General features: G+C 44.7%; 174 protein-coding genes, 3 tRNA genes and 1 pseudogene (1 of these 178 running past the window's edge). 99 read left to right on the forward strand and 79 right to left on the reverse strand.

All coding sequences use genetic code 11. From position 1 onward, the window contains the following. Positions 1-34 precede the first annotated feature (34 nt). Together BACPLE_RS01725 and BACPLE_RS01730 are read left to right on the forward strand one after the other, a co-directional pair. A complete protein-coding gene (locus BACPLE_RS01725) occupies positions 35-1,111 on the forward strand; it encodes a LacI family DNA-binding transcriptional regulator (protein ID WP_007558343.1) in 1,077 nt (358 codons plus the stop codon). Between the two features lie 21 nt (positions 1,112-1,132). Further along, the gene (locus BACPLE_RS01730; RefSeq protein ID WP_007558345.1) at positions 1,133-2,626 is read left to right on the forward strand and encodes a UxaA family hydrolase; all 1,494 of its coding nucleotides are present in this window, start codon (positions 1,133-1,135) and stop codon (positions 2,624-2,626) included. Between the two features lie 83 nt (positions 2,627-2,709). Here BACPLE_RS01730 and BACPLE_RS01735 read toward each other — a convergent pair whose 3' ends face one another. The 4 genes from BACPLE_RS01735 to BACPLE_RS01750 all read right to left on the reverse strand — a co-directional run bounded on the left by BACPLE_RS01735 (position 2,710) and on the right by BACPLE_RS01750 (position 7,126). After that, positions 2,710-4,605, reverse strand: coding sequence for a M56 family metallopeptidase (locus BACPLE_RS01735; protein ID WP_007558347.1), 1,896 nt, complete (start codon positions 4,603-4,605; stop codon positions 2,710-2,712). Positions 4,606-4,666: 61 nt separating this feature from the next. Continuing rightward, positions 4,667-5,422, reverse strand: a complete 756-nt coding sequence (locus tag BACPLE_RS01740) for a TlpA family protein disulfide reductase (protein ID WP_007558349.1) — start codon at positions 5,420-5,422, stop codon at positions 4,667-4,669. Further along, positions 5,419-5,781 (reverse strand): BlaI/MecI/CopY family transcriptional regulator, encoded by a 363-nt coding sequence (locus BACPLE_RS01745; protein ID WP_007558350.1) that lies wholly within the window; start codon positions 5,779-5,781, stop codon positions 5,419-5,421. The genes BACPLE_RS01740 and BACPLE_RS01745 overlap by 4 nt, the downstream gene beginning before the upstream one ends. A 973-nt stretch (positions 5,782-6,754) precedes the next feature. Further along, a complete protein-coding gene (locus tag BACPLE_RS01750; RefSeq protein WP_007558357.1) occupies positions 6,755-7,126 on the reverse strand; it encodes a DUF3127 domain-containing protein in 372 nt (123 codons plus the stop codon). A 176-nt stretch (positions 7,127-7,302) separates the two neighbouring features. On the opposite strand from BACPLE_RS01750, the gene dnaN reads away from it, so the two are divergent. From dnaN to BACPLE_RS01785, 7 genes are read left to right on the forward strand one after another with little or no spacing between them, the layout of a single operon-like run. Then, a complete protein-coding gene (dnaN, locus tag BACPLE_RS01755) occupies positions 7,303-8,427 on the forward strand; it encodes a DNA polymerase III subunit beta (protein ID WP_040312365.1) in 1,125 nt (374 codons plus the stop codon). 23 nt (positions 8,428-8,450) lie between these two features. Further along, positions 8,451-9,227 carry a 3'-5' exonuclease gene (locus BACPLE_RS01760; protein WP_007558361.1) on the forward strand — a complete coding sequence of 259 codons (777 nt, stop codon included), beginning with the start codon at positions 8,451-8,453 and terminating at the stop codon, positions 9,225-9,227. A gap of 12 nt (positions 9,228-9,239) precedes the next feature. Further along, a complete protein-coding gene (coaBC, locus tag BACPLE_RS01765; protein ID WP_007558362.1) occupies positions 9,240-10,445 on the forward strand; it encodes a bifunctional phosphopantothenoylcysteine decarboxylase/phosphopantothenate--cysteine ligase CoaBC in 1,206 nt (401 codons plus the stop codon). 6 nt (positions 10,446-10,451) lie between these two features. Continuing rightward, the gene (recN, locus tag BACPLE_RS01770) at positions 10,452-12,119 is read left to right on the forward strand and encodes a DNA repair protein RecN (protein WP_007558364.1); all 1,668 of its coding nucleotides are present in this window, start codon (positions 10,452-10,454) and stop codon (positions 12,117-12,119) included. Between the two features lie 18 nt (positions 12,120-12,137). Beyond that, positions 12,138-12,887 (forward strand): 23S rRNA (guanosine(2251)-2'-O)-methyltransferase RlmB, encoded by a 750-nt coding sequence (gene rlmB, locus BACPLE_RS01775; RefSeq protein ID WP_007558366.1) that lies wholly within the window; start codon positions 12,138-12,140, stop codon positions 12,885-12,887. A gap of 22 nt (positions 12,888-12,909) precedes the next feature. Continuing rightward, positions 12,910-14,619 carry a trypsin-like peptidase domain-containing protein gene (locus BACPLE_RS01780; RefSeq protein ID WP_007558368.1) on the forward strand — a complete coding sequence of 570 codons (1,710 nt, stop codon included), beginning with the start codon at positions 12,910-12,912 and terminating at the stop codon, positions 14,617-14,619. 9 nt (positions 14,620-14,628) lie between these two features. After that, positions 14,629-15,579 carry an NAD(P)H-dependent flavin oxidoreductase gene (locus BACPLE_RS01785; protein WP_007558370.1) on the forward strand — a complete coding sequence of 317 codons (951 nt, stop codon included), beginning with the start codon at positions 14,629-14,631 and terminating at the stop codon, positions 15,577-15,579. A 256-nt stretch (positions 15,580-15,835) separates the two neighbouring features. Here the strand turns inward: BACPLE_RS01785 and BACPLE_RS01790 are convergent, their stop codons facing one another. Genes BACPLE_RS01790 through BACPLE_RS01810 form a run of 5 tightly spaced genes read right to left on the reverse strand, consistent with a single transcriptional unit; the run spans position 15,836 to position 21,581 of the window. Next, on the reverse strand, positions 15,836-17,287 hold the full coding sequence (locus BACPLE_RS01790; protein ID WP_007558373.1) for an ATP-binding cassette domain-containing protein: 1,452 nt from the start codon (positions 17,285-17,287) through the stop codon (positions 15,836-15,838). 49 nt (positions 17,288-17,336) lie between these two features. After that, positions 17,337-19,337 carry a type I pullulanase gene (pulA, locus tag BACPLE_RS01795; RefSeq protein WP_007558375.1) on the reverse strand — a complete coding sequence of 667 codons (2,001 nt, stop codon included), beginning with the start codon at positions 19,335-19,337 and terminating at the stop codon, positions 17,337-17,339. A gap of 12 nt (positions 19,338-19,349) precedes the next feature. Continuing rightward, positions 19,350-19,919: a crossover junction endodeoxyribonuclease RuvC gene (gene ruvC / locus BACPLE_RS01800; protein ID WP_007558377.1), complete on the reverse strand. Its 570-nt coding sequence runs from the start codon at positions 19,917-19,919 to the stop codon at positions 19,350-19,352. After that, positions 19,916-20,221, reverse strand: a complete 306-nt coding sequence (locus BACPLE_RS01805; protein ID WP_007558379.1) for a DUF4286 family protein — start codon at positions 20,219-20,221, stop codon at positions 19,916-19,918. Before BACPLE_RS01805 ends, ruvC begins: the two co-directional genes overlap by 4 nt. 55 nt (positions 20,222-20,276) lie before the next feature. After that, positions 20,277-21,581 carry a Na+/H+ antiporter NhaC family protein gene (locus BACPLE_RS01810; protein WP_007558382.1) on the reverse strand — a complete coding sequence of 435 codons (1,305 nt, stop codon included), beginning with the start codon at positions 21,579-21,581 and terminating at the stop codon, positions 20,277-20,279. 237 nt (positions 21,582-21,818) lie between these two features. Here BACPLE_RS01810 and BACPLE_RS01815 point away from each other — a divergent pair, with 237 nt between their 5' ends. After that, entirely contained in the window at positions 21,819-23,471 is a 1,653-nt protein-coding gene (locus tag BACPLE_RS01815) for an AMP-binding protein (protein WP_040312327.1), read from the forward strand. 144 nt (positions 23,472-23,615) lie between these two features. On the opposite strand, the gene BACPLE_RS01820 is transcribed toward BACPLE_RS01815, so the two are convergent. The 6 genes from BACPLE_RS01820 to BACPLE_RS01845 all read right to left on the reverse strand — a co-directional run bounded on the left by BACPLE_RS01820 (position 23,616) and on the right by BACPLE_RS01845 (position 29,187). Further along, positions 23,616-25,481: an ABC-F family ATP-binding cassette domain-containing protein gene (locus tag BACPLE_RS01820; protein ID WP_007558385.1), complete on the reverse strand. Its 1,866-nt coding sequence runs from the start codon at positions 25,479-25,481 to the stop codon at positions 23,616-23,618. 40 nt (positions 25,482-25,521) lie between these two features. Next, complete coding sequence (locus BACPLE_RS01825) at positions 25,522-26,346, reverse strand: DUF3805 domain-containing protein (RefSeq protein WP_007558387.1); 825 nt, start codon at positions 26,344-26,346, stop codon at positions 25,522-25,524. 34 nt (positions 26,347-26,380) lie between these two features. Beyond that, complete coding sequence (locus BACPLE_RS01830) at positions 26,381-26,758, reverse strand: VOC family protein (protein ID WP_007558389.1); 378 nt, start codon at positions 26,756-26,758, stop codon at positions 26,381-26,383. A gap of 7 nt (positions 26,759-26,765) precedes the next feature. After that, the gene (locus BACPLE_RS01835; protein ID WP_007558391.1) at positions 26,766-27,512 is read right to left on the reverse strand and encodes an MBL fold metallo-hydrolase; all 747 of its coding nucleotides are present in this window, start codon (positions 27,510-27,512) and stop codon (positions 26,766-26,768) included. 12 nt (positions 27,513-27,524) lie between these two features. Next, positions 27,525-28,721 carry a hypothetical protein gene (locus tag BACPLE_RS01840; protein WP_040312367.1) on the reverse strand — a complete coding sequence of 399 codons (1,197 nt, stop codon included), beginning with the start codon at positions 28,719-28,721 and terminating at the stop codon, positions 27,525-27,527. 88 nt (positions 28,722-28,809) lie between these two features. After that, positions 28,810-29,187 carry a RidA family protein gene (locus BACPLE_RS01845; protein ID WP_007558396.1) on the reverse strand — a complete coding sequence of 126 codons (378 nt, stop codon included), beginning with the start codon at positions 29,185-29,187 and terminating at the stop codon, positions 28,810-28,812. A 298-nt stretch (positions 29,188-29,485) separates the two neighbouring features. On the opposite strand from BACPLE_RS01845, the gene rho reads away from it, so the two are divergent. Further along, positions 29,486-31,519 carry a transcription termination factor Rho gene (gene rho, locus BACPLE_RS01850; protein WP_007558398.1) on the forward strand — a complete coding sequence of 678 codons (2,034 nt, stop codon included), beginning with the start codon at positions 29,486-29,488 and terminating at the stop codon, positions 31,517-31,519. Positions 31,520-31,717: 198 nt separating this feature from the next. Here rho and BACPLE_RS01855 read toward each other — a convergent pair. The 3 genes from BACPLE_RS01855 to BACPLE_RS01865 form a co-directional block, all read right to left on the reverse strand. Further along, positions 31,718-31,790, reverse strand: a tRNA-Gly gene (locus tag BACPLE_RS01855). A gap of 94 nt (positions 31,791-31,884) precedes the next feature. Continuing rightward, positions 31,885-33,207: a cobyrinate a,c-diamide synthase gene (locus tag BACPLE_RS01860; protein ID WP_007558400.1), complete on the reverse strand. Its 1,323-nt coding sequence runs from the start codon at positions 33,205-33,207 to the stop codon at positions 31,885-31,887. A gap of 4 nt (positions 33,208-33,211) precedes the next feature. Further along, the gene (locus tag BACPLE_RS01865) at positions 33,212-34,879 is read right to left on the reverse strand and encodes a formate--tetrahydrofolate ligase (RefSeq protein WP_007558401.1); all 1,668 of its coding nucleotides are present in this window, start codon (positions 34,877-34,879) and stop codon (positions 33,212-33,214) included. 89 nt (positions 34,880-34,968) lie between these two features. On the opposite strand from BACPLE_RS01865, the gene BACPLE_RS01870 reads away from it, so the two are divergent. The 15 genes from BACPLE_RS01870 (at position 34,969) to BACPLE_RS01945 (ending at position 52,244) form a co-directional block, all read left to right on the forward strand. Further along, positions 34,969-36,144 carry an iron-containing alcohol dehydrogenase gene (locus BACPLE_RS01870; RefSeq protein WP_007558404.1) on the forward strand — a complete coding sequence of 392 codons (1,176 nt, stop codon included), beginning with the start codon at positions 34,969-34,971 and terminating at the stop codon, positions 36,142-36,144. 11 nt (positions 36,145-36,155) lie between these two features. Continuing rightward, the gene (locus BACPLE_RS01875; protein ID WP_007558406.1) at positions 36,156-36,647 is read left to right on the forward strand and encodes a pyridoxamine 5'-phosphate oxidase family protein; all 492 of its coding nucleotides are present in this window, start codon (positions 36,156-36,158) and stop codon (positions 36,645-36,647) included. 391 nt (positions 36,648-37,038) lie between these two features. Beyond that, entirely contained in the window at positions 37,039-37,635 is a 597-nt protein-coding gene (locus tag BACPLE_RS01880) for a porin family protein (protein ID WP_007558409.1), read from the forward strand. 196 nt (positions 37,636-37,831) lie between these two features. Beyond that, positions 37,832-37,904: transfer RNA gene (locus tag BACPLE_RS01890), tRNA-Lys, on the forward strand. 34 nt (positions 37,905-37,938) lie between these two features. Beyond that, positions 37,939-38,011: transfer RNA gene (locus BACPLE_RS01895), tRNA-Lys, on the forward strand. Between the two features lie 195 nt (positions 38,012-38,206). After that, positions 38,207-39,451: a TonB-dependent receptor gene (locus BACPLE_RS01900; RefSeq protein WP_007558412.1), complete on the forward strand. Its 1,245-nt coding sequence runs from the start codon at positions 38,207-38,209 to the stop codon at positions 39,449-39,451. Between the two features lie 195 nt (positions 39,452-39,646). Then, a complete protein-coding gene (locus BACPLE_RS01905; protein ID WP_007558414.1) occupies positions 39,647-41,017 on the forward strand; it encodes a site-specific integrase in 1,371 nt (456 codons plus the stop codon). Between the two features lie 10 nt (positions 41,018-41,027). Beyond that, on the forward strand, positions 41,028-42,218 hold the full coding sequence (locus tag BACPLE_RS01910; protein WP_007558415.1) for a hypothetical protein: 1,191 nt from the start codon (positions 41,028-41,030) through the stop codon (positions 42,216-42,218). Positions 42,219-42,391: 173 nt separating this feature from the next. Continuing rightward, positions 42,392-42,703 carry a helix-turn-helix domain-containing protein gene (locus BACPLE_RS01915; protein ID WP_004320467.1) on the forward strand — a complete coding sequence of 104 codons (312 nt, stop codon included), beginning with the start codon at positions 42,392-42,394 and terminating at the stop codon, positions 42,701-42,703. Positions 42,704-42,737: 34 nt separating this feature from the next. Continuing rightward, positions 42,738-43,460 carry a hypothetical protein gene (locus tag BACPLE_RS01920; protein WP_007558416.1) on the forward strand — a complete coding sequence of 241 codons (723 nt, stop codon included), beginning with the start codon at positions 42,738-42,740 and terminating at the stop codon, positions 43,458-43,460. A gap of 176 nt (positions 43,461-43,636) precedes the next feature. After that, positions 43,637-43,987: a plasmid mobilization protein gene (locus BACPLE_RS01925; protein WP_007558417.1), complete on the forward strand. Its 351-nt coding sequence runs from the start codon at positions 43,637-43,639 to the stop codon at positions 43,985-43,987. Next, positions 43,984-45,036, forward strand: a complete 1,053-nt coding sequence (locus BACPLE_RS01930; protein ID WP_007558418.1) for a relaxase/mobilization nuclease domain-containing protein — start codon at positions 43,984-43,986, stop codon at positions 45,034-45,036. Before BACPLE_RS01925 ends, BACPLE_RS01930 begins: the two co-directional genes overlap by 4 nt. Further along, positions 45,033-45,821, forward strand: a complete 789-nt coding sequence (locus tag BACPLE_RS01935; protein ID WP_007558419.1) for a hypothetical protein — start codon at positions 45,033-45,035, stop codon at positions 45,819-45,821. Before BACPLE_RS01930 ends, BACPLE_RS01935 begins: the two co-directional genes overlap by 4 nt. Positions 45,822-45,826: 5 nt before the next feature. After that, positions 45,827-47,038 carry a tyrosine-type recombinase/integrase gene (locus BACPLE_RS01940; protein ID WP_007558420.1) on the forward strand — a complete coding sequence of 404 codons (1,212 nt, stop codon included), beginning with the start codon at positions 45,827-45,829 and terminating at the stop codon, positions 47,036-47,038. A gap of 229 nt (positions 47,039-47,267) precedes the next feature. Next, entirely contained in the window at positions 47,268-52,244 is a 4,977-nt protein-coding gene (locus BACPLE_RS01945; protein WP_007558421.1) for a DEAD/DEAH box helicase, read from the forward strand. A 35-nt stretch (positions 52,245-52,279) separates the two neighbouring features. On the opposite strand, the gene BACPLE_RS01950 is transcribed toward BACPLE_RS01945, so the two are convergent. Further along, complete coding sequence (locus BACPLE_RS01950) at positions 52,280-54,025, reverse strand: hypothetical protein (protein WP_007558422.1); 1,746 nt, start codon at positions 54,023-54,025, stop codon at positions 52,280-52,282. A gap of 11 nt (positions 54,026-54,036) precedes the next feature. Then, the gene (locus BACPLE_RS01955) at positions 54,037-54,945 is read right to left on the reverse strand and encodes an Abi family protein (RefSeq protein WP_007558423.1); all 909 of its coding nucleotides are present in this window, start codon (positions 54,943-54,945) and stop codon (positions 54,037-54,039) included. A gap of 315 nt (positions 54,946-55,260) precedes the next feature. Between BACPLE_RS01955 and BACPLE_RS01965 the strand changes: the two genes are divergently transcribed. The 21 genes from BACPLE_RS01965 to BACPLE_RS02065 all read left to right on the forward strand — a co-directional run bounded on the left by BACPLE_RS01965 (position 55,261) and on the right by BACPLE_RS02065 (position 77,957). After that, positions 55,261-56,958 carry a TonB-dependent receptor domain-containing protein gene (locus BACPLE_RS01965; protein ID WP_157131875.1) on the forward strand — a complete coding sequence of 566 codons (1,698 nt, stop codon included), beginning with the start codon at positions 55,261-55,263 and terminating at the stop codon, positions 56,956-56,958. A 12-nt stretch (positions 56,959-56,970) separates the two neighbouring features. Beyond that, positions 56,971-58,290 carry a DUF4876 domain-containing protein gene (locus BACPLE_RS01970; protein ID WP_235777886.1) on the forward strand — a complete coding sequence of 440 codons (1,320 nt, stop codon included), beginning with the start codon at positions 56,971-56,973 and terminating at the stop codon, positions 58,288-58,290. Between the two features lie 2 nt (positions 58,291-58,292). Further along, entirely contained in the window at positions 58,293-59,897 is a 1,605-nt protein-coding gene (locus BACPLE_RS18525) for a DUF6850 family outer membrane beta-barrel protein (protein ID WP_050792050.1), read from the forward strand. Positions 59,898-59,922: 25 nt separating this feature from the next. After that, entirely contained in the window at positions 59,923-60,804 is an 882-nt protein-coding gene (locus BACPLE_RS01980) for an ABC transporter ATP-binding protein (RefSeq protein ID WP_007558428.1), read from the forward strand. Positions 60,805-60,808: 4 nt separating this feature from the next. Beyond that, positions 60,809-61,483 (forward strand): hypothetical protein, encoded by a 675-nt coding sequence (locus tag BACPLE_RS01985; protein ID WP_007558430.1) that lies wholly within the window; start codon positions 60,809-60,811, stop codon positions 61,481-61,483. A gap of 12 nt (positions 61,484-61,495) precedes the next feature. Beyond that, entirely contained in the window at positions 61,496-62,737 is a 1,242-nt protein-coding gene (locus BACPLE_RS01990; protein ID WP_007558432.1) for a DUF4857 domain-containing protein, read from the forward strand. Positions 62,738-62,755: 18 nt separating this feature from the next. Beyond that, complete coding sequence (locus BACPLE_RS01995) at positions 62,756-63,301, forward strand: hypothetical protein (RefSeq protein ID WP_007558433.1); 546 nt, start codon at positions 62,756-62,758, stop codon at positions 63,299-63,301. Next, on the forward strand, positions 63,285-63,836 hold the full coding sequence (locus tag BACPLE_RS02000) for a PepSY-associated TM helix domain-containing protein (protein ID WP_007558435.1): 552 nt from the start codon (positions 63,285-63,287) through the stop codon (positions 63,834-63,836). The genes BACPLE_RS01995 and BACPLE_RS02000 overlap by 17 nt, the downstream gene beginning before the upstream one ends. Before the next feature lie 306 nt (positions 63,837-64,142). Further along, the gene (locus BACPLE_RS02005) at positions 64,143-65,279 is read left to right on the forward strand and encodes a hypothetical protein (RefSeq protein ID WP_007558437.1); all 1,137 of its coding nucleotides are present in this window, start codon (positions 64,143-64,145) and stop codon (positions 65,277-65,279) included. 16 nt (positions 65,280-65,295) lie between these two features. After that, positions 65,296-66,516, forward strand: coding sequence for a beta-ketoacyl-[acyl-carrier-protein] synthase family protein (locus BACPLE_RS02010; RefSeq protein WP_007558439.1), 1,221 nt, complete (start codon positions 65,296-65,298; stop codon positions 66,514-66,516). Positions 66,517-66,542: 26 nt separating this feature from the next. Beyond that, complete coding sequence (locus BACPLE_RS02015; RefSeq protein WP_007558440.1) at positions 66,543-66,791, forward strand: acyl carrier protein; 249 nt, start codon at positions 66,543-66,545, stop codon at positions 66,789-66,791. Further along, positions 66,784-67,209, forward strand: a complete 426-nt coding sequence (locus BACPLE_RS02020) for a hypothetical protein (RefSeq protein ID WP_007558442.1) — start codon at positions 66,784-66,786, stop codon at positions 67,207-67,209. The genes BACPLE_RS02015 and BACPLE_RS02020 overlap by 8 nt, the downstream gene beginning before the upstream one ends. Next, positions 67,202-67,588 carry an ApeI family dehydratase gene (locus BACPLE_RS02025; RefSeq protein WP_007558444.1) on the forward strand — a complete coding sequence of 129 codons (387 nt, stop codon included), beginning with the start codon at positions 67,202-67,204 and terminating at the stop codon, positions 67,586-67,588. Before BACPLE_RS02020 ends, BACPLE_RS02025 begins: the two co-directional genes overlap by 8 nt. Further along, positions 67,585-70,074, forward strand: coding sequence for an MMPL family transporter (locus BACPLE_RS02030; protein WP_040312329.1), 2,490 nt, complete (start codon positions 67,585-67,587; stop codon positions 70,072-70,074). The genes BACPLE_RS02025 and BACPLE_RS02030 overlap by 4 nt, the downstream gene beginning before the upstream one ends. Beyond that, positions 70,071-71,537 (forward strand): phytoene desaturase family protein, encoded by a 1,467-nt coding sequence (locus BACPLE_RS02035; protein WP_007558449.1) that lies wholly within the window; start codon positions 70,071-70,073, stop codon positions 71,535-71,537. The genes BACPLE_RS02030 and BACPLE_RS02035 overlap by 4 nt, the downstream gene beginning before the upstream one ends. 8 nt (positions 71,538-71,545) lie before the next feature. After that, on the forward strand, positions 71,546-72,274 hold the full coding sequence (fabG, locus tag BACPLE_RS02040; protein ID WP_007558451.1) for a 3-oxoacyl-ACP reductase FabG: 729 nt from the start codon (positions 71,546-71,548) through the stop codon (positions 72,272-72,274). Then, positions 72,271-72,864, forward strand: a complete 594-nt coding sequence (locus BACPLE_RS02045; RefSeq protein WP_007558453.1) for an outer membrane lipoprotein carrier protein LolA — start codon at positions 72,271-72,273, stop codon at positions 72,862-72,864. Before fabG ends, BACPLE_RS02045 begins: the two co-directional genes overlap by 4 nt. A 1-nt stretch (position 72,865) precedes the next feature. Next, a complete protein-coding gene (locus BACPLE_RS02050) occupies positions 72,866-73,300 on the forward strand; it encodes an acyl-CoA thioesterase (protein WP_007558454.1) in 435 nt (144 codons plus the stop codon). Between the two features lie 23 nt (positions 73,301-73,323). Next, positions 73,324-74,352 carry a lysylphosphatidylglycerol synthase transmembrane domain-containing protein gene (locus tag BACPLE_RS02055; protein ID WP_007558456.1) on the forward strand — a complete coding sequence of 343 codons (1,029 nt, stop codon included), beginning with the start codon at positions 73,324-73,326 and terminating at the stop codon, positions 74,350-74,352. A gap of 5 nt (positions 74,353-74,357) precedes the next feature. Further along, the gene (locus BACPLE_RS02060; protein ID WP_007558458.1) at positions 74,358-75,341 is read left to right on the forward strand and encodes a CDP-alcohol phosphatidyltransferase family protein; all 984 of its coding nucleotides are present in this window, start codon (positions 74,358-74,360) and stop codon (positions 75,339-75,341) included. Positions 75,342-75,395: 54 nt separating this feature from the next. Continuing rightward, positions 75,396-77,957, forward strand: a complete 2,562-nt coding sequence (locus tag BACPLE_RS02065) for a DUF5686 and carboxypeptidase-like regulatory domain-containing protein (RefSeq protein ID WP_007558460.1) — start codon at positions 75,396-75,398, stop codon at positions 77,955-77,957. A 225-nt stretch (positions 77,958-78,182) separates the two neighbouring features. On the opposite strand, the gene BACPLE_RS02075 is transcribed toward BACPLE_RS02065, so the two are convergent. Continuing rightward, positions 78,183-78,746 carry a sugar O-acetyltransferase gene (locus BACPLE_RS02075; RefSeq protein ID WP_007558465.1) on the reverse strand — a complete coding sequence of 188 codons (564 nt, stop codon included), beginning with the start codon at positions 78,744-78,746 and terminating at the stop codon, positions 78,183-78,185. 197 nt (positions 78,747-78,943) lie between these two features. Here BACPLE_RS02075 and BACPLE_RS02080 point away from each other — a divergent pair, with 197 nt between their 5' ends. After that, complete coding sequence (locus BACPLE_RS02080; RefSeq protein WP_007558468.1) at positions 78,944-79,630, forward strand: SGNH/GDSL hydrolase family protein; 687 nt, start codon at positions 78,944-78,946, stop codon at positions 79,628-79,630. 28 nt (positions 79,631-79,658) lie between these two features. Here the strand turns inward: BACPLE_RS02080 and lipB are convergent, their stop codons facing one another. Then, entirely contained in the window at positions 79,659-80,324 is a 666-nt protein-coding gene (gene lipB, locus BACPLE_RS02085) for a lipoyl(octanoyl) transferase LipB (RefSeq protein ID WP_007558469.1), read from the reverse strand. Positions 80,325-80,481: 157 nt separating this feature from the next. On the opposite strand from lipB, the gene BACPLE_RS02090 reads away from it, so the two are divergent. The 6 genes from BACPLE_RS02090 to BACPLE_RS02115 all read left to right on the forward strand — a co-directional run bounded on the left by BACPLE_RS02090 (position 80,482) and on the right by BACPLE_RS02115 (position 87,538). Beyond that, the gene (locus BACPLE_RS02090; RefSeq protein ID WP_007558472.1) at positions 80,482-81,348 is read left to right on the forward strand and encodes a DUF3298 and DUF4163 domain-containing protein; all 867 of its coding nucleotides are present in this window, start codon (positions 80,482-80,484) and stop codon (positions 81,346-81,348) included. A 6-nt stretch (positions 81,349-81,354) separates the two neighbouring features. Further along, positions 81,355-81,981, forward strand: coding sequence for a 16S rRNA (guanine(527)-N(7))-methyltransferase RsmG (gene rsmG / locus BACPLE_RS02095; RefSeq protein ID WP_007558474.1), 627 nt, complete (start codon positions 81,355-81,357; stop codon positions 81,979-81,981). Positions 81,982-81,986: 5 nt separating this feature from the next. Continuing rightward, on the forward strand, positions 81,987-82,628 hold the full coding sequence (locus BACPLE_RS02100) for an MBL fold metallo-hydrolase (RefSeq protein ID WP_007558477.1): 642 nt from the start codon (positions 81,987-81,989) through the stop codon (positions 82,626-82,628). 46 nt (positions 82,629-82,674) lie between these two features. Next, on the forward strand, positions 82,675-85,524 hold the full coding sequence (gene gcvP, locus BACPLE_RS02105) for an aminomethyl-transferring glycine dehydrogenase (protein WP_007558479.1): 2,850 nt from the start codon (positions 82,675-82,677) through the stop codon (positions 85,522-85,524). A 274-nt stretch (positions 85,525-85,798) separates the two neighbouring features. After that, positions 85,799-87,097, forward strand: coding sequence for a phenylacetate--CoA ligase family protein (locus BACPLE_RS02110; protein WP_081458097.1), 1,299 nt, complete (start codon positions 85,799-85,801; stop codon positions 87,095-87,097). A 12-nt stretch (positions 87,098-87,109) separates the two neighbouring features. Beyond that, on the forward strand, positions 87,110-87,538 hold the full coding sequence (locus BACPLE_RS02115) for an amino acid-binding protein (protein ID WP_007558483.1): 429 nt from the start codon (positions 87,110-87,112) through the stop codon (positions 87,536-87,538). Here BACPLE_RS02115 and BACPLE_RS02120 read toward each other — a convergent pair. After that, positions 87,535-87,924, reverse strand: a complete 390-nt coding sequence (locus BACPLE_RS02120) for a GtrA family protein (RefSeq protein WP_007558484.1) — start codon at positions 87,922-87,924, stop codon at positions 87,535-87,537. The genes BACPLE_RS02115 and BACPLE_RS02120 overlap by 4 nt on opposite strands. Positions 87,925-87,959: 35 nt before the next feature. Then, positions 87,960-89,723 carry an aspartate--tRNA ligase gene (gene aspS / locus BACPLE_RS02125; protein WP_007558485.1) on the reverse strand — a complete coding sequence of 588 codons (1,764 nt, stop codon included), beginning with the start codon at positions 89,721-89,723 and terminating at the stop codon, positions 87,960-87,962. Between the two features lie 213 nt (positions 89,724-89,936). On the opposite strand from aspS, the gene trxB reads away from it, so the two are divergent. From trxB to BACPLE_RS02155, 6 genes are all read left to right on the forward strand, one after another. Beyond that, positions 89,937-90,884, forward strand: a complete 948-nt coding sequence (gene trxB / locus BACPLE_RS02130; protein ID WP_007558486.1) for a thioredoxin-disulfide reductase — start codon at positions 89,937-89,939, stop codon at positions 90,882-90,884. Positions 90,885-90,917: 33 nt separating this feature from the next. Then, the gene (locus BACPLE_RS02135) at positions 90,918-93,737 is read left to right on the forward strand and encodes a M16 family metallopeptidase (protein WP_007558487.1); all 2,820 of its coding nucleotides are present in this window, start codon (positions 90,918-90,920) and stop codon (positions 93,735-93,737) included. Positions 93,738-93,761: 24 nt separating this feature from the next. Continuing rightward, positions 93,762-95,249: a DUF5687 family protein gene (locus tag BACPLE_RS02140; RefSeq protein WP_007558488.1), complete on the forward strand. Its 1,488-nt coding sequence runs from the start codon at positions 93,762-93,764 to the stop codon at positions 95,247-95,249. Positions 95,250-95,280: 31 nt separating this feature from the next. Continuing rightward, positions 95,281-95,988 carry an ABC transporter ATP-binding protein gene (locus tag BACPLE_RS02145; protein ID WP_007558490.1) on the forward strand — a complete coding sequence of 236 codons (708 nt, stop codon included), beginning with the start codon at positions 95,281-95,283 and terminating at the stop codon, positions 95,986-95,988. 90 nt (positions 95,989-96,078) lie between these two features. Then, positions 96,079-96,612 carry a C40 family peptidase gene (locus tag BACPLE_RS02150; RefSeq protein WP_040312330.1) on the forward strand — a complete coding sequence of 178 codons (534 nt, stop codon included), beginning with the start codon at positions 96,079-96,081 and terminating at the stop codon, positions 96,610-96,612. Between the two features lie 13 nt (positions 96,613-96,625). Next, a complete protein-coding gene (locus tag BACPLE_RS02155; RefSeq protein ID WP_148374628.1) occupies positions 96,626-97,591 on the forward strand; it encodes a DUF4858 domain-containing protein in 966 nt (321 codons plus the stop codon). A gap of 13 nt (positions 97,592-97,604) precedes the next feature. Here the strand turns inward: BACPLE_RS02155 and BACPLE_RS02160 are convergent, their stop codons facing one another. The 4 genes from BACPLE_RS02160 to pnuC form a co-directional block, all read right to left on the reverse strand. Further along, the gene (locus BACPLE_RS02160; protein ID WP_007558495.1) at positions 97,605-97,979 is read right to left on the reverse strand and encodes a DMT family protein; all 375 of its coding nucleotides are present in this window, start codon (positions 97,977-97,979) and stop codon (positions 97,605-97,607) included. A 78-nt stretch (positions 97,980-98,057) separates the two neighbouring features. Next, positions 98,058-98,735 (reverse strand): MIP family channel protein, encoded by a 678-nt coding sequence (locus BACPLE_RS02165; protein ID WP_040312373.1) that lies wholly within the window; start codon positions 98,733-98,735, stop codon positions 98,058-98,060. A 216-nt stretch (positions 98,736-98,951) separates the two neighbouring features. Further along, on the reverse strand, positions 98,952-99,614 hold the full coding sequence (locus tag BACPLE_RS02170; protein WP_007558498.1) for a thiamine diphosphokinase: 663 nt from the start codon (positions 99,612-99,614) through the stop codon (positions 98,952-98,954). A 5-nt stretch (positions 99,615-99,619) separates the two neighbouring features. Continuing rightward, on the reverse strand, positions 99,620-100,222 hold the full coding sequence (gene pnuC / locus BACPLE_RS02175; protein WP_040312331.1) for a nicotinamide riboside transporter PnuC: 603 nt from the start codon (positions 100,220-100,222) through the stop codon (positions 99,620-99,622). A gap of 304 nt (positions 100,223-100,526) precedes the next feature. On the opposite strand from pnuC, the gene BACPLE_RS02180 reads away from it, so the two are divergent. From BACPLE_RS02180 to BACPLE_RS02200, 5 genes are all read left to right on the forward strand, one after another. After that, entirely contained in the window at positions 100,527-101,531 is a 1,005-nt protein-coding gene (locus tag BACPLE_RS02180) for a virulence RhuM family protein (RefSeq protein ID WP_007558503.1), read from the forward strand. A 163-nt stretch (positions 101,532-101,694) separates the two neighbouring features. Beyond that, positions 101,695-102,516 (forward strand): carboxymuconolactone decarboxylase family protein, encoded by an 822-nt coding sequence (locus tag BACPLE_RS02185; protein ID WP_007558505.1) that lies wholly within the window; start codon positions 101,695-101,697, stop codon positions 102,514-102,516. An 84-nt stretch (positions 102,517-102,600) separates the two neighbouring features. Beyond that, entirely contained in the window at positions 102,601-103,149 is a 549-nt protein-coding gene (locus BACPLE_RS02190) for a cyclophilin-like fold protein (RefSeq protein ID WP_007558507.1), read from the forward strand. A gap of 130 nt (positions 103,150-103,279) precedes the next feature. After that, entirely contained in the window at positions 103,280-105,187 is a 1,908-nt protein-coding gene (locus BACPLE_RS02195; protein ID WP_007558509.1) for a TonB-dependent receptor, read from the forward strand. Between the two features lie 46 nt (positions 105,188-105,233). Continuing rightward, entirely contained in the window at positions 105,234-106,250 is a 1,017-nt protein-coding gene (locus BACPLE_RS02200) for a M28 family metallopeptidase (RefSeq protein WP_007558511.1), read from the forward strand. A 4-nt stretch (positions 106,251-106,254) separates the two neighbouring features. Here BACPLE_RS02200 and hcp read toward each other — a convergent pair whose 3' ends face one another. Next, complete coding sequence (hcp, locus tag BACPLE_RS02205; protein WP_007558512.1) at positions 106,255-107,907, reverse strand: hydroxylamine reductase; 1,653 nt, start codon at positions 107,905-107,907, stop codon at positions 106,255-106,257. 114 nt (positions 107,908-108,021) lie between these two features. Here hcp and BACPLE_RS02210 point away from each other — a divergent pair, with 114 nt between their 5' ends. Next, complete coding sequence (locus tag BACPLE_RS02210) at positions 108,022-108,645, forward strand: Crp/Fnr family transcriptional regulator (RefSeq protein WP_007558514.1); 624 nt, start codon at positions 108,022-108,024, stop codon at positions 108,643-108,645. Positions 108,646-108,648: 3 nt separating this feature from the next. On the opposite strand, the gene BACPLE_RS02215 is transcribed toward BACPLE_RS02210, so the two are convergent. Continuing rightward, positions 108,649-109,413 carry an ATP-binding protein gene (locus BACPLE_RS02215; protein ID WP_007558515.1) on the reverse strand — a complete coding sequence of 255 codons (765 nt, stop codon included), beginning with the start codon at positions 109,411-109,413 and terminating at the stop codon, positions 108,649-108,651. 233 nt (positions 109,414-109,646) lie between these two features. Between BACPLE_RS02215 and BACPLE_RS02220 the strand changes: the two genes are divergently transcribed. The 7 genes from BACPLE_RS02220 (at position 109,647) to BACPLE_RS19795 (ending at position 116,841) form a co-directional block, all read left to right on the forward strand. Beyond that, positions 109,647-111,065, forward strand: a complete 1,419-nt coding sequence (locus BACPLE_RS02220; RefSeq protein WP_007558518.1) for a CDC27 family protein — start codon at positions 109,647-109,649, stop codon at positions 111,063-111,065. A 13-nt stretch (positions 111,066-111,078) separates the two neighbouring features. Next, on the forward strand, positions 111,079-111,543 hold the full coding sequence (locus BACPLE_RS02225) for an NfeD family protein (protein WP_007558520.1): 465 nt from the start codon (positions 111,079-111,081) through the stop codon (positions 111,541-111,543). Positions 111,544-111,584: 41 nt separating this feature from the next. Next, entirely contained in the window at positions 111,585-112,586 is a 1,002-nt protein-coding gene (gene floA / locus BACPLE_RS02230) for a flotillin-like protein FloA (protein ID WP_007558521.1), read from the forward strand. 47 nt (positions 112,587-112,633) lie between these two features. After that, positions 112,634-113,512, forward strand: a complete 879-nt coding sequence (locus tag BACPLE_RS02235; protein ID WP_007558523.1) for a nucleoside phosphorylase — start codon at positions 112,634-112,636, stop codon at positions 113,510-113,512. A 72-nt stretch (positions 113,513-113,584) separates the two neighbouring features. Continuing rightward, positions 113,585-114,076, forward strand: a complete 492-nt coding sequence (locus BACPLE_RS02240) for a GAF domain-containing protein (protein WP_007558525.1) — start codon at positions 113,585-113,587, stop codon at positions 114,074-114,076. A 72-nt stretch (positions 114,077-114,148) separates the two neighbouring features. Then, positions 114,149-115,579, forward strand: coding sequence for a tRNA uridine-5-carboxymethylaminomethyl(34) synthesis GTPase MnmE (gene mnmE, locus BACPLE_RS02245; RefSeq protein ID WP_081458089.1), 1,431 nt, complete (start codon positions 114,149-114,151; stop codon positions 115,577-115,579). A gap of 434 nt (positions 115,580-116,013) precedes the next feature. Then, positions 116,014-116,841, forward strand: coding sequence for a helix-turn-helix domain-containing protein (locus BACPLE_RS19795; RefSeq protein ID WP_262501079.1), 828 nt, complete (start codon positions 116,014-116,016; stop codon positions 116,839-116,841). Here BACPLE_RS19795 and BACPLE_RS18700 read toward each other — a convergent pair. After that, positions 116,818-118,332 (reverse strand): annotated as a pseudogene (locus BACPLE_RS18700) (leucine-rich repeat domain-containing protein); the annotation flags it as partial. The gene BACPLE_RS19795 and the pseudogene BACPLE_RS18700 sit on opposite strands and share 24 nt — an antisense overlap. Positions 118,333-118,601: 269 nt before the next feature. Next, positions 118,602-118,886, reverse strand: a complete 285-nt coding sequence (locus BACPLE_RS02255; RefSeq protein WP_007558537.1) for a hypothetical protein — start codon at positions 118,884-118,886, stop codon at positions 118,602-118,604. 210 nt (positions 118,887-119,096) lie between these two features. Between BACPLE_RS02255 and BACPLE_RS02260 the strand changes: the two genes are divergently transcribed. The 8 genes from BACPLE_RS02260 (at position 119,097) to BACPLE_RS02290 (ending at position 126,399) form a co-directional block, all read left to right on the forward strand. Beyond that, positions 119,097-119,612 (forward strand): RNA polymerase sigma-70 factor, encoded by a 516-nt coding sequence (locus BACPLE_RS02260; protein WP_007558540.1) that lies wholly within the window; start codon positions 119,097-119,099, stop codon positions 119,610-119,612. A 71-nt stretch (positions 119,613-119,683) separates the two neighbouring features. Next, positions 119,684-120,487 (forward strand): FecR family protein, encoded by an 804-nt coding sequence (locus BACPLE_RS02265; RefSeq protein ID WP_007558542.1) that lies wholly within the window; start codon positions 119,684-119,686, stop codon positions 120,485-120,487. Next, positions 120,484-123,045, forward strand: coding sequence for a TonB-dependent receptor domain-containing protein (locus BACPLE_RS02270; protein WP_007558544.1), 2,562 nt, complete (start codon positions 120,484-120,486; stop codon positions 123,043-123,045). The genes BACPLE_RS02265 and BACPLE_RS02270 overlap by 4 nt, the downstream gene beginning before the upstream one ends. Before the next feature lie 4 nt (positions 123,046-123,049). Then, complete coding sequence (locus tag BACPLE_RS19800) at positions 123,050-123,481, forward strand: DUF4249 family protein (RefSeq protein ID WP_007558546.1); 432 nt, start codon at positions 123,050-123,052, stop codon at positions 123,479-123,481. Continuing rightward, the gene (locus BACPLE_RS19805) at positions 123,402-124,031 is read left to right on the forward strand and encodes a DUF4249 domain-containing protein (RefSeq protein ID WP_262501069.1); all 630 of its coding nucleotides are present in this window, start codon (positions 123,402-123,404) and stop codon (positions 124,029-124,031) included. The genes BACPLE_RS19800 and BACPLE_RS19805 overlap by 80 nt, the downstream gene beginning before the upstream one ends. A gap of 15 nt (positions 124,032-124,046) precedes the next feature. Beyond that, positions 124,047-124,673, forward strand: coding sequence for a hypothetical protein (locus tag BACPLE_RS02280; RefSeq protein WP_007558550.1), 627 nt, complete (start codon positions 124,047-124,049; stop codon positions 124,671-124,673). A 26-nt stretch (positions 124,674-124,699) separates the two neighbouring features. Further along, entirely contained in the window at positions 124,700-125,542 is an 843-nt protein-coding gene (locus tag BACPLE_RS02285) for a DUF4848 domain-containing protein (protein WP_007558552.1), read from the forward strand. 89 nt (positions 125,543-125,631) lie between these two features. Next, a complete protein-coding gene (locus BACPLE_RS02290) occupies positions 125,632-126,399 on the forward strand; it encodes a hypothetical protein (RefSeq protein WP_007558554.1) in 768 nt (255 codons plus the stop codon). A gap of 53 nt (positions 126,400-126,452) precedes the next feature. On the opposite strand, the gene BACPLE_RS02295 is transcribed toward BACPLE_RS02290, so the two are convergent. The 13 genes from BACPLE_RS02295 to BACPLE_RS02360 all read right to left on the reverse strand — a co-directional run bounded on the left by BACPLE_RS02295 (position 126,453) and on the right by BACPLE_RS02360 (position 141,966). Then, entirely contained in the window at positions 126,453-127,919 is a 1,467-nt protein-coding gene (locus BACPLE_RS02295) for a coiled-coil domain-containing protein (RefSeq protein ID WP_171028056.1), read from the reverse strand. Between the two features lie 277 nt (positions 127,920-128,196). After that, a complete protein-coding gene (locus tag BACPLE_RS02300) occupies positions 128,197-129,309 on the reverse strand; it encodes a DUF6371 domain-containing protein (RefSeq protein WP_040312054.1) in 1,113 nt (370 codons plus the stop codon). 181 nt (positions 129,310-129,490) lie between these two features. Further along, a complete protein-coding gene (locus BACPLE_RS02310) occupies positions 129,491-130,639 on the reverse strand; it encodes an AAA family ATPase (protein WP_007558561.1) in 1,149 nt (382 codons plus the stop codon). A gap of 5 nt (positions 130,640-130,644) precedes the next feature. After that, on the reverse strand, positions 130,645-131,019 hold the full coding sequence (locus BACPLE_RS02315; RefSeq protein WP_040312055.1) for a helix-turn-helix domain-containing protein: 375 nt from the start codon (positions 131,017-131,019) through the stop codon (positions 130,645-130,647). Positions 131,020-131,228: 209 nt separating this feature from the next. Then, positions 131,229-132,059: a hypothetical protein gene (locus BACPLE_RS02320; RefSeq protein WP_007557693.1), complete on the reverse strand. Its 831-nt coding sequence runs from the start codon at positions 132,057-132,059 to the stop codon at positions 131,229-131,231. Between the two features lie 228 nt (positions 132,060-132,287). Then, entirely contained in the window at positions 132,288-133,406 is a 1,119-nt protein-coding gene (locus tag BACPLE_RS02325) for a tyrosine-type recombinase/integrase (protein ID WP_007557695.1), read from the reverse strand. Between the two features lie 131 nt (positions 133,407-133,537). Beyond that, positions 133,538-134,479 carry a helix-turn-helix domain-containing protein gene (locus tag BACPLE_RS02330; protein WP_007557696.1) on the reverse strand — a complete coding sequence of 314 codons (942 nt, stop codon included), beginning with the start codon at positions 134,477-134,479 and terminating at the stop codon, positions 133,538-133,540. 349 nt (positions 134,480-134,828) lie between these two features. Then, on the reverse strand, positions 134,829-135,068 hold the full coding sequence (locus tag BACPLE_RS02335; RefSeq protein WP_007558565.1) for a leucine-rich repeat domain-containing protein: 240 nt from the start codon (positions 135,066-135,068) through the stop codon (positions 134,829-134,831). A gap of 14 nt (positions 135,069-135,082) precedes the next feature. Further along, positions 135,083-137,260, reverse strand: a complete 2,178-nt coding sequence (locus BACPLE_RS02340; protein WP_007558567.1) for a hypothetical protein — start codon at positions 137,258-137,260, stop codon at positions 135,083-135,085. 483 nt (positions 137,261-137,743) lie between these two features. Beyond that, on the reverse strand, positions 137,744-139,015 hold the full coding sequence (locus BACPLE_RS02345; RefSeq protein WP_007558569.1) for a type II toxin-antitoxin system HipA family toxin: 1,272 nt from the start codon (positions 139,013-139,015) through the stop codon (positions 137,744-137,746). A gap of 3 nt (positions 139,016-139,018) precedes the next feature. Further along, a complete protein-coding gene (locus BACPLE_RS02350; protein ID WP_007558572.1) occupies positions 139,019-139,339 on the reverse strand; it encodes a helix-turn-helix domain-containing protein in 321 nt (106 codons plus the stop codon). 240 nt (positions 139,340-139,579) lie between these two features. Next, a complete protein-coding gene (locus BACPLE_RS02355; protein ID WP_007558574.1) occupies positions 139,580-140,206 on the reverse strand; it encodes a type IV toxin-antitoxin system AbiEi family antitoxin domain-containing protein in 627 nt (208 codons plus the stop codon). Between the two features lie 551 nt (positions 140,207-140,757). Continuing rightward, a complete protein-coding gene (locus BACPLE_RS02360) occupies positions 140,758-141,966 on the reverse strand; it encodes an AAA family ATPase (RefSeq protein WP_007558577.1) in 1,209 nt (402 codons plus the stop codon). Positions 141,967-143,408: 1,442 nt separating this feature from the next. Between BACPLE_RS02360 and BACPLE_RS02375 the strand changes: the two genes are divergently transcribed. The 7 genes from BACPLE_RS02375 (at position 143,409) to BACPLE_RS02405 (ending at position 152,628) form a co-directional block, all read left to right on the forward strand. Beyond that, positions 143,409-143,936: a type IV toxin-antitoxin system AbiEi family antitoxin domain-containing protein gene (locus tag BACPLE_RS02375; RefSeq protein WP_007558581.1), complete on the forward strand. Its 528-nt coding sequence runs from the start codon at positions 143,409-143,411 to the stop codon at positions 143,934-143,936. Beyond that, positions 143,933-144,808 carry a nucleotidyl transferase AbiEii/AbiGii toxin family protein gene (locus tag BACPLE_RS02380; RefSeq protein WP_007558582.1) on the forward strand — a complete coding sequence of 292 codons (876 nt, stop codon included), beginning with the start codon at positions 143,933-143,935 and terminating at the stop codon, positions 144,806-144,808. Before BACPLE_RS02375 ends, BACPLE_RS02380 begins: the two co-directional genes overlap by 4 nt. Beyond that, positions 144,801-145,610 carry a metallophosphoesterase gene (locus BACPLE_RS02385; RefSeq protein ID WP_007558583.1) on the forward strand — a complete coding sequence of 270 codons (810 nt, stop codon included), beginning with the start codon at positions 144,801-144,803 and terminating at the stop codon, positions 145,608-145,610. The genes BACPLE_RS02380 and BACPLE_RS02385 overlap by 8 nt, the downstream gene beginning before the upstream one ends. 569 nt (positions 145,611-146,179) lie before the next feature. After that, positions 146,180-149,050, forward strand: a complete 2,871-nt coding sequence (locus BACPLE_RS02390) for a caspase family protein (protein ID WP_157131876.1) — start codon at positions 146,180-146,182, stop codon at positions 149,048-149,050. 7 nt (positions 149,051-149,057) lie between these two features. After that, positions 149,058-150,797, forward strand: coding sequence for a tetratricopeptide repeat protein (locus BACPLE_RS18530; RefSeq protein ID WP_007558586.1), 1,740 nt, complete (start codon positions 149,058-149,060; stop codon positions 150,795-150,797). Then, positions 150,794-151,999 (forward strand): CHASE2 domain-containing protein, encoded by a 1,206-nt coding sequence (locus BACPLE_RS02400; RefSeq protein ID WP_007558587.1) that lies wholly within the window; start codon positions 150,794-150,796, stop codon positions 151,997-151,999. The genes BACPLE_RS18530 and BACPLE_RS02400 overlap by 4 nt, the downstream gene beginning before the upstream one ends. Beyond that, on the forward strand, positions 151,999-152,628 hold the full coding sequence (locus BACPLE_RS02405; protein WP_040312333.1) for a hypothetical protein: 630 nt from the start codon (positions 151,999-152,001) through the stop codon (positions 152,626-152,628). The genes BACPLE_RS02400 and BACPLE_RS02405 overlap by 1 nt, the downstream gene beginning before the upstream one ends. A 1,181-nt stretch (positions 152,629-153,809) precedes the next feature. Here BACPLE_RS02405 and BACPLE_RS02415 read toward each other — a convergent pair. Beyond that, entirely contained in the window at positions 153,810-158,036 is a 4,227-nt protein-coding gene (locus tag BACPLE_RS02415; protein ID WP_050792054.1) for a hybrid sensor histidine kinase/response regulator transcription factor, read from the reverse strand. Between the two features lie 319 nt (positions 158,037-158,355). Continuing rightward, complete coding sequence (locus tag BACPLE_RS02420) at positions 158,356-159,840, reverse strand: glycoside hydrolase family protein (protein WP_081458090.1); 1,485 nt, start codon at positions 159,838-159,840, stop codon at positions 158,356-158,358. A 183-nt stretch (positions 159,841-160,023) separates the two neighbouring features. On the opposite strand from BACPLE_RS02420, the gene BACPLE_RS02425 reads away from it, so the two are divergent. From BACPLE_RS02425 to BACPLE_RS02445, 5 genes are all read left to right on the forward strand, one after another. Then, the gene (locus BACPLE_RS02425) at positions 160,024-161,856 is read left to right on the forward strand and encodes a glycoside hydrolase family 2 protein (RefSeq protein WP_148374629.1); all 1,833 of its coding nucleotides are present in this window, start codon (positions 160,024-160,026) and stop codon (positions 161,854-161,856) included. A 17-nt stretch (positions 161,857-161,873) separates the two neighbouring features. After that, positions 161,874-163,304: a sulfatase family protein gene (locus tag BACPLE_RS02430; RefSeq protein WP_007558596.1), complete on the forward strand. Its 1,431-nt coding sequence runs from the start codon at positions 161,874-161,876 to the stop codon at positions 163,302-163,304. A gap of 93 nt (positions 163,305-163,397) precedes the next feature. Then, positions 163,398-164,834 carry a glycoside hydrolase family 27 protein gene (locus BACPLE_RS02435; protein ID WP_007558600.1) on the forward strand — a complete coding sequence of 479 codons (1,437 nt, stop codon included), beginning with the start codon at positions 163,398-163,400 and terminating at the stop codon, positions 164,832-164,834. 17 nt (positions 164,835-164,851) lie between these two features. Continuing rightward, positions 164,852-166,831, forward strand: a complete 1,980-nt coding sequence (locus BACPLE_RS02440; protein ID WP_007558602.1) for a glycoside hydrolase family 43 protein — start codon at positions 164,852-164,854, stop codon at positions 166,829-166,831. Positions 166,832-166,941: 110 nt separating this feature from the next. Then, positions 166,942-168,321 (forward strand): sulfatase-like hydrolase/transferase, encoded by a 1,380-nt coding sequence (locus BACPLE_RS02445; protein WP_007558604.1) that lies wholly within the window; start codon positions 166,942-166,944, stop codon positions 168,319-168,321. Between the two features lie 99 nt (positions 168,322-168,420). On the opposite strand, the gene BACPLE_RS02450 is transcribed toward BACPLE_RS02445, so the two are convergent. From BACPLE_RS02450 to BACPLE_RS02575, 27 genes are all read right to left on the reverse strand, one after another. Beyond that, complete coding sequence (locus tag BACPLE_RS02450) at positions 168,421-170,478, reverse strand: Sip1-related alpha-galactosidase (RefSeq protein WP_007558606.1); 2,058 nt, start codon at positions 170,476-170,478, stop codon at positions 168,421-168,423. Between the two features lie 17 nt (positions 170,479-170,495). Next, positions 170,496-171,869, reverse strand: a complete 1,374-nt coding sequence (locus tag BACPLE_RS02455) for a glycosyl hydrolase family 28 protein (RefSeq protein ID WP_007558608.1) — start codon at positions 171,867-171,869, stop codon at positions 170,496-170,498. Between the two features lie 24 nt (positions 171,870-171,893). Next, a complete protein-coding gene (locus BACPLE_RS02460) occupies positions 171,894-172,898 on the reverse strand; it encodes a glycoside hydrolase family 43 protein (RefSeq protein ID WP_007558610.1) in 1,005 nt (334 codons plus the stop codon). A 48-nt stretch (positions 172,899-172,946) separates the two neighbouring features. Further along, positions 172,947-173,741, reverse strand: a complete 795-nt coding sequence (locus tag BACPLE_RS02465) for a hypothetical protein (protein WP_007558613.1) — start codon at positions 173,739-173,741, stop codon at positions 172,947-172,949. Positions 173,742-173,746: 5 nt separating this feature from the next. Continuing rightward, positions 173,747-174,046 (reverse strand): hypothetical protein, encoded by a 300-nt coding sequence (locus BACPLE_RS19600; RefSeq protein WP_007558614.1) that lies wholly within the window; start codon positions 174,044-174,046, stop codon positions 173,747-173,749. A 36-nt stretch (positions 174,047-174,082) separates the two neighbouring features. After that, positions 174,083-174,889 carry an aldose 1-epimerase gene (locus BACPLE_RS02470; RefSeq protein ID WP_148374630.1) on the reverse strand — a complete coding sequence of 269 codons (807 nt, stop codon included), beginning with the start codon at positions 174,887-174,889 and terminating at the stop codon, positions 174,083-174,085. 142 nt (positions 174,890-175,031) lie between these two features. Beyond that, on the reverse strand, positions 175,032-177,956 hold the full coding sequence (locus BACPLE_RS02475) for a glycoside hydrolase family 2 protein (protein ID WP_007558618.1): 2,925 nt from the start codon (positions 177,954-177,956) through the stop codon (positions 175,032-175,034). A gap of 116 nt (positions 177,957-178,072) precedes the next feature. Then, positions 178,073-179,725, reverse strand: a complete 1,653-nt coding sequence (locus BACPLE_RS02480) for a RagB/SusD family nutrient uptake outer membrane protein (RefSeq protein ID WP_167535712.1) — start codon at positions 179,723-179,725, stop codon at positions 178,073-178,075. 18 nt (positions 179,726-179,743) lie between these two features. Continuing rightward, entirely contained in the window at positions 179,744-182,764 is a 3,021-nt protein-coding gene (locus BACPLE_RS02485; protein WP_007558622.1) for a SusC/RagA family TonB-linked outer membrane protein, read from the reverse strand. A gap of 348 nt (positions 182,765-183,112) precedes the next feature. Further along, positions 183,113-184,696: an arylsulfatase gene (locus BACPLE_RS02490; protein WP_157131877.1), complete on the reverse strand. Its 1,584-nt coding sequence runs from the start codon at positions 184,694-184,696 to the stop codon at positions 183,113-183,115. 13 nt (positions 184,697-184,709) lie between these two features. Next, positions 184,710-186,323 (reverse strand): glycoside hydrolase family 43 protein, encoded by a 1,614-nt coding sequence (locus BACPLE_RS02495; RefSeq protein WP_007558627.1) that lies wholly within the window; start codon positions 186,321-186,323, stop codon positions 184,710-184,712. Positions 186,324-186,483: 160 nt separating this feature from the next. After that, a complete protein-coding gene (locus BACPLE_RS02500) occupies positions 186,484-187,581 on the reverse strand; it encodes a DUF1735 domain-containing protein (protein ID WP_007558629.1) in 1,098 nt (365 codons plus the stop codon). 29 nt (positions 187,582-187,610) lie between these two features. Then, a complete protein-coding gene (locus tag BACPLE_RS02505; protein WP_007558631.1) occupies positions 187,611-189,311 on the reverse strand; it encodes a RagB/SusD family nutrient uptake outer membrane protein in 1,701 nt (566 codons plus the stop codon). A gap of 13 nt (positions 189,312-189,324) precedes the next feature. Next, the gene (locus tag BACPLE_RS02510) at positions 189,325-192,165 is read right to left on the reverse strand and encodes a SusC/RagA family TonB-linked outer membrane protein (RefSeq protein ID WP_007558633.1); all 2,841 of its coding nucleotides are present in this window, start codon (positions 192,163-192,165) and stop codon (positions 189,325-189,327) included. Between the two features lie 19 nt (positions 192,166-192,184). Then, on the reverse strand, positions 192,185-193,996 hold the full coding sequence (locus BACPLE_RS02515; RefSeq protein WP_007558635.1) for a RagB/SusD family nutrient uptake outer membrane protein: 1,812 nt from the start codon (positions 193,994-193,996) through the stop codon (positions 192,185-192,187). Between the two features lie 12 nt (positions 193,997-194,008). Continuing rightward, the gene (locus BACPLE_RS02520) at positions 194,009-197,200 is read right to left on the reverse strand and encodes a SusC/RagA family TonB-linked outer membrane protein (protein ID WP_040312387.1); all 3,192 of its coding nucleotides are present in this window, start codon (positions 197,198-197,200) and stop codon (positions 194,009-194,011) included. Positions 197,201-197,324: 124 nt separating this feature from the next. Further along, complete coding sequence (locus BACPLE_RS02525; protein ID WP_007558639.1) at positions 197,325-199,010, reverse strand: glycoside hydrolase family protein; 1,686 nt, start codon at positions 199,008-199,010, stop codon at positions 197,325-197,327. 87 nt (positions 199,011-199,097) lie between these two features. Next, positions 199,098-201,248 (reverse strand): BACON domain-containing protein, encoded by a 2,151-nt coding sequence (locus tag BACPLE_RS02530; protein WP_007558641.1) that lies wholly within the window; start codon positions 201,246-201,248, stop codon positions 199,098-199,100. Between the two features lie 155 nt (positions 201,249-201,403). Next, on the reverse strand, positions 201,404-202,840 hold the full coding sequence (locus BACPLE_RS02535; protein WP_081458092.1) for a family 43 glycosylhydrolase: 1,437 nt from the start codon (positions 202,838-202,840) through the stop codon (positions 201,404-201,406). A 38-nt stretch (positions 202,841-202,878) separates the two neighbouring features. Then, positions 202,879-203,925 (reverse strand): nucleoside hydrolase-like domain-containing protein, encoded by a 1,047-nt coding sequence (locus BACPLE_RS02540; RefSeq protein ID WP_007558644.1) that lies wholly within the window; start codon positions 203,923-203,925, stop codon positions 202,879-202,881. Continuing rightward, positions 203,912-205,459 (reverse strand): sulfatase, encoded by a 1,548-nt coding sequence (locus tag BACPLE_RS02545; protein WP_007558646.1) that lies wholly within the window; start codon positions 205,457-205,459, stop codon positions 203,912-203,914. Before BACPLE_RS02545 ends, BACPLE_RS02540 begins: the two co-directional genes overlap by 14 nt. An 18-nt stretch (positions 205,460-205,477) precedes the next feature. After that, positions 205,478-207,070 carry a sulfatase family protein gene (locus BACPLE_RS02550; protein ID WP_007558648.1) on the reverse strand — a complete coding sequence of 531 codons (1,593 nt, stop codon included), beginning with the start codon at positions 207,068-207,070 and terminating at the stop codon, positions 205,478-205,480. Positions 207,071-207,164: 94 nt separating this feature from the next. Next, complete coding sequence (locus BACPLE_RS19835; RefSeq protein ID WP_316928350.1) at positions 207,165-209,738, reverse strand: family 43 glycosylhydrolase; 2,574 nt, start codon at positions 209,736-209,738, stop codon at positions 207,165-207,167. A gap of 10 nt (positions 209,739-209,748) precedes the next feature. Continuing rightward, the gene (locus BACPLE_RS02560) at positions 209,749-212,694 is read right to left on the reverse strand and encodes a glycoside hydrolase family 2 protein (protein ID WP_007558652.1); all 2,946 of its coding nucleotides are present in this window, start codon (positions 212,692-212,694) and stop codon (positions 209,749-209,751) included. Positions 212,695-212,771: 77 nt separating this feature from the next. Beyond that, positions 212,772-214,568: an SLC5 family protein gene (locus BACPLE_RS02565; protein WP_007558655.1), complete on the reverse strand. Its 1,797-nt coding sequence runs from the start codon at positions 214,566-214,568 to the stop codon at positions 212,772-212,774. A 6-nt stretch (positions 214,569-214,574) separates the two neighbouring features. Beyond that, a complete protein-coding gene (locus BACPLE_RS02570) occupies positions 214,575-215,819 on the reverse strand; it encodes a hypothetical protein (protein WP_007558656.1) in 1,245 nt (414 codons plus the stop codon). A gap of 15 nt (positions 215,820-215,834) precedes the next feature. Beyond that, positions 215,835-217,316: an arylsulfatase gene (locus BACPLE_RS02575; protein WP_007558657.1), complete on the reverse strand. Its 1,482-nt coding sequence runs from the start codon at positions 217,314-217,316 to the stop codon at positions 215,835-215,837. A 232-nt stretch (positions 217,317-217,548) separates the two neighbouring features. Here BACPLE_RS02575 and BACPLE_RS02580 point away from each other — a divergent pair, with 232 nt between their 5' ends. Both BACPLE_RS02580 and BACPLE_RS02585 read left to right on the forward strand, forming a co-directional pair. Next, complete coding sequence (locus BACPLE_RS02580) at positions 217,549-218,844, forward strand: alpha-galactosidase (protein ID WP_007558659.1); 1,296 nt, start codon at positions 217,549-217,551, stop codon at positions 218,842-218,844. Between the two features lie 15 nt (positions 218,845-218,859). Further along, the gene (locus BACPLE_RS02585) at positions 218,860-220,080 is read left to right on the forward strand and encodes an anaerobic sulfatase-maturation protein (RefSeq protein WP_007558660.1); all 1,221 of its coding nucleotides are present in this window, start codon (positions 218,860-218,862) and stop codon (positions 220,078-220,080) included. 10 nt (positions 220,081-220,090) lie between these two features. On the opposite strand, the gene BACPLE_RS02590 is transcribed toward BACPLE_RS02585, so the two are convergent. From BACPLE_RS02590 to BACPLE_RS02605, 4 genes are all read right to left on the reverse strand, one after another. Then, positions 220,091-220,300: a winged helix-turn-helix domain-containing protein gene (locus BACPLE_RS02590; protein ID WP_007558661.1), complete on the reverse strand. Its 210-nt coding sequence runs from the start codon at positions 220,298-220,300 to the stop codon at positions 220,091-220,093. 122 nt (positions 220,301-220,422) lie between these two features. Continuing rightward, positions 220,423-221,796, reverse strand: coding sequence for an efflux transporter outer membrane subunit (locus BACPLE_RS02595; protein ID WP_007558662.1), 1,374 nt, complete (start codon positions 221,794-221,796; stop codon positions 220,423-220,425). A 7-nt stretch (positions 221,797-221,803) separates the two neighbouring features. Next, positions 221,804-224,941, reverse strand: coding sequence for an efflux RND transporter permease subunit (locus tag BACPLE_RS02600; protein ID WP_007558663.1), 3,138 nt, complete (start codon positions 224,939-224,941; stop codon positions 221,804-221,806). A gap of 3 nt (positions 224,942-224,944) precedes the next feature. Then, positions 224,945-226,048 (reverse strand): efflux RND transporter periplasmic adaptor subunit, encoded by a 1,104-nt coding sequence (locus BACPLE_RS02605; RefSeq protein ID WP_040312390.1) that lies wholly within the window; start codon positions 226,046-226,048, stop codon positions 224,945-224,947. A gap of 209 nt (positions 226,049-226,257) precedes the next feature. On the opposite strand from BACPLE_RS02605, the gene BACPLE_RS02610 reads away from it, so the two are divergent. From BACPLE_RS02610 to BACPLE_RS02620, 3 genes are read left to right on the forward strand one after another with little or no spacing between them, the layout of a single operon-like run. Beyond that, on the forward strand, positions 226,258-227,556 hold the full coding sequence (locus BACPLE_RS02610; RefSeq protein ID WP_007558667.1) for an alpha/beta hydrolase-fold protein: 1,299 nt from the start codon (positions 226,258-226,260) through the stop codon (positions 227,554-227,556). Between the two features lie 49 nt (positions 227,557-227,605). Next, a complete protein-coding gene (locus BACPLE_RS02615) occupies positions 227,606-228,640 on the forward strand; it encodes a sensor histidine kinase (protein WP_040312342.1) in 1,035 nt (344 codons plus the stop codon). Next, positions 228,637-229,338, forward strand: coding sequence for a LytR/AlgR family response regulator transcription factor (locus tag BACPLE_RS02620; protein WP_007558670.1), 702 nt, complete (start codon positions 228,637-228,639; stop codon positions 229,336-229,338). Before BACPLE_RS02615 ends, BACPLE_RS02620 begins: the two co-directional genes overlap by 4 nt. Here BACPLE_RS02620 and BACPLE_RS02625 read toward each other — a convergent pair. Next, positions 229,335-230,510, reverse strand: coding sequence for a sugar transporter (locus BACPLE_RS02625; protein WP_007558672.1), 1,176 nt, complete (start codon positions 230,508-230,510; stop codon positions 229,335-229,337). The two genes, BACPLE_RS02620 and BACPLE_RS02625, sit on opposite strands and share 4 nt — an antisense overlap. A 136-nt stretch (positions 230,511-230,646) precedes the next feature. Here BACPLE_RS02625 and BACPLE_RS02630 point away from each other — a divergent pair, with 136 nt between their 5' ends. Next, positions 230,647-230,686 carry the start of a hypothetical protein gene (locus BACPLE_RS02630; RefSeq protein ID WP_007558674.1) on the forward strand. Its footprint extends 239 nt past the window's final position, so the window shows 40 of its 279 coding nt (coding positions 1-40); its start codon is at positions 230,647-230,649; the stop codon falls past the right edge of the window.

Genomic DNA, 230,686 nt, shown 5'->3' on the forward strand with positions numbered 1-230,686 from the left:
GCACAGATTGTACAATATAATAAGGTAAGAACGCATGGAGAAACAGCAAGATAGAATCCGAATCAAGGACATCGCCCAGATGGCCGGAGTATCGGTGGGAACAGTAGACCGTGTACTTCACTCCCGGAGCGGTGTGTCCGAATCCAGCCGCATTAAAGTGGAAGAAATATTGAAGAAGCTGAACTATCAGCCCAACATGTATGCCAGTGCGCTGGCTTCGAACAAGAAATACAGATTTGCCTATCTGCTTCCTTCGCACAATGAGGGAGACTATTGGAAAGATGTGGAGCGCGGCATGCAACAGGCTATCACCCGCTTTTCCGATTTCAATGTTTCTCTGTCGGATTATTATTATGACCAGTACGAGTCGGGCGCCTTTATAGAAAGTGGTATGCGCATTCTGGACGCACAGCCCGACGGGGTCATCCTTTCGCCTACCGTGGAAAAAGAAACGGAGCAGTTTGTCAACCTGCTGCGTGAAGCCGGCATTCCGTATGTGTTTATTGATTCGAATATTGCCCGACTGGAACCGCTGGCTTTCTACGGACAGCATGCCCAGCGGAGCGGATACTTTGCCGCCCGCATGTTGCGTCTGCTGGCAAAAGGCGAACCGGAGATTGTCATCTTCCGTCAGATAAACGAAGGACGTCTGGGTTCGAACCAGCAGCTCCATCGTGAAGAGGGTTTCTATGAATATATGAAGGAGCACTGTCCGGAACTGAAAATGTGGGAACTGAACCTCTATGCCAAACAGCCGGGTGAAGATGCTTCGTTGCTGGACGATTTCTTTGCGGCGCATCCGAACGTGAAGTGCGGTATCACCTTCAACTCGAAGGCGTACATTATCGGCGAGTATATGCAGCGTCACGGACGTACGGATTTCCATCTTATGGGATACGACCTGCTGCGTCGCAACGTGGCGTGTCTGAAGGCCGGAAGCATTGACTTTGTCATAGCCCAGCAGCCTACCGTGCAGGGATACAACAGCATTGAATGTCTGTGCAACCACCTGATTCTGCGCAAGAAGGTGAAGGACTGCAACTACATGCCCATCAACCTGATTACGACGGAAAACATCGATTTCTATTTCGATGCACATGTCAACGAATAACCTGATTACATCGCTATTAATATGAAAACAACTTATTTGAGAATCAACCTGGCCGATAACGTGGCGGTGGCTATTTCTCCCCTTCATGCAGGAGAAACCATCGAGGCAGACGGACGGGTGATTACCCTGCGCACGGATGTGCCTGCCGGCCACAAGGTGACGCTGAAGAATTTCCAGGCTGGAGAGAATATCATTAAATACGGCTACCCCATCGGTCATGTTACCGTCGATGTGCCCGAAGGTACATGGGTGAGCGAGAAAGAAATCAAGACTAATCTGGCAGGACTGCTGGATTATACCTACCAGCCTGTGGAGGTGCACACGGATATTCCGGTGGAACACCGTACGTTCAAGGGCTATCGCCGTCGGAACGGAGACGTAGGCGTGCGTAACGAGATCTGGATTATCCCGACCGTGGGCTGTGTGAACGGTATCGTAAACCAGCTGGCCGAGGGACTTCGCCGCGAGACGGACGGAGGCAAGGGAGTGGATGCCATTGTGGCTTTCCCGCATAACTACGGCTGCTCGCAGTTGGGTGAAGACCATGAGAATACGAAGAAGATTCTGCGCGACATGGTGCTGCATCCCAATGCCGGAGCCGTGTTGGTAGTAGGATTAGGATGTGAGAACAACCAGCCCGATGTGTTCCGTGAATTTGTCGGTACGTATGACGAAGACCGTATCCGCTTCATGGTGGCACAGAAGGTAGACGATGAATACGAAGAAGGCATGCGTATCTTGCGTGAACTGTATGCCAAGTGCTGTCAGGACGAGCGTACCGATGTGCCCCTCTCCGAGTTGCGCGTGGGACTGAAATGCGGTGGTTCCGACGGCTTCTCGGGCATTACGGCCAATCCGTTGCTGGGCATGTTCTCCGACTACCTGATTGCACAGGGAGGAACTTCGGTACTGACTGAGGTACCCGAAATGTTCGGGGCAGAAACCATCCTGATGAACCGTTGCCGTACTACGGAACTGTTCAACCAGACGGTGAGTCTGATCAATGATTTCAAGGAATACTTCCTTTCACATGGAGAGCCTGTGGGCGAGAATCCTTCGCCAGGTAATAAGGCCGGAGGTATTTCTACACTGGAAGAAAAAGCATTGGGTTGCACACAGAAATGCGGAAAGAGTTACGTATCGGGTGTGATGGCTTACGGAGAACGCTTGCAGATAAAAGGCTTGAACCTGCTCTCGGCTCCGGGCAATGACCTTGTAGCTGCTACGGCCCTCGCCTCTTCCGGCTGCCACATTGTGTTGTTCACTACAGGACGCGGTACGCCATTCGGTACCTTCGTACCTACCATGAAGATTTCTACCAATTCCAACCTGGCGGCGCACAAGCCCGGATGGATTGATTTCAATGCCGGTGTCATCGTAGAAAATGAACCGATGGAGACCACTTGCCGTCGTTTCATCGATTATGTGATTCAGGTGGCCAGCGGAGAACCTGTGAACAATGAGAAAAAGAATTACCGTGAGATTGCCATTTTCAAGAATGGTGTCACACTTTAAAGAAACCTCTGAAAACTAAAAGAGAACGCGCAAGGATATTTTCACATACCCTTGCGCGTTTTCTTTTTAGATAGAGAGTGTTTTTATTTCTTTTTGGTAGTGATGAGAATCACGCCATTCTTTCCTTTTTCGCCATATATTGCGGTTGCATCTGCGTCTTTCAATACAGTGATTGATTCAATACACTGAGGATCGAGCTTGTTCATTGTTTCGGTGGAGGCCTCCGTTTTGTCTATCAGCACCATCGGCAATGCTTCTTCTTTTCCCTGACCGTCCTTTCCGTTCTGAAACATTTGGACGATTGCTGCCGGAACTTCGCTTTTCTGAGGAGCCGGAGTGACTCCATATCCCACTACTACGACGTCATTGTCGCTTGCCTTCGGCTTGTTGTTGGTTCCCTCCAGCATGAAAGTTACCGGGAGAGTAAATTTCACGCTGACCGGCTTTCCGTCCTGCATGCCCGGCTTCCATTTCGGCATGGTGCTGATTACGCGGATAGCTTCGGCATCCAGCCACGGGTCGACCGGACGGAGCACCTTGAAATCGCTCAGCGAACCGTCTTTCCTTACCACAAACTGCACGATGACACGCCCCTGCTTACCGGCTTCCTGTGCCTTTGCAGGATACCTGAGATTGCGTGCCATAAATTCCAGACCAGCACGCATACCGCCCGGATATTCCGGCATCTGCTCCACTACGCTAAACGTCTGGTCGTCCGACACCACAGCTTGCGGAGCAGGCGCTACCACCTTCACATCTTTCTTTGTGTCGCTTTCAGTCAAGACAATTGTCTGGTCGGCTTTCTTCAGACAGTCTTTGACCGACATGGTAACCGTACTCATACCGATGTAGGCCACCTGGATGCTTTGGTCGGTGCCGACTTCCAGCGTGAAATTACCGTTTTCGTCGGTAATGGTCCCGTTGGTCGTATTCGCCACAAGTACGGTTGCTGCAATGATGGGGGTTCCTTTTTTATCCACCACCTTCATCTTCAGTTTGGTCTTTTCGGCGGGATTCGACACATTTTTATCGGCATACGTTTCCAAAACTGCCGATAAATCATTAACTTTGACACTTGAAATCTCATCGAGTGGTTGAGAGATTTCAGGACGGGCAAAAGCAGCTACGGTAACGGCTGCCAACGGAAGTACATAGAGGTACTTGGCACGTGCCCACGGATTGGATTTTTTTCGAATCATCATAGTGATACGTTTTTTAAGTGAACTGTGATTAAAGCTGTTGGCAATAGAGTAGAGCCTTGCGCCAACGGCTTTTTTTATTAATAGCATTTGATATTCTTTCGCATTGATGCCCTGACGGAGTACTTCTTCGTCGGCTTCGTATTCGTGGATGTTCTGCAACTCCTGCTTGAGCAGCCAGATGGCCGGATTGAACCATTGCAGCCAGGCACAGGCTTCGGTCAGCAACAAGTCCCATGAGTGACGGTGATGGATGTGGGCCATTTCGTGCACCAAAATGTGATGTCCGCTTTCCTTCAAGTCTGTTTCCGAAATCACGATGTAGCGCATCCAGCTGAAAGGAGCCAGTTTGCGGCGGTGAACTACCAAGCATACCCCGTTGTCTAACCTTTCACACCGGCTGTGACGAATGAGATAAAGCATGCGTCCCAGCGACCAGAGGTGACGGGCGATGACAAAAAACAGTCCAGCAAAATAGACTAACACCAGCCCTTCCTGCCAGTGGAACGGGCGACTTCCCTCTTCCACCACTACCGCTTCGCTATTCCATTGGTACATCAGCAGCAAGTCCTCCATCGACATCACTTGTGCATTTACCGGCGAAGCCTGTTCCACCGTCACCTTTACCAAAGGCAGCAGGCATGAGAGTAGCATCACTCCCAGCAAAGCCATCCGGTTGAAACGATGGAAAGTTTCCTTGCTGAGCAGCAGGCGATAGAACAGATAGAACATCGCCAGGCAGACAGCCGACTTGAGTATATAGACTAAAAAGGTTCCCATGACTTTTATGTGTGTTTACAGTTATTATTCCGTACTGACCAAGGTCTTCGCTAATTTCCGCTTATTTCTCGGCCGATAATTGCCGGATGGTTTTCAGTAGTTCGTCACGTTTCTGCTGGTTGGTGCCTATGGTGAGCTTTCGCACCACCCCCTGTTTATCAATCACTACCGTGGTGGGTGTCTGCTGTACGCCGAACATCTTCCACAACGCAGAATCGTTTGCTACCTGATGAAAGCGGAATCCCTGACGCTCCACAATCGTCTGTATCTGTTCGGGAGTGTTCCAGGTGACGGCCAGGTAATTCACATCAGGGCAGGTATCCAGCCATTTGCTCAGCTCGGGCATCTCGCGGATGCAAGGGCCGCACCCCGTGTACCAGAAGTTGAGCACCAGCGGCCGTCCCAGGGTATTGCGGTCAGTCCAGCGGGTACCGTCGGTAGCCTGTACGCTGAAAGGTTTGATGCGCTCCCCTTCCTTCATGGCCAGTTTAGAAGTGTGAGTAATCATTGACATAAACTTTACGTTTCCCTTCGCTTTTTCCAGCCAATAATCTGCATCCTTCACTTCAGACAGAGGAACGGCGTATTTCTTTGAATTCTCGCTTAGTTTGACGCCTGTCACCAGCATCATCATCCGTCCGTCTTCGCTCTTCAGAACAGCCATCTTGAGTTTTGCCCCATTCAGTTCGGAGGGTGTCTCCATGAAGAAACAGCCGTCTATCAGCAGTTTCGGGTTCTTTTTACTTTCCGTCTGTCCCCAGGAAGGCAGCATCAGACCACATAAAAGCCACGCCGCCAATAATATGCGTTTTCTCATAGCCGTCCCTCTTCTACTTTCTGTATCAGTTCCTTGAGTTCCTCCACCGAAATGTCTTCTTCTTTCACCAGCGAGGAAACAGCCCCTAAGAAAGAGTTGTTGAAATATTTGGAGATGACCCTACGCAGGGTTTTCCGTCGGAATTCCTCTTCCGACACTACGGCATGATACTGGTAGGTATTACCAAACGCTGTATGCGACAGGTAGCCTTTTTCTTCCAGTCCCCTTACGATGGTCGACAGGGTGTTGAAGTGCGGTCGTGGCTCTTCGTAGAGTTCCAGCAACTGCTTGACGAACATCGGACCTTTCTCCCAGAAAAATCCCATGATTTCTTCTTCTTTGGCAGTAAGTGTTTTCATTTCCGTTTCAATTGGTTATTGCAAAGAACTAAAATTTTTAGTTCATAAACTAATATTTATAGTTAATATAACTAAAGAGAATAGTTTTTATAGCGACTTTTCTATATGAATTAAAGGTGAGCCGCTAATCAAGAAAAATTTACTGGTTATTCTCCCTTGGATTCTGAAATATTACTGGTTCAGAATTGAGGAGGAAGATGCTTACGATGCCCGGGAGCATCGAACTTTGCAGATTTTCTACCACGTATTTTTTTCGCATGACCAGGAGGAATCTCCTTCTTATGTGGTGGCTTGGGTGCATGGCGATGCACCACGCAAGAGCTTCCGCCCAAACACAAGAGTAGACTGAATAAGGCAATCAACAATTTTGTTCTCATAACTTTCAATGGTTTCTACAAAGTTAGAAAAAACACAGATATAATCTTCTGCAAACCTTTCCAATTGTAGAGAATAAAAGCACCCTCAGCTCTTTTCTAAAATGCAAGTGCCTTTGTTGTGAAACACAAAGGCGTTTGAATCAAAACGCAAGTACGTTCAAGCTCAAACACAAGTACATTCGAACTAAAACGTAAGTGTGTTTTTCACACAGACATGCAAGTGTGTGAAAAAGATGCAAAAACAACAAGAAAAAGCGTGTTGAAAGATTTTGAACAAATCCTCCAAACAATAATAGGAGGAATGCCGAGGAAATGATATCTCTTTGATTTACAGAAACTAATCAGCTATAGAAGCATAAATGAACAGTGGAGAACTTGACAGGTTGACGGGTTGGCACCGGTTTTTCTAACTTTTTATATATAGGTGTGGAAAAATATAAATCTTGTATTTTTCCACACCTTGTGTATATATAGTTTAAAAAATACCTGCCAACCCCGACAACCCGTCAAGCACACGGCCGAAAACAGCCAATAAAAAACCTCCTTCACTTCATCTTTTCAGAAGCGAAGGAGGCATTCTAATTTCTTTTATTCATTTAGAACGGCAGGTCGTCTTTCTCGTCTGTCATGGAGAAATCGGCCGGAGCTGCATTTACCGGAGGGAATGGAGCTTCTACCGGAGGCATCTGAGGAGTGGCTCCTACACGTTCCACCTTCCATGCACGGATACTGTTGAACCAGCGTCCTTGCCATTCGCGGGCGTCAATGTCGAACGATACGTTCAGTTCCTCGCCCACCTGAATATTAAACTGTTTGATTTTGTCGTCACCAAAGACATCAAAGCACATACGACGCGGATACTGGTCGTGCGTTTCGATGACATATTCTTGTACCTTCCATTCGTTGCCGTTCCGCGATGTACCGCCTTTCGGTTCCAGAACCGCAATCACTCTTCCTGCTAATTCCATAAATAGTATTTTTAAATTCGGTGACGAAATTACGACTTTCCATAGAAGAAAACTAATTTTTAAGACCTTTTTTTGTGGGGCGTATGCAATCTTTTCGTAACTTTGGCAATTGGTTTAGGGCATCCGAGGATGCATTTAATAATAAAAACAGAACAAAAACAAATATAAAAACAGCTATGAAGTTTATCGTTTCAAGTACTGCTTTATTCAGTCATTTGCAGGCTATCAGCCGAGTAATCAACTCAAGAAATTCATTACCCATTCTGGACTGTTTCCTCTTCGAACTGAGAGACGGTACGCTCTTTATGACTGCTTCGGACAATGACACTACGCTGTCTACTTCTATCGAAGTGAATGAATCGGACAGTGACGGCCGTTTCGCCGTTTCTTCCAAGACATTGCTCGAAGCATTGAAAGAGATTCCGGAGCAGCCGCTGAGTTTCCACATCGAACCCAGCAATATGGAAATTACCGTGGAATACCTGAATGGAAAATATAGTCTGATGGGACAGAATGCCGACGAATATCCGCAGGCACAGGCGTTGGGCAGCAATGCCGTACAGGTGACCATGGGAGCAGAAATCTTGATGAACGGCGTAAACCGCAGCCTTTTTGCGACTGCCGACGACGAACTTCGTCCGGTGATGAACGGTATTTATTTTGACATCAGTACGGAAGACATTACATTGGTGGCTTCCGACGGTCATAAGCTGGTACGTTGCAAGACTTATGCTGCACGAGGAGCAGAGAAAGCTGCCTTCATCCTTCCGAAGAAGCCGGCCAACCTGCTGAAGAACCTGTTGCCGAAGGAACAGGGCGACGTACAGATTGGCTTTGATGACCGCAATGCCATGTTCACCCTCGAAAACTATCAGATGATTTGTCGTCTGATTGAAGGACGTTATCCGAACTATAACTCTGTCATTCCGCAGAACAACCCGCACCGTGCCATCATTGACCGTGCGCTCTTCATCAGTGCCCTGCGCCGTGTGTCTGTGTTCTCTTCACAGTCAAGCAGTCTGATCAAGCTGAGCTTGTCGGAAAACCAGATGAAGATTTCTGCACAGGACATCGACTTCTCTACTTCGGCCGAAGAAACCATCGCTTGCCAGTATGGCGGCAACCCGATGAGCATCGGTTTCAAGTCGTCGTTCCTGATTGACATTCTGAACAACATTTCTGCACAGAACATCATCATCGAACTGGCCGACCCGTCACGCGCAGGTGTCATCGTTCCTGAAGAACAGGAGGAAGACGAAGACCTGCTGATGCTGCTGATGCCGATGATGCTGAACGACTAATCTTTTTTGTTACACACAGACTCATGAAACTGAACTTGAAAAATCCGCTCGTGTTCTTCGATTTGGAGACCACGGGCACTAATATTAATACAGACCGTATTGTAGAAATCTGCTACTTGAAGGTTTATCCTAACGGCAACGAAGAGGCCAAGACCTTGCGCATCAATCCGGAAATGCACATTCCGGAGACATCGACTGCCATTCATGGCATTCACGACGAGGATGTGGCCGACTGCCCTACTTTCAAGGAAGTGGCAAAGGACATTGCCCGCGACATTGAAGGGGCCGACATTGCCGGTTTTAACTCCAACCGCTTTGACGTGCCGGTACTGGTAGAGGAATTCCTCCGTGCTGGTATCGACATCGACCTGACCAAGCGGAAGTTTGTCGACGTGCAGGTGATTTACCACAAGCTGGAACAGCGCACGCTTTCGGCTGCCTACAAGTTCTACTGCGGAAAGAACCTGGAAGACGCGCATACGGCAGAAGCCGATACACGGGCTACCTACGAGGTGCTGAAAGCACAGCTCGACCACTACCCTGACGTGCTTCAGAACGACATCAACTACCTGTCGGAATATTCCAGCTACAGCAAGAACGTGGACTTTGCCGGAAGAATTGTGTATGACGACAACGGCGTGGAAGTGTTCAACTTCGGAAAATACAAAGGTATTCCGGTGTCGGAAGTGCTCAAGAAAGATTTGGGCTACTACGGCTGGATTATGAACGGAGACTTCACACTGAACACGAAGAATGTATTGACAAAAATCCGCCTGCGCGAAACGGGGCTGGTCAAGTAAACGGAAGGTAGCATGAATACACTACAAGGCAAAAAAATTGTACTGGGTATCACGGGTAGTATTGCGGCTTACAAGGCGGCCGTGCTGACACGCGGACTGATTAAGAAAGGTGCGGAGGTGCAGATTGTCATCACGCCGGCAGGAAAGGAGTTCATCACTCCCATCACGCTTTCGGCGCTGACCAGCAAGCCTGTCATCAGCGAGTTTTTCTCACAGCGTGACGGCACATGGCACAGCCACGTGGACTTGGGATTGTGGGCCGACGCCATGGTCATAGCCCCGGCTACGGCTTCCACCATCGGAAAGATGGCGCACGGGGTAGCCGACAACATGCTGGTGACGACCTACCTGTCGATGAAGGCTCCGGTGTTTGTGGCTCCGGCCATGGACCTGGATATGTTTGCTCATCCTTCTACCCAGCATAACCTCGACATTCTGCGCAGCTATGGTAACCATATCATTGAACCGGCTTCGGGCGAGCTGGCCAGCCATCTGGTAGGAAAAGGACGCATGGAAGAGCCTGAGAAAATCATCGAGGTATTAGAAGCGTTCTTTGCCCGTCAGCAAGACCTGGCCGGACGGAAAATCGTCATTACCGCAGGTCCTACTTATGAGAAAATTGACCCGGTGCGCTTTATCGGCAATTACTCTTCCGGAAAGATGGGCTATGCCCTGGCTGAGGCTTGTGCTTCACGTGGAGCGGAAGTGGTATTGGTGAGTGGTCCGGTTACCCTGCAGACGGTTCATCCGAATATTCGTCGCATAGACGTGGAGAGTGCGGCCGAAATGCACCGTGCAGCTGCCGATGCCTTCAAGGATGCAGACGCAGGAATCTTGTGTGCAGCCGTAGCGGACTTCACGCCGGAGCAGGTGGCCGACCAGAAAATCAAACGGGAAAAGGACGACCTGGTGTTGCGGTTGAAACCGACTTGCGACATTGCTGCTTCCTTAGGAAAGGAAAAACGTCCGGACCAGTTACTGGTGGGTTTTGCGCTGGAGACTTGCGACGAGGTAAGCCATGCACAGGATAAGCTGGCACGCAAGAACTTTGACTTCATCGTGCTGAACTCGCTGAATGACAAAGGAGCCGGTTTCCGTTGCGACACCAACAAGATTACGATTATAGACCGCACTGAAGCTGTTTCCTACCCGTTAAAGCGCAAGCAGGAAGTGGCCGAAGACATTGTGGATAAACTTTCCAGTCTGTTTCATTCCTAAACCGTTATGCTACAGTCTATCTTTATACAGAACTATGCCCTGATTGATAAGCTGGACATTGACTTTACGTCTGGCTTTTCGGTAATTACCGGCGAGACCGGTGCCGGAAAGTCCATTATCTTAGGGGCTATCGGACTCCTGTTGGGACAGCGTGCCGACGTGAAATCCATCAAGAAGGGGGCTTCCAAGTGTATCGTGGAGGCGACTTTCCGGATTGCCAACTACGGCATGGAACCGTTCTTTCAGGAGAATGACATCGAATTTGAACCGGACGAATGTATCCTTCGCCGTGAAGTGTCGGCCAACGGAAAAAGCCGTGCTTTCATCAACGATACGCCGGCTTCGCTGGCACAGATGAAAATGCTGGGCGAGAAACTGATTGACGTGCACAGCCAGCACCAGAACCTGTTGCTGAACAAGGAAGGTTTTCAGTTGAACATTCTGGACATTCTGGCACAAGACGAGCAGGCATTGTCGGCCTATCAGTCGGTATACCTTTCTTATAAGAAGGTGGCAAAGGAACTGGATGATTTCATCGCACAGGCTGAAAAGAGCCGTCAGGATGAAGATTATATCCGCTTTCAGCTGGAACAGTTGGAAGAAGCCGGACTGAAGGACGGAGAACAGACAGAACTGGAACAGGAAGCGGAGACCCTGAGCCATGCCGAGGACATCAAGGCCGGGCTCTATAAAGCCAGTCAGCTGATTAACGGCGAGGAAGGCGGTACGGTTTCACTGACCAAAGAGTGCATGCAGACTCTTCAGAGCCTGACACAGGTATATGCGCCGGCTAAGGAATGGATGGAACGGCTGAACAGCTGCTACATTGAACTGAAAGATATTTCCCGCGAAATCGGCAATGCGGAGGAAGAAGTGGAATTCAATCCGGCACGTCTGGATTTTGTCAACGAACGGTTGAACCTGATTTATTCCTTGCAGCAGAAACACCGCGTGCAGTCGGTAGAAGAACTGATTGAACTGACGGAAAGCTATCGCAGCCAGTTGAATGCCATCACTTCTTTCGACGACCGGATTGCAGAACTGGAGGGTGAAAAGAAGAAATTGTATGCCGAGGTGCTTCGTCAGGCCGAAAAGCTGACCGCGCTTCGTACACAGTCGGCACGGCACATTGAATCGCAGATGAAGTCCTTGCTCATCCCACTGGGTATGCCTAACGTGCGTTTTGCCGTGGAACTGACTCCCAGAAAGGAACCCGACAGCAAAGGGATGGACAGCGTGACTTTTCTGTTCTCAGCCAATAAGAACGGAACGTTGCAGAACGTGGCTTCCATCGCTTCGGGAGGTGAAATTGCCCGCGTCATGCTTTCACTCAAGGCCATGATTGCCGGAGCCGTCAAACTGCCGACCATCATCTTCGATGAAATTGATACCGGTGTGTCAGGCTCCATTGCAGAGAAAATGGCACTGATTATGCAGGACATGGGACGCCAGAACCGTCAGGTAATCAGCATCACTCACCTGCCCCAGATTGCCGCACGCGGAATTGCGCACTACAAAGTGTACAAGGAAGATACCGACACCGGAACCAACAGTCATATCCGCCGCCTGACGGATGAAGAGCGGGTGCAGGAAATTGCCCACATGCTCAGCGGTGCCACCCTGACAGAGGCTGCCGTGCAGAATGCCCGTGCCCTGTTAGGCTTTAAACAATAACAAGAAACAAACAAGACCATGATAGAAAAGAACGAAATGATTTTCGGCGTACGCGCCGTTATCGAGGCTATCCAGGCCGGAAAAGAAATTGACAAAGTATTAATCAAGAAAGACATCCAGAGCGACTTGTCGAAGGAGCTTTTCGCCGTGTTGAAAGATACGTTCATCCCTGTGCAGCGCGTACCGGTGGAACGCATCAACCGCATCACCAAGAAGAACCATCAGGGAGTGGTGGCCTTTATCTCGCCCATCACTTACCAGCGTACGGAAGACATCGTGCCTTTCTTGTTCGAGCAGGGCAAGAACCCGCTGCTCATCTTGCTGGACGGCCTGACCGACGTACGTAACTTCGGAGCCATTGCCCGTACGTGTGAATGTGCCGGTGTGGATGCCATCATCATTCCGTCAAAAAACAGTGTCAGTGTCAATGCGGATGCCATCAAGACCTCTGCCGGAGCCTTGCATACCATTCCGGTGTGCCGTGAAAACAACCTGACGAATACCATCAAATTCTTAAAAGACAGCGGATTCAAGATTGTAGCAGCCACAGAAAAAGGTGACTATGACTATACCAAGGCCGATTACCAGGGCCCTACGTGTATCATTATGGGTGCGGAAGATACCGGTGTACCCTACGATCATCTGGCACTTTGCGACGAATGGATCAAGATTCCGTTGTTCGGCAACATTGAGTCACTGAACGTGTCCGTGGCAGCAGGTATCCTCATCTATGAAGCCGTGAAACAAAGAGGATTCGGAGAAGAATAAAACAATAAAACATACAACTACCATGAAAATAGGAAAAATTACCCTCGTGCTGACATGCTGTGGGATGGCTTTTCAGACCGGAATGGCTCAGGAACTTCCCAAATGGGCCAACAAAGCCAGAAAAGCTGTGTTCTCTGTCATCACGTACAATAAGGAGAATCAGATTCTCAATACCGGAAACGGATTCTACATTGATGAAAACGGTACGGCCGTATCCGACTATACCCTGTTTAAAGGAGCCGAACGTGCCGTAGTCGTGACTGCTGACGGAAAGGAACTTCCAGTGGAATACATTCTGGGAGCCAACGATATGTACGACGTAGTAAAGTTCAAGACAGCAGCCGATAAGAAGATTGTGGCCTTGCAACCGACATCTCGTCCGGGTGCAGTCAGTGAAACGGTGTACGTACTTCCTTACTCTACACAGAAAGCCGCTTCGGGTACACACGGCACCATCTCCAAAATCGATACCATCAGCAACAACTCTTTCTATTATACCCTGAACATGAAAACGGGCGAAAAGACCGTAAGCTGTCCGGTGATGAATGCAGAAGGAGAAGTAGTGGGATTGGTACAGAAGAACAGTGACAAGGAAAGTACATCAAGCTATGCCATCGGAATAGGTTATGCAAAGAGTCTGTCTATCACCGCACTCTCTGCCAATGACTTTACGCTGAATACCATCGGCATCAAGAAAGGATTGCCGGAAGACGAGTCTCAGGCACTGGTGTACCTGTACATGTCTTCTTCTAACCTGACAAAAGAAGAATACCTGAACCTGCTGAACGAATTTATCCAGCAGTATCCGAAAAACAGTGAAGGTTACTCCCGCCGTGCCATTTGTTACATAGGATACGGTGACGACGCACACTATGCACTGGCAGAAAAAGACCTGCAAACCATGGTGGAAGTGAACGAAAACAAGGGAGACGCATACTATAATCTTTCCAAGTTGTTGTATAATTATGTGCTTGGTCTCCAGGGAGCCAAACCGTATGGCGACTGGACCATGGAACGGGCACTGAAGGAAATCAATACGGCCTTGGAAAACGACAAGCAGGGACTGTACTACCAGTTGCAGGGAGATATTTATTTTGCCATGCAGAAATATCCGGAAGCATTTGCCAGCTACGAAGCAGTAAACCGCTCGCCGTTAGCTTCTGCCGCATCTTTCTATGCCGCCGCCAAGACCAAGGAACTGATTGAAGGTGCTTCAAAGAAGGAAGCCATTGCCTTGATGGACAGTGCTGTGGCTAAATACAATCCTCCCTATGGAAAAGAAGCTGCTCCTTATCTGTACGAACGTGCCCGCATGAAAGCGGAAGACAAACAGTTCCGCGAAGCAGTGGTAGACTACAATTTGTTCCACGACGCCATGATGGGGCAGGTATCGTCTGATTTCTATTTTATCCGTGAGCAGGTTGAAATGCAATGCCGTATGTACCAGCAGGCCATCAATGACATCAACAAGGCTATTGAGATGGAACCGAAGAACGTGGAATACTGGGTAGAAAAAGGAAGCGTACATTTGCGAGTAAACCAGCCGGAAGAAACGGTGAAAGCCTTGAACAAGGCCATTGAACTGGATGCCAAGAATGCGGCAGCCTATCGTATGCTGGGTTACTGCCAGGTACAGCAGGGAAAGAAGAAGGAAGGTATGGCTAACCTGGAAAAAGCAGTAGAACTAGGTGACACCGTAGCCAAGAACCTGATTGAGAAATATAAAAAATAACTGATTGATATGCAAAACAGAGTCTGTCACCTTTTCGGCATCCGCTACCCCATCATCCAAGGTGGAATGGTATGGTGTAGCGGATGGAGACTGGCTTCAGCCGTGAGCAATGCCGGTGGGTTGGGATTGTTGGGCGCCGGTTCCATGCACCCGGAGACCCTGCGTGAACACATCCGCAAGTGCAAGGCTGCCACCGACCAGCCTTTCGGAGTCAATGTGCCGCTGATGTATCCGGAGATTGAAACCCTCATGGAAATCATTCAGGAGGCAGACGTAAAAATCGTATTTACGTCTGCCGGAAATCCCAAGACATGGACTTCCAAGCTCCAACAGGCAGGCATCAAGGTGGCTCACGTGGTATCTTCCAGCCGTTTCGCCATGAAATGTGAAGAAGCCGGAGTAGATGCCATTGTGGCAGAAGGCTTCGAAGCAGGCGGCCACAACGGACGAGAGGAAACAACGACTTTCTGTCTGATTCCGGCCGTCAAAAAGGTGTGCAGTGTGCCTCTTATTGCAGCAGGAGGAATTGTTTCGGGCGAAGGTATCTTAGCCGCCGAAGCGTTAGGCGCAGAAGGAGTACAGATGGGTACCCGCTTTGCTCTGACGGAAGAGAGTTCGGCACATTTCAATTTCAAGGACCGCTGCCTGCGATTGAATGAAGGAGATACTCTTCTGACACTCAAGCAGCTTTCCCCTACCCGTCTGATTAAAAATGATTTCTACAAGCAGATAGAGGAGGCGGAACAGAAAGGAGTCTCAGTAGATGAGCTGAAGGCTTTGTTGGGAAAAGGCCGGGCCAAGAAGGGAATCTTCGAAGGCGACCTCTACGAAGGAGAACTGGAAATAGGACAAGCCGCATCCCAGCTTCGTAAGTTACAGACGGTGGATGAGGTGATGAAAGAGCTGGTAGAAGACTACCGGACAGCACTTCGCCAGATGCAGGACAGACAGAGTTGGTAAAACTTTCGCATACTAAGCATGTAAGTTCTTGCTTACAGACTTTTCAAATTCAATAAATATCCTTTTAAAATAAAATGGCAAATGAAGGTGACAGTGTAAAATCATCTTCATTTGCCATTTTTATATGGGTTTCTGTATCTGATTTCATTTTTCATATTCCCGGAGAAACGCTTGAACATGGTTTCTACCCGGAAATGGAACACAGATGTGCTTTCTCGCAGAAAAGAAATCTGCATCTACTAAAAATCAGCTTCTTTTATTTATTACGTTTCAGGAACAAAGAGTTCGTAATGGTAGCGGGCAGTTCCTCCTGATAGTGGGTTACCATAATCAGGGTTTTATCTTTCCGGGCGCAGAATGCTTCGATGACATCCTTCACCAACCGGCGGTTACGCATATCCAGTCCGTGCAACGGCTCGTCCAGAATCAGCAGTTCCGGGTCTTTGACAAACGCACGGGCCAGCAATACCATACGCTGCTCTCCGCTGGAGAGTTGCAGGAAGCTACGGTCTTTCAGGTCAGCAATGCCAAAGATATCCATCCACCACACGCACGCATCCACATCTTTTTCCTGTGTCTTACGATACAGGCCGATGGAATCATGCAATCCGCTGGCCACAATGTCAATGGCCGGCAGATTCTTCAGATAAGCGCGGTGCATTTCGGGACTCACATAACCGATGTGCTTCTTGATTTCCCAGATACTCTCGCCACTTCCTCGTTTGCGACCGAACAAAGAAATGTCGCAGGCATAGCTTTGTGGATTATCAGCACAAATCAAACTAAGTAAGGTAGATTTCCCTGCCCCGTTCTCGCCGCTGAGTGCCCACTTCTCACCGCATTTCACTGTCCAGTCGAGTTCTTTCAGAATCACCCGTTCTCCGTAACGGATGCTTACCTTGTTCAAGTCTACGATATGCTCCGTATGGAACAGGTTATCGGCATACGGCAAGTCCAGTATCCGCTGCCGTTTCTCCTCAGACAGCACATGAGCAGGGTCTGGTTCACGGTGTGACAGATATTCCTGCAAGGTGATTTTCGGCCCGCAATGACGGTCTTCCACCGGTATCACGTGCGTAATGAACGTCGGGATATCGTCTGTCTTCGACAAGACCAAAATCACCTGCAGGTTGGTCATTTCAGTCAGTTTTCCCAGCAATGTGTGCAGCAGTCCCCGAGTCCGCGCATCCAGTCCGATGAAAGGATTGTCCATAATCAGTACTCTCGGATCACTCAACAGGGTCTTGGTCAGCTGAAACTTGCGGAGCTCCCCGCTCGACAGCAGAATAATATGTTTGCTGAGCATCTCCTCAATGCCAAACAAATCGTACAGTGCTTTTCGTAATTGTTCGTCCTTGCAGGGAGGAAGCAAATCGGCCACGATAGGCGTATCATCCAGGTCCTGCGAATTCCAGCGCTGCTGGTAATAATAGTTCCCGTCGGCATCCCCGTACGAGTCACGGAACGTGATGTATTTGATGTTATCGCAAGCCATCTTCGATTCCGAAGGTGAGAAGTCGTATTTCACCTCATTCATCAGCAACGGATAGCGTCCGGTAATGGTGTCTACCAGCAGACTCTTTCCGCCGCCGTTCGGTCCTACGATGGCCACATGTTCTCCTGCCGCAATCTGTAAGTTCACAGGCTCTTTCATCCGGTACAACGGATGACGAGTCACTCCGTTCTCAATTGTAATTACATTCTGCATTGTCTTTCTCTGTTTTTATTTTGTTTCTTTAAGTAGTTGTTCTCTTGGTTTATTGATGCACAATCATGGCCGTACGAGGCGCTACCACCAGTTTGTTGCCGGTCAGCGTACCCAGTCCTAACACATTGTCTATGCGTCCGTCACGACAGGCTATCCAGTAACGTCCCTCAGGAACGTCAATCTGCACAGGTTCCGTACGGGCATTGAGCACCACAATCGTGTTCAGCCACGAATCGCCAGCCGGACTTCCCTTGATACGGAAAGCCACCACATTGCTGGCTGGTACCGGCAAGAACTCCAGGTGTTTGGCAATCAAATCTGCATCTCCCATACGGAAAGAAGGATGTGCCTTTCGCATGGCAATCAGACCCCTCACATAATCAAAGAAATCACGCTGCGAAGTCTTCCGTCCCCAGTTAATGGCATTGATTGCGTCCGGGCTCTTGTACGAATTGGCTACCCCCTGCTTGTCGCGTAGCACTTCGTCACCTGCATACCAGAACGGAATGCCTTGTGATGTGAATACTGCCGTAGCGGCCAGTTTGGCCAAGGCATTCATCTCTAATGCAGAAAGTCCCGGCAACGTCGCCTTCAGGCGGTCGGCCAGACAAAGGTCATCGTGACAGCTCACATAACTGATCATCTGCTCCGGTTGTGCAGCCCAGAAAGCCGGAACGGTGGACTCCTTGTCGCTGACCAGTTGCGGATGTGCGATTCCTCCCGCCAGTCCGAACTTCACGCCTGCAGCGTATCCCATGCGTCCGATGACAAAAGCTCCCTTGGCATCGTTTCCCCACGGGCCACGCAGGCTGTCGCGCATTTCATCGCAGAACATGCCGATGTGTGGCAACCGGGCCGCATGTTTCTTCATAGCCAGCAGACTATCCGGCAGTTGCGGTTTTCCGGCCGCCCAGCCTTCTCCATACATGCATATTGTAGGGTCAATCTTGTCGAGTGCCTTGCGGATGGCATTCATGGTCTCGATGTCATGAATCCCCATCAGGTCAAAACGGAATCCATCTATGTGATACTCTCTGGCCCAATAGCAGACCGATTCTATCATGAAACGCCGCATCATCGGCCGTTCGCTGGCCGTTTCATTGCCACAACCCGATGCGTTGGCCCATTTCCCTTCCTCGTCCGTGCGATAGAAATAACCTGGTACGGTCCGTTCAAAATTGCCTCCTTTCGTGATAGCCGTGTGATTATACACCACGTCCATCACTACCCGGATGCCTGCCCGGTGAAGCGCCATGACCATCTGTTTGAACTCGCGGATACGCACTTCGGGCTGATAAGGGTCGGTGGCATACGAACCTTCCGGCACGTTGTAGTTTTTCGGGTCATATCCCCAGTTGTACTGCGGTTTGTCGAGCTTGGTTTCGTCCACCGAAGAAAAGTCGAACGAAGGCAACAACTGTACGTGTGTCACCCCTAACTCCTTCAAATGGTCAATGCCCGTTTTCTCGCCCAGATAGGTATGCGTTCCTTCCTCCGTCAAAGCCAGGAATTTTCCTCTGTGCCGGATGCCGGAGATGGTATCGATAGAGAAATCGCGGTGGTGCAGTTCATAAATCACCATATCGGAGAAACGTTTCAGCGGCGGGCGCTTGTCTTCGTTCCACCCCTCCGGATTTGTCTCCTTCCAGTCGATAACGGCTGCACGGTCGCCGTTCACTCCCACAGCCTTGGCCATGAGTCCGGGTGTATCTCCCTGCCACACATCGTCTATCTTGACATTGAACGTATAGAACTTTCCTTTCAGGTCTTCGTCCACGCGAGCCTGCCACATACCGTCAGATTCCGGTTCCATCTTCACCATACGATAGGCAGAACCTCCCTGTCCTTTTTCATACAGCAGCACCCGCACTTCCTGAGCCGAAGGAGCCCAAAGCGAGAACCGGGTTGAAGCTGGCGTATAAGCCATTTCCACCCATTCCCCCTCGTACACCGGATATTCATCAAACGGCGTACTGGTATGTTGTTGTGAAGAAGTACACCCGGTAGCCACAGCCACGGCCGACATTACTACAAGCTGTTTTAAATTCATGGTTATAATCTCCTATTTCTTTATGCGTCCCGGATTTTTGGCAATGAAATCCTTCCAACTGGAATAAGCTTTCGGCATTTCCGGACGTCCCATCTGCAAATAATGGCAATAAGCCGCTCCTAAAGCATCCGTCGCATCCATAAAAGGGCCCATTTCCGAGTCGGGTATGTGCAGCATGCGCTTCAGCATATCGGCTACCTGCTCCTTGCTGGCCTGCCCGTTGCCGGTAATGGCCATCTTGATTTTCAGCGGGGCATATTCCGTCACGGGAATGTCACGTGTCAGCGCGGCCACGATGGCGACCCCCTGTGCACGTCCAAGCTTCAGCATGGACTGTACGTTCTTCCCGAAGAATGGAGCTTCGATGGCCAGCTCATCCGGAAGATACGATGAAATGATGCCCTGCACCCGTTCGTAGATGTGCTTCAGCTTCAGATACGAATCGGTACATTTACGCAGATCGATGACGCCCAAGGTCATTACCTCCGGCTTGACACCCGTCACCTTCAGCACTCCGTACCCCATGATGTTCGTACCCGGGTCGATGCCGAGAATGATTTTTTCTTTGACCGGCTGTATCACCTTATCACCTCCATTAATGTGGGGAAACCGATAACCTTATCCTTGAACACCTTCATCATCTCCGCATTCAGTGTCGCCCCCTGCTTTACGTGCCAGCGGTGCAACGCAGCACTGTCTTCCACTTCCCACTGCAGTGAGAAACATTCACTGTCCTGCTCCTTATGGCTCAGGATACGCAGAATACGGGGATTCTTCAGTTCACCCAGATTTTCCACTTCGGGGATGTAATATTCATTCAGCCAAATCACAAAATTACGGGCATCGCCCATCTCTACATGAAAAGTAGTATTATAAATCAGCATATATTTTTCTGTTTTAGTTTGATGACAAAATTAAAAAATCCGATGCATAGCCTGATCAGGAATACCGGCGCGGATAACGGAACAAGATACTCAGTATGGCCACTACGCCCAATGTCATAGGGTAATACAGGTAGCCGATGATGTTGATGGGCGACAGACCGGAAAGCTCGGCCGCAATCAACAGCTGTGCTCCGTAAGGAATAATGCCCTGAATGACGCATGAGAACGTATCCAGAATGCTGGCACTCTTCCGCTTGTCTACCCGGAACTGCTCGGCAATGTCGTTGGCCAGCGGACCTACGGTAATAATGGCAATCGTGTTGTTGGCCGTACAGATATTGGCCAGACTTACCAGGGCCGCAATACTCAGTTCAGCCCCGCGTTTACCCTTTACGCGCTGTGTCAGGCGGTGCAGCACATAGTCTACTCCCCCGTTGAAACGTATCAGCTCCAGCATGCCTCCGGCCATCAGGGTCACGATAATCAGCTCTCCCATGCCCGTCATACCTTTTCCCATGGCACCGAACCATCCGAACACATCGAACGTGCCGTATGCCATGCCTACGATACCCGTAGAAATCAGTCCCAGCAACAGCACCAGCAGTACGTTGACACCCGCTACTGCGGTTCCCAGCACTATGATGTATGGAATCACTTTCATCCAGTCTACGTGAGGAATATCCTGTGCCACTTCGATATGGCTTCCGTAGATAATGTAATAGATGAATACGATCAAGGCAGCCGGAAAGGCAATCAGAGAATTCACCCGGAATTTATCGCGCATCACGCACCCTTGCGTACGGGTAGCTGCAATGGTCGTATCGGAAATAAAGGACAGATTGTCGCCGAAAAAGGCACCACCCACTACTACCGCCGTCATGAAAACCACGCTGACATCCGTCTTGGCCGCAATACCGGCAGCTACAGGAACCAGTGCGACAATGGTACCGACCGACGTACCGATGGAAAGAGAAATGAAGCACGATGCCAGAAAGATTCCCGCCAGCAGCAGATTGCCCGGAAGCAACCGCAAGGTCAGGTTTACTGTCGCATCAATAGCCCCCATGGCCTGAGCCGACTGTGCAAAGGCCCCCGCCAGGATGAAAATCCATATCATCAGCATGATGTTCTTGTTGGCTGCCCCTGCGGAGTATTGCAACAAGCGGTCGTTCAAGCTCAGTCCTTTCGTCGTAGCCACGGCATAAATGGAAGACACCATGAAAGCTACGGTAATCGGAATTTTATAAAAATCATTGATGAGCAGGGAAGTCACCAGATACAGGCATAAAAATACCACCAGCGGACTCAGGGCCCACGCATTGGGTTTGTTCACAATAGGAGTCAGTTTCTGAAAATTCATTCTTTCGCTATTATTTTTTATTCAATCGGCAAAGATACGAATAAAATTAGATACATCGAGAATTGCAGCCGCAGAACCGTATTCTAAGGCTGGAAATTCATTTATCAGCTTCTGTCCCAAACGGAAGAAATTCTTGTCAAATAGTCTATTCTCTCAAAAAAATGACAAAGAATGAGAAGAAATCGGACAAGTTTTATTACTTTTGCGCACATTGTGTCAAACATTGTGCAATTTAAAATGGAAATACAAGACAGTTTTATACAACTTGTTGAAGAAAGCATCCGCGCCAACTGGGACCGTGATGCACTGACAGACTACAAAGGAGCTACGCTGCAATATAAAGACGTAGCCAGAAAAATAGAGAAAATGCATATCCTGTTCGAACATGCAGGAATCAAAAAAGGGGATAAAATCGCGCTGTGCGGGCGCAATAGTGCAAACTGGACGGCTACCTTCCTGGGCGTCGTTACTTACGGGGCAGTAGCTGTGCCCATCCTTCACGAATTCAAGGCCGACAACGTACACCACATTGTTAACCATTCGGAAGCACGCATGCTTTTCGTAGGCGATCAGGTGTGGGAGATGTTCAACGAAGCGGCCATGCCTAATCTGGAAGGTATCATCGAACTGAAGAATTTCGACCTGGTGGTGTCACGCTCGGAGAAGCTGACGTATGCACGCGAACACCTGAACGAAGAATTCGGAAAGAAATATCCCTGCCGCTTCCGTGCCGAACAGGTTTCCTACCGTCGGGAAGAACCGGAAGAACTAGCTGTCATCAATTACACCTCGGGTACTACCGGTTACTCTAAAGGGGTGATGCTTCCCTACCGCAGTATTATTTCGAATATCGTACACATTGACCAGAAAGTGGGACTGAAAGCGGGCGACAGCATCGTGTCCATGCTTCCGCTGGGACATATCTTCGGACTGGTGTTCGACTTCCTTTACGGTATCACCAAAGGAGCACATCTGTGGTTCCTCACCCGTATGCCGAGCCCGAAAATCATTGCAGAATCGTTTGCCGTAATCCGTCCGCGCGTTATTGCCTGCGTGCCGCTGATTGTGGAAAAGATTTTCAAGAAGAACATTCTCCCGAAGGTGGACAACAAGCTCGGAAAGCTGTTGCTGAACCTGCCTATCATCAGCGATAAAATCAAGGAACAGATTCGTCAGCAGGCCATGGAGGTGTTCGGCGGAAACTTTATTGAAATCGTAATCGGAGGGGCACCGTTCAATCCCGAAGTGGAAGCCTTTCTGCGTAAAATCAACTTCCCCTACACCATCGCATACGGTATGACCGAATGTGCGCCGCTTATCTGTCACAGCCGCTGGGATGAGATTCTGTACACTTCGTGCGGAAAGACCGTGGCCAACATGGAAACCAAGGTGATTTCGGAAGACCCTGAACGGATTCCGGGTGAACTGGTGTGCCGGGGTATGAATGTGATGCTGGGATACTACAAGAACGAAAGTGCTACTGCACAGACTATCGACAAGGACGGCTGGCTGCACACCGGCGACATGGCCATCAAGGATGCGGATGGAAACATCTTCATCAAGGGCCGTTGCAAGAACATGCTGCTTACCGCTTCCGGACAGAATATCTATCCGGAAGAAATTGAGGCTCGCCTGAACAACATGCCTTACGTGAACGAGTCACTGGTGATTCTGAAAGAGAACAAGCTTGTGGCGCTGGTTTATCCGGACAATGAAGACGCATTCTCGCATGGAATGAACAAGAAACAGCTGGAGGAAGCATTGGAACTGAACCGCATCGAACTGAACAAGGTGCTTCCGGCTTACTCACAGATTACACAGATAAAACTCTATCCGGAGGAATTTGAAAAGACGGCTAAGAAGAGCATCAAGCGCTTCTTGTATCAGTAAAAAAACGGACATAAAAAATGCCTTTGCGTTTGCTTGAAAACGCAAGGGCATTTCAGATAAAACGCAAGGACGTTTGAAGTAAAACGTCTTTGCGTTTTGTTTTAAACGTAAAAGCGTTTTATTTCAAACGTCCTTTCAACTTTTTTATCCCTCAATTTCACTCAGTTCCAGCCAGCGCATGGTCTTCTCGTCCAGCTCATCGTTGAGCAGAGGCAGACGCTTGGACTTCTCGGTCAGTTCGTCTACGCTGAGTGTACCGCTGCACAAGGCTTCTTCTATCTGTTTCTTTTCTTCCTCTAGTGCGGCAATCTCTTTTTCCAGCTGTTCGAATTCCTTCCGTTCCTTGAAGGTCATGCGGCGCTTGTCGTTCAGGCGGACACGCTGCGTCTTTTCTTCCTTGGGTTTGGCTGCTTCCTTTTCGTGTTCTGCCTTGGCCAGCTTCCAGTCGCGGTAGTCAGAATAGTTGCCGGGGAAATCGCGGATGTCGCCCTGCCCTTTGAATACCAGCAGATGGTCTACTACCTTGTCCATGAAGTAGCGGTCGTGGCTCACCACGATGACGCATCCCTTGAAGTTCTGCAGGTATTCTTCCAGCACCTGCAGTGTAACGATGTCCAGGTCGTTGGTCGGCTCGTCCAGCACCAGGAAGTTCGGGTTCCGCATCAGTACCGTACAGAGGTACAACCGGCGTCGTTCGCCCCCGCTCAACTTGTACACATAGCTGTGCTGCGTTTCGGGCGTAAAGAGGAAATGCTGCAGGAATTGTGAAGCCGTCAGCCGTTTGCCGTTGCCCAGCTCAATGACCTCGGCGATGTCCGTAATCACGTCAATCACCTTCATCTGCTCGTTAAACTGAAGTCCCTCTTGCGAGTAGTAGCCAAAGCGCACTGTCTCACCGATGTCCAGCGTACCGCTGTCGGGTTTCTCCAGTCCCATCAGAATCTTGATGAAGGTAGATTTGCCCGTACCGTTGTTGCCCACGATACCCATCTTCTCGTAGCGGGCAAAGATGTAGGAGAAATCATCCAGAATCTTCAGGTCGCCGAAACGCTTGCACAAGTGGTCGGCCTCGAAAATCTTGGAACCGATGTACGAAGCCTTGACATCCAGTTTCACGTTCGCGTCGTACGTGCGCTGCTTGGCCACCTTTTCCAGTTCATAGAAGGCTTCTTCGCGGTAACGGGCCTTGTGTCCGCGTGCCTGTGGCATACGGCGCATCCATTCCAGTTCCGTGCGATACAGGTTGTTGGCACGGGCAATCTCCGCATTGGTGGCTTCGATGCGTTCCTGCCGTTTCTCCAAGTAGTAGCTGTAATTTCCTTTGTAGAAATACAACTGGCAGTTGTCTATTTCAATGATTTCCGAGCACACACGGTCCAGGAAATAGCGGTCGTGTGTCACCATGAGCAAGCTCAGGCTGCCACGGTTCAGGTACTCTTCCAGCCATTCCGTCATGTCCAGGTCGAGGTGGTTGGTCGGCTCGTCCAGAATCAGCAAATCCGGTTCGGTAATCAGGATGTTGGCCAGTGCCACGCGCTTCAACTGCCCGCCGGACAGATGTCCGATTTTCTGAGAGAAATCGCGGATTTTCAGTTGCGAAAGAATCTGCTTGGCACGTCGTTCATAATCCCAGGCCTTTTCGTGCTCCATCCGCACCAGCAGTTCGTCCATGCCGGGATTGCCGGGTGTTTCCATGCACCGTTCATACTCCTTAATCAGCTCTACGGTGGAGTTGCCGTGATAAAAGCAGGCCTCGAGCACCGTCAGCTCTTCAGGATATTTCGGACTCTGTTCCAGATAGCCCACGCGCAAATCGCGGCGGAAGGTGATTTTTCCTTCGTCGTAGCCTTCCTTACCGGCCAGGATATTCAGCAAGGTGGTTTTTCCCGAGCCGTTCTTGGCTATCAGTCCGATGCGCTGTCCTTCTGCAATGCCGAAAGATATGCCGTTAAAAAGGACCAAGTCGCCGAACGACTTGGTCAGGTTTTCTACTTGTAAATATGGAGTCATAATCTAATTCGTAGCTGCTAAAAATAGGATGCGGACAGGATTAGTCCATCACCGCTTCCACTTCGTTCTTTATCCGTTCGAATTCCGCTTTCAGGTCGCACGGCTGTCCGCTTTTCGCCTTGTCCCATATCAGGGAAATCGGGTTGACCATTACTTTTGAATCGCGGAAACGCAGTGCCGGAAACTCTTTCTGTCCGTCGATGACCGTCACCCATTCCATGCCGTCCATCTCATTGACCAGTATCACGCCGAATGCCGTACCGAAGCTTTCCCACGCCTGACGCTGTTTGGGGTTAAAACGTCCGCTGTCGATTACTTTCTGCAAGTTTTCCAAGTCGGCTTCTGTACCGGTAAAGTCCTTGGTCAGTTGTTTTTTCACTGTAGAAACGGCCCAGTCATAGTTCTCGTTTATCTGGTTGATTTCCAGGATACGGACCGGAATCACTTCTTTCACCGGCTTGTCGGATGCATTGCGTACCTTCAGGGAAGCTACGATAGCCTCGCCAGCCTTGGGACTCTCGCCCTTGGCCACGGTGAACGAGCATTCCACGGAAATCTCTCCTCGACCGGTTACCCAGATGTGGGTGGTGTACCACACACCATTCTCCTGAAAGCTTTCGGAAGAATAGGCGCAGTCCCATGAACCGACTTTCACCTTCTTGGCCCCGCGTACCTGATGCAGTTCGTCTTCCAGACATTCGTTGGCATAGGCTGACGAATTGCCCCGATAGGCAGAAATACGGAAGTTTCCGGTCCATTTGTCTGGGTTGTAAAACAGAAAGCAGTCTTCCGAATCTTCAAACTCACACCAGTTGTCGGGATATTCCAGTGAAAACCAGGAACCCGGAGAAATGTACTTTTTCATAACGTTTTTTGTTTTTAGTATTAGAGATAAAGGTTTATTTCAGCGGAAGAATCTCAATCCAATAATCGTCCGGGTCATTGATGAAATACAGTCCCATCTGTTCGTTCTCGAAGCATACACAGCCCATTTCCTTGTGGAACTTGCGTACTTCATCGTAGTCGCCTGCCACGCGGAGACAAAGATGGCTTTCGTTTTCTCCCAGTTCGTAGGCTTCCGTATGGTCGCGCAGCCAGGTCAGTTCCAGTGAGAAACCCGTGCATCCGTCGGTAAGGTACACCAGGATGAAAGAGCCGTCGGCCGCTTCCTTGCGGTGAGACTCATGCAGTCCGAGAGCCTTTTCGTAGAATTGGATACTTTTTTCAAGATTAGTTACGTTGATATTGAAGTGGTCAAATCTTCCTTTTATTTCCATTGTCTTTTTATTTTAAGTTGATATAGTGGTCTAAGTTCAATGTTTCGCCGCGACGGACAGGAGTAAGAACCTGAGTTCCTTCCGATGCAGCCAAAGGTGCAAAAGCCGAAGCCTTCTCAAAAGCTTCGTCGAAGTGCATCGGTACAAATATAGTCGTTTTTATCCGTTTCACAAATTGTAAAGGCCCTCGCATGTATTCCTTTCCTAAACGAGGGTCGACCGGAAACAGCACGACATCCATTTTCTCCTTGCAGACGGCAATGTCTTCCAGCTCACGAAGGAAAAAAGCTTCGTCACGTTTCCATTCCTCCTCCGGACTTTCATCCATCCAGTGCCAGTTGTTCAGGTCGCCGGCATGGAATACGGTAGCTCCTTCCGGGGTCTGGACTAAAAAAGAGATGCCTATGTCCGTCGAGCCGAAAGCCCGCACGGTGAGATATTCGTCACGATAGGTGTCTCCTTTCGCCAGTGTGTGGAGATTTCCGTTTTCTTTGTCTTGGTCAGAAAGAGGAATGTCGGTCGAAAGCAGATAGACGATGTCAGGCCGAAGCGTTTTCCAGGAGAGTATCTGCCGGTTAAAGTGGTCGGCATGCGCATGACTGGAAAACACATACAACTGTCCTTCACGTGAAAGAAGCTGTTCGTGCACGATGCCTTTGTCGGCCGACACGGAGTCTTCGAAATAGTCGAAAATAAGCGTGTAACCTTCCCCCAGCAGGGCGAAGCCGCTATGATAAAGATAAATCAGTTTCATGAGATTGAGGTCTTATTTGGCCGCAATGGGCTGCACATACGCGCGGGTGGCCTTGTCTATCTCCAGGAACATGTAGTTCACTTTGCCCGAATGAATCAGGTCTTTGTGTTCGTTATAAATGCGGGTAGCATATTCCTTGGATTTCTCGAACATGAATTTTGACACGCTTTCCTGCGATTTTCCCGCCATTGTGGAGTCGAGTTTCTCTTCCGGGAAGAAGTCATCCAGGTTCACGTCGCCAATCATGGACGTTTCCAGAAAATGAATCTCCTGGTGCAAACGGTCGGTGTAATAACCCACAAACATGTGGCCCGGCACGCGTACCAGAATCGGATTGATGTTGATGGCTTTCAGCAGAGAAGCAAACAGTACGCTTCCGTCCACACAGTTAATCTGTGCCGACTGCAGGGCATCGTCGAAGGTACGTACGCGCTGAGTAAAGACTACGTTGGACGACAGGCTGCTGTTGCTGATGGAGCTGTATTTGAACCCTCTTTTCTGCAAGACATACCACAAGGCATACACCTGCTTGTCTACGACTTTCGGGTCCTTGCTTTGGTATCCCCAGAAACGGTTGACAATGCGTGAATCCAGTGCCTCGCGCAGCACCTGGCTGATGTTAGGGTTGTCTTCGTTGACATAGGCTGCAAAGAAATCGCCCGTGTCGTGAAATTTCATTTTACTGTCAATGTAGCCTAACAGACATTCGTTGATGCTGCGTACGGAATACGTATGTACCGCCGAATATGTCCGGTTGTTATTTACCTTTGCCTGTATGGACACGGTAACAGGCATGGCCTGGGTATTTTCCAGCAGAGCTTGATAATTCCATATCACATCCGGGAAAACCAGGTATTCCTTTCCTGATTCCGGCAGAATGAATTCAGAAACCGAATGAGCAAAGAAAGGAGTTTCTGCCAATTCTATGTGAAGTTTGCTGTTTGCATGCGGATTGCGTATCTTAATGCCGATACACGATTTGGGGTTTCCCAGATAAGTACTGTCGGCCGGCACAATCAGCTGTGCATCGGTCGTAGCCGTAGACAGGATGGTGACCGGAAAGATATTTCCTCCTAGTTCGTCGGTAATTTCCAGTCCGGACGAGAAAGGCTCGTATCTGTAAATATATAAAACCGATGCCGTTACTGTCAGAATGGCCAGTATGAAAGTGGCCAGCTTCCATTTATTCTCTCCCCAAATTGTACGCATGTTCAGTTGCATTGTCACAAAATTTCCTGTTAAACAAATTGGGAGCAGACCACAAAGGCATTCCCCTTACGGCCTGCTTCCTTTACGGTTATCTTACCGCAATACTTTCAATTTCTACCAGCACTCCTTTCGGTAAAGCTTTGACAGCTACCGCAGAACGGGCAGGATAATCGCCTTCGAAATACTTGGCATATACGGCATTCATTTCACCGAACAGTGCCATATCTGCCAGGAATACAGTGGTTTTTACCACATTGGCAGTTGTCAGTCCGGCTTCTGCAAGTACATTCTTGATATTTTCGAATACCTGAGTAGTCTGTTCAGTGATTCCACCTTCTACCACTTCGCCTGTAGCCGGATTTACCGGAATCTGGCCCGACAAGAATACCATGCCGTTTACTTCTATTGCCTGGCTATAAGGACCGATGGCAGCAGGAGCCTTTTCTGTAAAAATTACTTTTTTCATAAGCGTTAATGTGTCAATTAAATTGTATTTTCAACGCTAATTTAGCACAATTCTTTTAATCCGGGGACAGAAACTGTAAAAAAAGTCCGCATTTATTCGTGTTTATAACAAAAAACACTTACTTTTGTACTCGCAATAATGCAAAAAGGTAGTTGGAAACGTGTTTCGTATCCAATCCGAATTCAATAAAAAACAATCAAAAATCATTGATAATTCAAATGTGTGAAAGAGGAAAGAGACCTCTGAACGGTTTGTCATGCTTCACACACCCAATATTAATAATTCATTTAACCTATTTATGTACAATATCATTCAATTAAACGACAAAAATTTGTCTGAATTGCAGCAGATTGCCAAAGAGTTGGGTCTGAAAAAAGTCGATTCACTGAAAAAAGAAGAACTGGTGTATCGCATTCTGGATGAACAGGCAATTGTCGGTGCTACAAAAAAAGTGGCCGCACAGCAAAACAACGAAGAACGCAAGGAAGGACAGCCACGTAAGCGCTCGCGCATCAGTATAAAGAAAGAAGGGGATAAGGTTTACACGGCAACCAAAGACAAGGCACAGAAGCTGGAGGCTAATACTCCTGCCCTTCCTGCACCAACTCCTTTGTTCAAGGAAATTCCTGCGTCACCGGAAAAAACGGAAATCGTTGCACCGGTTGCAGAGAAAACAGCTCAGCCGGAAGTTATTGCTGCTCCTGCCACTGAAGAAAAACCCAAAGCCAAGCGTGGACGTAAGCCGGGTTCCAAAAATAAATCTACTCTGGCAAAAGAAGCGCAGGAAGCCGCTGAAAGTACACCAGCTGAAGTTACTGCCAAACCGGCCCCGCTTCCTATCGATGATGACGACATGGAACTTCCACCGCTCGACTTGAATAATAATGATTTTATTCCTATCGAAGACCTCCCGTCTGAAAAATTCGAGATACCTTCTGAATTGCTGGGTAAATTTGAGGCTACCAAAATGGAGGTGCCTGTAATGCCGGCTAAAGAACCTAAACAGAAAAATCAGCAGCGTCAGGCTCGTCAGAATAATCGCAACAACCGTCCTAATAACAACAATAATAACAACAATCAGGGAAAGGACAACAACCCGCAGCCCGCTGCCAACCAGAATGTACCAGAGCAGCAGCCATCTTCTCCTTCTACTGAAACTCCTGCCAATAATACTCCGGCACCGGCTCCCAAACCGGTAGAAAAAGTCTACGATTTTGATGATATTCTTCAAGGTACCGGCGTACTGGAAATCATGCCCGACGGATATGGCTTCCTCCGCTCTTCAGATTACAACTATCTTTCTTCACCCGATGACATTTATGTGTCACAGTCGCAAATCAAGCTGCTTGGTTTGAAAACCGGTGACGTGGTAGAAGGTACTATCCGTCCGCCTAAAGAAGGTGAAAAATATTTCCCACTGGTAAAGGTTTCTAAAATTAACGGACTCGACCCAGCTTTGGTGCGCGACCGCATTCCGTTCGATCACCTTACTCCACTCTTCCCCGATGAAAAATTCAAATTGTGCAAAGGATATAATGACAACTTGTCGGCTCGTGTAGTTGATTTGTTTGCTCCTATCGGAAAAGGACAGCGTGCACTGATTGTAGCACAGCCTAAAACTGGTAAGACTATCTTGATGAAAGATATCGCCAATGCCATTGCGGCCAATCATCCGGAAGTGTATATGATTATGCTGCTCATCGATGAACGTCCGGAAGAAGTGACCGACATGGCTCGCAGTGTGAAAGCTGAAGTAATTGCTTCTACTTTCGACGAACCGGCAGAACGTCATGTGAAGATAGCCGGCATTGTGCTGGAAAAAGCAAAACGCATGGTAGAATGCGGACATGATGTCGTAATCTTCCTGGACTCTATCACTCGTCTGGCTCGCGCCTACAATACGGTTTCTCCGGCATCTGGTAAGGTACTTTCCGGTGGTGTGGATGCCAATGCGTTGCACAAACCCAAACGCTTCTTCGGTGCGGCGCGTAACATCGAAGGTGGAGGCTCACTGACAATCGTGGCTACTGCATTGATTGATACGGGTTCTAAGATGGACGAAGTTATCTTCGAAGAATTCAAGGGAACAGGTAACATGGAGTTGCAGCTGGATCGCAACCTGAGCAACAAGCGTATCTTCCCGGCTGTGAACATCGTGGCTTCAAGTACTCGTCGCGACGACTTGCTGCTTGACAAGACTACACTTGACCGCATGTGGATTCTCCGCAAATACCTGTCGGACATGAATCCTATCGAAGCAATGGATTTCGTGAAAGACCGTCTGGAGAAGACAAAAGACAACGAAGAGTTCCTGATGAGTATGAATTCTTAAAAGAATATAGCATTTACATAAAGAAAAGCAGGGAGAAAATCCATGAGTGGGGTTTCTTCCTGCTTTTCTTTATGATTCATTTTGGGAAAATAAAAAATGCCGGACAAGCAACTTTCTTGTATCTCTACAGATGAACGAATATAAAAAATAAAGGCTAATACTCTTCATTGTCAGAATATTAGCCTTTAAACACTGAGGAGCGGCAAGCGGGACTCGAACCCGTGACCCTCAGCTTGGGAAGCTGATGCTCTACCAACTGAGCTACTGCCGCGACTTTGGTGATGCAAATATAGAATTTATTTTTTAGAATCGTCCGTTTTCTCTGATTTTTTTCGTGCGGAAAATAGAAAAATTCCCTTCTCCAGCTATTCCCAGAGCTTATATAATCCGGTTTCTCCCCAATAGTGATGTACGGAGGTGGCAATACAGTTTTTATAGCGGAAGAAAAATGAACTCGAAACTTCTCCACCTTTCACATGACAGACTGGTGTTTGCAGTGAAGCTGCTTCTTCCGAAGGAACAATGTCAAAGTAACGGTACTCATATCCTTTCAGGCATAAATCGCGATAATGTGTCTGACGGTATCCGCTGCACGGACGGTTGTCTTTCACGATGACTGAATAAGGCAGAATTCCCGCCATTTCGTAGGCTGTACCTCCGGGACGTGCGGTTAGTGTCTGTCCCAACAAGGCCATTCCTCCTCCTTCTGCCAGCAGTTTTCCTCCTTTCTCTACGTATTCGCGTAACTGCTCCATCAGACGTTTTCGGCGATGCAGCTGACGGGCAAACAATTCCGGATAGCCTCCAGGCAGATATACGATGTCCGCTTCGGGAAGTTCACTGCCATATACCGGACTGAAACGTGTGATGTCTCCTTTTGTCTTGTCTGTGCTCTGGCGATACAAGAAAGGAAAAGCTGGATCGGAAGCCAAGGCAATTCGCTGTTTGCGCTTGCCGGTCCACATATCCGTTTCTGTTTCGGAAATGTAAGGAAGCGAATAGGTACAAGGGAAAATACGGGTGGAAAGGTTCAGCAGTTTGTCAATGTCTACATGCTGTGCCAGTTGTTCCGCCACTTGATTGAGAAGCAGGTCAAGGCTCTTCCTTGCAGGAAGTGTCAGTGCCTGATGACGAGGCGGAAGGCCTGTTTCCTCCAGATAAGGGAGATAGCCTAAGCATTCCACCCCGGCCTCGGCACAGGTTTCGCGCAGGAAACCGTATTGTGCAGCCGAAGTGACCTGATTGAAAATCACTCCGGCTATTTTCAGTTCTGTATTGAAGTGTTTGAAGCCATACAGCATGGCAGCAGTGGAGTAACCCGCATTGCGTGCACTCACCACCATCACCACAGGAATCTTCATCAGTCGGGCCATTTCGGCGCTGCTTCCCTGCGTTTTCCGGAATCCGTCGAACAAACCTGCCCGTCCTTCTACCACGCACACGTCAGCCTTCTCTCCATAACGATTGTAGACGGTTTGCAGATGACTGCGTGAGCTCAGCCAGGTGTCCAGGCTTACCGGTTCACGGTCGGCAGCCAGCGCATGATAGCGAAGGTCTGCTAGTTCGGGTCCGCATTTGAAAGACTGCACACGCAGGTTGCGTTGACGCAACGCACGCATCAGTCCCAAGGCAACGAGGGTCTGCCCGCTTCCGGGCATCATGGCTCCGACAAGAAACTGTGGCTTCATCTGCTTATGACAATCCTTCTATTTCTCCGTTCACAATGTCAATGTGCAATGCCTGCGGTTCTTTCGGCAATCCCGGCATACGCATCATTTCACCAGCCACTACTACCAGCATTTCTGCACCCGCATTGATAACGATGTCGCGCACGGCAAAGTTGAAGCCGGAAGCCACTCCGTAGAGTTTCGGGTCGGTAGAGAATGAATACTGTGTCTTGGCAATGCAGACAGGGAAGTTGGTGTATCCCAGATCTTTTATCATCTGAATCTTCTTGCGGGCAGCCGGGCCGAACAGCACTTGTTTGGCACCATACAGTTCGCAGGCAATCTTGGTAACTTTCTCTTCCACTGAGTCAGTTTCGTCGTAAGTGAAGGTCAACGGCTGTGACGGGTTGTTTTCGATGGTGTTTACTACCAGATTAGCCAGTTCGATGGCACCGTCTCCACCTTCCATAAACGCGTTGTTGATGGCAAAGCCTACGCCCATTTCTTCACAGTGCTGACGTACGAAGTCAAGTTCCTCATCGGTATCGTTAGCATAACGGTTGAAAGCTACGACTACAGTCTGTCCGAATGACTGGAGGTTCTCGATGTGCTTGTCGAGGTTCTTCACACCTTCCTTCAAACCGTCCATGTTCGGTTCCTTGATTTTGTCTACATCTACCCCGCCGTGCATTTTCAATCCCTGAGCTGTAGCCACGATGATGGTCAGTTTCGGCTGAAGTCCGGCTTTGCGGCATTTGATGTTGTAAAACTTCTCTGCACCCAGGTCGGCACCGAATCCGGCTTCTGTCACTACATAGTCACCGAAGGTCATTGCCAGTTTGGTAGCCAGTACTGAGTTACATCCGTGTGCGATGTTGGCAAACGGACCACCGTGAACGAAAGCCGGTGTATGTTCCGTAGTCTGTACCAGGTTAGGCGACAAGGCATCTTTCAGCAATACCGTAATCGCTCCGGCTACTCCTAAGTCTTTCACTGTGAAAGGTTTGTTGTCGATGGTGAATCCTAACAGAATGTTTTCGATGCGGCGACGCAAATCGTTTTCATCTCTTGCCAGACAGAGGATAGCCATGATTTCCGATGCCGGTGTGATGTCGAATCCCGATTCACGAGTGATACCGTTGGTCTTTCCACCCAGTCCGGTCACGATGTAGCGCAAGCCACGATCGTTCACGTCGAGCACACGGTTCCAGAGCACTTCTTTCATGGCAAAACCATTGTCTTTGTTCTGGTACATATAGTTGTCGAGCAAGGCCGTAATCATGTTGTGAGCCGAAGTGATGGCATGGAAGTCACCTGTAAAGTGCAGGTTGATTTTGTCCATCGGGAGCACCTGTGCATAACCACCTCCGGCAGCTCCACCCTTCATACCGAAGCAAGGACCAAGTGACGGTTCGCGCAAGGCACAGAAGGCTTTCTTTCCGATTTTGTTCAGTCCCAGTGCCAGACCGATGGATACGGTAGTCTTTCCGATACCGGCTTTGGTCGGCGTGATGGCCGTTACCAGAATCAGGTTACTCTTTTTCACCTTTTCTTCATCGATCAATGTTTCGGGAACTTTGGCAATGTAGCGTCCGTAGTTAGAGATTTCTTCTACGGGAATACCATACTCGCGGGCAATCTGCTTGATTTTTGTCAGCTCGATACTGCGAGCTATTTCAATATCTGATTTCATAGGTTCAATTTTTTTATTGTGGCGCAAAGATACAAAGAAATTCTTTAACTTTGTCGTACTACATGTAAACCCTATAATTTATAATAGATATGAATAACTTCGCTTTTTACAGTCCTACCGAATTCGTATTCGGAAAAGGAACGGAGAGCCAGACCGCCGAGCTGGTGAGGAAATATAAAGGTACGAAAGTGATGATTGTATACGGAGGAGGTTCCGTGGTACGCAGCGGACTACTCGATAAAGTAAAAAAATACCTCGACGAAGCAGGCATTGCTCATGTGGAACTGGGAGGTATCCAACCCAACCCCACCGATCCAAAGGTGTACGAAGGTATCGAGCTGGGACGTCGAGAAAAAATCGATTTCCTGCTTCCGGTGGGAGGCGGTTCGGTTATCGATACAGCCAAAGCCATTGCAATGGGTATCCCTTACGAAGGTGATTTCTGGGATTTCTATATAAATAAGGTAGTACCTGAAAAAGCCATTCCACTGGGTGTAGTCCTGACCATTCCTGCGGCTGGAAGTGAAGGCTCCGGTAATACGGTCATCACAAAACTGGACGGACTGAAGAAACTGAGTGTCCGCACGCACGGGTTGTTGCGTCCTACGTTTGCTGTGATGAATCCGGAACTGACCTATACCCTTCCCGCCTGGCAGACAGCTTGTGGGGTGACCGACATGATGGCACACATCATGGAACGTTATTTCACTAATACAGAAGATCAGGAAGTGCCCGACCGTATGTGTGAGGGAACGCTCAAAGCTATTATTACGGAAGCCCTTCGGGTAATGAAGGAGCCGGAAAATTACGGAGCCCGTGCCAACCTGATGTGGGCCGGTACCATCGCACACAACGGTACGTGCGGCGTGGGAGCCGTGGAGGACTGGGCTTCCCACTTTATGGAACATGAGGTAAGTGCTGTGTACGACGTGACGCACGGAGCCGGACTGGCTGTTATTTTCCCTGCCTGGTTAACCTACATGGCCAGCCATAACATGGGTAAGGTAGCACAATATGCTCATCGTGTGTGGGACGTGCCGGAATCGGACGACAAGAAGGCTATGGCACTGGAAGGTGTAGTCCGTCTGAAATCCTTCTTCCACGCCATCGGTATGCCTGTCACCTTCAAGGAACTGGGTATTGAGCATCCAGACATCGACCTGCTGGTAAAAAAACTGCATGAAAACAAGGGTGAGTACGTGGGTAATTATGTCCGTCTGGATGCACAGGCTACCCGTGAAATCTATGAACTGGCCAACCAATAAGCACTATCATTATGGAATATACGAACCAAGACGTGCGCCGGCAGGATCGTCTGCTTGATGAAGCACGTGCATTTGAAATATTAAAGGAAGGTGAATTCGGTATCCTGTCCATGCGGACTGAAGAGGGAGATGGTGCGTACGGTATTCCAGTCAACTATGTGTGGGACCGTGGCAACTCCATTTATATCCATTGTGCGCCGGTGGGGCGTAAATTGCGTTGCATTGACGCCTGCCCTAACGTGTCTTTCTGTGTCACCGGTCGCAGTAAGGTCATTCCCGATAAGTTTACGACGGGGTATGAAAGCATCGTACTGCAATGCACGGCACATCATAGCTTGCACGAAGCCGAGCGGATGTCTGCCCTCTCCCTGCTGATTTCGAAATACTGTCCGGAGCATAAGATGCAGGGCATCGAGTATGCCAACAAGTCTTTCCATCGCACGGAGATTATCCGTCTGGATATTCAGAAAGTCAGTGGAAAATGCAAAAATATGGGATTCTAATCCTATTTTATAGTATTTTTCAGGGATTTTAAACGCTTAACAAAACGCCTTTACGTTTGATTCGAAACGCAAAGGCGTTTTGTTTTAAATGTACTTGCGTTTTACTTAAAATACACTTGTGTTTTGGGCCAAACACAAAGGCGTTTTTTTTGGTCTCCAAAAATGGACGGATAATCCCGTTTTTTAGTATGATAAACTAGGAATATACTTTTGGGGGGGAATGGAATTTTATAATGTTTTGATAATCTGAAATAGTTTTATACATTTGTGGGTAATCGCAAACGAAAGCAGGCTTTCCCCTTATATATTATAAGAGAAAGTGGTTCCTCTGCTTCTAGAATAAAACGGAATGGTTCAAGGGAACAGAACCCTAATCTAAAAAAAGAGAATTATGAAAAAGTTTTTAATGACCGCTGTATTGGGAATGTTTGCATTGGCTGGTTTTTCTCAGGTAAAATGGGATGCACGCGTAGGCATGAACTTTAGTAACATAACTAAAGATAGCGAAGCAAAAGCTCTTCCAGGCTTTAATTTGGGGGTAGGAATGGATTATGGATTCAGTGAAAACTGGTCTTTACAGTCTGGTCTGATAATTTCTTCTAAAGGCTATAAGTATGATGCAGAAGATGCACATGATTATAGTTACAAAGCTAGACCTATTTATTTGGATATTCCTATTTTGGCTGCTTACAAATTCAATATCAGCGATAATACAAAATTTGTTATCAATGCAGGTCCATATTTGGCATTTGGATTAGGTGGAAAATATAAATATGATGAAGGTGAAGATGTTAAAATATTTAAAGATTATGATAAAAAGAAAGGCTGGAAACGTTTTGATTTAGGTATTCAATACGGTATTGGTCTTGAATTGAACGACCGTTATTTGATTAACTTAACAGGACAAAATGGCTTTATCAGTCCTGCAGATGGTGGAGAAAATCCTAAGAACATGACCTTCTCTATCGGCGTAGGTTACCGTTTCTAATTTGAGAAATAAATCTCATATTCATCCATAAAAACGAAAGGTTGGCATGAAAAATCTTCAGTGCCGACCTTTTTTATGTGACTAATAACCAGCCATTCAGAAAAGAATTGAAAAAATATTGTAAAATAAATTTCGAAAACGTTTGGCTGTTTCGTGTAAAAAATATACCTTTGCACTCGCAAATGAAAATAGTGATGCACTCTTAGCTCAGTTGGTAGAGCAACTGACTCTTAATCAGTGGGTCCAGGGTTCGAATCCCTGAGGGTGTACAAAATTTCGGAAAGTTTGACAATTATAGTGGATGCACTCTTAGCTCAGTTGGTAGAGCAACTGACTCTTAATCAGTGGGTCCAGGGTTCGAATCCCTGAGGGTGTACCGAAGCCGTGAGGCAAAATGAGGAAAGGCTCTGAAAATCGATAGATTTTCAGAGCCTTTTTTAGTATCCTCCTACTTTATGCATCAGAATCCGGAATACCTATATATGATGAGAAAGAAACCTCACATTACCTAATTTTGGCGATTGACACAGCTTGCCAATAAGGATACCTTTGCGCCTGAAATCATCAGGATATGAAAACAATCGTTTTAGCCTTTTTCGCAAGTGCCAGTCTGACTGCCTGGGGGCAGTCGCATAAGATAGCAGGAACCGTGCTCGATGCCAAGTCGAAAGTACCGGTGGAGTTTGCGACTTTGTGGATTGAAGGAAGTGGTATCGGTACCATGACCGATTCGCAAGGAAAGTTCGTCATTCAGCATTTGGCAGAAGGAAAGCATGAGGTGCTGGTGCGTTGTCTGGGCTATTCTGAATATAAATTACAGCTGGACGTCAGAAAAGATAAGGAAAACATCGTGGTATATCTTTCCGAACAGACTTTGGCCCTGAACGAAGTGACTGTCACGGCAGAAAGAAAAACCGCAGATGCTACTACGGCATACACGCTGGGCCGTACGGCACTGGACCATTTGCAGAGTGTCAGCGTGTCTGATGCGTTAAGTCTTTTGCCCGGAGAACAGACCAGCAAGTTCAAGGGACTGACTTCTTCGGCTCAGGTAATCACGTTGAGAGGAGAAAGCACTGAAATGGGGAATCCTGATTTTGGAACCGTAGTTGAGATGGACGGGGTGCGCCTGTCGGGTAATGCTACGGCCGCTTCTACTTCCGGAACGGATACCCGTAACATTGGCAACAGCAATGTAGAACGGATTGAAGTTATCACCGGTGTACCTTCTGTGGAATATGGTGACCTGACCAACGGAGTGGTAAAAATTGTGACACGCAAAGGAAAAAGTCCGCTGATTGTCGATGTGGCTGTGCGTCCTACCACCCAGTCGTATGCCGTAAGTAAAGGAGTGGAACTGGGGGCAAAAGCTGGCGTACTGAACCTGTCCTATGAACGGGTTCGTTCTGTGTCAGACATTGCATCGCCCTACACCTCGTATGTACGCAATGCCTTTGGCGTGAGATACTCTAACAGCCTGCATACAAAGACCGGAAAAACCTTGTCTGTCGATTTCAGTCTGAACGGTAATGTGGGAGGTAATAATACCGAGGCCGATCCGGATGCCTTCAAGGAAACTTATACCAAGAGTCGGGACAATGCGTTATGGAGCAGTCTCTCGTTTAACTATATGCTGAATTCGCCCTGGTTATCTAATTTGCGTGGAGGGGTGACCTTCTCGTACGCCGACAACCGGGTGGAAGAAAAGAAAAACCAGTCGGCTTCGTCCGTCCAGCCTGCACTGCATACTATCGAAGAAGGATATTTTGTGGCTGCCAAATATGAAGAGGATCCCTCCTCACCTATTATTTTGTAGCCCACTATTCACTAAATATATTCAGTGAAATTCAGTTTTATAAGTTATCTTTGTATATCAGTTATTTGCAGATATTTTCATTTGGTTTGCATACTCACAAAATTTCACGGGTTTAGAAAATATTGGTACTATTTGATACCATATTTCAGGATATATTTTGTACCTTTGCACCATAGTAACCAAGATATATCGCGTATGGATTTCATCTTCATCAAATCATCCAAGGCAGGAAAAGAGGACTACGGTTCCATCTATGCCCGTGTGCGCACCGGAAAGGCGAACATGAAGGTCGTGACGGGCTTCACCATCAAGCAGCTTGAATGGGAGAAGTACCGCAGCCTGCAATACACCTCGTCAGCCCTGATGTCAAGCATTGGGATAAAGTACGGGAAGTTCGCCCAAGTCCTCGCGAGGATAAAGGCGGCATTCGAGGCGGACGGCTTCAACCCCAAGGAGGCAAAGAACACCATCGAGAGCGTGAAACACGACGTGCTCAACGGAATGATGCAGATTGTGGAGGTCAAGCCCAAAGGCAGGATGCTGTTCGAGGATTTCCTCACCTCTTATATAGAAGATATGGAAACCGGACGGCGCACCAAGAAAGGCCGTACCGTGAAAGTATCACCTGCCTATATAAAAGGTCTGCGCATTATCCAAAAACAGATTCTTAACTACCAAAAGGAAACCCACCGCAAACTCGGACTGGATGACATGACGATGGAGACACGCAACGGCCTTGTCGGTTACTGGAAGGAACGGGGCTTGATGCCCAACGCCATCAACTCGTACATGACCGATGTCCGCACGGTGGCAAAGGCGGCTTACGAGGACAAGCTGACCAAATGCGATGATTTCCGTCATTCCGACTTCGTGCCGAAAAAGGAGGAAGTGGACAACATCTATCTCACGCCGGAACAGATACAGGAAATGCTCGACCTTGACCTTTCCACCAAGGAGGCTGTGAAAAAGAGACTGGAATCACTTGACATCAGCGAGGACGAGAAATTGGCACAACTTTCCAAATGCCGCATCACCCATATCAGGACACTGGAGCACGTGAGGGACATTTTCATCGTGGGCTGCCTGACCGGGCAGCGTGTTTCCGACTATTCAAGGATATGCGAGGACATGATAACGGAAATCGGCGGCACGGAGTTCATACTCATCACCCAACAGAAGACGGAAAAGAAAGTCTATATCCCCGTTGACAGGCGCGTGAGAGCCATACTTGCCAAGTATGACGGCAAGCTGCCCCCGGTTCATCCCAATGAAATGAACAAACTGGTGAAGACCATCGGCCTGTTGCTCGGCTGGACACATGACTGCGGTTTTGACGAGAAGCGTCTCAACCCCAAACGGGGAAGGAGGTTCTGCGACATGCTCCTTTCCCATACAGCCCGGAGGAGTTTCGCCACCAACGCGTATAAGGCTGGCGTCCCTCTGTCTTCCATCCAAGCCATCACCGGACACAGCAGCGAGGCGCAACTGCGCCGCTACCTGAAACTGGACGCGGAGGAAAAGGCCGTCATAGCATTAAAGGACTTCAAGGGTATCATCAAAATATAAGAAGGTGCTTATGGAAAAATCAAGGTTTGACATCATCAGCGACCTGTTCAAGCTGTCCAACGTAATCAGTGGGAGCCTGAAACTTGCGGAATCGCTTGCCGACAAGTCTTCCGGCAGTGACGAAACGGATTGCAAGGATATTTGCTGGAACATCAGATACAGCCTGAAGCCCCTGCCTTTTCTTTTGGCCGGCATCAGGGAATATGTCACCGAACACGAGGATAAGGATCTGGCACGGAAATTCGTCGGGCTGCACGATGACACGAAAAGGCTTCATGGCATCTGCTCCAAATATACGGACTTGAACAAGGCGGCTTTCCGTACAGGGGTGGCTTACCTGAGCATGGAAGTCATAAGTCAATACTTCTTTCCCGAAAAAGAACAGGAGCAAGTATCGCCGGAAGGTTCTGATATTTCTCCCAAACCAATGACACGTACCGAAGCCACCGACTGCATCGACACCATCCGTGCCGCCATACGGAAGTGTGCAAAGGATTCAGACGGGAACAGAGGGAAAGAAATGTATGCCATACTTGCCAAAGTGGACAAGGCGAAAATCCAAGCCGTCAAGGAGTATATTGTCAATGCCAACGACAAGGATTTGGCACAACTCTTCACGGAATATTTTGCAGAAGCCGTCCACCTTTCCATGCTGCCCCAAAATGATGATGTGAAAGCGCAGTCCGCAGGAATAAAGATGTTCCATATCGCAATGACGATGGGATATGTCAAGAGGAACGTGCTGCACGAGAACGAGTCCAAGTCGGCAACATCCCAAACAATACCCTCTTGTACGGAAGAAGCGTCATCCGGTTTTACCGCCACAGATACAATGCAAGGCGGTACGTTCAGCACGACCGCGCAAGTTCCCGTTTTAAGGCTGTACCGTTTCCTTACCACTTTCACCGTACAGAGCGGCTCCGACAAGGGCAAGCCTCTATTGGACGGCAATGCCGTTTCCGACCGGGATTTCCTCCGTGCCGTCATGCGTGCCGACTATTCCACGATATACGGCAGTTGCGTGAAGGGCAAGATGCGCTGTGTCGCCATCCTGCTGTCCAAAGCATACTTCAAGGACTGGAAAGGTTACAGGGCATCCGCAGCCCGTTCCATGGGTCTGACACCCGAAAGCCTCGCCAAGTATAACGTGGAGAAAACCTTTATAGCGAAACTCAAAGAGCTGCTTCCCATGATAAAATAGTGACATAACCCACAGGTGGCTACAATTCACCACAACCCACAGACTTCCACAAGCCGTTAAGCACCAGTTGTTTGACGGCTTTTTTCATGCGGTGTCATTTCACAGAATACCACAAATTCACAGGTTTTATTATTGCTCTACCTTTGCCGCCATGAACTTAAAATCAGAGAATTATGACAGATAAGACAGAAATGGTACTGGTATCGCGCGACGAGCTTCAACAGCTTATCGGCGCAAGCGTGAGGTGCGCGTTTGAGGAATACCGGCAGGAACAGGCACCACAGGACACATCGGAGTATTACACCATCCGGCAACTGGCGGAGAAATGGGGTGTGAGCATAGCGACCATCTGGCGGCATGAGAAGTTAGGACACATCAAAGGACAGCGGATTGGACGGCGTGTCCTGTTTCCCAAGGAACAGATAGACCGCATCAAGAGCCTGAAAGCCACCAACAGGAAGGCTGACAAGAACTCCAAGGGATAATTTACAAGACGCACAACAAAAAACGTCAAGGCTAATGAAGAATTTGAAGCAGCTTGTTTTGCCGTGCTACAAATTGGAGATGGCAATGCCTGTGGAGGCATGGTACTTCCTGCACGGGAGCACGGACGGGATATGCAACCTTACCTATCTTCTTTCCCTTTTGTCGAAGATGGCGGTTTCGGAAGTACAAAACACCAAACGGGGATTGGGCTATGCCGTCCATCCCGGACAGGTGGACAGCTCCATGCTGGTACTGGCCAAGGAATGGGGCATCGGGCGCAAGGCGGTGTCCCGCCTGTTGGAGGATTTCTCGGAACGCGGGCTAATCCGTGTTGATTCCAATCCCGTGACTTCCATCATAGACATGGTGTGCGTGAAGTCGTGGATGATAACCGGACGGCTCATCGAGAATCCGACATACCGCCAGACAATCAAGGCATACGAAGGGGTACGGATTTACCTTTTCAACGGGCAACAATTAGAGACCTTGCGCCGCAGTTCGGCAAGGAAGAAGAAAGAAAAACCGACAGAAGAAACGGCAGAGGGAACTGATGGCTTGCCGTCCATGAATCTGACCGATTCCAATCCTATTATAGAAGAAACAGGTACAGCGGAAACCGAAACGGCAGCAACAACCGAAAGCGAAGTGAAAGGCACTGCGGAAAATGCCGTCGTAGATGCCGCCGACAACACACCTGTTTTAGAGGATGGCAATACTCTGTCCGGCTCACAGAAATGGAAACAGCCACAGGAATGAAGCGGCAGGAATGGCAAGCGACAGCGTTTTAGAAGGAATATTTTTTAGGGCTGGCAAGTTAATGTTTTCGTCCACGAAAACCACGCCACCAATGGCGACCCGGCCACACGGGAAACGGCAAGCCCGGATTACAGCCCTAAAAAACAGAACGGTTTAACGGATAAAAGAAAACGGATATGACATATCAGGAGAACAGGAACAAGGGTGGCCGCCCCAAGGCGATGAAAGGTAAGGCGCGGACAAAGACCATATCCACACGGCTCACGCTTGCTGAATGGAAAGCGGTCATGAAACGGATAACAGGTACAGGCAAGAAGCCGTCACACTTCCTGCGTGATTTATTACTATACGGCAAGGTCGTGTCTGCACGGACACAGGAGGACAGGCAACAGATAAGGATGCTGGAGGGAGGATGCAACAACCTGAACCAACTGGCGAAGATGGCGCACCAACAGGGCTTTTCTCTTTTGAAAGGCAAAATCATGGACTTGCTGGACGAGTTCAACAAAATCATAGAGAGGATATGATGGGCGATTTGAAAAAACGGGCGAGTTTCGCCAGAGTGGTGAACTATGTGAACAACCCGAAGAAGGCACGGCTCATCGACGGCAAGGACGTGAGGCTTGATGACAACGCCACCATAGCAAGAAGTATGCAGGGACAGGCGGATGACAAGCCGGGACGCAAACTGAAAAATCCGGTGTACCATATCTCGCTGGACTTCGCCCACGAGGACGCACCCAAGCTGACGGATGCCCTGATGGTCGAAATCGCCCGTGAGTATATGCGGCGCATGGGCATAACGAACACCCAGTACATCGTGTGCCGCCATACCGACAGGGAACATCAGCATCTGCATATCGTGGCCAACAGGGTGGACAATGACGGGAACACCATTAGCGACAGCAATGATAATGTACATAATGTAAAAGTATGTAAAGCTCTCACGAGGGAATACGGACTGCACTTCTCCAAGGGTAAGATGAACGTGAAGCGTGACCGATTGCGTGGAAAGGACAAGGTAAAATACCAAATCTATGATGCTATCAAAGCGGCATTACCCCATTGTAGCTGCTGGTCGGATTTGTGCGACAGGCTGGCAAAGCAAGGAATCGGGGTGAACTTCAAATATGACAAGAGCAAAGGTAAAATCATCGGAGTATCGTTCACGAAGAATGAAATCTCGTTCAGCGGCTCACGGATAGACCGGAGCATGAGCTTTTATAAGTTGGACAGGCTGTTCGGGAGCCAAATCGCCGAGGGCATGGAATGGAGGCCTCGTATGCAAGAACAGCCACAACCAATCTGGCAGGATGTGGAATTTCACAACAATACGACAGATACTTTTATAAGAGAGCCATCACCGACTAAAACGGAAGCGGACGGCAATGTTAGCGGTTCTGCTGAATCCGGCTCAAACATCGTCCAAGTGACCATCGGCACACTCATGGAGTTGTGCGTGCAGCCACACCAAGCCAAGGTGTCATCCGGCGGCGGAGGTGGAGGAAACGAAAGCGGCTGGGGTGAGAATGACAACGAGAAGGACAAACATAAACCAAGAAGGAGAAAAAGATGAAGGACAACAAGCAGAACTTAACCGACCTTATCGGGGCATTGGCAGTGGACATTGAGGAAGTCAAGAAAAAACTGGACGCAAAGGATAGCCCGGACAAGAACGAGGCATTGAAAAGGCTGGAAGCGAAGCTGGAGCCTGTTATACGGTTCTTCAATGGCAATGCACCGGAAAATGTCAATGCCATTTTCGGAAGCAAGGAAGCCATCAAAGAGTACAAGCAATCAATAGGTGATGAAGCGGTAGCAAGTTTACGGTTATACACTGAAGCCAACGAGAAGGATATGCACAAGCATGGAGTTCCCACTATTAAGGAACAACTTAACAAGATACTGGGGCTGCTGACAAGTCATATGGAGAATGATAAGCTGGCTTCGGGAAAAGCACAGCACAGACAAGGCTTCATATCTGGACTGTGGCAGGCAATCCGCCCGGACAAGGCAATAAGCGCAATAAGGCTGTTATGGAGCAAAGTTCCCAATGGCTGGCACAAGAACCCTTACGCATGGGCTGGTATTGGTTGTATGCTCGTATTCTTTGCCCTGTTTGCCGTCAGTTGGGTACAATGGCATGAGTACCGGGAAGAAAACAGGCGGTTGAGAACGGTTGCAGACAAACACCATGTGACTACAATCATGCTTAACGAGTTGCACCCAGGACTAGCTGTGACCGTCGGAGCTTACGAGAAACTGGTGGATGTTGTCGGTGCGGATTCCACTTTAGTCATATTCAACAGGCAGGTCAAGACAGTGAGAGAAGAAGAAAAACAATCCAAACAACAAAAATAAAGTGAATGGCATCCATAAAAGTGAAATTTCGTTCTTCCACCGCAAGCGGCAGGGAGGGCAGCATCTATTATCAGGTAATCCACGGGCGCATAGTCCGCCAAGTCAGGACGGACTACCGCATATTTGACACGGAATGGGACAGGAGAACTTCCTCTGTGAAAATCTTGCCCGAAATCGGTGAAAACAGGAAACGGTATCTCCGTGAAGTGGTGGAACATATTGACTGGGACACCAGACGGTTGAAAGCCATAGTCGTCCAATGCGACAGGCAGGGAGGAATTTATTCCGCTGATAGTATCATTGAAAAATTCAATAGGCAAACGGGCGAACAATCGCTGTTCCGTTTCATGCAGGGCATCATAGGACAGTTGAAGCAGCTTGGCAAAGTCCGCACATCAGAAACCTATACGGCGGCATTGGCCAGTTTTATGAAGTTTCGTGAGGGGCAGGACATACTCTTGTGCGAGATAGACGGCAACACCATGATGCTTTACGAGGCCTGGCTCAAAGGCAAGGGCATCTGCCCCAACACGGTTTCCTTTTATATGCGCATACTCCGTGCCGTTTACAACCGTGCCGTGGAAAAGGAGCTGACGGAACAGAAGCACCCTTTCAAACACGTTTACACTGGCATCGGGAAGACGGTAAAACGCGCCATTCCGTTGAAAGCCATCAAACACATTAAGGAACTTGATTTGACTCTGAAACCGCATCTGGATTATGCAAGGGATATGTTCCTCTTCTCCTTTTATACCCGTGGCATGTCATTCATTGATATGGCCTATCTGAAAAAATCGGACTTGAAGAACGGAACCATCACGTACCGGAGAAGAAAGACCGGGCAGCAGCTCACCGTCAAGTGGGAGAAGTGCATGGAAGACATCATCGCCAAGTATAGAGAGAATACGGCCACCCGTTACCTCCTGCCGATAATTACAAACCCCTGTTCCGATGAACGGACACAATACCGTAATGCCATCTGCCGCATCAATGTGGCGTTGAAGGAAGTTGCCGGTCAGGCAGGATTGAACATACCGCTGACCATGCACGTTGCCCGCCATTGTTGGGCGAGCGTTGCCAAGAGCAAGAACATCCCTCTTTCTGTCATCAGCGAGGGCATGGGACATGATTCGGAAGAGACTACGCGCATCTATCTCGCATCGCTTGACACAAGCGTGGTGGACAAGGCAAACAGCCTTATCCTGAAAGATTTTTGACCGGATATTTATGGTGAAATGTGTTGAGCGAAAAGACGAATCTCTTGATAAGAGTTATAGTTGATATTGCAAAGGTACGCATAATATTTCAAATACCGTGTTCATTCCTCATTTATAATGATATATGAGAGGCATTTTGTGAGAATCTGTTTTGCAAATGCGTCAGATTTTGCCAGTATAGCACTGATTATTAGAGCCCGTTCCTTTGAAATATATCTCTTATCAAGAGATGAATTTCAAGGAAATACTACATAAATTTCGTACCGAATCATTCACAGAAAAGGAAAAAGGTACAAAGTTCGAGCGACTGATGCGCTCATGGTTATTAACAGACCCACGCTACAATGAGCTTGAATCGGTCTGGCTATGGGAAGATTTTCCGGGGCGAAACGATTTTGGCGGTAATGACACAGGTATCGACCTTGTGGCCAAAACTGAATTGGGTGACTATTGGGCTATCCAGTGTAAATGCTATGCTGAGAATACAATCATAGATAAACCTGCTGTAGATTCATTTCTCGCCACTTCCAGCCGCACGTTCACAAACGAGGTAACATTCCAAACAGTCCGTTTTTCAAATCGTATTTGGATTTCAACCACAAACCATTGGGGAACTAATGCAGAAGAGGCTATCCGAAACCAGGAACCGCCTGTTACGCGCATCGGTATGGCAGACCTTGATTCATCTCCTGTGGACTGGCAAAAGCTGATGGACGGTCTAACCGGAAATTCTGCACTGGTGGAGGGCAAGAAGCCTCGTGAACACCAATTGAATGCCATATCAAAAGCATACGTTCATTATATGGCAGATGGTAACGAGAGGGGCAAGCTCATTATGGCTTGCGGTACAGGTAAAACCTACACTTCGCTGCTCATTGCGGAACAGTTGTTTGACAACAAAGGCTTGGTGCTGTTCATGGTTCCGTCCATCGCCTTGTTGGGGCAGTCGCTCAACGCATGGTCGGCAGATGCGAAGAAGCCCATTAAGGCTGTCTGCATCTGTTCCGATTCCAAAGCCTCACGCAAAACCACCAAGGGATCTGACGATACGGACGACAGCGTGGTTGACCTTGCCGTACCAGCATCCACCAATCCACAATCCATTGCATCCCAATTAAAGAAATATCGGGATCATGACGGCTTGGTAGTCGTGTTCTCCACCTACCAATCCATAGATGCCGTTTCTGCAGCTCAACAGGAGATTTTATCCGAGACAAACGGAGAATACGGCGTGTTTGATTTCATTATTTGTGACGAGGCACACCGCACTACCGGCGTAAAAATAGCCGATAAGGATGAGAGCAACTTTATCAAGATACATTCCAATGAGAATGTACAAGGTCGGAAACGCCTTTATATGACTGCCACACCGCGTTTGTATGGGGAATCTGCCAAGATAAAGGCATCGGAAAAGGATTGCATTCTCTGCTCGATGGATGACAAAGCCATTTATGGAGAGGAATTTTATCGCGTGAATTTCTCATACGCCGTTCAAAATGGTTTATTGACGGATTACAAGGTGCTTGTCCTTACCGTTAGTGAAGATGATGTGCCTGACAACATAAAACAAGACATCACCAATTCTACCACCGAACTGAATTTTGACGACACATCCAAGCTCATTGGAGTAATAAACGGATTGTCAAAAATGATACAGGGCGATGACCATCGTACATGGGATGCCGACCCACGCATGATGCGCCGTGCCGTGGCGTTCTGTTCAGCCATAGGCAACGAAACAAAAGCCGGAACTTCAAAATATGTAGCTTCGGTGCTTCCAAGAATATCCGGGAAATACGAAGAAAATCTTGATTCAGAAAGCCTTTCGCATACCGTTTCAGTAACGACACGGCATATAGATGGTTCTATGAACTCGCAGAAGCGTAATGGAATCCTGCAATGGCTGGCGGAAGAGTCTGACAATGAACGTGAATGCCGTATTGTAACCAACGTGCGTTGTCTGTCCGAGGGTGTGGATGTGCCGTCTCTCGATGCCGTATTGTTTCTTTCTGCCCGTAATTCGCAGGTGGATGTGGTGCAGTCGGTTGGCCGTGTGATGCGTACATTTCACAAAGGGCAATCCGATGAAAAAAAGTATGGATATATCATCATCCCTATTGTCGTGCCATCCGATATTTCAGCGGAGGAAGCTCTTGACAACAACAAGACATTCGATGTGGTGTGGGCTATCTTGAACGCGCTCCGCTCACACGATGACCGTTTCAATGCAATGGTAAACAAGATAGCTCTCAACAAGCAGAAGCCGAACAAACAGACCGGCACACCGTCTGTTACCATAGGCCGACCGGGATTGGGTGCAAATGATGGAGAAGCGGAAGCACAACAAATTGAAAATGCAGAAATTGCCAGACAGTTGGAACTTCGTTTCGGGGAGATACAAGACGGCATGTATGCCAAACTCGTGGAAAAATGCGGTGACCGTCTTTATTGGGAGAATTGGGCAAAAGAGGTCGGTCTTATTGCGCACAAATTTATTGAGCGTATTTCCAAACTTATTCAGTCCGGCGTACACAAAAAGGCTTTCAATGAATATTTAAAGGGATTACAGCGAGACCTTAATCCATCGGTAGATGCTGCCCAAGCCATTGAAATGCTGGCACAGCACATCATCACCCGACCTGTATTTGACGCTCTGTTTTCAGATTACCAGTTTGTCAATAATAACACCGTGAGCCGTTCCATGCAGCGCATGATAGACCTCTTGCAAGAGCAGGCTTTTGAAAAAGATACCGAGGTGCTGGAGAAGTTCTACCAATCGGTAAGGACAAATGTAGGCGGTATTGATAATTTGGAGGGTAAGCAGACAATCATAAAGAACCTCTATGAAAAATTTTTCAAAGGTGCGTTTCCGCTTACAGTGGAGAAACTGGGTATTGTTTATACACCGGTGGAATGCGTGGATTTCATCATCCGTTCAGTGGATGATATTCTCAAAGCAGAGTTCAATACTTCGCTGACTGAGCAAAACGTTCATATCCTTGATCCGTTTACAGGTACGGGTACTTTTATTACCCGTTTGCTACAGTCCGGTCTTATTCGACCAGAGGATATGGAACGTAAATATCGGAATGAAATCCATTGTAATGAGATTGTATTGTTGGCCTATTATATTGCTGATGTGAATATTGAATCTGTATTCCATGACATTACCCACAGGGAGACTTATTTACCGTATAGCGGTATCTGCCTGACCGATACGTTCCAGTTGGCAGAGAAAAAGCATAACGAACTTTTCACCGAGTTTTTCCAAGATAATTCCAAGCGGGTGAAGAAACAGATGGCTACACACGTAAGGGTAATTATTGGAAATCCGCCGTATTCCATAGGACAAAAATCGGCTAATGACAATGCACAGAATTTGTCTTACCCGTATCTTGATAAACGTGTATCAGAGACGTATGCAGCGAAGAGTTCAGCCACTCTGAACAAGTCTCTTTACGACAGTTATGTAAAAGCTTTTCGCTGGGCTTCAGACCGCATCCCGCAGAATGAAGGTGGTATTGTTGCATTCATAAGTAATGGTGCATGGATTGATGGGGCTGGGCAGGATGGTATGCGTCGTTGTATTGAAGATGAATTTACTTCTGTTTATGTGCTAAATTTGCGTGGAAATCAGCGTACATCAGGTGAATTATCACGTAAAGAGGGTGGTAAAATCTTTGGTAGCGGTTCACGTACCCCTATCTCCATAACTTTCCTTGTCAAAAATCCGGTAAAGAAAGGTCAAAAGGCTGTTACCCATTATCACGATATAGGTGATTATCTTAGTCGTGAGCAGAAACTCATGATGGTAAAAGATTTCCGTTCCATTTCTTCAGAGAAATTGAAATGGCAGATTATCACACCTAATGATAAAGCTGATTGGATAAATCAACGTGATGGGGTGTTTGATAATTTGATTCCATTGAACCCTGATAAGAAATTAAACTCTAATTCACACTCTATTTTTATTGTAAATGGGCCAAATATTGCCACAGGTAGAGATAGTTGGACTTACAATTATTCTTCGAGCGTATTAAAAGGTAATATAAAAAGGCTCATACAGAATTACAATTCGGAGATAAATTATCCTGTAAATGATATTACTAATGACCCAACAAAAATTAGTTGGACTGCGGGATTACGTTTAAAGGCGACAAAGCATCAAGAGATTGAATATACCTCTAATGTAATAAATCAAAGCATGTACCGCCCCTTTTGTAAACAAAATTTGTACTATGAAAAGGATTTGATAGAGCGACCAGGTATTCAATTCACTGCTTTTAATTCAGATAATCTCATCATTTGTGTTAAAGGCGTTGGAGAGAAAGATTTTTCATGCTATATTTCAAAAACATTGTCCGATTATCAACTATTATTTAATAGCCAATGTTTCCCCTTATATTGGTATGAGGAAAACAAGAATTCCCAAGCAACACTCTTTGATGATGCGGAAACTACCAAATATATTCGCCGGGACGGAATAACCGACTGGATTCTGAAAGAAGTCCGTAGCCGTTTCGGAGGTTCAAAAAACATTACCAAAGAACACATATTCTACTATGTGTATGGGCTTCTTCATTCTAAGCAATACCGTGAGCGATTTGCCGATGATTTGAAAAAATCATTGCCACGCATCCCCATTGTGGATAGCGTACAGGACTTCATGTCCTTTTATAAAGCAGGCAAAGAACTTGCCGATCTGCATCTAAATTACGAACAAAACATAAACGAGCCGGCTATCGGGCAAGATGGAAATTATCTGTTTTTCGCTGCAATGCCTATGTCAGCTCATAGGACTTGTAGCGTAGAAGTGAATGGCGATATGGATATTTGGCAAAATGACTGGACGGATGAAACCTACCAATACTTTGCCGTTGATAAAATGAGGTTTGCCAAAGTTCGTGACGAGAGTGGAAAACTGGTTGCCGATAAGACCCGTATCATTTATAACGAGAACATTATCATTGAGAACATACCACTGAAAGCATACGAATACATCGTTAATGGTAAATCTGCAGTCGAGTGGGTAATGGAACGCTATGCCGTCACAATCGACAAAGCGTCCCAAATCAAAAATGATCCAAACGACTGGTCGCGAGAACACAAACAACCCCGTTATATCCTCGACTTACTTCTATCTGTCATTATGCTATCTTGCCAAACAGTAGATATAGTAAACACTTTACCTAATTTAAAAATTTGATTTATAATCAATAATGCAAAATAGCCTATAAGTTGTTATCTATAGGCTATTTTGCATATAGTTAAATGTTTTTTTTCTTTTGACTGTAGTTCATTGCAAATTTGATTAAAAAGAGAATCATCAAAAGGTTTATTGATTATTTCTTGTGATACGAAAGTGTAAAAAGGGAAAAATTTATGATAAACCTCGTACAGTATTTCTTCTGGAGCTACTTTTTTCCTACATCTCTGCAGATAACTATAATAATCCTCAATCAATTTCTTTAGATGGATTTTGCCCGTCTTAAAATAGGTTGCATATGAAATGAGAGTGTCTAATTCTATTACAACAAGTGGATAAATTTTTGCTTTTACATTGCATTCTTTTAATTTGCTTTGTAGAGCATCGTTTAGAATATAGTTCAAACCAGGAACACATAGCAAACTGTCATCTAAAACTAATATTGGATATATTCGCGGATGTTTTGGTAATTTCATATCCCATATAAAGTTTCTTGCATCAATTGCTCTTATGTGCTCAACAAGTTGGTCAACACCAACTTGTTTGATAAGTTTCTTGTTTAATTCATCTCCTATCTTGTTGTAATCCTTACTATTTATGACATTTTTATTTATCTTGATATCTTTATTTTCAAATAAAAAAATATTATTACCATCACGATGGTAGAAATCTGGCTCTTTATCTTTTTTAGGAAACAATTTCTTGCAATCATCACCAGTTAATTTTATACCTCGTTGTTTATAAAGTGTATTCTTTACAAATTTGTAAAATAAATATTTTTCAGAAAATTCCGTCGTGATATAAGTTGGAAAACCTTTTATTTTCACCGGATTATCAAACGAGGCGTTTATTTTGTTAAATTCAAAATAAACGCTTCTATAAAGGTGATTTATACAGAATATGGCGTTAATCGGCAAGAATGTTTGTTTGTCAATTTCAATCAATGGATAAGTCTTGAAAAATGTGTAATCGCAGTTTTCGTTTGTTGGAATAACATAGTCAGCACTAAAAGAATGAGTGTGCAAATAATTATATCCTTCAAGTCTTTCGTTTAGTTTAATTACAGGGAATTTATCATTTTCATTTTGCAGCGGATATAATATTAACTGTATTACATTATATAGATATTGCGTCCAACTTTGAAAGCCATTGTTTTTCAGAAATTGAGTAAGATGTGGTTGTAACTTTGATTTTTCACAAAATTTAAAGAAATAGTACCCTTTAATAACCTGAAGAACAGAGATAAATTCTGATTTCAGATTTAGCCTCTCATGATTGTTTATGAAATTACATACTAATGATTTTGCATAATATAGATTGGTGAAATTTTTATTATCGTCAAATTCTTCTAATACATTTGTTTTACTTATATTGCTATTTATTAGCAATATAGCCTTGAATAGATATTGTTCTTGTGTCGTTTGTGGTAAAACATTTGTAAAGTTTGATATTGAGAATATCTGTTTTAGCAATTCAAGTCCTGTAGATTCGGAGAGGATGAAGTATGTGCGTGGTATTATATTTGTTGGGTCATTGAGGGTCTTGGCGTAATGATTGCTCATTATGTCTAATACACTTTTTACAAAATCATGGTTCTGTTTGCAAAAAAATGTTGTCACATAATTATTAAGAGTCTTGAACTTACCTCCAGAATATATTATAAATAAGGCAAAGCGTATCAGCCAATTCTTGTCTAATTCTTTTAAGTAGTCAGATATAGGTAGAGGCTCATCGCTAAATACCATTTCGTATGTTATATAAATATTCGGTTCAATTTTCATTATAAAAACATCTATTTAAGAGTTGACCATAAAGAAGTATTTTTCCAATCGCAATCAAATCCCATCGCAGCTATATCTATTGACGGAAAATCCGTCAACAGTTCCGAAAGCTTTTCGTTGAAGTTGTTATTGGGAGAAACCGAAGAGAGAAAGTATCGGATTATACACAGGCGATAGTAGATTCGTTTCTTATCAGCTTTTGAGGTATTAATCCATGCGTTTTTAGTCTTTTTGGGTTCAGCAGGATTCAGCATAAAATCTCTGTTCCATACTCTCGCATGGTGGCAACACATATTGCGGAGGTTGGCAAGTACCGTCAGCCACGAGACAAAAACCTGTGGTTTCAGACCGAAATAACCTGCAATGCGCTTCATTAGTTGGTTGCTGGCTATATTGGAATAGATGTAGTTCAAATTACCGAAGGACAACACTTCCGTTATCATCCATGCAGGAGGGTAGTCCTCAACATAATTTTGACGGAAGTCTTCAATGTAGTCTTCCTTACTTGATGCCAGTTCCTTGTCTATGATTGCCAATGTTTGATTAAATTTATCCGTATTGGCAAAGTATTCGGGTTTTGTTATCCAAAACTTATCTCCCAATTCTTGGCATCCGACATTTGCCAATACGCTTCGAATGGCAACCTCTATTTTCTCTATTTCATTGAAAAGGAGTATCCGTAGTTTCTTGTCAAAGCGATAGAGAGTTAGGACTTGCTCAAAAGTTGTTCCCTCTTTTAGTACCAGCTCACTCTTAGGGCTTTTATAGAATGGGTAAATGTATGCAGACAAACGATGATAACCAATGTTCATCAAATAATTTTCCACCCTATGCTCATCTTTTATAAGCATCCCCCTTGATTTTAGTATTTGAACTATCTGTTCCGGAGAAGAGTACGGTTTGGCGAAACTTGTTTTCATGTATGTATAATAAAAAACGACCCGCCGATTTGAGCATTGTGAAGAGGCTTGGCAGGTTCTAATGGTGCAAAGGTAGTAAAAATGTTTGGAATAGCCAAATAATCTGGGGGTATAATCACTAGAAAAACTTGAAACACAGATCGAATAGCTACATCTTCGCAAAACAAATCAGTATTCAATAGGGCATAAGTTGGAATTTCAATGTAATTACTACAAAGACTAAATAGTGATGCTAAAATGGTACTAAATTGTAAAACAACTCCTTGCTGGTAGCTATAAAATATAGTAAATCAGTTTATTACAAAATTATATATCTTGTTGCCCACCGGCTACTGGTACGTGACCTCATTCAACGACAGCCGTCCCATAAATTACACTGCCTACCTGAAAGCGCGCTGGAGCCATAAAATCGGGAGCATAACCAGCAACCTGCTGGCAGGAGCAGATATGAAAGGAGAAGGCAACTTGGGTAAGGGAACATATTATGAAGACATGTCGGTAGCTCCCACCTGGAGGGAATACCGTTACGATGAGTTGCCTTTCATGCACAATCTGGCTGCGTATGCAGAAGAAGAGATAACCTTGCCTTTCCGTCATTCGCAGCTGCTCCTTAAAGGAGGACTCCGAAGTGACATGACTTTCATCCCGGGCACAGTGTATGGCACCGTATCCAGTCTGTCTCCCCGTTTCAGTGCCAAGTATTCATTTGGCGAAAAAGAGCATGGTTTCTTTCGAGGGGCGACCCTTCGTGCCGGATGGGGAAAGGCAGTGAAACTTCCTTCGTTCGAGATGCTGTATCCCCGGGAAACGTATGTAGACCGTCTGGCATTTGCCCCTGGAGCAATGGCCGACGGAACAACCTATTATGCTTATCACACCCATCCTGTGCTTCCTGTCTATAATCCGGAGTTGCAATGGCAGTACAGCCTTATGCGGGAAGCCGGAATGGACATTCGTCTGAAGGGAGTACGGATCTCGCTGTCGTTTTTCTACAACACCCTGTCACAGCCTTATACCAGTACGCGTATCTATACTCCGTTTGATTATAAGTTGACCGACCAGAGCGCGCTCAATGATTGCCTGATACCTTCAGCCGACAGGGTGTATAGCATTGACCGTACGACAGGAGTTGTGACCGTATCCGACAAGAACGGGATACTTCCCTCTCAGACGCTTGCCTATAAGGAGATTCATGATTTCCAGTCGGCCGTCATGAATGTGAATGGTTCTTCCTCTTCACGGATGGGACTGGAATGGGTGCTTGATTTTGACCGGATAAAGGCAATCAATACCTCCATCCGCATAGACGGGAAGTATTATCGCTACAAAGGAATTGATGAAGTGATGGTACCGTCTACTAGCAGCCTGACCGATACGGACGGACAGCCTTATAAATACATCGGTTATTATGTAGGAGGCAATGGCAACTATAACGGATTCATGACGCAGCGACTGAACACCAACCTGACCCTGGTGACGCACGTGCCGAAAATCAGAATGATTTTCTCTCTGCGTTTTGAGGGTACTCTTCTGAATACGCGGCAGAACCTAAGTGAATACAGCGGTGGAACCCGGAGCTATGTGCTCGACTCGCAAAGTGATTATCTGCCATCGTCCACCCAGACGGATATTTATAACGGAGCCAGTTACGTGGCTACGTATCCGCTGTATTATGTATCGAGAGAAGATATGGAAACCCGTATACCGTTTATGGAAAAGTTCCTGTGGGCTGCCGAACATGACAAGGAGTTGTATAACGAACTCAGTAAACTGGTGGTAAAAAGCACCACTGGCTATATGTTCAGGAAGCAGGGATATTCCCCCTATTTCTCAGCCAACCTGAACGTATCGAAAGAAATCGGGAAGTACCTGACGGTGTCATTTTTTGCCAATAATTTCTTCTACAGCATGCAGAAGATAAAGAACTGGCAGACGGGTAATGAGGGAAGTCTGTTTGCTTCTTCGCTGGTCACTCCCTTTAACTATGGCATATCATTTAAATTAAAACTATAAACACGTATGAGTATGATGAAAAAGATGTTATTTGCGTGCTGTGTCTTAATCCAGATACTGGTTTTCAGTGCCTGTAAGGAGAAAGAAAACAGCGGTTATCAGGTGAGCAGTGTAAGCATTCGGCTGGTATATCCCGAGGGAAGCGGATTTGAACCTGTGGAGGGAGTCAGCGTGACTTTGAAGAATACGTCGGGCAGTACCACCTTCAGTCAGTCGACCAATGCGGAAGGAGTGGCTGTTTTTGAAGTGCCGCAAGGTATCTATGAAGCCTCGGCTTCCGACAAACGGGTGGCCGATGCCAAAGTGTATCTTTTCAATGGATTGAATACATCGGTCAATGTGACTCAGGAAACGGTAGAAGCTACCATCACACTGGAAATGTCTTCAGGAGGTTCCGTGCTGATTAAGGAACTGTATGTAGGAGGCTGTCCGAAAGACGATGGCTCAGGTACGTTTGCCATGGACCAGTATGTCGTGCTGTATAACAATTCTTCGGAAACACTCGACATCAGCGACTTTGCATTGGGTATGGTCAATCCTTACAACCCTCATGCGTCGAATAAGGACTATGTGAACGGTGAACTCTTTTATGCGGCAGAAGGATGGATACCGGCCGGAACGGCTGTCTGGTATTTCGACAAGCAGGTACAGCTGGAAGCCGGAAAAGAACTGGTGATTGCACTGAATGGAGCCATCGACCACACACAGACCTATTCTCAGTCCGTAAATCTGGCCAACAGTGCCTATTACTGTCTGTATGACATTGAGGACTTCAACAATGCCAAATACTATCCGTCGCCTTCCGAACTTATTTCTACCGACCATTACTTGAAGGCCTACAAATATGGTTTGGGTAATGCATGGCCTGTCAGCCAGTTCGGACCGGCATTCTTTGTGTTCCGTCCGGAAGGTACTACCCTACAGGCTTTTGTAGACGATGCATCCACCACCAACCTTTATGGAGGAAGTGCCAGTCAGCCGCGTAAGAAAGTGCCGGCAGAGTGGGTGGTAGACGGTATCGAAGTATTCGTGCAGGGAGCCGACGGCAACCAGAAACGCCTTCTTCCCTCGGTAGATGCAGGCTATGTGGAACTTACACGCGGCATGGGATATACCTTGTATCGCAACGTGGATAGAGAGGCTACGGAAGCACTTGCGGAGAATGAAGGAAAGCTGGTCTATAACTATTCGCTCGGTGTAGGAAATTCAACCGATGCCAGCGGAATAGATGCCGAGGCCTCCTTGAAAAACGGAGCCAGAATTATTTTTCAGGATACAAACAATTCGACAGCTGACTTCCATCAGCGGAGCAAATCTTCTTTGAGACACTAAACATGAAGCATTATTGTATCGCTTGCTTTTTTCTTGTACTTGTGGCGGGAGGCAGGTCCTGGGGAAGTGTTCCCTCAGGGACCTCCTCTCCTCTTCGTACAGACTTTCAGGAAACCTTGTGGAGGTATGCGGCTTCTGCCGGAAGCAATCCTTCTTTTCTGTCGGGGATGGAGTGCGGACGCATCTCCTATCTTCAGGCGGAAGGCAGTTACGGAAGCGGGAAACTGGTGAATTATTATCAGTCGGATAGCCGGCTGGGCGGATTGGTCTCAACCGAATCCTACTGGCGGCTGAACTCGCGGCTGGTATTAGGAGGTGCCATGGCATACGGCACGGAAAAAGGCAAGCACATGTCGGGTTCGGCTTTTCTGCATCCGGAAGAAACGCCTTTTGACATTGTGGAGATGGACGACTCGGGAGCCGGTACGAAACGGCATGAATGGTACATGCTCAGAGGGGAAGCAGGCTATCTCCTCACTCCTCGCCTTTCATGGGGAGGGCAGCTGGAATACCGTACGGAAAACTACGCCAAGTTCAAGGACTTGCGGCATCAGAATTCCCTGATGAACCTGCATTTGTCGACGGGCTTCTCGTATGAACTTTTTTCCGGATGGCAGGTCGGACTTTCTTACGGGTATTTGCGCAACGTGGAAACGGTAGGCTTCGGTATCTATGGAACGACCGACCGTCAATACACTTCTCTCATCAGTTTTGGAGGTTTCTACGGGCGCAGTGAGGTGTTTGGTGAAAGTGGATATACTTCGAACACGACACCCTTGTTTACTCAAACGCATGAAGTGGCCTTTCAGGGACAGTTTCATCGCGGAGACCTGCACTGGTTTCAGGAGGTATTCATCCGAAAGACTTCCGGACGCTTTGGAAGCGGTTCTTCGACTTCCATCACCTACTCTACTCATACAGGGAGTGAGGTGGGTTACCGTACAAAGCTTACCTGGCAGCAGTCCCAACTTTTTCAGGCGATGGAACTGGGCATTGCGCTGAAATCACTGGAAAACAGGGAAAACTCATATAAGGAGAGTACGGACGAACTGGGCGTATCGCAGATTGTCTATTACGGTAGCAATGAAGTGATGAGCAGGGACCAGCTGCGTGCCTGGCTGGCGTATCAACTTCTTTCAGGAGGTAAAGAGAGCCGTTCAGACTGGTCGGCCGAAGTGCGGCTGGACTATCGTTCCCGTTCTGTGACGGCATCGCAATATCCGTTCTTCCGGAAGCAGAATCTGCACGTCATGGGGCTATGGCTTCAGGGTGCCAGAAACTGGTATAAAGGCCGGCAGGTATGGACTGCTTCCGCCGGATTGGGCTTGCAGGGCGGATGGGGCTGTATGAAGGAAGACGGACAATATGCCCGTGTATCGGAGGACCAGCAACGTCCGGCAGAAAGAGCAGACTTACTGGTGCAAGAATACGATTATCAGACAGCTGTCCGGCTGGTGCCGTATGCGGCCGTGGGGTATGAAAGAGAAATTACTCCTGCCTTGTCCGGTTATGTCCGGGGCGAGGTGACGTATGCCAGGGCTTTTACGACTACAATGGCAGGAAAGGATTTCGTGCAACCCGTCATCAAGGTAGGGGTAAAATTTTAAGAACTAATCATTTAATCGTTTTACAATGAGTAAAATAATAGAGTGTGAAAATATTACGCATTATTACGGAAACCGCTTGATTTACGAAAATCTCAGTTTCGACGTGGAGCAGGGAAAGGTATTGGGCCTGTTGGGAAAGAACGGCACTGGGAAAACCACCATCATTAATATTCTCAACGGTTACCTGAAGCCTCGTTCGGGCCTGTGCAGGCTGTTTGGTGAAGACATGGAACACCTCTCGCCGCTTACCAAATCGAAGGTGGGACTGTTGCTGGAAGGGCATGTGCAACATGCCTATTTTACGGTTTCGCAGATAGAGAAATTTTATTCGGCCTTTTTCCCGAAATGGAAGAAAGAGGCCTATTATGAATTGCTGAAAAAGTTGCAGGTACTTCCTTCACAGAAACTCTCTACCATGTCGTGCGGACAGCGTTCGCAGGTGGCGTTGGGACTGCTTTTTGCCCAGGACCCGGACCTGCTGATTCTGGATGATTTTTCCATGGGACTGGACCCGGGCTATCGCCGTCTGTTTGTGGAATACCTTCGGGAATATGCGTCGGCAGAGAACAAGACAGTCTTTCTCACTTCGCACATCATTCAGGACATGGAACTGCTGATAGATGATTGCATGATCATGGACTATGGCCGCTTGCTGTTGCATAAGCCGGTAAAGGAAATCATGCACCATTTCAAGCGATACCGTTTCACCCGTCCGGGAGATACATTTAAGCTGGAGGCCGATGAAGATTTCTGGCATCCCTCCGCATTGGGCGATAAATGGGAAGTATATTCTTTTCTGCCAAAGGCCGAAGTCGAACAACGGTTGAAGGCAATGGGTGTCACGGAAATTACAGAAGAGAATCTTTCGCTGGAAGATGCATTTATTGGTTTAACAGGTAAATATTAATGTCATGAATTTATTCAGAGCCTTGTCTTATAAAGAATGGATGAAAACCCGCCGCCTGATTGGGGTGATGCTGTTGCTGATGGCAGCAGCTGTGGGTTATACCTACATCGACCTTACCCATGAAATCCGTTTGAATGAAGCGGTCAATGTGTGGTATGGCTGTCTTTTTCAGGGCACATCGGTTGCCCCGTGGATGATGTATCTGCTGCCACTGGCCGGAATTGCATTGGGAGTCGTGCAGTATGTGCCCGAAATGACGCAGAAACGGCTGAAGCTGACACTCCATCTTCCGGCAGGAGAAACACAGATTATGGCCTCCATGCTGTGGTATGGTTTCAGTATTGTCTTGTTGCTTTGTTTGTTGCTTTCGCTGGTCCTTTCAGCTGTGGTTCGCCTGTTTCTGCCTTCCGAAATTGTAGGAATGATGCTCCAGCAGTTGCTTCCCTGGATGGTGGCAGCAGTGGCAGGCTATGGCTTCACTGCGTGGATTTGTATCGAGCCCCAGTGGAAACAGCGGATGCTATGCATTGTGGTATCGGTGGGACTACTGTCCATGCTGTTTGTTTCCTCCTATCCCGGAGCCTATTCACAGTTCGGGGCAGGAATCTGCTGGATACTGGCAGCTTCTTTTATCTTTCCTTTCTCATCCTGCATTCGGTTCAAGTATGGTGTACAATAAAAACAATGAACAATGAAATACAAATCTCTCATTTTTTCAGTCATTCTGGTGTCTGTCACCCTGCTGGCTTCCTGGACGGTGCCGACACTGGTACAGAAAATGACCGACGATTCGCACAGCTATTCACTGATGTATTATAGTGCCCGGTTGAAGGAACTTTGCGTGATTGACTTCCGCGAGCATAAGAATTCATTTTATGATATTCATGGCAACGAGTATCCTCGTGCGCAATACGATTCACTGCTTCCGCTGCTGAACTATCGCCAGCTGGCCATGGAGGGCCAGTTGCCCGATTCGCTGGAAGGACAGGCCATCGACGTGAAAATCTTGCGGAGCAAACAAGTGATGTTCCGTTTTCGTCCGGTCGATGTATTCTCTCCGCAACCCGCTATGGGGGTGTTGCTGGAAGCCATGCCCAAACGGGGAAATCTTACGCTTCCCGGCGACTACTTCCGGATGGACCGTGAACTGACTTTTGTCGATGCGCAGTCCAATTCGGTAAATCGGCAGAAGAGTGAAATCTTCACCAAAGAGCTTATCAAGAAAGGGTTTAGCTTTCCGGTAAAAGCTTATTGGGGAAACCCTACAGTGAGAAAGCCCTATGAGGAGGGCTATTTCTGTCTGGACAGCAAAGGAGCTCTCTTCCACCTGAAGATGGTGAACGGACGGCCTTTCGTGAAAGATACAGGTATCGGTTCGCAGCTGGGCATCAAATGGTTTGTCATGAGTGAGACGAGCGACAAGCGTTTCTATGGCTATCTGTTTGGCGAGAAAGGTGAAATGGGCTTACTGGAGAGCACGGACGAAGGCGGTTATCGCTTCCTGCCGTTCGACATCCGTCCGATAGACATCACGAAAGACGAAATCAGCATTCTGGGAAACCTGCTTTACTGGACCGTACGCGTATCGGATGCGGAAGGAATGGACTGCTACGGACTGGATGCAGTGACGCTTCAGTCGCTTTCTTCCTATCATCAGGACCGGAAGCGAGTTTTGTGGGATGAGTTGTCGGAATGGCTGTTCCCGTTCCGTTTGTCACCTTCGTCCGAAACGAGTTCCTTTGTGAATCTCTATGCGGGCAATCTTTCTTCAAAGGGATTGGCGGTGAGCTTCTTTTTAGCCCTCCTGACTTTCTTTTTGTGCAGAAACAAGGTATCTTTGTACAGACGGATACTGATGGCGCTATGCGTGTGCGCTGCCGGCTTATCCGGGATAGTGGCACTGTGGTTTCTTCCTTGGAATAAATATGAATAACTATAAACTCAATTGAAAATGAAAAAACTGTTTTTTATCGTAGCTGCGGCCTGTCTGCTGACAGCTACCTCGTGTGTGAACAATAGCAAAAAATCAGAGACCTCTCAGGAACAGCCTACTGCCGCTCTGTCGGCCAATGAGGCAAAATATGTGGAAGACATTCTGAAGGATGCAGAAAAGAATGTAGATAAGGAGGTGGTGCTGAAAGGATTCATCACGCATACCTGCAAGCATTCTGGACGCCGTTGCTTTGTGATGGGAAAAGACCAGAAGACTTCCGTGCGTGTGGAGGCAAAAGGCAATATCGGCGGATTCAACCGTGAGCTGATTGGTTCAGAGGTCATCATCAAAGGGATTCTTCGCGAGAACCGTCTGACCAAGGAATACATTGACCAGGCGGAAGAAGAATTGAAGGAAAAGCAGGGAAAAGCAGAAGGAAACGGTGAAACCTGCGATGCGGAGATGAACAACATTCAGAGCATGCGTGAATGGATGAAGGCCAATAACAAAGACTATTATTCCATTTACTACATAGACGGCACGGAATATGAAGTGGCGGAATAAGAGTCTCTCCTACTGGCTTCGTGTGCTGCACCGTGACCTGGGCTACCTGATGGTAGGAGTCTGCCTGATTTATGCCGTGTCGGGCATCCTGCTGAACCACATGAATGGCAAGGATCCGGCTTTCCGTACCACGGAAGCGGCCGTTCAACTGGAAAAAGGCATGCAGGCCGAAGAACTCCTTGCGGCATGGAACCGACAGGAAGATTTGCCCCCTGTAAAGCGGGTGCTGTCTATTGATGAAAGTCATCATCGCCTGATGCTGGAAGGCGGCGTGGGTGTGTATGACGCTGCTAGCGGTTGTGTAGATTATGAAGTACACGAAAAACGTCCGGTGGTGTACTGGTTCAACCGGTTGCATTATAACCGTATTCAGGGATGGAATCTCATGGGCGACTTTTTCGCTGTTTCGCTAGTATTCTTTGCCGTTTCCGGATTGTTCATGGTCAAGGGAAAAAATGGACTGGCAGGACGCGGAAAATGGTTGCTTTTAGCAGGTATTCTGATTCCGCTGGGATACATCTGGCTGGCTGCCTGAACTTATTGATAAAATAGATAAAGCAGTCGTCTGTCTCATTATGAAGAGGCAGGCGACTGCTTGTTTTTTACAAAGGATAGAAAACTGCATCAAAGGAAGGCAGGAGAATAGGTATAAATCTGATTGAGAATATAAAAACGGAGAAATACATATACTTAGACAGGAATAATGACAACGTACAGGTACGAAAAAACGATATAGACAAAACCGAAAATAGCCTTGAATTCTTCAATACTGTTCCATAAGGAGTATAAGCAATTACGGGGTTGTTCAAGTCTGAAAAACTTTTGTAATTTCACCTCCGTTATGGCTAAAATCAGTGTAAAAAAAGTAACTTCTAAGTGCGAAATGGATGATTTCGTACGACTTCCCCGCAAGTTATATGCGGGGAATCCTTATTATGTACCTGACCTGGAATCCGACATTTATGACACGTTTGACCCACATAAGAATGCCGGACTGGAGTTTACTGACATTCAACCTTTTCTAGCTTATGATGAGCAAGAAGATGTGGTAGGACGCATTGTGGGTATTATCAATCATCGTGCAAACGAGAAATGGCATACCCTGAATGTCCGTTTCGGATTCATTGAGTTTATAGACAATCCGGAGGTTTCTGCGGCTTTGCTTTCTGCCGTTGAAATGTGGGGAAAGGAGCATGGAATGGAGCAGATACAAGGACCGATGGGAATCTTTGACTTCGACAAAGAAGGCATGCTGATGGAAGATTTTGACCAGCTTGGTTCCATGATTACGATTTATAATCCTCCTTACTATCCTCGTCATCTGGAAGCGTTAGGCTATGAGAAAGAGGTGGACTGGATTCAGGTATGTATCGAGATTCCAAAGGAAATTCCGCCAAAATATGCGCGGGTGGCGAACCTTGCAAAAGAAATGTTTGACTTGAACGTGCGTAAGCTGACTCATGCAGACATTTATAAGAAAGGATATGGAAGAAAGGTCTTCGAATTATTGAATCAGGCTTACGCTCCACTCTTTGGCTATACGGAGTTGTCCGGCAGGCAAATTGATGAATACGTGGACCGTTATTTGCCTTTGATTGACAAACAGCTCATTCCGGTGGTGGAAAACGAGAAAGGTGAACTTATCGGGGTGGCCATTACCATGGGAAGCCTCTCTCATGCTTTGCAGAAAGCCAAAGGAAGATTGTTTCCCTTTGGATGGTATCACCTCGTAAAAGCCTTGAAATGGAAACGGGAAGAAAAGGTAGAGATGCTGCTCATTGCCGTACGCCCGGATTATCAGGGACTGGGAGTGAATGCTTTGTTTTTCAATGATTTGATTCCTATTTACAATCGCTACCGTTTCCGCTATGCAGAAACCGGTCCTCAGCTTGAAACTAATGTAAGGGAACTGTCGCAATGGAAACCGCTGAATCCCACGTACACCAAGCGAAGAAGATGTTATAAGAAGAAACTATAAAATCACCAAAAACAATATGGAAAGAAGAGTTGTGATTACAGGCATGGGAATATGGTCATGCCTGGGAACGACGCTCGACGATGTATGTAATGCTCTGTACACCGGAAAGAGCGGTATCGTGTTCAGCCAGGAACGCAAGGATGCCGGATTCCGTTCTGCCTTGTGTGCATCAGTAGAGCGTCCTGATTTGAAACCGTTTGTTTCACGGAACTTACGTCAATTTATGCCGGAAGAGGCGCAATATGCTTATATGGCTACCCGGGCGGCATTGGAACATGCCCGACTGGATCAGGATTACATAGACCGTCATGAGGTGGGAATCATTTATGGCAATGATTCTGTGGCAGAGTCTACAATGCGTTCACTGGATAACTTCCGTGAATACAAAGACACTTCAGCTTGTGGCAGTGGGGCTATCTTCCAGTCCATGAACTCCACGGTTACAATGAACCTGGCCTGCCTGTTCCGTTTGAAAGGAATTAACCTGACTTCTTCGGCTGCATGTGCATCCGGTTCACAGTCTGTAGGGCTGGCTTATCTCCTGATTCGCGATGGGTTGCAGGACTGTATCGTATGTGGTGGAGCACAGGAAGCCAATCTTTACGGAGTGGCTGCATTCGATGGAATTCAGTCTTTCTCTACTCGTGAGGATGCACCGGAAAAGGCCAGTCGTCCGTTTGATGCCGACCGGGACGGACTGGTACCAGGGGGCGGAGCCGCAACCCTTGTCGTAGAAAGTTACGAGCATGCCTTGAAACGAGGGGCACCCATATTGGCAGAAATTGTAAGCTGGGGATTCTCCGGTAACGGCGACCATATTTCTACCCCTAATGTGGAAGGTCCTGCCCGTTCGCTGGAACTTTGCCTGCAGCATGGTGGAGTGACTCCACAACAGATTGGCTATGTCAATGCGCACGCTACTTCTACACGAATCGGCGATGCACGTGAAGCGCAGGCCATTGCCCGTGTGTTTGGAGATTATCGGGTACCTGTCACTTCTACCAAGAGCCAGACCGGACATGAAATGTGGATGGCAGGAGCCAGTGAGTTGATTTATTCCATTCTGATGATGAAGAACGGCTTTATTGCAGGCAATATCAATTTTGAACGTCCTGACGAAAATACAGCTTGTCTTCACATTCTGCCTGAAACACGTGAGATTGGATTCGACATGTTTCTGTCTAACTCCTTCGGATTCGGAGGAACCAATTCTACTCTTATTGTAAGAAATCTATAATTGAAATAATAAAATTGAATTGCCTTATGACACGTAACGACATTATTGAAAAAGTAAACACACTGCTCTCTGAAGAATTTGAAGTTGATTCTGCTCTTTTTACTCCCGATGCCAATGTACGCGACACGCTTTCATTGGATAGTCTGAGTCTGGTAGACCTGGTCGCTCTCATTCAACATACGTATAAGATTAAGATTCCGGTAACCGACTTGCGTAATATTCATACTTTCACTGATTTGTACGATTATATTGAATCACATCTTCCAAATGAATAAGTATGAGATTGAACAGCTGATTCCTCAGCGTGCCCCATTCAGGATGGTTGATGAACTTCTGAATGTGGATGGAGAAACAGCTGTAACTCTTTTTGTCGTTCAACCGGATAATTATCTTTTGGACTCAGACGGGGTGCTGGCGGAAGCCGGAGTGATTGAGCACATTGCTCAGTCAGCTTCGGCACTCGCCGGTTATCTGTCACGAGAACAAGGAAATTCAAGTGTGCCGGTGGGCTATATTGGCGAGATTCGCAATTTCCGTAGTTATGGCACTGCCAGTGTGGGCGACGTGATGAGAACGACAGTGACGCGTGAAGATGTGTTTGGTGATATTGTCTGCGTAAATGGTGAAACGTGGGTATCAGACCGGCGGATAGCAGAACTTCAAATGAAAATATATATCAGTCCTAATGATTAAATATCTGGATAAGATGCTTCTCGAAAACAAATATTATCAAATAAAGGAAATGAAGATGAACCAGCAAGAAGGGATATTTCGTCTTCGTTTGTTACCGGATTGCGATATTTACCGCGGCCATTTTCCGGATAATCCGGTGTGTCCGGGTGTTTGTCATATTGAGACGATAAAGGAATGTGCCATGCGTCTGACGGGAAAAAAACTGTCTATAGTTTCTATCAAGCAATGCCGTTTCCTTGCAATGGCCGCTCCGTCTATTTGTCCGGAAGTTAATGTAACGGTTGGAGTATGTCCCGTGGAAGAAGGGTTCAGGGTAACAGCTCGGATAAGTGAGGAAGCAAAAGTGTATGTAGAATTTAAAGGATTGATGAGGGTATGACAGAATTGTGTTTAAAGGTATACCATTATTTCCGCAGTCACCGCACTGTCTGCTGGATTTCAATGATTGCCTGGTTTGTCTGTTGCGGTTTCTTTGCAGCTCAGATTCATCTGGAAGAAGACATCAACAAATTGTTCCCGGCTTCTACCAACGAAGACGGAAGCACCAAACTGGCTTTTGCCAACCTAAAGATTAAAGATAAGACTTTTCTGCTTTTTGAGGGAAAAGACGGAGCATCTGTGGCCCATATCATTGAAACATGCGATGCCTTTGTCGATTCGCTGCTACAGAAAGAAGCCGCACTGGATTCTTCAAGTCGAATGCTGGAGGATATTTTCTATTGCTTGCCGGATGAATTGTTGCCCGATGCCATCGACTATCTCGGAGCTCATCTGCCAGCATACATTGACACCAGTTTTTATGCCGCAATTGATACCATGCTGACTGATTCTCATCTGGCATGTCAGATGAAAGTAAACCGTCAGGATCTGGAGTCTTCATGGGGAAACATGTATCCGGAACTGATACAGATAGACCCTCTCGGACTGCGTAAGGAACTTATGCGTCAGTTCAAGCCACTGACTGAAGGCAGCGGGAGTGGCTATAAAATTATTGACGGACATTTCTTTGTTCCTGATTCCACAGTCTGTGTAGCTTTTCTTACCCCTCGCTATTCTGCCACGAATACGGGCCAGGGAGCAAGTTTGTTTCAGATGCTGAATACACAGATTGAAGCTTTCTCCGCATCGAATCCAGACGTAAAAATCTGTTATCATGGAACTCCGGCCAGCGGATTTTACAATGCTGCACAAATCAAGTCCGACTTGAAGAATACCATTGCCGGAGCATTGGTACTGGTCTTGCTGTTCATCTTATTCTGTTTCCGCAATTATGATACCCTGCCCCTCTTGTTGCTGCCGGTTCTTTTCGGAGTACTATTCGGACTGGCGGGCATGTACTTCATAAAAGGAGAATTTTCACTGCTTGCACTTGGTATCGGCGCGGTGGTACTGGGTGTGGCCTTCAGCTATGTGCTTCATATACTTACGCACTATAAGTTTGTCGGCAATCCGGAACAGGTACTTCGCGACCAGGTACGACCAGTCTGTTTGGGCTGTATCACGACCATTGGTTCTTTTATGGGACTCGTTTTCGTGCAGACAGAACTGTTGCGCGATTTCGGCTTATTTGCTTCACTAAGCATTCTCGGAACTACCGCTTTCAGTTTGTTCTACCTGCCACAGTTACTTAATCCTGCGAAGAACAGAATAAACAAACGGGCATTCTCATTGATTGAGAAAGTGAATGCCTATCCGTTTGACCGGAATAAACCGCTTATCGCCGTGCTGGTTGTTCTGACAGTGGTATGTACGTTCTTTTACTTTATGGGAGGGACCCGATTCGATGCAGACATGCACGACCTCGGATATAAAGCCGGGATAACGTCCTATTCAGAAAATCTGTTGCGTACCAAAACGTATACGGGTGACAAACAAAAATATTTTGCCAGTTCCGGACGGACTATGGAAGAAGCCATTCATCATTTTGAGAGCCTGAATAACCGCCTGGACTCCTTGCAGAAGGAAGGGCTGGTGAAAAGTTATACACGCACGGGAATGTTTTTCGTTCCGTTGGACGTACAGCAGGCACGCATTCATGCCTGGAAAAATTTCTGGACAGACCAGCGTCTGCAATGTGTCCGTCAGCTGATTGAAAAAACAGCTCCCGAGGCAGGGCTTCGACCGGAGGCATTTCAACCGTTTTTTGAGTTGGCTACAGCCGATTATAAGCCGGATGCGCTTTACGATGCAGGGATTATTCCGCAAGGTTATTTGTCCACTTTGATGGAACAGTCATACAATGGAGAATATCTTTGCTTTACCTCGGTGAGATGTGCAAACGATTCCGTGCGTAGCAGTCAAAGCGATTATCACCGGATTTGTGATGCTGTTGCTTCCCTGCCCAATTTACTGGTGCTCGACACGTATTACTATACGACGGATACACTCACACAGATGAGCAAGGACTTCAATCTGTTACAATGGATTTCCATGCTTTTCGTGTTTGTCATATTATGGCTGAGTTTCCGCGGGAATATCCGTTATACCCTGCTGGGCTTCATGCCTATCTTGCTGAGCTGGTTCATTGTGTTAGGTGCCATGGTCATCTTTGGCAAACAGTTCAATCTTGTCAGCGTGGTGATTTCTACCTTCATTTTCGGTATCGGGGTAGACTATAGCATATTTGTCATGAGCGGACTCTTGGACAAGGGAAATAATCCGGATTTACTGAAATATCATAAGACTGCCATCTTTTTCAGTGCGGTTATCCTGATTATTACCGTAGGGTCCATGATGTTTGCCCGGCATCCCGCCATTTCTTCTGTAGGATTCTGTACACTGGTGGGACTGGTTTCGTCCGTAGTGCTGTCGTACGTGCTGCAACCTGCCATATTCAGAATGATGCAAGAAAGGAGACCTAGATGAAATACGATGTAGTTATTATAGGAAGCGGGCTGGGCGGACTGGAGTGCGCTCATATCCTGTCAAAAGCAGGAAAGCGTGTGCTGGTGCTTGAAAAAGAAGCACAGCCCGGAGGATGCGTTCAAAGCTACAGACGGAACGGTCTGACATTTGATACGGGATTTCATTATGTGGGAGGCCTTGAAGAAGGACAGTTCTTGCATGCTGCATTTAGCATGCTGGGGTTAATGGCTCTCCCTTGGAAGAAACTGGATGATGCGTTTGACCGGATACTGATTGGCGAAGAAGAGTTCTCGTTCATGCAAGGCTATGAGAATTTCAGGGAAAACCTGCAACAGCATTTTCCTCACGAACGGGAAGCACTGCAACAATACGTTCAATTGCTTAAACAGACGGAGCAGACACAACTTGAACTGCTAAATCCAGAATCAGCATCTGCGCCTTTGGCGCTTTTTGAGACTGGTGCATGGCAATACCTGACCCACACGTTTCATAATTCCATGCTGGTTAATGTGCTGAGTGCCACTTCCCTGAAAATGGAACTGCGAAAAGAGACCTTACCTTTGTTTACATTCTTGCATGGAAATGCCAGTTTCATAGAAAGCAGCTGGCGACTGAAAGGACCGGGTTCACTCATTGCCGGTTCATTGATTCAGGATATCCGGGAGCAAGGGGGTGAAATCATCTGCCGCGCAAAGGTGGAAGAACTGATTGAAAAGAACGGAGAGCTTACCTGTGCCCGGTGCTCCAATGGGCAGGTGTATGAGGGAAAATGCTTTATCAGCGATGTGCATCCGGCAGTTACCTGCAGTTGGATCAAGCCGGCTGAATCTTTGCGAAGCATTTATCGCAGACGTATAGGAGCATTGGAAAATACGTTTGGCATGCTTACGGTTTCACTGGTTATCAAGCCTCATGTGATGAAGTATTTCAACTGGAACCAGTATGTATACAGACGTGCAGACGTATGGACATTCTATCAGGATACCATTTCTATAAACGGACTTCTGATTACAGCACGTCCGCCGGAGGATGAGAGTGAATACCTGCGGCAGATAGATTTGCTTACTCCGCTGACATGGGATAAATGCATGCGGTGGGCACAGTCTTCCATCGGACACCGGGGACAGGACTATCAGGAAATGAAGCAACGGCTGGCCGATGAATGTATGGAGCTGGCGGCACGTTTTATTCCCAATCTTAAAAAGATGGTGGAACAGGTTTATGTCAGCACTCCGCTGACCTATCGCGATTACACGGGAACTCCGGAAGGAGCGGCTTATGGGATACGAAAAGACTATCGCAATCCGATGATGACTGTACTTTCTCCACGGACTCCCCTACCCAATCTGCTGCTGACCGGACAAAATCTGGTGTTGCATGGAATACACGGGGTTACGATGACTGCCATGTATACCTGTGCAGAGATACTGGGAAAAGAATATATGTGGAACCAATTAAAATAATTTGCTTTATGAAGTATGCATTGGTAACTGGCGGCAGCCGGGGAATCGGGCGTGCCGTATGCGTAAAACTGGCTTGTATGGGCTATTATGTCATCGTTAATTGCGTGAATAATCTGCCTGAGGCTTTGAAAACACTTGAGCTGGTAAGACTGGCAGGACAAGATGGTGAAATCATGATGTTTGATGTAAGTAACGGAGAACAGGTGCGAAAAACAATAGAAGAATGGCAGGATGCTCATCCTGGCTGTTACATAGAAGTATTGGTAAACAATGCCGGTATCAGACGCGATAACATTCTGGCACTTATGCCGCAAGAAGACTGGAATCAGGTGCTTGATATTACGCTGAAAGGATTTTACAATGTGACTCAGTTGCTCCTGCCGTCTATGATGCGCCGTAAGTATGGACGTATTGTCAACATGGCAAGTGTCAGTGGCTTGAGTGGAATACAGGGACAGACCAACTACTCCGCTGCCAAAGGGGGATTGATAGCTGCTACAAAGGCACTGGCTAAGGAAGTGGCCTGCAAGAATATCACGGTCAATGCGGTAGCTCCCGGCTTTATCAAGACGGACATGGTAGAAGGACTGGACGAGGAAGCCTTACGGAAAACAATTCCGGCCAACCGTTTCGGCACTCCGGAAGAAGTGGCCGAAGTGGTCGGTTTTCTGGTTTCCAATGTAGCTGGCTATATTACGGGAGATGTGATTTCAATCTGTGGAGGACTTTACACATGAGGAAAGGAATCTGTAAATATATCGTATGGCAGTTCGTGCTTATATTCTCCGTTACGAGGGTGTTTGCCCAGTCGGATGTGACAACATTCAAAGCCGATGTGACCCGTACCAGCCATAATGTCCTTCTGGTAAAAGATGCCACGGCTGAGGGGCATTTTTATTTCCAGCGTCCGGATAAAATCTGTATGATTTTCAATGACCGGAAAGACATGTTGCTCATGAACGGCACTACCTATGTCATGGTGGAAAAAGGGAAAAAGCAAGTGGCCAAAGGAAAGATGCAAGAACTGTTTGGTGTATTGCAAAAGGTTTTACAAGCCGTGATTTGTCAGACTGCGTTACCCGATATGGCCGGACATTCAGACATTCAGGTAAGCCGTCAAGGTCAGGTCATCCAGATTGTGCCGACCTTGGATGCAAAGGCCCGGAAAAGAATGCCGTTCACATCTTTTGAACTGACCCTCGATGCACGGACACATAAGCTCAAGACTTTACGCATCAATGAGAAGGGAGAAAATTATGTCGTCTATGATTTATCCGGATATGTGCAGAACGGCAGTCTGGATAGTGCAGTCTTTAATATAAACTGACATGAAAGAATTGGAAGATATTTGCCATGTACAGGTGAGGTTCAGTGAGATTGATTCCATGCGCAGAGTGTGGCACGGAACGTATCTCACCTATTTCGAGGATGGAAGAGAATCTTTTGGAAGACATTATCCGGGTATCGGTTACGCCGACATGCAGCGTGCCGGAATCTATGCACCGGTTTATGACGTAAAAGTAAGATATTACGCCCCTCTTTTCCTGAATGAGCGAGTGGAGATTCACACACATTATTTGTATAAACTTGGAGCGAGACTGGATTATACTTACCAGGTTTATCGTGAGAGCGATCATACCTTGTGTGCGGAAGGAAGCACGACTCAGTTGTTTATCGATGCACAGGGAGAGTTAATGACCGAACTTCCTTCCTACTATCAGGACTGGCAGCGGCAATACTTGTCGCTGGATGAACCACAGTAAATCACATCACAAAATTCTGGGAAATGAAGAAACGTGTGAACGACCTGTTTTTTATAATAGGTCTTGTGGCCGTAGTCATTATGTGCTGCTCTTTTGAGGTCAGTTTTTCCCAGCTCTGGCTGGATATCCGGAAAGCCAGCTACTGGCTGGCAGCAATCGTAGGCTTATGGTTCATGCTTTACACCTTGAACGCACTGGCCTGGAGAGTGATTCTCCGGAGCAACGGCCGTTGCCCGGTCAGATTTGGAAGGCTGGTAAAATATACGGTAACCGGTTTTGCCTTAAATTCTGTCACTCCAATCGGTCTGCTGGGAGGCGAGGCTTACAAGATTATGTCTGTGTCGCAGTTCATGGACGTGAAAAAAGCGACCTCTTCCGTCATCCTTTTTTCCATGATGCACATATTCAGCCATTTCTGGTTTTGGCTGACGGCTGTGGGAGTGTATTTTCTGCTGGGCATGAATCACCTGGTACCTTTGAACGGAGCAATCGCGTGGGGTATGGCTTTTGCGATTCTCTTTTGTAGCGGGGGTATTTACCTTTTTGTGAGAGGTTACAAGTACGGACTGGCGGTGCGCTTTTTCCGCTTTGTGGCACGTATTCCCGTACTCCGTCGATGGGGAAAACGCTTTGGTGAGAAGCATCATGAAGACCTGCTGAAGATAGATACCCAGATAGCGGAACTGCACCACCAGAACAAACGGTCGTTCTACGCCAGTTTTTTTCTGGAATATGTAGGAAGACTTCTGCAAAGCCTGGAAATATTTTTTATGCTGATATTGTTCGGCATAGACGGAGGTAATGGAGGCTATGGACTTGTATTCTTATACTCTTTTCTGATTCTGGCATTTACCTCTTTGTTTGCCAATTTGCTGGGCTTCATGCCTATGCAGGTGGGTGGACGTGAAGGAGGGTTCGCCATGTCGGTAATACTGCTGGGCATGAGTGGTGAGATTGGTATTTTTATCGGAATAATCTGCAGGGTACGCGAGCTTCTCTGGACCCTGACCGGATTGCTGTTAATGAAACTGGAACGAAAATCAAATGAATAATCGATATGAAAAAAGAAGCTGTCAAATCAACGTATAAGTCGAATGATACAGAAGAGTGGCTCGACAAAGTGTGGACACGTCCGATTGGATATTTATGGGCCCTTTTCTTCAAACGGCTGCATGTGCATCCCAATGTGGTCACCGTGCTGTCCATGATTATTGGGGCAAGTTCTGCCATTTTCTTTGCTCATGGCTCTTACCGCACAGAAGGAACTGAGGGGCTTTTATACAATATCATTGCAGTCATCTTGCTGGCATGGGCCAATTTTTACGACAGTGCCGACGGACAGCTGGCTCGTATGACGGGACAGAAGACACGTCTTGGAAGAATCCTTGACGGGGCTGCCAGCGAGGTATGGTTCATTCCGATTTACCTGAGTCTGGTTTACCGGTTTTATGTACACCATGACCTGGAGTTCAGCTGGCTGGGCATCGCTCATACGCCGTCCAATGCCTGTATTGCTGCATGGGTCATGCTGGCTGTAGTACTGTATTCCGGATTTGTATGTCACAGCCGTCAGTGCGGTCTGGCCGATTATTACCGCCAGATTCATCTGTTCTTCCTGAAAGGAGAATCGGGCAGCGAGCTCGATAATGCCGCACAGCAGCAAAAGATATATGATGAAACGCCCTGGAAAGGAAATGTGCTCTGGAAACTTTTTCTGAAAACTTATGTCAATTACACCCGGACACAAGAAGCACAGACCCCTCACTTCCAGCATCTGATAAACAAAATACGTACCAAATACAAAGGCATGGAGCATGTGCCCTCTTCTTTCCGGGATGAGTTTCGCGCACAGTCACTTCCCCTGATGAAATGGACCAATATCCTTACCTTCAATACACGTGCCATCGTGCTTTACGTCAGTTGTCTGGCAGACCTGCCTTGGCTGTATTTTTGTTTTGAAATCATTGTCATGGGGGGACTTTGCAAATACATGCGCCATTGCCATGAGAAATTTTGCCGGCAGCTTTCCTCTAAATTGTAATTTGAAGCAAAGCTTATGCTATAAGCTTTGCAGTGTAACATTTATCAGTGTGCAATGAATAAAAAGATTTGTTTTCTGCTTATTTACTCTTTTTTCTTTTTGAAATTTTACGGACAGGATATTACCGTGGAAGGACTGGTTACAGATTCGGTGACGGGTGAAGGGCTTCCTTATGCTGCCCTGCAGATTAAAGGTACGACTTTGGGAACCGCAACCGATGCAGACGGACATTTCTCGTTTTCTGTACCGAAAGGAAAGAAAATACTGGTTGTTTCCTATCTGGGGTACGATTCGCGTGAAATGATATTGATTCCCGAAAAGAAATCCCATCTGGAAATTTCATTACCTCCCAGTGGCATCCATCTTGGAGAGGTCGTAATCAAGCCCACGAAGGAAAAGTATCGTAAGAAAGATAATCCGGCAGTACGCTTGGTACGTGAAATCATTGAACGGAAGAAGCTGAACACTCCCTATGCACATGATTACTTCAGTTACGAACGTTATGAAAAGGTGCTTTTTGCCATGAACGAATATACTCCCAAGCCTCCAAAGAAAGGAAAAAAGGGAAAGTTCAGTTTTGTGGAGGAATTCGTGGATACGCTGAATGACGGAACAACCATTCTTCCCGTGTCGGAAAAAGAACGGATCGAGACCGTTTATTATCGCCGGCATCCAAAGTCGGAAAAACACGTAGTGAGAGGCAGTCAGTCATCGGGAGTAGATGAAGTGTTTTCACGCGACGGGGTACAGCAGTTCCTGGGTGAGGCTTTTCGCGAAGTGGACATATTTAAGAATGACATTCCCTTGTTCTTGCAACGCTTTGTGAGTCCGCTTTCCGGCATCGGCCCTAATTATTACAAATATTACTTGCTGGACACGCTGGCCGTAGAAGGACAAACTTGTGTAGACCTTGGGTTCGTGCCTTTCAACTCAGAGACTTTTGGATTTACCGGACACTTGTATGTCACGCTCGATTCAACCTATTTCGTCAAAAAGGCTGTGCTGAACGTGCCGAAAGACATTAACTTGAATTTCGTATCGCACATGACGATTGAACAGACTTTTGAGCGGACGGCAGACAGTACCCGTCTGATTACGAAAGATGATATCAAGGTCAACTTTAAGCTGAGTGAGAAATCCAAGGGCATGTATGCACGAAGACTGAATATTTACCGCAAGCATTCGTTCGATGTACCCGATGCGGAAACTGCACAGGTATTTGAGGAAAGTGCCCCTACCCTTTTTGCGGCCAATGCCTATCGTCAGCCGGATAGTTACTGGAACACGATTCGTCCGCCCGAGGCAGTACGGAAGAATCCGAATTCCGTGAATAACCTGATGACCAAGTTACGGTCAGTTCCTGTGTTTTATTTCACGGAAAAGGTTGTCAGCATTCTTGTGTCAGGTTACATACCTACCAATAAGGACCCTCTGAAAAACAAGTTCGATCTGGGCCCGATGAACTCTACCTTTAATGGTAATGCCATTGAAGGGGCACGTTTTCGGGTTGGTGGAGGAACCACTCCCGTGCTCCATAAAAGATGGCTGGCAGACGGGTATATGGCTTACGGTACGAGAGACCAGAAACTCAAATACGACGCACTGGTAGAATATTCATTCAATGACCGAAAAGATTACAGACTGGAATTCCCTATCCATTCTCTCCGGCTGGAATATATGTACGACCTGAACAAACTGGGGCAACAGTATATGTACACCAGTAAGGACAACATGATGCTGGCCATCCGCCGGAAAAAGGACACACGTGCCACCTACCTGCGGAAAGCAGAACTGACTTATACGAGAGAACATTATAATGGAGTGTCGTATGGGGCTGTCCTCCGTAACCTGCGTGAGTATGCCACACCGTATGCTGAATTTAACCGCTTTGAATCCGACGGCTCTGTAAAACCGGTTACCCGTTATGACCTGACTGCCCTGGAACTCCGTTTCCGTTATGGAAAGAACGAAAAGTTTTATCAAACCCGTACACAGCGTGTTCCCATTACATACGATGCCCTGATATTCAATTTGAGTCACGTGATGGCTAAAAAAGGTTTTCTGGGTTCTTCCTATGATTACCAGCGGACAGATGTAGGCGTACAAAAACGGTTCTGGTTTTCCGCCTTTGGTTATGTTGATTTTATTGCCAAGGCTGGGAAGGTATGGAGCAAGGTGCCCTATCCTTTACTCATTCTTCCGAACGCCAATCTGACGTACACGATACAGCCTGAAGCATATACCAATATGAATGCGCTGGAATTCATGAACGATGAATATGCTTCATGGGATGTGACGTATTATATGAATGGAAATCTGCTCAACCGGATTCCTCTGATAAAAAAGCTGAAATGGAGGGAAGTATTTACGTTTAGGGGACTTTGGGGACATCTAACGGACAAGAACAATCCTATGGTCGCTTCCAATAAAGAAGGACTGTACATGTTTCCTGAAGGAACCTTCATGATGGGAAAGGCACCTTACATGGAAGCGGGAGTAGGTATTGAAAATATTTTCAAATTCTTGCGTATAGATTACGTATGGCGCTTGAATTACAGGAACAATCCGGACATTCAGAAATCAGGTATTCGCATGACGATGAAGTTGTCTTTTTAAGGGAAGTCGTGACTTCATGCATGTTTTATAAGCCTCCTTGGCATAATGGAAAAAGAAGCCGCTTCTTTCCAGGTTTTCCCCGTGCGAGCCGTACGTTTTCCGGTGCAGAAACATACGGTTTACGCAAGGAAAACATACGGTTCTGCATCGGGAAACATAAAAGGTGAAAAAAGGCTTGCAAATAATCTTCTTTGCTTTTTTACATCATTCTATCAAGAAACCTGATTATTCTATGTTCCGTATGAATTTGGCCGGTACACCTCCTACTACGGTATTGGCAGGCACGTCTTTCGTTACGACGGCTCCGGCTGCGATGATGGCATTGTCGCCAATGGTGACTCCCTGCAGAATGGTGCTGTTAGAGCCTACCCATACGCGTTTTCCCAGTACGATGGGAGCCGGTGTCATGGCCGCACGATTTTCCGGATTCATGTCGTGATTAAGTGTGGCGAAAACCACGTTGTGCCCAATCAGGCAACCGTCGCCCAGTGTCACTCCACCCTGGTCCTGGAAATGACAGCAGGCATTGATAAACACATCTTTTCCTATATGGATATTTTTTCCGAAATCCGTATAAAAAGGAGGAAATACCCGGAAAGTGTCGTCTACCGGCCGACCGAAAAGCTGAGACATCAGTGCCCGGATTTCGTCCATGGTGTGATACGATCCGTTCAGTTCGAATGTGATACGGCGGGCTTCGTCACTCATGCGGTTCAGCAATTCCATGATTTCGGGTGTGTCAAGCGGTTTACGCATGGCTACGTGAGCCAAAAAATCATTTAGTTCCATGTGCTATGTTTTGAAAGGGTTATACAATTTTTATTTTACAAAAATATCCTGATTTTTCGGAAAACACGATATACATATTACGGATAATCATACCCCAATTACTTGTATACCGACAAAATGCCCCACTTTTGTATCACTTTTTTCTGTTTGTTTTGTTTTTTATCGCGTACATTTGTAAAAACTTTAAATGACACATCATGAAAAAAACGTATGCAATGCTATTTTCCTTCCTTTTGGTCTGCACCATGGGATTTTCGCAGACCCGGAAGGCTGTTTCTATCTTAGGAGATTCGTACTCTACTTTCGAGAATTACCTTCAGCCTGATACCAATGCCGTGTGGTACTTTCAGCAGCCGCGGAAAAACAACGATGTCCGTTCTGTAGACCAGACCTGGTGGTATAAGTTTATTAAGGAAAGCGGATACCGTCTGTGCGTAAACAATTCTTTCTCGGGTGCAACCATCTGCCACACCGGTTACCGAAAAGAGGATTATTCCGACCGCTCGTTTGTGACACGAATGAACAACCTGGGGTGTCCGGACCTCATTTTCATTTTTGGAGCAACGAACGACAGCTGGGCCGGGGCTCCCATCGGTGAATACCAGTATGAAAACTGGACGAAAAAAGATTTGTACAGCTTCCGTCCGGCCATGGCTTATATGCTGGAACACATGCAGTACCGTTATCCCAACGTGGAGATTTATTTTCTGTTGAACTGCGACCTGAAACCAGAAATCAATGAGTCTGTAAAGACCATCTGCGCACACTATCACGTGCCTTGCATCGAACTGAAAGGAATCGACAAGCAGGGAGGGCATCCTTCCATAAAAGGTATGCAACAAATAAACGAACAGATAAAAGCTTATTTTGCCAGTCGGCAATAAGGAAAAAGAAAACGGCTTGACGAATACGTCAGGCCGTTTCTTTTAATAATTCCAGAATCAGTTGCTCCAGTCTGTCTCTCACTTCATCCATCGGGACTTCTTGCCGTAACTCAGCCTGTAGTGAAGTGACTCCCTTGTCTATAAACCCACAGGGATGAATGTAACTGAAATACCTTAAATCTGTATTAACGTTCAGGGCAAGACCGTGCATCGTAACGAAATGGCTGCTTCTTACCCCCATGGCACAGATTTTACGTTCTTCGGGCGTGCCCGTAGCCAGCCAGACACCAGTAGCTCCGTGCACTCTGTCGGTTTCTATGCCGTAGGTCCGGCACACACGGATCACCGCTTCCTCTAACAGGTGCAGGTATTCCTTCAAACCCAAGTGAAAATCTTCCAGGTTCAGAATCGGATAACACACCCATTGTCCCGGTCCGTGATAAGTAATGTCTCCTCCCCTGTCTACCTGAAACAGTTCGGCATGAATGGTCTGTAACTGTGTGGGGTTCAACAGCATATTGGCTGCCTTTCCGTGCTTGCCCAGGGTGTAGACATGCGGATGCTGGCAGAAAATAATCCGGTTGGTATAAGGCTTTCCGTTCAGCTTGGCATCAATGAGTTCATCGAAGAGAGCAGTTTGTCGTTCCCAAGCCTCAGAATAAGAGATGAGTCCCCAGTTTTCTATTGTAATCATGGCATTCAATTCTTAAAAGGTTACATTTTGCAAAGAAAAAATTTTTTGGTGTGAATGGCAAAGATTTACAAAAAGAATTCCTTTTTACATCGCAATTCGGGAAGTTATGCTATATTTGTAGACAGAGAAATCATTTTTTTGAGAAAAACGTCTGAACATGATGAAAAAAATACAAAGAGGATTATTCCCCTCTGTCGTGTGTGGCTTGTTTTCCACCATGATGCTACCGGGGTGTATCGGAAACGGGACAGCCGGAGGAAACGAAGTTTCAGTGGATTCCATTCCTATGGATACAACTGTGTATCTGGATGAAGCCAATACGGAATCACCTAAATGCCAGATAAAAATCAATTTTAAATATTTAAAGTCGGCCGATAAGAACGATTCACTGACACAGGTAATCAATCAGGTGCTGGAAGATGCTTTTTCAAGTGCACATGCCGGAGCAGCTTCTCCACGGGCCTTTGTCTCGTCTATCAAAGAAAGCCTGGCAGGTGATTACCTGAAGGATGTGCAGGGAAGTTATCAGACCGACTTGAAGAACGGAATGAAGCCCGATGAAATTCCTAACTGGTATAACTACGAATATGAGATAAATTCGGAGCTGCAAGAAGGTAAAGACAGTATATGGAATTATGCCGTCACTACTTTCCAATATACCGGAGGCGCACATCCCAACACATGGGCACAGTGGGTTAACATCGATGCGGCCAATGGGAAAAAGCTGGACAAGAGCGAAGTGTTTGCCAAAGGAACTGAAGAGGATATTTGCCGGCTGATTCTGGACAAACTGCTGGCAGAAGCCAATAAAAAGCTGGAGACAGATACCTTGACCTGTGTAGAGGGACTTCAGGCGGTAGGTATCTTGTTGGACACGGACTTGTATGTGCCCGATAACTTCCTGTTCGAAAAAGAAGGAGTGACATTCCTTTATAACACCTACGACATTGCACCTTATTACATGGGACGTTTCCAACTGACGGTTCCCTATGAAGAAATCAATACTTATTTAATCAAGAAATAATCGCACATGGACATTATCTTAAAATATTTCCCGAACCTGAGCGAGGTTCAGCAACAGCAGTTTGCAGCTTTGTATGACCTATATACCGACTGGAACAGCAAAATCAACGTGATTTCGCGAAAAGACATTACCAACCTGTATGAGCATCATGTGCTGCATTCACTGGGTATTGCCAAGGTCATGCAGTTCCGTCCGGAAACGACTGTGATGGATTTGGGTACCGGCGGTGGTTTCCCTGGAATTCCGCTGGCTATTCTCTTTCCGGAAACACATTTCCATTTGGTGGACAGTATCGGCAAGAAAGTGAAGGTGGCTACTGAAATAGCCAATGCCATCGGCTTGAAGAACGTCACTACCCGTCATTGCCGTGCGGAGGAAGAAAAGCAATTGTTCGACTTCGTGGTAAGTAGGGCCGTCATGCCGCTGACCGACTTGCTGAAAATTATCCGCAAGAATATCAAGAAGGAACAGCACAATGCCCTCCCCAACGGACTGATTTGCCTGAAGGGCGGTGAACTGGAACGGGAAGTCATGCCTGTAAAGCACCAGACACTTATGTATGATTTGAAGGATTATTTTGAAGAGGAATTTTTTGAGACCAAGAAAGTGGTTTATGTCACAATCAACGGATAATCGATATGAAAATAAAGACATTTGAATTCAATATGTTTCCGGTCAACTGCTATGTGGTGTGGGACGAGGAAACGCTGCAGGCAGCTGTAATTGATGCCGGATGTTATTATCAGGAAGAGCAGCAGACATTGAAAAAGTTCATTGCAGAAAACGGACTTACGGTGACGCACTTGCTGAATACGCATTTGCATCTGGATCATATCTTCGGCAATGCGTTTATGCTCAGAGAGTTTGGAGTCAGTGCTGAAGCCGGAAAGGAAGATGAATTTCTGTTGCCGAGAACGGCAGAGTATTGCCGCATGTTTGGCTTCCCTCTGAACGAGGAGCCTCCTGCACTGGGAAGCTACGTGCATGACGGCGATCTGATAAAAATAGGAAATATAGAACTGAAGGCGCTTGCCGTGCCCGGCCATTCTCCCGGAAGCATGGTGTTCTATTGTGAAGCGCAGCACTGCATGTTCAGCGGTGATGTATTGTTCCGGGGCAGCATCGGGCGTGCAGACCTGGAAGGCGGAAACTTTGACCAGTTGAGGGAAAGTATCGTGGCACGTTTGCTGACACTCCCTGACGAGACAATGGTGTATCCGGGTCATGGAAACCCTACTACCATCGGCTATGAAAAGATGAATAATCCTTTCTTCCGCTGATGCGTTATTCTTTTGCTTGAAAACCATAAATCTTACCTTAATAATCATGAAAACAACGACATTCGCAAACAGACACATCGGCATCGGGGAAGAGGAACTTCCGCTGATGCTGAAAAAAATTGGAGTAAGCAGTCTGGATGAACTGATAGAGAAAACCATTCCTGCCAATATCCTGTTAAAAGAACCTTTGAAACTGGGAGCTGCCATGACGGAACGTGAATTTGCTGAACACATCGGCAAACTGGCAGCCCAGAACAAGCTATATAAGACGTATATCGGATGTGGGTGGTATGATACGGTGACTCCGGCAGTTGTTCAGCGTAACGTATTTGAAAATCCGGTTTGGTACACTTCCTATACGCCCTATCAGGCTGAAATTTCCCAGGGACGACTGGAAGCGTTGCTGAATTTTCAGACGGTAATCAGCGATCTGACTGCCCTTCCGCTGGCCAACTGTTCTCTGCTGGATGAAGCGACGGCTGCGGCGGAAGCGGCTACGATGATGTACGGACTGAGAAGCCGTGCACAACAGAAAGCACAGGCCAACGTGCTGTTTGTAGATGAAGAAATATTCCCTCAGACGCTGGCAGTTATTCGTACCCGGGCCATTCCGCAGGGAATGGTAGTAAAGGTAGGCAGTTACAAGGACCTGACTTTTACACCGGATATTTTCGGTTGCATCGTGCAGTATCCGAATAACAGCGGAAGCATAGAAGACTATCGGGAATTTGCCGAACAAGCACATGCTGCCGGATGTAAGGTGGCCGTAGCAGCCGATATCCTGTCGCTTGCCCTACTGGTTCCTCCCGGTGAATGGGGAGCCGACATCGCTTTCGGTAGTTCACAGCGTCTGGGCACACCGATGTTCTATGGAGGACCTTCTGCGGCTTATTTCGCTACACGTGATGAATACAAACGAAACATGCCGGGACGTATCATCGGTCTGTCAAAAGACAAATATGGTCATCTGTGTTACCGCATGGCATTGCAGACTCGCGAGCAGCATATCAAGCGTGAAAAGGCTACTTCCAATATCTGTACGGCACAGGCGCTGCTGGCTACCATGGCCGGATTCTATGCCGTTTATCACGGACCTGACGGCATAAAGGAGATAGCCAATCATGTACATGCCGTGGCTTTCTGGCTGGCAGAACAGCTTACGAAGCTGGGATATAAATTGCAGAACGAAAATTTCTTTGATACACTGAGAATACAGTTGCCGGACAACGTAACCATTCAGGAAGTGCGCACTATTGCCTTGAGTAAGGAAATCAACCTGCGCTATTTTGATAATGGCGATGTGGGTATCAGTGTCGATGAAACTACTACGCAGGCAGATGCTACGCTGATTCTGAATCTGTTTGCCGTAGCGGCAGAAGAACCGATGCATGATGTCTGTGCCATACCGGAAAAGGCTCCTGTAGCCGCACAGTTCCAGCGTCTGAGCACGTACCTCACTCACGAAGTCTTCCAGAAGTATCACACCGAAACGGAAATGATGCGTTACATCAAACGTCTGGAACGGAAGGATATCTCGTTGGCTCATTCCATGATTTCATTGGGCTCTTGTACCATGAAACTGAATGCGGCATCCGAAATGCTGCCTCTTAGCAATGCGGCGTGGATGAACCTTCACCCGTTGGTTCCGGAAGATCAGGCTGCGGGATACCAGGCTTTGATTCACAATCTGTCGGAACAGCTGAAGACGATTACAGGTTTTGCAGGCGTATCTCTCCAACCGAACTCCGGTGCAGCAGGTGAATATACGGGCTTGCGCGTGATTAGAAGTTACCAGGAAAGCATCGGACAGGGTAACCGCCGATTGGTATTGATTCCGGCTTCGGCACACGGCACCAATCCGGCTTCGGCTGTACAGGCAGGTTACGAGCCGCTGACGTGTGCTTGCGATGAGAATGGAAACGTGGATTTGGAAGATTTGCGTGCGAAGGCTGAAGCACATAAGGATGAGCTGGCAGCTTTGATGATTACTTATCCGTCTACTCATGGTATTTTTGAGGAAGAAATCAAGGAGATATGTGAGATTATCCATGCGTGCGGTGCACAGGTTTATATGGATGGAGCCAACATGAACGGACAGGTGGGACTGACCAATCCGGGTACTATCGGAGCAGACGTGTGTCACCTGAACTTGCATAAGACATTCGCGAGCCCCCACGGTGGTGGCGGTCCGGGTGTAGGTCCGATTTGTGTGGCCGAGCATCTGGTGCCTTTCCTTCCGGGACATGTCAGCACGGGCAATCCGCAGAATGAAGTCTCTGCTGCTCCTTATGGAAGTGCCGGTATCCTGCCGATTACTTACGGCTACATCTGCATGATGGGAGCAGAAGGTCTGAGAAGAGCGACTCAAACGGCTATTCTGAATGCCAACTACCTGGCCGCTTGCCTGAAAGATACGTATGGAGTGGTATACCGCGGAAAGAACGGTTTCGTAGGTCATGAAATGATTCTGGAATGCCGGAAGATACACGAAGAAAGCGGAATCTCGGAAAATGACATTTCCAAGCGTCTGATGGACTACGGTTACCATGCACCTACCCTCTCCTTCCCTGTACACGGTACGCTGATGATTGAACCGACGGAAAGTGAAAGTCTGGCAGAATTGGACAACTTTGTGGATGTCATGGTACATATCCGTGAAGAAATTGCAGAGATTGAGACTGGAAAGGCCGACAAAGAAGACAACGTATTGGTGAATGCTCCTCATCCGGAGTACGAGATTGTGGGAGATGCTTGGACTCATCCTTATGGACGTGCCAAGGCGGCTTATCCGATTCAGAGTGTAAGAGACAACAAATTCTGGATTAACGTAACACGTATCGATAATACATTGGGCGACCGTAAACTGTTGCCTACACGTTACGGAAGCTTTGAATAAAGTCTTTAAAGTCACGTTGGCTTGATATAGAAAATAAAAAGAGCCACTGCATTCCTTCGTAAAAGAGGGATTCGCAGTGGCTCTTTTCATATAAGACTGGAAATGGCATTCCCTGTTTTTCCGCATAAGGAGGATACATGTTCAGGTGTTATCCTGACGAAATTTGAATCATTTGAGTAGTCTTAAAAGAAAAATGAAAGTTTTTGTTTGGTTTTAGTTTATTATTTCTATATTTGTGCATCAAACAACGAAAAATAATATGAAAAACGACCAAATGTACTTGCATCCTGAAGTGGAAACCTTGTCGAGAACGGACATTGAGAAACTTCAGTTGAAACGGTTGAAAGCAACCATCGACCGTTGTATGCATTCTCCGTTCTACAAGGAACGCTTTCAGCAATGCGGTATCAAACCGGAAGATATACAGTCACTGGAGGATTTACAGAAAATCCCTTTCACTACCAAACAGGATTTGCGCGACCATTATCCGTTCGGGCTTTCTGCCGTGCCTTTGGAAGAGGTAGTCCGTCTTCATTCTTCCAGTGGTACCACAGGAACTCCTACCGTGATTCTGCACACACAGCACGATTTGGAAGAATGGGCCAATGCCGTAGCGCGCTGTCTGTATATGGTGGGACTGCGTAAGGGAGATATTTTTCAGAATTCTTCCGGCTACGGTATGTTTACCGGAGGACTGGGCTTCCAGTATGGTGCCGAACGTCTAGGTATGCTGACTGTTCCGGCTGCTGCCGGCAATACCAAGCGGCAGATTAAGTTTATCACCGACTTTGGTACCACCGCTCTTCATGCCATCCCAAGTTATGCCGGCCGTTTGTATGAAGTGATGGAAGAGATGCACATTGACCCGCGTCGCGATACCCATCTGAAGACCTTGATTATCGGGGCCGAACCACACTCTGACGAACAGCGTCGCCGTATTGAACAGATGCTGGGCGTGAAAGCCTACAACTCTTTCGGTATGTCGGAAATGTGTGGCCCGGGGGTTGCTTTTGAATGCATGGAACAGAACGGACTCCACATTTGGGAGGATTATTATATCGTAGAAATTGTGGACCCTGTCACACTGGAACCAGTACCCGAAGGCGAAGTGGGCGAACTGGTGCTCACCACCATCAACCGTGAAGCAATGCCGCTGCTACGTTACCGTACGCGTGATCTGACCCGCATTCTTCCAGGCGATTGTCCTTGCGGACGCCATCACAAGCGTCTTGACCGAATGAAAGGCCGCAGTGACGACATGATGATTCTCAAGGGTGTCAATATCTTCCCGATTCAGATTGAGAACATCTTGCTGCAGTTCAAGGAACTGGGCAATGAGTACCTTATTACGCTGACCAACCTTGATGCGAACGATGAGATGACGGTGGAAGTAGAATTGAATGACTTTACCGATGACTACGGATTCCTTCAGAACCTGACTAAGGAAATTACCCGCCAGTTGAAAGACGAAATTCTGATTACCCCACGCGTGAAACTGGTACCTAAAGGAAGCCTGCCCGTACAGGAAGGAAAGGCCGTGCGCGTGAAAGATTTACGAAAAACATTGATTTAAAAATAAAAGAGTATGACCATACACCAATTATCTGTTTTTGTAGAAAACAAGTCGGGCACACTGCTTCAGGTGCTTGAACTACTGAAAGAAGCGCATATCCAGTTGATTGCTTCTACCATATCCGATACCGTAGAGTACGGTATTTACCGTATTATCTGTTCTGAACCATTGCGTGCCTACGAGGTACTGAAGGATGCAGGCATTTCAGCCAACGTATCCGAAGTGTTTGCCATCAGTCTGGATAATGAGCCGGGACGGGCTGCCGATGCCATCCGCAGTTTCAGCGAAACAGGCATAGGTATCTCCTACCTCTATTCCTTCTTGCTGGGAGGAAAAGGTATATTGGTGTTCCGTACCGACAACACGGAGAAAACGCGTGAAGTGATACTGGAAAAGAAACTTCAGTACATTGAAGAAGAAAATCTGATGAAGATGGCCTAACGGAAAGTCAGGCGGCGATTGCAAATGAAATTGACGGCACCGTAGACAAAGAGTCCGAGGAACTGTGCCAGGTATTCATTGCAGTGAAGAAGCTCCACGAGCATAAGAAGAAAAAGGAACTGCGCACTATAAGCCAGTGCGAAAGCACCAATAAAAAATAGCATCTGATGCCAGATGCTATTTTTTTTGTCATCTGTTTCAAGCGGAAAAATCCAGTATTTACACCAGATAAAGTTATGTATCTGTGCTACGATGTATGCGCATATATTGGCTATAATATAACTCTCGCCCTCGATGTGCATCAACAGCCATACCACGAAAGCTGCAATCAGGGCATTGAGCGTTCCTACTATTGCAAAGCGTATAATCCGTACCGATTCCTTCATCCGGTTACTTTCTTGTCTTTTTCCTTGAAACGTTATTAATTATTTTCCTTGAGATCAATTTTCAGATTCAGTTCATCCAACTGTTTCTGGTCGAGGAAGCCAGGAGCATCCAGCATCACGTCACGTCCGGAGTTGTTCTTCGGGAAGGCGATGCAGTCGCGGATAGAATCCAGACCGGCAAACAGAGATACCCAACGGTCAAGTCCGTATGCCAGACCACCGTGAGGAGGTGCACCAAACTTGAAGGCATTCATCAGGAAGCCGAACTGTTCCTGTGCTTTCTCTGGAGTGAATCCCAGGATCTCGAACATTTTAGCCTGCAATGCAGAGTCGTGGATACGGATAGAACCACCACCAACTTCCACACCGTTGATGACCATGTCGTATGCATCGGCACGTACAGCTGCGGGATCGGTATCCAGCAAAGGAATATCCTCGTCTTTCGGGTGAGTGAACGGATGGTGCATAGCCATCAAACGGCCTTCTTCTTCGCTCCATTCGAACATCGGGAAGTCTACTACCCACAGGCAAGCAAACTTGTTCTTGTCGCGCAAGCCCAGCTGGTTACCCATCTCCAGACGCAGTTCGCAAAGCTGCTTGCGGGTCTTCATGGCATCGTCACCACTCAGAATCAGAATCAAGTCACCCGGTTTAGCACCGAATGCTTCTTTCATCTTCTGCAGCACTTCCTGGCTGTAGAACTTGTCTACGCTTGACTTCACGGTACCGTCGGCTTCGATGCGGGCATATACCATACCTTTGGCACCAATCTGCGGACGTTTTACGAACTCTGTTAACTGATCCAGCTGCTTGCGAGTGTAGTGAGCTGCACCTTCTGCACAGATACCACCGATATAAGCTGCATTGTCAAATACTGAGAAACCATAGCCTTTCAGCACATCCATCAGTTCGACGAACTTCATGCCGAAACGCAAATCCGGTTTGTCACTTCCGTAATATTTCATGGCATCTGCCCACGGCATACGCAGGAACGGTTCTGTAAGTTCCACTCCGCGAAGTTCCTTGAACAAATGCTTGGCCATACCCTCAAAAGTATTGATGATGTCTTCCTGTTCTACGAAGCTCATTTCGCAGTCAATCTGTGTGAACTCAGGCTGACGGTCTGCACGAAGGTCTTCATCACGGAAACATTTTACAATCTGGAAATAACGGTCGAAGCCAGAAACCATCAGCAACTGCTTCAAAGTCTGCGGAGACTGAGGCAATGCGTAGAACTGTCCCGGATTCATACGTGAAGGAACCACGAAGTCGCGTGCACCTTCCGGAGTAGAACCAATCAGCATCGGAGTTTCCACTTCCAGGAAGCCTTTGCTATCCAGGTAACGGCGTACTTCCATCGTCATGCGGTGACGGAGTTCCAAATTCTTGCGTACAGCAGTACGGCGCAAGTCCAGATAACGGTATTTCATACGAAGGTCATCTCCCCCGTCCGTATTATCTTCAATGGTGAAAGGTGGTGTCTGGGCTGAATTCAGAATATTCAGTTCCGATACGATGATTTCAATTTCTCCCGTTGGGATATTGGCATTTTTGCTGGAACGTTCGCTCACAGTTCCTTTCACCTGAATCACGAATTCACGTCCCAGGTGGTTGGCACGCTCACAAAGTTCGGCGTTCACTTCTGTATTGAACACGAGCTGCGTAATACCATAGCGGTCGCGGAGGTCCACAAATGTCATTCCTCCCATCTTACGTGCACGCTGCACCCATCCGGCCAGTGTCACGTTCTTGCCTGCATCGGCGAGTCGTAACTCACCGCAAGTATGACTTCTAAACATATCTTTATTAAATGTTAGTTTTATCTAATTGACGGGCAAAGTTAGCATCTATTTTTCATTTATGCAATAAAAATCCCCCTTCAAAGGGCGAATAAGAATGAATAAAGAATGCATATTTCGGCAAATTCTTTGAATAAATAAAAGGACTATTCTAAAAAATATATACTTTTGCTTTACAATTACTCAAATTAAGACAAACATTATTCCAAATTTATGGCAAAAGAACATGTAAAATGCCTGATCATCGGATCAGGTCCTGCAGGATACACGGCCGCTATCTATACCAGCCGTGCCAATCTTTCTCCCGTGCTTTATGAAGGAATACAACCCGGCGGTCAGCTTACTATTACCACCGAAGTAGAAAACTTTCCCGGCTATCCGGATGGGGTAACCGGTCCGGTGCTGATGGACGACCTGAAAAGACAGGCTGAACGTTTCGGCGCCGATATTCGCAACGGCATTGTGACTAAAGCCGATCTGAGCAAGGCCCCTTATACTTTTGTAGTAGACGATGAAAAGGAAATCACCGCTGATACGGTTATTATCTCTACCGGTGCTACTGCTAAATATCTGGGACTGGAAGACGAAAAGAAATACGCGGGTATGGGTGTCAGTGCCTGTGCTACTTGCGACGGATTCTTCTACCGCAAGAAAACCGTAGCTGTAGTGGGCGGTGGCGATACTGCCTGCGAAGAAGCTGTATACCTGGCAGGACTGGCCAGCAAGGTATACCTTGTGGTACGCAAGCCGTTCCTTCGTGCTTCTAAAATCATGCAGGAACGTGTACTGAATCATCCGCACATTACCGTATTGTTTGAACACAATGCTGTAGGCTTGTTCGGCGATAACGGTGTGGAAGGTATGCATGTAGTGAAACGCATGGGTGAAGCCGACGAAGAACGCTACGATGTGGCTATTGACGGATTCTTCCTGGCTATCGGTCACAAGCCGAATTCCGATATCTTCAAGCCATGGGTGAAAACCGATGAAACCGGTTATATCATCACCGAAGGAAATACTCCGTGTACGGGTATTCCGGGCGTATTTGCTGCAGGCGATGTAGCTGACCCGCATTACCGTCAGGCTATTACAGCAGCCGGAAGCGGATGTAAGGCAGCCATTGAGGCAGAACGTTATTTGTCTGCTAACGGACTTCTATAATTTGAATTACTCACAACCTAAATAAAAATTACGATGAAAGTTTTTAAATTAAAAAGAACTTTTGCGGCGGTAATTTTAGTGGGAGGTGCCATGACCGCATTCGCCCAGCAGATGCCGCCCATTCCGACCGATCCCAACGTGCGTATCGGTAAGTTAGAAAACGGATTGACTTACTACATCCGTCACAATGAGTTGCCCGACAACCAGGCCGACTTCTACATTGCACAGAAAGTGGGTTCTATCCTGGAAGAAGACAACCAGCGTGGTCTGGCACACTTCCTGGAGCACATGTGTTTCAACGGGACCACTCACTTCCCCGACAACCTGCTTCGTGAATACCTCGAAACCATCGGTGTGAAGTTTGGAGCTAACCTGAACGCTTATACTTCAGTAGATGAAACCGTGTACAATATTTCTAACGTACCGGTTATCCGTGACGGAATCGTAGACTCTTGTCTGTTGATTTTGCACGACTGGGCCAACGACCTGACGCTTGCTCCGAAAGAAATCGACAAGGAGCGTGGAGTTATTCACGAAGAGTGGCGTACACGCACAGGAGCCATGATGCGTATGTATGAAAAGGTATTCCCTGCCATGTATAAAGACAGCAAGTATGCCTACCGTCTGCCTATCGGAACAATGGAAGTGGTAGACAACTTTCCCTATCAGGCATTGAGAGACTATTATGAAAAATGGTACCGTCCAGACCAGCAGGGTATCGTGGTAGTGGGCGACATCAATGTGGACAGCATTGAAGCAAAAATCAAGAAGCTGTTCTCTCCGATTGAAATGCCGGCCAACGCTGCAGAACGTAAATACTTCCCTGTGCCCGACAATGATGAACCTATCATTACCGTGGCAAAAGACAAGGAACAGCAGGTGCCCATCGTATATCTGTTCCACAAACACGATGTAGTGCCTAACGACCAGAAGAACAACATGGGTTATTTGGTTATGAACTACATGGTTTCTTCTATCGAAAGCATGCTTAACAGCCGTTTGAACGAGCTGACCCAGCAGGCTAACCCGCCGTTCATTGAAGCAGGTGTACAGGATGGAGATTACCTGGTAGCTAAGACAAAAGGAGCATTTGCGGCCTTTGCTGCAGCCAAGGAAGACGGCATCATCCTGACCACAGAAACATTGATGCGCGAAATTGAACGCGTGCGTCAGTTTGGTTTCACAGCCAGCGAATATGCCCGTGCGAAAGCTGATTACCTGCGCGGACTGGAATCTGCTTACAATGAACGTAACAAGCAGCGTAATGCAAGCTATGTAAATGAATACGTTCGTCATTTCATTGACAATGAACCGATTCCGGGTATTGAAAATGAGTATGCCATCATGAATCAGATTGTACCGAACATTCCGGTAGAAGCTGTCAATCAGGTAATGAAGCAGCTCATTACAGAGAAAAACATCGTGTTGAGCGTATTCTGTCCGGAGAAAGACGGTATGAAATACCCGACTGAAGCTGAACTGAAAGCCGTAATCGACAAGGTGAAAGCTGAAAAGCTGACAGCTTATGTAGACAAGGTATCCGATGAACCGCTGATGAAGGAAAAACCACAGGCTGGAAAGGTAGTGAAAACAGAACAGGGTGTGTTCGGTTCTACTATCCTGACACTGAGCAACGGTGTGCGTGTCATTCTGAAACCGACAGATTTCAAGGCCGACGAAGTACGCATGCAGGCCTTCAGTCCGGGTGGAACTTCTTTGTTCAACGATAAAGATGTATTGCAGTTCGCTCTGATCAGCCAGATTGCTTCATTGGGTGGACTGGGCAACTTCAATTCTGTAGACCTGGATAAAGTATTGGCCGGAAAGATGGCATCAGCCAGCGCAATGGTCAACACCTATTCAGAAGGATTGTCAGGAAGCTGCTCTCCGAAAGACTTGGAAACCATGCTGCAGCTGACTTACCTGCGCTTCACTGCACCGCGTATGGACCAGGAAGCCTTCACTTCTTTCATCACACGTAACAAGGCTGCTCTGGCTAATCAGGAAGCTAACCCGATGACTGCATTCAGCGATTCTATCAACGTAGCACTTTACAACCGTCATCCGCGTGCGTTGTCTATGAAAGCCGACATGCTCGACAAGATTGACTACAACAAAGTAATGGAACTCTACAAGAACCGTTTTGCGGATGCCAGCGACTTTACCTTCATTCTGGTAGGTAACGTAGATGCAAAAACAGCTACTCCGCTTATCGAGCAGTACCTGGGTGCACTGCCAGCTACCAAGCGAAACGAAAAATTCCGCGATACAGGTATGGCCATCCGCAAAGGACACTTCGAAAATAACTTCGTGAAGGAACTGGAAACTCCGAAGGCTACTGTACTGATGGTTTACTCTGGCGATTGCAAATATGATTTGAAGAACAACCTGCAGATGAGCATGCTTGGTCAGTTGCTGAACATGGTTTACCTGCGTACCGTACGTGAAGATGCCGGTGGTACATACGGTGTAAGCTGTAACGGAAGTCTGAGCAAATATCCGACAGAGAAAGGTGCCTTCCAGGTATACTTCGATACTGACCCGAACCGTCGTGAAGAAATGGTGAAACTGATTAACGAAGGTATTCAGGAATTCATCGAAAAAGGTCCGGTTAGCGAAGACCTGAGCAAGGTGAAGGAATACATGCTGAAGACTTACAAGCAGAACCAGAAAGAAAACGGTTACTGGATGAATATCCTGAACACGTACTACTGGGAAAATCTGGATATGAATACCGGATACGAAGCCACAGTAAATGCTATCAGCGGTGACGACCTGAAAGCCTTTGCCAAGACCTTCTTCGGACAGAAGAACGAAGTGGAAGTCAGCATGAGTTCTCCGGTACAGAAATAATGAAACCGTGAAATTACTCCGATTATGTTATTGACCGAAATACGGAGGAATCAAAAACTTGCCGCAAAGCGGAACCCGATGTACGACAGGAACCGCTTTGCCAAGTTTCTGATTTATCTGTTTACTGCATTTTGGGCAGCGTACCTCATTCTGATTGGGGTTACGCTGCCCATTGCTTTTGAAGAAGGATTCCCCACAATGGAACCCTACGATATGCTCAATGCCTGTCTGCCAGGCTTCCTGTTCATTGATTTCCTGCTGCGCTTTCTTTTTCCTACTCCTGTGCAGCAAATCAAACCCTACCTGCTGCTGCCGATTAAAAAGCAACAGCTCATCAATGTCCTGCTCGTACAGGTGGGACTGAAAGCATTCAATCTCTTCTGGCTCTTTTTCTTCGTCCCCTTTGCCGCCATGACCGTGGTACGTTTCTATGGTGTAACCGGTGTGGTGTGTTATGCACTCGGAATCTGGCTTCTGATGGTAGCCAACGCCTATTGGAGTGTACTGGTGCGCACATTGCAGCGTCGCCACATAGTCTGGGTACTGCTTCCCGTGGGATGCTATGTCCTGCTGGCAGTGGGAGGATTTTTCTATTCATACGTCAGCGATTTCTCCATGGCGTTAGGTGAGGCTCTCATTCAGGGGCGAATATTGGCCTATCTGGGAATACTGGTCGTCATAGCCCTGCTGGCTTTTTTGAACAGCCGTGTACAGATGGCTTGCATTTACAGTGAACTGAACCGCCGGGAAAAAATGCCGCAGGTAAAACATGCCGGACGCTACCGTTTCCTGAACCACTTCGGACTGACAGGCGAATACATGAAACTGGAACTGAAGATGATATTCCGCAACAAGGCTCCCAAAAAGAACTTCCAGATGATGACCGTGATCATCGTATCGTTTGCACTGAGTCTGCTGGGGTTCAGCCATGCCGGTGAGGAAGAATTTTTCAGTCTTCATCTGTATGTGGTGTATTGCTTCACGGGATACGCCATCAGCATCTTGTCGCGCATCATGGCCTATGAAGGTAATTACCTCGACGGATTGCTTATGCACCGTGGTTCCCTGCTCTATCTGTTCCGGGGCAAATACTATGTGTATTGCCTGCTGCTGGTCATTCCACTAATGTGCATGCTGCCTGCCCTTATTTTGGGAAGTATCTCCGTCCTGCTGGTCTTCAGCCAGCTGGTCTACACGGCCGGCGTTACTTTTCCAGTGATTATGCTGTTGGCCCTTATGAACCGAAAGACCGCCCCGCTGGACGCTTCCCTCATGGGAAAAGGCCAGTGGAACTCTCCCTATCAGGCCTTGAGCGTAGCTTTTGCCTTTTTTGCGCCGATAGCCATCTGTCGCATATTGTTCATTTGGATGGAGCCTTCCACAGCCTATCTGGTTTGTACCCTGCTGGGTGTGCCGGGCATCGTGCTTCATCCCCTTTGGTGCAAGCTGCTCTACCGGAAAGTATTTCAGAAACGGCATTCGCTCATGGAAGACCTTCGCGAAACGAGGTGATTTTTTATCTGTAACCAATCAATGAATTTTTATGGAAATCAAGATACATAACCTGAAAAAGACCTATGGCAGCAAGACGGCTGTCGATATTCCCGACTACACCCTACAGGGGCCTGAAATCCTGGGGTTGATGGGCAATAACGGGGCTGGGAAAACCACTCTGTTCCGCCTGATGCTCGACCTGTTGAAAGCCGACAGCGGAAATGTATGCCTAGACGGAACCGACGTGTCACAAAGTGAAGACTGGAAGTCGCATGTGGGAGCCTATATGGACGAGAGTTTTCTGATAGCTTACCTTACCCCCGAAGAATATTTCCACTTCTGCGGACGCATATACGGATTCGATGCAGCCACCCTTCATGAACGGATTTATCGCTATGAACGTTTTCTGGGCGATGAAATCCTGAAAGAAAAGAAATACATCCGCAACCTTTCGGCCGGAAACAAGCAGAAGACGGGTATTGTTACCGCCCTGCTGCACAATCCGGAACTCGTCATTCTGGACGAACCGTTCAACTTCCTCGACCCTACTTCACAATCGTTGCTCAAGCATCTCCTCAAGCACTATTGTGAAGAACAAAAGGCCACTATTCTTGTGTCCAGTCACAACTTGAGCCACACCGTCGACCTCAGTACCCGTATCGTACTGCTAGAACAGGGGCATCTGCTCCGCGACCTTGACAATACCGACGGGGCCGCCGGAGTAGAGTTGGAAAACTATTTCGAGGTAAAAGAATAAAATAAAAGAATCTTCAACAGGTTCTAAAATACCCTAAGTACCTATCCATGTAACGAGGATATTATGTACATTTGTTCAAAACAAACAACTATGTACAGATACCGCTTCACTCGTTTTTCAGTGTGCATGCTGTTCGCGGTGTGCACACTTTTGTTATCCTCGTGTGGCACACGTGCTCCGCGCGTGGACTACCGTGAACTGGCGCGTGCAGCTGTGCGACTGGAAATGGACATCGATGCCGACGACAATCATCGTCTCTACGTGGAAGTGGCCGACTGGATTGGCGTGCCCTACCGCCACGGAGGAACTACTCACCGGGGAACGGACTGTTCAGGCTTCACGTCTGCTGTCTATAAAAAAGTGTACCACAAGAAACTGCAACGCAATTCCGACGCCCAGCGTACGGAAGACTGCCGAAAAATATCCAAGCGCCAGCTAAAGGAAGGCGACTTGGTGTTCTTTCATAACGGACGGCGTAAACGCGTCGCCAATCACGTAGGCATTTATCTGAAAGACGGAAAATTCGTGCATGCCAGCACCAGTTCCGGCGTCATTGTCAGCCGGCTGGAAGAGCCTTACTATCGCAAGTGCTGGATGCAGGGAGGACGAGTAAAAGGACTATAAACACGCGCACGGCATGAACTACTCTTTACATTTAACATCCCGGCTGACTCTGATGCTATGTACAGTCGGTATCCTGCCCGCCATGAGCCAGCAGCAGGAAAAGGAACTGCAACTCAACATGGATGCAGTGAAAATGATTCAATTCGATTTCAATTCCCTGCCCAAGCAGGAAAACCAACCGCTGGAAGCCCCGCTGAACAAAAAATGGATGGACTTCAAGGTGGACCTGAAAGTGCCCCGCAGCCTGATTGATACCACCAAAGTATGGAAACCGGAAAGTTATGTCCGCATGGAACCTTACACCATTTGGACCCGTTTCGGAGAAGACCCGGTGTATGATGTACTGATGGCCGGACGGCCCAAGCAATGGGAAATCTCCTGGACACTCAATCCCAATCGCATATATGCAGACGAAGAATACGGACGCAGTATCAAGCCTTCTACCGGACGAATGTATGAAAGTGTGGGAGGCTCTGCAGGTGTAGGCATCGGTATCGGCGGACTCGATTTCATGGGTTTTATCTATGACAACATGACCCGTCGCGGGCGCATGCTGGCACACAACCGCAAGCATGCCAATGCCTGGAAAACCTATGCTGACTATCAGCCCACGGCAGCTGACAGCATGAAAGTGCCCAACTTCTACCGTCAGCTCCGTAAACAGCAAGCAGCCGACAGCACGCAGACATTGCTCACCTTTCAGCCGGCTTTTTCGGAAGCCCCTCTCCTGCCCATTTACGCCGTGCCTGATTCCGTAAAGAAACAAGCGGAGCCCCAGCCCGATACTGTAAAAGTGGAGAAAAAGAAAAACCCGCAACCAGCGCAGGCGGAGGATGCGGGAAACTTGTATGAATACATTCGCCAGAAAGCAGCCGAGGACTCCATCCGGCGAAAAGAATTCTTCCGAAAAGATAAAGTCAGAAACAACCAGTATGACGTGCAGCGTGAAATCCAGCGCCTACGCGAACAGCAGAACTGACAAGCGTCTTATCTCACTTCTTGAATACGAAATACACAGCCAGTATCAGGCAGAAAAATGCAGCCAGATGGTTCCATTTCAGCTCCATCTTGAACGCAATCATGGAGAAAATGGTAAACACGGCCAGCGTAATCACCTCCTGAATCACTTTCAGCTGCATGATGTCAAACGGTCCCCCACTGTCTCTGAACCCCAGACGGTTGGCCGGAACCTGCAGACAGTATTCAAAAAAAGCAATGGCCCAGCTGAACGCAATCACCCCAATCAGCGGCAGTGAAGCAAACCAGCTGAACTCTTCACGCATCTTCAAATGGCCATACCAGGCAAACGTCATGAAGATGTTCGAGAAAATCAGTAAAACAATCGAATAAATACCTTGTGATAGCATATCTTTTTCCTTATTTAAAAATCGGCTGCAAAGATACGTTTTTTAAATGAAAAAGACATGCTATCCTTGCGTCTTTACTCATTCAGTACGAAGGAATTTCCACACCAGTGCACTGAAAGCCGCTCCCACGAAAGGTGCCACGATAAATAGCCAAAGTTGTTCGATGGCTTGCCCGCCTTCCATCAGAGCCGGTCCGATGCTTCGTGCCGGGTTCACGGACGTGCCCGTAATCGGTATACACACGATGTGAATCAGTATCAGCGTAAGTCCGATGGCCAGTCCGGCCAGATTGCCAGCCCCTTTCTTTTCGTCCGTGGCAGCCAGCGCCACCAGCACAAAGATAAAGGTAAACACGGCTTCGGCCAGGAACGCCTGCCCCATAGCATCAGATGCAAAGCTGTTGGAGCCTGTAGCCGTCGGTCCTCCATGTGCACCGGTCGATACCAGCAGCGTGAGAATCAGTGAACCGATAATGGCGCCCACAACCTGAAACAGCATGTACATCAACGCCCGTTTCGTTTTCATGCCTCCCGACAGCCATACACCCAGTGTAATGGCCGGATTGATGTGGCAGCCGGAAATGTTTCCTATGGTATATGCCATGGCGATGACAGAAAGACCGAATGCCATGGCCACTCCGATGGTTCCTACACCGGCACCCACTGTGTCGGCCACTCCTCCTGCAAATACGGCGCTACCGCAGCCTAGCAGTACAAGAACCATAGTTCCGATTAGTTCAGCTACATACTTTTTCATAGGCATTACATTTAAAGTTCACGATGCCCTAATTTAGTATTTTTGCTGGAGAAAAGCAAGATTGCTAATGATTTATTAACTTAAAAATCAGACAGAAAGGAGTGTGCTGGAAAACTCAAGTACGTTTCAGGGAAAACGTAAGGCCGTTTGAGTCCAAACGTACTTGCGTTTGAAGTAAAACTCTTTGACGTTTTGAGTCAAACGCACTTACGTTTTTTACGCCTTTGGTTCGTAGGTACAATACACCAGGTAACTTCCTTTCGCTGTAATGTGGAAACTGCAGTGTTCCACTTCATTAAGCGTACCTTGCCATAAAGAGTGAAAATCATAAATAGGATATTTTAATCCTTCGCTTCGAAGTTGTATTGCCCCAAAATTAAAGACAGATACCTGCTGTCTGGGGAATCCGGCAAATACCTTATCACCTGTGGCAGGAATGAAGAAACCATAGTCGGTCAGCATCACCACTTCCGCCCCCATCTGCTGATATTCCATAAGCAGACTGATATTTCCCAGTGTATGGTCCTCCCGTTTGCCCGTAGCCCCTACGAGGACAATTCGCTTTATCCCTTGCGATAGCAGAAACATCACCGCCTTAGTCTGGTCGTTGGTCTCCTGGTCCGGAATGCGATGAATCCGGTCGTGAAAACGAATCCGGTTCTCTTCCGAAAGTGAATCACCGTCGCCCACAATCCAGTCGGGCACACGTCCGCTGTCGGCCAGCGCATTCGCTGCCCCGTCGCAACACACCACACAAGGTGCCTGATCGAGCACAGCCAATGGGAACGGATGTGAAGGGAAGTCTCCGTTTCCTACTATCACCGCTTCAGGAACAAACGGCAAAGTCAGTCGCTCATTTTCATTCTTTATGTCATTCATAGTTTTTACTCTTTATTAGTTTGGTTATATGCCTGTTCCGTCATCAGATTCAGCCACTTTCTCCATCCGAAAAAGGCCACTACCGCATAAAGCCCGTACAGTGCCGAAGTGAAATACAGCCCCTTGTAGATGTACAGTCCGCAGCACACCCAGTCCACAATCATCCAGGCTCCCCACTGTTCCACATATTTGCGGGCCAGCATCCACATGGCTATGATGCTCAGTGCCGTAGTGAAACTGTCCGTCCAGGGCACACTGCTGTCTGTCCATGTAATCAATATCCAGGCAATAACCACCCAGCACAGAATAAACACGGCTGTCAAGGGGAAATATACCTTGCGCGGCATGCGTGTAATGGGTGTTTCTTCTTCAGCCTGCTGTATGTTCTTCTTTTTCCTTCCTCTGCTCCAGGCTATCCAGCCATACACCGAAGCCAGCAGGTAATACACGTTGATTCCAAAATCGGCATACAGTCCGGCCTGATAATACACCACCAGATAGACGGCAGGCATCACAATACAGGCAAGCCACAGGTAAATGCTGGCACGGTACTCCAGCCATAAATAGACTAACCCTACGAGGGTTCCAAACACTTCCAGGTAATTCATGGTGCAAAGATAGTATAAGCCGAGTGCAGCGGCAAATAGAAAGAATTGTTTTCTGATTTTGACTATGCGAAGACGCAACCTAGCCAACGATAGTAGAAAGCGAGTAAATGGTTGTTTAGAAGAGTTTTTTCTTGTGCAGAGTAATATTTTTGTATCTTTGAAATTGATTGAACATTTTTGTTCAGTGGATTGAACATTTTGTGGAATAAGATTGAACATTGGGAAAAAATAAAATATTCAATCTTATTTGATAGTTGTTCTACAAGTAATGTGACAGGTGTATCCGTAAAAAAGGAAATCAACCATGAATGAGCAGCCTAACAATGGAAATATAATTCTCTACCAGACAGAGGATGGCAAATCAAGAATAGAAGTAACGCTATGCAATGATACAGTGTGGCTTACTACCGACCAGATGGCAGAATTGTTTCAGAGAAACAAATCGACTATTTCAAGACATATAAAGAATGTATTCGAGGATGGAGAATTGAATCCGGATTCAGTTGTTGCATTTTTTGCAACAACTGCCGCTGACAATAAAAAATATCAGGTGGCATATTATAACCTTGACATGATAATCAGTGTAGGTTATCGTGTCAAGTCGCATCGTGGCGTACAGTTCAGAATTTGGGCTACACAAGTTCTGCGTGAATATCTTGTAAAAGGATTTGCCATGAACGATGATTTGCTGAAAAGTGCTGGCGGAGGAAACTATTTCGACGAGCTACTCAGTCGTATCCGTGACATCCGTTCTTCGGAAAAGGTTTTCTATCGCAAAATACTTGAAATATACGCCTTAAGCATTGATTATGACCCGCGCACTGAAGCTACCATGCAGTTCTTCAAGACTGTACAAAACAAAATGCATTTCTCTGTACATGGTCATACCGCTGCCGAAATTATATACGAGCGTGCTAACGCTGAAAAAGATTTTATGGGATTGACTTCATGGACGGGATCATTGCCCAAACGTACGGATGCAGAAATAGCGAAGAACTATCTTTCTTCTGATGAGTTGGATACGCTCAACAGAATCGTCAGTCTATACTTGGATTTTGCCGAACTTCAGGCTAAATCGCACAAGCCCATGTATATGAAGGACTGGATTCAAAAGCTGGACGATTTTCTAAAGCTTTCTGGAAAAGAGCTGTTAAGCCATGCTGGAAAAATTTCTGCTGAGTTGGCAAAGCAGAAAGCAGATACGGAATACGATAAGTTCAAGGAAAGAACTACTTATAGTCTTTCGCCTGTAGAGATTCATTTCTTAGAGAATTTTGAAAAGGAACAGAAAAAGCTGAAAAACAGATAGGTTATCATTTCCTAAAGGCTATTTTTATAGCGAATATTATGCAATACCTGAAAACACTTTCCACAATTCGGGTATAAACATCTGTAAATGGTATACATTCTCCCCATATTAATCGGTTAACTTTGCCATTGAAAAAGAAGACAAACCAATAACTCATACCATTATGAAAATACAAATGGTCCTTGCGCTTGCCGCATGGGTAATAAACAGTACAACTATTATGGCACAGGAAACGATTAAACAGACAGCTGGACGCGATCAGCTGGGAGATTTTGCTCCTAAATTCGCGGAACTTAATGATGATGTACTTTTCGGTGAGGTGTGGAGCCGTACCGACAAACTCGGTCTGCGCGACCGGAGTCTGGTCACCATCACTTCACTTATCAGTCAGGGTATTACCGACAGTTCACTGACTTATCACTTGCAGACTGCCAAGCAGAACGGCATCACCCGTACGGAAATCTCGGAAATCATTACGCACATTGCCTTTTATGCCGGATGGCCGAAAGCATGGGCCGCTTTCCGTCAGGCCAAGGAAGTTTGGGCGGAAGATATAACCGGAGAAGAGGCAAAGGCAGCTTTCCAGCGCGAAATGATTTTCCCAATTGGAGAACCGAATACAGCATTTGCACAATACTTTATCGGTCAGAGTTACCTGGCTCCGGTTTCGAAGGAACAGGTGCCGGTATTCAATGTGACCTTTGAACCAGGATGCCGCAATAACTGGCATATTCACCGGGCGACTAAAGGCGGCGGACAGATGCTTATCGGAGTGGCTGGCCGTGGCTGGTATCAGGAAGAAGGCAAACCTGCCGTACAGATTCTGCCGGGCACGGTGATTCATATTCCTGCCGGTGTGAAGCACTGGCACGGGGCAGCAGCCGACAGCTGGTTTGCACACCTGGCATTCGAAGTGGAAGGAGAAAACACTTCGAACGAATGGCTGGAACCTGTTTCAGACGAAGAATATAGTAAACTGCAATAATCTATCCAGCGTCATCGGCCTTTCGGCTTTGCCGGGGCCGATGACCTTTCTCTCTTCCCTTTTCTGTCACCTACATTTTTATTTATGAAGAGAATCTTGTTATTCCCGCTTCTGCTTTTTGCCGGCATGACCCTGTTTGCCTGCAATCCTTCGGACGATGCCCCGTCTGCACCTGAAACGAACACCCCCGAACAGTCGGGGAATGCCGGAGACAGTGAAACCAATGAACATCCTGAAAACGATGAAAATGAAGATACTCCTATGGAAAATAATACACTTAAACTGACCGTGAACGGTCGCTCTTTTACAGCTACATTAGTAAAGAATTCATCTACAGAGACGCTGATGAAACAATTGGCGCAAGGAAGTGTAGACATTCGCATGAATGATTACGGAGATATGGAAAAGGTGGGCTCTTTAGGCTTTTCCTTGCCAAGAAATGACCGGCAGACAACCACATCTCCCGGCGACCTGATTCTGTATCAGGGCAATTCGTTTGTTATTTATTACGATACGAATTCATGGAACTTTACCCGCTTGGGAAAGGTGGATGGCGTGTCCAGCCGCAATGAGATGCTGGATTTGCTGGGTGGCAAAGGAGAAGTTACCGTAACCCTCTCGTTAGCAGAATAAAAAACTTGATAAAAAGAATTAGAATAAGGTTTTGCTCAGGGGCAATTATATTGGCTCTGAGCAATTTGTTTTTTATAGGATTTTTTACTTTTGCATCCTTTTACGTGCATACATTTAATTAACGACTTGAATGAAAAAACGAACGATACCTGTTTTACTGCTCGGCCTGGCCTGCCATGCAGGAATGGCCCAGAAACCACAACGAGATACACTTTCATTGACAAACAAGATTCACCAGATAGATGAGGTGGTAGTGACCGGCGCACGCCATGAGACGGATGTACGACATCTTTCACAAACTGTGTCGGTAGTGGGACGCGCCCAGATAGAAAGTGCCTTGCAACCGTCTTTGCTGCCCGTGCTTACTGAACAGGTGCCCGGACTCTTTGTCACTTCGCGAGGCATCATGGGCTACGGCGTATCTACCGGAGCGGCGGGTGGCATTTCTCTGCGCGGACTGAGTGGAGGTACGGCCCGGTTGATGGTCATGATTGACGGTCATCCGCAATATGCAGGGATTTTCGGTCATCCGATAGCCGATGCCTACCAGTCGTTTCTGGCCGAGCGCGTAGAGGTATTGAGAGGACCAGCCTCGGTACTTTACGGTTCGAATGCCATGGGAGGCGTGATCAATATTGTGACACGGAAGATGCAGGAAGACGGAGTAGATACACACCTTCATGCGGGTTATGGTTCGTATAACACACTGGAAACGGAACTGACCAACCGTGTCCGCAAGGGACGATTCTCGAGCGTGGTATCGGGCTCCTACAATCGTACCGACGGGCATCGGACCGATATGGGATTTGAACAGTACGGTGGATATGCCAAGCTGGGATATGAAGTGGTTGAACACTGGAACCTGCATGGAGATGTAGACGTGACACATTTCAATGCCTCCTATCCCGGTCCGATAACTGCTCCGTTACTCGACGGCGACCAGCGCATTACGCGTGGAGTCACTTCTTTTGCTATGGAGAACCGCTACAAAAAGACTTCCGGCGCATGGAGTTTTTTCTATAACTGGGGGAACCACTGGATTAACGACGGATACACTCCTTCTGCCGGAGAGGGTCCGCAAGATGCCCGCTTCAACTCCCGCGACCACATGATGGGTGTTTCGCTCTATCAAAGTACCCGATTCTTCGAGGGAAACCGCATTACCTTTGGTTTCGACTGGTTCCGCTACGGAGGACATGCGTGGAATGAGTATGTGAGTGGAGAAAATGCGGGTACGTCTGCCGACTTGGTGGATAAGCAGGAAGATGAACTGGCTGGATACGTGGACTTGCGTCAGGACATCCGTTCGTGGCTGACGTTCAATGCCGGACTCCGGGTAGACCATCATTCGCGTGTGGGAACGGAATGGGTGCCGCAGGTCGGTCTGGCTTTTCATCTGCCACAAGCTATGGAACTGAAGGCATCGGCTTCAAAAGGCTTCCGCTACCCTATCCTTCGGGAAATGTACATGTTCCCGCCACAAAACCCTGACCTGCAACCGGAATCTATGTGGAACTATGAGCTGGCCTTCTCACAGCGATTGATGCACGGCAGACTACAGTATGGTGTCAATCTGTTCTTCATTGACGGAAAGAACCTTATCCAGACGTTGCCGAATCCTCACGGAAGCGGTATGCTGAACCAGAACTCCGGAGAGATAGAAAATGCGGGTGTAGAAGTACAGGCTGCCTACCGTATCGACTGCCACTGGTCGGTAGACGGAAATTACAGCTATCTTCACATGAAGAATCCGGTCATCGCCGCTCCGGAACATAAACTTTATGTCGGAACCAGTTTCTCGCAAGGGCGGTGGAACGTATCTACGGGTCTGCAATACATTGCCGGACTTTATACGCAGACGGACCCCGTGGTGACCGAAGATTTCGTGCTTTGGAACCTGCGTGCCACCTTCCGTGTGAACCGCTGGCTGGACATCTGGGCACGTGGTGAAAACCTGTTGGCACAGAAATATGAAATCAATGCCGGGTATCCCATGCCGCGTGCCACTGTGATGGCTGGAATCAATCTCAATTTTTAGGATAAGTTTGTGAAATTCATAAGTTCTGCCTATTTTTGCTCTCATTATGAAAAAGACAATCACTTCTCTCCTACTGGTGTGGGCGATAGGCTCATGCGGTACATCTTTCCTTCAGGCACAGACCGCCGTAGAAAAAGGTCTGAAGAGTATCAACCGCCCTTCTGCCGAGGCCATTGTAGGCTTTCTGGCCGATGACGCGCTGCAAGGACGTGAAGCCGGCATGATTGGTTCGCGTGTGGCAGCCCGCTATCTGGTTTCCTGTCTTCAGGAAGCTGGCATCGCTCCTCTGTATGATGGTTCGTATTACCAGCCATTCGAAGCCTGTGCCAAGGAACGGCAGCAGAAAGGCCGCTGGCAGGTACATCCCGATTCCATTGCCCAGTTGAAACAGGGTACGCACCGTTCGCTCCGCATGGCCAATGTGTTGGGCATGATTCCAGGAGAACGGACCAATGAGTACGTGGTGGTAGGCGCGCATTTCGACCACTTGGGAATTGATGAAACACTGGCAGGTGACAAAATCTACAACGGAGCCGATGACAATGCGTCGGGTGTATCGGCCGTGATGCAGATTGCCCGTGCTTTTCAGGCCAGTGGCAAAAAGCCCCTGCGCAACGTCATCATCGCATTTTGGGATGGAGAAGAGAAAGGACTCTTAGGCTCTAAGTATTTCATGCAGCACTGCGATTTTATAAAGGATATCAAAGGTTATTTGAATTTCGATATGATTGGCCGGAACAATCGGCCGGAACAACCTGAGCACGTGGTGTATTTCTATACGGAAGCACATCCGGCACTGGGCCAGTGGCTCAAGGATGACATTGCCCGTTACGGGTTGAAACTGCAACCGGATTACCGCCCGTGGGACCGTCCGGTGGGAGGAAGTGACAATGCTTCGTTTGCCGTACACGACATTCCCATCATTTGGTATCATACTGACGGACATCCGGATTACCACCAGCCTTCTGACCATGCCGACAAGCTGAACTGGGAGAAGGTGGTGGAAATTACCAAGGCTTCTTTCCTCAACGCTTGGAACCTGGCTAACGAGAAATCGTATTAGGCCGTCAACAGATACCGAACAGTTTCATGTCCGCTTCGGGGGTAGTAATGCCTCCGATGCCGAACTGTTCTACCAGTACTTTGGCTACGTTTGGTGAGAGGAAAGCCGGTAAGGTAGGTCCCAGGTGAATATGTTTCACGCCCAGGCTCAACAGGGCCAGCAGGACGATGACCGCCTTCTGTTCGTACCAGGCAATGTTGTACACAATGGGGAGTTCGTTGATGTCGTTCAACTGGAAGACTTCCTTCAGCTTCAGGGCAATGACGGCCAGTGAGTAGCTGTCGTTACATTGTCCGGCATCAAGCACACGGGGAATTCCTTGAATATCGCCTAACGGAAGCTTGTTGTAACGGTACTTCGCGCAACCGGCCGTAAGGATGACCGTATCTTTCGGAAGTGCCTGAGCAAAGTCGGCATAGTAATCGCGGCTCTTCATGCGTCCGTCGCATCCAGCCATGACCACAAATTTGCGAATGGCACCGCTCTTCACGGCTTCTACTACCTTATCAGCTAGTTGCATCACCTGATTATGGGCAAATCCGCCGATAATCTCTCCCTGCTCCAGCTCTACAGGCGGCTGGCATTGTTTGGCCAGTGCGATGACCTCTGAAAAATCCTTGTGTCCCTCGGCATCCGTGGCAATATGCTTGCAGCCGGGATACCCCGTTGAATTAGCCGTAAACATCCGTTCCTTATAAGTCGCATTTTCCAGTGGCGGCACGATACAGTTGGTGGTGAACACAATCGGGCCGTTGAATGCCGTAAACTCTTCGCGCTGCTTCCACCAGGCATTTCCATAATTTCCTACAAAATGCTTGTATTTCTTGAAGGCCGGATAATAGTGCCCCGGGAGCATTTCGCTATGCGTGTATACGTCTACTCCCGTACCTTCAGTCTGGCGCAAAAGCTCCTCCAGGTCGTGCAAGTCGTGTCCGCTGATCAGGATACCTGGATTCTTCCCTACTCCGATGTTTACCTTCGTCAGTTCCGGATGCCCGTAGCGGGTGGTGTTGGCACGGTCCAGCAAAGCCATTACCTGTACTCCGTACTGTCCAGCCTCAAGTACCAAAGCCACGAGTTCGTCTGCTCCCATTGTCTGTGTGGTAATACGCGCCAAAGCCGATTGCATAAAGGCATGAATGGCCTCGTCAGCAAATCCCAGACGCATGGCATGTTCGTGGTAAGCTGCCATTCCCTTCAGTCCGTACATCAGCAGTTCTTTCAACGAGCGAAGGTCCTCGTTCGGTTCTCTCAACACTCCTACGGAAGCTGACTTGGACAGGTATTCTTCCTCTTTACCGTTCCATGTCAGTTCATCCGCTTCCGGTAAGACGATACCTGCTTCCACGGCACGTGCCTTCAGACGATCGCGCAGTTCCAGTCCCTTTCTCACACGAGCCAGGATACTTTCATCGTCAAAATTGGCATTGGTAATTGTAGAGAAAAGTGCGTCGGTGACAAACCCATTCGTACCGGCTTCCACTTCGTGTCCCTTCGTGCGCAAGGCATCGGCAGCCACCGACACGCCGCGTACCACAAAGAGCAACAAATCCATGTAGCGTGCGGTGGTATCTTTCTTTCCGCATACTCCTCGCAACACACATCCAGTGCCTTTAGCCGCTTCCTGACACTGGTAACAAAACATATTTCCTTCCATATTCTTTCTTGGGTTATTATTGATTTTTCATTAAGTTTGCGCAAAGATGAGGAATCCTGCACGGGATTTCTGTCACCTATGTGACACACAACCCAAAGAAAAGTTAAAAGAAATATGCATACCGAAATTTTGAACCGAATGGGCTTGTTTGAAGGCTGTGACCCGGAGGCACTTTATCAATTGCTCCGTGAAGCCCCGAACAGCCTACGCACATATAAGGAAGGAGAATTCATTGCCCGTCAGGGCGACGTGTGCCGTTCCTTATTTATTCTGATAAAGGGACATGTGAGGACACAAATGGAGAATGCCGAGGGCAAGCAGCTCACCATAGACTGGATTAAGGCACCTGACATTCTGGCACCGGCTTTTATCTATGCCTCGGAGAATCGTTTTCCGGTGAATGTGGAAGCTACAGAACTTTGTGAGGTACTTGTAATGGACCGGACACGTTTTGAGGAGTTTATGCATGCCCAGCCGGCTGTAATGCGGAATTTCATAGCCACGATATCCGACCGGAGTTTGTTCCTGAGCCGAAAACTCAACGAGTTTGCCTTGCAAAGCTTGAAATCACGCCTGCTGAACTACCTGAAAATGCACGGTGGCATCCACAACCAGCAGGAAGTAGCCTTTATCTTAGGAGTGGCACGTCCGTCACTGGCCCGTGCCTTGTCAGAACTGATTGCCGAAGGAAAAGTCACCATGTCCGGCAAACAGGTGATTCTTCATTCTGCCGACTGACATTTATTTGAGTGAGCCGTTTTCTTCTATTTCTATCGGAAGCATATCGTACTGGATGTTGTTCATGCTTCCCCACAAGCTATAGCGAGCCTCCGGATTCATGGCTTCCAGGCGTGCCAGCACCTCTTTCATATCCGAACGGTGAGAATCTTTCTCGTACGGGCAGTTCTTCACCTGCTTGCGGAAACCACGGAGAGCGGCCATCTCTTTCAGGTCGGCCTCGTGTACCAGACACATGGGGCGGATAATGGTCATGTCGAACTTACGCATCACCAGGCGCGGCGGCATGGTGCTGAATGCTCCCTGAAAGGTCATGTTCATCAGCAGGGTTTCCAGTATGTCGTCCATGTGATGTCCCAAAGCGATTTTGTTGCATCCCTGCTCTTTGGCCACGGTGAAAAGGGCCTTGCGGCGATTCCATGAGCAGAGAAAGCACGGCGACTTTCGCGTATCGGTCGACGGATCGAACTCCGTTTCATAACACACGTAGGGCACTCCCAAACTTTCGGCATATTCGCGCAAGTAAGTCTGGTCGGATTCATAAGCAATGTTCTTCATCACCACGTGCGCCGCCACCACCGAAAACTTCGGCTTGTAGATGCGCGAACGTCGGGCCAGCAACTCCAGCAAGGCCAGCGAATCCTTTCCTCCCGAAAGCCCCACCAGAATGCGGTCGCCCTCTTCTATCAGCTTGTAATTCATCACTCCTTTCATAAACCGCTGGTTGATGCGGCGCATCAGGCGGTCTTCTTCCGTCATTTTTCCCATATCGTATGTTGTTAAAACGGCGACGAATTTACGAAAAAACGCCCGAACCACAGGTTCTCGTTACAGATTTTTATCAAGTCAGCCGGAGCGTACGCTTTGACAATAGCGCATTATTTACTACATTCGCAAAAATAAACACACAAAAGTTCTGCCTGAATGAAAAATAGCAGAACAGAAAATGGCATAATTCCAAGAATATTCCTACATTTGAGAAACTTTTAGACACAGAAACGATGAAAAAAAGATATTTGCTTCCCCTGCTGGCTCTTTGTTGCGCAGGAGGAACTTCTGCCCAAAGCTTAAGCCAGGCACAGAAATGGTTCAACAATAAAGAATTCGATAAGGCCAAACCCGTGTTCAAGCGTCTGGTGAAACAGTCTCCTTCGAATGCCAATTACAATTTCTGGTACGGCGCCTGCTGTTACGAGACAGGCGAACTGCAGGAATCACTTCCTTATCTGGAAAAGAGTGCCGAACGCAAGGTAATCAACGGTTATCTTTATCTGAGCAAGGCGTATGCCGACCTCTACCGTTTTGACGAAGCCATTGAGAATCTGGATGAACATATCTATTGGCTGGAAAGAAAAAATCGTGACGCTTCTGAAGTGGAAGGCTTGATGAATCGCTACCGCATGGGAGCTCGTATGATAAGAGGCGTAGAGAATGTGGCCGTAATTGATAGTTTTGTAGTCGATAAAGCGAATTTTCTTGAAGCTTATAAAATCCACGAAGAATCTGGAAAAATCGGTTTGACAGGAGAAAGCGACTGCACGGAATTTACGAACGGGATGAAGGACAAGAAGATACTTTCCCACCGTTTGCCGGGAACCAACCAGAAGGTGCTGTACTCCAGCGCTACATTAGGCGGAGACTGGAGTGTGCCGGAGAAAGTCAAAGGACTGGAAGAGGTGGGTACCGACCTGAACTATCCGTTCATGAACTCCGATGGCATTACCTTGTATTTTGCAGCCAAGGGCGAAGCCAGTTTAGGCGGATACGATATTTTCATTACCCGCTATGACGCAGAGGATGGAAGCTACCTGAAGCCCGACAACATGGGATTACCGTTCAACTCTCCTTTCAATGATTACATGTATGCCATCGACGACTTCAACGACTTGGGCTGGTTTGCTTCCGACCGCTATCAGCCGGAAGGAAAAGTCTGTGTGTATGTGTTTGCCCCCAACAATTCCAAGCGGGTGTACGACTATGACACCACCGATCCTGCGCTGCTGACCAACGTTGCCATGCTGAATGGTATCCGTCACACCTGGAACGATGCCGACAAGGTACGCATCGCCAAACAGCAACTGGCACAAGTGATGTACGGAGGCAATGAAACCCAGAAGAAAGGTGACTTCCGTTTCGTGGTGGACGATAATGCTATTTATTACACACTTAGTGATTTCCGATCGGCTGATGCACGAAAGAAATATCAGTTGCTCCAGCAGAAGGAAAAGGATTTGGATACGATGATTGATGCACTTGACAGAGTACGGGCCAAGTACGCTTCTGGTAATCAGAGTACAAAAGGTCAGCTGACTCCCGGTATACTAGATCAGGAAAAACGGGTAAAGGAATTGCGCGAGGAGATAGCTCGTCTGACCCTCGACATCCGGAACACGGAAATCCGCAAACTCAAAAATCCTTAATATTCACATAACCATGGAAACACTGATTATCATTGCACTCATCGTAGGCGGATTGATACTTTTTGCCATAGAGGTCTTCCTGATTCCCGGCATCAGCATAGCGGGAATCGGGTCGGCGGTATGCATCCTGTATGCCATCTATTCCGCCTTTACATCACTCGGTTCGGAGGCAGGATTCATTACCTTAGGAGTTTCCCTGTTGGGCATCATCGGCGTCACGTGGTGGTTCATGCGCTCAAAGACCGTAGACCGCCTGTCGCTGAAGAAAACGCTCGACTACCGTCCCTCACCTTTTGAAGGAATGGACCTGAAACCCGGTGACAAAGGCATGAGCGTCACCCGCCTGACCCTGATAGGTAATGCCGACTTCAACGGACACATCATCGAGGTGCAATCGGCCGACGGATTCATCGACGAAAAAACACCGGTAGAAATTGTCCGTATCAACGAAACTACTGTTTACGTGAAGCAGGCCTAATCTCCTCTCCCTTTTTGTATTCACTTTTAAATCTAAGTTATATGATTAATCCCGCTTATCTTCCGTTTATACTGGCCGGAGGTGCCATTATCTTCCTGGTCATATTCTTTCACTATGTACCTTTCTTTCTTTGGCTTTCGGCCAAGGTGTCAGGAGTAAAGATTTCGCTTATCCAGCTGTTCCTGATGCGTATCCGTAACGTACCGCCTTACGTCATTGTGCCTGCCATGATTGAAGCCCACAAGGCCGGACTGAGCACCATTACGCGCGACGAGCTGGAAGCTCACTACATGGCCGGCGGACACGTGGAAAAGGTAGTACATGCGCTGGTATCGGCATCAAAAGCCAATATCGACCTGTCTTTCCAGATGGCCACCGGAATCGACCTAGCCGGACGTGACGTGTTCGAAGCCGTACAGATGTCAGTCAACCCGAAAGTCATTGACACACCTCCTGTAACCGCTGTAGCCAAAGACGGTATCCAGTTGATAGCCAAAGCTCGTGTAACCGTACGCGCCAACATCCGCCAATTGGTAGGTGGTGCCGGTGAAGACACCGTACTGGCTCGTGTAGGCGAAGGTATCGTCTCCTCCATCGGTTCTTCCGAAAACCACAAATCGGTACTCGAAAACCCCGACTCCATCTCCAAACTTGTGTTGCGTAAGGGACTGGATGCCGGTACTGCCTTCGAAATCCTTTCCATTGATATTGCCGACATCGATATAGGTCGTAACATCGGAGCTTCCTTACAGATAGACCAGGCCAACGCCGACAAGAACATCGCTCAGGCAAAGGCTGAGGAACGTCGTGCTATGGCTGTTGCCCTGGAGCAGGAAATGAAAGCCAAAGCCGAAGAAGCCCGTGCTAACGTAATTCAAGCCGAAGCAGAAGTGCCTAAAGCCATGGCAGAAGCCTTCCGCAGCGGCAACCTCGGTATCATGGACTACTACCGGATGAAGAACATTCAGGCCGACACCGACATGCGAAGCAGCATTGCCCGCCCTGATTCACACCCGGCCGGACATGAACCCATCGGCAAATAAAAAGACAGAAACAAAACACTTAACTTGCTAACTAAAAACAAATGCGTATGAAAAAGTATTTTCCTCCTTCAGAACTGATCATCAATGAAGATGGTTCGGTGTTCCACCTCCACGTGAAACCGGAACACCTGGCAGATAAAGTCATCCTGGTAGGCGACCCCGGACGTGTAGCTCTCGTAGCCTCACATTTCGACACCAAAGAATGCGAAGTGGAAAGCCGTGAGTTCCGTACCGTGACCGGTACTTATCAGGGCAAACGCATCACGGTAACCTCTACCGGTATCGGATGCGACAACGTAGACATCGTAATGAATGAACTCGACGCACTGGCCAACATCAATTTCCAGACCCGTGAAGAAAACGATACCTTCCGTCAGTTGGAAATTGTGCGTATCGGTACCTGCGGCGGTTTGCAACCTTATACGCCTGTAGGCACCTACATCTGTTCCGCTATCTCCGTAGGATTCGACGGCCTCCTGAACTTCTACGAAGGACGTAACGCGGTGTGCGACCTGCCCATGGAACGTGCTCTGCTTAACCATTTAGGTTGGACGGGCAATCTCTGTGCACCGGCTCCCTATGTGATTCATGCCAACGAAGAACTGGTAGACCGTATCGCCGGTACAGACATGGTACGTGGTGTGACAGTAGCCTGTGGCGGTTTCTTCGGTCCGCAAGGACGCCAGCTCCGTATTCCACTGGCCGACCCGCACCAGAACGAGAAAATCGAGAGCTTCGAGTATCAGGGACACCGCATCACCAACTTCGAGATGGAAAGCTCTGCACTGGCCGGACTGGCACGTCTGCAAGGCCATAAAGCTACCACCGTGTGCATGGTCATTGCGAACCGAGTAGCCAAGGAAGCCAACACCGGATACAAGAACAAAATTGACGACCTGATTAAAGTCGTACTTGAAAGAATCTAACAAACTTATTATGAATCAGTAGGTTCTCTTCTTCGGGAGAGAACCTGTTTTTATGTATGAAAACTCACTCATATGGAAGCAAGTTTTAAATCCACTCTCACCGACAAGCGTCAGCGATACGCTCAGTTCCTCGAACAGTTCGCCCCTCTGATTGAAGGCGAGAAAAACGAAATCAGCGTACTGGCCAACACCAGTGCCGCCCTGAAAGAAGCCTTCGGATTCTTTTGGGTAGGCTTCTACCTCGTACACGAAGGCGAGCTCCATCTTGGTCCGTTTCAGGGTAACGTGGCCTGCTACCGCATCAAGAAAGGACGCGGTGTATGCGGCACCGCTTGGGCTGAAGCCCGTACCCAACTCGTGCCCGACGTAGATAAGTTCCCTGGCCACATTGCCTGCAGTTCCCTCTCCCGTTCCGAAATCGTCGTGCCGATGATAGCCGCAGGAGAAGTGCGGGGCGTGCTCGACATCGACAGCGACCAGCTGGCTACATTCGATGAAACCGACCGTGAATACCTCGAAAAAGTAGTCGACCTGCTGGTGAAAACCCTTTACCAACCTGCATAAATCTGCCGACTCCACTTCCGGATGTAACCCGAAAACCGTATCTTTGCAAGGATTTTAAAAAGACATACACACGTGAACATATTACAAACTGAAGATACCATCTGTGCCATTGCCACCGCTCAGGGTGGAGCCATCGGCACTATCCGCGTGTCGGGCCCGGAAGCCATCACCCTCACCGACCGCATCTTTAAGCCCGTTTCCGGCAAACCATTAGCTGAACGCGCACCTTATACCCTCACCTTCGGCCATATCCTCACTCCCGAAGGAGAAATCATCGACGAAGTGCTGGTCAGCCTTTTCCGTGCCCCCCACTCTTACACCGGACAGGATTCCACAGAAATCTCCTGCCACGGCTCGAGCTACATCCTCCAGCAAGTGATGCAGCTCCTTATCCGCCAAGGATGCCGTGCCGCCGGACCGGGTGAATATACCCAGCGTGCCTTCTTGAATGGCAAGATGGACCTGAGCCAGGCCGAAGCCGTGGCCGACCTCATCGCATCCACCTCTGCCGCTACCCACCGCATGGCCATGAACCAGATGCGCGGCGGATTCAGCCGTGAACTGGCTGTCCTGCGCGACAAGCTGCTCCACCTCACCTCCCTCATGGAACTGGAACTCGACTTCAGCGACCACGAGGAACTGGAGTTTGCCGACCGTTCGGAACTGGAAGACATCGCCCGTCAGATTGAGCAAGTCATCCATCATTTGGTAGATACGTTCAGCGTGGGCAATGCCCTGAAAAACGGAGTGCCCGTGGCTATCGTCGGCGAAACAAATGCCGGTAAGTCCACCCTGCTGAATGCCCTCCTGAACGAAGAACGTGCCATCGTGAGTGACATCCACGGTACCACTCGCGATGTTATTGAAGATACCATGAACTTGGGAGGTATCACCTTCCGCTTTATCGATACCGCCGGTATCCGCGAAACGACTGACACCATCGAAAGTTTAGGCATCGAACGGAGTTTCCAGAAGCTGGATCAGGCCGACATCGTGCTTTGGGTTATTGATGCCACTTGTGCCGAAGAGCAATACCGTCAGTTGGCCGACAAGATTTTGCCTCGCTGCAAGAACAAGCACTTGGTGATTGTCTTCAACAAGGCAGATTTGCTTTCATCGGCTGATTCTTCAGCAGATAAACAACTCGCTCGCCTGAAAGCGGCTCTCCCCGACTTGCCGGAGGATGCTTGTGTGCTTTCCCTTTCGGCCAAGCAGAAAGAGGGACTTTCTCAGCTTCAGAAGCAGTTGGTGGACTTTGCCGCCCTGCCTGACCTCTCACAGAACGATGTGGTGGTGAGCAACATCCGCCACTACGAAGCACTAAGCCGTGCGCTGGAAGCTATCCACCGCGTACAAGACGGACTAGCCATGCAGCTCTCCGGTGACCTGGTTTCACAAGACCTTCGCGAATGTCTTTATCACTTGGGAGAAATCGTGGGCGGAACAATTGAGACGGATGAGGTGCTGGGGAATATTTTTAAGCACTTTTGCATCGGTAAATAAAGTACTCTAAACAACTCAAAACATCTTCAAATAACTTATAATAAGTCCCTCATTTTGAGGGACTTTTATTTTTTAACACTTCCGAGTAGCTTTTTGTCGTTTCAAATTATTGCGACTATTTTTGTACCGTATTTGAACCGCGATGGAATTTAAAAGCGGTGCGATTACGACTAAATGACATTGAAGTCACTTCCTTGGGACACCCTGGGAAAATGTCCAAATGACATTGAGAGCACAAGCTGGGACACCCTGGGACGTGGTGGGACACCTTGGGACACTTTTGGGTGACTTCGTTGGCGAAATTATCACAAATATCAGAAACGGCAATGGAGATACAGAAACGATGTAAGTACTGCGGAAAGCTCTTTATTGCACATACATTGGCTACTCAGTATTGCTCACGTCAGTGTAATGGCAAAGACTACAAAAGAAAGATGCGAGAGAAGGAAATTTCAGACTATCTTGAATCAAATCCTCAGGATGTGCCTGCTGAGGTTTCCTCCCAGAAATCTGTTCTCGAACAAAAGAGATTCCTTACTCCGAGAGAGGCTGCCGCTTATCTGGGCATCGGAAAATCTTCGGTCTACAGAGAACTTGCCAGTGGGCTTATAAAAGCCGTTCAGATGAAAGGAAAGACTCTTATCAGACGGAAAGATATTGACGGTTTGTTCGATCGGGCAAAAGAATATCAGACACGAACAGGCAAGATTCATAAGAAACGGGAATATTACACAGTCAGCCAGATTGTAAATAAATTCCATACTACCCGTCGTGCTGTATGGAATCGTTGTGAGAAGTATGGCATTAAAAAAGTGTATCAAGGGCGAAACACCTTCTATGACAAAGCTCTTGTGGATATACACTTTGCGGAACTGATTGCTGAAGTGGATATGAATGACTATTACACAATAGATCAAATCATGGAAAAGTTCAGTATGAGCCATGCTGCTGTGCTTTCTTTCGTTCAAAGAAATGATATTCCTCGTATCACACAAGGACGTAAGGTTTACTACTCACGTGCGCATATTGATACCTTCAAAGGTGAAAGAGAGAATGTTGATCCGCTTTATTACACCTATAAGGATATACACGAAAAATACAAATTAAGTAAGGACCAAATCAATTATTATGTCCACAACTATAATATCCCAAACCATAAGCAAGGCCGATTGACAATCGTTGAACGAAATAGCTTTGACAGGATTATACGATTGGAATGCGCGTTCATCAACAAGTACTGTACTTTCAGGAATTTGTATTGATTTTAGACTAACGCATTCTTCAAATGAACGGATTCCGATTTTTTCTAATTTAGAAGGAAGATTAACATTTCGTAACATTACACATTTATAAAATGTCCGATAAGGTATTTCCTTAAGGTTATTTGGAAGATATACCTTTTCTATATTGAGCATAGAAAACAGTTCTGGCTCCAAAACTAAATCATTTTTACCACCATCATCAAAACAAATAGATCTCAAACCTTCACATCCATTAAAAGCTCCTTTCTCAATACTTTTGAGATTCGATCTAAAGATCATGCTTTTAATATTCTTGCATCCTGCAAATGCCATCGTTTCAACAAATTCCAGACTACAAGGTAATGAAATAGAGGCTATGCCAGAATTAGCAAAAGCATTTGCACAAATCCTAACAATACCTTCAGGTATTGTAACATCAGTTGATGTTTTTCCTGCACTATAAGACACAACGGCTTTATTAATCGTATCAATTAAGAGACCATTCTCAAAACAAAAACTGGAACTTTCATTTACTATAGAATCAAGATTTAATCCCCCAAAAGGATTTCCAGATAACTTAGTACATGTAGATGGTATTATAACTCTATTAAGAGATGTACAACCATAAAAAGAGCAACGTCCAATATATTCGATAGTAGGCGAATATATTAACTTCTGAAGACTAGAGCAACCAAAGAAGAAAAAATCCGAGATTCTTACATATGTATATGGCATTTGACAGCTTTCTAAATTTTTACATCCAGAAAAAACCCCTTTTCCTAGAGTATTTATAGAAGGAGGAAATTTTACAGCTTTTATTGAAAGACAATCTTTGAATGCATAATCATCCACAACTTCTAATAGTAATGACAGCTCAGGATCTGATAGTTTCATCTTTGAACATCCTGAGAATGCATACCGTCCAATTGACACTATTTGTTTCGATAAGTTAATTTCTTCTAATTGCCTACAGTTACAAAATGCATAACTTTCTATAGATGACAGCTGATCTGGAATCCTCAATTCTTTTAAATTAATGCAGTCACAAAATGCTCTACTTCCTACACATTTTAGCTTATCAGGAAGTAAGCAAGACTCTTTTACCTCTGGAACCTTGATTAATTTTTCTTCATTTTTGCTGTATATACAGCCATCTACTGAGGTGTAATTGGGGTTATCTGGGTCAACATAAAATGCGTTTATCCCTCGACAATCTGCAAATGCCAAATCAGATATATAATTCACAGATATGGGCAAAACAATATTCATAAGTCCGTCACAATGCCAAAAAGCATATTCATGAATATCAGTAACGCTATTAGGAATATGTACAGAAATAAGATTCGTGCAAAACGCAAATGTATTTTTATTTATATATTTAATAGCGTTTGGTAACACGACAGATGTTAGACCTTTACATCCATAAAATGCATCTTCTCCGATAGTTGCGATTTGGGGTGGCATTTGAATATTGATGAGTCTATGACACGATTGGTATTTACAACTAATTATTCCTCAATATTTTATAAGCAATAAGTCAGGAATATGGTCGTTGTCTTTAATTGTACATTCTAAAGGATGAAGATTTAACATTTTTATTATTTCTTAGCTTATTTGACTTATTATCACCTGTTCGTACAGTCAGAGTACTTCTTCCGAAAGTTGTTCGGGCTCCTCGTCCGTCACCTTATGTTGGTTGACGCCGGGAAAGTAGTGACGCGCGTAAATCATCTGTTGCCGGATGTTGCTGGTCGTCACGTACCGCCCAACATTCTATTAATTTATGAGCGTGCTCTAGCGGGTGATAATAAGTCGGTGAGTTGTCCCATCAAGCCGAAGAGGAACCGGAAATTATTATTTACCAGTTCGTGGTCACCTTCGATGAAGCAGTCCTTGATAAGCGTTCTCATAGCCGATACCTCGTCTTTCTTGGATACGGGCATGAACTTGGAGAACTGCGAAAAAGTTGGTTCTGCCATGAGGGCTACATACATCTCCTTTTTACCGCAAAAGGTTTTCCGAACTCCACCATCAAATAAACCTTGCGCAACTTCTTTTTCTTCCATAAACGTATTTTTTATTTTCCGATAGATATAGGACGGAAAAAAAGAAAGAATGTGGAAAAACGGAAAGGAAAGTGCGGAAACCCCGTGATGTTTTCCACCATGTGTATATGGGAAAGGGGTACGTTATATTTCTTTAACAATATGAAATAGTGAATTTTGCCTTATTTTGTGTCCTTTTATGTAGACACACAGAATAATAAGCCTATTTGTATGAATAAATTTACAATAGACATAGACGAAACATTTAAATACCATTATCGTTCGTTATGCTTGTACGTGCTGCACTATGTCCATGATACGGATATTGCAGAAGACATCGTACAAGATAGTTTTTCTGCCTTGTGGGAGAAATTAAGTATCAGTGGAGCCGAGATAGAAAATGTCAAAGCCTACCTTTATACGACTGCCCGCAACCGCAGCCTGGACTATCTGAAGAAGGAGGAGATTTATGATCCGAATCTTTCCCCTTCTGATTTTGAAGATACGTTGAGCGATGAGGAAGCGGAGGAACGTTCGGTCAGGGAAGCGCGGATGTGGACTGCCATTGATGCCTTGCCCGAACGCTGCCGGGAGATATTCCTGCTGAACAAACGCGACGGCATGAAATACAGGGAGATAGCCGCCAAGTTCCAGATTTCCGTAAATACGGTGGATAACCACATCAGCAAGGCGCTCCGACTGATACGGGAAGGGACACAGAAAGTTTACGCATTCTTATTTAACTAATATTCACAAATTCCGCATAGTGAATTTGTCTGTAATCCCAGTCATTAATACGAAAACCAAAATAAAAGAGTATGAGAACCACGGATGAAAAATGCCTTCATTTTGTCTTGCGCCACTATCAGAAGAACAAGTTGGATACGCAAAAAGCATTGAAGGCTTTCAAAGAGAAATACCAGATAACGGAACAGGAACGGAAATCCTTCCGCTTGTGGTGGATACTTCCCGGTATGGCGGCAGCCATTCTGGTCGCAGTCCTTATTTATCCCCGCTTCCGGGAAAACGGAGCATGGAAGGAGGTAACGGCTTACTCGCACCCCGTGGATTATATGCTTCCGGACAGTTCCTCCATAACCCTGTTCCCGCATTCTTCCGTCCGTTTCCACGCAAAAGATTACCGGAAATCCAGCCGCAAAGTTCACATGGAAGGAAAAGTCGCGTTTTCTGTCAAGCATGACAATGCCCACCCGTTTACGGTAGAAGGGAAACTGTCCCAAGTCAGGGTATTGGGTACTGTCTTTACCGTCGATGAGAGCCGTGCAGACACAGCTATCGTGCAAGTCACATCGGGAAAGGTGCAGTTCTCAGCAATCGGGCAACCGGACGTTGTGATACTGACCGGAGGCATGGCAGCGCAAGTGACGGAAGAACAACCGGACGTACAGGTAATCAAAGAACGGAAAGCGGGCAGCTTTATTTTCGACAACGCCCCACTTCCAAAGGTACTTGAGGAATTGTCCCGATATTATAAAGTCAAACTATCCGCAAGCAATGAGAATAAACGCCTGACGGCCAGCTTCAAGAACAAAAGCCTTGATGAAATAATCAGGTTTATAGAGAAAGTGTTGAATGTAAAGATAGAAAAAGTAAAACAATGAAGTTAACAATCATTGCGATTATATTGTGTGTCTCTCTGGGTGCTAAAGCCCAACAGGATTCAACCGAAATGAAAAAAGCCATAGATGCCATGCAAAAAATGTATTCTGTTCATTTCGTATACGATTCTTCCTTGGCAAATATAAAGCCCAAAGGTATCTTCCAGCGGAGCAGTTCCTTGCCTGAGAACCTAAAAAGGATTTTCAGCGGAACCGGCATCCGATGGGAGATTCAGGGAGAATATGTCCTGCTGTTCCGCCAGAACAACTATACTTTTTCCGGCCACATATGCGAGGATAAGGGAGAAACGCTGATCAACGTGACCATTTTCGATTTGAATACCCAAACGGGAACACTGAGTAACGAACAGGGATTTTTCAGCATTACGCTGCCGGAGGGGAAACACAAACTTCGTTTCTCTTATATAGGTTATCAGGATGTGGTGAAGGAGGTGGATTTGACATCCAATTACAACGGTGTCATCTACCTGAAAGAAAGCAATACTTCGCTGAAAGAAGTAGTAGTGGTTGCAGACTTGAACGCTTCCCTCCGCACGACACAGACCGGCAAAGTGTCGCTGACCTCGGAACAGTTGAATACGGAGTTTTCGCTGCTTAGTTCACCGGACTTGGTAAAGACCCTCCAGAATATTCCCGGTGTGGCTTCCGGAACGGAGCTGCTTTCCGGCATGTATGTACACGGAGGCAAGAACGATGAGAACCTTTTTCTGCTGGACGGAACACCGCTTTACCAGATCAACCATTTGGGCGGGCTGTTCTCCGCTTTCAATACGGATATTATCAAAAACGTGGATTTCTATAAAAGCGGTTTCCCGGCACGTTACGGCGGCAGACTTTCTTCCGTAGTGGATGTACGCACCAAAGAGGGGAACATGAAGGAGTTTCACGGGACTTTCTCCTTGGGGCTGCTCGATGGCAGAGTCCAGTTTGAAGGCCCGATCATAAAAGACAAGACCTCGTTCAACATAGCCATGCGAAGAAGTTGGGCAGATCTTTTCACAGCTCCGGCATTCTTCCTGCTCAACCGTTCCAATCCCGATGACAAAAAGAACGTGCGCTATGCCTTTCACGACATCAACGGGAAAATCACCCACCGTTTTTCGGACAATAATAAACTGTCCCTTAGCGTGTATTCCGGAAATGACCTGCTGAAGACAAAAGCCCGGCAGACGTTCGAAGACGGGGAACATTACGACTCCGATTTCAAGGCTCAATGGGGCAACCTGACTACGGCTTTGACGTGGAACTGTCAAATCGTCCCGAAGTTGTCCGGCAGTTTCACCGGTGTCTATTCACGCAATATCTCCATGTATGATTATGTGGAAGGCAGCCGTTTCTTTTCCGACGGGGAACAAACTTCCATGACGGGAATGGAACGGTCCAACCGTTCCACAATCGACGACATGGGATACCGCATGGAGTTCGACTACCGTCCCGGCACGAATCATCATATACGCTTTGGCAGCAATTATCTGCATCACATATATCATCCGCAAAGCACGGCTTCCAGAAACCAGACGGACAGGGATACCTTATCGACAGAAAACGCAAGCAGCTATAAGGGTAACGAGGTCGCTTTTTATGTGGAAGATGAAATGCGGCTGTCCTCCAGGACGAAATTAAACGCGGGACTGCATTACACCCTTTATCAGACAGACGGAAAGATGTACCATTCCTTGGAGCCAAGACTGGCCATGAGTTACCAATGCTCGGAAAAAGCCACGATGAAAGTGTCCTATACGGAAATGAGCCAATTTGCGCACCAACTGTCAAACACCTATCTGAACCTGCCGACAGACAGTTGGGTTCCTTCCACACGCAAAGTTCGTCCCATGCGTTCAAGGCAAGTGGCAGCCGGGATATATACGGAGTTGCCTTGGCATATCAGTTTGAACGTGGAAGGATATTACCGTACCACAAGCCAACTGCTGGAATACGACGGAGGCAACAGCCTGATGCTTCCTGCCGAGAACTGGGACAATCTGGTCAAGACCGGCAAGGGAAAGTCTTACGGCGTAGAATTGTCATTGGCATACAAAGACCGTTACAATGTCATCGAAGCAGGATATACGCTTTCATGGAGCTTGCAAAAGTTTACTGATTTTTATCCCGGCTGGTATTCCAGCAAGTTCGACAACCGGCATAAACTGAACATCGCCTACCGGCATAAGTTCAATGACCGTATAGATGCCTACGCCGCATGGGTTTACCGTAGCGGCGACCGTGCCACCGTCCCGAACCAGTATGTAAACGGGCCCTCTTTTCCGGGCATACCGGATTCAGGCGAACCGGAACTGGTTTACGAGAAACCGAACAACATCACGCTCCCGGCATATCATCGGCTCGATTTGGGTGTCAATTTCCGGCGTACTACCAAAAGGGGATTCGAGCGTATCTGGAACGTCAGCATTTATAACGCCTATTGCCGTATGAATGCGTTTTATACCCGGATAGAGCGTCTGCCCGACGGCGGTTTCAGGGGTAAGGGATTTGGCATTTTCCCGATTATACCCTCGTTTAGTTATACCCTCAAATTTTAAGTGCATGAAACATTTATATCATATATTACTGCCCGTGTATATCGGCTTACTTTCGTCCTGTACCTATCATTTTGAACTGGACGATGTGGGCGCTTCTCCCAAACTGGTGCTATACAGCTATCCGGGAAGCGGCGACACAACGGTAGTCCACCTTTCACGCAGCCTTCCCGTCAGTCAGAAAGGCGAGCTCGTCCGGGGACTGAAGGGAGCGGACGTCCACCTGTCCGTAAACGGTGAAGCGGTACCCCTTGCATGGACGGACGATTCCATACCGGGAGTCCCCGCCCAAAGCTATTACGCGGTAAAGGCGTATGAAGATGGCGACAAGGTCAACATAACCCGCAGCGGCAGAAAGAATGAAAGCGGTTTCATCCGCTACGGTTGTCCCGTCCCGATTCCCTTTGACATCAATCAAATTGGCTCTCAAAGACGGTGAACCGAACCTGCTTCAGTTTCGGATAGGCTTTACAGACAATGCGCAGACAAAAGACTATTATGCGTTGAAGGTGGAGCGTAAACAACTGTTCTGGAACGATGGCAAGTATTCGGAAGAAAGCAGTACCCTCGCGTTGAACTTGGACGACGAACCTCTGCTGAATACATCTTCCGGGTTAGACGATATCCTGATGATTGAAAACGGGTTCTACCGGAATTTGTATTACTGGGACGATACGAAAATTAAAGGGAAAAGCTACACGGTTCGTCTGAATACCAATTACGAGGCAGACTATGAAGACGACTTCATAACCCCTGACGGAACCGAACATATCAAACGCCAAGTGAAATACAGAATCAGCCTGTACAGCCTTTCGGAAGAGTTTTACAGGTATCTGAAATCACTGAACGACCAGAAAAACAACGGGCTTGGAAACTCTGAACTGGCTCCCATACGCTCTACTTACACCAATGTCATAAACGGGATAGGTGTCGTGGGAGGATGCAGGATGTTCCAGACGAAATGGATAGACAATTTACAGGAAAACTAAATAATAATAAAAAAAATGAAAAAGACAATTTTATCAATGCTTTTCTTGCTGGCAGGAATAGGATGCTTTGCACAAAAATCCGGCATTATCATCGGTGTGACGGACGGACATTTGGGAAAATATTCGGGATATGCTTACATGAGTACGGGAACGGCGAACAACTCTTCCTACCCCGAAACCCGATGGACACCCGGAGTAGGCTTTAATTTGGGCTACCAGTTTGGCTTCGATCTTTCCAACCGTTTCTGGATTGATGCTTCCATATTGGGAAAAGCCGTTCAGGGAAAAGCAGAGTCCTTCGATTTGAATGGAAACAACGTTGTTCCCTGGTCTGACAAGGCATGGATATGGGGACTTGCTTTGAACGGCTCAATCAATTACCGCATCTGTTCCGGACTGTATGCCGGTATTGGCATTGAACCCACCGGTTATTTCAAAACCGATAAATTGAAGGAAAACTTGGAAGGGCGGGTTTTCGACTTTCCGATAGTCCTCACCTTAGGCTATGAGTTTAAGAACGGCATGAAATTGTCCGCTTCCTACAAGCATGGTTTCAAGCCATTGTATGACAATGCTTTTGCCTCCAATACAAAGAATAACAAAGAGTTCGGCATATCATTATATGTGCCCATGTTTAAATAATAACCAATTATTAAATTTTTTCAATTATGAGAAAAACGCTTTTTAGTCTTGCTTTGGCAATGGCTGTCTTATCATCATGTAGTTCTGATGACATAGTGAACAATCCGATGAATGAGGAGAACCATTCTTTCCCGGCCTCCAGAAGTTTGCATGAAAATATTCTTTCCTTTTCCAGTGAGGAGGAATACAATGCCTTGCTCGATTCCTTGGGCACGTTGTCCGATGAGGAACTTCTGCAATGGGAATCCGGACAGAAAGGCTTCACCTCCATGTACAGGATGCACAGCGAAGCCTTGGGACAGATATTAAACGCCACATGCAAGGAAGAATATGAATCCATTAAGACTGCTTACCAGACTGATTTTATATTCAACGACAAGGACAGCACCGATTTGTCGATATATATGCCGGTGTTGAATGTAAGCAAGGCAATCACATTGACCCCCGAAGGGTTCGTATGTATCGCCGGTGAGAGAAAGAACATGAAGGAGTTTGAAAATTATGACGGATATAAAAAAGAACTTTCTTTACTTTATCCTGTCCCGCTGGGTGTAACGATCGAAAATGGTATAAACAGGGTTTACGTGAAAACGAAGAAAAGAAAGTTCACCGCACAGATTGGTATGCGAGGAAACCAACAGGCTATCCGTGTAAATGCGTCTAAAAAAGTTTTATGGGGCTGGGTGGAATATACGACTGCGTACTATTGGAAATACACGCCTAACGGCCCTGTACAATTTGGTAAAGAAGTGAAAAGCGGTCATGACATTATGATCGTGGGCAATCCTTTCCCAAATGGAGCGAAATTGTATATGTGGACTCGCGGTACCGGTGAAGAAAACTGCGGAATAATGACTGTGCAATTGTAATCCTTATTGAACCGGATTATTCACCAATCATTCGGGACGAATCTCTGATATAGCCAAATGTTCGTCCCGAATATTAAAATTATCATTTTATGAGCAGGAAAGTATTTACTTGTTTTATAGTGATTTTCTTTTTTCTAAATAAAGCCGCTTCTTACGGTCAGGAATTTCAAGTGTCGCGTGACACCGTCAAGGTTTCCGTTCAGGAAGGAAATACTTCGCCTCATAACGAAAGAAGCATTACCCCAAAGCCTTTGGATATACGGAAAGCGGTTGATCTTTCTTCCGGCAGTTGCCCGTCCCAGATAACATTTGACGTGCAGAACCCATATAATCCGACATTCCCTACCGACAAATCGCCTTTGCATGAGGGGGAATATTCGACCTCCGGTATCATTAAAAGCTATCCTTCCGGCTATTTTTACGGCATAGGCAGGCAGGAAAACTTCATCGGCTTGGGAACAATGAACTATGCAGGTATCGGATATGTATATTCTCCCGGTTGCTGGTCATTTAACTTGCAGGCATATACCGTAAAATGGAGTGTCCCCAGACGCGAGAGTCAGCTATTGGGATTGTCCGGGCTGTTGACATATCCCGTCAACGAGAAAATTCGTCTAAACACATTTGCCTCATACTCCTTCATTCTTTCTTCTCCTTTCAGTTCCTCGAATTACGGGGGATTCGTTTCCTATGACATCATTCCCAACTGGGGGATGGATTTCGGCGTCAGAAGCCATACCGATTTTCCGTTGCATAAAACGAAAACGCTTCCGATAGTAGCTCCGTATTTTCAGTATAAAGGCAACAAATTGGGTATTGATATCGGTGGCGGATTATTTAATTTGCTATTCAAATAACCTGCACTGATTTCTATCGTTACTCCTGAAGCGAGGATTATAAGATAAAGGTATTATCTTTTCATCGAAAAACCTCTTTTCTGCTGCTGGTCATAATTCCCTTCCACCACATTGTCAACTTCCCGTCTGGCTTTGATTTGCTCCCGGTTGTCAAATTCACCCTTTTGCCTGGCAGTGAAGTACAGGAAATCCCCTGCCGCCTGATGTGATTGTCTGTCATCCCCGAACAGGTTAAGGGCGTTCTTGATGTCATATACCTGTTCCGTGTCAAAACGGGACTTGTAATAATCACGGGCAAAACGGATGATACTGTGTACCGCCTTGCGGAAGATGTCGCTTGTTTTTAGCAGCAGGAAACTGAGGCAGCCGATAATATGGCTTTGCCATGCAATCCGGTTCTTGAGTCTCGTAGTTTCCTGTACATGTTCCGTTTCCTTGCGGTTCAGTTCGGACCGGTGTTTGGCCTCCAGTTGCATCAGCTCACGGCTGTGGTCGTTCTGTATGGTCTGGATTTTATCCTGCAACCGTTCGATGGTTTCCTCGTGCGTGGAAATCTCACAGCGCAAATCCTCTATTTCATTTTTCAGGGCTTTCGATTTCCCGGTAGCCCAGCCGACAGCGGCGTTCAGAAGTTCACTTCCTTTTTCCTTGTTCAGTCTGGAGCGTTTCTCGCTGATAGCCCTGTCAAGGTCTTCACTCTGCCGTTCCTTTTCATTTGCCTTTTCGATAAGGGCGTTGGTAATGCTTTCCGTTTCATGCATCTTTTTGTTCGCCATTTCCAGCTCATGTTCCCGGTATTGCCTCGTGGCATCAAGCCGCTTCATTTCCTCCTTCTGCTTCCCAATGATAAAGTCGTTACGTTCCTGATGTTCCTTGCCTGTAACAGCCTTTGACTGCCCACGCTCCATCAGGAGTATGTCGGATGCCAGATTCTGCATTTCTGTCATATCCTTGTCATTGAGCTTGCAGCTCTTGCCTGTGTCATGGTTCATCCAGTCAAAAACGATATGGGCATGGTAATTCGGCTTGAACCATCTTTCGCCGACTTTGAAACTCTCCCTGTCTTCCGCTTCCGGCTGACCGTTCAGCCAGTGTCCCTCGTCCTTGTGCAGGAAGATCTGGAGAGGAGTGATGCCCCAGCGTCTCTGGCACTCCTCGCCAAACTTGCACACATCTGCCAGTGTCGTGTCCGGTCTGATGAGCAACACGCCCTCACGGATTGGCGAGCATCCAGCCACCTTGGTGATTTTCCCGTTCTTGCCTTTTCGTTCACGTTCCTTCTCCTGCATCGCACGTCCTGTCTTTTCCTTGACCATCCGCTTGATGTAGTCATAGTGCGCCTGCAGGTCGGGATTGCCGAAGCCCGGGTTTATCCACTGCTCGTTACCGGCAGTCAATTCGGGTACGATGTAGATTTGAGACTTGCCGATATTGCGCATATATTCGGCAGTTCTCCGGTTATGAGCCCCACTTGATGTGACTCTGCAGGGCTTGATATGTATGCTTGATTTTGTTGCCATTTTTATGTTGATTTGGTTATTAACTAAAGTTGTTTGCCGCTGTTCGCTCATAACCGCTATGGGGTTCTTAGAGGCTGTGCCCATAAGGGAGATTGCAAAGAGAGGGTCACTCTTTGCTCGGGGTTCTCAGGGGTGAAACGCCCTGAGTGGGACGGGGCAACGCCCAGCCCCTCGGGAGAGCCCACAACTACGAAAGCGGAGCGTGTAGTTATAGTGGGCTATATCAAGGGCAAGCCCTTGTCTGTCCGCTACAGCCTACGGCTTCCGCTCTCCTCCATTAAGGAGGGTTTTCATCGCCACTGCCGATTGGGGATGTACTGACCAGTACAAGGTCGAAATCATCTATCAGCTTTTGCAGGACGGGGTTCTTCTCTATCATCCGCCGGAGGACTTTTTCCGCCTCTACAAGATGATTGGCTGTACACATTATTTTACTTTCTCGTATCTGGAAGACAATCCAGTCGGCTATGTCGATATGGGCTGCCTTCTGTTCCGGTGTGGCGTTCTTCTCTATGATGTCAGACACGACAACCTTGCAATAGGTCATGTCCCTGGCATGCTGTTTCCACTCCGAATATCCGTCCGCATCGGGAAAGAGAAGCACGGTTCGTCCGCTCAGCACACGGAGCTTTTCCTCTCTCAACTGGCTTTTGCCGCCTGTCGCCAGCCATACATAACCGGGAAAGAGGGCAGAGCCGATAACGGCACTCTTTTCGGATTCCACCAAGACCGCTACCTTGTCGGGATAGACATTCAGCAGGTGTTCCCCGAACAGGCATTGGGAAAGTTGCCAATCCTCCGGCAGTACCCGTTGCCTTTTCAGTATGCTGTGTATCCAGTCCACTGCCGACACCTCTCCTCCCTTGATACGGTGTCCGTCCTCTGGATTGTACTGCATCACCTTGCCCGTGCGTACCCTGTTTGTGCGGTCTATCTGCCAGAAGATGACAGCCCCGTCACGGGTTGCTCCAAGACGGTACTCTTCCAGCAACCGCTTCAACACTTCCTTTGCCTTGCTGCCGTAATAGGAATCAAGGAGCGAGGAAATGAAGCGGAAGAAGTTGCTGTGCACGCTTTGCGACCTCTCCACATACTTTGGCGGTATGTAGCCTATGCTTGCTTTTGGTGATGTCTGTCCGGGCTTCCGTTCTGACCTTTGCCTGTCAAAAGAGAACCCCTTGTCGGTATGGCATTCGGGGTGGTCGTGGAAATACTCCTTGGGAGTATAATGATACCCGCAACTGCTCTCATGATTGCACCTGCCGACAGACGGATGCAGGAGCATACCGCTTTCATCCACATAACATGTGAAAGAACGCTTGTCCCCGCAATTCGGGCAAGTATGCCGTGTTGCCGTTCCTTTATATTTCTGTAACGAATAGTTGCTCATGGCTTGTCTTTGTTTTTGAGTTTTTCGATTGTTGTCCCGCTGTCCCATTGTCCCGTCCCTATAAGACTTGGGACAGTGGGACACCCCGGGACACCTTGGGACATCAGGCTTCTGCCTGTATCATCCCTTGTACCGTAAATGAAGCGGTTATCCTTTATACAGCTATGTGCAGACTGCTTTTTCATGCCTTATTCTCCTCTTTCCCATATCCTGTAAACAACTCTGCCTGCTTTGTTTCTCTTACTGTCCCGCTTGTCCCATGCTGTCCCACCTGTCCCATTGTCCCACTTCCTGTCTGTTGGGACAGCGGGACACTTGGGACGGCTGCATTCCTGTCCTCCTTGCTGCGCTGGATTATCCGGCTGACGGTGGACTTGCCGCAGTTCACCTGTGAGGCTATCTCCCTGACGGACTTGCCGGACTGGGACAATTGCAGGATTTGGCAATCCCTCTGGCTGGATTCGTTGTCACCCAGTTTCTTCAGGTGTTCCTTTTCCGTTGAATAACCCCTGAACACGAATTGCAGGAAAGCGTCCACCTTCTCAATCTCGTAGATGATTACATTGTCCGCATCGTGGGAGAATGTCCCGTACCGGACTTTGAGCTGCTTCACATAGCGAAGCCCTCCGTCCTGCGCACTCTTCCCGATGGCGAACACGCTGTCAAAGAAATTGTAGAGCCGTTTGCTTCCGGCAAGGTCGTTGGAAGTGATGGGACAGTCCAAAGAGCGTTTGGGTGTATGTGCCAGAACAAGGACGGACAATCCGTATCTCTTTTTGAGGTTGTTGAGCTGTATCATCAGCCGTCCTGCCGCATCGCCTTTCTCCATGGCGCAGCACAGGTAGGTAAGATTGTCAACGATGAAGATTTTGCACCCGGTTTGCAGAGCCATCTGTTCTATGCCTCCCATGATGGCTTCCTCGAAATCGGCTTCCAGCAACGAATTGCAGTCAAGCGATACCCGGTACAGCCTTTCAGGAAAGATGTATGGCGTTCCATGCTCGCTGGTATAGCGTAGCTGGAACTGTTTTTCGGAGAGTTCAAAGTCCAGATACAGCACATCGTCAGTCCGGGCGATACGGTCGGCTATCTGCACGGCAAGGATGGACTTGCCCACATTGGAATCCGCAAAGAGGCAGGACAGTTCCCCCTCATACCAGAAACTGTCCCAGAGCGCACGGGGCGTGGGCAGCAGCGATGCTTCGAGTATCGTACGGTTGGCGGTCTTGATACTCATCACGCCGATGCTGTCCGGCATCCCGTGCTGTACTTGGGTCGCCCTCGTCAGGTCGCCATGTATCAGACTGATATAATTCTTGTCCTCTTCCATGACGTTTACCAATTACGCGGAGCGGGCTTGCGGCGGTGGGAAGAATATAAGGATTCGCTCAGTTCCTCATCGGACAGGGGTACGGGATTCTTCCGGGAGGATTCCAGCCATTTGTCCAGTTCGTCCCTGTAAAGGCAATATCGTTTGCCGGGCTTGGTGGCGGGAATGCTTCCCTCCGACAGCTTCATGTAGAGCGTGCCTTTGGGAATGCCCAGATATTCCGCCGCCTCTTCCACTGACATGGGGACATGGGTGTCCACCGCCCTTGCGTTGTTCACACTGCGCTGCTCAGTAAGCAGGCTTCTAAGGCTCATCACCTCGTCCCGAAGCTGAGCCACAATCTCCGGGAGGTCGTTGAATGTAATCACTGTTTTTTCCATTTGCGTACTCGCCTCTTTTGTAAGGCTTGGCGCAAAGGACTGGAATGATACAGCCGTGAATATCTCCACGAAAGGTCATTGCAAAATAATTCCCGAATAACGATGCCCAACCGCAAATGACGGGTAAAGTTATTCGGGAATTATTGTATAACAGAGGATTATGAGTTTTGGCTGTTTGTCGTTATTATCGTGATTACTCTAAAACAGGCTTAAATCCGCTTCTCCTGCACATAATCCGCAGGATAATGGAAATCCAGTCTGCCGTTTTCAGGCTCGTCAATGGGAATCAGTGTCTTTAACGGCTCTACCTTGAAGTTCTTGATGGTAGCTATGTCCGTATCGGCAAACTCCCGTGGGAAAAGGGTGCTGATGAAGCGGGCACGGTTATCCCCCGTGTAGTATTTCTTGTACATGAAACGCTCGGAGATATTCCACACGAAATGGCGGAGCGGAATGTTTGAAATATCTTTGGTCAGCCGCCCTTTTATCGGCTTGGGCTTGTAACTGTGGAGCCGCATCCAGTTGTTGACCTCGGCACAGATGTGGTTCACGGTCTCCTTGTCAGCAATACGGGGCATGATGAAATGGATGTATTCCATGACCATAGCGATGCGCTCCTCATTTTCCCGCTGCTCCCTGTCCTCGTAATCGGCACGGTTCTTCTCGTGAAGCTCCGGGGATATGGCAATCTCTGTCGGTTTTATATCCGGGGTCGCTTCTCCACCTGTTGGCATTGATGCCGATATTACAGGCTTGTGTGCATCTTGGGACTGGTCTTCCTGAATTTCTGTGATTTCGGCAGGTGTCTTTTTCCTGCCGAACTTGATTCTGTAGATTTCGTATGTATCGAAAATGACTGTCTGGAAGGAGAAGTAGAGCAGCCACCCCAACAGGTTGCTGCACACAAAGACTATCAGCCTTACAAAGGTATCTTGGTTGAATTTCTCAGCGACAATCAGTGTCGCTATGGAAGATATTAGGAGGATGGCAAAGCCGACAAATCCTAAAATGATATGTTTGTCTTTTACGGACGGTTCCATATTCTTTGTCTTATTCGGTTGTTACTTGTTACTGTTTTCGCAAATTTAATAGTCTTCTTTCAATTATTACTCATTATCCTTTGTCAGTGGTTTCTTTTTCAATGTTTTTCACCAAATGTCCGGAATCATACTCAATTATCATACTTTAAGTACCAACCAAAATAAAAGGAACGGTTAAAGCTCCAAACAATAACCGCTCCCTCTGAATATCATGGATTTTGAACCGCCTTACGCTTCCTTGCGTTTCAGGGTTATCTTGTCCACGACCTCGCACATCTGCTGTGCCGCCATCTTGGAATAAATCTGCGTGGTGGTAATGTTCTTGTGTCCCAGATAGGCTTGGATGACAGCCATGTCCGTACCCATTTCCACGTGCAGGCTTCCGAATGAATGCCGGGTGCAGTGAAAGGTTATCTTCTTGGTTATGCCTGCCGCCAAGAGCCAGCGTTTGAGTGGTCCTTGCAGCATCTTGTCCTTGAAACCGTCAAAGATAAGTCCCTCGTGCCGTTCCCCAAGCAGTCCGTAGGCTTCATCGCTGATGGGGTTGTGTACAATCTGTTTGGTCTTCTGCATACGGGTGGTCACGAACATCTTGCCGTTGGTGTACGGCTGTATCTGCTGCCAAGTGAGCTGCCTGATGTCGCTCTTTCTTAGTCCGGTCAGACAACCGAAAAGGAACGCCCTTTTCAATACCTCTTCCTCACAAGGCGTTTCGGCAAGCCGTATCAGTTCCTCTTGGCTCAGATGTTCCCTCATGGTGGGAATGCACTCGATGCGGTCTAAGAATCCGTTTGGGTTCTCCTTTATCTTCCTGTCCCGGTAGGCGGTGTGAAGTACCGCACGGAAAGCCGACCAGTAGCCCGCCGCAGAATTGATATGCAGCTTTTGGCTGGTGTGTATGGATTGTGGGGCGTTAAGCAGATATTCCATGAACTTGCGGCACAAATCCACGTCCACCTCCTCAAAGGTGCATTTGCCGTTCACGAACCGCTCGAAATGTTTATAGACGTGCTGCCACTTGATATTCTTCCTGTCTGCCAACCCCTTGAAGTAGGCGAGGAAATCGCCTTTCATCTTGGCTTTGTCAAAGAAGCCGTTGTTCTCGTTGAAGATGGCTTCATAACGCCTATTACGCAGTATCTCCGCTTTTTTCATCATGCGTGCGTTGAAATCACGCTCCTGCTGGTTGGCAGGTTTGGCGAAGATGTAAATTCCAAGAGCTTCACGTGTAATCACCTTCATGGTGGTGTTGTCACGGTAGCCGGGATAATAGTCCAGACACAGCGAATACTGTGTTCCGTTCTTAATCTTGCGCTTGCGCAAGGTAACTGTCTTGCATTTGCTCATATTGATGATGTTTTAAGTTGTACATTTTCGGGGGTGTTCCCGTGTTTACGGTGGCAAAGGAACAACGTGAAACAACCGTGAATACCTCCACGACAATCATTTTGAAATAATTTTCCGGCAATGTCGGTTGCTCACGGTTGTTTCTCCCTTTCAGCCATGACACGCTCCACATCGGAGCGTAAAAGCAGGTTTTTCACGCCTACTTTTATCTTTTCGATGTGCTTCACCTTGACGATATGGCTGATGTTGGCGGAGGAAAGCCCGTAAATCTGCCGGACTTGCTCCACGGTGTAGTAGCGTTCATCGTTCACGAGGTCTGTCCTGCGGAGTTCGTCCAGATGGGATTTGGAGTAATAGGTGCGCCCGTATTCTCTTTTGGTCGGTATCTTGTGGCGGTAGGCGTATGCCCGGAGTGCGGAGGGTTTCATGCCGAACAGTTCTTCCGCTTCTTCAATCAGGAGCCAATCGGTGATATTGCTTGTATCTATAGCCATACCGAAGAACTCGTCAACGTGTTTCTTGCTGTAATAGTTTTTCCCTGCGATGCGGCAGATGGGAATGCGGTTGCGCTTGGCTGTGGTATAGAGCCACGACTGCCTGACCTTGAAGAGCGACATCACCTCCTCGCCAGAATAGAAGTCCAGCACTTCATAGGTTTCCTTTTCCCTTTTTTCTTTTTTGGCAAGCGGGGAAGATGAAGCGGACTTTCTCGGAGTGGAAGTACTGCCGGGCAGGACACGGTGGTAGGGATTGCCCTCCAGCATCCGCTCGATGTCTGTCTTGCGGATAAACGCCATGCGGTTGCTGATACGTGAGGCTTTCAGTTTGCCGAGGGCTACGAGTTTATAGATGTACTGTCGGGAACAGCCCATGAGTACTGCTGCTTTGGAAAAGGTGAGATACTCCTGATGCTGTATCTCCATCAAGGGGCGGACAGCTTTGAAGAGGTTGTTCTTCTGTTCCGTTCTAGCTCGTTTGGCTTCCGCCTGACAAGCCTCGCTGCAATATTTCTGTACCCCGCTCCGGGTTACAAATGACTTGCTGCAAAAATTGCATTTTCTGGTTGTTTTCATGCTGCTTTTATCGTTTACTGGTTCATTCCTTCAATCGTATATCTCTGAAATGGTGAACGGATGTAAACGGAGGTCAACCGTTGTCGCCTTTCTGCACAATGTTACTATTGCTGCATATCAGGGCGGTTGTTGTCGCTCATCGTAAACGGTTGTAAACCCTTGTCAACTGTCCGCACGATGTGGCAAAAAACAAGCTCCGCAAATTCTCCACGTCAGAAATACGTCTCAAAAATATGTGGAAATTTGGGAAGCATCAAAAAGCAGCCGAAAAGTGTTAATTTTTAGAATATTCTGATAGATAAAGACTTACGCTTGAATATTTCTGGTTATTTTTGGTTGTTTTGAGATTCTAAATACATCCCCTAAATGAGGATTCTCCAATCGCAATAACTGTTTCAGGAATAATTACAGTTTTGAGAGAAGAATAATCCTGGCAGAATGCATTGTCACATATGATTTCTGTTCCTCTCTTTATTTCATAGTATTCCAAATCTGGAACCGATAATAATTTTTTCTTATCCGCAGAATATTTTGCGCCAACTTCGTCAATCCATGCATTAATAAAGTCCGTTTCAGTTACTTTTGTCATATAATTTTAATTTGTTAATCAATATTACCCCATGCGTCAAAATCATTCATCATATCTTCAAAGTCACGATTTGCTTGTCTTATATCATCTTGTTCCATTTCCCATTCTTCTCTTTCCCATTCTTCTCTTTCGCGTTCTTCAATTTCCTCTTCTCGTGATTCAATTGAGTCCAATATAACAGAATATTCTGAATCTCCATCGTTGATAGCATCTCTTAGAATATCTTTATCGATTTCAATCAATCCAGAATCTGTTAGTGAAACAATATAATTAATATCATTGTAGTCAAAAATAATTTCTCCTAAAGTTTTTCCTTCATACAAAGAAGAAAACTTTGTGCCATCGCAGAAACCATTACGCGTGGAAATTACATCGTCAATACAATTAATACTTTCAAATTGCAGATATTGATCTTGATGACGTCTTATAAGTTTCTCTGTTAGGCTTAAACGGAATCGGTTTTTCCTAAAGAAACTGTCAGCTATGAATATCTTATCATCTAGGACCTGCTGCAAAATATATACAGGATAATAAAATATCATATCTTCTACTTTCCACCCCGCAAATTCACCATATTCTAGTTTATCTATTCTTTTCCTAATAATAGGACCTGAAAATGAGTAATTATCATTCAAATCAATTGTCCATCCGGAGTGTGTGTCATGTTGGTAGCAAGAACCGCGAGTCAATTTATTTTCAAGATCCTCCATAGTAAACAGAGGAGCTGCAGCAATTGTTCCCTTTTTAAGATTTATTGCACCGCATCTTGTATATGTTTGAATAGATAAATCATAACAATCCTCATCATAAAAGATTAAGAAAGTATCATTGATTGCTTTAAACTCATACTGTATTGGGGTAAGACTCTTAAACTCATACACTACCTGCCCATACTTGTTTATGATTCCAATGTAATAATGATTTTGTTCTGGAATCTGAAGGTCAACAACGAATTCTTCATCTTCATCATCAAATTCATCTTTATTTATGTCGTCACAAAAATCATCATCCTTTCCATACTCATCACCCCAGTAGTCGTCATAGCAGTCATAATCGTAATTATCTTCGTTGTACTCTATGTGAATATCATCTGCATAAATTGCAATTAAATTTTGAGACTCATCAATTTGCTTGAAAACAAAATTGCAATACACTTCAGATTGTTGAATAGCCTCGTTGAAGTTCTTAAATAATGGCAAGAATTCTTTTCCTTTTTTATCATATAGGATAGAACTTTCATTAGAGTATTCATCCGCATCGTTTGAACAAATTGCATATCTACCCACATAATTTCCAATACAATCGTGTCTATATTTGATTTCTTCAATCTGTTCATCGGATAACACATCTGATAACAGTTGACTATTGAATTCCTCTTTGTCTACAAATGCAGAAATTACATTTTCTTTAAGAACAGAATCTATACCCTTGTCATGTAGTTCTTGTGAAACAGAAGCGAATAAATGTTCGAACTGATAACGATATTTGTTGAATATATCCAAATTACACTTAACATCGTCTGAACAAATTATATAAGGTGTTATTAAAATGGACGCTAAATAATATTGCTGAGTTCTTAAAATTTGTTGCCGAATTGAATCTGCCGCATTATTCTCAATTGAATATAATCTGAGTGCTGATCGCAAAACCCCATATCCACTTATACAAGGAATGCTATATGCCAAAATAGCATCTTCACACGAATGTCCTTCAATTTCTGCTTTATCATTATACAAACTCGAGACTTTTACATACTTCTCCGTTTCTGTACTTTGTTTTTCAATATGTTTACATGGGATAGACACTGGATTATGAAACATAATTGTCAGATACCGTCTTGGATTAAAATCCGATTTATTAGCCAACAACAAATAATCTTCAGATTCTTCTTGAGGGAACTTAATGTTTAAGTATTTATAAACAACAGTATCGCCCTCAGTTGTATAAGGGTTTTCTGCTTCCTCAATACTACCAATTCTACATTTGCAACACAAATGATCTAATACATCGAGAATGTTCGATGTGTAGCCTTTAAACCCATTTGATCTTTTTTCTGCATCTTTCAAAACAGAGTAATCACTCTGTAAGTAAGGCGTATATCGAAGAAACGGATGATAAAGGACATCTTGTATAAGTGCCTCAATTCTCTTTTTCTCTTCTTTGTTTGGGTTTGTACAATATTGATCAGACATATTTTGTTTTATATATTTATAACTTGTTATAAGATTTTATTTAGGGAAAAGCAATATAGCATATAATTAGGCAAATATATAAAACTACATTTATTATTTCATTATGCAGTTCTGCTTTTGGGGAGTATTATCCATTTTTTTATGAACGATTTCTGCATTTTAGACATTAATCTCCTCATTGGATATTATATTAGATGAGTTTGTTTTCATGGCGATTTTTTTATCTTTGCTTTCTTCAAGATAACCAGCCAGCACTTAAGTAACATAACTAAGCGAAAATATTCGTGATATATGTCCAATAATATAATAGCAGATTACTTACGAATAATAATATTCTTTCTTACGTGTCTTATACTTTTTCATAACATCTTGATTTAGTCAACTTTTTCAGTATAAGACGCTTTAGGGCATCCCTAAGTTTATATTTCGTCCATCAAGCACAACAATCCATTAGTTATTTATACCATTTTATATGTACATATATTACATACAATCATACAATATTATTTGCTTCTCAAAAACCGCTGCAAAACGTTCCTGCTCACTTTTCGCAATTCCCAATTTTGTGGCTAATGTTCTCCATTCCATAACTGTATTCAACACCTCACCGATGATTTGCCCAGCAGTCTCTTTCGGAAGCATATACTCTTCACAAGAATCCAACAATTCTTTCAGATCCGATTTATTGGTATAGCTGTTAATCAGCAGACTCTGATATTCGTTTACGGTAGGATTCATATCATATGCCGGTGACAGAGTCCATCCTTTGACAGTCAGAAGGAAACCATGATTACGGAAATGATCATCTGTGTTACCGATACAAATGTTGAATGCTACTCTACGATACAGCTCTTTCAGATTATCTTCCACATTGGTACAGTTTTGAATGATAAAATCAACAATATCCAAATAACCATTACCTGTATTGGCATTAGCTCCATCATTCAACCCCAAAAGTGTCATGGCTGAAGCAAAGTGTATACGTCTACCATCTTCTAGTCTGTCAAATCGTCGGGAAAGCAAAGTATGATATTTATCATTTGTGGAGATTACTCTTGTTTCCGCTGCATTGATCCCTGCTTTTTTTGCCAAAAGATGTGAAATATGTTCCCAAAGACCTGCATCATAATCATCCTTACGGGACGGAAACTTTGCTATACAAAGATTCTTGTTTTCATCAAGCACACTTGCTTTTGGACGTGCTCCACCAAGAGAGGAGCCCGGCTGCACCAACTGTGCAATCCATCGCATTTCAGGAAGTTGGTCCTCTTCTTCGCTTTTCTCTATTTCAGAACTGGCTGCAATCAACTCACGTATGTCTGTCAATGGAGGAATGCGCAAGGTTTCGCTTGCATTAATATAGTCTCCATCCATGGATTCTTTGAAACGGAAACCTCCCATACGAGAAAAGTCTTCAATTCCTATAAGATAGTCAAACGAAGAAAGCCTACGCACCGGGCGTTTTTCATCCTTTGCCAAAATCTGCTCCCTACGATTTATCAATGTACGTCCCCACCTGTCTGGAAGAGCATCAGAAAAGCATCCGAAAATATCCTTATCAGGAGCCGTGTACTGCTGACCTGGATAATTATTCAAATCATCACTAAGAAACAGACTACCATAATCCTTTAACCACTCATTACTATAACAAAATCCATAGCTATCAGAACCTCGAAGTGATTCGTAACTTAACTCTCCAACGAGCCTTGGTTCTTTCAGCCAATCGAAATCGGCAAATACATAAAGTTTCTTCATCGCTTATTCTTTTTTGGATGCTCTTTCTCGTTTCTTAAGACTCAAATCCTGCAAAGCCTTTCCCATTGCATCTTCTTTTGCAAGCAGCAGAATATCATCATCCAGCTGAAGTGCATAAAGCACCCTTAGATAAATACCAATTGCCACAGTCGGTGTGCCTTTCTCTATACGTGAAACCGTCAGAGGCGAACAGGTGGCACGTTCGGCTACCTGAGCGACACTGAGATTCCTGCGAAGTCTGGCCAGCTTGATCTGCTCACCAACTATCTGCATCTTCTGCTCTAATTTTCTTGGCAACTTTGTGCCCATTGTTGTTTTTACCATACATCAACCTATCATATAATATGCAAATATAACAATTTATCATTATTTTATGATATGTTGATAGATATTTTATCCCAAAAAATTCTACTTCGAATACTAATACTAAAAACATAATTACGGCGATATCTTCAGCAAGGGGAAAAAGAAGAATAAAGCAAAGCTTCCCAAGAACGGATTTCGGTCTTACCCTGGCTTCACTTCGTTGTCAAGTCATAACGGGAGGGCATATTATCGAATAGTTCATCGTCTTAAGAATTTTAAAAGTGTCGAAATTGAATCAGGCTTTTTGCCTACATTAATATAATCTTCAAATATGGTTGCATCCATATTATAGAACTCATCCATATCCATACGAATATCCTGCTCAAGATATATCTCTACATCCTTCATATAACGAAGAATGACTTTTGAGGAATTAGCAATCAAATCACACAAAGCTTTTTCCGGTGATGCAATAAGAAATGCATAGTCACCTTTATTCATACTCCTTACTCCTATCGGAAAAGCCTTTCTCGAAATATACTTGTAGTTATAACCGCCGACTGGAGTTTGAAAGCTTCGGGAATGTTTTACAGTCATTGATTGATTAACACATACAGCCTCGGGGATAAGTCCATAATATCGTAGTGCAGTAGACATTGAAATATACGAAGGAGTATAGATATGATTGGCAATCAACTCACTCGATAAAGTCTTTCCTGAATGTTCTGGGTTAATCACATAAAGTCCTCTCTTCAATCTGATGATAACCCCTTGTTTTTCGAGCCAGATTACTTTCTTACTAGCAGACTTCAGTTCCGGATATAACGATTCAATGATTGAAGTCGTTACTGGAATGTTTCCTATTTCACTTAATTGTCTATCCATACTGCAATATAGCAATAATTTGAACAATAAAAGAAACAACACTTCTTTTCCTATTCAAAATATTACTACTAAGGCAATACTAAAAAATAGCGACCGCCGTCACATAATGCTTACCCCATAAGTAAATTATTACCTAAACTGTCTCACAATTCACCGATTGTAAAAACCTCATAACACTGAAATTTGATTCTTGTATCATAGATAAGACACTCAAAACTCACAAACTTGTTCTTAATTGCAAACCCCATCTACGATATCTCCCAGATGGAGAGACATAGCAAGAATTTTATAACGCTATGCCCAAACTGAATTACAACCAGCAAGTCCAACATCATCTTTAAGTATATAAGAACAAAAGCATCCTTTTCCTCTTTTTTTGAACAGCGAAGCAAACGAAGTCGTCATTGTTCCCAATGCAGTTTATGAAATTTTACACATTTGGTAGAAAGCCCATAAGTTAAATCATTTTTTAGTCTGCAAGTATTTCATTGACCCATTTATCTTTCTCAGGGTTCACTATATTTTCTGGATTTTTTCATAAAAGTACATGATTATAGGTTAGGAATTGCACCGAATTTACCGAACCTGTATGCTTTTTGGAGAGAACTAATCCTATTCAATCCTTTGAAATCGGTTAGAGGATACAATACACTTGAACCATCTGGATTCTTTTCTGTAAACCAGACATTATCTTTTCTAAGAAAATCTTCCTCTCCTAACAGTCCGTCATAATGCGTAGTGACCAACAACTGGGCCTGTTCTGATTCTTTCAGAAAACATTCAATGATATGTTCTATCAATTTCGGATGAAGAGAAAATTCGATATTGTCAACAGCAAGAAAAGCATCTTTTTCAAGAATTTTTTGTACTTGAGCTGCCAAGCTAAATGTTCGGACTGTACCGTCCGACTCAAGTAGCTCAGGAAACTCATAACAATCATTATTCCCATCTTCAGATAAAACTCTATGCTGATACATGGTATAATTAATCGGTCCCTTTTGCGTTTCCTGTTCTTTAGAAGTAATATTTGAAATGTTGAAATCTGCTTTCTGAAGATACCTCAAAATATAATCTTTTGCAGACTCATTCTTGATTGATTCTTCAGCATAACGATTTAAAGTTGATACTGATACAATAGCTGGCATAACCTGATTGGTCAAATACTGAAAAACCGTCTCTAGTTCCGCAATATGTGTATTCACCTGCATATAGGCCGAAAAAACTGACATGTTATGCAAACACTTCAATGTCATTGCTTCTTTAACAGCTTGCGATATTTTGATTTTCTGGCCAAATTTGATAACAGAAACATTATTCTCTGTATTTCTTTCAAATATAGTAGCAGGTTGTTGACTTGGATAATAAATTAAACTTTCCTTAGCTACGTGCCATCTGTCTAAAGCTACTGAATAGACATAACGAACAGTTTTTTCCTTATTTTTCAAATAGAACGAAATCGAATATTCAGATAAGTGCCTCGAACTCGTTTTATTAAGGAGAAACGGAACTATTTGAATTTGTTCTGTCTTATTAAGTGGAGTATAAGTAATAAATGACTTGATAAAATCACAAACCTTGATAATATTACTCTTACCAGATGCATTAGCTCCATAAATTACAGCTATCTTCAATAATCTCACACCAGCACCAAAGTCAATAACATGATATGATTCCATATCCTTACTTCTATCTGCTTCAAAACTTAGTATAGCCTCGTCTCTAAATGAGAACATGTTCTTAAATCTAATCTCTGCTATCATATAAACTTGTTTTCTACAAATATATAACTAAATATCAATATTTACATATTAGATATAATTATTTGCACCTTTTATGCAAATATCGATAACTAACATTTGTTCTATTAAATTTATTATAAATCTAGGCTGTATAATCATTTAATCAAAATATCAATGCCACTAAATATCCGTCAGTATACTTGTCTAATTGTGAATTATAGGTATATAGCACTATGTAAAATGAGATAAACTTTACATAATAATATATTTCCACAAAGAGCATATAGACAAGGTAATGGTATTCTCATAAATCATAGAGAGTAGAAAACTCAGCAAGGAGAAAAAGAAGGGTAAAGCAAACCTATTCAAGAGCAGGGCTCGGTTTTACTCTTGCTTATTGCAAGTTTAAAGTTTAGATTTACCCCATGTATATATACATGTATTTTAAACTCAACTTACTTAAATGAAACCATACAGCAGAATAAGTTATTGAGTTTACAAGTTTAATAAAGCTCATATATGTACATATGCGTTAATAAACTTATTTATAAACTTCATCCCTAAAGCAGGAAGGTGAACTCTTTTTTCTTTGCTGAAAAATTTCAAGTAGTATATTGACTTCTACCCAATGCAGAATGAACATTTCGTGCGTCTTTTCGAGGATTTGACGAATCAGTTTGTACGTGAATGCCTCTTTCTTCTTGCCGAATTTGTTGGCGGTGTAATCACGCCTAATGAAGTATTGAAAAATATATTCAATACTTTTGGAGTTTTGAAAGTATGAAGAAACTTTCATCACATTTGAAAATGAGCCATGACGATGTATTAATGCCCAAGATCCGTCATGGTGGCGTTCTATAAATATTATGATATTTTGCTGTTATTTCATGAAATACCTGATTTACAATATATTGTATATCATGCAGCAACTCAGCAGCCATTGCTTCAATATCAAATAAAAGTTAAATACGTTAAAGTGGTCAAGTGAAAGAAAGTATACCATTTGAAAATATCGCTCTTGAACCGTTTAGAACGTAACTTACTGATAGTCAGACATAGTTAAATACTGCATCGCAAAGTCTACAACTTATATACTACCCTGTACCGAACTTATTCCAGTTTACACACGAGATAATATAAGAATAAATTAGATAAATGAATAAAGACTGAAAGGAATCAAAATCAACCTCTTGCTAATCAAGAACAATCCGAATAAATACTTCCTGGTATTAGGTTCAAATCTAAAAATACATTTAAAATGAGCTTATTTTTGAATGTAAGCATCTCTAAAATATATACTTTTCTTTCTTTTACTAAGTATTACCCCAATTATAAAGTCAAATTTATAATCTTTGAATATTTTCTGTACAAATATACCACACTTATAAATATTTGTGGTATATTTGTACAGATTTAGATAGTAAGCAATGAAGAAACTTAATTCATACATATCATCAGCTGACATGAAGGAAAAAGGGCGTGCTGCTTATTACAAAATGTTGGAAAGTGTACGCCAAGGTGAACTGATACAGGTTCGACGAGGGCTGTATGCCAACATTGACCAACTTTCAAACAGCATGATTGACATAGAAGCGATTATACCAGGTGGAATTCTTTGCCTCTGGTCTGCATGGAGCATACACCAACTTACGACTTCTATGCCACAAGCCTATCATGTAGCCATAAAAAGAGATAGAAAAGTAGTAACACCTTCATTTCCCTCAATAGAGCTTCACCACTATACTGCTTCTATACTAGAGATTGGGGTAAGTAAGATGGTTTTGGAGGGTTACAATATCAGGGTCTATGATATAGAGCGATGCGTATGTGATGCAATTAAATTCAGAAATAAGATAGGTATTGATGTCTGCTCAGAAATCATAGATAACTATCTTACACGACCTGAACGAAATATAAGTAAACTATTGGATTATGCCAGACAACTCCGTGTGGGCAAAATCCTTGAAAACTATCTGCAAGTCAAACTATGAGTAAAGAACAAAATAAAAACTACGGAAAATCAATTCGTACAAAGCTCTTAAATGTAGCTAAAAAGGAAAATATATTCTATCAGACTATATTGACACGATATTTTCAGGAGCGACTACTATATAGGATGTCACAAACACGCTACCGCAACAATTTCTACCTAAAAGGTGGGGCTCTTATGTATGCCTATGAACGTTTTGCTGCACGTCCTACATTGGATATTGATTTTCTTGGTAACAATATAAGCAATGAAGGTACTTCAATTATAGCAGCATTCAAGGAAATATGTTCCGTACCCTTTGAAGAAGATGGAGTGATATTTGACGTTGAGCACATTACTGCCCAAAATATCACAGAGTTCAAAGACTATCATGGAATACGCCTAAGCATACCGGTAAAAATGGATTCCATAGCACAAGTGCTGACTATGGATATTGGTTTTGGCGATGTGGTTACACCCTCACCTGTCAATCTGGATTTTCCTATTTTGCTAGAACATCTGCCTTGTGCTAATATCCTGGCATATTCTCTGGAAACAGTTATTGCAGAAAAGATGCATGCAATAATAGACCTTGCAGATCAAAGCAGTCGTATGAAAGATTATTATGATTTGCATAGAATACTGAAGGAAGAAAAATATGACCCAGAAGTTTTACAGGAAGCTATAATCCGTACATTCGAAAACAGACATACACCTTATGATGAGAACACAATGTTCTTTCGTAAAGATTTTGGAATCAACCAACAAATGGAAGCAAGATGGAAAGCTTTTATGCGTAAAATCACAAAGGCCACTGATCTATCCTTCTCTGAAGTTGTGGCATTCATTCAGGAAACACTTCGTCCATATTGGGAAAACATACCGCATGAATAATACAGACTATAAAATATATGAATTTCTAGAATGTGAATCCATAGTCATTTCTGGGGATATTCACGGAGATTTCAATCTTCTTGTGAACAAAATGTGCGTACAATACAGTATGGAGAATACGCTTCTCATAGTTGCTGGAGACTGTGGATTTGGTTTTGAAAATAGAGGCTATTATGAAAATATCGTCAAGAAGAACGCCAAACGTATGAATGATAATAACAATTGGATCCTTTTCGTCAGAGGTAATCACGACAATCCTGCCTATTTCGACGGCTGTACGTTCAAGCATAAAAGGTTTATTGCCATTCCAGACTATTCCATCGTAAAAGCGTGTGGACACACATTACTCTGCATTGGAGGGGCAATATCCATCGACCGCTCATACAGACTTAACACATGGGAACAGTTACAGAAAAGGTGCCATAAATCATCTCATGATTTAAGTAGAGGAATCTATGAGCGAAACTATTATTGGCCAGACGAAAAACCTGTCTTCAATACTGAATTGCTTGATAAAATAACTGCAGAACAGACAATCGACACCGTTATAACCCATACATCGCCGTCATTCTGTGAATTACAAAATAAGAACGGACTTTATAGATGGACCAATAACGATACACAACTGCTGGTAGATGTTCAGCAAGAACGGGAAACTATGGACTCCATCTACCATATGCTGAAAGAGAAGCAAAATATTACCCATTGGTGCTATGGACATTTTCATCAGAGTTGGCATAACAATATTGATGGGATTCTATTTAAAATGCTGGATATTATGGAGTTCTACGAAATAAAATAACATTTAATCATAAACTACGTTCTATTTGTTCTACAACATATTAAAATACAAATTATTTATTATCATATTATTCTGTATTGAATAAATGGATTATCCCTATTTTCATTATACTAGCAAGATGTATATTTATCAGTCCCTACTCCCCTACTAATGCATCCTGCTATATACGAAATTTTTAAATTTAGTACTAAAATCAAGAGGATAATTTAGGAAACAAGTGATAACTATATCTTAAAACACATCAAGCATAAGATAATATATCGCATAAAAATAAAAATATATAGATTATATCATGATACACTACGCAACTATATGAATACTCCACTTTTTGTACCTTGTAGAAAATATTGAAAAAGTTTGGGAAATATACCATTTTTTCATACATTTGTATAGAGTCAAAGGCTTTCGGAAATTGCGAAGCATTTCTAATACTTTGATTATCAGATTTTTAAATGTTGCAATATTGTACCTCACGTGTATTTGAGTTTTTCAAACAAGTTTTGAACTTATTGAATACCAATGTTTGTCGAGATTTTCTAAATAACTGCATCGAAATTAAAAATATTCTTATGAGAAAAGTTCTAATCATTATATATATATTTCAATTATTCTCATTGATGAGTCAAGCGCAAGGGGTAGTAGAAAAAAATGATTCTGTTACAACTATTGTTCAATCGGGTCACATGATTGGTGCTATTGATATTAGTGCCGACCAGAAATATGCCCTTACAACCGATAGACATACAATTGCTTTATGGGATTTAGAAAAAAGGCGTATTATTCGTTTAGTGTCTCTTCCCAACAGACTTGTACAGTTTCATCCATTAAATCCTACCTGGATGATGGTTAATCCTGTAGATGACTATTCTTTGAATGGACAAGGCTCTTATTATACCTATAATATTTTCACCGGCAAACGCTTGGGAGTAAGAAAGGCTAAAGATATCAACTTCAGGAACCGATGGATGGATAATTTTCTGCTGGAGCATAAAAATGCAACTATTACCATTAAGTCAAAACAGAGCAAAAGAGTGATTGGAGTGCTGAATAGCCATACGGGAATAAGGACGGGACGCATTACCCTTAACCTAAACGACAGTCTTCTGATGCAAACAGGATTGCGTCCGCTTGTATGGGACCTGAAGAACGCAAAGTTCCTGCGACAGATTCCATATATTGATTTTCTAAAAAAAGACAATAACCTTTATTTCAAGGATTATTATACTATACCCTTACCCAAATCAGATAAATTTAATATTAAACGAGGAAGATACCAGTATGGTTACCGTGCAATTTATGAAGGCTATTTCACTAAAAACGATGAACTGCTATTGGGGGGATATAATGCAAATATCACTCGATGGAGTATCGACGGTCGGCTGTTAGGAACTATCAAAACCGATGGCGCTCCTATTTTTGCTTTCTCAGATAATGGCAAGTATAGGGTAGCCGCAACATATGAAGGGCTTAACATGGGACGCGTTTCTGACAAAAAATTAAAAGATTGCAAAGTCTTTAATGAACAATCGGGGTATAAGTTACAATATCAGGTATCATCAGCATTCAGAAAAGATTATTTTGTAACTGGTGGAGATGACTTATATCTGTTAATGGGAAAATTCGGGAAGCCGGATTTCCGGAAAAAGATGCTATACCTGGACTTTCAACCTATGTGTTACGATATTGATGATTCTGAACAGACTATCCTTTTAAGTGGTGAATATGGACGATTACAAGAAGTACCTATTGATAGCCCTTCTAAATATATCAAGTATTTCACGACAGAGTTCAAAAGATCAAGAGTCGAATGTTGCCTTTACTTGGATAATGATTGGATAGCAGCAGGTTGTACCGATGGAGTGATTGGCTTTTGGAAAAGGGGTATTCAGGAAGCACAACAGTGGAGTTATGTGCACAGAAATGAAGTGACCGACATGAAACTTTCGCACGATGGAAAATGGTTTATCAGTGCTGACGGAACCGGAATGATTAGGATTTGGGATGCAAAGAAACACACTCCTATAGTAGATATGCATTATCTAAGTACTGAAAACGACTATGTGTTTATTACCCCAGATAATTACTACAAAGCATCAAAAGGAGCATACGAAATGATGCACTTTGTTAAAGGGATGCAAGTTCTCAGTTTTGATCAGTTCGACTTGATTTATAACCGTCCAGACATAATATTACAACGATTAGGTCAGCCTAAAGATAAAACTATGCCTTACTACTTTGCCTGGAAAAAACGATTACAACGCATGGGGTATACCGAAGAAATGCTTTCTACTGAAATACATGCTCCAGAACTGAAGGTGACTAATAAAGAGAACTTACCCCAGTCAACTACCAAACGGAAAGTGAATATAGATATACTGGCAACAGATAGTAAATATAAACTTTCTCACCTGTTTGTTTCTCTTAATGGAGTACCTATTTATGGCAAGCAAGGAAAAAGTATTGGCGATTCCGTACCTTCTATCTATAAAAAACAGTTAGCATTGACGTTATGTCAAGGCAATAATCACATTGAGATTTCGTGTATGAACGAAAAAGGCGTGGAGTCTTATAGGGAACAAATTGAGGTATTTTGTGATACGGCTATTGTGAAACCACGTCTTTTTGTAGCTTCCATAGGAGTGTCTCAATATGAGCAAGGAGGCTTCAACCTGAACTATGCGGCTAAGGACGCCGTCGATTTTCTAGCAATGATGGAGATTGAGGGAAAAGATAGGTTTGCATCAATAGAGAAGATGCTATTGACAAACGAAGAATTCTCTAAGAACTCTGTTACTCGTTTGAAACGTTTTTTCGCACAAGCAGAAAGAGATGATGTAGTGATGCTGTTCTATGCCGGCCATGGCGTTTTGAATAGTGATATGGATTACTATCTAGGAACTTATGCTATGGACTTTGACATGCCGCAGTCAAATGGCTTGAGATATGACGATTTTGAATCATGCTTGGACAATACCGAAAGCGTGCACCGCTTTTGCTTTATCGATGCATGTCACTCAGGCGAATTAGATAAAGAAGACTATCTGAGTGATAATGTAGTGATGAAGCCTGTTGGAAAGCTTGCATTTCGTAATGCCGGCAATGGGTTACGTAAGGTAAAAGGCCATGGAGTTAAACAAGTACAAACGTTGTTTAACGAGTTGTTTGTGGATGTGCGTTGGGGCGTGGGTGCCACAGTACTCACCAGTGCAGGAGGAATGGAGGTTTCTTTAGAAGGGAACGACTGGAAAAATGGGCTTTTCACCTGGTGCCTGAAAAAAGGAATTCAGGAACGTGCTGCTGATGGTAATGGTGATGGGAAAATTAATATTCACGAACTGACCGACTATGTAAGCAGAGAGGTAAACCGATTGTCTGATGGACTACAAACACCTTGCGTGCGTCAAGAAAACCGTCAACAGGATTTTATAATTATAAATTAAATACTATATGACAAAGCTAATATGTTTATTATTAACAACATTCAGTCTATTAGCAATCAGCCCTGTAAAAGCACAAAGCAAAGAAGAAAAATGTCTTCAGAAATTATCTGAATATCTTACTTATGTGGAGAAACAGCAATGGAATAAAACCCTGAAACCTATAGCCGATTGTGCGTATTATGCCAAAGGTGCCATGAAGCTGGACAATGAAGTGAGAATTCTTTGCTGGTATCTTTATCTTGGAGAACTTATTAAGCACAATCCCAATAATAGAGATGACATCAGAGAATATAGCGGATTAATCTGTTCTTACGGTTATAAGTATGAAGAAAAGCCAAAGTCGTACGGCCTGGAATTGATTGTTGCCAATGCCTTTATATTAAACTCCGGATATGTGAAAGAAGTTTGGAAACCTATCCAATTGGCAAAAGCCATAAATGTACTCACACGTTTGGAGCAAATGAATGTACAGCCAGTTGCAGAAAAAGATTATGAAGCGTTTTATATACTTTCCGGATTATCAGTTTCTGATGCCGAGCGTCTTAAAATGATGCAATATACAGTTCAGCTAATGGAAACACTTTCCGGCTTGGAGTGGTTCAATGCGGCAGAAGAAGCATTAGACCACAGAAACATGAAAGGATGTCCTTTTGCCGCACTTTTCTGTGTGCAACAAAGTGAAAAGAAAAATTTCCCGAACGCCTGGGCTCTGCATGGCAATATGTTCGAAAATGGTAAAGTGGTGCACAAAGATCTTGATCAAGCTGTTAAATATTATAAACAAGCTGCAAATAATGGCAGTGTGTGGGGCAAAATAGAATATGCCAGTTTCTTGATTAATGGAAAAATAGTAGAAAAAGATTATTCACAGGCTCTTCAATTACTGAATTCAGTTGCTGGTGAATCAGATTTTTTAAGATATGGAGGTGGATATCAATTGGGACGCCTATACGAATACGGTTGGGGAGTAGAAGTCAATCGGGAAAAGGCTATGGAATTTTATACCGACAGTTATGAAAAATGTATTTGGACAAAACTGAAAGAATTATCGTACGAAGGCTCAATGCGCTTAGAAAACAAAATATCCGAAGAATTAATTGATGCTGAAGTTGCTGGTGTAGATATTAGCCAAATGAGTGTGGACGAACTTTTGACTATAGCACAACGTTATGAGGAGATAAATGCTAAGTCTAAAGCTGTTATTTACGAAATACAAGCAGCAAGAAAAGGCAGTTCTTACAGTGCCTGTAAAGTTGGTGTGAAATATTTCGATTGGTCTAAACGAGAAGATGAAATGTGGTTGAAATATGCTTTTGAAGTATTTGATATTGGTTCTAAAGGAAATTACGCTCCATGCAAATATAATCTGGCCTTGATGTATTTGTATGGTTACGGAATTTCTCCCAACTATGAAAAGGCTTTGGAATTATACAACAAGTACATTGAACAGATTTCTGCTGAAGGATATGAGGAATATTCTAAAGATAATTACTTAGGAACTATTACTGGAACATTATATAATGAGGAAGCTACAAAGAAGGGAATACCTCTTAAGAAGGAATTGGATGATTTTAACAATCCTGATGAATTGTATCAGTGGGCTCGATTCCGTGAAAGAGACAGCCGTCCAGAGATTTCAATATATTTCTATACTCGTGCAGCTCAAAAAGGGCATCCAAAAGCCGCCGAACGATTAGAAGCATTCAAGAAAAAAATTGCAGAAAAGCAAAACAGCAGTAAACAATGAAATTGAACTTACATAAATGGAAAATACAACCCCGAAAGATTAAGTATTTGCTTGCTTTATTGCATGCAGTATTTGTGCTGTTTCTATGCTATCTGTTAGGCAATACACCCTACTCATTAGGCGATGAGGAACAGTTTATTCAACGCCTTTATGTAGTTAAAGAGAATGTATCGTTATCCAAAACAGCACTTCCCACGACCCTACTGCCAATAAATGTAGCATACGACAAGCAATTGATTGAATGGACTGACGAATATGATCTACCGGTTGGCAAGCAAGTTATAACAGACCGTGAAAAGCTACTTCGTTTTTTACAAATAGCACGTGAAGCCAATACTTATCGCTATATTATATTGGATGTGATGTTTGAACCTAACGTACACACGGACATTGATTCATTGCTCTTCGCTACTATTGCTAATACAGACAGGTTAGTGATTCCACGCCATAAAGATGACGAACTGACCGATAGTCTGCTACTTCCTAAATTAGCATATGCCGATTATAGGACATCAATAAACGAAGGTAACTTTGTGAAGTACCAATATCTGAATAACGATATGGTATCTATGGCCTGGAAGGTGTATGCGGATTGTACCGGGGCCGAATATAACCATTGGGGACCGTTCTATTTCTCTAACGGAAGATTGTGTAACAGCAGTCTTTTTCTGAATTTTACTGTTATACCTGACGAAGGCAGCTACAGCCCTAAAGGAGAAAAAAATTTTTATAACATGGGGATTGATTTACTTGATCAGATCGACAATATTGATTACAGCACTTTTCTGAATAATAAGGTAATTATTATTGGCGATTTGACCGAGAATGACATTCACGACACTTACGCCGGACCAATGCCAGGAGGTTACATTAACTACAATGCTTTCCTGGCACTGATGGACGGAAAACATTATGTAGACTGGCCATCTATGGCGTTATTGTTTGTAATATATTTCCTAATCTCCTTATTTTTGTTTATCAATAAATCACCATTCGATTACTTACCGTTTCTCAAATTCATTAAGACGCGCACCTGGCGTACAGTTTATTCTTTTTGTGGATTTTCAATGCTGCTTACTATAGTATGCGCCGTCTCTTATCTCATTAATGGATACATTTACGATATACTCACAATATCAAGCTATTTTTCTGTATGTAGCTTTTTGTTAAATTTTTATAGAACCAAAAAATCAAAGAAGTGATGAGAACTTTATTACTTACGTTGACAGTATTATGCAACATGACACATGCAATCTGTCTGCAAGCTCAAGAACAATTTAAGATACTTTTTCTCAATGAATCCCCTATTGAGATTGGAGGAAAATATTGTCAGGAGAATGATATTTTCAACTCCAAGGATAAAATTGTATGGAAAAACGACAAACAGGTCATGAAGGTACTTAATCTTACTAATCAGAGACAAAGTATTTTGGCCGCACGTGGTTTCAAGAATGGAAAACACAGAACAATTTCATCATATCTGACTCAGAATAAAAGACTCTCTACAAGAGACAGCGAAGCTTTATTACTGCCTCAGTTAAAAGATTATCTGTCGAACACTTTCTATTTAATAGATTCCATTTGCGTAAAAACGCTAGTACCTATGGATTACAATCACTTTTTCTATGCCGATTATCATTATAAAGGTGAGGTGATTCACAAACGTTTACCTATAACATCTAATGGATTCCTGATAGATTTCAGTCTTTACATCATCGATGGAGATTCTATTCCGCCATTTGAAACAAATGTGGATATTTTCTACTACGATAAATTAAAAGAGGAAGTAATTCCTATCACTAACAAAATGCACATTGTTCCTATTGAGTAATTTTAATGTAAACGAGATAACTTTTTAATCGTCTCAAGTAAATATCATTTTGGATAGTTAAGAGAGTTTATCAACTCAATACCAACACATATGGGCAAGGACAAAAAAACTACCCTTGCAATGAAAACTTGCTCATATCGGCTTCTGTTTTAAACTGGCTAAGGAACTCCTTACTTAACACCTCATCGGGCACTACTTAATTCTTTTCTTTAATAATTTTCTTCATTCGGTAAATGTATAAAATAAAAAATACGGAACTCACTTTAAATCCCGGATTTTCCATTTACTATTTTATAGTATCTAGAATAACAACAAACGCCTTTCCAAGGAATTGTTTACGACTTTCTCCTGAAGGAAAAGTTACCAATTATAGACGGTCTACAACGGGGTCTGCCGATGTGCTAATGTTGCAACTCACCAACTAGGCAAAAAAACACAAGCAAGATTAAAATACCCAGTACTTTATCTATTTTCAATATCTTACCGCTTTCTGCATCCACCTTAAATAGCAAACATACATCTTACCATTTGTTTTGCCTTTTCTCTAATATCCGTCAGATAGAATCCTTGTCCCCCCCCTTGTAAAGTTTACATGTTGACAGGGCTATCTGCTCAGCACAACATCAAAACCGTGATATAATTTCATAGAATGCCACCTCCATTATTTAAACAAACTTAAGTAAAATCCTGAATCTTATCATCCAATGAAAGCAAAAGCTTAGCTTCATAATGTTCCGTAAGGGAAATAACAACTCCATTTTACACCCAGTACACAACATCAAATCCACTAGTTGTAAGCATTTTTTTGTTTACAAAAATTCACTCCATATTTATTCTCTTGGCGTGGACCTAAAAACTCCTAAGCACAAATGAAAACTTATACCTCTCTTCTTTACGTTTCCCGTATGAGAAACATTTGTTTTTGCCCTGAAAGCCGTATGTTTCGCGGATGAAAAACATATAGCTTAGCACACGGAAACATAAAAGATTACACAAGACTTATAAATAAATCTGTTTATCTTTTAATTTAAGAGTCCCATTTTTATAGCAAAAAGAGAGGTATAATATTGAGATTGGCAGTTCTCTGTAATCTCCATTAGGAATGGCCAATCTCAATATTATTCAATACTTATGTAAGATGTGACAACCACCTTACCATGAAAGAAGCCCGGTATTCTTTTCTATTGCTTGGCAAAATCAGATGGAGTGATGCCAAACTTATTTTTAAAGACCTTACTGAAATGGGAATTACTTCCAAAGCCCGTCTCATAGATTATCTCCGTGATATTCATGTCTGTATGTTTCAACAGATAAGCTGCTTTGTTCAATCGCATATCCCGGATGAAATCACCCAATGACTGTCCGGAAATCTCCTTCACCATGGCATAAAGTCTTGTCCGGCCAAGCCCAAAATGCTTGCACAGCATATCAACAGAAAGATCCGGATTCGATATATTATTTTCCAGGAATCCGTTCAGACTTTCTATAAACTCCTTATCTTTCTCCGACTTTATGGATTTGCGGGTTACTTCCGGTTCTGCCTGCTCCTGCCCTTCCGTCTGTTCTTCCGGATTTACATCCACGGGCATTGCCTGTGTATGTTCTGTCTGCATCATCCGGAGTTTCTGTGCCAGAAGTCTGGCTACATTAAGTTCCAATATCTTCATGGAGAAAGGTTTGGGAAGATACAAATCGGCTCCCGATTCATAACCCTCAATCTGATTTTCTACCGTACTTTTTGCCGTAAGGAGAATTATCGGTGTATATGCTATCGACAGGTTATTTCGGATGGCCTTGCACATCTCTATTCCGTCCATTAACGGCATCATCACATCACTGATAATTAAATCAGGATAGAATTCCGTACATTTTCTCAACCCCTCTTCTCCGTTTTCCGCAGTAATCACATGGTATTTTATCTGGAAATGCTCTTTCAGCATGGACAACAATTCCACGTTATCCTCCACTAGCAACAGGGTCTGCCTGTCCGAGGCATCTGCCGCTTCCTTATCTTCATCTACCGATGCTTTCTGAGGTTCCATATCATAGTTATATTCTACGTGAACTGATTGCAAATAGCCATGCACATCAAATGTATTATTTTTATCCTGCACTTCTTCTTTCAATCTCATGGGCAATGTGACAATGAATTCCGTACCCTTCATCCGTTCACTGCTCACAATAATGTTCCCACCATGTAGAAGCACCATGTTCTTGGCAATGGCAAGTCCTATACCCGAACCTAAATGTACCGAAGAGTTGTCTCTTATCTGAAAGAAACGGTCGTAAATCTTACTGATTGTTTCCGCAGAGATTCCGACTCCCGTATCGGAAACTTTTAAGATACAAACTTCTTCGCCCCATATCGTGTCGCCCACTTGGAAAGAGTTTTCATATTTAGGAGAAGGAGCCACATCTGTGCCAGTTGTAAGAGACACTTCCACACGCCCTCCATTGGACGTATATTTCATGGCATTGGAAAGCAGGTTTGTCAGCACCATGGAAAATTTCTCCAGATCAAATTTCATCAGCACGTTCTCCTGCACCGAGGTGGTAAATTCTATTTTCTTACGCAGGGCCCAGGGAGAAAATTCCTGCACAATCTGCAACACATATTTATCAATTCTGTCTTCTTGCAGATTCAAATCGGCAATATTCAGGTCACTCTTTCTGAAATCTACCAGCTCTGTAATCATGGTCAGCAGTCTGTTGGCATTTCGGGATACCGAATTGAATGACTCCTGAATTTTCTGTGGCACCTGCCCGACTGTCCGGCTAAACTCATCTTCCATTCGTTCCACTGACGACAGAATAAGCGTTAAAGGCGTCTTGAATTCATGAGAGATATTCATGAAGAACTGCAATTTCAACTGATGGTTTTCTTCATCCTTTTGCTTTTCCATGTCATGCAAGGATATTTTATGTTTCATATTCAGTTCCTGCACATACAGGTAGAAGATGAACAGCACCAGTGAAAAGGTAAATATCAGATAAGTGATTTTAGCCCACGGAGAAAGCCACCAAGGGGGCAGCACTTCAATCTGCAGTTTTTTACTTACCGGATTCCAAGTCTGTCCATTATCCGTAGAGTACTGCAGTTCGAAGTCGTAAGTGGAATAATCCAGATTGGAATAAAGCACTTTATTCTCACTCACCGGCACTTCCCGCCATTCCGCATCATATCCGCCCAATTTATACCGATACATAATTCTGTTCGAAAGACGATAGCCCAAGGCAGAAAATTCTATAGAGAAATCATTCTGGTCATGGTGCAGTGTCAACTTCTCCAGTTTGTCCAAAATCTCAGGAAGCACAACCACCCCATTTATCTTCTCACCGACCCGAATTCTCTCTCCATGAACATATAAGTTTGACAGATAAAGCTGATACTTTTCATTCCCAGTCTGCACATGATTGGGATAAAAATAGCTCAAACCATCTATTCCACCCATGTACATCATTCCGTCCTTTCCTTTGTAACCAGCTCCATATTTGAAGAAGTTGCCTTGCAATCCGTCCAGGTAATCAAATCGAGAAAGAATGCCGGTTTGTGTATCCAGCTTCATAATGCCATAGCCGCCAATCCACACATTGTTATTCTTATCTACCATCACAATTTCCGCATCATTGCTCATCATACCATCCTGCGTCATGTAAGACGTTGCAGAATAGGCATTGTCTGTATCTCCATTGATAACCAGACGGTTCAGGCCTCCTCCCAATGTTCCGACCCAGTAAATCGAATCATTCTGTTTGTCAATACATGCCAGGAAGTTATTCGATAAGGAATGAGAGTTCTTCAAATCTACTCCATAAGAAACCACTTTTTTAATATCAGAATCGGTTCCCTGCAAGATAAATCGAGAAAGCCCTTTTCTGGTACATGCCATCATTTCGTTTTTTTCTTTATCAAAAAACAAATAAGGTACACAAGTTGACTTCAAGCCATCCCGTAAACCTATGTGTTTGACAAAAGTAAGTGCCCCATTATCTTCTTTAAAGCAATAGATACCATTTCTCCAGGTACCCACCCACAGGAAGCCGTTTGCATCATATTCCATTCGAGTGATGTCTACAGCAGCCTTTACCAATGCTTTTTCATTGTTGAAGATGACATACGACATCGAATTTGATTTTACGTCATAGGCCACAAGGCCATTTATCAGTCCCACATAAAGAATACGTTCATTCTTACTAAACTTTAAAGCCTTAAACACATTTCCTTTTCCCAGGAATTGAGAAAAGTCTGTAAACATCAGAAGGCCTTCGTCCGTACGATACTTATTTAAGCCTTGTTTCTGAGTCAGAAGCCAAAGCGTACCGTCAGAACTTCTTTCAATACCCTTCACAAAAGTACCCTTTATTGAATATTCATTTGAAGGGTTATCGTATACTGTACCAAACAAAGGCATTGATAAAGAAACATAATTCAGTCCTTTTCCCCAAGTTCCAATCCACAAATTATGAAAACTGTCAATGAATAATGTGGAAATAAAGTTAGAGGAAATGGAAGTGGTATATGCAGATTGCCGGGCATGAATATCGGCGTAAACCTTGCCTGAGTTTGTAGAAATCTGCAACAAGCCTATATTCGAGGCACACCATAAAGTATTGCTTCGGTCCACAATCAGTTTTCCTGAAGTATGTTGAGGAATATGTGCATTCAAGCTATGAAAATCATAAAAGTCATAACGTGACAAGTTCAGACTGCCATCTGTATTCAACGGGAATCTGGCACAACCGGAAGATACTCTCAGATACAGGAAATTGTCTCTAATATAAAGTGAGGAAGAAGCCTCATTCCTTCGGGAAATTTCACGGCATTTATATGAGTTCACAATTTTCACTCTGCCCTGAGTCAGCTTCACCTGTAAAAGCATATCGGGAGTACACAACCAAGTATAATCGCCATTTTTCACAATCGTATGCACATTTTTCTTTGCCGACAAGACCTCAGACTCTTTCCCATAAGAAGAAAGCAAGTTTCTTTTACGATCCACATTCACCACATACATGGAATCAGAAGTTACCACCCACAAAACTCCTTCTTCTGTGGCATATACTTTGTCGACCAAAGTGGATGATAATACCTGAAGGTCAGCAGAGAGTTCAAAATCGGCATAATTCCCCTGATTATAATTAAATCTCAACAAACCGCTTTCTGTACCAATCCATAAATTACAGGAATCTGTAGCCAACGAAGTGATACGGTCGTGAAGATAACGGATTCTGTCCGTCGGTTTATAATACTCATACGACTGCAGGTTGTATCCATCAAAACTTTGCAAGCCTCCATTGGTTCCAATCCAGATGAGTCCATTCACATCCTGTGTTACACAGGTTACATCTGTATGTAATAGTCCGTTCTCCATTGTCAACGTCCTGAACTTAGGAGCATTTGCACCCATAAGAGTCAGGCTAAAGACTAGCAAACAACTAAGGAGTACCCCTGTTTTTTCTTTTAAAGACATCATAAAATTACATTTTCAACAAAGATAAAATATATAAATGCATTAATTACCACTCATTCACAAAAAAAGAGGAGTTACCCCCTCTTTTTACTAACCTATACAACATTACCTTTATGAAAACCACGAACAACATCCTTCATACAAGCATGTCATTCAATTGATTAAAACCCTATTGAAAACCTCTCCACAAAGAAAAAAACAATTAGTTAGTTGTATTTGATTTATTGTACGGATTCTTATTTCAAATGTACAAATATTACCTGAAATCAATCTTTTCACAATTTAAGATGGACCATCTCAGCATCTCATGCATACTTTTTTCGGTCAGCACCTTTCCGTTTACCCTGAAATTCTCAAAAATGAGTCCACTTAAAGGAGTCTGCCCCTTCACTCCTTCCATATAATTCTTTTTACCTTTTGAAACATCCACCCACACATCCCAATCCTTAAACAGGAAATTCTTAATCAACTGGTCTTTATCGCCTAATGGGGATAACCTGAAAATATGTGTCACCGGAGTATCCGTACGCACGTCTTCAAATACAAACCCTTCATCTGCTCCTCCACCGTTCCGGCAGCTTAGAATACCATTATTAGGTCTGTCCGAATCCCACTCCGCTCGAACTATATCCACCCGGCTTACACGACAGTTTCTTGCGACTGAATTACTCCAGTTCAACTGGAAAATGGCTCCATTATCCAATTGCCAGCATACGACATCTTCTACCACAATATTATCTCTATATATCTTGATATTATCATCATTGGCCCAGATGAAACAATTCCGGATTGTAGAGTTGGCATAAGCAGCAATACCGTCACAATTATAAATCCATCCTCCCACGATTTTAGTCCAGGCCACTTCATTATCCGTTCCCAACAACCTTACAGCAAAGAAAGAATAGTCTGCAATCACAATACCATCCACTATAATGCCGTCGGCTCCATTTTTGGCTTCTACCATGTGCGATTCACGCAGATGTAAGCGTGCTCCTGACAAAACCCCTCTTCCGTAAATCTTCACATTGGAACAAGCCTTTCCATCCATAATGAAAGAACCAAATACCCAAGCTCCTCCTTCCAGGTAGATGCGTTTTATATTTGAAGGAACTTTATACACTCCTATGTCATGTACCCCTTTCTTGAAATAAAGGGCTGAATCTTTTACAGAAAGTGTAGAGAGAAGTGTTTTATCACCCTTTTCTATCACTTTCCATTTTGACAAATCGGCCGGAACATCCGTTTCCATCGGATCTGCAAAAATCAACAATCCCTCCTTATAGCCATCTTCACCAATTTCCACAGAAAATTGTCCTGGACGGTCGAGCATAAAAGAGAAGCAGTTAGCATCCTGTTTATTCACTTTTATATCGTGTCTGGACGGATACACTTTAATTTTTTTCCCTTCTATATCTTTATTCACCCGCACTGTAACTTTCACCTTTCCCTGAAACGAGAAATGTCCCCAATGAATGCTTCTGCCTTTGAATTTAGTCAAAGGCTTGTCATCGTTTTTCCTTTGTCCGGGCATTCCTTTAAAATAAGTGTTACAGACATTTTTGAAAATAGTCACGTCATTATCCGTGTCATCATTCAGATACACACGATACAACTCAGACTGTTGTACCCGAAGATTTTTTTCCGGATATGTCACAAGTGTGGCTGTTTTGTTTCCTGCGTAAATGGAATTCATCCATGAAATACACAAGCATACAATGAATAATAATACTTTCGTCCTCATATGTTTTTCATTCTTACAGCGACAAAATTACAAGCAAACAGACTATCCGCCTTATTTTCATGTACAAATAATTTGTACTAGCGTACAGAACCCGCAGTGTGTACGCTGGCAACAATTTCAAGGACACATAAACCAGTGGTTAGCCTGTTCCAAGGCTATTTTTGTATAAAACATTTATACATTATGAGAAAATTCATCTTTTTATTATGTTGCTGCGTATGTTTTTCCGCTTATGCACAAAAGTGGGAAATGAAGCAAGCTCCTTTAATGACACCTTGGAGCAAAAACATCGACATCCATCATGTACTTCCAGAATACCCCAGGCCACTTATGCAACGGGAAGACTGGAAAAATCTTAATGGAGTATGGGAATTTGAAATGCGTGAAGAAGGAGACCGGCTACCGGCAAAAAGAAAACTTCATGAAAAAATCCTCGTTCCCTATCCATGGGAATCGGCTCTCTCTGGAGTAAGAAGACAACTCTCTACCCAACGGGCGTGGTACAAACGGACTTTTACTCTTCCCAAAGAATGGAAAGGCAAGAATATCATTCTAAATTTTGGAGCCGTTGACTGGGAATCAGAAATCTATGTGAACGGAAAACTAGTCGGGACCCACAAAGGAGGATACGATCCGTTCTCTTTCAATATAACGTCTTATCTTGACTTATCGGCCAAAGAGCAGGAGCTTATTGTCAGTGTCTATGACCCGGGAAACAGCAAGGCCATTCCTCACGGAAAGCAAAACAATACACGTTTTTCCGAACCGAAAGGCTATAGTTACTCCCCTTCTTCCGGTATCTGGCAAACCGTATGGATAGAACCGGTCAACAAAGATCATGTCACAGCCATACATACGATTCCTGATTTTGATAAGAAAGCATTCCACGTAGAAGTCAATGCTTCCGGCAATCAGAACCTGAAGGTAAACATCTGTATCCAGTCACAGGGGAAAACAGAAAGCCAACACTCAGGCGCACTGAATACTCCGATTACTCTACCCCTGCAAACCATTCGTCCATGGAGTCCCGACACACCTCATCTGTATGATGTGATAGTCAAACTGACCAACGAAAAAGGAGAAACCGTGGATAGCATCAGAAGCTATGCGGGTATGCGCAAAATCTCATTAAAGAACGAAAACGGTGTACAGCGTCTGGCACTTAATGACAAATTTATTTTCCAGATGGGGCCATTGGACCAGGGATACTGGCCCGACGGCATATACACTGCGCCCACAGATGAAGCCTTGAAATGGGATGTACAGAAAATAAAAGAATGGGGCTTCAATATGATACGAAAACACATCAAAGTGGAACCGCAGAGATGGTACTACTGGTGCGACAAATTAGGCATATTGGTATGGCAAGACATGCCCAACTGTTTCAAGACACGAAATGAAGAAGAAAAGGAACAGTTTGAAACCGAACTGCAACGCATGATTCGTACCCACTGGAACCACCCTTCCATTGTCAACTGGATTGTGTTCAACGAACATTGGGGAATATACGATTGTGAGCGTATCACAGAAAATGTCATGAAGCTTGACCCGAGCAGACTTGTCACAGGCAATAGTGGTATCGATGCCCGGAAGCCCAGTATCGACTATGAAGTGGGCCACATTAAGGACAACCATTCCTACCGGCCTCCTCACGTGCCGCTTATCAGTAGCAAAAGAGCCACCGTCAACGGAGAATACGGTGCCATCGGTTATAAAATCGAAGGCCATATCTGGGATACCGACGGACCTTGGGTACACCACAACTATAAGAACAAGGAGAATGCGACAAAAGAATACGTAAAATTCATTCAGCAAATCAACGAATACATACGTCGCGGACTCAGTGCAGCTGTATATACCCAGTGGACTGATGTGGAAAATGAAATGAACGGACTCTATACCTACGACCGTAAAGTAGAGAAATTAGATAAACAAAAAGTATCTGACGCCAACCGCTCGACCTATACAGAGAAAGAGCAGATAAAAGGCCAGACCGATGCACAATACATTCAATAATCTTTTAATTACACCTTATGAACTCTATTAAACTGATTTCACTTGCCGCACTGGCAACTTCACTCATGCCCTCCTGGGCTGCTCAAAAGCAAAACAAGCCGAACATTATCTTTGTCATATCCGATGACCATAGCGTTCCGTTCTTAGGGTGCTATGGAAATAAAGACATCAAGACTCCCAACTTCGATAAGTTCGCTTCCGAAGGAATGACTTTTACCAGAACCTACGTGACGGCCCCTCAAAGTGCTCCTTCACGTTCTTCTTTCTTCACAGGACGTTCTACCATCTCTACTACGATGTCTATGTTCTCTCTGCCTCTGCCAGGAAATGTCATTACCTATCCTGATATTCTGAAAGAGCATGGATATTACATCGGAGTGACTGCCCGAAGCCATCACCAGGATGGGCTGAAACGCAACAAAGACATTCAGCAGGCCATTGAAAGAAACGACATGGCTACCTTCGGTCGTCGGTTCGATTATCACAGAATTGGCGGACAGCCGTTGCCGGAACTGAAAGTCTTTCTGGACAAGGCTGCCACAGAAGGAAAAGGAAAGCCCTTCTATGTTCAGGTCAGTTTCTACGACCCTCATCGCCCATGGGATAAGAATGCTATCCCAGAACCTCATGACCCTAATACCATTAATTTGCCAGACAATTATCCGGATAACGCACTTATTCGGGAAGATTTTGCACGTCATTACGATGAGATAGCCCGTATGGATACCCAGTTCGGACTCATGATGGAAGAACTGGAGAAACGAGGATTGGCAGACAATACTATCGTTGTATTTGTAGGCGATAACGGTTCAGCCCTGTTAAGAGGTAAAGGAACCCTTTATGAAACCGGTATCAATGTACCACTTATCGTACGCTGGCCAGGAAAAATCAAACCGGGAAGCTACAGTAATGTACTTGTATCGGGAGAAGACTTTGCTCCTACCCTCTTGGAACTAGCAGGATATAAAGCCGACCCTAAAATGACCGGCCACAGCTTCGCTCATACCCTGTTGGGTAAAGCAGGAACCGACAGAACGTGGGTATTCTCTGCCCGTGGAGCTCACGCAGAAGACCTGCCAGTCACCACCAAAGACTTTGACCTCATCAGAGCCATAGTGACCGACAGATACAAGCTTATCTATAACCCGGTGAGAGAACTTCCCTACTGGCCGGTAGATTTCTCACATGAACCATTCTGGCTCGACCTGGTAGAACAAAACAGAACCGGCTTCATACCACGGGAATGGAAAGAAAGATATTTCTCAGAAAGACCGATGTTCGAACTGTATGACCTCAAAAACGACCCGCAAGAATTACACAACCTTGCAGGACTTAAGGAATATGCAGAAATAGAAAAGAAACTGCGTGACACCATGGCCGAGAAAATGCTGGTAGACCGTGATTATGTGCCACTTCCTTTCTACTCACTGGACAAAGAATATAAATAGAACGTACAAATTCAATAAGAATGCGGACACAGGAACCAACCGTTTTCTCTTAGTCCGCCTAACTTTGTGACAATAACCAAATAATTATAAATCATGAAAAATAAAACATTCTTATCTGCCGCACTGGCTTTCTTCATGCTGGCCGGCTTTAACCAGACGACTCAGGCTATTACTCCGCAGATGCCGTCTGAAGAAACAGTAAGCAAATGCAAGGTGGCTCCCACTCCTCCTATGGGATGGAACAGTTTCGATGCATACGACTGCCGTATCAACGAACAGGAATTCAAAGCCATCGTAGACTATATGGCTGCCAACCTGAAACAGCATGGTTGGGAATATGCCGTTATCGATTACTGCTGGTTTAACGATAACCCTGGAGGTTGGAATAACCCCAGCAAACGATATGGCCATCCGGACATCCGATTGGATAAAGACGGCAAACCACTCGACGTACTTTGCATGGACGAATACAGTCGTCTGATTCCTTCTGTGAAAAGATTCCCGTCTGCAGCAAACGGAAAAGGATTCAAACCGCTGGCCGACTATGTACACAGCAAGGGTATGAAATTCGGTATCCACATCATGCGTGGTATAGCTCGCCAGGCTTACTTCCAGAAATCAAAAATCATGGGAAGCAAGGCTACGGCGTACGACATAGCTGAACCTTTCGACACATGTAACTGGTGTAACAACATGTACGGAGTGGACGCTTCTAAAGAAGGCGCACAGGAATACTATAACTCTATCTTCAAATTGTATGCAGAATGGGGAGTAGACTTTATTAAAGCCGACGACACCATGTATCCTCCCTATCACAAAGGAGAAATCGAAATGATGCGCAAAGCCATTGAAAACTGCGGTCGCCCGATGGTACTGAGTTTATCTTGTGGTGAAGCTCCATTAGGCCGTGCAGAACACATTAAGAAGAATGCTACCATGTGGAGAGTTTCAGCTGATTTCTGGGACAATTGGGAAGATTTGTATCACAATTTTGACTTACTGAATGCCTGGTCTTCTCATATCGGCGAAGACAGTTGGCCGGATGCGGATATGATTCCGTTTGGAAAACTGGCACTTCAAAACCGTCCGGTAGGAAAAGAACGCATGAGCCGTTTCACTCCAGAGGAATATAATACGCTCATGACTCTGTTCTGTATGGCTCGCTCTCCACTGATGATTGGAGCCGACTTGCTTTCTACCCCCAAAGAAATCATCGACAAATATTTCAAGAACGATGAAATCCTTGCCATCGACCAGCACTCCACAGATAACCGGCAGGTATTCAAGAACAAGAGTTATGCCATCTGGACTGCTACTGTTCCCGAAACAGGCGAACGCTATATTGCGCTGTTCAATCTGCAAGACAAACCTGCTACCGTCACTTTCAATATGGAACTGGAATCTCTACGCGGAAAATATCAAGCACGTGATTTGTGGAAGAAGCAGAATATCGGTATTGTGGAAGGAAAACTTTCTGCTCAGTTGGGAGCACACGATGCCACTGTATTCAAACTCACAAAAGTAAAATAATCCAGAAAGTAATCTCAATGAAAAAAATCAATATTCTACTTATTGGTATATTCATTACTTTTCACACGCTATACGCCCAGACCCCTCTTTGGCAGGGGAAAGGGCGTATTGCCATAAGTAGCGACGGTAATGAACACGATGATGATGACTGGGCTGCCACTCCGTTGTCGCTCGCTATGATTGCAGCTAAAGGCCTGCAAGACAAGCTTGTATTGTATACCTACAGCGACCATATCTGGGGGAGCAATCAGGATCGCCCTAACAAACATGGCATTAGTGCCTATGAGCACATGCGTCTCAGTGCACTGGGAAGCAAGAAATGGTTTGGCTTTCACAATAGCCGTTTCATTTGTGCCGTAGACAATGCTGAAATTGCTTACAATGCCATGAGAGACGTAATCAATGCTTCCTCCGCAGAAGATCCGTTAATCATCGTAGCTGCCGGACCTATGCAAGTGGTAGGAGAAGCTCTTCAACGCTCCGATAAAGAAAAGCGCCAATACGTTACCCTGTTGTCCCACTCTCAATGGAACAATCGTCACAGCGACAATCCGGAAAGAAAAAAAGGATGGGATATGCATTCTGGCTGGACATGGGACGAAATGAAAGCTGCATTCGGTACTCCGGAAGGAGGTAATGTCCGATTCGTACAAATTCTCGACCAAAATCATGGAAAAGATTATATCGGTTTCTTCTGTCCCAAAGAAAACTACGACTGGATAAAAACTTCACCAGCCAGAAATTCTCCCGCCTACCAACCAGGAGCATGGGACTTCCTGTATGAACGGATTTCCACTTGTATCAAGAAAAAAGGAACTTGTTTCGACCCCTCGGATGCGGGCATGATTGTATACCTGTTCACCGGAATCGAAAAAACTAATCCGGACATGGCACGACAAATCATGGAGAATCCTCAATTCACCTATCAAAACCCAATTCGTTCAGGTATAGACCCCAAAGGATTAAGAGACTGCCAGGTACTGAAAGACCAGAATACCTGGTACCTCACAGGTACCGCTTTTCCCCATTGGGCACGACAGGAACAAAATGGGAAGCTGAACCAAGGAGTTCCTCTCTACAAATCCACAAATCTGACCGACTGGACTTTCGTAAAATACATCGTAGAAAGGCCCGATTCCAGCAAATGGTATTATAACCGTTTCTGGGCTCCTGAGATTCATAAAATCAAGGGGAAATATTACGCTACCTTCAACTGTTCCAACCCCAAGCATGGGTATCCCGGACAACACATCGGTTATGCCGTAGCCAATAGTATTGAAGGCCCCTACAAGGTGATTACAGAAGAAAAGCCACTGGCCAATGGAAACGACTTGACACTGTTCGAAGATGAAGACGGAAAAGTATGGGCATTCTGGAACAGAGGACGTGAATTCGGTATTGGATATGCGCAACTGGATTTAGAAACCGGAAAATTTCTGACTACCCTTCAGACGGCTATCCAGCCCGGGAAGGTAGATTATGAATACGATAAGGAAGGAAAATTAGTACACGAACCCGGATACGACGGACGCCCCATCCCCAAAGTAAAGAAGTATTACTCCTGGGATTCCATCGGTATAGAAGGGGCTTACGTCATCAAAGAAAACGGACAATACTACCTTTTTTATTCCAGTTGGACCAGAGGATATGAAATCGGCTATGCTACTGCTTCTAAAATTACCGGACCATGGAAGAAGTATGAAGGAAATCCCTTCTACGGAGCACAAAGCAAAGCCGCATGCAACAGAAACGGATTCACCTGGAAAGGTGACCCATATAGTCCGTTCAACCAAGTGGGCCACAATGAAATATTTGTCGGACCAGATGGTAGATATTGGATTTCCTGCCACGGAATTACACACGACGCTCCCGAAAGTCCCTCATTGGTTATTGACCCGATATGGTTCGACCACGACGGGAACATCAAGAGTAACGGTCCGACATATACTCTTCAACAAACAAATTATTTGAACAACCCAACCTCTAAGGCTAAATAACTCATAGTCAATTCATCCCTCGGTGCTTGTGAAAGTATCGGGGGAATATAATTTCTACTGAATAAGATTTGAAGACATAAAAACACTTTTAATTCTAAAAAACATTTATAATGAAAACGAAGTTTATGTTATCCACGTTGCTGGCTTTTCCTGCGTTAAGTCATGCACAAACCAACTTTATCATCATCCTTACCGATGACCAAGGGTATCAGGACATAGGATGCTATGGTTCGCCACTGATTGAAACTCCCAACCTTGACAAAATGGCGGAAGAAGGACTTCGGCTTACCAATTTTTACGTATCCGCTTCTGTATCGAGTGCCTCGAGAGCCGGACTGCTTACCGGGCAGTTAAACACACGCAATGGAGTGAAAGGTGTGGGCTGGCCAGATTCAAAAGGACTTCCAACAGATAAAATCACGATAGCCAACGCACTAAAGACAAAAGGGTATGCCACCGGATGCTTTGGTAAATGGCACTTAGGCGACCTTGACGGATATCTTCCTACCGATCGTGGATTTGATTATTATTATGGTATCCCTTATAGCAACGACATGTATATAGGGTACACACATAAATTCTCTCCCAACTGTGTGTTTACCGAAGGGTATAATCTTGATAAAGCCTTACAAGACCAGCAACTGGTAAAAAGAACTAAAAACAAAGCCCAACTGAAAAAAGAACTGAACTATGCTTCCCCTTTGTTCGAAAACAAGGAAGTCATAGAATATCCATGCGACCAAGCTACTACCACATACAGATATTTCAATAAAGCAATGGAATTTATCGGGAAAAACAAGAACCAGCCGTTTTTTGTATACCTGACTCCTTCCATGCCTCATGTGCCGCTTTTTGTCTCCCCACAGTTCAAAGGAAAAAGTAAAAGAGGATTGTATGGAGATGCCGTAGAAGAAATAGACTGGAACGTAGGCCGACTGCTTGATTTCTTAGAAAAAGAAGGGCTCAGCGAGAATACAATGGTCATTTTCACTTCCGACAATGGCCCATGGTTAGGAATGAAAGAAAACGGTGGATCTGCTCTTCCATTGAGAGACGGTAAATTCTCGGCATACGAAGGTGGTGTCCGCACTCCTTGTATCATCAAATGGAAGAACCACATCCCGGCAGGAAAAGTGAGCGACCATATCATTGCAAGTATCGATATCTTCCCCACTCTATTGGAACTTGCCCAGATGGACAAATCAAAATATGATCTTGACGGTATCACACTTACCAAGTTCATAAGCAATCCAGATAATGTAGAGCCTCGCGACCGCTATTTGTATGTCAAAGACGGAAAGATTGTAGGCATCAGACAAAATGACTGGATATACCTGCCGCAAACAGGACTCAGAGTCACTCCCAAAGGAAACTTTGAGCAAGAACTCTTCAATATCCGTATGGACATTGGGCAAAAATCAAATCTGTTCAAAAAAGAAACCAAGAAAGCTCAGGAAATGGAACAGCTATTACAGCAACAATCTCATTAGTCCCTTTTGAGCAGGTGTATATTAAAAAGTCTGGTATGAACCACAGCAGGTTACATACCAGACTTTTTTTACAGGATCTATCTATAACAGACAAGCAGGTTATTTGTACATCACAAACTGATTCTTGCCAGAATCTGGAGTTACCAGATAAAATCCGTTGTCAAGCTTCTTGTAACTGGCATACTGACATTTCAGAAGCGGCTTGTCACTATATATCACAAAAGGTGCATTCTCCTTCAAGGATACTGTCAACTTATTCTTTTCAGCCTTATACTTCTTTACTGCCACCGGACTGAGGTACTTGTTCTCCAGCCCTATAACCGACCAGCCGTTCTCGATTTCACACAGCAACACCAGACGGTCCTCCATATTCTTCAGGTTAAACGCATACTTATCTTTCAGCACGTTTCCTTTCTTCGTATACCAGTCATAATATACCAGTCCCTCTGCCGGAAGTTCACGTCGTCCCGGATACGGCTGTACCATCGCATCCGCATATGTATAGTCTTCTGCAGTAACCTCTACCTCCGTTATATTCTTGGTATTTTTGTTTGACAGGCTATAAGCCACCACTGCAGCAGATGTTTCAGTCAAAGGAGCTATCACATAATACACCCCATCTCCTGTCAGCACATTGTTAAACAGAGACTTGGGCAAAGAAGTTCCCGGAGCCATAGGACGCAAGATTTCACCGTCTGAAAAAGCTAATGGAGAAATATAATCATCCACAAAATTCTTGGGAGGGTCAGACAGATAGATAGGAGCCGCCGACATCGCTTTGCTGACCGCCATCAGACGCCCCAGTCTGGCATCTGAAGAATGAAACATGTCATGATCCGGCCAAACCGTCTGCCCCATCCATAATGTGTTCTGGAATCCCTGATAGATATGATTTCTCGCCAATGGAATGCTGTTCAACTTATAATCCACGCTCACACGCGTCGTTGCACTGTATTTGGTATTAAATGCACAAGGCAGGTTCTGAGCCATACAGTTCATCAATCCATCCAGTTTCTTTTTGGCATACCGCTCCAGTGCTGCCGCATTGTTGTGATGCGCCTCCACCGGATTGGATATCATCAGATAGTTGTTAAAGTCACGTGTCTGAACGTCTATTTTAATGAAGTCAAAATCATTGTCCGATGCAGAAGAAACCATCTTGTTATAAAACAAATCGGCAGCTTCCGGCGAACCGTTTATGATGATACGTCCTCTGTCATTCTTCATCAGATAAGGCTTTAAATCATCCATTTTATGATTGGCCGATATACCACCCCATATTCCATACATGCAATGCCACAATCCGAACCACTTTATCTTGTCCGAACGTTTAGATAACAAAGGAGACCATCCTCTTGGGAATTTCTCTGGACTCACCTCAAAATTGATAAGTTTGTCTTTCACCTGAGTCTGGTGTCCATGATCCACCAGAACCCAGCGAATGGGTACATCAGATTTTTCTATCCCATCCACAGCCTCCAGCAACACTTTTTCATTGATGTTTTTCCGGAAATGCTCCCACGAACACCAACCTAAATATTTGAACGGCTCCGGATAAACCTTGTCCTTTCTTAATTTCAGATTATCTGCTATGTATTTATCCTTTACCAAAGAACTCCAGATTGCATTCACTACCTTATATACATCCCCACTTCTTCCATAGGCAAACACCGGAGCATCTTTCAAATCCACTTCTTCCGTTCCCATGGTACCGTATTTAATATCAATGTGATTATCGTCCACCACTTCTATCCAGCTCATAGCTGAATTAATGGCTACCGGCTGCACTACCCAGTAACTTCCATCCTGAAGTTCCAGGACAAGAAAGATACCACAATTGACAGGCTTATCAATAGTGGGTACCGGTTCAAATGATGCATCAAAAAGTGCAGACAATCTATCCACGGGCCATGAAAAATTTTGGTTTATCCCGTCAAAACCCTTAAACCGGGAAGCATAGAACAATGCCTTCTTATACACAGGCAATTCTATACGATAACTCTCCAACACTCCCTCTACAGGCTTTCCCTTTACAGAAGTTCTAAACACAGCGCACGAATCTGAAAAAGACAGATTCAAGTCTTTTGCCTTCGACGGAATACCTTGTATCCACATCAAACACATCAAAACAAAAAACGTTACATACTTTTTACTCATAATACAATGTATATTTGTTATTTTATGATTATACCTTCTGTCGTATTTTCATTAGTCAGCAAATTCGCGTCAGACATATTCTTCCACAATTTGCCATTCACCTTAATATTTTCCAGAAGTACATTGCTTACCTTATGAATAGAATCGTGCCCCATAATGATATTTCTCATTTCAGGTTCGGTATAGCACTCAATATTTCTGAAGGTAAGATTTCTGATTTCACCTCTTTCCGGATCCCAGCTTCCGAAACGGTTAGGTTTTGTCATGATATGAAACAAACGATGCTTGCAGTTATCAATCCGAATATCCTCATACAAATAATTGGTCATAATGCCATTACTGCCATGAATCGCATCAAATACAGCTTCATTAGGATTGTCCCAAGGATGCTCCACCCGGATTATATCCACGTCATAGACATGAAAATTAGTGTTATACCCCGGCATATTCCAGCCAATCTGAAAAGGAGCCCCGTTTTCCATCTGCCATATCACGCATCTTCTTGCTATCGTGTTGCTTCGATACAACTTGATAGCATCATCATTTACCTTGAAAAAACAGTCTTCTATCAAACTATTGCTTCCAATTCCTATTCCATCCGTACTGAACCACCAGCCCATCATCTTCAGGTTCCGGCATATCTGATTAGTACCAGTTAACGACACACAAAACCTCGGTGCATTGATAATAGTCACCCCTTCAATCAGTACATTATTACAGTTCCTAAAAGCAATCATGTGATTATGACTCCGTGCAGGATATTCTTCCCCACTTATAATACCCTGCCCCATAATGGTAATGTTCTCCTGCCCGTCAGAAACGAATTGTCCTTTTACATAGGCGCCAGGAGCAAGATATACCGTTTGATTGCTCTTCAACATGTAGTTGTCTCCTATCTCGTGTATCCCTTTTTCGAAAACAATCAGATTAGGAGTATGCTCAGCTGGTTTCTTGAGAGGGTACGTATCCACAAAAATCAGCAAGGGATGGGCAATAGCCACTCCCTCCTCGAATTCCACTGAATACTGTCCAGGACCAGGTAATTTAAATTCTACAGTCGAATCATTCAAAATGTGACATGCGATATTGTACTTACGAGGCAATATCCGGCATACTTCAACCTTATAAGCATTAGTCTTTACCCTGACAACAGGTTTCGTATCTGTAGCAAAAGATGTCCACGAAGTTGTCTTACACCGGTTAGTTTTCCATTGTGCCACATTGGTATACACAGGAGACTCCAAAAATTCTCCTCCATCCGATACCTCAATTTCAAATAAAGAAGATTTCTTGATACCGTCGGCCATCGGATATACAAACACCTTAGCCAAAACCACATCAGAACACAATGTGGCAAAGCATAATATCATTAACAACAATCTTTGTTTCATGTTTGATAAGTTTGAAAAAGTTATTTACGGAAGAGTTATCACACACTTAAATCCATTCTCATCCGGGTACACACGGTCAACGCAAAAAAACGGTTCCGCATATTTATCCTCACTATGATACGAGATATACCACTTGTCATTCAGTCCCTTAAACAATTGCACATTGCCTATAATCTCACAAGGAGGAGCAAAGACAAGCGGGTTGTCATATTCACCATGCAACTGAGTAGGAGCCTGATCTTCCGAACGATAAAACAGAATTTCATCAGAAGCTTTCCAAGGACCAAGCGGAGATTCAGACACTAAGTTCGCAGCATAGTATCCCCCTTTAAACACCGTATAGAAGAGATAAATCTTACCTTTGTATTTTAAGACGGAAGGAGAATCCAGAAAACGGTCATCTTTTCTAAACTGACGAGGTATGGAGATTACCACAGGATCTCCGGCAAGATGTGTAAGCGCAGTATCCATCAATGCACCACACAGACTTCCGTCTTTCTCCCAATAAGCATACACTTTTCCATCTTTATCATCCTGCCATAAGGTAAACCTGTTTCCTTTGACAATAGGTTTATCTGTCACAATTTTATAAGGCCCTTGAATCTTATCACTTATGGCTACAACCGTTTCCGTAGTGCCATAAGGATTTACGTCGTTGTTCCTGCCTCCGAAACACAACACATACCTGCCGTTTATCTTATGAATTTCCGGAGAATCAAAACCATTTTTATACCATGAATCGGCAGGTATACTTTCCCGGTCAACTAATAGAGCGGTTTTCTTCCATTTCTTCATATCCTTACTTTCATACAAAGATATGCCTTCTTTATTTTCACCCGGAGGAGCTATTTCCGTCCCCACCATATAGTACCGGCCTTTTTCTACATAAACATGACAATCTCTGATTCCATATTCCGGCAAACCTTTACGTATCGGATTTCCTGCTAACGCACTCTCCAAACAAAGACATACTAACAGGAACAGAAAAATCTGCTTGTTAAACAGACATTTAAATGACGCGAGATTCATAATCTAAATTTTAAATCAGCTTTAATATACAGATGCTCTACAAACCTATCACTCCGCCTTCTTCCATTCCGTAAGCAACCGGAAGAAGCCTTTTTTTCTTTCACTGTTGATGCCCCAGTCCGCAGGAATACATTGAAAACCCTGTTCGTAGGGTTCATCCTTTTTCCTGAAATCAAAATATCCCCACGAAGCATAAGCCTCTGTAGCTTTTACAAAATTATTGACCTCTTTGTCAAACTTGAAGTGGTCATCCTCGTTGTAAACCATGGGCTTGGGAGTATAGGCCGGCGATTTTCTCACCGAATCTACCTGCAGGGTTATTCTTTCAGGTTTCCATACCCCGTTTCCATGAAGCAAGACAAAATCGGATACAGCAATGACTTTGTCACTCGGAACAATTTTTCCGGCATAACTGGTGCTTACCAACAAACGTCTTCCATGATAAGTAATCGACTTTGCATATTCAATAGACTCATGCACAGTTTCCGGACTCAACCCATCCAACTTGAAGAAATCACACTCATTGTTAATCTCAAGCAACACGTTCTTATATCCGTTCGTCAGTACCCACTCCACTGCATTCTTTATTCCATTTCTGGCAGCCTCTGCATTGTCCAGGAATTTTTCCTGACCTACATAAAACAATCCCAATATCACCACCATTTCCAGCTCATCTGCTTTATCAAGAATCAGCTTCAGTCGCTTCATGTATTCTTCATCCAGACTTCCATCCGAAAGAATAGCTGAATTATGCCAGGGCTGTGTTTCCGAGTATCCTTCCGGACTTCCCCCCTGCAGGTTAATGGTAAAAGCAAGCAGTCCTTTTTCCCTCCATACCGGCATATTCTCTACAAACTCTCTTGTATTGCGGTTGGCATCCCATACTTTCGTATCCGGATACGCCCATTTATAACGCGTAGAATCCGTCTTGTCATCAAAATTCCATTCACAAGTCGCGCATTAGGAAGCAATCCTTGTATTTTCATCCCCCTCCAGGTTTTACCTTCGAACGTAGGTTTTCCGTTAATATAGAACTCTTCACCTACAATCGAAACTTCAGTTTTGTGAACATCAGCAGTTCCACAAGAGACGAACAACAAAGAAAGAAATGCTGTAGAAATAAAACTTTGCTTAAAAAAATGCTTCATATCATCCACTATTTATCTTATATTAAACTCTAAATTTTATTGTTTCTTTAAACTCCAGGTCTGTTCAAAAACAAAAGATTCACCCGGCGACAACTTATACAAAGGACTTACAGGCTCAATCTCACACAACTTTCCATTGGTATAAAATATAGTTGTATACCCCATAGTAGAAGAATAATCCATCTGTGGCATTACTTTGAAAGTAACCTCAAACTTTAAATCTTTATACAGATAAGAAATCCGCCCAGACCTACTATTACATCCTAACTTCAAGGTCTCATCTGACACGTTGTAACACAATTTCCCATTATTTGTCAGCACCTTATCACTTTGATAGTTTCCCATATATCCCCATACCTCATTATCTGACAACGGGAGTACCACACGTCCACCTCCTTTGCAGAAATACCTTCCCCAGAAATGACGGTTCAGACATTTGTCTGTATAGTTACGGGCACTTTGCCTGATATACAGTTCTGAGGAATGTGCATCAAGAGTAAAAGTCCGTTTCAAATGAAGTCCCAACCTATTATCTTTTGAGAACGAAAGTTCAACCGTATATTCATTTATTATTTTATAATCCCATACCCCCATAAAAGGCTCATCACGTAACTTGCCAGGAATGGCTTCCGGTCCTATGTCAAACCTTGCCCCATCCGGCCAATGCCTGTCTTTTCTGAAATTTTCCAACAGATAACCATCAAACTCTCTGTCTTCAAATAAAATATTCTCATTCTCTACTGAATAACATAATACCCTTCCGCCCGATTGTGGAGATATAACAACCCGCGTACCGGCATTGCTAATCTCGATACAGTTTGACCATCCTCTGTACTCATTCAACACAACAACTTTAGAACTTAGGCTTGCAACATAAGCCACAAACAATAAAAACAGGAGTATCTTTTTTTGATTCATAAATATTTATATCGCAAATAATCAGTTTATTAATTTATCATATTAACCGTCACCCTTTTTCAGGAACCTAAAATGCTATTATATTATTTAAAAGTTTCACGCACACAGGATTATCAACGGCTTTCATAAAATCAAGAGAAGAAATGATAATATGTCCTTTACCTACCGGCAATATGGTCAAAGCACTAAACAACTCATTTTTATGGTCTGCATAGCAGCCTACCACACATTCCCCGTTCTCAAGACGAAGTCCTTCCCTATGCCGGTTGTACGAAGCAAAACACTGGTACTCCCAGTTGAAAGCTGTAGCTTGCGGCAAGCCATTAAACAACGCATGGTTTTTCACAAAGAAATTTCCTCCAAACCAGTCTCTTCCAATAAGTCTTGATCCTCTGTAGTCTGCCACCTCTTTTTGTTCCAGATAAGTACACCATTCCGATGCATTATCAAGTATTACAAGCTTTCCTCCGCGAGAAACCCATTCTATCAAAGGATCGTCTTGTCTGAAGTTACCACCAACTATACCAGGCTGTAGTTTACCTCCAACCACCAGTGTTCCCATTCGGGAAATGATATCTTTAATTTTAATATTCTGATAGGGAATATGAGCTTTCTGAAGCACTCGTTCCATCCGGCCCGCAGTGTCGGCCACGTACACGGAAGGATGAGCAACCGGCGAATTGTTCACGGCAAAAACCTGTTCGGCTCCTTGAGCCACAATCTTACCATGCTTTGACAGTTCTGCCCTTATAGTGGTATAGCCATCCTGGTTGATTTTAAATCGAATGTGCTGTTTCAGAAGCTGCCCGAAAATAACGCCTCCTTTCACTGCTACCTGAAATTCCTGCTTCTGCGTCCAGGCATCATTAGCCTGATTTCCCAGAAAGACAGTCAGCTTGTACCTACCTTTCAAATCTTTCCTGTTCACCACAAAGAAATCTACGCTTGTCGTATCATTCTGTTCCAGCACCTTTTTATTAGCCTTTACAGCCACATAAAGCGGCTGATTATAATATGCGATAATGGCAGGATCTGCTTTATGGTTTCTATATATATCCACAATCCCGGAATGATTCTCCAGCTTCGTACTCTCCCAACCGTTTGTAGCCCAGCCATCGATATTGTTACTGATATACATATTCTCTATCATCCTGCCTTGATAATAATATGACACACTACCAAGACTGCGGCATAAAGAATCTACATCGGGAAAAGCATCCGTAAACCCTTTTTCATGGATAAACGCATCAAAAGCATGATATTGCTTCAACAAATCATCACCAGTCCAGCCTCTTTTCCCTCCTTTTTCAATTTCCTGCTTTATCAGTTGAAGACGAGGTGGAGTACCTATGGCTCCTTCTTCTCCATAAAATATGATTTCATCCTTTTCTTTCTTATATCTTGAAAAATCAACAGGCGATTTATAAAACTCATCTTTATACACTCCAGGCCCACTGGCATGATGCTGGTCCCACCAGCCTTGATAATGAATCGTTGTATCATTAGGCAACATGTGCATTTTTATTGGAGCAGGAGTCGACGGACAAACTCCTTTGTAAAGCTTGGCTCCGAAATAGGTAGACGTAAATGTAATACATCTGGTAGGATCTAGCAGATGTGCTTCCCGAATGTCTTCTACCTCATTAGGATATGGATTTCGGGACGATTCATTAATCATATTGACAATCACAAGCGAAGGATGATTTCGGTCTCTTTTCACCATGCGCAAAAGCTTCTCTCTTTTCCATTTTCTGGCAAAAGCAGAATTTCCAGGTCTGTATCCTCCCGGTTCTTCATAGATAAGCATACCAAGTTCATCGGCCAGATCAAAAACACAAGATTGTCCGATACCCCGATGGAAATTCAGCATATTCATACCTAGCTGTTTGGCAGACATGATATGCTTTCGGGCCAGTTCCGTAGTAGGATAAATTCCATTAACCGGCCAATGCCCCCATGAAATAGCCGTATGCAGTACTATACGTTTGCCATTCAGCATAAACATCCTGTCGCCATTAACTGTTTTCACATCAAACCACCGGAAACCAAACCGCTCCGTTTTTACATGCTTCTCACCCTTATCATTCATCCATTTTGCTGTAAGCACATATAAATTCGGACTATCCGGACTCCATAATTTTGCATTTTTCACCTCTATGTTTTTTTCTACACAAGCCTTCTTTGACCAAGAGGGAACCACTGTCTTTCCTTTCCAGACCAGTTTGTCCGTTCCATATTCCTTTATGGAATATTCAATGACTCCGTTACATAAATCTCCTTCATTCTCAAGAGTAGTCATTACGCTTACCCGGTTCAAATCGGGTGTGTTTTTTATAAAGATATCGTCTATATAGCTGTGACTTGTAGCATGAAGACTTACTTTTCCCGTAATTCCACCAAAGCCATGACTTGGAGGTATTTCATACTTTCCCCACATAAAAGAATCCCAGTCTCTCCACGCAAAATTACCATTAGGGTCAGTTATTCTTACGGCCAATCTATTGTGCGAACCTATCTTTACGTCATCAGTAACGTCGATACTGAAAGGCGTTCCATTTATCAGTTCATACCCCACCAGCTTGTCATTAAGATAAACCTCTGCCCTCATTCTGGCACTTTCAAAGTCTATCGTAATACGTTTACCCTTCCAGTCAGCAGGAACCGATACCCCGGTAGTAAACCATGAAACACCACAATAATTCCCATTAATCCCATATGTATTTCCATTCTTTCCCCACATATATTCTTCAACTGTAGCAGGTATGGTAATATCTACTGCATTTTTATTATTGTAAAGATTCTGCCATCCACAAGTGGGAGGTGTACATGGAATCACATCCATATTATATGGGGGCAAATAGAGCGAATCATTAAAATATTCCGCGGTTTCATCAAGCCATAGCCGCCACGGCTGTTTACTTAAATCAATTGTTTGCGAACTGGCATATAATGATAAAGTCAGTAAAGCAAAAAGAAGAACGTCTTTTTTCATAGATCCAATCAAGCATTAATACATAATATACCTACTTCCATATAGTATTTAAGGTCCGGTAAAAATTTGCTATTACCGGACCTTATCCTAAATCCTATTTATTCCATATCTGGCATTTATTGATAATATGGATGCTGCTCTATCTGAGGAGCAGTTTTCAAGTAATTTGCAGGCAATGGAAATACAGTTCTGTATTTTTCTGTCCGAATCTTACTTCTATCCATGTGTATATCATCCACCCAGTCCATATCTGTAAATTTCTCGAACCTGATCAAATCCGTTCTTCGTAACGCCTCACCATAAAATTCCCTTCTTCTTTCTTCTAGTAAGGCATCCATTGTCAGATTAGATGTATCATAAAAATCATATCGTGAAGGGTCAGAAATGGATCGGTTGCATACTTCATTCACCAAGTCAACAGCTTCCTGTGTAGCCTGTCCATCTGCGAGTCTCATTAAACACTCAGCTTTCATCATCATGATATCTGCCAGACGAACAACCACAAAATCATTGTTCATGGCATCTGTAATAATACCGTTCTCGTATTCATACTTTTGGAATCTGGCTCCACTCATTTCATCACAGTTGTTAATATCGAAATCCACCTTAAAATCCAAATCCATGAACGTGCCGTCAGGATTTTTCATTTGTGCCTTGATACATTTCAACGGTTTACCAGAAGCATCAAACTGAGGGCCGGCATTCAGTCCGTTCTTTCTTACATCAAAGTCTTCAAATGTTTTATAGAGTGAAGGATATACAGAAAAGCCATTCTGTCCGTTAACCGTACCATTGTATACAGGCGTCTGACTTGCATGCAAGCAATGACGGGCATAACCGAAACCTAATGTAAAGTTATCCTTTGAATACACGGCATCGAAAGGAATAACAAAAATATTTTCCTTGGAATTTTCATTATGGGCTTTAAAGTTAGTAAAGTAGTCTTTTTCCAATTCAAATCCAGCCTCAGGCGACATAAGTTCATCACAGATATCTATACATTCATCCAGACCTGTTTTTTCATCTGCATACTTAGGATTAACCCTGTCCGTTTCAAGAAATATCTTTGCGTTCAGCAGATACTTAGCCTTTAATGCCAAAGCTGCCCAATAATTGAATTTGCCGTAAGTAGTCGATTTATCCTTCTTGGCTTCTTTAAGCAAGGGCAAACAATCGTCAAATTCTTTCATCATGAGATTGTATATCTCTGCCGATGTTTTCTTCTTGATATCTGAAGTCTTGTCAGAAGAAGATACTGTGTAAGGCACATCCCCCCATAAGTCTATCAGCAAATAATAAGCATACGCTCTAGCCATCCTTATTTCAGCGATAGTAACATCCTTCAGGTGCTGCTCCATTCCGTCAAAGCTGTTCACCTGATCAATGGCCATATTGGCACTGGTGATAATACCAAAACATTTCTCCCAGTTTTTATCAAGGTCTTGTGTAGTTGGAGTCCAGCTATGCTGATATGCATCAGAGAATTTTGCATTATTCCATTCCTTTGTAACGTTTCTAAAAGGAATAAACATCTCGTCCGTCGTACATACATTATAGTAGAACGGTGAAAAATTAGGATTGGTAGCAGCAATGTATGTACCAATGCTTGTATACACTTTTCCAATTAAAAGATTGATGGAACTGGGATTTTTAGAAAAAGACTCTTCCGTAATCTCACTATACACCGTATCAGAAAGGTCGGTACATGCTCCGCAAGTCAGCAAGGAAGCAAACATAAATGCCTGAACTATTTTATTATGTGATTTCATAATCGTCTTCATTATAAGTTAGAAAGAAATTTTTACGCCCAAAGAATAAGTACGTGCCACCGGATAAGCATCCATATTGTCTACACCTACCACTGTGCCATTAATCTCCAGCTCCGGATTTTGACCTGAATAGCTGGTAAAAGTGGCCACATTCTGCACACTGCCATACAAGCGCAATGAAGAAATAAACTTATTATTCTTTATCGGGAAATTATATCCTAAAGTAATGTTGTCAAGTTTTACAAAGTTACCATTCTCTACCACCGCGTCTGTAATAGAAGGCTCATCATAAATAGGCGATGTAAGAGCTGATTTCAGAACATTGTCTACACGATTGAATGTAGGACTTCCCTGATATGCACTACCTAAATTCAGGATATCAAATCCAAATACACCTCTCAGCAAGAATGAAAAATCAAAATTCTTGTATCTGAACTGATGACTCATGTTTGCATAATATTTGGGCATACCATTACCTATGATAGTTTTATTATCCTCACTACCTTTGGCATCGAGCCAACGAAGAGTCAAAGGTTTTCCATCTTCTCCCATTGCAATCGACTTGTCCTCATTAAGCTGGTAAACCATTGTCTCGCCATTTTCATTGACACCTGCATACTTGAATCCCCAGAAGTTTCCAATCGGAGCATCCACCTTAGTCACTACAGCCCAATGTCCGTTCATAGGTGAAGCCAGATTCAATTCATATCTTTCCTGAACATCGCCGTCTGCAGTAGTCAGTTTTTCCACATTGTTTTTATTATAGCTGCCATTAAAATTCATGCTCCATGAAAAATTCTTTTTCTGTATAAGTGTGGCATTAATACCGATTTCAACACCCTTATTCGAAATAGTACCGATATTACCCCACATCTCAGATGCCAGATACGGAGGTACAGGAACATTGTATTTATAAAGCAAATCTTCCGATTTCCGCTGATAAATATCAATATTCGCATTCAAGCGTCCTCCTAAAAATGCCATGTCAAGTCCTACATTTAATTCTTTCTTTGTTTCCCATTTCAAATCTGGATTCGCATTTGTTTTAGGAGCATAAGTAGGCTCGTAAGCATTGCCACTGGTAGAACCGTTATGTGCATAAATAGGCTGGCTGGCAAACAACACGTAGTTAAGATAAGCCTGGTCAATCATATTACCAGTTACTCCATAGCCCAGTCGAAGTTTCAAATCACTGAATACTTTCTGCTCTTTCATGAACGGCTCATTGATAATTCTCCACGCCACAGAAGCAGCCGGGAATGTACCCCACTGGTGGTTCTTGCCAAATCTTGAAGAACCTTCATGACGTACCGTAGCATTAAACAAATATTTATCTTTGTAGTTGAACACAACTCTACCAAAGAAAGCTATTAATTTAGATGAACCTTTATAGCTGTCAAGGCTGGCCTGTCCGTTCTTTAATGCGGCACCACTACCAATGGAGTTATATCCGTTGTCATCAAACTTAAAATCATAGTTTGTCGCATCAAGATATTCGTTAATGAATTCCTGATAGCTATAACCTCCCATAATATCAAAATTCAAATCATCTATCAACTGTCTGTTATATCCGGCAGTCAGTTCTAAAGTACGGGTTTCATTAAGAGCCGATTTCTTGTAAGCCTCCCCACTTTTACCTTTCATCATCATTTCCTCATGTTTTGAGGTTTTATACCATGCCAAGCTAGATTCTGTTCTGTCAAGTCCAATCATTCCGGTCAGAGTCATTCCCTTGAAAGGAGTGATTGTTATCTTGGCATTTCCCATAAGCGTGTTATATTTATCTTCACGGCGAGTTTCATTGATTAGATTCACCGGATTGTTATATATCAATGGATCGGCTCCCGGAGTATAGCTTCCGTCTTCCTGATAAGGAGTCATAGTCGGATTCCAGAACAATGCCTGGCGAAGAGCCAGCTTCTCAATAGGAACCTGAGTCTTTGAAGTATAAGCCAAATTCAAATTTACTTTCAGGTTATCATTGAAGTGCTTGAACTCAGTAGAGATACGGCCATTGATTTCTTCTTTACCAGAAGTAGCCACTATACCCTGATAATTATTATATGTCAATGAGGCTGCTGTTCTGGAATGTTTTGAACTGGTATTCAATGACAGATAATGCTGATGGCTGACAGCTGTACGGGTAATTTCCTTCATCCAGTCGGTATTACCCCCATAATCTACCATGGCTTGTCCCTTCTCCTGAGCCAACTTTATACTGCTGTTCATCATAGATTCTTTCAAGGAGCGGTACTCATCGCCCGAAAGAAGGTCCCAAGTGCTGCTTACCTGATCAAAAGACACATTTCCATCATACTCTATTTTGGTTTTGCCATCGGCCACACCTTTTTTTGTCGTTATGATGATAACTCCCGAAGTTCCCCTAGAACCATAAATGGCTGCCGCAGAACCATCGCGCAACACATCGATAGATTCAATATCATTAGGAGAAACAGTAGACATACTTCCACCAGGAATGCCATCAATTACGATAAGAGGAGAAGCTCCCGCATTAATTGTACTCATACCTCGAATCTGCAAAGTCATATCCGATGTGGGATCACCACCTCCAGCCCGCGACATTGCTAGTCCCGGAATTTTACCTTGCACCATCTGAAGCGGAGAAGAAGAAGTGACGGTCTGAGTAAAATTTTCCTTCTTAATAGAAGCCACCGCACTGGTTACATCTGTTTTTCGCTGTACACCGTAACCTACGACAACCACTTCATCCAACACCTCTGTGTCTTCCTGAAGAACGATATCAATTACACTACGGCCATTAATTTCCAGTTTCTGGGTCTGATACCCTACATAAGAAACGACCAGCACATTCTTACCTGCAGGAATGTTTTCAATCACATAATTACCATCAAGATCGGTAATCGTACCCTGGCTGGTTCCCTCAATTAACACAGAAGCTCCAATAATAGACTCTCCTAGTTTGTCTTTCACCGTGCCTTTCAAAGATTTTGTCTGTGCCAACACTCCATTCATAAGAAGGAAGCACAAACACATTACAAAAACAATGCGTTGTTTCATAATTGATTTGATTTAAGTTAATAATCAGTGTATGACCTAAAGGTCTGTAGCAAATGTACCGCATCGCATACTTCCAGGTTTGTTCAAATGTTCGCTCTTTTGTCACATTTGTACAAATCAAAAGAACATAGGCAATTATTTAAAAATCATCCTGCAAAAAGAATGTTTCCCCAAGCAAAAACCTACGTTTCCCGTATGGGAAACATAAGGCTCTGCCCAAGGAAACGTACGACCTGCAGTAGAGAGACATAAAACAGGCTTAAACATATCCGCCTCTATGTACAAGCATTTCCAGCTTCGTTTCTGAAGCTTATTTAATTACCATTCAAAAAGAATTTAAATACTCTTTTATTTCTTTTTCTCCCAAGGGAAAGACTTTATGCCATTAGGTCTGTAAACCGGTAAGATGTTTCCGGTTTCTTTTGCTCTTTTCACCTTCTTCTGATAGTCTGCAAAAGTCTCATCCGGCGTCCAGTACCAGGGATGGGGAGTAAAGGAAGAATCCATAATCCGGATGGCTTCTTTCACTATTTCCGGATAATTGAAAGCCAAATCTCTTTCCCAGTAAGTATCTTCTTCCGTCAGATACAACTCTACCGGAGAGTTCTTGTCTGCTCTGTATGCCGAGAAAGCTCCCATTCTGACACCTTGTTCTTTACCTCTGGAGAAATACAGATACTTATGTCCCGTATAGTTTTCTTTTTCTCCTTTCAGCAATGGAAGAAGGGAAATACCATCGGTTCTTCTGGCATGCGGATCAAGTCCGGCAATTTCTGCAGCTGTGGGGAAAAAGTCGGGCAGCCACACCGGAGTGCTGATAACCTCCGGCTTGAACTTCGACGGACAGGATACGAAGAAGGGCACACGCAGGCCTCCTTCCTGTGCCGTAAATTTTCCGCCCCTGAACGGTCCTTTATTCCTCAGCCAAGGGTCGTCCGGCCAGGAAGGTCCGTTTCCTCTTTCGGTATAACCGCACATGGAATAACCGTTGTCGGACGCGAAGAAGATAATGGTATTTTCATATTGTCCCGTTTGTTTTAGATACGCCACCAGTTTCCCTACAAAAGAATCCAGCTTCATAACCATGGCTGCCCATTCCCGAGAAAGCTGATTCACTTCCGGATGGTCCTTCATTTCACCCAACTCATCCACGATTACCGGACCATGCGGCAACTGCGTGGCATAATACAGGAAGAAAGGTGATTTATCTTTCGCTTCCGTCTGTCGCTTCAGAAAATTCATGGCTGCTTTCTCCATCTCATTCTCTGAATACGCATAGCCATACGGGTCCTTCAGTTCGCTGATATACAGACAACCGTCTTTATCATACGTATTTTGTGCCTTGTTACCTTTATAATCATATCTCCGGGCCATTTCAAATCCCTTATTTTGCGGATACATCACTTTCCGGTCATTCTCGTACAGATAGTCCGGGATATAGGTATGTGCCTCGGTCTGGTCATAAAAACCAAAACAATAATCGAAACCCTGTTTGTAAGGCACTCCCTCAGTTCCCTGCAGACCGATTCCCCATTTACCGACAAAGGCTGTGTGATAACCGGCTTCTTTCAGTACTTCTGCCACCGTCACATCACTGTCTAAAATATTATCCTGCCCACGTGCGCTGGAGTTCATCCGGACAGAAGAGTGGCCGGTGTGCAAGCCGGTAAGCATACAGCACCGAGACGGAGCCGACTCTGGCGCAGCCGCGTATGCCTGACTGAAACGTACTCCCTGCATGGCAAGGCTGTCCAGATGAGGAGTGCTGTATCGCTGTTGTCCATAACAGCTCAAGTCACGATAACTCATATCATCGGCCAGCACAAAGATGATATTGGGTTTCTCCGTTTTATGTGCTTCCTGCCCGTTCGCAAACAGAGGAGTAAAGAGGGATACCAGTGGAAGCATCCCTCTCAAACTATATGTTTTCATACCTATTGACATTTTACTTACCTTCATAATCAAACCAGTCAAACCATACCTTGCTCTTCGAAGATTTTCCATTGGAAGTAGCGTACATACCTACATACGGACCGTTAAATCCGCCGCTCACTTTCTCATCAGAGATAATGGAAAGCGGTTGTGCTACTCCCATATCGGTAAGTGCATCCTCCGATTCTCCATAGTAGAAGCGCATGTCTTTTCCATCAGATACAATCCGGAGCACCACTTCTGCTTTCTTGTAAGGAACACGTGCCAACTCTTTCTTGCCTGCCCGAGTAGTCGATACCAGTACCAGCTCGTTTCCAGACTTGATGAACTGCACATGGCCGTTGCTTACACGATACACAATCATACCAGCCTGCTCGTTAGATTTTCGGGAAGTGAATTTCATCTTGGCCGATGCCGTAAAAGCAATATGTTCTATACGACGTGCCACAAGAGAAGGATTTACCAGGCTGTCGGCCACTTGCGGACGCAGTTCCAATGCCAGGTGTCCGTCCTTCAATTCATACCATTTCTCCATCGGCGTACGAAGGAAATTCCATTCCAGTGCCAGCTTGTCTGCATCGAAGTTGTCTCTGACAGGAGTTTTCTCTACCGGCGACCAAGGCAGATTCGGACGTTTGCACACTTCGGGCACACCGCCTTTTCCCGGATTAAAGATCGGAGTTTCCCATTTCATACCTTCCAGTTTCTGAAACTCTACCGGAGTGAGAAAGGTTTCACGAGCTAGATAGGTATATCCGTCAAAATGACGTTTAGCCAATGACACAGCCCACCACTCGCCATTCTGTGTCTGTACCAGGTCGGCATGTCCTACTGAATGAATGTAACTGTCCTTACCCAAATGACGGTGAGTCAGCACCGGATTGGCATGGTCTGGAATATAAGGCCCCCAGATACTGTCACTATGGAACACGGTAACCGAGTGAAAATAGCCGGTACCCCCTTCTGCCACCAGCAACATGTATTTCCCGTTAATCTTGTAAATGTGTGGTCCTTCTGTCCAGCGGGCATTGGAAGCATGTCCGTGCGTAAGCTGTACACGTTTTCCCACCAACTTACCTTGTTTGGTATCCAGTTCCTGCATCCAGGCTCCATTTTTATCGGGCCAGTCACTTTTTCTCGACATATTTCCATGTCCCACATAATAGCACTTCCCGTCTTCATCCCAGAACAAAGAAGGGTCTATTCCTTGAGAATGGAGCCACACCGGGTCACTCCATGGTCCGGCAGGATCTTTGGCTGTGATATAGAAGTTGCCGCCACACTGCACACAGGTAGTAATCAAGTAGAACAATCCGTCATGATGGCGAATTGTCACGGCATAAATTCCTCTTGAGTCCTGAAGACCATCGGCAAATTGCATCTGTTCTGGACGGGTAATGCCATAGCCTATCAGTTTCCAATTAATAAGATCCTTACTTTTATAGATTGGAATGCCGGGGAACCATTCAAAAGAAGAATTCACCATGTAATACTCATCCCCTACCCGGCAAATCGAAGGATCCGGATGAAAACCGGACAATATCGGGTTTTTGAAAGTCGCATTCTCTGCACATAAGGAAGCTATGGCAAGGACTACGCTCATAGCAAACAAGACTAGTTTTCTCATACAAATTTAAGATTTTTAATTTCAACGCTACGAAATTAGGGTATTCCACTGAATCCGATTATCTCATTTGTACAGGAATCTATTCCATTTATGCAGAAAAAGACCATTTCAAGTTTCCTTGAAACAGCCTTTTTCTTAATTAATCAAAAAGAAAGTATTATTACTCAGCGGCAATAATCGGAGTAAATGTTTCATACTTTACATTGTTGTTTCTGAAAACCAATGTATCCTGGAACTGATAGTTTTCTCCGTTCAGATTTTCCACAACGTAATCAAGTGTCATGGTCAGGTGAGGTGTTTCTTCTCCAGTCTGAGGATCCACCAGCCAGGAGCCATGTTCTTTTGCAAACTGTGTGGTAGAATCATAATATTTTCCCGTACCAGAAACTCTATAGTCTGATCCTTTAGGAGCTGATACTGTAATAGTGCCTTCTCCATTTTCTTTTTCGGTAAAATCCAGAATCGTTTGATACTTGCTTCCATCCTGCCATTCACCCATTCGGTCGTAAGTCGAACGATTACGCAACAGTGTAGCTACATTGGCAGTTTGTCCTTCTTCAAATTCATCATAAGCAAATTCCTTTTCAAGCGCATATTCACCATTTGCTTCCATCTTAAACTGTTTTCCTCTGTGGAAGAAAACTCCATCCAGCATATTGATATACTTTACGCCAAACAAGGTAAAGAAACGAGGCTGATCTGTTGAAGACCATTGAGAAGCATCAAAGATATTTGCATTTTCTACCGTTGGTGTTCCCCACAGAATCTTCGGACAAGAAGAGTCTGTAATTCGGATTGGCAACACATAGTTGAACTTACAAGCATTTTCATCTTCAAAGAAAGCATCCGATAAGTTTACACGAATCAATCCATTGAAGCTTCCCTTCGGAATCACTACCGTATTTTCCGGTTCCAGTGTATAATAATACTCCGGAAGCACCTTCACTGTTACTTCTTCACCTTCTGCATTAGTGGCTTTCATGCCTTCAGGTATCAATGACGGATCTACTTCATAATCTACCGTCCAAGAGGTTTCATTTGAATAACCGCCCCCCACACAAACACCTACATGAAATGCATTTTCCAAATCCACAGAATTATCCAGCCGAGTTTCTCCCAGCACAAGCGTTCTCACCGGATACTGAATCGGGAAATAAATAGCTTGTTCCTGACTGCTTTCAAATTCATGAGATTGGTTCTTACAGCTTCCCAGCATCGCTGCAATTCCCAATAAAGACACAATATATAAATTCTTCATAAGACTTATTTATTTATAAGTTAGCACATTTATTCCCACCCTTTGTTCTGTATCAAATCGTATTTCTGAGTTTCTGAATAAGGTATCGGTGCATAAATCATATAATCCTCATACTTTCTCACTTCTACTGAAGGTATCTCACGCATAGTAGATGCATCGTATCCCTTTACACTCTCGTTCATTCGTGAAAGGTCCATCCAACGGCGCAAATCCCAGAAACGGAATCCCTCAAAACACAACTCAATTCGTCTTTCATTCTTAATCAATTCAGCCAATCCTGTCTGATCAAGTGAATTCACATAAGCTTCATTAGTAATTCCCGCTCTCTTGCGAAGGGCATTGATTACCTGACGAGCTGTAAATCCACCAATTTCTCCTGTCGGTCCTACGGCAGCATTCGCAGCTTCTGCAAAGTTAAGCAACACCTCCGTATAACGCATACGCACATGGTAATGCGGCGTAGTAATCACACTTCCCACTTTCAAGGAAACCGCCTCGTCCAGTAATTTCTTCATGTAATATCCCGTGCGAGTGGACGTAGTTTTTGCGCCAATTTTGTCGTCTCCTGTTTCCATATTCAATGTCACATTATTGGCACCTGCCACTTTAGAACCATTGTGATAGATATACAAGTCCAAACGGGAATCACGATTTGCATACGGATCAGCCGGATTATACACTGTAGACGGATCGGTAATAGGATATCCATTCTTATCGGGGAAAGAATTCACCAGATTCTGCGAAGGATTAATTTCTCCTTTTCCAAACAAAGAAGGAGGAAACATCCGGCTCTCTCTGTTAGATGAATTGCCAATGGAAGAATACCACAACACCTCCTTACAGGTATTCAGATACTCTTTATCCGTATCTTTTGTTCCCAGATTATAAAACGTAAGTCCTCTGGTGTCAGCCAGGTTATCCAGCTTTCCGTTTGCATTCATCACGGCAGCTGCAGCTTCGGCAGCCTGCTCCATGGTATAACCACTTTTTGCAAAAGCCTTACTGGCGGCAGTCAACAATACCCTAGCCTTCAGTGCCATTACAGACAACCCATTCATTCTATTGATATTAGTAGACCCCATTACACGATTATCACCCTCCCATTTAAGAGGCAATGTTTTTAAAGCTTCATCACAATCAGCCAAAATCTGCTTTACACAATCAGCGTATGAGTCTCTCGGAAGCTTGGCAGCCTCCACTTCCTGTATGGTAGAGGTCACTATCGGGAATCCCCACAAATTTCCTTCATTATCCTCTCCACCATAAATAGTGAGTAACTTGGCCTGCCACCATGCTCGCAAAGCGTAGGCCTCTCCTCTCAAACGGTCCTGATATTGCTGCTTAACAGTCTCATCACTTAGCGGAGCAAAATCTACTTTTTCCATATTTTCCAGAAAGTCATTCACATGCAAAATGGCCTGGAAAGCATTCTTATATTCATTTCCGAACGGTGTGTTACGGGAGGTCCATCCTCCCGTAGCCATTGTCACCGTATTGTCTGTCACCAGATTGGTAGCCATGTCGTCTGTGCCATAATCATACTTCTCCGTATAATCATTCGGCAGCATATTATAAGCCTTCAGAAGCACCCCTTCTGCCAGTTTGGGATTGGCCCATACAATCTCATCATCATAACGTCCGTTTTGATTGTTCTCGTCCAGAAAGTCTGAACAAGAAACTAACCCCATGGCCAAAAACAGAACCGCATAGATTTTATTTATTTTCTTCATATCAGTAAGGTTATTAGAATGTAGCTACAAGTCCCAAAGCAAATACTCTATTCTGAGGAGCTGAACCTACATTTAGTTCAAGAATCTTTTTATCCTTTGCAATCATCAACAAGTTACTGCCACGCAAATAAGCCTGCAAACCTTTGATTGCAATATTTTCTTTCATTTTGAAGTTATAACTCAACTGTAAAGCCGACAACGAGAACTGACTTCTGTCGTACATCCAGAACGTAGAGTTCCGATAGTTGTTGTTACCATTTGTCAGTGTCAGTCTTGGATAAGTCGCATTGGCATCCGGCGCATCCGGGTTGTAAGCCTGTAAAGCATATTCACTATACTTCGCCTCATTACCTTTAAACCAATAATAATCACTGTTCATGAAACCTTTTCCACCAAATCCGCCGTTAGCCTGGATGTACAAACTCCAACGATCGTATGTAAAGTTCAGATTCAATGCCACAAAATGATTATTCCCACTTCTTCCCAACACATGCTGGTCATCTTCTGTAATAGATCCGTCGCCGTTGTAGTCTACATACTTGATGTCACCGGGGCGAACGGTTCCAAATGTGGTTTTAGGCAAACCTTCCACTAAGTTTCCACTTTCATCAAAGTCTTCTTCAGAATACAAACGATCGGCTTCATAACCAATCAGTGCATTGGCATATGTTCCCACACGCGTCATGTGCTTATTGTAAGGAGAATCATATACCTGCTCTTCGTATTTCAGGATTTCAGAAGTAGTATACATGTAGTTCAAGCCAGCAGAAAGTGTAAACTTATTCCATTTTTCGGTATGGTTGATTCCCAGTTCTACACCCTGATATCTTGTAGAATTGTAATTTTCAAATACAGCTACATTACCTATTGTATAAGGTGTAGAATTCTTCATTTCAGTCAGCTGATCCTCGTAAGTACTATTAAAATAGGCTGCTTCCACCCAAGTACGTTTATCGAACAGATTAGCTTCAAACCCTACATTCAATTCCTTTCTCTGTTGCCAGGAATAAGTATTTCCCAATGAAGTGATTAACAAAGAGTTGTTCTTGTTTGCTCCATTGTTATAATTCCAGACATAAGAGCTGGAATAGTTGGAGTCATACAAAAAATATCCATCGTAGGTACCCAATGTCCAGTTATCATTCTTGATAATGCCGTAGGAGGCTCTTAATTTCAGGTAATTCATCCAGTCCACATCCTTCATGAAATCTTCCTGACTCATAATCCATCCCAATCCATAACTAGAGGAATATCCCCATCGGTCGTCCGGGCTCAATTTGTTGCTTCCTTGGTTCAGGCCGGCCACTTCTACAATGTATTTGTCATCATACATCAAATTGGCAGAGAAACCATAAGATAACTTCTTGACATCTTGTGCCACATTGTTGGCCCAATACTTCTTCATATTACCCAACAACAATGCCGATACATCAAACTTACCAAACCGTCTCTGGTAATTAAGTGTCAGGTGTGCCTGCATCTTTCTGCCGAAGTCCATGTTCTTATAGTCAATGGTCTGTGAAGTAGTAGTCTTGTCATTACCAATTTTTGTCACCGAAAAATTATTCTGCATATCCATATTTCCAATCTCATAAATGGCATACGAATTATTAATCAGCTGAAAATATTTGTTGGTAAACTCAAAACTGAACATTCCATTAGCAGTCAAACCCTTTGTAATACCGTTTAAGTCAAGGTCCATACCCGTACGGAACTGTACATAACGATCCATCTGTGTTACGTTACCTTTTTGGGTAAGATCTCCCAGCAGGTTGTCCTGATATACGGAAGTTCCTCCCAGCACATAACGGTCATTGATAGTCTTCACTCCTGTCAGTTCAGCCATGTTATTAATGCGGTCAGTAGGTATCAGCAAAGGGAAAGAATGAGGCAAATAAGAAGAAGCTTTTGTCCAGAAAGTCTCAGTCTCTACTCCATTATCATCATACGTAGATACATTCGGGGTATTTAGAATGTCAAATACCGCTGTAGCATCTACATTCATTCTCAACCACTTGGTTACATCAAAATCCACCTTACCTCGTACACTCAGCACATCCTGTACGTTACTGTCGGCAGCCTTAAACCATTGCTCATTGCGCTTCCAGCCCAGATTCATATAGTAACGCACCTTGTCATTACCACCCGATGCTTCACCATACACATTGCTGAAACTCACTACATCTTTTACAAATGCGTCTCCATAATAATCTACATCCGGATACAAGAACGGATCTACTTTATTCCGTGTATTACTAATCAGTTGGCTGGAATAAGGCAAAGCATTTTCAGAACCGCCATCATTCAGATATGCACGGTTATAGACCTCCATATAAGAAGCAGCATCAAGATATTTCGGATAGGCTATGGCCTGTTGCATACCATATTCTGCATTGAACTTCATCTTATTTTTCCCGAAATCTCCCTTCTTCGTGGTAATCAACACTACTCCGGTATCGGCATCAGCCCCATAAAGAACGCGTGAAACCGCATCCTTCAACACCGTAATCTGTTCTATTTCCAACAAATTAAGGTATGTAATATCTTTCACGACTCCGTCTACTACATAGATGACATTTCCCATACCATGAAGATTCACACCGGTAAGTCCTGTTATCTTATTCTGAAGTGCAGACTGTACATCCTGCCGGGAATCATATTTCAATACTTCATCCGGATTTACTACAGATACACTTCCTGTAGTCTGATTCAAGTCCATCTTCTGGTAAGCCAGGTTCACCACCCTGCCTGCCTCTTTATTATCTGTATCCTCTACCGGCAATGTATTCTGGGCAAAAAGTAAGTTTGCAGAGAATAAAGCCAGTAAAGAACTTATTGCTTTTCTATTTTTCATAACATATTACATTTTAAGTTTACTCCCATCCGGTGTTTTGCGGGAATTCAGGATACATTTTAGTCAAGTTCGTCGGGAAAGGCAACCAATAATGCTTCGGCGCATCAAAGGTGCGGTTCACCAAAGTACGACGTGCGAAATTTTTCCAGTCTTTAGTAAAATCAAGTGTCTGGATGGCTTCCTTACTCATTTTTTCACCTAGTTTATAACGACGGATGTCGTCCCAATATTGCCCTGCTTCAAAACAAAATTCTACGGCACGCTCATTCAGAATCATATTCATAAAACCATTATGATATCCTCCATTTGCATCTGTAGGATCTTGACCCGCACGTTCACGAACCTTATTTACAGCTGCAAGTGCTGAAATTCCACAAGGACCAATTATTGCATTGGCATTACCTTCGGACTGGAATACAGCTTCTGCATACAGTAAATAAACCTCTGCCAAACGCATCAAAGGTACCATCATACGGAAATTATTAAGTCTTGTACCATTATCCGTCTTATTACAGTTATATGGCCAGAATTTATGAATATAATAAGGAGTCTGGCAATTATCAGCACTTCTCGTCTTACCACCTGTGTACAAAGTCAATTGTGTTTTATCCCCAGGTTTATCTCTGTCTACATAAATAGCTTTACGGAAACGCGGATCACGATTATCCCACATTGTACATTTCTGTTCTCCATTTACCGTGTAAACTTCCCCGTCATACTTCTTGTCATACAACGTACCGTCATTCATTTCAAACAAATCCACATAATTCTGAGTAGGTGTACAGTTCACGGCATTTCCTCCATAAACAGAACTTTCCGGTAAGTGGATTCGACCAAGAGTATTGTTAATTAATCCATTACCCTTTAATGTGTTATACTTACCCCACAAAGTTTCTTTGCTCCAAGGAATAGTTGTACCATCCACAGTATAGAACATATCAGAATAATGATCCCAATCTAGCAAACCGTAAGCAGTCTTATTATCTTCTGCCATTTTGATGGCTTCAGAAGCCGCTTCGGCAGCTTCCTTCATTAACGCCTTATTAACCTCTGCAGGTTTCAAATCTGTAGGTGAAGTTCCTGAATACTGGCTCATCAATGGAGATGCGGCATATATCAGCGCTCTAGCTTTATATGCTAAAGCAGCCAAAGCCGTACAACGTCCTCTGTTAGCAACGTCATTGTCCCAAACAACAGGCAAAAGTTCTGAAGCTTCCTGCATATCTTCTGCTACTCTTACGGCACATGCCTGATAGCCGTAATATGTATTGCCATCTAATGCTGTATATTCTGCAAAACGAGGAAGTTTAAATTCATCTTCAAGCACCTTGTCCACATAGGGAATTGAGCCCCAAGCCGCAAGAATTTCCTGATGAAAAAACGCACGCATAAAAAGCAATTGACCTTTTATCTTATTCTTTTCCTCTTCCGTTCCTTTCATCAAATCGAAATTTTCAAGACCAATATTGGCTATACGTATAGCTTTCCATCCCACCCATATTCCAGGTGCCACTCCTTCACCATCTATATTATAATATCCTCTTGTTGTCAACGCCTTGTATAATCCTCTTACGGCATTATACCCTGTACTCCAGGTGGTAGTTCCGATAGTTTCACCTCCATAGCTCGCATCGTAACAGATATGATTGACTATCGGGTCTCTCACATACGGATACAACTGATCTACAAATCCCTGAAAATTATAGTAGTCACCAAAAATATCTTCTGTATTTTTATCTGCTTCTACCGGCACACTTAGATAATCTGTACATGAAGTTCCCATTAACAGAATCTGTGCACAAAAAAACAATGTATAGAATATTTTTCTCATAAGATAATTGTATTAAAAGCTAATATTAGCACCAAAGTTTATCTGTTTCGTATTCGGATAACTCTTTAACGCAAAGTTTGTTCCTTCAATATCCATCGGCAATGCACTCCAGAAGAAGAGATTGTTTCCATTCACGTACAAGCGTAAATTCGAAATGGACAGTTTATTTACCCAAGACTTAGGGAAAGTATAACTTAGTTCGGCTGTTTTCAAACGCAGGTAAGAACCATCATAGAAAACTGAACTTCCTGTAGGACTTTTTGCAGCCATACTCAATGCACGATAAGTTCCGTCTCCATGATATTCCGGAGTCCAGGTTTCATTCAAATTTCGTTCGTACACACAATCTGAATTAAAATCAAATTCTGCAATATCGTATGCATTGACTGATACATTATATGCCCCATAGAACTGACAGCTCAAACTCCATCCTTTATAGCTTACTCCCACAGAAAAGCTATAGGTGTTCTGCGGGTAAGTAGAATATCCCCACGGACATCCGTCGTTATCATTGATTATACCATCACCATTATAATCCAGCATTCTATACTGTCCAGGCAGCAAAGTGGCATTTGTGCTAGCATTCTCATACATTACACCGGTATACATATCATCCCAACTTTGGATAATTCCTGTAACCACCTGTGGCTTTATCTGTCCAATTGAATAGCCTGCAGCCTTCTGATAATCTGGTTTCAGTTCGGGATCTTCCTTGTAAACAATCTTATTTTTAGCTACCGTCCAGCTATAAGAGCCCCACACTCCCCAGTCTTTCCAGTTTTTCTGCATTTTGAATTCCAGTTCCGCACCATGAGAATCTACGCTACCCAGGTTGGCTGCCGGCGGAGTTTGTCCAAAGAAATCAGGAACACTTCGGTCATCAGCACCAATCAGCATATCATAACGATGCTCATTGAATATATCAATATTAGCTGTAATCAAGTTGTTAAACAACCCCAATTCAATACCATAGTTTTGTTTTCTGGCCTTTTCCCATCTTAAATCCGGATTACCCGGTGTACCTTCTGCAAAAATAGGATAAGGAGTTTTTGAAGGAGAAGGATATCCAAAATTTGGATACATACCTAATATGTCATCTACTTCATTCCAAGTGGTTACATACGGCCACTGTCCTACTCCCGGCAAATTGTCATTACCAACCAGACCGATAGAATATTTCAGTTTCAAATTAGAAACAAAAGGCAGATATTCTTTCATGAAATTCTCCTCACTTACTCGCCAGCCAAGGGCCAATGAGGGGAAGAAGTCAAATTTATGTCCCGGACCAAACTTCTCGGAGCCATTATATGCCGCATTGACTTCTGCTAAATATTTACCGTCATAATCGTATGTCACACGTCCTACCCAGTCTTCACGTTTACTTGGCCATACACTACCAGTAGCATATTCTTGACGACTAAACAATGCCAAAGCTCCTACATTGTGCACCCCAAAGCGTCGATTATAAGAAAGAGACATCTCATAATACATATTTCTTCGAGTTTGATTAGCCGTTGTTTCATTCAAGTACTCCGTAGAATAGCCCAACGGATCCGGATAAAAATCAAATCCATCACTACCTGTGTCCGGTATTTCATATACCCATTCTCCTTTATCCTTATCCCACATCTTTCTCATGTAGTTTGTCAACGGATCTGTAATCTGCTGTCCTAAAGAAGTAAAATAGTTATCAAAAGAGAAACGTCCTTTAAAACTCAATCCTTTTGTGATGAAATCCAGATTCTGCTGCAATTCAAAGTCGGTTGTAATAGAGGTACGGTTAGTCACCTTAGTACCATTAGCCATCATATAGAAATATCCGTTGAAACCTAAACGGTCAGATTCAGGATCATCCATACCATAAATACCATCATCATAAACCGGCAGAGGTGTGGACGGAGAATATTTATATACAGAATACCACATATTGTGAATACCGTTTGCAGGAGTCTGCTGCTTACCATAGTATCCGCTCAAATTCACTTTAAACTTCGTAGACTTTGTCAAATTAAAATCAAGATTCGTACGGAAGTTAAAACGGTCATATCGGAAAGCAGGACTATATCCACGTGAGTTGTCGCCGGTATCAAATATATCGCCATCATATATATAGCCCAACGAGGTAAAGTATTTTACGAAATCAGTACCTCCTGAAATATTGACATTATATTTGGTAGAATATGCCGCATCTTTCAACATGTAATCCTGCCAATCTACATTCGTATATTTGTCCGGTTCAAGCTGATTTCTATAAAGCTCAAGTTCATTCGCTGTCGTAAAGTACTTCCAATACTGATTCCCATACAAAGGCAACTCATTAACAATAGCATAATTACGCCCTACACGTCCGGTATAGGAATCCATAGGCTTTTCCACCTTTGACAAGGATTTAATAGCCACGTTCGCTTCAGCAGTTACTTTAGTTTTTCCTTTTTCGCCTCGTTTGGTGTTAATCAAGATAACTCCATTCGCACCTTTCACACCAAACACAGCCGTAGCCGAAGCATCTTTCAACACTGAAAAACTCTCGATTTCATTTACATCAATGTCATTCATGGAACGTTCCATACCATCGACCAGAATAAGTGGTTGTGCATTATTCCAGGTATTCATACCACGAATCAGGATTTGTGAATCTTTTCCATATTCACCACCTCCACCCGGATTACCATTCGAAGTCATTACAGTTACTCCAGGCATAGCGCCACTTAGCGCATCAGTCAAATTAGATACTGCCCCTTTTGATTTCAATTTATCACCGGTCACTTGGGCAATAGAACCAACTACACTTTCCTTTTTCTGTTGTCCATAACCTACTACTACCACTTCTTCGAGCACTTCCGAACTTTCCTTCATCACCACTTTGATTACACCAGATTGTACTTTTACTACCTGATCATCAAAGCCGATATAGGATATTCTGATTTTCGCATCCTTTCCAGATACTTTTAAAGTAAAGTTACCGTCAAAATCTGTAATCGTACCGTTTGTTGTACCTTCTTCCAGCACATTCACCCCTATCAGAGTTTCTCCGTTTTGGTCGAGTACTACTCCTTTCACCACCAATCCATCCTGTTGAATAGAAGAAATCAATGGAGAGGCACTGGCATTCAAACTTCCTCCGCCTAAAGAAAACATCATCATTGCCATAAGCGAATATCTCCTCGGAAAGCGGAAGCCTATCAATCTTTTTTTTGTTTCCATAATATTAATCATTCTTTACCCAAACACCGGCTGTCTGTTTACCGCAAAAGTAGCCCAGACGCCGGAGTTGGATTATTTATTTTATACACACTTTTTGTCTTCTTGTTCAAAACACGAACTAAAATCACTCAAAAACGATATTCTGTGTGGTTTTTGAATCAATAGTGAACCAATTATCCTTATTCTCGTTCGTAAGTTTAACATCACCAATCATGACGTTACGGAAAGTAATATCTCTTACCCACCAGGTAGAATTTGCGACATCTTTAACAGCATTTTCTGCTCCTCGTATAATATTCTTTGAGCCTTCCTGGTGTGCATTGATAAATATGTCTTCAAACAGCACATCTCCCATCCAGCCTAACTCACTTTCATTCGTCAGCTGACCAACACCATTTGAATTAGGTTTAAGATTAACAAAACCAGGAATTTTACCTTCAAAACGTATATTCTTGAATGTCGTAGTTCTAGCCCCTGCTGGCGGATTGTAAGAATAGTCATTTTGAGACATTAACAATCCCTTGTTATTAAGCAAACTAAACCATTCCGGATAAATAATGTCTATATTCTCTACGTGCGATCCTCCTATATCAATGCCAGCCCATCCATTAGTCATGATACTGCCATTCCATGCTGGCCACAACACACAATCAGACACATTCAATGAATAATTATAAAAGAAATCATCACATGCTCTCAAGAAGCAATTGGTTATCGTTGAGTTATTTCCTGGTCTGAATCCGTCGTTATTGGCATGCCAGCCCAACATTTTTACATTCTCGAAGGTACAGTCATTTCTGGAAACAATTCCATGATTAGGAGATTCCATAATCATAATACCACTAAAGACTGTATTCACTCCTCCAGTTACAAGTTCTTTTAACCGGCCGTCTTCCTCACTTGCTCCAGGCATCCAAGTATATTGACGACCGGAAAGAATACCTCTTCCATAAAAACGCTGATTAGTGTCTCCATAGTTTCTTCTCAGAATATGTCCTTCAACAAAGGCTCCACCGGCAAGATACAACTGCTGATTAGAGGTCAGTGTCAGTCCACCTTCTGAGTTTATCATATTTCCTGTCGGATTATTCTTCAAATTATAATAACCAGGCTTAAAATAAATCACGTCCGCAGCAGAAAGTTCCGCATCACTTACTTCATCAGAATAATACACTACGTTCTGAGTCGCAGGATTAGGCTTAACTGTCTCTGCTGGATCTACGAATATCATCAGCATGTCTTTTATCCATTCGTAGTTCTCATTGTATTTCACTTTATTCTCCGGTGAGTCAAAGTTTACTGCAATATAACGATTTGCCTTATCCACTGTAAAGACTACAGAGTTTCCAGAATTTTCTGCATTTATTCCATAACTTTTTGGAGCCAGTTCTGGATTTGTATACCCGTCTTTACTTACTACACGGAAAGTAAGCGACTTACCATTTGTTTCATCGTATGACACATTCACAAATGAAAAAGTTCTTAACTTTGTTTTAGCTGCTTGAGGATCTTCACCCGGGGTTCCATCTGTCTGTATATTATTTACAATCGGATCAGACTGAAGTACTTCCAGAGGTTTTTCTTCCTCTCCCTCCAATGTTACATACACTTCATAGTGTGTAGAAATTTTAGCTTGTCCTTCTTCTGTAGGCCAGTCATAGGTAGCCAGTACCTCTACCGGTTCCTTTTCTCCCTTTCCCGAGGTATTTCCTTCCAATGTAGATATATAGTCATCAATTAATGAATCATTACACGATAAAAAGAATGGTACAGCCAAGAGAGTCAATATATTAAAATTATAAATTCTCATGAGATGTGTTTTTTTAGATTACACTTAGTATATGGAGTATACACATTTCATTCAGGTGTACACTCCATAAAATTTTAATTAATAGATTTATTGTACTATTACTGTTGAAGGGAAATATTTCTTCATTTCTTCCACAGTAACCTTAGATTGATCTGCTGCCTTAAAAGCAGACTTGATGTCATCTACTTTTACCGTTCCTGTAATAGATGTTCCTGCAAAATTTAATTTTCCAGCTTGCATAGTGCCATCCACCTCCAAATAGTCGGTATTAATTTCCCCGTCAATAGTCTTGCTATTTTGGAATAATACATTCACCACTTTATTATTCAAATTGGACAAAATAAAGTTGATGTCCATATCAAAACTATGATTATTAAATGAAAGATATTTTAATCTTTGGAGAATCAAGGGATGAATACTGCCTGTTAATGCGAATCCACAATTAGCTGTATTATTTACCTGAAATTTAGCTAAGGATTTATTCATCAGACATTCCTCAGGAATCTGGCCTCCAACTGTACTTCCGGAAGCATCCAATTTAAAGTCAGTAACAACACCTGTAGCATTTACAGCATTTATTCCAGCTTGTCCCTTAGCCAAAACAACTTCCTCATTTAGCCATGCAATATCACTGCCGTCTGCATTATAACCTTTCCAGTTTTCACCTCCCATTGCATGATACATTGCACGAAGGATACCTACCTGAGTCAATTTTAATTTCCATGTAGAAGGATCAGGTCCTGTATAACGTACTGCTTTAGTAGCATCATAAGAGATATCTGCATTATCACCTTTTTGTGGATATATATTTTGCATTGCGGCCCAGTCACGATAATGTGGATGATTTACTAAATCACTCGGGAATGTTCCGGATATGTTATTTCCACTTAGTTTAAATGACTTCAACTCTTTTAGATTCTTAAATTCTACCGGAATTGCAGGAGTATATGCCTTAGTTCCATCGGGGTGTGTAACATCCTCCAGGCCAAGGGTTGCCTTCAAGTCATTATTCGATAAATCAAGCACTCTCAAAGAAGTAAACTGTCCAATTGCTGCAGGGATATAACCATTAAGCCCTTTACTTGCAAGACTAAGTTCAACCAGTTTACCTGCTTCAAACTTAACGCCAGTCCATTTGTTATAATCAGCCTCTTCAGACCAATTCAAAGCACCAGCATTATTACCTTCCAGTTCTGTTTCCAACTCTTTTAACTTACCCACTTCTTCCGGCATTTCTCCTTTATCTTGCTGTACAGAGATTTTCAAAGCCGTTGCAGATTTATCACTAAAAGTTACCGTAAATGAAGCTTCACGACCCGCATTCATATCATCATTCGGCTCTACAATGACTTTCACTTCTACTGACTCTAAAGAAGCTTCACCCGCTGACGGCTCAAATTTCAACCAGGCTGCATCATTAGCAGGCGTAATTGTCCAGTCTGCATTCGCCAAAAGTGTAATGGTATGAGTTTCTCCGGCCCCGTCAAGTCCAGTCACACCTGTTTGATTGTTTAATTCCGAATCTCCATCTTTTATTGCATAATTCAAAGCTGCTGCAGCCTGAGTCACGGTATACTGAAACGATGTACCTTCCGGAACACGCACTTCAAATTTTCCAGTACGCTCTTTTGCAAACTGATTCTTTTCAACATTTACATCAATAGGAAGATTTTCTCCTTTTTCACCCACTTCCGGACCTACATTAATCCAAGAATCGGCTTCATTCACGGTTTTTACTGTCCACTCAATGTTAGAAGTAGCTGTGAAAGCCTTTACATTCAAATCTGGGGATAACAAATTACCCTCCTGATCAAAACTAAACACCGTTTCAGCCTCATAAGAAGGTTCCAGGCGAATTTCATCTTCCAGATGAATGACTGTAACAGGATATTTTCTGCCGGAAGCATTAAAAATAAACTTGGAATACACCTTTTCAGTCGATGTATTTCCCTTATTGGCTGTTACTGTGAGCGTAAAATCACCCGCAGTCCCGCTCATTGGTTCTACAGAGAAAAAATCACCTTCTTCTACTTCAATCGTCCAGTCTGCATCGGACGAACCGTTCAGCGTTGCAGAAGAGCCCTGAGATCTACCTAATTTAGCCTGAGAATAGTCGAATCTGACATTAACCCCTTGAGGAGTGTTTCCTCCGTCAAGAGGCGAATCATCATCCTTGCATGAAAACATGCAGGCCACCAGTCCCATGAAAAAAATTGATTTGAAAAATGTTTTGTTCATGATCACATGTTTTTTAGTTATTACATAGTATTAACGAGTTCTTTCGATGTGCAAAGAAATGCCAAATACCATAAACGAATTTGTTCATTCATCCGCACTATTGTTCCATTTGTACAGAGGGCCTTATCCCCTTACAAAGCCCTCTGTAGCGTACTTTATTCAACATTTCCCGCAAAGAAGCTGCACGCTGAAATCTGGACATTGCCCCCTACAGCTTTTAAGAAAATAGTCTGTTTTCCATTGGCATCGATAAGAGAAGTATCCACATAGCCGTCTTTTTTCACGAGCAACGTACCCAGCAGTTTTCCATCGGTTGCCCCTGTGCGTACTTCTATTTTCAAAGGAGCTGTCACTCCGGAAACTTCCGCACTGAAATAATAATAACCCGTACCCAGATTGACATTGGAAACCGATGCAGATTCACCATCCGCAAGCGATGCCTGCTTCAAAGAAAGATTCACCACAGCCGGCTGATTGATTTTCACCGCAGCAACTCCCTCAATGGTTTGCTTCACCGGCACGATGCTTCCGTTTTTCCTGTAATTCAATTCGTCTATGCACACAGAGCGCTGTGTCCAGGTGCCCGGTCCCTGAAAACGGTCCTGACGCCAGGAAGAAAGAGCTGATGTATGATAAAACAAATATTCCTGACCATGATATTCTACAATACCTCCGTGGTTCGACTGTGTCAAACGCCAAGGCACATAGTCATATCCCGGCAAATTCGGACCATTTTTCACACCTACTCCCAACTCGTAGTTCATCACTCCTCCATATTTGAAGGGCCCCATAGGAGAATCACCTACAGAATAAGCCAGTTCAGAAGGCTTACGGTTCGGGTCATCCGGATGATTCTTGTCAATTTTATTGCCGTATTTTGTATGATACGAAAGATAGTACTTTCCGTCGTGCTTGTTCATCCAGATGGCTTCCATAAAGCGGTCTGTATCGACTTCCAGTTTCACTGGTTTTCCGACAAACTCATACATGTTGTCTTTCAACTGCGCAGCCATGTGACTGCCCCAGTACAGGTAAATCTTGCCATCTGTATCGCGGAACACCGCCGGGTCAATTCCTCTTGTTTCCTTTATTTGAGGAGTCAGCACCTTGAAACGTTCGGTCAGCGAGTTGCTTTCCGCAACTGCCAGATAAGCTGTTACTTTGCGTTTTTCCTGTGAAGACTCCGCTCCATGCTGAATGCGAATAGGAATATACAGATAATACTTACCGTCTTTATAGATAAAGTCAGGTGCCCATACTGCCCACTTGTCTGAAGCCGGCGCATCCTTCGGACGAATATCGTTCACGTGGAAAATCTCTCCATGATCAGTCCAGTTCACCATATCGGACGAAGAAAAAGCATGATAGCAATGCATCGTAGAATATCCGCCTCCATTCTCGTGGTCTACTGAGGTAATCATCCATACCCGTCCGTCGGGCATCACATGTGGAGCTGCATCGGCAGTATACATGTGACGTATCACCGGATTACCGTAAGGATAAGGGTCGGTGTTTACATTCTTCTTTACTTGTGCGCCCATAGAACCAGCCAAAGCCATGCACACGGACAAAAATAAAAATCGTTTTTTCATTGATTAATGTTTAAATGGTATTTAAAAGATAATTGAATTCATTCTGAACCTTTTCCGGCAGCCACATCTGAACGCTTCAGCAGTTCTGCCCGGATAGCAGCAGCTTCCTGAAAGAATTTCTTTTCATTGGCTTTTTCCACTTCCGGATTGTTTGTTCCATCAGAAGCCACATCACAAAGCGAAACTCCCCACCGTCCTAACAACACATAATAGGTGGCGCTATCGGAATCATCCACCGTATTAAATGCATATTTCCCAGTGGCAAAGATTTTACCCAAATGACTTTTGTGGAACTGATTGAAATAGTTTTTTCCTCGTGGACTGCCACTCACAATGCCGTGCTGTCCGATAGCACCTAACTCATAAAACAAGATTTTTCCCTCTGCGGCCATCGCTTTCAAATAACTGCATGCCGAAGCATCATCTCTGCAATTGGCTACATTCTCCGGATGTTCCGGACTGCCTTGGTGCAAAGAAGAATCCGTCCAATGAGCAATAAAACGGACTTTCTTCAGCAAATAGGCACGCCCGGAATGAAGACAGGCATTGACCAGGATGGCCGGTTCGGTCAAAGAACCCCAGCAAAGCACGTTCACCGTATCTTTTTCATGCTGCAACAAATCTAAAAGAGAAGTAACTGTAGGATAACGGTCGAGGATTTTCGCATAATCTTTCTTGTAATCAAAGCGCTCCGCACTCTCTTTGATACAACTTTGAGTAAACGAGATGGAATCTGGGAAATCGGGATATACTTTCTTAAGATTTACCACATCGGCTGCATAGGCTTCGCCCAAATAATGCTGTGCCCACTCTGCTTGATTACCGGACGTAGCATGTTGTTTCCGATGAGTACTGGCCACCACGATACCCCTCGTATCAAAACAATCAGCCAATAACAAATACCCGGCCATGGCCGAAATGTCGTCCGGATCATTCACCGTACCTTCTTTATTTGGTCCAGGAATGCTCTTATCAGACATATCAGTATAAATCCATACCACAGGCTTTCCTGTATCGGCATAAAGGGCGGAAGAGATTCCACTCAGACATACTGCCAGCCAAACTACCAGTTTATTCATAATCATTAAATCCAAGGTATTTATTATATTCAATGCATTCCTGTTCAATTATATCCAGCGATGAAGTCAATCTTTTTCCCTTACGAGTTTTCACCGGTTTTTCATCTGCCGATTTGGAAATGTGAGACTTACCGATGCTAGGCACGTTCACTTTTGGAATGAAAGTTCTCAGATGTGCCTTTACATCAGCATACTTCTTATCTGCAGCCAGGTTCTTCCACTCCAAAGGATCGTGTTTGTGGTCATAAAGTTCTTCCGAACCATCCCGATAGATAATATAACGATAACGACCATCACAAATAGAGTGCTCGTTCTGTGCCAGTGTAGTAATGGCCGGCTTCGTCCAATGTGCATTCGGATTCTGTAGTAAAGGGGTAATGTCATTACCTTCGTTCAGCGGATTAGCAGGTAAACCCGCCAGGGAAACCAGCGTTGGATACAAATCCAATAAACTGACCGGTTGTTTGCACACGCTTCCCGGCTTTGTTACGCCCGGAGCCACAATAATCATCGGCACATGGCAGGAACGGTCCCACAACGAGAATTTACGATAACGCATCTTTTCGCCCAGATGCCATCCATGGTCACCCCAGAACACCACAATGGTATTGTCTCTTTCCGGACTCTTTTCCAGCGCATCCACAATCTGACCAATGCAATCGTCTGCATAACTGATACAAGCCAGATAGGCACGAACCGCCTCTTTCTCCATGCCATACTTCTTCAGAATATTAAACTCATGCTCGGGCTTGTTATATCCAGTCATCGACAAAGCTCGTGGAGAAAGTTTTTCCATAGTTTCCATCGGGTCCTGCTTAGGTAACTGAATATCTTCGAGTTTGAAACGGTCAAAGTATTTCTGAGGTACATACCACGGAAGATGCGGACGGAAAATACCACAAGCCATAAAGAACGGTTTGTCATGTTTTTTCATGAGTTCTTGAGCAGCCCACTGCGCATTCAGGTAGTCGTTAGTTTTTGTTTCATCTACATCGACTCCCGCCCAGTCAAGCACCACAGCTCCTCCAGTGGTCTGCTTTTCCAATCCATTGGCTTGTTTTCCTTTCTGCCGAGGAGGATTCAGCGACAAACCACCTAAATTTTCCTGACTGTCCCACGACTGTGGGTCTCCCCAAGGCCCCATCGGCTGATGAAAAATCTTGCCGCGCGCCATCGAATAGTATCCATGATTCGAAAAATACTTCGGCAAAGTCACAGCATCCTTCAATACCGGAGATTCACGCATAAATTCGGCATTCCCATAAACTCCGGTAGTAGAAGTACGAAAACCGGAAAGAAGTGCGGCACGTGAAGCATTGGAAACCGGAGCCGCACAATAAGCCGACTCAAACACCATTCCCATGGCAGCCAGACGATCCATATTGGGTGTACGGGTATTAGGATGTCCTTTCAAGAATCCCACCCAGTCATTCAAATCATCCACTGCAATAAAAAGCACATTCTTCGGCTTTTCACTCTGCGCTTGCATCCATGCCGGCATCAGCGTGGCTGCAATTCCTATCAGCAAATTCTTGTTCATTGTAATACTTTTAATTGGTTACTTATTTAAATGTGACGTATCTACATCCGACTGAAAAATCCATCCTGGGAATCTCAGCTTCTCTCCTTTCTGCAAACGGTTATAATAATCCCGGTGATTTTTGTCGCAATAGGGCATGCGCTCATAATAACCGGCATCACCCTCCATGCGATGGTCCCCCTGAGATTTCAATTCCTCAAACATCTGTTTCCGGAGTTTATCGGCCACTTTTCGTCCTTCGTCCGAGGAAATCAGGTTGTGCATGCAGTCAGGGTCTTTTACAATGTCATAAAGTTCCTCTTGCGGACGCTTCCCAAAATTCAGGCTCCAGAACTTATGCGTCTCTGTTCTACCATCTTTTATCAATTCTGTCTTAATGGCTCCTCCGTCACAGTTCAGATAACCTGTTTCTGGATTGCCTGCCGGCCAGCGGTCTGGCTCGAAATTATAGACATAGAGATACCGCTCGGTTACGATTCCCCGGATAGGATAACCGGCATCATCAGGACGACCTATATCGTGCCGTTCCTTCCCTATCAGCACATGATTACGGGATGAGTCATATTTGCTTTTTCCTGATTTTATCAACGAAAGCATACTTCTGCCTTCTATCTGCTGCATACCTTTTGCCTCACCGTCTATTCCTGCTACCTCCAAAAAAGTAGGTGCCAGGTCGATGAAATTGACAAAATCAAAATTCTTCACTCCCTTCTGTGGAATCCCATTAGGCCAGTACACCAGCATCGGCAAATGGTTGGAGATATGATACGCCTGTCCTTTTATACGCGGGAAAGGCATGCCGTTATCAGCCGTCACCACGATAATGGTGTTATCCAGCAACCCCTCTGCCTTCAACTTTTCTACCATCTTTCCCAAGTGGGCATCAAAATGCTCCAGTTCAAAAGCAAAATCGAGCATGTCATTCCGCGTTTCTTCACAATCGGGCCAGTAAGGTGGAACCCGGTCTATATCCGTAGTACGGTAATTTCCTTTATTAACCCCACTTCCGTATTCATAGAAGCGGTGGGGTTCCAGCGACCCATACCAGAAAAAGAAAGGCTGCGATTTATCCCTCGTATCAATGAATTCCGCAAAGTTGGCTGCATAGTCAATATTCGAGATTTCCGGAGTGGCCGGAGTCAGTTTGATACGGTCGAATGACGGCCCTATCAGTTCACGTCTTTTCCCATTTATTTGTCCCGGATCGCCCGGTGCCCAACCTTTTCCTGTTTTAGCTACCACATAGCCATTTTCGCGCATTACCTCTGCAAATGTTTTAAACTGCGACGGCCAAAAGGCAAAATGATTACAGGCTGCTTCCAACTGCCAGGAATTTCGTCCTGTCAATATACACGAACGGCTGGGCCCACTCTTTGCATTACAGGTATAAGCATTCATGAACAGCGTACCTTGAGAAGCCAGTTGGTCTATGTGCGGAGTCCGTACCCACTTGCACCCGTATGCTCCCCAGAAAGGAAAAGACACATCATCGGCCAGACAAAACAAAATATTAGGACGAGCGTCTGTACGAGCAGACTCTGTACATTCCTTCCCATACATGTTTATTGCCGTACAAACAGCCACAGATGTCAACCAAAGTGTATTTTTCATATCGAAAGTCTATTAAACTCCCTCAAAAGTAGAAACGCGGCCATACAACTATTGTACGCCGCGTTCACAGTTTTGATTCATTTGTTCAGAAGTGTCATAAATCCAGCTCTCGCACTATTTCAAGCGTATCATCCGACTCCTTCATCTCGAAAAAACGTGCGTGAGGCTCTGCTCCGCCATTGGGATAATGAAGTGTCATAATCAAACGTCCGTCGAAAGTCTTGAACAACATGGCATGTCCTCCATGTTCCCCATACAGAGGAGAAGGCCTGTGCTTCCAGGGCCCCCAGATACTGCCCGAAACCGACACGGCCGTAGACACGGCATATCCTCCCGGTCCGAAACTGGACCAGAGCATAATCAGCTTTCCATTGGCATTGCGGTGCAGGAAGCAGCCGTCGGTCACGTAGCCTTCCACTTCCTTGCCCTTATACATATCCAACGATTGTACCCAGGAAGCATCTTTTGCCCTGAACATCGTCACCGGGGTTCCTTCTGGCGTGTACAAATCCTCCGACAACGGCAACAGTTCCATCGTGCCGTCTGTCACTTGCGTCCACTCATGGCAGAACACCATATATGGTTTTCCGTTTTCTACATATAATGTGCCATCGAGCGACATCCAATCAGCTGGAGTGTGAGGCTTACCCGTCAACGGCACAAAAGGTCCTTCAGGCGTATCTGCCACCAAGAGGGCAGTTGCTCTCCGGTGTAAGAACGGACGACCGGGAAATTGTTGCGGAAGGGGTGACTTCTCATTGGTGAACGTAGCAAACAAATAATACTTCCCTTTATATTCATGCATTTCTGGAGCCCAGATGCCATGAGAAGCATCTGCCCACTCACTATCCACTGACTCATATACCATGTAAGGACCTTCCCACGTTTTCAAGTCCCGACTTTTATACATCTTCAAGCCATGCTTTCCATTCGGGCGGTCTGCTTTCTGCCGGGTAGCACAATACAAATAATAGGTCTGCGTCTTTTCATCCGGAAAAATATAAGGGTCGCGCACCGCAATCTCATGAAGCGAATGTTTTCTTACCTGAAGAGGGAATGCGGCACCTTCCTTATATTCAAAATAGTCAAAAGAGACCTTGTTTCCTGACTTCTGCCCGTTGCTGCTGGCATACATTCCAATAAACGGACCGATGAAGCCACCTGCATGGTTGCTGCTGTTAATCGTGGCATCCTGCGCTTCACCCAGTGCCATCATCTTTTCCGGCTGACTGCCCACATAAAAACGATAGCTTTTACCCTGTGCTACCACCCACAGACAAACTTGCTTATCCTTATAAGGAAGGGAAGCCATTACCATCTGCCTTCCTTTATCAACCTTATACAACAGCAAACTATCCTTTCCGTGCCGACGTTGTTTCACCAGCCGATAATGATTAGCCCCGTTCTGCATAAGAATCAGACCGGCTTCCTCCCCTTCACGCGCTGGTTTGAAATGCATCATAGCAGAGGCGGTAAAATTAAAATGCTGTATCCGTCGTGCTATCAACGAAGGGTTGACCGGCTCTTTAACCGACTCCGGACGCAATTGCAGCATCAGCTTGCCGTCTGCCAACTCAAACCAGCGAGTATAAGGAGTACGAAGAAAGTTCCAGCAATTACGCAATTCCGGTGTGTCAAAATCATCTCTTACCGGCTCTAGAGGAAAAGGATGAGGGCGGATACCCGTTGCTTTCTCTACCGATAACACACGTCCTACACCCGGATTAAACACCGGCCATCCGTTTTGAAACTCAACCGGAGTAAGGAAGGTTTCTCTACCCAGCATCGTAAAGCCATCCAATGGACGGACTCCCAACATCACCGACCACCATTTACCTTCCGGCGTCTGAACCAAATCGGCATGCCCCACCGTCGTAATATCGGCCTGCTTTCCCAAAAAACGATGGGTAAGCACGGGATTGGCAATGCCCGGTACATAGGGTCCCATTACCGAGTCTGCCATAAAAGCCGTAACGGCATGGTTATTCCAAGTGCCTCCTTCTGCCACCAGCAGAAGATACTTTTTCCCTATTTTATACAAATGAGGAGCTTCCGCAAACGGAGCATTCACGGCATGTCCGGTAGAAATAACTTTGCGTTCCCCCACCAGTTTCCCTTGCTGCAAATCTAATTTCTGGATGTAAATACGGTCTTCATTGGGATAACGGTCCTGATTTTTAGTTCCATTGATAGAACCAGTGTACCAGCAAGTACCGTCATCATCAAAGAACAAGGAAGGATCTATTCCCGGAGCATCCTTAAGGAATACCGGTTCCGACCACGGTCCGGCAGGCGATTTCGCCGTGACATAAAAATTTCCTCCTGCCTGCTGCGCGGTACATATCACATAAAATACTCCTTCGTGATACCTTATCTTAGGAGCCCACAAACCGGCAGAATGTTTCAATCCCGCTTTTAAATTCAACTGTGAGGGACGGGCCAGCACATGTCCTATCTGTTCCCAGTGCATTAAATCCTTGCTATGATAAATGGGCAGTCCGGGATACCACTCAAAAGAAGAGGTAACCAGATAATAATCCTCACCCACCCGACAAATAGAAGGGTCTGGATGAAATCCCGGAATAATCGGGTTCCGGAACGTAGTAAGGGCATGCAACTGAAAAACCAAACATAGCCCTACAAAGAGATGTAACAATCGTGTATTCATACTCATATTTTTAATTCTGAAGAGTCATTAAGTTAATCAACAATTTTCTGGCCACCACATTGGCAGTTTCATCTCTCCGATTTAAAGCCCGCACAATATCCAGTGTGCTCAAAATGATTTCTCCCTTTCCCATCTTTAAAGAATGAAGAGCAGAGAAGACCTCAGGCTTATGTTCCGCCACCGCTGCTACCAGACATTTCCCATTCATAATACGCAATGCCTTACGCTGCTTATGGTATTGTGCCAGAGATTGATACTCCCAGTTGAATGCCGTATTACAAGGCAAGCCGGAGAAATACAAGTTTTTAGCTACCGCATAATTTCCACCGAACCAAACGGTCCGCAACGGTACACAACCACGATAATCCAACACCTCTTTTTCAGCAAGAAAAGCTGAAACTTTATCTGCATCTCCTAAAACAAGGAGTCTCCCTCCTGCCTTCACCCATTCCAACAGCTCGCTTCGGGCTTCAATTTCAGGCATAGCCAATTGACGGTCATACGCTCCAATCACAATTACATCCGGATGAGATTTCAGTATCTCTTTTGCAGTAGAAGAACGGAAAATAATGCCCGATGATTTCAGGGCATTCGAAGTATGTCCAAGACTGTCATCCAATAATGCAACATCCAACGAAGAGTCCATTTCATGCAAACCGACCGCATACAATTTATCCATTCCCTCGGCTTTTACTTCGTTACCTTTACACAAGAAGGCCCTCACCACAGTGTATCCCTCCTCACGTGGAGTAATTTTCACCTCCTTCACCAACAACTGTCCATACGTATTTCCTCCTTCCAGTTTTACCGCATAAGTCTTTTCAAAGAAAACTCCTTTATTATCACTGCATGTTACAGACAACCGATACTTTCCTTTCAGGTTCTTCTCATTCACCACATAGAAATCAGCTATGGCCGTATCTCCTCGCTGCATCACCTTGTTTCTTAGTTTGACAGCCACATACAAAGGTTGATTATAATGCGCCAAAATATGAGTATCCCCTTTCGGATGACGATAAGCATCCACAATACCGGAATGATTTTCAATCTTGGTTTCCTCCCATCCATTGACCGCATAACAGTCTACCACATTTCCAATACGGATATTTTCAATAATCCGTCCTTGATAATACATCGCTACATTACCAAAAGACCGGGTAAACGCATCTACATCGGGGAATGCTTTCTGAAAATCCGGATGCGTTTTTAGAAAAGTATCAAAAGCTTCATACTGTGCTAAATATGCATCGCCATCCCAGCCAGTAAGATTACCATTCTTTTCGATTTCTTCTTTTATCAGCTGTAAGCGGGGCGGAGTTCCGATAGCCCCTTCTTCACCCCACATGACAATTTCATGCAGATTATCCGAATTTCGGAAGATACCTTCTCCGGGACCTTTATAAAAACGGTCACAATATACCCCTGGGCCATCGGGGAAATGCTGATCCCACCAACCTTGCTGATACACAGTCGTATCATAAGGCCGCATAAAAGACTTGACAGGTGAAGGAGTGACCGGACACTTTCCTCCATGCAATACTTTAAAGAAATTGCTGGAAGTATAAGTGATATGCCGGGTTTCATCCTGCGAATGGAATAATTTCAAATCTTCTATCTCAAAAGGAAGAGGCTGACGGTTGGAAATCTCATTAATCATATTGTATATAATCAGCGAAGGATGACTTCTGTCTCTTTTCATCATCCGGAGAAACCTCTCTCTATTCAAGGCCTGAAGCGATACATCTCGGGTATTACCTCCTGTTTTATATCCTCCCGGCTCTTCATAATAAAGCAATCCTAATTCATCGGCCTTATCTAAAAGCACTGTCTGTCCTATTCCCCGATGGAAATTCAGCATATTAAGTCCGAGCTCCTTTGCAAGCCTGATTTGACGTTCGGCCAACTCGGGAGTAGGTATTATTCCATTCACTGGCCAGAATCCCCACGAAATAGCTGTACGCAATACGATTCGTTTCCCATTCAACTGAAAATAACGACCATCTTTACTGTCTTTTATCTCAAACCACCTGAATCCAAAACGTTTCCGGACCGAATGGGAGCTTCCATCCTTTCCATTCCAGTCTATTTGAAGCCAATAGAGGTTCGGGCTTTCCGGACTCCACAATTGTGCTTTAGGATATTGTAAGACAAATGAATAATACTCATCCAGTTTATCTCCGTTGACACGGATACTTTTATCATATAAAACCTGATTATCATCAGAAGCCGGGAAAAGGCGGAAGCGTAACTCCCCATCCGGAGACTTCTGATTTAACAGGTTATCCACCTTTACCTTCGCACAAACGGTAGTTATCTGCGGAGTATTTTGCACGAACACATCACTGATGTAATTAGGGTCTACCCACTCCAGTTCTACTCGTCCGGTTATTCCTCCAAATCCATGACTCGGAGTAATTCGTCGCTCTCCCCAAAAATGCGGATTAAAATCAGTCCAGGTAAAATTTCCATCAGGATCTATTATCCTCACCGCCAACGAGTTTTTCTTTCCGGCCAACACGTAATCCGTAATATCAAAATAAAATGGAGTGCCAAAAGCTTCATCTTTTCCTACAAATTTCTGGTTGACAAAAACCTCAGCACAGAATCGTACACTTTCAAATTTCAGCAGCAGGCGTTGGCTACTTTTAATATGAGGCAGTAAGAAATCGGTACTAAACCAGGAAACCCCAGTATAATCTCCTGACAATCCAAACTTTTCACCAGATTCCATTCCCCAACAATATGCTTCTACTGTAGCTGGAATACGAATCTGTTTGCCCTGAAAAGGAAGTTGTTTCCATCCGCATAAGGGAGCGGAAGCATCTGCAACGACAGGGGCCTCCTTATCAAGCCACAATCTCCAGTCATTTAAGGACAAATCTATCTGTCGAGCTTGCAGACTTGCCCACAATAAAGAACTAAACAGGAAAAATGCAAATAATCTTTTGTGTTTCATATACTTATAAGATTAAAAAAGGTAGCTGCCAAAGCCACTTTATCAGTGACCATGGCAGCCAAGAAACCTAACTTTAATTAAAAAATCAGGCTGAAACTTAAGATAAGAACAACCATTAATGCAAAAGAAATACCCCACCAGAAACCTACTGAATTATACCATTTGCTACCTAAGCCGTCCTTCAGGTTAGTCAAGTCTTTCAAATTCAGCACCAGACCTGAAGAAACCTGCTCGGCTTTCGGCTTAGGAGTGAAATGAGCGGAAACCATACAGGTAACCATTGCTACCGCCCAGACAATCAGTCCCTGGTTGGCAAAAGGCTTGACAAACTGTGCAAAAGCCGTATGCGAATCGGCCAAAGGACCGAATTCCAGATACTTCAACAGAATACCGACCACAAAAGACACGATTACCGCAGTCAGAGCGTCCTGTCCGTTAACTTTCTTCCAAAGCATACCTATCAGGAAGATGGCCGAGAACGGAGGAGCAATAAAGGTATACAGGGTCTGAATGTAGACAAAGATGTTTATCTTCGTCATGGCCAGCAATACCGCCAAAGCGATAGACACAATAAGAATAATGGCACCGGCCCATTTCCCTACCCTTACCTCCTGCGCTTCCGTAGCCTGACGGTTCACGTAATGCTTGTAAAAATCAAGGGTAAAAATAGTTGAAGTAGAATTCAACACCGAGCTGACAGTACTCTGAATAGCACCAAACAAAGCAGCCAACAGCAAACCGGTCATAAAGGGTGGAACCAGCTTGGAAATCATCATAATATAAGTTTTGTTTGCCTCTTCACTCATTACCGACCAGTTGCTGGAGAACAGGAAATCAGGTTTCATCACAAACCAGATTAAACCGGGAACCACCACTATAAACGGCAACAGCAGTTTCAGGAAGGAAGCAAATACCATTCCCATTCTGGCATGGTAGATGTCTTTTGCAGCAAATACTTTCTGAATCATGTGCTGATTGATAACTGTGTACCACAAACCGATATAGAAGAAAGAGAACACCCAGTGAGTCCAGGGCGTAGTGGTATGATTAACTGGCTGCAACACCGACAAGCGGTTGTAGCTATCGCCTTCCGCAGAACCTGCCAGCATGTTCACCACATTTTTATTCAACCATTCAGAAGCCCATCCGTCATGACACTGGTTCACATTAATCATTCGGGAAAAGCCGTCTACAATACTTCCATCCCCAATGTACGACAAACCCAGGAAGGTAACCATGAGTCCCCCCATAACCATAATGACAATGGTAAGCACATCCATCCAGGCCACCGACTTCAGTCCTCCCCATATCGCCCATACACCAGAAGCAAAAGCAATCAAGAAGATAGAGATGAACAATCCCCAGTTAGGAATATATCCAGCTGTAATGGAAGCAATATCCAGTCCCATGAGTTTATTGAAACCTAAGGCTTCTTCTACAATCAGTCCGCCTCCATAAATTACAGGAGCCATGAAAGCTGTTACATTTGCCAATATCGTGATAAAGGCAAACAAGAGGCGTATTTCTTTATTAAAACGCTTTTCCAGAAATTCGGGTGTGGTATACACCTTTGAGCCCAGCAGAAAAGGAATAAACAGCCAGATAAGAAAGGAGAATGCAATGACAGCACTCCACTCTGGCGTGGCCACTACAATTCCATACAATACCGCAGCTCCAATCATTCCTAAAAAGTGTTCAGTACTGATATTGGCTGCAATATAGGAACTCCCTACCACATACCACGGAAGAGTCTTACCAGCCAGAAAATAGTCGGATGCAGCCTGTTTCTTGCTACGTCCTACATACCATCCAATAAAACTCAAGAAAAAGAAATACCCAAAAAAGGATACAAAATCAAGCAGTTGAAGATCCATATTACATTATTTTACAGGTACAAAAATATCACCATCGCGCTGTGGCACAGTGAACGAGCATGCAACAGAGTTGTCTGACACACGCTTCATTTCTTTATCGAAAGCAACTGTCACATCAGAATTCCCGTAAGGATTATATACCACGGTTCCTCCCTCAAATTCTCTTTTCCAGCTTCCGTCCGTCTGACGCTGTCCCTTTGCCAATGGCTTGCCTAAATTCACATCATAGAATGAATACCAGTCATGATAATGGTCTGGAGTGGGCAGAGGATTCGGATCGCCATACAGCACATATCCGTCACTCATCGTAAGGCCCAAAGTCGTAGTGGCACGCATTCTGCGCAAGTCTTTCCGGTTTCCCCACACTTCCAGACAGTTCACCTGAGGTTCCAGGAAATTCTCTTCATAATATTGCAGTGCCTCTTCTATCTTACTCCAATTACGCTTGTTCACGTCTTCCTTGGAATACAGTTTAAGTCCTTCCACCGGCATGCTGAGAGAATCTATCGGGTTCAACTCCATAAATGCCCCGTTGATATAGTCTTTATACCTCATACCGTCTTCTATGTCATCGTGTATATTGACAATAATCAACTTATCTTTTCCGATGGCCTTACGAATCCGCTTGATGACTTCCAGGTTACCGCTCCAGTCGAGCATGATACCATCGTAAACGCCGCATTCCACTGCGATTTTAGCCTGACGCGCTATATTGTCAAGAAGTCCTTCATTCTTATAGTCAAGCAGATAGAAAGGCTCCCATCCTCCTAACCAGCCCTTCTTGATGTTTTCATTCTCATCACGAAGCCACCAGTCACTGTCTTCCGGCAAGAAGCTCATCGGCGCATCCCGCCATCTCACTTCGAACAGACACACCATATTCGGATTCAGTTCCTGAAGCCGACGGCGATTCTCTAATGCGTGTGACAGACTCTCCTTGGTAAACTCCGTAGCAAGACCGTGATATTTATGATCCCATGTAAGGCCTAAAATCAAATCTACCCCTTCTCCCAGCTGGCTCAGCGGTTCTTCCCACATCAGGTCATGCTTGGCACAAGCTTTGATTCGATTTTCTTCCGTATCAACCGGATATTCCGGCATGTCAATATTATACCATGCCATAAAAGCGGAAGGATAATCACGCGAATCCACTCTTTCTGCTAAGGATTTCCTGTCCATCTTCACAGATGAGCAGGAAACCATGCACATAGCAATAGCTAATAATCCATAACTAAACAAACCTTTCATCATATCGTTGTATCTGAATTAGTCATGTGACATATTCGTTTCTTTTCCGTCCATTTGCAACAATGAAACTACCGGGAAAGGCGTATGTCCTTCTTTTATATAGCCTTCCATAATTTCAACCATTTCAGGATGTTCTTCTTTGACATCTTTCTGTTCAGACACATCGTCTGTCAAACGATACAGAGAAGTTTCTACCGGTTTTGCACCCTTTCCCTGACGTACATTCAATTTGATGTACTTCCAGTTATCAGCTACCACAGCCTGTTTTCCTCCTTCTTCATAGAATTCGAAATACAGATATTTATGTTTTTCTTGTTTAGCAGTATCACCCAGCAGTGTAGGCAACAGTGACAAACCATCTATCCCTGCCGGTTTTTCCACTTTGGCGATGTCACAGAAAGTAGGCAGCACATCCCAGAAAGCCGACAAATGGTTGCTGGTAGAACCAGCTTTCACCTTACCCGGCCATTTTACGATAAACGGAGTGCGGATACCACCATCCCACATGTCACGTTTCTTTCCTCTGAGATCTGCATTGCTGTCAAAGAAATCAACCTTGTGCCCGCCTTCCTGGTGAGGGCCGTTGTCGGAAGCAAACATGATGATTGTATTGTCGGCTAGACCTTCTTTTTCCAGGTATGCCACCAGATCACCCACCTGCTTATCAATAATCTGCATCATTTGTGCAAAGCCTTTTTCCACTTCCGGCCAGTCTTTGGCAGCAATATCCGCATTGTACGAAGGAACCTCACATCCGTTAGGAGCCGCTTCGTTGTTGGCATGAGGTAAATTCAGTGCATAATAGATGAAGAACGGGTTCTTCTTATTGTCTGAAATAAATTTCAAGGCTTCCTTTTCAAACAAATCCGGCGCATATTGTTTACGGGCATCCATTCTTGCCACTCCGGTACCTTCCGGCATATCGGCCCAGGGGTTGGTACCGTCTTCTGCCAAAGCTAACTTATTACCGGTAAGTTCCTCTTTTACTCCGTTTCTATATAAGAATTCAGGGAAGCAGTTGTGTGCATGCCACATGTTCAGATAGCCGTAAGAAAGGTCGAATCCTTTGCGCTGCGGATCATCCAGCGGAATCGGATGGCCAATGCCCCATTTCCCAATTACAGCTGTTTTATATCCGGCACCTTTCAGCACACTGGCCAGAGTAGCCTCGTTGTCGCCCAAAAGCTGCGGTCCAGGCTGGTTACCTCTTACGGAAGTATGTCCCGTATGCTTTCCTGTCATTAAGCATGCACGTGACGGACCCGACACGGTTGTTCCACAATAATGATTGGTAAACAGCATACCGTCTGCCGCCAGTTTGTCGATATTAGGAGTTTCATATTTCTTTTGTCCAGTAAGACTTAAATCTCCCATTCCCATATCATCCACTAAGAAATAGATAATATTAGGCTTCTGTTCCTCTACTTTTTTCTGCTCTGCGCAACCGGTAGAAACGATTGATGCCAAAAGCATTGCTCCGCAGTATACTTTTCTATCCATAACGATTAATATTTAAAGTGTTTGATTTTCAACTTCACAAAAGAAGCGATTATAAAGCGTATACTTTATTTCTTTTGTACAGCATATTGTATTTTCTGTACACATCATCCAGAAATATTCGGACAATCAAGGCAACCGTACGATAGGCTAACAAATGCGTACACGCACACAAATTCCTTCTTTCTATCGCGCGTATTTTTGTCACATCATTATTCACTTAACGGAAATAACCATGAAACAAGTATGTAATCCGAAACTCGCAATGACTCCCCCGATGGGATGGAACAGCTGGGACTGCTTTGGCCTGGATGTGAACGAAGCGGAGGTAAAAGAAAACGCCAGATACATGGCGGCACATTTAAAAGAATTTGGATGGGAATACATCGTCGTAGATTTGGGATGGTATGCCCCGGGAGTAACCACTACCAATTACAAGAAAAAGAACATTCCCATGATAACGGACGAATTCGGACGTTTGATTCCGGTGGAAGAAAGATTCCCTTCTTCGGCAGGTGGAAAAGGATTCAAGCCACTAGCCGACTACGTACACTCTCTCGGACTGAAATTCGGTATCCACATCATGAGAGGTATGCCATGGATTGCAGCTGAAAACAAACAGGTCATCAAGGGAACAGATATTACCTGCAACCAGGTGGCAGAAGAAAATGACCAGTGTCTCTGGTATGGCAGCATGTACGGAATAGACTGTACAAAAGAAGGTGCTCAGGCGTATTATGATTCACTGATTGAACTATACACTTCGTGGAATGTGGATTTCATCAAAGCAGACGACATGGGAACCTGGGACGGTGACGGATTGAACTCTCCTCTGCGCACCGATGAACTGGAAGCACTGGCTGCATCCATCGAAAAATTTGGCAACAAGATTGTATTAAGCGTTTCGCCCGGTGCGGCCTATATCGGAAATGCCTATCACCTGAGCAGACATGCACACATGTGGCGAATTTCATGCGACTTCTGGGACAACTGGGAAGCGCTGAAAAGACAGTTCCCCCGATGTGCCGCCTGGAGCAAGCGAAAAGTAGCCGGACACTGGCCGGATGCAGATATGCTTCCCTTGGGAAAAATCGGTATCCGCGGAGAAGTGGGTGAAGCCAGAAACACCAACTTCACATACGACGAACAAATCACCCTGATGAGTCTCTGGTGCATCTTCCGTTCTCCACTGATGTTTGGAGGCGACCTTCCACAAACAGATGCTACTACCCTGAGTCTGATAACCAACAAGGAAGCACTCGAACTGAATCAGCATAGCAAAAACAACCGGCAAGTCTATGCTGATGAAGAACTGATTGTATGGACAGCCGACCATGAGAATGATTCCAAGCACTACATTGCTTTGTTCAACATCGGCGAGACAAGCCTCCAGCAAGAAAAAATAGCATCTTTCCTCAAAGACCAGCTTCCTATGCTGGACGTATGGAACCACAAGCTGATTCAAAAGGAGGATGAAATCACAATTGCTCCTCATGGTGCCTTATTGTTAGTAAAAGATTCCACTAAATAACTTAAGCCGATTATCATGGAAAAAACAATATCACCCTTCTCCAAGCCTCTCTACGTCATGACCAAACCCGTAGGTGCCATATGCAATCTGGCTTGCAAATACTGTTACTATCTGGAAAAAACGAACTTATACAAAGAAAACACTTCCAAGTTCGTGATGAGCGACAGTCTGCTTGAAAAGTTCATCGAGGAGTATATCAATTCACAAACCATGCCGCAGGTATTGTTCACATGGCATGGTGGAGAAACCCTGATGCGTCCACTGAGTTTCTACCAGAAGGTGGTGGAACTTCAGAAGAAGTATGCAAACGGAAGAACGATTGATAACTGCATCCAGACGAATGGTACCTTATTAAACGATGAATGGTGTGAGTTTTTCCGTAATAATCACTGGCTGGTGGGCATTTCGATAGACGGACCACAGGAATTTCATGATGAATACCGGAAGAACAAACAAGGCAAACCTTCATTTATGAAGGTCATGCAAGGCATTCACCTGTTAAACAAGCATCAGGTGGAATGGAATGCCATGGCCGTAGTCAATGATTATAATGCTGACTATCCTTTGGAGTTTTACCACTTTTTCAAAGAACTGGGGTGTCATTATATTCAGTTTACTCCAATTGTAGAAAGAATCCATCCTCATGCCGACGGAAGACATCTGGCTCATGTCCTGCAGAAAGAAGAAAAGCTGGCCGACTTCTCGGTAAGCCCTGAACAATGGGGAAATTTCCTCTGCACCATATTCGATGAATGGGTAAAAAATGACGTGGGAGAATACTTTATCCAGATTTTTGATGCTACGCTGGCTAACTGGATGGGAGCCCAACCGGGCGTATGTACCATGGCTCCTACTTGCGGACATGCAGGGGTGATGGAATTCAACGGCGACGTATACTCTTGTGACCACTTTGTGTTTCCGGAATTCAAGTTAGGAAACATCTACGAAAAATCGCTGATTGAAATGATGTACAGCGAAAAACAGATTCAATTTGGCCAGCAAAAGAGAGATTCCTTACCTAACAAATGCAAGGAATGCAACTACTTGTTTGCCTGCAACGGGGAATGTCCTAAAAACCGGTTTCTGACCACTGAAGACGGTGAACCGGGACTAAACTATCTCTGCAAAGGCTATTATCAGTTCTTTGACCACGTAGCTCCCTACATGGATTTCATGAAAAAAGAACTACTGGCAGAACGTCCACCCGCCAATGTGATGAAATGTCATACTATTTAATTTACATCCTCTAGCATAGGTAATGAAACCTCTGAACAGAGGTTTCATTACCCATATCTATTTCTATTTTATCCTCATGAGCCAACCAACCGATAGCGGCTCCGAGTTCCATATCAGACAAATGACTTTCGGTTCTCAACTCTGTATAACTCCAATAATATCTGGTATTCAACAAATTCCATATTAGACCTGCATTTTTTTCTATTTCATACTTATTCATACACAAATGACTTAATATTAAACAATAACTTTTTGAGTTTTTCGGAAAACATAACAGACAACTTGAATAACAAATTACTTTCTGCAGTATTTAAGAGATTGCAAAATAAAAAATATACCCTGCTATTCAACACCTCCACCAAGTGCATGATAAAGAGAAATGATTGCCTGTATCTTTTCTATACGATCTTGTGCCAATGTCAAACGGGCATCAAGCAACGACTGTTGAGCGGTAAGCACTTCAAGATAAGTAGATGAAGTATAACGTACAAGCAGTTTTGTTTTTTCCGTTGCAGCCTCAAGATCTGCAATTTGTTCCTTATCAAAACGAATACGCCTGTCGGCAGTCTGCCATCCGGTAAGAGCATTATTTACCTCATTTCCCGCATCAAGTAACGATTGTTCAAACTGCAGAACGGCTTCCTGCTGACGCGCTTTGGCTACTTTCAGATTAGCCACATTCGTCCCCTTATTAAACAATGGAGCGGCAAGCGAAGCTATAGCCGATGACAGCCATTTACCAGGATTAACGGTTACGCCGTTACCGTTGTTCGTCCAACCAAGTGTTCCTGAAAGTGTCAGACTTGGATAAAAAGCCGCACGGGCAGAATTGGTTGCATAAAAAGCTTCTGCAAGTGCTGCTTCCGCCTGTCGTACATCGGGACGATTGGATAAAAGCTGAAGAGGAATCCCCACCGAAATATCGTCAGAAAAATGCTGACTACTCAGTGTTCCTCGTTCAATCGTGTGAGCCGGTTCTTTCAGCAAAGCAGAAAGAGCATTTTCTGTTTCACTGATACTTTTACGAATGGTCTGTATAGAAGCCTCAAGTGCACTCCGGTTTGCCCGAGCCTGATGGACAGCTACATCATTTGACTTTCCCGCTTGTACGAGTGCTTCCAATGTAGCAATGGTCTCAGTCCAGTTAGCCAGTGTTTCATTGGATATATCAAGTTGTTCGTCAAGCATTAACAGTGTATAATAGCTTTCGGCAATAGTTGCCACCAGCTGTGTTTGTACCGCTTGTACATAGGCCCGACTCTGTTCGAAAGAGGCAAGAGCTGCACGTTTGGTATTGGTCATACGCCCGAAGATGTCCATTTCCCATGAAGCGGTTATCCCAAGATCATAGACATTCTTAGTCTCACCGTTGTAACGGCTGATACTTCCCTGTGGTGTCAAGCTGATTGATGGCAGATAGGACAAGCGGGCATTCTGCAATACGGCACGTGCCTCTTCTACCTGTAACCGCGCTATATCAAGGTCGGTATTGCGCTGCAAACCAATGGTTATAAGCGTTTGCAAGCATGAATCAGTAAACAATTCACGCCATGGTTTTGAAGCAATTGTAGAACTATCCGTCTGCGCCACCGCTGACCGATAAAGACTGTCCGTACAGATATCCAATTCTGGCCGCGAATAACGGGTATACAGTCCGCATCCATTCAGAATGGAAGCAGCGAGAAATAAAAACAAATAATAATGTATGTGCTTCATATTGTCTCTATTTTATTCTGTTTATTTTTTTCTTCGGCTGGAAATACTCCTGTAAATATTGAAAGACAATGAACAATGATGGAACTACAAAAAGTAACCCAATCGTCCCGAACAGCATGCCGCCTACAGTGCTCACGCCAACAGAAATATTTCCGTTAGCTCCTACCCCGTGTGCAAACATCAGTGGCAACATGCCAAAAATCATTGTCATAGAAGTCATCAGAATAGGACGTAAACGTGCTTTGGCTGCCCACATGGCAGCGGCAGGAATACTCATACCTTGACGACGGCGATCGGAAGCATATTCTGTCAGCAGGATGGCAGTCTTGGCCAGCAAACCTATAAGCATGATAAGCCCTGTCTGCATATAGATATTGTTTTCCAACCCCCAGAATTTAGCGAAAAGGAAACTGCCCATAAGCCCGAACGGAACAGACAAAATAACGGCAAACGGAATCATCAGGCTTTCATAGAGGGCACATAAAATAAGGTAGATAAAAACAATGCAAACAATAAATACCAATGTAGTGGTATTGCCTGTCGAAGCCTCCTCACGTGACATTCCTCCAAACTCATAGCCATACCCTTCAGGCAGCGTTGCCTTGGCAACTTCTTCAATTGCTTTCAAAGCCTGACCTGAACTGTATCCGTCAGCCGGTGTACCGGAAACACTGATGGCGGAAAAAAGATTGAATCGCGACAAACTCTCGGAACCATACACTCTTGTAAGCGTAAGATATTGAGCTATCGGCGACATCTCCCCACTGCCATTACGTACAAAGATATTATTCAGAGCTTCCGTGTCGAGACGATATTCCGGAGCAGCCTGCACCATGACACGATACAGTTTTGTGAAACGGTTCAGGTTGCTGGAATAACTTCCTCCCACATATCCAGCCAACGTGCTGAGTACATCTGCCGGTGATATGTCATTACGTTTGCATAAGGCTGCATCCACTTCTACCAGATATTGTGGATATTTGGTATCGAAGGTCGTATAAGCGCGAGAAATTTCCGGACGCTTATTCATGGCTTCAATAAAATTGTTGGTATATTGCAGTAAGTCGTCTATACTGCCCCCTCTTTTATCCTGAACATAAAGATCGAACCCGTTGCTCATTCCGTAACCTGAAATCATCGGACTGGTAGAAACGCGGATTGTAGCAGCCTTGATACTATCCGTACGGTGATAGATTTCATTCATTACAGAATTCACATCGTCACCTTTTTTCTTACGCTCGCTCCAATTTTTCAAACGGATAGTGAACGAACCGGCAGATGCCGACTGGTTATGAACGGCATCTTTTCCCGTTACTCGCGAATAGATCTTAATCTGTGGTATATCCCGTATAACTCTCTCCACCTCGTCCATTACATGCCCCGTTTCTTCCAAATTGGTACCGGGTGCAGTCTGTACATTAATGTTGATGGTTCCCATATCTTCCTGCGGTACAAGTCCGGTCTTTGTAATGCTCATTAACACCAGAAGTGCAATGACAGCTATAGCTATGCTCCCCACAGCAAGTTTCTTATGATGAAAAAGAAACGATACACCTGTCATATATTTCTGCTGCAGATGCCGGAAAGAGGTATCAAAGGCATAATGGAAACGGTCTGAAAATCCTAACTTTTCACCTTGGCCCACATTGGCACGAGGACGCATGATAAGCGCACAAAGTGCCGGACTTAATGTCATGGCATTAAGCAGCGAAATAGCTACAGCTACCGCCATCGTCAAACCAAATTGCGTATAGAAAGTACCGGTAGTTCCGCCCATAAAACTCACTGGAATAAATACAGCCATGAACACGATGGTCGTTGTCATCAACGCTGAAGACAATCCGCTCATTGCGTCGACTGTAGCTGTATAAGCAGATGTATACCCTTCTTCAAAACGGGCCTGCACAGCCTCGACAACCACTATACTGTCATCAACCACGGTACCGATAACGAGAACCAGAGCAAAAAGTGTCAATAGATTCAGGCTGAACCCGACAATATAAAGGAAAGCAAATGTGCCTATGAGTGATACGACAATAGCCAGCGAGGGAATCAGCGTAGCACGGAAATCATGCAAGAAAAAATAAACGACCAATATTACGAGCAGTATAGCCACAAATAATGTCTCCACCACATTGGCAATGGAAGCATCCAGAAAGTCCTTGGTACTCGTTATATCAGCCAATACCATACCTTTGGGCAACGATGCAGATATGTCAGCTGTTACTTTATCCATTTCTTTAATAATCTCGTTCGCATTCGAACCGGAAGTCTGAGCTGTCATACAGTTAGCTCCCGGATGTCCGTTTGTCTCACTGAGCATAGCATAATTTTCGGCACCCATCTCTATACGTGCCACATCCTTCAAACGCAACACATCACCACTAGGTAAAGACTTGATAACCATATTACCAAAGTCTTCTTCTTCCTCATAACGCCCCCGATATTTCAGAACATACTGAAACGTATTGGCCGATTCCGCACCTAGTGTGCCTGTAGGAGACTCCACATTCTGTTCGTTCAATACCGTTTCAATATCAGAGGGCATCAGTCCATACTGGGCCATACGTTGCGGATCAAGCCAGATTCGCATTGAATAACTGGCTCCCCAGATATTGACATCGCCCACGCCGGCAATACGCGAAAGACGCGGTTCTATATTGATTTTCATATAGTTTGTCAGAAAATTCGCATCAAAAGAATCATCTGGCGAATAAAGCGAGATGGCTTTCAGGGAGTTGCTCTGCCTCTTGCGTACGGTTACACCAGACTTCGTAACCTCGGCCGGCAACAATCCCTGCGCCGAAGCAACACGGTTCTGCACATTCACTACCGACATATCAGGATCTGTGCCCTGCTTGAAGTAGACATTGATGGAAGCTGAGCCTGTATTGGTTGCAGTAGAAGTCATATACATCATGTTTTCCACACCATTCAACTCCTCTTCCAACGGGGTAATGACACTCTTCATCACTGTTTCCGCATTGGCTCCGGTATATGTAGCAGACACGTTTACTGTTGGCGGAGCAATGTCAGGAAACTGTTCTATAGGAAGCTGGCTCAAGCCGATAAGTCCTACGATAACTATGGCAACGGAAATTACACCCGATAATATCGGGCGGTCTATAAAGGTTTTGACAGTCATGACTTACTCCTTTCCTTGCTTGATATTTACATTTACACCTTCCTTCACCAGTCCTGCACCTTCGGCTATAATCACGTCGCCCGGCTGTAAGCCTTCCTCTACCACATATTCCGTACCATTATTCAGCCGATAAAGCGTAACCGGAGCAGACTGAGCCTTACCGTTCACCACTTTATAAACAAATGTCTTGTTCTGTAATTCGTAAGTGGCACTCTGCGGAATAACAACAGCCTGTGCCAACGTAGTAGGTACCATAACCGTTGCACTGCCTCCACTACGCAGCAATCCCCTATCATTAGGAAAATCTGCACGCAATATTACTGTTCCTGTACCAGTAGTGACAATGCCGCTCACGGCCGAAATGTGCCCCTTTTCGCCATACATCCTACCTCCGGCCATCTGTAATTCTACGTCCTCCATTCTCTTCATAAACTCATCCAATGAACCATACTGTTCTGTCAATGATGTTATTTGACTCTCATTCAACGAAAAATAAGCATACACATTACTATCATCCGATAATGTTACAAGCGGTTCACTGATACTGCTGCTCACCAACGCTCCTACACGATAGGCAATCATGCTTGCAATACCATCAACCGGACTTTTCACTTCTGTATACGAAAGATTATTACGGGCACTCATTTCCTGTGCCTGTGCCTGCGCCAATGCAGCCTCAGCAACAGTCAATTCGTTTCTGGCGGCATTGAGGTCGTAGTCCTGTACCACGTTCTTTTCCCGTAACACCTCAGTACTTTCAAGATTAAGCTTAGCGGTAGCCAGATTAGCCTCTGCGCTTTTCACATTAGCTGTAGCCTCGGCCAATGCCGCCTGATAAGGCACTTGGTCAATGACAAACAAGACCTGACCTTTCCGTACTTTCTGACCTTCATCTATACAGATACGTGTAATAAGCCCGCTCACTTGCGGACGAACCTCAACCACTTGTTGCCCATCCAATCGGGCACTATACCCCTGCATCAACGTACGGTTTTCCAGTTTCACGGTCAGAGTTTTATAATCGGACGTCTCTTCTTCTACCGTCCTACTCTTGCAGGAAGCTATCGACAAACCTGCAAGAACAATCAACAAAGTTTTATGATACATAATGTCCCAACTATGGTTTAATTCTGTTTTCGTTGTCACAAAAATAACCATCTGTCATAAGAGAAATCTGTCTTGTCATACGAACGGGGGTCAACAACCGATTTTTGGTGGTGAACGAATGGAATGGAATTTTGTTTTCAAAATAAAAGAGCGTAATTTTGCACTATCCAGTCAATGAGACAGATACAAGAATTTTATATTTTGCATTTATGAAAAAGAGAACAATTATCACAATGGTTCTGGTAGGAATCCTCGGCTTGGCACAAGCCCAAAACAACTCCATAAGTGACAAACACTTGCAGTCTGTAACAGCGATAAGTCGCGTATTAGGAGACGGTAGAAAAGTTGAAACCGTTGTACTTCAATACGACACTCCAATTAGTAACAAAAGTCTTTCTGCCGAAAGTTATCGTGTAGAAGATAAGGAGGTGACACGCATATATGCCAACAATGTTCCCGAACGAGCACAACAAGGAGCAGACGGACAGTATGTCATCATTGAAGTAAAGGCAGAAGTAGATTTGAATGCTCAGCCTCAAATGCCTACCGAGGCTGACAAAGAAAAGAAACAGGAACGCGATCGCATGCAGGGAGGTCCGGGATTACGTGCAGGATGGAGCACCGGAGGAAATGACAAATATCCCGGTAATGCCGTAGTAACGCAAACCGCCGATATAAAAACCAGTGCAGGAAAAACCTACAAGGCAAACACCTTGCCGATAGAAAGTACTTCCGAGAAATGCCTCGTTGCAGATGATTTCAGACAAGAAGAATTTATAAGTCCGTACACCGGACAAGTATTACCTTATAATATATACTTGCCGGAAGACTATAATCCGGCTGAACAATATCCTCTGGTACTCTTCATCCACGATGCGGGGGTGGCCAGCGGAGACGTCACGCACACTCTTTATCAGGGGAACGGTGCGACTTCGTGGGCAGAGCCGGAAGCACAAGCACGTCATAAGTGCATTGTTGTTGCACCGGAATATCCGGTCATTACGGTAGATGATAACTGGAACTACAGCCACCACCTTGATGCTACCATTGCTTTATTGAAAGAGCTCCAGACTAAATATTCCATTGACCCGAAACACATTTATACCACAGGCCAGTCAATGGGATGCATGTCATCCATTGTGTTGATGTTAAAAGAGCCGGATCTGTTTGCCGGTGCACTACTTGTAGCAGGAAAATGGAATCCTTCCCTAATGGGGCCGTTGGACAAACAGAACATCTGGATTATTTCATGCGAAGGCGATACTTCGTCCAATTCATTACAAGGACAAGCCGTAGATTTGTGGCGTAGTCAGGGTAGCAAGGTAACAGAAGCGACATGGGATATGACGTTGCCAAAGGAGCAACTCTCCGAGGAAGCCAACAAAATGCGTGCTGAAGGCAACCATCTGCTGTTTACCCATCTTACAGGCGGCAATCATCGCGCCACATGGTTCGTGGCATACGGCATAGGAGGTGTGCAGGATTGGCTGTTTGAGCAGCATAAATAATAAGCATCCCTTTTTCAAGGAAAAAACAGTTTATAAAAATGAAAGTCTGATGAAAAATGCAACGCTTTACATCGATCTGGCATTCTGCTTCATCCTATTGCCATTGGTAATATATGCATTCCCGGTGGAAAGATGGTGGGGCACATATCCTTTATTTTTCTGTTCGTTTGTCGGATGGCTGTATGTTACCTATTTTTTATACAAATACTTCATTATTCCCAGGCTGTTTCTGAAAGGCAAAAAGCGTATGGTAGCACTGATAACGGTGCTACTCTCGCTGTCTGTCACCTTCTTTTTTTCAGCCTACGAAATAACATCACCACTTTACCACGTCCATCAGCAACAACGTGAGATTTCTCCGTATCCCAATTGGGGAATCAGGCAGAACCAACAGGCGATATGGCTACATTACATTCTGGTTGTCATTTTTTGTTTTGCTGTAGGAATGCTAAAAGAAGTATACAGACAAAAGCTGGCGCGAGCAGAAATGGAATATGAGCGTAACAGGGCGGAACTCGCACTCTATAAAGCACAGATAAATCCGCATTTCCTCTTCAATACGCTCAACACGCTCTACGGATTGCTTATTACCCAGTCTGACAAGACAGAGGTAACTCTCGAACGTTTTATCAACCTGACCAAGTATATGTACAACAATGCCAACCGGGAATTTATCCCTCTGGCGGAAGAAGTGGATTACATCGGACAATACATAGCTCTTCAGAAACTGCGATTGAATGAACTGGCAGACGTCCGTTTTACACACGATGTGGAGAGGAAAGAAATTCCTATTCCCCCTATGATGCTTATTACATTCGTGGAAAATGCGTTTAAATACGGAATATCTTCCAACGATCCTTGCTTTATACATATCCGGCTTAGCCAACAGGCTGATAAACTATATTTTGAAGTAACGAACTCTACATTCGACCGTGAAGTGAAAAGTTCCGGACGAATGGGTATAAAGAACTGCCGTCGCAGGCTTGAATTATTATATCCCGACCGCCACCGTTTAGACATTGAACAGGGAAATGAAGGGATATTCCGTGTCCGACTTGAAATAAAACTGGAAGAAACAGCATGAAAGTAATAGCCATAGATGACGAACCCATTGCACTGAATATCATAGAACGGTATTGTGAACGCCGTGGAGGTATAGTGCTGGAAACATATAGCAAGCCACGCATGGGAATGCAACGTATCCGTGAATGGTTGCCTGACATCGTACTGCTCGACATTGAGATGAACGGTACGTCCGGCATTGAACTGGCCCGGCAACTCCCATCGTCTTGCTGCCTGATATTCACCACCGCATACGCACACTATGCATTGGATGGATTTGAAGTAAACGCTGTGGATTTCCTACACAAACCATACTTCTACGAGCGTTTCGACCGCGCCATGCAAAAGGCAGAACAATGGTTACGCATGCACGATTTGCTCCGCACATCCGAATCTGCCACACGTCAATTCATATTAAAGTCGGAATATAAGAATGTAACCGTTTCTATAGATACGATTCTGTACATTGAATCTATAGACAATTACGTCAAGGTACATCTTGCAGATGGTACGTCCGTGCTCTCCAAAATGCCTCTGCGTACAATTGAAGAACAATTACCGCAAGAAGAATTTATCCGAATCCATCGCTCATTCTTAGTATCCCGTTGCCGCATTTCACGTTTCTCGCGGTCTGAAGTTACACTGACTAAAGATGAAAAGGTACTTCCAATCGGTAAGAAATATCTGGATAATGTAATTCAACAACTAAAAGATTGCTAACAACAAACTGCCTTTTCTTTCATTTTCTTTTTGATAATCTTATTCCAATAAATAAATGTTAGAAATGCCAGTACGGCTCCTGCGTAGCCTATGTCCGACATAGAAAAGTGTGTACATACCTGACCACCTATATAAGTGCCGCATGCTATTCCCAAATTAAAAATACCGGAAAATATTGACATCGATACGGATGTAGCTTCGACTGGTGAGTTGTTTATTGTTTCAGCCTGCAATACCACGTTAGAGGCTGTAAATACCATTCCCCACAAGGCACACAACAGGATAATGGTTAAACAGCAACATGCAGCGGCTTGAAGTAGCATAAGACAACCAAAGATACCCAAAAGTACAAAGTCTGTGAACTTGTAAGGATTCTTATTATAAAATCTGGAAAAAGCAAGACTACCTAATATACCCATGGCGCCAAATATTACCAATGTGACCGTAATCCAGTTATCCTGTAGTCCTGCAACCTGTTTTAAAAATGGCTCTATGTAACTATATCCTGTGTAATATGAGGTAGCGATAGCAAATGAAATAATAAAAAAATCCAACAAGATGGACTTTCTAAAAAGGAACGGTAGCTTTTGCAATGAAAAAGTTCCGCGACTCGGTACTTTCGGAAGCATCAACATAAGGTAAATCATGAGGACAAAAGCAAATATTCCTATGCAAAGAAATGTCATCCGCCATCCAATATGCAAGCCTATGATTCTACCAATAGGTAATCCAAATATCATAGCAACTGACGTGCCGGTTACAATCATGCTCAATGCAAGCGATTTATATTTCTCCGGCACAGTTCTTACGGCCAGTGGCGAAACAATAGACCAAAATATAGCGTGAGCACACGCCACGCCTATTCTTGATAACATCAGCATGTAATAACTTGTGGATACTGCTGAGAGAAGCTGAAATCCTACAAACACAAAAATTACAGTGGAGAGGAGCTTTTTCATCTCAAATCGGGATACTACAATCATAAGAGGTAACGAAAGCAGCATGACTACAAAAGCATAAATTGATATAATCATTCCAGCTTGAGCTTCTGTTGTCAAAAAGTCATTCGCAATATCTGTCAAGAGTCCTATCGGAATGAACTCAGAAGTGTTAAAGATAAATGCAGCACAAGTTAATCCTACCAGTGCCATCCAGTTTTTTGTCTGCATCATGTTACTCGTTCTCATTTTTTTGTTACAAAATTATACATTTTATCGAATCCTGATATAAGAATAAACAAAATATAGTACTAAAAGTATTAAATTCACAGCAACAAATATAACATTTAAACGGCTTAATCTTCCACTAATGACATCTATATGTAAATCAGATGTTTACTCAATTAAAC

It is taken from the genome of Phocaeicola plebeius DSM 17135, assembly GCF_000187895.1.
GTDB lineage: Bacteria > Bacteroidota > Bacteroidia > Bacteroidales > Bacteroidaceae > Phocaeicola > Phocaeicola plebeius.

Coding starts and splice junctions, on each gene's coding strand:
- BACPLE_RS01725 (WP_007558343.1), top strand. CDS start 35: ATGGAGAAACAGCAAGATAGAATCCGAATCAAGGACATCGCCCAGATG.
- BACPLE_RS01730 (WP_007558345.1), top strand. CDS start 1,133: ATGAAAACAACTTATTTGAGAATCAACCTGGCCGATAACGTGGCGGTG.
- BACPLE_RS01735 (WP_007558347.1), bottom strand. CDS start 4,605: ATGGGAACCTTTTTAGTCTATATACTCAAGTCGGCTGTCTGCCTGGCG.
- BACPLE_RS01740 (WP_007558349.1), bottom strand. CDS start 5,422: ATGAGAAAACGCATATTATTGGCGGCGTGGCTTTTATGTGGTCTGATG.
- BACPLE_RS01745 (WP_007558350.1), bottom strand. CDS start 5,781: ATGAAAACACTTACTGCCAAAGAAGAAGAAATCATGGGATTTTTCTGG.
- BACPLE_RS01750 (WP_007558357.1), bottom strand. CDS start 7,126: ATGGAATTAGCAGGAAGAGTGATTGCGGTTCTGGAACCGAAAGGCGGT.
- dnaN (WP_040312365.1), top strand. CDS start 7,303: ATGAAGTTTATCGTTTCAAGTACTGCTTTATTCAGTCATTTGCAGGCT.
- BACPLE_RS01760 (WP_007558361.1), top strand. CDS start 8,451: ATGAAACTGAACTTGAAAAATCCGCTCGTGTTCTTCGATTTGGAGACC.
- coaBC (WP_007558362.1), top strand. CDS start 9,240: ATGAATACACTACAAGGCAAAAAAATTGTACTGGGTATCACGGGTAGT.
- recN (WP_007558364.1), top strand. CDS start 10,452: ATGCTACAGTCTATCTTTATACAGAACTATGCCCTGATTGATAAGCTG.
- rlmB (WP_007558366.1), top strand. CDS start 12,138: ATGATAGAAAAGAACGAAATGATTTTCGGCGTACGCGCCGTTATCGAG.
- BACPLE_RS01780 (WP_007558368.1), top strand. CDS start 12,910: ATGAAAATAGGAAAAATTACCCTCGTGCTGACATGCTGTGGGATGGCT.
- BACPLE_RS01785 (WP_007558370.1), top strand. CDS start 14,629: ATGCAAAACAGAGTCTGTCACCTTTTCGGCATCCGCTACCCCATCATC.
- BACPLE_RS01790 (WP_007558373.1), bottom strand. CDS start 17,287: ATGCAGAATGTAATTACAATTGAGAACGGAGTGACTCGTCATCCGTTG.
- pulA (WP_007558375.1), bottom strand. CDS start 19,337: ATGAATTTAAAACAGCTTGTAGTAATGTCGGCCGTGGCTGTGGCTACC.
- BACPLE_RS01805 (WP_007558379.1), bottom strand. CDS start 20,221: ATGCTGATTTATAATACTACTTTTCATGTAGAGATGGGCGATGCCCGT.
- BACPLE_RS01810 (WP_007558382.1), bottom strand. CDS start 21,581: ATGAATTTTCAGAAACTGACTCCTATTGTGAACAAACCCAATGCGTGG.
- BACPLE_RS01815 (WP_040312327.1), top strand. CDS start 21,819: ATGGAAATACAAGACAGTTTTATACAACTTGTTGAAGAAAGCATCCGC.
- BACPLE_RS01820 (WP_007558385.1), bottom strand. CDS start 25,481: ATGACTCCATATTTACAAGTAGAAAACCTGACCAAGTCGTTCGGCGAC.
- BACPLE_RS01825 (WP_007558387.1), bottom strand. CDS start 26,346: ATGAAAAAGTACATTTCTCCGGGTTCCTGGTTTTCACTGGAATATCCC.
- BACPLE_RS01830 (WP_007558389.1), bottom strand. CDS start 26,758: ATGGAAATAAAAGGAAGATTTGACCACTTCAATATCAACGTAACTAAT.
- BACPLE_RS01835 (WP_007558391.1), bottom strand. CDS start 27,512: ATGAAACTGATTTATCTTTATCATAGCGGCTTCGCCCTGCTGGGGGAA.
- BACPLE_RS01840 (WP_040312367.1), bottom strand. CDS start 28,721: ATGCGTACAATTTGGGGAGAGAATAAATGGAAGCTGGCCACTTTCATA.
- BACPLE_RS01845 (WP_007558396.1), bottom strand. CDS start 29,187: ATGAAAAAAGTAATTTTTACAGAAAAGGCTCCTGCTGCCATCGGTCCT.
- rho (WP_007558398.1), top strand. CDS start 29,486: ATGTACAATATCATTCAATTAAACGACAAAAATTTGTCTGAATTGCAG.
- BACPLE_RS01860 (WP_007558400.1), bottom strand. CDS start 33,207: ATGAAGCCACAGTTTCTTGTCGGAGCCATGATGCCCGGAAGCGGGCAG.
- BACPLE_RS01865 (WP_007558401.1), bottom strand. CDS start 34,879: ATGAAATCAGATATTGAAATAGCTCGCAGTATCGAGCTGACAAAAATC.
- BACPLE_RS01870 (WP_007558404.1), top strand. CDS start 34,969: ATGAATAACTTCGCTTTTTACAGTCCTACCGAATTCGTATTCGGAAAA.
- BACPLE_RS01875 (WP_007558406.1), top strand. CDS start 36,156: ATGGAATATACGAACCAAGACGTGCGCCGGCAGGATCGTCTGCTTGAT.
- BACPLE_RS01880 (WP_007558409.1), top strand. CDS start 37,039: ATGAAAAAGTTTTTAATGACCGCTGTATTGGGAATGTTTGCATTGGCT.
- BACPLE_RS01900 (WP_007558412.1), top strand. CDS start 38,207: ATGAAAACAATCGTTTTAGCCTTTTTCGCAAGTGCCAGTCTGACTGCC.
- BACPLE_RS01905 (WP_007558414.1), top strand. CDS start 39,647: ATGGATTTCATCTTCATCAAATCATCCAAGGCAGGAAAAGAGGACTAC.
- BACPLE_RS01910 (WP_007558415.1), top strand. CDS start 41,028: ATGGAAAAATCAAGGTTTGACATCATCAGCGACCTGTTCAAGCTGTCC.
- BACPLE_RS01915 (WP_004320467.1), top strand. CDS start 42,392: ATGACAGATAAGACAGAAATGGTACTGGTATCGCGCGACGAGCTTCAA.
- BACPLE_RS01920 (WP_007558416.1), top strand. CDS start 42,738: ATGAAGAATTTGAAGCAGCTTGTTTTGCCGTGCTACAAATTGGAGATG.
- BACPLE_RS01925 (WP_007558417.1), top strand. CDS start 43,637: ATGACATATCAGGAGAACAGGAACAAGGGTGGCCGCCCCAAGGCGATG.
- BACPLE_RS01930 (WP_007558418.1), top strand. CDS start 43,984: ATGATGGGCGATTTGAAAAAACGGGCGAGTTTCGCCAGAGTGGTGAAC.
- BACPLE_RS01935 (WP_007558419.1), top strand. CDS start 45,033: ATGAAGGACAACAAGCAGAACTTAACCGACCTTATCGGGGCATTGGCA.
- BACPLE_RS01940 (WP_007558420.1), top strand. CDS start 45,827: ATGGCATCCATAAAAGTGAAATTTCGTTCTTCCACCGCAAGCGGCAGG.
- BACPLE_RS01945 (WP_007558421.1), top strand. CDS start 47,268: ATGAATTTCAAGGAAATACTACATAAATTTCGTACCGAATCATTCACA.
- BACPLE_RS01950 (WP_007558422.1), bottom strand. CDS start 54,025: ATGAAAATTGAACCGAATATTTATATAACATACGAAATGGTATTTAGC.
- BACPLE_RS01955 (WP_007558423.1), bottom strand. CDS start 54,945: ATGAAAACAAGTTTCGCCAAACCGTACTCTTCTCCGGAACAGATAGTT.
- BACPLE_RS01970 (WP_235777886.1), top strand. CDS start 56,971: ATGATGAAAAAGATGTTATTTGCGTGCTGTGTCTTAATCCAGATACTG.
- BACPLE_RS18525 (WP_050792050.1), top strand. CDS start 58,293: ATGAAGCATTATTGTATCGCTTGCTTTTTTCTTGTACTTGTGGCGGGA.
- BACPLE_RS01980 (WP_007558428.1), top strand. CDS start 59,923: ATGAGTAAAATAATAGAGTGTGAAAATATTACGCATTATTACGGAAAC.
- BACPLE_RS01985 (WP_007558430.1), top strand. CDS start 60,809: ATGAATTTATTCAGAGCCTTGTCTTATAAAGAATGGATGAAAACCCGC.
- BACPLE_RS01990 (WP_007558432.1), top strand. CDS start 61,496: ATGAAATACAAATCTCTCATTTTTTCAGTCATTCTGGTGTCTGTCACC.
- BACPLE_RS01995 (WP_007558433.1), top strand. CDS start 62,756: ATGAAAAAACTGTTTTTTATCGTAGCTGCGGCCTGTCTGCTGACAGCT.
- BACPLE_RS02000 (WP_007558435.1), top strand. CDS start 63,285: ATGAAGTGGCGGAATAAGAGTCTCTCCTACTGGCTTCGTGTGCTGCAC.
- BACPLE_RS02005 (WP_007558437.1), top strand. CDS start 64,143: ATGGCTAAAATCAGTGTAAAAAAAGTAACTTCTAAGTGCGAAATGGAT.
- BACPLE_RS02010 (WP_007558439.1), top strand. CDS start 65,296: ATGGAAAGAAGAGTTGTGATTACAGGCATGGGAATATGGTCATGCCTG.
- BACPLE_RS02015 (WP_007558440.1), top strand. CDS start 66,543: ATGACACGTAACGACATTATTGAAAAAGTAAACACACTGCTCTCTGAA.
- BACPLE_RS02020 (WP_007558442.1), top strand. CDS start 66,784: ATGAATAAGTATGAGATTGAACAGCTGATTCCTCAGCGTGCCCCATTC.
- BACPLE_RS02025 (WP_007558444.1), top strand. CDS start 67,202: ATGATTAAATATCTGGATAAGATGCTTCTCGAAAACAAATATTATCAA.
- BACPLE_RS02030 (WP_040312329.1), top strand. CDS start 67,585: ATGACAGAATTGTGTTTAAAGGTATACCATTATTTCCGCAGTCACCGC.
- BACPLE_RS02035 (WP_007558449.1), top strand. CDS start 70,071: ATGAAATACGATGTAGTTATTATAGGAAGCGGGCTGGGCGGACTGGAG.
- fabG (WP_007558451.1), top strand. CDS start 71,546: ATGAAGTATGCATTGGTAACTGGCGGCAGCCGGGGAATCGGGCGTGCC.
- BACPLE_RS02045 (WP_007558453.1), top strand. CDS start 72,271: ATGAGGAAAGGAATCTGTAAATATATCGTATGGCAGTTCGTGCTTATA.
- BACPLE_RS02050 (WP_007558454.1), top strand. CDS start 72,866: ATGAAAGAATTGGAAGATATTTGCCATGTACAGGTGAGGTTCAGTGAG.
- BACPLE_RS02055 (WP_007558456.1), top strand. CDS start 73,324: ATGAAGAAACGTGTGAACGACCTGTTTTTTATAATAGGTCTTGTGGCC.
- BACPLE_RS02060 (WP_007558458.1), top strand. CDS start 74,358: ATGAAAAAAGAAGCTGTCAAATCAACGTATAAGTCGAATGATACAGAA.
- BACPLE_RS02065 (WP_007558460.1), top strand. CDS start 75,396: ATGAATAAAAAGATTTGTTTTCTGCTTATTTACTCTTTTTTCTTTTTG.
- BACPLE_RS02075 (WP_007558465.1), bottom strand. CDS start 78,746: ATGGAACTAAATGATTTTTTGGCTCACGTAGCCATGCGTAAACCGCTT.
- BACPLE_RS02080 (WP_007558468.1), top strand. CDS start 78,944: ATGAAAAAAACGTATGCAATGCTATTTTCCTTCCTTTTGGTCTGCACC.
- lipB (WP_007558469.1), bottom strand. CDS start 80,324: ATGATTACAATAGAAAACTGGGGACTCATCTCTTATTCTGAGGCTTGG.
- BACPLE_RS02090 (WP_007558472.1), top strand. CDS start 80,482: ATGATGAAAAAAATACAAAGAGGATTATTCCCCTCTGTCGTGTGTGGC.
- rsmG (WP_007558474.1), top strand. CDS start 81,355: ATGGACATTATCTTAAAATATTTCCCGAACCTGAGCGAGGTTCAGCAA.
- BACPLE_RS02100 (WP_007558477.1), top strand. CDS start 81,987: ATGAAAATAAAGACATTTGAATTCAATATGTTTCCGGTCAACTGCTAT.
- gcvP (WP_007558479.1), top strand. CDS start 82,675: ATGAAAACAACGACATTCGCAAACAGACACATCGGCATCGGGGAAGAG.
- BACPLE_RS02110 (WP_081458097.1), top strand. CDS start 85,799: ATGTACTTGCATCCTGAAGTGGAAACCTTGTCGAGAACGGACATTGAG.
- BACPLE_RS02115 (WP_007558483.1), top strand. CDS start 87,110: ATGACCATACACCAATTATCTGTTTTTGTAGAAAACAAGTCGGGCACA.
- BACPLE_RS02120 (WP_007558484.1), bottom strand. CDS start 87,924: ATGAAGGAATCGGTACGGATTATACGCTTTGCAATAGTAGGAACGCTC.
- aspS (WP_007558485.1), bottom strand. CDS start 89,723: ATGTTTAGAAGTCATACTTGCGGTGAGTTACGACTCGCCGATGCAGGC.
- trxB (WP_007558486.1), top strand. CDS start 89,937: ATGGCAAAAGAACATGTAAAATGCCTGATCATCGGATCAGGTCCTGCA.
- BACPLE_RS02135 (WP_007558487.1), top strand. CDS start 90,918: ATGAAAGTTTTTAAATTAAAAAGAACTTTTGCGGCGGTAATTTTAGTG.
- BACPLE_RS02140 (WP_007558488.1), top strand. CDS start 93,762: ATGTTATTGACCGAAATACGGAGGAATCAAAAACTTGCCGCAAAGCGG.
- BACPLE_RS02145 (WP_007558490.1), top strand. CDS start 95,281: ATGGAAATCAAGATACATAACCTGAAAAAGACCTATGGCAGCAAGACG.
- BACPLE_RS02150 (WP_040312330.1), top strand. CDS start 96,079: ATGTACAGATACCGCTTCACTCGTTTTTCAGTGTGCATGCTGTTCGCG.
- BACPLE_RS02155 (WP_148374628.1), top strand. CDS start 96,626: ATGAACTACTCTTTACATTTAACATCCCGGCTGACTCTGATGCTATGT.
- BACPLE_RS02160 (WP_007558495.1), bottom strand. CDS start 97,979: ATGCTATCACAAGGTATTTATTCGATTGTTTTACTGATTTTCTCGAAC.
- BACPLE_RS02165 (WP_040312373.1), bottom strand. CDS start 98,735: ATGAAAAAGTATGTAGCTGAACTAATCGGAACTATGGTTCTTGTACTG.
- BACPLE_RS02170 (WP_007558498.1), bottom strand. CDS start 99,614: ATGAATGACATAAAGAATGAAAATGAGCGACTGACTTTGCCGTTTGTT.
- pnuC (WP_040312331.1), bottom strand. CDS start 100,222: ATGAATTACCTGGAAGTGTTTGGAACCCTCGTAGGGTTAGTCTATTTA.
- BACPLE_RS02180 (WP_007558503.1), top strand. CDS start 100,527: ATGAATGAGCAGCCTAACAATGGAAATATAATTCTCTACCAGACAGAG.
- BACPLE_RS02185 (WP_007558505.1), top strand. CDS start 101,695: ATGAAAATACAAATGGTCCTTGCGCTTGCCGCATGGGTAATAAACAGT.
- BACPLE_RS02190 (WP_007558507.1), top strand. CDS start 102,601: ATGAAGAGAATCTTGTTATTCCCGCTTCTGCTTTTTGCCGGCATGACC.
- BACPLE_RS02195 (WP_007558509.1), top strand. CDS start 103,280: ATGAAAAAACGAACGATACCTGTTTTACTGCTCGGCCTGGCCTGCCAT.
- BACPLE_RS02200 (WP_007558511.1), top strand. CDS start 105,234: ATGAAAAAGACAATCACTTCTCTCCTACTGGTGTGGGCGATAGGCTCA.
- hcp (WP_007558512.1), bottom strand. CDS start 107,907: ATGGAAGGAAATATGTTTTGTTACCAGTGTCAGGAAGCGGCTAAAGGC.
- BACPLE_RS02210 (WP_007558514.1), top strand. CDS start 108,022: ATGCATACCGAAATTTTGAACCGAATGGGCTTGTTTGAAGGCTGTGAC.
- BACPLE_RS02215 (WP_007558515.1), bottom strand. CDS start 109,413: ATGGGAAAAATGACGGAAGAAGACCGCCTGATGCGCCGCATCAACCAG.
- BACPLE_RS02220 (WP_007558518.1), top strand. CDS start 109,647: ATGAAAAAAAGATATTTGCTTCCCCTGCTGGCTCTTTGTTGCGCAGGA.
- BACPLE_RS02225 (WP_007558520.1), top strand. CDS start 111,079: ATGGAAACACTGATTATCATTGCACTCATCGTAGGCGGATTGATACTT.
- floA (WP_007558521.1), top strand. CDS start 111,585: ATGATTAATCCCGCTTATCTTCCGTTTATACTGGCCGGAGGTGCCATT.
- BACPLE_RS02235 (WP_007558523.1), top strand. CDS start 112,634: ATGAAAAAGTATTTTCCTCCTTCAGAACTGATCATCAATGAAGATGGT.
- BACPLE_RS02240 (WP_007558525.1), top strand. CDS start 113,585: ATGGAAGCAAGTTTTAAATCCACTCTCACCGACAAGCGTCAGCGATAC.
- BACPLE_RS19795 (WP_262501079.1), top strand. CDS start 116,014: ATGCGAGAGAAGGAAATTTCAGACTATCTTGAATCAAATCCTCAGGAT.
- BACPLE_RS02255 (WP_007558537.1), bottom strand. CDS start 118,886: ATGGAAGAAAAAGAAGTTGCGCAAGGTTTATTTGATGGTGGAGTTCGG.
- BACPLE_RS02260 (WP_007558540.1), top strand. CDS start 119,097: ATGAATAAATTTACAATAGACATAGACGAAACATTTAAATACCATTAT.
- BACPLE_RS02265 (WP_007558542.1), top strand. CDS start 119,684: ATGAGAACCACGGATGAAAAATGCCTTCATTTTGTCTTGCGCCACTAT.
- BACPLE_RS02270 (WP_007558544.1), top strand. CDS start 120,484: ATGAAGTTAACAATCATTGCGATTATATTGTGTGTCTCTCTGGGTGCT.
- BACPLE_RS19800 (WP_007558546.1), top strand. CDS start 123,050: ATGAAACATTTATATCATATATTACTGCCCGTGTATATCGGCTTACTT.
- BACPLE_RS19805 (WP_262501069.1), top strand. CDS start 123,402: ATGAAAGCGGTTTCATCCGCTACGGTTGTCCCGTCCCGATTCCCTTTG.
- BACPLE_RS02280 (WP_007558550.1), top strand. CDS start 124,047: ATGAAAAAGACAATTTTATCAATGCTTTTCTTGCTGGCAGGAATAGGA.
- BACPLE_RS02285 (WP_007558552.1), top strand. CDS start 124,700: ATGAGAAAAACGCTTTTTAGTCTTGCTTTGGCAATGGCTGTCTTATCA.
- BACPLE_RS02290 (WP_007558554.1), top strand. CDS start 125,632: ATGAGCAGGAAAGTATTTACTTGTTTTATAGTGATTTTCTTTTTTCTA.
- BACPLE_RS02295 (WP_171028056.1), bottom strand. CDS start 127,919: ATGGCAACAAAATCAAGCATACATATCAAGCCCTGCAGAGTCACATCA.
- BACPLE_RS02300 (WP_040312054.1), bottom strand. CDS start 129,309: ATGAGCAACTATTCGTTACAGAAATATAAAGGAACGGCAACACGGCAT.
- BACPLE_RS02310 (WP_007558561.1), bottom strand. CDS start 130,639: ATGGAAGAGGACAAGAATTATATCAGTCTGATACATGGCGACCTGACG.
- BACPLE_RS02315 (WP_040312055.1), bottom strand. CDS start 131,019: ATGGAAAAAACAGTGATTACATTCAACGACCTCCCGGAGATTGTGGCT.
- BACPLE_RS02320 (WP_007557693.1), bottom strand. CDS start 132,059: ATGGAACCGTCCGTAAAAGACAAACATATCATTTTAGGATTTGTCGGC.
- BACPLE_RS02325 (WP_007557695.1), bottom strand. CDS start 133,406: ATGAGCAAATGCAAGACAGTTACCTTGCGCAAGCGCAAGATTAAGAAC.
- BACPLE_RS02330 (WP_007557696.1), bottom strand. CDS start 134,479: ATGAAAACAACCAGAAAATGCAATTTTTGCAGCAAGTCATTTGTAACC.
- BACPLE_RS02335 (WP_007558565.1), bottom strand. CDS start 135,068: ATGACAAAAGTAACTGAAACGGACTTTATTAATGCATGGATTGACGAA.
- BACPLE_RS02340 (WP_007558567.1), bottom strand. CDS start 137,260: ATGTCTGATCAATATTGTACAAACCCAAACAAAGAAGAGAAAAAGAGA.
- BACPLE_RS02345 (WP_007558569.1), bottom strand. CDS start 139,015: ATGAAGAAACTTTATGTATTTGCCGATTTCGATTGGCTGAAAGAACCA.
- BACPLE_RS02350 (WP_007558572.1), bottom strand. CDS start 139,339: ATGGTAAAAACAACAATGGGCACAAAGTTGCCAAGAAAATTAGAGCAG.
- BACPLE_RS02355 (WP_007558574.1), bottom strand. CDS start 140,206: ATGGATAGACAATTAAGTGAAATAGGAAACATTCCAGTAACGACTTCA.
- BACPLE_RS02360 (WP_007558577.1), bottom strand. CDS start 141,966: ATGATAGCAGAGATTAGATTTAAGAACATGTTCTCATTTAGAGACGAG.
- BACPLE_RS02375 (WP_007558581.1), top strand. CDS start 143,409: ATGAAGGAAAAAGGGCGTGCTGCTTATTACAAAATGTTGGAAAGTGTA.
- BACPLE_RS02380 (WP_007558582.1), top strand. CDS start 143,933: ATGAGTAAAGAACAAAATAAAAACTACGGAAAATCAATTCGTACAAAG.
- BACPLE_RS02385 (WP_007558583.1), top strand. CDS start 144,801: ATGAATAATACAGACTATAAAATATATGAATTTCTAGAATGTGAATCC.
- BACPLE_RS02390 (WP_157131876.1), top strand. CDS start 146,180: ATGAGAAAAGTTCTAATCATTATATATATATTTCAATTATTCTCATTG.
- BACPLE_RS18530 (WP_007558586.1), top strand. CDS start 149,058: ATGACAAAGCTAATATGTTTATTATTAACAACATTCAGTCTATTAGCA.
- BACPLE_RS02400 (WP_007558587.1), top strand. CDS start 150,794: ATGAAATTGAACTTACATAAATGGAAAATACAACCCCGAAAGATTAAG.
- BACPLE_RS02405 (WP_040312333.1), top strand. CDS start 151,999: ATGAGAACTTTATTACTTACGTTGACAGTATTATGCAACATGACACAT.
- BACPLE_RS02415 (WP_050792054.1), bottom strand. CDS start 158,036: ATGGGTGCAAATGCTCCTAAGTTCAGGACGTTGACAATGGAGAACGGA.
- BACPLE_RS02420 (WP_081458090.1), bottom strand. CDS start 159,840: ATGAGGACGAAAGTATTATTATTCATTGTATGCTTGTGTATTTCATGG.
- BACPLE_RS02425 (WP_148374629.1), top strand. CDS start 160,024: ATGAGAAAATTCATCTTTTTATTATGTTGCTGCGTATGTTTTTCCGCT.
- BACPLE_RS02430 (WP_007558596.1), top strand. CDS start 161,874: ATGAACTCTATTAAACTGATTTCACTTGCCGCACTGGCAACTTCACTC.
- BACPLE_RS02435 (WP_007558600.1), top strand. CDS start 163,398: ATGAAAAATAAAACATTCTTATCTGCCGCACTGGCTTTCTTCATGCTG.
- BACPLE_RS02440 (WP_007558602.1), top strand. CDS start 164,852: ATGAAAAAAATCAATATTCTACTTATTGGTATATTCATTACTTTTCAC.
- BACPLE_RS02445 (WP_007558604.1), top strand. CDS start 166,942: ATGAAAACGAAGTTTATGTTATCCACGTTGCTGGCTTTTCCTGCGTTA.
- BACPLE_RS02450 (WP_007558606.1), bottom strand. CDS start 170,478: ATGAGTAAAAAGTATGTAACGTTTTTTGTTTTGATGTGTTTGATGTGG.
- BACPLE_RS02455 (WP_007558608.1), bottom strand. CDS start 171,869: ATGAAACAAAGATTGTTGTTAATGATATTATGCTTTGCCACATTGTGT.
- BACPLE_RS02460 (WP_007558610.1), bottom strand. CDS start 172,898: ATGAATCTCGCGTCATTTAAATGTCTGTTTAACAAGCAGATTTTTCTG.
- BACPLE_RS02465 (WP_007558613.1), bottom strand. CDS start 173,741: ATGCCGGTATGGAGGGAAAAAGGACTGCTTGCTTTTACCATTAACCTG.
- BACPLE_RS19600 (WP_007558614.1), bottom strand. CDS start 174,046: ATGAAGCATTTTTTTAAGCAAAGTTTTATTTCTACAGCATTTCTTTCT.
- BACPLE_RS02475 (WP_007558618.1), bottom strand. CDS start 177,956: ATGAAAAAAGACGTTCTTCTTTTTGCTTTACTGACTTTATCATTATAT.
- BACPLE_RS02480 (WP_167535712.1), bottom strand. CDS start 179,725: ATGAAATCACATAATAAAATAGTTCAGGCATTTATGTTTGCTTCCTTG.
- BACPLE_RS02485 (WP_007558622.1), bottom strand. CDS start 182,764: ATGAAACAACGCATTGTTTTTGTAATGTGTTTGTGCTTCCTTCTTATG.
- BACPLE_RS02490 (WP_157131877.1), bottom strand. CDS start 184,696: ATGAAAACATATAGTTTGAGAGGGATGCTTCCACTGGTATCCCTCTTT.
- BACPLE_RS02495 (WP_007558627.1), bottom strand. CDS start 186,323: ATGAGAAAACTAGTCTTGTTTGCTATGAGCGTAGTCCTTGCCATAGCT.
- BACPLE_RS02500 (WP_007558629.1), bottom strand. CDS start 187,581: ATGAAGAATTTATATATTGTGTCTTTATTGGGAATTGCAGCGATGCTG.
- BACPLE_RS02505 (WP_007558631.1), bottom strand. CDS start 189,311: ATGAAGAAAATAAATAAAATCTATGCGGTTCTGTTTTTGGCCATGGGG.
- BACPLE_RS02510 (WP_007558633.1), bottom strand. CDS start 192,165: ATGAAAAATAGAAAAGCAATAAGTTCTTTACTGGCTTTATTCTCTGCA.
- BACPLE_RS02515 (WP_007558635.1), bottom strand. CDS start 193,996: ATGAGAAAAATATTCTATACATTGTTTTTTTGTGCACAGATTCTGTTA.
- BACPLE_RS02520 (WP_040312387.1), bottom strand. CDS start 197,200: ATGGAAACAAAAAAAAGATTGATAGGCTTCCGCTTTCCGAGGAGATAT.
- BACPLE_RS02525 (WP_007558639.1), bottom strand. CDS start 199,010: ATGAGAATTTATAATTTTAATATATTGACTCTCTTGGCTGTACCATTC.
- BACPLE_RS02530 (WP_007558641.1), bottom strand. CDS start 201,248: ATGAACAAAACATTTTTCAAATCAATTTTTTTCATGGGACTGGTGGCC.
- BACPLE_RS02535 (WP_081458092.1), bottom strand. CDS start 202,840: ATGAAAAAACGATTTTTATTTTTGTCCGTGTGCATGGCTTTGGCTGGT.
- BACPLE_RS02540 (WP_007558644.1), bottom strand. CDS start 203,925: ATGATTATGAATAAACTGGTAGTTTGGCTGGCAGTATGTCTGAGTGGA.
- BACPLE_RS02545 (WP_007558646.1), bottom strand. CDS start 205,459: ATGAACAAGAATTTGCTGATAGGAATTGCAGCCACGCTGATGCCGGCA.
- BACPLE_RS02550 (WP_007558648.1), bottom strand. CDS start 207,070: ATGAAAAATACACTTTGGTTGACATCTGTGGCTGTTTGTACGGCAATA.
- BACPLE_RS19835 (WP_316928350.1), bottom strand. CDS start 209,738: ATGAATACACGATTGTTACATCTCTTTGTAGGGCTATGTTTGGTTTTT.
- BACPLE_RS02560 (WP_007558652.1), bottom strand. CDS start 212,694: ATGAAACACAAAAGATTATTTGCATTTTTCCTGTTTAGTTCTTTATTG.
- BACPLE_RS02565 (WP_007558655.1), bottom strand. CDS start 214,568: ATGGATCTTCAACTGCTTGATTTTGTATCCTTTTTTGGGTATTTCTTT.
- BACPLE_RS02570 (WP_007558656.1), bottom strand. CDS start 215,819: ATGATGAAAGGTTTGTTTAGTTATGGATTATTAGCTATTGCTATGTGC.
- BACPLE_RS02575 (WP_007558657.1), bottom strand. CDS start 217,316: ATGGATAGAAAAGTATACTGCGGAGCAATGCTTTTGGCATCAATCGTT.
- BACPLE_RS02580 (WP_007558659.1), top strand. CDS start 217,549: ATGAAACAAGTATGTAATCCGAAACTCGCAATGACTCCCCCGATGGGA.
- BACPLE_RS02585 (WP_007558660.1), top strand. CDS start 218,860: ATGGAAAAAACAATATCACCCTTCTCCAAGCCTCTCTACGTCATGACC.
- BACPLE_RS02590 (WP_007558661.1), bottom strand. CDS start 220,300: ATGAATAAGTATGAAATAGAAAAAAATGCAGGTCTAATATGGAATTTG.
- BACPLE_RS02595 (WP_007558662.1), bottom strand. CDS start 221,796: ATGAAGCACATACATTATTATTTGTTTTTATTTCTCGCTGCTTCCATT.
- BACPLE_RS02600 (WP_007558663.1), bottom strand. CDS start 224,941: ATGACTGTCAAAACCTTTATAGACCGCCCGATATTATCGGGTGTAATT.
- BACPLE_RS02605 (WP_040312390.1), bottom strand. CDS start 226,048: ATGTATCATAAAACTTTGTTGATTGTTCTTGCAGGTTTGTCGATAGCT.
- BACPLE_RS02610 (WP_007558667.1), top strand. CDS start 226,258: ATGAAAAAGAGAACAATTATCACAATGGTTCTGGTAGGAATCCTCGGC.
- BACPLE_RS02615 (WP_040312342.1), top strand. CDS start 227,606: ATGAAAAATGCAACGCTTTACATCGATCTGGCATTCTGCTTCATCCTA.
- BACPLE_RS02620 (WP_007558670.1), top strand. CDS start 228,637: ATGAAAGTAATAGCCATAGATGACGAACCCATTGCACTGAATATCATA.
- BACPLE_RS02625 (WP_007558672.1), bottom strand. CDS start 230,510: ATGATGCAGACAAAAAACTGGATGGCACTGGTAGGATTAACTTGTGCT.